The organism is Paenirhodobacter sp. YD-8 (genome assembly GCF_056590935.1).
On sequence record NZ_CM152649.1, the window covers coordinates 934,910 to 1,154,686 of the forward strand.

At 68.7% G+C, this 219,777-nt stretch carries 207 protein-coding genes, 5 tRNA genes, 2 pseudogenes and 1 riboswitch (2 of these 215 only partly in view); of the genes and pseudogenes, 117 read left to right on the forward strand and 97 right to left on the reverse strand.

What is annotated here, in order from left to right:
• The 7 genes from metH to AC0QTQ_RS04605 all read right to left on the reverse strand — a co-directional run.
• Positions 1-983: the beginning of a methionine synthase gene (metH, locus tag AC0QTQ_RS04575; RefSeq protein ID WP_480258461.1), read on the reverse strand. 1,741 nt of this gene lie to the left of the window's left edge; only the first 983 of its 2,724 coding nucleotides appear in the window; its start codon is at positions 981-983; its stop codon lies beyond the left edge, outside the window.
• A 9-nt stretch (positions 984-992) separates the two neighbouring features.
• Positions 993-2,033, reverse strand: coding sequence for a homocysteine S-methyltransferase family protein (locus AC0QTQ_RS04580; RefSeq protein ID WP_480258463.1), 1,041 nt, complete (start codon positions 2,031-2,033; stop codon positions 993-995).
• A 106-nt stretch (positions 2,034-2,139) separates the two neighbouring features.
• Complete coding sequence (locus tag AC0QTQ_RS04585; RefSeq protein ID WP_480258466.1) at positions 2,140-2,823, reverse strand: adenosylcobinamide amidohydrolase; 684 nt, start codon at positions 2,821-2,823, stop codon at positions 2,140-2,142.
• Entirely contained in the window at positions 2,820-3,557 is a 738-nt protein-coding gene (locus tag AC0QTQ_RS04590; protein WP_121530184.1) for an ABC transporter ATP-binding protein, read from the reverse strand. The genes AC0QTQ_RS04585 and AC0QTQ_RS04590 overlap by 4 nt, the downstream gene beginning before the upstream one ends.
• On the reverse strand, positions 3,557-4,546 hold the full coding sequence (locus AC0QTQ_RS04595) for a FecCD family ABC transporter permease (protein ID WP_480259193.1): 990 nt from the start codon (positions 4,544-4,546) through the stop codon (positions 3,557-3,559). The genes AC0QTQ_RS04590 and AC0QTQ_RS04595 overlap by 1 nt, the downstream gene beginning before the upstream one ends.
• 8 nt (positions 4,547-4,554) lie before the next feature.
• The gene (locus AC0QTQ_RS04600) at positions 4,555-5,412 is read right to left on the reverse strand and encodes an ABC transporter substrate-binding protein (protein ID WP_480258470.1); all 858 of its coding nucleotides are present in this window, start codon (positions 5,410-5,412) and stop codon (positions 4,555-4,557) included.
• Entirely contained in the window at positions 5,387-7,198 is a 1,812-nt protein-coding gene (locus AC0QTQ_RS04605; RefSeq protein WP_480258471.1) for a TonB-dependent receptor plug domain-containing protein, read from the reverse strand. The genes AC0QTQ_RS04600 and AC0QTQ_RS04605 overlap by 26 nt, the downstream gene beginning before the upstream one ends.
• Before the next feature lie 117 nt (positions 7,199-7,315).
• Positions 7,316-7,515: riboswitch (cobalamin riboswitch) on the reverse strand.
• 159 nt (positions 7,516-7,674) lie between these two features.
• On the opposite strand from AC0QTQ_RS04605, the gene AC0QTQ_RS04610 reads away from it, so the two are divergent.
• The gene (locus AC0QTQ_RS04610; protein WP_480258474.1) at positions 7,675-8,637 is read left to right on the forward strand and encodes a threonine ammonia-lyase; all 963 of its coding nucleotides are present in this window, start codon (positions 7,675-7,677) and stop codon (positions 8,635-8,637) included.
• A gap of 34 nt (positions 8,638-8,671) precedes the next feature.
• On the opposite strand, the gene AC0QTQ_RS04615 is transcribed toward AC0QTQ_RS04610, so the two are convergent.
• Positions 8,672-10,312 (reverse strand): acyl-CoA synthetase, encoded by a 1,641-nt coding sequence (locus AC0QTQ_RS04615; RefSeq protein WP_480258477.1) that lies wholly within the window; start codon positions 10,310-10,312, stop codon positions 8,672-8,674.
• 51 nt (positions 10,313-10,363) lie between these two features.
• Positions 10,364-12,556, reverse strand: coding sequence for a 3-hydroxyacyl-CoA dehydrogenase/enoyl-CoA hydratase family protein (locus AC0QTQ_RS04620; protein ID WP_480258482.1), 2,193 nt, complete (start codon positions 12,554-12,556; stop codon positions 10,364-10,366).
• Between the two features lie 340 nt (positions 12,557-12,896).
• On the opposite strand from AC0QTQ_RS04620, the gene AC0QTQ_RS04625 reads away from it, so the two are divergent.
• The 4 genes and pseudogenes from AC0QTQ_RS04625 to AC0QTQ_RS04640 all read left to right on the forward strand — a co-directional run bounded on the left by AC0QTQ_RS04625 (position 12,897) and on the right by AC0QTQ_RS04640 (position 15,586).
• The gene (locus AC0QTQ_RS04625; RefSeq protein WP_480258484.1) at positions 12,897-14,876 is read left to right on the forward strand and encodes a hybrid sensor histidine kinase/response regulator; all 1,980 of its coding nucleotides are present in this window, start codon (positions 12,897-12,899) and stop codon (positions 14,874-14,876) included.
• Positions 14,876-15,154: pseudogene (locus AC0QTQ_RS04630) on the forward strand (response regulator); the annotation flags it as partial. The gene AC0QTQ_RS04625 and the pseudogene AC0QTQ_RS04630, both read left to right, overlap by 1 nt.
• Positions 15,131-15,229: pseudogene (locus AC0QTQ_RS04635) on the forward strand (DNA-binding response regulator); the annotation flags it as partial. The pseudogenes AC0QTQ_RS04630 and AC0QTQ_RS04635, both read left to right, overlap by 24 nt.
• Positions 15,230-15,340: 111 nt before the next feature.
• Complete coding sequence (locus AC0QTQ_RS04640; RefSeq protein WP_480259194.1) at positions 15,341-15,586, forward strand: winged helix-turn-helix domain-containing protein; 246 nt, start codon at positions 15,341-15,343, stop codon at positions 15,584-15,586.
• 6 nt (positions 15,587-15,592) lie between these two features.
• Here AC0QTQ_RS04640 and AC0QTQ_RS04645 read toward each other — a convergent pair whose 3' ends face one another.
• From AC0QTQ_RS04645 to AC0QTQ_RS04715, 15 genes are all read right to left on the reverse strand, one after another.
• Positions 15,593-16,720 (reverse strand): NAD(P)/FAD-dependent oxidoreductase, encoded by a 1,128-nt coding sequence (locus AC0QTQ_RS04645; RefSeq protein ID WP_480258486.1) that lies wholly within the window; start codon positions 16,718-16,720, stop codon positions 15,593-15,595.
• A gap of 95 nt (positions 16,721-16,815) precedes the next feature.
• The gene (locus tag AC0QTQ_RS04650; RefSeq protein ID WP_480258489.1) at positions 16,816-18,030 is read right to left on the reverse strand and encodes an RNA polymerase factor sigma-54; all 1,215 of its coding nucleotides are present in this window, start codon (positions 18,028-18,030) and stop codon (positions 16,816-16,818) included.
• Positions 18,027-18,752 carry a type 1 glutamine amidotransferase gene (locus AC0QTQ_RS04655; protein WP_480258491.1) on the reverse strand — a complete coding sequence of 242 codons (726 nt, stop codon included), beginning with the start codon at positions 18,750-18,752 and terminating at the stop codon, positions 18,027-18,029. The genes AC0QTQ_RS04650 and AC0QTQ_RS04655 overlap by 4 nt, the downstream gene beginning before the upstream one ends.
• A 44-nt stretch (positions 18,753-18,796) precedes the next feature.
• Positions 18,797-20,293, reverse strand: coding sequence for an aldehyde dehydrogenase (locus tag AC0QTQ_RS04660; RefSeq protein WP_480258492.1), 1,497 nt, complete (start codon positions 20,291-20,293; stop codon positions 18,797-18,799).
• Positions 20,294-20,307: 14 nt separating this feature from the next.
• On the reverse strand, positions 20,308-21,126 hold the full coding sequence (locus AC0QTQ_RS04665) for an ABC transporter permease (protein ID WP_480258493.1): 819 nt from the start codon (positions 21,124-21,126) through the stop codon (positions 20,308-20,310).
• Position 21,127: 1 nt separating this feature from the next.
• A complete protein-coding gene (locus AC0QTQ_RS04670) occupies positions 21,128-21,994 on the reverse strand; it encodes an ABC transporter permease (RefSeq protein ID WP_220668806.1) in 867 nt (288 codons plus the stop codon).
• Positions 21,991-23,088: an ABC transporter ATP-binding protein gene (locus AC0QTQ_RS04675; protein ID WP_480258495.1), complete on the reverse strand. Its 1,098-nt coding sequence runs from the start codon at positions 23,086-23,088 to the stop codon at positions 21,991-21,993. Before AC0QTQ_RS04675 ends, AC0QTQ_RS04670 begins: the two co-directional genes overlap by 4 nt.
• A gap of 113 nt (positions 23,089-23,201) precedes the next feature.
• Positions 23,202-24,248, reverse strand: a complete 1,047-nt coding sequence (locus AC0QTQ_RS04680; protein ID WP_480258496.1) for an ABC transporter substrate-binding protein — start codon at positions 24,246-24,248, stop codon at positions 23,202-23,204.
• A 31-nt stretch (positions 24,249-24,279) separates the two neighbouring features.
• Positions 24,280-25,662 carry a sigma-54 interaction domain-containing protein gene (locus tag AC0QTQ_RS04685; RefSeq protein WP_480258498.1) on the reverse strand — a complete coding sequence of 461 codons (1,383 nt, stop codon included), beginning with the start codon at positions 25,660-25,662 and terminating at the stop codon, positions 24,280-24,282.
• 18 nt (positions 25,663-25,680) lie between these two features.
• Positions 25,681-26,871: a PAS domain-containing protein gene (locus AC0QTQ_RS04690; RefSeq protein ID WP_480258500.1), complete on the reverse strand. Its 1,191-nt coding sequence runs from the start codon at positions 26,869-26,871 to the stop codon at positions 25,681-25,683.
• 26 nt (positions 26,872-26,897) lie between these two features.
• Complete coding sequence (locus AC0QTQ_RS04695; RefSeq protein ID WP_121530200.1) at positions 26,898-28,379, reverse strand: glutamine synthetase family protein; 1,482 nt, start codon at positions 28,377-28,379, stop codon at positions 26,898-26,900.
• Between the two features lie 26 nt (positions 28,380-28,405).
• Positions 28,406-29,722, reverse strand: coding sequence for a type I glutamate--ammonia ligase (locus AC0QTQ_RS04700; RefSeq protein WP_480258502.1), 1,317 nt, complete (start codon positions 29,720-29,722; stop codon positions 28,406-28,408).
• Between the two features lie 7 nt (positions 29,723-29,729).
• The gene (locus AC0QTQ_RS04705; RefSeq protein ID WP_480258504.1) at positions 29,730-30,947 is read right to left on the reverse strand and encodes an NAD(P)/FAD-dependent oxidoreductase; all 1,218 of its coding nucleotides are present in this window, start codon (positions 30,945-30,947) and stop codon (positions 29,730-29,732) included.
• Between the two features lie 4 nt (positions 30,948-30,951).
• On the reverse strand, positions 30,952-31,137 hold the full coding sequence (locus AC0QTQ_RS04710) for a ferredoxin (RefSeq protein WP_121530203.1): 186 nt from the start codon (positions 31,135-31,137) through the stop codon (positions 30,952-30,954).
• Between the two features lie 40 nt (positions 31,138-31,177).
• Positions 31,178-32,377: a cytochrome P450 gene (locus AC0QTQ_RS04715; RefSeq protein ID WP_480258506.1), complete on the reverse strand. Its 1,200-nt coding sequence runs from the start codon at positions 32,375-32,377 to the stop codon at positions 31,178-31,180.
• A 366-nt stretch (positions 32,378-32,743) separates the two neighbouring features.
• On the opposite strand from AC0QTQ_RS04715, the gene AC0QTQ_RS04720 reads away from it, so the two are divergent.
• From AC0QTQ_RS04720 to AC0QTQ_RS04745, 6 genes are all read left to right on the forward strand, one after another.
• The gene (locus AC0QTQ_RS04720) at positions 32,744-33,685 is read left to right on the forward strand and encodes a lipid A-modifier LpxR family protein (RefSeq protein WP_480258507.1); all 942 of its coding nucleotides are present in this window, start codon (positions 32,744-32,746) and stop codon (positions 33,683-33,685) included.
• Positions 33,686-33,828: 143 nt separating this feature from the next.
• A complete protein-coding gene (locus AC0QTQ_RS04725; protein ID WP_480258508.1) occupies positions 33,829-34,899 on the forward strand; it encodes a Hint domain-containing protein in 1,071 nt (356 codons plus the stop codon).
• 279 nt (positions 34,900-35,178) lie between these two features.
• Positions 35,179-35,799 (forward strand): 30S ribosomal protein S4, encoded by a 621-nt coding sequence (gene rpsD, locus AC0QTQ_RS04730; RefSeq protein WP_480258510.1) that lies wholly within the window; start codon positions 35,179-35,181, stop codon positions 35,797-35,799.
• A gap of 156 nt (positions 35,800-35,955) precedes the next feature.
• On the forward strand, positions 35,956-37,047 hold the full coding sequence (hisC, locus tag AC0QTQ_RS04735; protein ID WP_480258511.1) for a histidinol-phosphate transaminase: 1,092 nt from the start codon (positions 35,956-35,958) through the stop codon (positions 37,045-37,047).
• On the forward strand, positions 37,044-37,973 hold the full coding sequence (locus tag AC0QTQ_RS04740; protein ID WP_121530209.1) for a prephenate/arogenate dehydrogenase family protein: 930 nt from the start codon (positions 37,044-37,046) through the stop codon (positions 37,971-37,973). Before hisC ends, AC0QTQ_RS04740 begins: the two co-directional genes overlap by 4 nt.
• Complete coding sequence (locus AC0QTQ_RS04745) at positions 37,970-38,890, forward strand: extensin-like domain-containing protein (RefSeq protein ID WP_480258513.1); 921 nt, start codon at positions 37,970-37,972, stop codon at positions 38,888-38,890. Before AC0QTQ_RS04740 ends, AC0QTQ_RS04745 begins: the two co-directional genes overlap by 4 nt.
• On the opposite strand, the gene AC0QTQ_RS04750 is transcribed toward AC0QTQ_RS04745, so the two are convergent.
• A complete protein-coding gene (locus AC0QTQ_RS04750; RefSeq protein ID WP_480258515.1) occupies positions 38,878-39,867 on the reverse strand; it encodes a DUF2125 domain-containing protein in 990 nt (329 codons plus the stop codon). The genes AC0QTQ_RS04745 and AC0QTQ_RS04750 overlap by 13 nt on opposite strands.
• A gap of 63 nt (positions 39,868-39,930) precedes the next feature.
• Between AC0QTQ_RS04750 and AC0QTQ_RS04755 the strand changes: the two genes are divergently transcribed.
• The 5 genes from AC0QTQ_RS04755 (at position 39,931) to AC0QTQ_RS04775 (ending at position 44,992) form a co-directional block, all read left to right on the forward strand.
• Positions 39,931-40,464 carry a gamma-glutamylcyclotransferase gene (locus AC0QTQ_RS04755; RefSeq protein WP_121530211.1) on the forward strand — a complete coding sequence of 178 codons (534 nt, stop codon included), beginning with the start codon at positions 39,931-39,933 and terminating at the stop codon, positions 40,462-40,464.
• 60 nt (positions 40,465-40,524) lie between these two features.
• Positions 40,525-41,718: a biopolymer transporter ExbB gene (locus AC0QTQ_RS04760; RefSeq protein WP_480258516.1), complete on the forward strand. Its 1,194-nt coding sequence runs from the start codon at positions 40,525-40,527 to the stop codon at positions 41,716-41,718.
• Between the two features lies 1 nt (position 41,719).
• Entirely contained in the window at positions 41,720-43,027 is a 1,308-nt protein-coding gene (locus AC0QTQ_RS04765; RefSeq protein WP_480258517.1) for a peptidoglycan -binding protein, read from the forward strand.
• 253 nt (positions 43,028-43,280) lie between these two features.
• Positions 43,281-44,216: a class I SAM-dependent DNA methyltransferase gene (locus AC0QTQ_RS04770; protein ID WP_480258518.1), complete on the forward strand. Its 936-nt coding sequence runs from the start codon at positions 43,281-43,283 to the stop codon at positions 44,214-44,216.
• A gap of 11 nt (positions 44,217-44,227) precedes the next feature.
• Positions 44,228-44,992 carry a bestrophin-like domain gene (locus AC0QTQ_RS04775; protein WP_480258519.1) on the forward strand — a complete coding sequence of 255 codons (765 nt, stop codon included), beginning with the start codon at positions 44,228-44,230 and terminating at the stop codon, positions 44,990-44,992.
• Between the two features lie 6 nt (positions 44,993-44,998).
• Here the strand turns inward: AC0QTQ_RS04775 and AC0QTQ_RS04780 are convergent, their stop codons facing one another.
• From AC0QTQ_RS04780 to AC0QTQ_RS04790, 3 genes are all read right to left on the reverse strand, one after another.
• Complete coding sequence (locus tag AC0QTQ_RS04780; protein WP_480258520.1) at positions 44,999-45,568, reverse strand: hypothetical protein; 570 nt, start codon at positions 45,566-45,568, stop codon at positions 44,999-45,001.
• A 256-nt stretch (positions 45,569-45,824) separates the two neighbouring features.
• Positions 45,825-46,790 carry a helix-turn-helix transcriptional regulator gene (locus AC0QTQ_RS04785; RefSeq protein WP_480258522.1) on the reverse strand — a complete coding sequence of 322 codons (966 nt, stop codon included), beginning with the start codon at positions 46,788-46,790 and terminating at the stop codon, positions 45,825-45,827.
• A gap of 104 nt (positions 46,791-46,894) precedes the next feature.
• Positions 46,895-49,201, reverse strand: a complete 2,307-nt coding sequence (locus tag AC0QTQ_RS04790; protein ID WP_480258523.1) for an Orn/Lys/Arg family decarboxylase — start codon at positions 49,199-49,201, stop codon at positions 46,895-46,897.
• Between the two features lie 395 nt (positions 49,202-49,596).
• Here AC0QTQ_RS04790 and ygiD point away from each other — a divergent pair, with 395 nt between their 5' ends.
• The 4 genes from ygiD (at position 49,597) to AC0QTQ_RS04810 (ending at position 54,077) form a co-directional block, all read left to right on the forward strand.
• Positions 49,597-50,418, forward strand: a complete 822-nt coding sequence (gene ygiD, locus AC0QTQ_RS04795; RefSeq protein WP_480258526.1) for a 4,5-DOPA-extradiol-dioxygenase — start codon at positions 49,597-49,599, stop codon at positions 50,416-50,418.
• A 10-nt stretch (positions 50,419-50,428) separates the two neighbouring features.
• Entirely contained in the window at positions 50,429-51,394 is a 966-nt protein-coding gene (locus AC0QTQ_RS04800) for a glutathione S-transferase family protein (RefSeq protein WP_480258527.1), read from the forward strand.
• Between the two features lie 117 nt (positions 51,395-51,511).
• Positions 51,512-53,227 carry a tetratricopeptide repeat protein gene (locus AC0QTQ_RS04805; RefSeq protein ID WP_480258529.1) on the forward strand — a complete coding sequence of 572 codons (1,716 nt, stop codon included), beginning with the start codon at positions 51,512-51,514 and terminating at the stop codon, positions 53,225-53,227.
• Positions 53,214-54,077, forward strand: coding sequence for a 4-(cytidine 5'-diphospho)-2-C-methyl-D-erythritol kinase (locus AC0QTQ_RS04810; RefSeq protein ID WP_480258530.1), 864 nt, complete (start codon positions 53,214-53,216; stop codon positions 54,075-54,077). Before AC0QTQ_RS04805 ends, AC0QTQ_RS04810 begins: the two co-directional genes overlap by 14 nt.
• 19 nt (positions 54,078-54,096) lie before the next feature.
• Here the strand turns inward: AC0QTQ_RS04810 and AC0QTQ_RS04815 are convergent, their stop codons facing one another.
• Entirely contained in the window at positions 54,097-55,098 is a 1,002-nt protein-coding gene (locus AC0QTQ_RS04815; protein WP_480258532.1) for a polyprenyl synthetase family protein, read from the reverse strand.
• A 63-nt stretch (positions 55,099-55,161) separates the two neighbouring features.
• Here AC0QTQ_RS04815 and AC0QTQ_RS04820 point away from each other — a divergent pair, with 63 nt between their 5' ends.
• The 3 genes from AC0QTQ_RS04820 (at position 55,162) to AC0QTQ_RS04830 (ending at position 56,427) form a co-directional block, all read left to right on the forward strand.
• The gene (locus tag AC0QTQ_RS04820; protein ID WP_121530222.1) at positions 55,162-55,374 is read left to right on the forward strand and encodes a putative signal transducing protein; all 213 of its coding nucleotides are present in this window, start codon (positions 55,162-55,164) and stop codon (positions 55,372-55,374) included.
• The gene (locus AC0QTQ_RS04825; protein ID WP_480258535.1) at positions 55,374-56,135 is read left to right on the forward strand and encodes a tRNA1(Val) (adenine(37)-N6)-methyltransferase; all 762 of its coding nucleotides are present in this window, start codon (positions 55,374-55,376) and stop codon (positions 56,133-56,135) included. Before AC0QTQ_RS04820 ends, AC0QTQ_RS04825 begins: the two co-directional genes overlap by 1 nt.
• Positions 56,136-56,253: 118 nt before the next feature.
• On the forward strand, positions 56,254-56,427 hold the full coding sequence (locus AC0QTQ_RS04830; protein WP_121530224.1) for a YdcH family protein: 174 nt from the start codon (positions 56,254-56,256) through the stop codon (positions 56,425-56,427).
• Between the two features lie 34 nt (positions 56,428-56,461).
• Here the strand turns inward: AC0QTQ_RS04830 and yddG are convergent, their stop codons facing one another.
• From yddG to AC0QTQ_RS04850, 4 genes are all read right to left on the reverse strand, one after another.
• Complete coding sequence (gene yddG / locus AC0QTQ_RS04835; RefSeq protein WP_128148030.1) at positions 56,462-57,325, reverse strand: aromatic amino acid exporter YddG; 864 nt, start codon at positions 57,323-57,325, stop codon at positions 56,462-56,464.
• A 64-nt stretch (positions 57,326-57,389) separates the two neighbouring features.
• Positions 57,390-58,112: an acetoacetyl-CoA reductase gene (phbB, locus tag AC0QTQ_RS04840; protein ID WP_480258538.1), complete on the reverse strand. Its 723-nt coding sequence runs from the start codon at positions 58,110-58,112 to the stop codon at positions 57,390-57,392.
• A 105-nt stretch (positions 58,113-58,217) separates the two neighbouring features.
• A complete protein-coding gene (locus tag AC0QTQ_RS04845) occupies positions 58,218-59,393 on the reverse strand; it encodes an acetyl-CoA C-acetyltransferase (protein WP_480258541.1) in 1,176 nt (391 codons plus the stop codon).
• A 154-nt stretch (positions 59,394-59,547) separates the two neighbouring features.
• Positions 59,548-60,393: an EAL domain-containing protein gene (locus AC0QTQ_RS04850; RefSeq protein ID WP_121530227.1), complete on the reverse strand. Its 846-nt coding sequence runs from the start codon at positions 60,391-60,393 to the stop codon at positions 59,548-59,550.
• A gap of 164 nt (positions 60,394-60,557) precedes the next feature.
• Here AC0QTQ_RS04850 and AC0QTQ_RS04855 point away from each other — a divergent pair, with 164 nt between their 5' ends.
• Positions 60,558-61,790, forward strand: a complete 1,233-nt coding sequence (locus AC0QTQ_RS04855) for a PAS domain-containing protein (RefSeq protein WP_480258544.1) — start codon at positions 60,558-60,560, stop codon at positions 61,788-61,790.
• 8 nt (positions 61,791-61,798) lie between these two features.
• On the opposite strand, the gene AC0QTQ_RS04860 is transcribed toward AC0QTQ_RS04855, so the two are convergent.
• Positions 61,799-62,341 carry a TlpA family protein disulfide reductase gene (locus AC0QTQ_RS04860; RefSeq protein WP_121530229.1) on the reverse strand — a complete coding sequence of 181 codons (543 nt, stop codon included), beginning with the start codon at positions 62,339-62,341 and terminating at the stop codon, positions 61,799-61,801.
• Positions 62,342-62,367: 26 nt separating this feature from the next.
• On the opposite strand from AC0QTQ_RS04860, the gene argH reads away from it, so the two are divergent.
• From argH to AC0QTQ_RS04885, 5 genes are all read left to right on the forward strand, one after another.
• Positions 62,368-63,768, forward strand: a complete 1,401-nt coding sequence (gene argH, locus AC0QTQ_RS04865) for an argininosuccinate lyase (protein WP_121530230.1) — start codon at positions 62,368-62,370, stop codon at positions 63,766-63,768.
• A gap of 10 nt (positions 63,769-63,778) precedes the next feature.
• A complete protein-coding gene (locus AC0QTQ_RS04870) occupies positions 63,779-63,931 on the forward strand; it encodes a hypothetical protein (RefSeq protein WP_480258549.1) in 153 nt (50 codons plus the stop codon).
• Positions 63,931-64,113, forward strand: coding sequence for a hypothetical protein (locus AC0QTQ_RS04875; RefSeq protein WP_480258550.1), 183 nt, complete (start codon positions 63,931-63,933; stop codon positions 64,111-64,113). The genes AC0QTQ_RS04870 and AC0QTQ_RS04875 overlap by 1 nt, the downstream gene beginning before the upstream one ends.
• 88 nt (positions 64,114-64,201) lie before the next feature.
• Positions 64,202-65,467, forward strand: a complete 1,266-nt coding sequence (gene lysA, locus AC0QTQ_RS04880) for a diaminopimelate decarboxylase (protein WP_480258551.1) — start codon at positions 64,202-64,204, stop codon at positions 65,465-65,467.
• 29 nt (positions 65,468-65,496) lie between these two features.
• A complete protein-coding gene (locus tag AC0QTQ_RS04885) occupies positions 65,497-68,016 on the forward strand; it encodes a DUF4175 domain-containing protein (RefSeq protein WP_480258552.1) in 2,520 nt (839 codons plus the stop codon).
• A gap of 19 nt (positions 68,017-68,035) precedes the next feature.
• Here the strand turns inward: AC0QTQ_RS04885 and AC0QTQ_RS04890 are convergent, their stop codons facing one another.
• Positions 68,036-69,106, reverse strand: coding sequence for a zinc-ribbon domain-containing protein (locus AC0QTQ_RS04890; protein ID WP_480258553.1), 1,071 nt, complete (start codon positions 69,104-69,106; stop codon positions 68,036-68,038).
• 137 nt (positions 69,107-69,243) lie between these two features.
• Between AC0QTQ_RS04890 and AC0QTQ_RS04895 the strand changes: the two genes are divergently transcribed.
• Genes AC0QTQ_RS04895 through AC0QTQ_RS04905 form a run of 3 tightly spaced genes read left to right on the forward strand, consistent with a single transcriptional unit; the run spans position 69,244 to position 71,596 of the window.
• Positions 69,244-69,915, forward strand: coding sequence for a cell division ATP-binding protein FtsE (locus AC0QTQ_RS04895; protein ID WP_121530235.1), 672 nt, complete (start codon positions 69,244-69,246; stop codon positions 69,913-69,915).
• The gene (locus AC0QTQ_RS04900; protein ID WP_480258554.1) at positions 69,915-70,808 is read left to right on the forward strand and encodes a cell division protein FtsX; all 894 of its coding nucleotides are present in this window, start codon (positions 69,915-69,917) and stop codon (positions 70,806-70,808) included. The genes AC0QTQ_RS04895 and AC0QTQ_RS04900 overlap by 1 nt, the downstream gene beginning before the upstream one ends.
• Positions 70,808-71,596, forward strand: coding sequence for a lysophospholipid acyltransferase family protein (locus AC0QTQ_RS04905; RefSeq protein ID WP_245965154.1), 789 nt, complete (start codon positions 70,808-70,810; stop codon positions 71,594-71,596). The genes AC0QTQ_RS04900 and AC0QTQ_RS04905 overlap by 1 nt, the downstream gene beginning before the upstream one ends.
• 19 nt (positions 71,597-71,615) lie before the next feature.
• Here AC0QTQ_RS04905 and AC0QTQ_RS04910 read toward each other — a convergent pair whose 3' ends face one another.
• Together AC0QTQ_RS04910 and AC0QTQ_RS04915 are read right to left on the reverse strand one after the other, a co-directional pair.
• Positions 71,616-71,930 (reverse strand): DMT family transporter, encoded by a 315-nt coding sequence (locus AC0QTQ_RS04910; protein ID WP_121530236.1) that lies wholly within the window; start codon positions 71,928-71,930, stop codon positions 71,616-71,618.
• The gene (locus AC0QTQ_RS04915; RefSeq protein WP_121530237.1) at positions 71,927-72,889 is read right to left on the reverse strand and encodes an acetyl-CoA carboxylase carboxyltransferase subunit alpha; all 963 of its coding nucleotides are present in this window, start codon (positions 72,887-72,889) and stop codon (positions 71,927-71,929) included. The genes AC0QTQ_RS04910 and AC0QTQ_RS04915 overlap by 4 nt, the downstream gene beginning before the upstream one ends.
• A 140-nt stretch (positions 72,890-73,029) precedes the next feature.
• Between AC0QTQ_RS04915 and AC0QTQ_RS04920 the strand changes: the two genes are divergently transcribed.
• A complete protein-coding gene (locus tag AC0QTQ_RS04920; protein ID WP_480258555.1) occupies positions 73,030-73,494 on the forward strand; it encodes an AraC family transcriptional regulator in 465 nt (154 codons plus the stop codon).
• A gap of 131 nt (positions 73,495-73,625) precedes the next feature.
• Here AC0QTQ_RS04920 and AC0QTQ_RS04925 read toward each other — a convergent pair whose 3' ends face one another.
• Complete coding sequence (locus AC0QTQ_RS04925) at positions 73,626-74,582, reverse strand: L-malyl-CoA/beta-methylmalyl-CoA lyase (protein WP_480258556.1); 957 nt, start codon at positions 74,580-74,582, stop codon at positions 73,626-73,628.
• Between the two features lie 276 nt (positions 74,583-74,858).
• Here AC0QTQ_RS04925 and dgcN point away from each other — a divergent pair, with 276 nt between their 5' ends.
• From dgcN to AC0QTQ_RS04940, 3 genes are all read left to right on the forward strand, one after another.
• Positions 74,859-75,866 carry an N-acetyltransferase DgcN gene (gene dgcN, locus AC0QTQ_RS04930; RefSeq protein ID WP_480258557.1) on the forward strand — a complete coding sequence of 336 codons (1,008 nt, stop codon included), beginning with the start codon at positions 74,859-74,861 and terminating at the stop codon, positions 75,864-75,866.
• A gap of 66 nt (positions 75,867-75,932) precedes the next feature.
• Entirely contained in the window at positions 75,933-76,895 is a 963-nt protein-coding gene (gene dgcA / locus AC0QTQ_RS04935) for an N-acetyl-D-Glu racemase DgcA (RefSeq protein ID WP_480258558.1), read from the forward strand.
• A gap of 13 nt (positions 76,896-76,908) precedes the next feature.
• Positions 76,909-77,769 (forward strand): D-amino-acid transaminase, encoded by an 861-nt coding sequence (locus tag AC0QTQ_RS04940; RefSeq protein WP_121530242.1) that lies wholly within the window; start codon positions 76,909-76,911, stop codon positions 77,767-77,769.
• A 63-nt stretch (positions 77,770-77,832) separates the two neighbouring features.
• Here AC0QTQ_RS04940 and AC0QTQ_RS04945 read toward each other — a convergent pair whose 3' ends face one another.
• The 3 genes from AC0QTQ_RS04945 to AC0QTQ_RS04955 form a co-directional block, all read right to left on the reverse strand.
• Entirely contained in the window at positions 77,833-78,270 is a 438-nt protein-coding gene (locus AC0QTQ_RS04945) for a hypothetical protein (protein ID WP_480258559.1), read from the reverse strand.
• A gap of 76 nt (positions 78,271-78,346) precedes the next feature.
• Complete coding sequence (locus tag AC0QTQ_RS04950) at positions 78,347-80,314, reverse strand: calcium-binding protein (RefSeq protein ID WP_480258560.1); 1,968 nt, start codon at positions 80,312-80,314, stop codon at positions 78,347-78,349.
• A 125-nt stretch (positions 80,315-80,439) separates the two neighbouring features.
• Positions 80,440-81,180 carry an N-formylglutamate amidohydrolase gene (locus AC0QTQ_RS04955; RefSeq protein ID WP_480258561.1) on the reverse strand — a complete coding sequence of 247 codons (741 nt, stop codon included), beginning with the start codon at positions 81,178-81,180 and terminating at the stop codon, positions 80,440-80,442.
• 132 nt (positions 81,181-81,312) lie between these two features.
• On the opposite strand from AC0QTQ_RS04955, the gene pyk reads away from it, so the two are divergent.
• The 8 genes from pyk to AC0QTQ_RS04995 all read left to right on the forward strand — a co-directional run bounded on the left by pyk (position 81,313) and on the right by AC0QTQ_RS04995 (position 89,728).
• Positions 81,313-82,758, forward strand: a complete 1,446-nt coding sequence (pyk, locus tag AC0QTQ_RS04960) for a pyruvate kinase (RefSeq protein ID WP_480258562.1) — start codon at positions 81,313-81,315, stop codon at positions 82,756-82,758.
• 31 nt (positions 82,759-82,789) lie between these two features.
• Positions 82,790-83,017: a hypothetical protein gene (locus AC0QTQ_RS04965; RefSeq protein ID WP_480258563.1), complete on the forward strand. Its 228-nt coding sequence runs from the start codon at positions 82,790-82,792 to the stop codon at positions 83,015-83,017.
• A 142-nt stretch (positions 83,018-83,159) separates the two neighbouring features.
• A complete protein-coding gene (gene rpmI, locus AC0QTQ_RS04970) occupies positions 83,160-83,360 on the forward strand; it encodes a 50S ribosomal protein L35 (RefSeq protein ID WP_121530248.1) in 201 nt (66 codons plus the stop codon).
• A 15-nt stretch (positions 83,361-83,375) separates the two neighbouring features.
• Entirely contained in the window at positions 83,376-83,741 is a 366-nt protein-coding gene (rplT, locus tag AC0QTQ_RS04975) for a 50S ribosomal protein L20 (protein WP_113899239.1), read from the forward strand.
• 131 nt (positions 83,742-83,872) lie between these two features.
• On the forward strand, positions 83,873-84,955 hold the full coding sequence (gene pheS / locus AC0QTQ_RS04980; protein ID WP_128147985.1) for a phenylalanine--tRNA ligase subunit alpha: 1,083 nt from the start codon (positions 83,873-83,875) through the stop codon (positions 84,953-84,955).
• Entirely contained in the window at positions 84,952-85,617 is a 666-nt protein-coding gene (locus tag AC0QTQ_RS04985) for a hypothetical protein (RefSeq protein WP_480258564.1), read from the forward strand. Before pheS ends, AC0QTQ_RS04985 begins: the two co-directional genes overlap by 4 nt.
• On the forward strand, positions 85,614-88,034 hold the full coding sequence (gene pheT / locus AC0QTQ_RS04990) for a phenylalanine--tRNA ligase subunit beta (protein WP_480258565.1): 2,421 nt from the start codon (positions 85,614-85,616) through the stop codon (positions 88,032-88,034). The genes AC0QTQ_RS04985 and pheT overlap by 4 nt, the downstream gene beginning before the upstream one ends.
• A gap of 80 nt (positions 88,035-88,114) precedes the next feature.
• A complete protein-coding gene (locus AC0QTQ_RS04995) occupies positions 88,115-89,728 on the forward strand; it encodes a GMC family oxidoreductase (protein WP_480258566.1) in 1,614 nt (537 codons plus the stop codon).
• Here AC0QTQ_RS04995 and AC0QTQ_RS05000 read toward each other — a convergent pair.
• The 4 genes from AC0QTQ_RS05000 to AC0QTQ_RS05015 all read right to left on the reverse strand — a co-directional run bounded on the left by AC0QTQ_RS05000 (position 89,700) and on the right by AC0QTQ_RS05015 (position 92,178).
• Positions 89,700-90,086, reverse strand: coding sequence for a GFA family protein (locus AC0QTQ_RS05000; RefSeq protein WP_121530252.1), 387 nt, complete (start codon positions 90,084-90,086; stop codon positions 89,700-89,702). The two genes, AC0QTQ_RS04995 and AC0QTQ_RS05000, sit on opposite strands and share 29 nt — an antisense overlap.
• Positions 90,086-90,817 (reverse strand): rhomboid family intramembrane serine protease, encoded by a 732-nt coding sequence (locus AC0QTQ_RS05005; RefSeq protein WP_121530253.1) that lies wholly within the window; start codon positions 90,815-90,817, stop codon positions 90,086-90,088. The genes AC0QTQ_RS05000 and AC0QTQ_RS05005 overlap by 1 nt, the downstream gene beginning before the upstream one ends.
• A gap of 45 nt (positions 90,818-90,862) precedes the next feature.
• Positions 90,863-91,273, reverse strand: coding sequence for an META domain-containing protein (locus AC0QTQ_RS05010; protein WP_480258567.1), 411 nt, complete (start codon positions 91,271-91,273; stop codon positions 90,863-90,865).
• A 74-nt stretch (positions 91,274-91,347) separates the two neighbouring features.
• A complete protein-coding gene (locus tag AC0QTQ_RS05015) occupies positions 91,348-92,178 on the reverse strand; it encodes a MerR family transcriptional regulator (RefSeq protein WP_121530255.1) in 831 nt (276 codons plus the stop codon).
• A 110-nt stretch (positions 92,179-92,288) separates the two neighbouring features.
• On the opposite strand from AC0QTQ_RS05015, the gene AC0QTQ_RS05020 reads away from it, so the two are divergent.
• The 11 genes from AC0QTQ_RS05020 to AC0QTQ_RS05070 all read left to right on the forward strand — a co-directional run bounded on the left by AC0QTQ_RS05020 (position 92,289) and on the right by AC0QTQ_RS05070 (position 104,666).
• Positions 92,289-93,575, forward strand: a complete 1,287-nt coding sequence (locus AC0QTQ_RS05020) for a 4-aminobutyrate--2-oxoglutarate transaminase (RefSeq protein ID WP_480258568.1) — start codon at positions 92,289-92,291, stop codon at positions 93,573-93,575.
• Positions 93,576-93,579: 4 nt separating this feature from the next.
• Complete coding sequence (locus AC0QTQ_RS05025) at positions 93,580-94,044, forward strand: Lrp/AsnC family transcriptional regulator (protein WP_121530256.1); 465 nt, start codon at positions 93,580-93,582, stop codon at positions 94,042-94,044.
• A 57-nt stretch (positions 94,045-94,101) separates the two neighbouring features.
• Positions 94,102-95,358, forward strand: coding sequence for an MgtC/SapB family protein (locus tag AC0QTQ_RS05030; RefSeq protein WP_480258569.1), 1,257 nt, complete (start codon positions 94,102-94,104; stop codon positions 95,356-95,358).
• Positions 95,359-95,458: 100 nt separating this feature from the next.
• The gene (locus AC0QTQ_RS05035) at positions 95,459-97,420 is read left to right on the forward strand and encodes a heme lyase CcmF/NrfE family subunit (RefSeq protein WP_480258570.1); all 1,962 of its coding nucleotides are present in this window, start codon (positions 95,459-95,461) and stop codon (positions 97,418-97,420) included.
• A gap of 2 nt (positions 97,421-97,422) precedes the next feature.
• Positions 97,423-97,875, forward strand: a complete 453-nt coding sequence (locus AC0QTQ_RS05040) for a cytochrome c-type biogenesis protein (protein ID WP_121530259.1) — start codon at positions 97,423-97,425, stop codon at positions 97,873-97,875.
• A gap of 76 nt (positions 97,876-97,951) precedes the next feature.
• Positions 97,952-98,728: an enoyl-CoA hydratase-related protein gene (locus tag AC0QTQ_RS05045; RefSeq protein ID WP_480258571.1), complete on the forward strand. Its 777-nt coding sequence runs from the start codon at positions 97,952-97,954 to the stop codon at positions 98,726-98,728.
• Positions 98,729-98,771: 43 nt separating this feature from the next.
• A tRNA-Leu gene (locus AC0QTQ_RS05050) sits at positions 98,772-98,856 on the forward strand.
• A gap of 228 nt (positions 98,857-99,084) precedes the next feature.
• Positions 99,085-100,395: an alginate O-acetyltransferase AlgX-related protein gene (locus AC0QTQ_RS05055; protein ID WP_480258572.1), complete on the forward strand. Its 1,311-nt coding sequence runs from the start codon at positions 99,085-99,087 to the stop codon at positions 100,393-100,395.
• A 191-nt stretch (positions 100,396-100,586) separates the two neighbouring features.
• A tRNA-Glu gene (locus AC0QTQ_RS05060) sits at positions 100,587-100,661 on the forward strand.
• A gap of 168 nt (positions 100,662-100,829) precedes the next feature.
• A complete protein-coding gene (locus AC0QTQ_RS05065; RefSeq protein WP_480258573.1) occupies positions 100,830-102,617 on the forward strand; it encodes an ABC transporter transmembrane domain-containing protein in 1,788 nt (595 codons plus the stop codon).
• Positions 102,618-102,773: 156 nt separating this feature from the next.
• Positions 102,774-104,666 (forward strand): acyl-CoA synthetase, encoded by a 1,893-nt coding sequence (locus AC0QTQ_RS05070; RefSeq protein ID WP_480258574.1) that lies wholly within the window; start codon positions 102,774-102,776, stop codon positions 104,664-104,666.
• A 53-nt stretch (positions 104,667-104,719) separates the two neighbouring features.
• Here the strand turns inward: AC0QTQ_RS05070 and AC0QTQ_RS05075 are convergent, their stop codons facing one another.
• On the reverse strand, positions 104,720-105,703 hold the full coding sequence (locus AC0QTQ_RS05075; protein ID WP_480258575.1) for a M23 family metallopeptidase: 984 nt from the start codon (positions 105,701-105,703) through the stop codon (positions 104,720-104,722).
• A 4-nt stretch (positions 105,704-105,707) separates the two neighbouring features.
• The gene (gene clpA / locus AC0QTQ_RS05080) at positions 105,708-108,029 is read right to left on the reverse strand and encodes an ATP-dependent Clp protease ATP-binding subunit ClpA (RefSeq protein ID WP_480258576.1); all 2,322 of its coding nucleotides are present in this window, start codon (positions 108,027-108,029) and stop codon (positions 105,708-105,710) included.
• Between the two features lie 300 nt (positions 108,030-108,329).
• On the opposite strand from clpA, the gene AC0QTQ_RS05085 reads away from it, so the two are divergent.
• The gene (locus AC0QTQ_RS05085) at positions 108,330-109,784 is read left to right on the forward strand and encodes a chloride channel protein (RefSeq protein WP_480258577.1); all 1,455 of its coding nucleotides are present in this window, start codon (positions 108,330-108,332) and stop codon (positions 109,782-109,784) included.
• A 16-nt stretch (positions 109,785-109,800) separates the two neighbouring features.
• Here the strand turns inward: AC0QTQ_RS05085 and gloB are convergent, their stop codons facing one another.
• Positions 109,801-110,571 carry a hydroxyacylglutathione hydrolase gene (gloB, locus tag AC0QTQ_RS05090; RefSeq protein WP_480258578.1) on the reverse strand — a complete coding sequence of 257 codons (771 nt, stop codon included), beginning with the start codon at positions 110,569-110,571 and terminating at the stop codon, positions 109,801-109,803.
• A 62-nt stretch (positions 110,572-110,633) separates the two neighbouring features.
• Between gloB and AC0QTQ_RS05095 the strand changes: the two genes are divergently transcribed.
• The 7 genes from AC0QTQ_RS05095 to AC0QTQ_RS05125 all read left to right on the forward strand — a co-directional run bounded on the left by AC0QTQ_RS05095 (position 110,634) and on the right by AC0QTQ_RS05125 (position 117,011).
• Entirely contained in the window at positions 110,634-111,392 is a 759-nt protein-coding gene (locus AC0QTQ_RS05095) for a methyltransferase domain-containing protein (RefSeq protein ID WP_121530267.1), read from the forward strand.
• 335 nt (positions 111,393-111,727) lie between these two features.
• A complete protein-coding gene (locus tag AC0QTQ_RS05100; protein WP_480258579.1) occupies positions 111,728-112,288 on the forward strand; it encodes a F0F1 ATP synthase subunit delta in 561 nt (186 codons plus the stop codon).
• Positions 112,288-113,817: a F0F1 ATP synthase subunit alpha gene (gene atpA / locus AC0QTQ_RS05105; RefSeq protein WP_121530268.1), complete on the forward strand. Its 1,530-nt coding sequence runs from the start codon at positions 112,288-112,290 to the stop codon at positions 113,815-113,817. Before AC0QTQ_RS05100 ends, atpA begins: the two co-directional genes overlap by 1 nt.
• 21 nt (positions 113,818-113,838) lie before the next feature.
• A complete protein-coding gene (locus AC0QTQ_RS05110; RefSeq protein WP_121530269.1) occupies positions 113,839-114,714 on the forward strand; it encodes a F0F1 ATP synthase subunit gamma in 876 nt (291 codons plus the stop codon).
• Positions 114,715-114,732: 18 nt separating this feature from the next.
• On the forward strand, positions 114,733-116,151 hold the full coding sequence (atpD, locus tag AC0QTQ_RS05115; RefSeq protein ID WP_121530270.1) for a F0F1 ATP synthase subunit beta: 1,419 nt from the start codon (positions 114,733-114,735) through the stop codon (positions 116,149-116,151).
• Between the two features lie 12 nt (positions 116,152-116,163).
• Positions 116,164-116,562 carry a F0F1 ATP synthase subunit epsilon gene (locus AC0QTQ_RS05120; protein ID WP_480258580.1) on the forward strand — a complete coding sequence of 133 codons (399 nt, stop codon included), beginning with the start codon at positions 116,164-116,166 and terminating at the stop codon, positions 116,560-116,562.
• Between the two features lie 98 nt (positions 116,563-116,660).
• Positions 116,661-117,011 (forward strand): H-type lectin domain-containing protein, encoded by a 351-nt coding sequence (locus AC0QTQ_RS05125; protein ID WP_128148010.1) that lies wholly within the window; start codon positions 116,661-116,663, stop codon positions 117,009-117,011.
• 209 nt (positions 117,012-117,220) lie between these two features.
• On the opposite strand, the gene groL is transcribed toward AC0QTQ_RS05125, so the two are convergent.
• Positions 117,221-118,858 (reverse strand): chaperonin GroEL, encoded by a 1,638-nt coding sequence (gene groL / locus AC0QTQ_RS05130; RefSeq protein ID WP_480258581.1) that lies wholly within the window; start codon positions 118,856-118,858, stop codon positions 117,221-117,223.
• A gap of 56 nt (positions 118,859-118,914) precedes the next feature.
• The gene (gene groES, locus AC0QTQ_RS05135; RefSeq protein ID WP_121530273.1) at positions 118,915-119,202 is read right to left on the reverse strand and encodes a co-chaperone GroES; all 288 of its coding nucleotides are present in this window, start codon (positions 119,200-119,202) and stop codon (positions 118,915-118,917) included.
• 278 nt (positions 119,203-119,480) lie between these two features.
• Between groES and AC0QTQ_RS05140 the strand changes: the two genes are divergently transcribed.
• The 6 genes from AC0QTQ_RS05140 to AC0QTQ_RS05165 all read left to right on the forward strand — a co-directional run bounded on the left by AC0QTQ_RS05140 (position 119,481) and on the right by AC0QTQ_RS05165 (position 124,555).
• Positions 119,481-120,401 (forward strand): manganese-dependent inorganic pyrophosphatase, encoded by a 921-nt coding sequence (locus tag AC0QTQ_RS05140; RefSeq protein WP_121530274.1) that lies wholly within the window; start codon positions 119,481-119,483, stop codon positions 120,399-120,401.
• 174 nt (positions 120,402-120,575) lie between these two features.
• Entirely contained in the window at positions 120,576-121,454 is an 879-nt protein-coding gene (locus AC0QTQ_RS05145; RefSeq protein ID WP_480258582.1) for a TIGR01459 family HAD-type hydrolase, read from the forward strand.
• 162 nt (positions 121,455-121,616) lie between these two features.
• Positions 121,617-122,054 carry a MaoC family dehydratase gene (locus AC0QTQ_RS05150; RefSeq protein ID WP_480258583.1) on the forward strand — a complete coding sequence of 146 codons (438 nt, stop codon included), beginning with the start codon at positions 121,617-121,619 and terminating at the stop codon, positions 122,052-122,054.
• Between the two features lie 34 nt (positions 122,055-122,088).
• The gene (locus tag AC0QTQ_RS05155) at positions 122,089-123,012 is read left to right on the forward strand and encodes a bifunctional riboflavin kinase/FAD synthetase (RefSeq protein ID WP_480258584.1); all 924 of its coding nucleotides are present in this window, start codon (positions 122,089-122,091) and stop codon (positions 123,010-123,012) included.
• A 47-nt stretch (positions 123,013-123,059) separates the two neighbouring features.
• A complete protein-coding gene (locus AC0QTQ_RS05160; protein WP_121530278.1) occupies positions 123,060-123,506 on the forward strand; it encodes a YcgN family cysteine cluster protein in 447 nt (148 codons plus the stop codon).
• Positions 123,506-124,555: a threonine aldolase family protein gene (locus AC0QTQ_RS05165; protein WP_480258585.1), complete on the forward strand. Its 1,050-nt coding sequence runs from the start codon at positions 123,506-123,508 to the stop codon at positions 124,553-124,555. The genes AC0QTQ_RS05160 and AC0QTQ_RS05165 overlap by 1 nt, the downstream gene beginning before the upstream one ends.
• 84 nt (positions 124,556-124,639) lie before the next feature.
• Here AC0QTQ_RS05165 and AC0QTQ_RS05170 read toward each other — a convergent pair whose 3' ends face one another.
• Entirely contained in the window at positions 124,640-125,449 is an 810-nt protein-coding gene (locus tag AC0QTQ_RS05170; protein WP_480258586.1) for an alpha/beta fold hydrolase, read from the reverse strand.
• A complete protein-coding gene (locus tag AC0QTQ_RS05175) occupies positions 125,449-126,048 on the reverse strand; it encodes a DsbA family protein (RefSeq protein WP_480258587.1) in 600 nt (199 codons plus the stop codon). The genes AC0QTQ_RS05170 and AC0QTQ_RS05175 overlap by 1 nt, the downstream gene beginning before the upstream one ends.
• A gap of 113 nt (positions 126,049-126,161) precedes the next feature.
• Here AC0QTQ_RS05175 and AC0QTQ_RS05180 point away from each other — a divergent pair, with 113 nt between their 5' ends.
• Together AC0QTQ_RS05180 and AC0QTQ_RS05185 are read left to right on the forward strand one after the other, a co-directional pair.
• Positions 126,162-127,181, forward strand: coding sequence for a ribose-phosphate pyrophosphokinase (locus AC0QTQ_RS05180; RefSeq protein WP_480258588.1), 1,020 nt, complete (start codon positions 126,162-126,164; stop codon positions 127,179-127,181).
• A 103-nt stretch (positions 127,182-127,284) separates the two neighbouring features.
• Positions 127,285-128,121 (forward strand): DMT family transporter, encoded by an 837-nt coding sequence (locus AC0QTQ_RS05185; protein WP_480258589.1) that lies wholly within the window; start codon positions 127,285-127,287, stop codon positions 128,119-128,121.
• A gap of 111 nt (positions 128,122-128,232) precedes the next feature.
• On the opposite strand, the gene AC0QTQ_RS05190 is transcribed toward AC0QTQ_RS05185, so the two are convergent.
• From AC0QTQ_RS05190 to AC0QTQ_RS05200, 3 genes are all read right to left on the reverse strand, one after another.
• Positions 128,233-129,297 carry a 5-(carboxyamino)imidazole ribonucleotide synthase gene (locus AC0QTQ_RS05190; RefSeq protein WP_480258590.1) on the reverse strand — a complete coding sequence of 355 codons (1,065 nt, stop codon included), beginning with the start codon at positions 129,295-129,297 and terminating at the stop codon, positions 128,233-128,235.
• A complete protein-coding gene (purE, locus tag AC0QTQ_RS05195; RefSeq protein WP_121530285.1) occupies positions 129,290-129,775 on the reverse strand; it encodes a 5-(carboxyamino)imidazole ribonucleotide mutase in 486 nt (161 codons plus the stop codon). The genes AC0QTQ_RS05190 and purE overlap by 8 nt, the downstream gene beginning before the upstream one ends.
• An 82-nt stretch (positions 129,776-129,857) precedes the next feature.
• Positions 129,858-130,088 (reverse strand): YdcH family protein, encoded by a 231-nt coding sequence (locus AC0QTQ_RS05200; protein ID WP_121530286.1) that lies wholly within the window; start codon positions 130,086-130,088, stop codon positions 129,858-129,860.
• Positions 130,089-130,318: 230 nt separating this feature from the next.
• Here AC0QTQ_RS05200 and AC0QTQ_RS05205 point away from each other — a divergent pair, with 230 nt between their 5' ends.
• Both AC0QTQ_RS05205 and AC0QTQ_RS05210 read left to right on the forward strand, forming a co-directional pair.
• Complete coding sequence (locus tag AC0QTQ_RS05205) at positions 130,319-130,732, forward strand: Hsp20 family protein (RefSeq protein ID WP_121530287.1); 414 nt, start codon at positions 130,319-130,321, stop codon at positions 130,730-130,732.
• 21 nt (positions 130,733-130,753) lie between these two features.
• The gene (locus AC0QTQ_RS05210; RefSeq protein ID WP_121530288.1) at positions 130,754-130,981 is read left to right on the forward strand and encodes a DUF1150 family protein; all 228 of its coding nucleotides are present in this window, start codon (positions 130,754-130,756) and stop codon (positions 130,979-130,981) included.
• A gap of 113 nt (positions 130,982-131,094) precedes the next feature.
• On the opposite strand, the gene AC0QTQ_RS05215 is transcribed toward AC0QTQ_RS05210, so the two are convergent.
• Complete coding sequence (locus AC0QTQ_RS05215) at positions 131,095-132,801, reverse strand: bifunctional sulfate adenylyltransferase/adenylylsulfate kinase (RefSeq protein ID WP_480258591.1); 1,707 nt, start codon at positions 132,799-132,801, stop codon at positions 131,095-131,097.
• Positions 132,802-133,012: 211 nt separating this feature from the next.
• Positions 133,013-133,954: a thioredoxin-disulfide reductase gene (gene trxB / locus AC0QTQ_RS05220; protein ID WP_480258592.1), complete on the reverse strand. Its 942-nt coding sequence runs from the start codon at positions 133,952-133,954 to the stop codon at positions 133,013-133,015.
• 172 nt (positions 133,955-134,126) lie between these two features.
• On the opposite strand from trxB, the gene AC0QTQ_RS05225 reads away from it, so the two are divergent.
• Positions 134,127-134,627, forward strand: a complete 501-nt coding sequence (locus tag AC0QTQ_RS05225) for an Lrp/AsnC family transcriptional regulator (protein WP_128147482.1) — start codon at positions 134,127-134,129, stop codon at positions 134,625-134,627.
• A gap of 233 nt (positions 134,628-134,860) precedes the next feature.
• Here the strand turns inward: AC0QTQ_RS05225 and rpoH are convergent, their stop codons facing one another.
• Positions 134,861-135,760, reverse strand: coding sequence for an RNA polymerase sigma factor RpoH (gene rpoH / locus AC0QTQ_RS05230; protein WP_480258593.1), 900 nt, complete (start codon positions 135,758-135,760; stop codon positions 134,861-134,863).
• Between the two features lie 163 nt (positions 135,761-135,923).
• A complete protein-coding gene (locus tag AC0QTQ_RS05235) occupies positions 135,924-136,961 on the reverse strand; it encodes an RluA family pseudouridine synthase (RefSeq protein WP_480258594.1) in 1,038 nt (345 codons plus the stop codon).
• On the opposite strand from AC0QTQ_RS05235, the gene AC0QTQ_RS05240 reads away from it, so the two are divergent.
• The gene (locus tag AC0QTQ_RS05240; RefSeq protein ID WP_147435430.1) at positions 136,951-137,277 is read left to right on the forward strand and encodes a DUF6476 family protein; all 327 of its coding nucleotides are present in this window, start codon (positions 136,951-136,953) and stop codon (positions 137,275-137,277) included. The two genes, AC0QTQ_RS05235 and AC0QTQ_RS05240, sit on opposite strands and share 11 nt — an antisense overlap.
• Positions 137,274-137,699 (forward strand): NUDIX hydrolase, encoded by a 426-nt coding sequence (locus tag AC0QTQ_RS05245; RefSeq protein ID WP_121530296.1) that lies wholly within the window; start codon positions 137,274-137,276, stop codon positions 137,697-137,699. The genes AC0QTQ_RS05240 and AC0QTQ_RS05245 overlap by 4 nt, the downstream gene beginning before the upstream one ends.
• A gap of 114 nt (positions 137,700-137,813) precedes the next feature.
• Here AC0QTQ_RS05245 and AC0QTQ_RS05250 read toward each other — a convergent pair whose 3' ends face one another.
• Positions 137,814-138,071, reverse strand: a complete 258-nt coding sequence (locus AC0QTQ_RS05250; RefSeq protein WP_121530297.1) for an accessory factor UbiK family protein — start codon at positions 138,069-138,071, stop codon at positions 137,814-137,816.
• 112 nt (positions 138,072-138,183) lie between these two features.
• Here AC0QTQ_RS05250 and lgt point away from each other — a divergent pair, with 112 nt between their 5' ends.
• The 5 genes from lgt to AC0QTQ_RS05275 all read left to right on the forward strand — a co-directional run bounded on the left by lgt (position 138,184) and on the right by AC0QTQ_RS05275 (position 142,382).
• Positions 138,184-139,065 carry a prolipoprotein diacylglyceryl transferase gene (lgt, locus tag AC0QTQ_RS05255; RefSeq protein WP_480258595.1) on the forward strand — a complete coding sequence of 294 codons (882 nt, stop codon included), beginning with the start codon at positions 138,184-138,186 and terminating at the stop codon, positions 139,063-139,065.
• Positions 139,062-140,162, forward strand: coding sequence for a class I SAM-dependent methyltransferase (locus tag AC0QTQ_RS05260; RefSeq protein ID WP_480258596.1), 1,101 nt, complete (start codon positions 139,062-139,064; stop codon positions 140,160-140,162). The genes lgt and AC0QTQ_RS05260 overlap by 4 nt, the downstream gene beginning before the upstream one ends.
• Positions 140,146-140,907 carry a peptidoglycan editing factor PgeF gene (gene pgeF / locus AC0QTQ_RS05265; protein ID WP_480258597.1) on the forward strand — a complete coding sequence of 254 codons (762 nt, stop codon included), beginning with the start codon at positions 140,146-140,148 and terminating at the stop codon, positions 140,905-140,907. Before AC0QTQ_RS05260 ends, pgeF begins: the two co-directional genes overlap by 17 nt.
• A gap of 238 nt (positions 140,908-141,145) precedes the next feature.
• Positions 141,146-141,319: a hypothetical protein gene (locus tag AC0QTQ_RS05270; protein WP_183077421.1), complete on the forward strand. Its 174-nt coding sequence runs from the start codon at positions 141,146-141,148 to the stop codon at positions 141,317-141,319.
• Between the two features lie 379 nt (positions 141,320-141,698).
• Positions 141,699-142,382: a Hint domain-containing protein gene (locus AC0QTQ_RS05275; RefSeq protein ID WP_480258598.1), complete on the forward strand. Its 684-nt coding sequence runs from the start codon at positions 141,699-141,701 to the stop codon at positions 142,380-142,382.
• 3 nt (positions 142,383-142,385) lie between these two features.
• Here the strand turns inward: AC0QTQ_RS05275 and AC0QTQ_RS05280 are convergent, their stop codons facing one another.
• Both AC0QTQ_RS05280 and AC0QTQ_RS05285 read right to left on the reverse strand, forming a co-directional pair.
• The gene (locus tag AC0QTQ_RS05280; protein ID WP_480258599.1) at positions 142,386-143,555 is read right to left on the reverse strand and encodes a dipeptidase; all 1,170 of its coding nucleotides are present in this window, start codon (positions 143,553-143,555) and stop codon (positions 142,386-142,388) included.
• A gap of 81 nt (positions 143,556-143,636) precedes the next feature.
• The gene (locus AC0QTQ_RS05285; RefSeq protein ID WP_480258600.1) at positions 143,637-145,460 is read right to left on the reverse strand and encodes a M3 family oligoendopeptidase; all 1,824 of its coding nucleotides are present in this window, start codon (positions 145,458-145,460) and stop codon (positions 143,637-143,639) included.
• Positions 145,461-145,808: 348 nt separating this feature from the next.
• Between AC0QTQ_RS05285 and AC0QTQ_RS05290 the strand changes: the two genes are divergently transcribed.
• From AC0QTQ_RS05290 to AC0QTQ_RS05305, 4 genes are read left to right on the forward strand one after another with little or no spacing between them, the layout of a single operon-like run.
• Positions 145,809-147,221, forward strand: coding sequence for a circularly permuted type 2 ATP-grasp protein (locus AC0QTQ_RS05290; protein WP_480258601.1), 1,413 nt, complete (start codon positions 145,809-145,811; stop codon positions 147,219-147,221).
• Between the two features lie 7 nt (positions 147,222-147,228).
• Entirely contained in the window at positions 147,229-148,182 is a 954-nt protein-coding gene (locus AC0QTQ_RS05295) for an alpha-E domain-containing protein (RefSeq protein WP_121530305.1), read from the forward strand.
• Positions 148,179-148,991: a transglutaminase family protein gene (locus AC0QTQ_RS05300; RefSeq protein WP_480258602.1), complete on the forward strand. Its 813-nt coding sequence runs from the start codon at positions 148,179-148,181 to the stop codon at positions 148,989-148,991. The genes AC0QTQ_RS05295 and AC0QTQ_RS05300 overlap by 4 nt, the downstream gene beginning before the upstream one ends.
• 30 nt (positions 148,992-149,021) lie before the next feature.
• Complete coding sequence (locus tag AC0QTQ_RS05305; RefSeq protein WP_480258603.1) at positions 149,022-149,747, forward strand: proteasome-type protease; 726 nt, start codon at positions 149,022-149,024, stop codon at positions 149,745-149,747.
• 17 nt (positions 149,748-149,764) lie between these two features.
• Here AC0QTQ_RS05305 and AC0QTQ_RS05310 read toward each other — a convergent pair whose 3' ends face one another.
• The gene (locus tag AC0QTQ_RS05310) at positions 149,765-150,700 is read right to left on the reverse strand and encodes an alpha/beta fold hydrolase (RefSeq protein WP_480258604.1); all 936 of its coding nucleotides are present in this window, start codon (positions 150,698-150,700) and stop codon (positions 149,765-149,767) included.
• Positions 150,700-150,987 (reverse strand): SCP2 sterol-binding domain-containing protein, encoded by a 288-nt coding sequence (locus tag AC0QTQ_RS05315; RefSeq protein WP_480258605.1) that lies wholly within the window; start codon positions 150,985-150,987, stop codon positions 150,700-150,702. Before AC0QTQ_RS05315 ends, AC0QTQ_RS05310 begins: the two co-directional genes overlap by 1 nt.
• 65 nt (positions 150,988-151,052) lie before the next feature.
• On the opposite strand from AC0QTQ_RS05315, the gene AC0QTQ_RS05320 reads away from it, so the two are divergent.
• The 5 genes from AC0QTQ_RS05320 (at position 151,053) to AC0QTQ_RS05340 (ending at position 156,030) form a co-directional block, all read left to right on the forward strand.
• The gene (locus AC0QTQ_RS05320; RefSeq protein ID WP_480258606.1) at positions 151,053-151,613 is read left to right on the forward strand and encodes a tetratricopeptide repeat protein; all 561 of its coding nucleotides are present in this window, start codon (positions 151,053-151,055) and stop codon (positions 151,611-151,613) included.
• 22 nt (positions 151,614-151,635) lie between these two features.
• The gene (locus AC0QTQ_RS05325; protein ID WP_480258607.1) at positions 151,636-154,425 is read left to right on the forward strand and encodes a helicase-related protein; all 2,790 of its coding nucleotides are present in this window, start codon (positions 151,636-151,638) and stop codon (positions 154,423-154,425) included.
• A complete protein-coding gene (locus tag AC0QTQ_RS05330) occupies positions 154,426-154,740 on the forward strand; it encodes an RNA-binding S4 domain-containing protein (RefSeq protein WP_480258608.1) in 315 nt (104 codons plus the stop codon).
• A 108-nt stretch (positions 154,741-154,848) separates the two neighbouring features.
• A complete protein-coding gene (gene fdxA / locus AC0QTQ_RS05335) occupies positions 154,849-155,187 on the forward strand; it encodes a ferredoxin FdxA (RefSeq protein ID WP_113901794.1) in 339 nt (112 codons plus the stop codon).
• A gap of 333 nt (positions 155,188-155,520) precedes the next feature.
• A complete protein-coding gene (locus AC0QTQ_RS05340; RefSeq protein ID WP_121530313.1) occupies positions 155,521-156,030 on the forward strand; it encodes a CarD family transcriptional regulator in 510 nt (169 codons plus the stop codon).
• 52 nt (positions 156,031-156,082) lie between these two features.
• On the opposite strand, the gene AC0QTQ_RS05345 is transcribed toward AC0QTQ_RS05340, so the two are convergent.
• The 6 genes from AC0QTQ_RS05345 to AC0QTQ_RS05370 all read right to left on the reverse strand — a co-directional run bounded on the left by AC0QTQ_RS05345 (position 156,083) and on the right by AC0QTQ_RS05370 (position 164,891).
• The gene (locus tag AC0QTQ_RS05345) at positions 156,083-157,978 is read right to left on the reverse strand and encodes a monovalent cation:proton antiporter-2 (CPA2) family protein (protein ID WP_480258609.1); all 1,896 of its coding nucleotides are present in this window, start codon (positions 157,976-157,978) and stop codon (positions 156,083-156,085) included.
• 132 nt (positions 157,979-158,110) lie between these two features.
• A complete protein-coding gene (locus AC0QTQ_RS05350; protein WP_480258610.1) occupies positions 158,111-161,575 on the reverse strand; it encodes a hypothetical protein in 3,465 nt (1,154 codons plus the stop codon).
• A gap of 277 nt (positions 161,576-161,852) precedes the next feature.
• Positions 161,853-163,136, reverse strand: a complete 1,284-nt coding sequence (locus AC0QTQ_RS05355; protein ID WP_480258611.1) for an O-acetylhomoserine aminocarboxypropyltransferase/cysteine synthase family protein — start codon at positions 163,134-163,136, stop codon at positions 161,853-161,855.
• Between the two features lie 94 nt (positions 163,137-163,230).
• The gene (locus AC0QTQ_RS05360) at positions 163,231-163,599 is read right to left on the reverse strand and encodes a hypothetical protein (protein WP_480258612.1); all 369 of its coding nucleotides are present in this window, start codon (positions 163,597-163,599) and stop codon (positions 163,231-163,233) included.
• A gap of 87 nt (positions 163,600-163,686) precedes the next feature.
• The gene (locus AC0QTQ_RS05365; protein WP_480258613.1) at positions 163,687-164,682 is read right to left on the reverse strand and encodes a hypothetical protein; all 996 of its coding nucleotides are present in this window, start codon (positions 164,680-164,682) and stop codon (positions 163,687-163,689) included.
• 125 nt (positions 164,683-164,807) lie between these two features.
• Positions 164,808-164,891: transfer RNA gene (locus tag AC0QTQ_RS05370), tRNA-Tyr, on the reverse strand.
• Positions 164,892-165,008: 117 nt separating this feature from the next.
• Here AC0QTQ_RS05370 and rlmB point away from each other — a divergent pair.
• The gene (rlmB, locus tag AC0QTQ_RS05375) at positions 165,009-165,791 is read left to right on the forward strand and encodes a 23S rRNA (guanosine(2251)-2'-O)-methyltransferase RlmB (protein ID WP_480258614.1); all 783 of its coding nucleotides are present in this window, start codon (positions 165,009-165,011) and stop codon (positions 165,789-165,791) included.
• Positions 165,792-166,004: 213 nt separating this feature from the next.
• A complete protein-coding gene (locus AC0QTQ_RS05380) occupies positions 166,005-166,424 on the forward strand; it encodes a CoA-binding protein (protein WP_480258615.1) in 420 nt (139 codons plus the stop codon).
• Between the two features lie 165 nt (positions 166,425-166,589).
• On the opposite strand, the gene AC0QTQ_RS05385 is transcribed toward AC0QTQ_RS05380, so the two are convergent.
• The 15 genes from AC0QTQ_RS05385 to hisA all read right to left on the reverse strand — a co-directional run bounded on the left by AC0QTQ_RS05385 (position 166,590) and on the right by hisA (position 179,282).
• On the reverse strand, positions 166,590-167,789 hold the full coding sequence (locus AC0QTQ_RS05385; RefSeq protein WP_480258616.1) for a DegT/DnrJ/EryC1/StrS family aminotransferase: 1,200 nt from the start codon (positions 167,787-167,789) through the stop codon (positions 166,590-166,592).
• 96 nt (positions 167,790-167,885) lie between these two features.
• The gene (locus AC0QTQ_RS05390; RefSeq protein ID WP_480258617.1) at positions 167,886-169,193 is read right to left on the reverse strand and encodes an NAD(P)/FAD-dependent oxidoreductase; all 1,308 of its coding nucleotides are present in this window, start codon (positions 169,191-169,193) and stop codon (positions 167,886-167,888) included.
• On the reverse strand, positions 169,190-170,545 hold the full coding sequence (locus AC0QTQ_RS05395; RefSeq protein WP_480258618.1) for a glutamine synthetase family protein: 1,356 nt from the start codon (positions 170,543-170,545) through the stop codon (positions 169,190-169,192). Before AC0QTQ_RS05395 ends, AC0QTQ_RS05390 begins: the two co-directional genes overlap by 4 nt.
• A 17-nt stretch (positions 170,546-170,562) precedes the next feature.
• Positions 170,563-171,243: a type 1 glutamine amidotransferase gene (locus AC0QTQ_RS05400; protein WP_480258619.1), complete on the reverse strand. Its 681-nt coding sequence runs from the start codon at positions 171,241-171,243 to the stop codon at positions 170,563-170,565.
• 131 nt (positions 171,244-171,374) lie between these two features.
• Entirely contained in the window at positions 171,375-172,706 is a 1,332-nt protein-coding gene (locus AC0QTQ_RS05405) for a glutamine synthetase family protein (RefSeq protein WP_480258620.1), read from the reverse strand.
• A 4-nt stretch (positions 172,707-172,710) separates the two neighbouring features.
• Entirely contained in the window at positions 172,711-173,544 is an 834-nt protein-coding gene (locus AC0QTQ_RS05410; RefSeq protein WP_480258621.1) for an ABC transporter permease, read from the reverse strand.
• Positions 173,541-174,422 carry an ABC transporter permease gene (locus tag AC0QTQ_RS05415; RefSeq protein WP_121530326.1) on the reverse strand — a complete coding sequence of 294 codons (882 nt, stop codon included), beginning with the start codon at positions 174,420-174,422 and terminating at the stop codon, positions 173,541-173,543. Before AC0QTQ_RS05415 ends, AC0QTQ_RS05410 begins: the two co-directional genes overlap by 4 nt.
• A gap of 55 nt (positions 174,423-174,477) precedes the next feature.
• Positions 174,478-175,203, reverse strand: coding sequence for a transporter substrate-binding domain-containing protein (locus AC0QTQ_RS05420; RefSeq protein WP_121530327.1), 726 nt, complete (start codon positions 175,201-175,203; stop codon positions 174,478-174,480).
• 49 nt (positions 175,204-175,252) lie between these two features.
• Positions 175,253-176,029, reverse strand: a complete 777-nt coding sequence (locus AC0QTQ_RS05425) for an ABC transporter ATP-binding protein (protein WP_480258622.1) — start codon at positions 176,027-176,029, stop codon at positions 175,253-175,255.
• 130 nt (positions 176,030-176,159) lie between these two features.
• Complete coding sequence (locus tag AC0QTQ_RS05430) at positions 176,160-176,603, reverse strand: tellurite resistance TerB family protein (protein WP_480258623.1); 444 nt, start codon at positions 176,601-176,603, stop codon at positions 176,160-176,162.
• A 42-nt stretch (positions 176,604-176,645) separates the two neighbouring features.
• Positions 176,646-176,960 carry a DUF1330 domain-containing protein gene (locus AC0QTQ_RS05435; RefSeq protein WP_480258624.1) on the reverse strand — a complete coding sequence of 105 codons (315 nt, stop codon included), beginning with the start codon at positions 176,958-176,960 and terminating at the stop codon, positions 176,646-176,648.
• On the reverse strand, positions 176,953-177,255 hold the full coding sequence (locus AC0QTQ_RS05440) for a DUF1330 domain-containing protein (RefSeq protein WP_480258625.1): 303 nt from the start codon (positions 177,253-177,255) through the stop codon (positions 176,953-176,955). Before AC0QTQ_RS05440 ends, AC0QTQ_RS05435 begins: the two co-directional genes overlap by 8 nt.
• A gap of 56 nt (positions 177,256-177,311) precedes the next feature.
• A complete protein-coding gene (locus AC0QTQ_RS05445) occupies positions 177,312-177,623 on the reverse strand; it encodes a phosphoribosyl-ATP diphosphatase (RefSeq protein ID WP_480258626.1) in 312 nt (103 codons plus the stop codon).
• On the reverse strand, positions 177,620-178,381 hold the full coding sequence (gene hisF, locus AC0QTQ_RS05450) for an imidazole glycerol phosphate synthase subunit HisF (RefSeq protein WP_480258627.1): 762 nt from the start codon (positions 178,379-178,381) through the stop codon (positions 177,620-177,622). The genes AC0QTQ_RS05445 and hisF overlap by 4 nt, the downstream gene beginning before the upstream one ends.
• Before the next feature lie 181 nt (positions 178,382-178,562).
• Positions 178,563-179,282: a 1-(5-phosphoribosyl)-5-[(5-phosphoribosylamino)methylideneamino]imidazole-4-carboxamide isomerase gene (gene hisA, locus AC0QTQ_RS05455; RefSeq protein ID WP_480258628.1), complete on the reverse strand. Its 720-nt coding sequence runs from the start codon at positions 179,280-179,282 to the stop codon at positions 178,563-178,565.
• A 149-nt stretch (positions 179,283-179,431) separates the two neighbouring features.
• Here hisA and AC0QTQ_RS05460 point away from each other — a divergent pair, with 149 nt between their 5' ends.
• Positions 179,432-179,815, forward strand: a complete 384-nt coding sequence (locus tag AC0QTQ_RS05460; protein ID WP_480258629.1) for a DUF2147 domain-containing protein — start codon at positions 179,432-179,434, stop codon at positions 179,813-179,815.
• A gap of 46 nt (positions 179,816-179,861) precedes the next feature.
• On the opposite strand, the gene hisH is transcribed toward AC0QTQ_RS05460, so the two are convergent.
• Entirely contained in the window at positions 179,862-180,503 is a 642-nt protein-coding gene (hisH, locus tag AC0QTQ_RS05465; protein ID WP_121530335.1) for an imidazole glycerol phosphate synthase subunit HisH, read from the reverse strand.
• A 13-nt stretch (positions 180,504-180,516) separates the two neighbouring features.
• The gene (gene hisB / locus AC0QTQ_RS05470; RefSeq protein ID WP_121530336.1) at positions 180,517-181,104 is read right to left on the reverse strand and encodes an imidazoleglycerol-phosphate dehydratase HisB; all 588 of its coding nucleotides are present in this window, start codon (positions 181,102-181,104) and stop codon (positions 180,517-180,519) included.
• 123 nt (positions 181,105-181,227) lie between these two features.
• Between hisB and AC0QTQ_RS05475 the strand changes: the two genes are divergently transcribed.
• On the forward strand, positions 181,228-181,743 hold the full coding sequence (locus tag AC0QTQ_RS05475; protein WP_480258630.1) for a hypothetical protein: 516 nt from the start codon (positions 181,228-181,230) through the stop codon (positions 181,741-181,743).
• 86 nt (positions 181,744-181,829) lie between these two features.
• On the opposite strand, the gene AC0QTQ_RS05480 is transcribed toward AC0QTQ_RS05475, so the two are convergent.
• Both AC0QTQ_RS05480 and AC0QTQ_RS05485 read right to left on the reverse strand, forming a co-directional pair.
• Positions 181,830-181,904: transfer RNA gene (locus AC0QTQ_RS05480), tRNA-Gly, on the reverse strand.
• A 22-nt stretch (positions 181,905-181,926) separates the two neighbouring features.
• Positions 181,927-182,001, reverse strand: a tRNA-Gly gene (locus tag AC0QTQ_RS05485).
• Between the two features lie 198 nt (positions 182,002-182,199).
• On the opposite strand from AC0QTQ_RS05485, the gene AC0QTQ_RS05490 reads away from it, so the two are divergent.
• Positions 182,200-182,397, forward strand: a complete 198-nt coding sequence (locus AC0QTQ_RS05490; RefSeq protein WP_480258631.1) for a CsbD family protein — start codon at positions 182,200-182,202, stop codon at positions 182,395-182,397.
• A gap of 48 nt (positions 182,398-182,445) precedes the next feature.
• Here AC0QTQ_RS05490 and AC0QTQ_RS05495 read toward each other — a convergent pair whose 3' ends face one another.
• Positions 182,446-182,814 (reverse strand): MAPEG family protein, encoded by a 369-nt coding sequence (locus tag AC0QTQ_RS05495; RefSeq protein WP_121530339.1) that lies wholly within the window; start codon positions 182,812-182,814, stop codon positions 182,446-182,448.
• A 72-nt stretch (positions 182,815-182,886) separates the two neighbouring features.
• Entirely contained in the window at positions 182,887-186,321 is a 3,435-nt protein-coding gene (locus tag AC0QTQ_RS05500) for a pyruvate carboxylase (RefSeq protein ID WP_480259195.1), read from the reverse strand.
• A 167-nt stretch (positions 186,322-186,488) separates the two neighbouring features.
• On the opposite strand from AC0QTQ_RS05500, the gene AC0QTQ_RS05505 reads away from it, so the two are divergent.
• Positions 186,489-187,937: a TrkH family potassium uptake protein gene (locus tag AC0QTQ_RS05505; protein ID WP_121530341.1), complete on the forward strand. Its 1,449-nt coding sequence runs from the start codon at positions 186,489-186,491 to the stop codon at positions 187,935-187,937.
• Positions 187,938-187,966: 29 nt separating this feature from the next.
• Here the strand turns inward: AC0QTQ_RS05505 and AC0QTQ_RS05510 are convergent, their stop codons facing one another.
• Entirely contained in the window at positions 187,967-189,778 is a 1,812-nt protein-coding gene (locus AC0QTQ_RS05510) for a peptidoglycan-binding protein (RefSeq protein ID WP_480258632.1), read from the reverse strand.
• 170 nt (positions 189,779-189,948) lie between these two features.
• Here AC0QTQ_RS05510 and AC0QTQ_RS05515 point away from each other — a divergent pair, with 170 nt between their 5' ends.
• Positions 189,949-190,887, forward strand: coding sequence for a glycine--tRNA ligase subunit alpha (locus AC0QTQ_RS05515; RefSeq protein WP_480258633.1), 939 nt, complete (start codon positions 189,949-189,951; stop codon positions 190,885-190,887).
• A gap of 21 nt (positions 190,888-190,908) precedes the next feature.
• On the opposite strand, the gene AC0QTQ_RS05520 is transcribed toward AC0QTQ_RS05515, so the two are convergent.
• On the reverse strand, positions 190,909-191,541 hold the full coding sequence (locus AC0QTQ_RS05520) for a MarC family protein (protein ID WP_480258634.1): 633 nt from the start codon (positions 191,539-191,541) through the stop codon (positions 190,909-190,911).
• A gap of 120 nt (positions 191,542-191,661) precedes the next feature.
• Between AC0QTQ_RS05520 and AC0QTQ_RS05525 the strand changes: the two genes are divergently transcribed.
• Entirely contained in the window at positions 191,662-192,138 is a 477-nt protein-coding gene (locus tag AC0QTQ_RS05525; protein WP_480259196.1) for a DUF6446 family protein, read from the forward strand.
• Position 192,139: 1 nt separating this feature from the next.
• A complete protein-coding gene (glyS, locus tag AC0QTQ_RS05530) occupies positions 192,140-194,356 on the forward strand; it encodes a glycine--tRNA ligase subunit beta (RefSeq protein WP_480258635.1) in 2,217 nt (738 codons plus the stop codon).
• 109 nt (positions 194,357-194,465) lie between these two features.
• Here glyS and AC0QTQ_RS05535 read toward each other — a convergent pair whose 3' ends face one another.
• Positions 194,466-195,467: a sugar-binding transcriptional regulator gene (locus AC0QTQ_RS05535; RefSeq protein ID WP_480258636.1), complete on the reverse strand. Its 1,002-nt coding sequence runs from the start codon at positions 195,465-195,467 to the stop codon at positions 194,466-194,468.
• A gap of 172 nt (positions 195,468-195,639) precedes the next feature.
• On the opposite strand from AC0QTQ_RS05535, the gene AC0QTQ_RS05540 reads away from it, so the two are divergent.
• The 16 genes from AC0QTQ_RS05540 (at position 195,640) to glmM (ending at position 216,698) form a co-directional block, all read left to right on the forward strand.
• Positions 195,640-196,980 (forward strand): sn-glycerol-1-phosphate dehydrogenase, encoded by a 1,341-nt coding sequence (locus tag AC0QTQ_RS05540; protein WP_480258637.1) that lies wholly within the window; start codon positions 195,640-195,642, stop codon positions 196,978-196,980.
• Positions 196,980-197,795 (forward strand): HAD-IIB family hydrolase, encoded by an 816-nt coding sequence (locus AC0QTQ_RS05545; RefSeq protein WP_113900935.1) that lies wholly within the window; start codon positions 196,980-196,982, stop codon positions 197,793-197,795. Before AC0QTQ_RS05540 ends, AC0QTQ_RS05545 begins: the two co-directional genes overlap by 1 nt.
• The gene (glpD, locus tag AC0QTQ_RS05550) at positions 197,788-199,317 is read left to right on the forward strand and encodes a glycerol-3-phosphate dehydrogenase (protein WP_480258638.1); all 1,530 of its coding nucleotides are present in this window, start codon (positions 197,788-197,790) and stop codon (positions 199,315-199,317) included. Before AC0QTQ_RS05545 ends, glpD begins: the two co-directional genes overlap by 8 nt.
• 86 nt (positions 199,318-199,403) lie before the next feature.
• Positions 199,404-200,849: a xylulokinase gene (gene xylB, locus AC0QTQ_RS05555; RefSeq protein WP_480258639.1), complete on the forward strand. Its 1,446-nt coding sequence runs from the start codon at positions 199,404-199,406 to the stop codon at positions 200,847-200,849.
• 80 nt (positions 200,850-200,929) lie between these two features.
• Positions 200,930-201,940 carry a sugar ABC transporter substrate-binding protein gene (locus tag AC0QTQ_RS05560; protein WP_121530351.1) on the forward strand — a complete coding sequence of 337 codons (1,011 nt, stop codon included), beginning with the start codon at positions 200,930-200,932 and terminating at the stop codon, positions 201,938-201,940.
• Between the two features lie 64 nt (positions 201,941-202,004).
• Positions 202,005-203,519, forward strand: coding sequence for a sugar ABC transporter ATP-binding protein (locus AC0QTQ_RS05565; RefSeq protein WP_480258640.1), 1,515 nt, complete (start codon positions 202,005-202,007; stop codon positions 203,517-203,519).
• Positions 203,516-204,520 carry an ABC transporter permease gene (locus AC0QTQ_RS05570; protein ID WP_121530353.1) on the forward strand — a complete coding sequence of 335 codons (1,005 nt, stop codon included), beginning with the start codon at positions 203,516-203,518 and terminating at the stop codon, positions 204,518-204,520. Before AC0QTQ_RS05565 ends, AC0QTQ_RS05570 begins: the two co-directional genes overlap by 4 nt.
• Positions 204,517-205,533 carry an ABC transporter permease gene (locus tag AC0QTQ_RS05575; protein WP_480258641.1) on the forward strand — a complete coding sequence of 339 codons (1,017 nt, stop codon included), beginning with the start codon at positions 204,517-204,519 and terminating at the stop codon, positions 205,531-205,533. The genes AC0QTQ_RS05570 and AC0QTQ_RS05575 overlap by 4 nt, the downstream gene beginning before the upstream one ends.
• A complete protein-coding gene (locus AC0QTQ_RS05580; RefSeq protein WP_480258642.1) occupies positions 205,523-207,079 on the forward strand; it encodes an FGGY-family carbohydrate kinase in 1,557 nt (518 codons plus the stop codon). The genes AC0QTQ_RS05575 and AC0QTQ_RS05580 overlap by 11 nt, the downstream gene beginning before the upstream one ends.
• Positions 207,080-207,180: 101 nt before the next feature.
• On the forward strand, positions 207,181-208,959 hold the full coding sequence (locus tag AC0QTQ_RS05585) for a thiamine pyrophosphate-binding protein (RefSeq protein ID WP_480258643.1): 1,779 nt from the start codon (positions 207,181-207,183) through the stop codon (positions 208,957-208,959).
• A gap of 105 nt (positions 208,960-209,064) precedes the next feature.
• Positions 209,065-209,670: a glutathione binding-like protein gene (locus tag AC0QTQ_RS05590; RefSeq protein ID WP_121530357.1), complete on the forward strand. Its 606-nt coding sequence runs from the start codon at positions 209,065-209,067 to the stop codon at positions 209,668-209,670.
• A gap of 144 nt (positions 209,671-209,814) precedes the next feature.
• The gene (locus AC0QTQ_RS05595) at positions 209,815-212,358 is read left to right on the forward strand and encodes a putative PEP-binding protein (RefSeq protein WP_480258644.1); all 2,544 of its coding nucleotides are present in this window, start codon (positions 209,815-209,817) and stop codon (positions 212,356-212,358) included.
• Between the two features lie 224 nt (positions 212,359-212,582).
• The gene (locus AC0QTQ_RS05600; protein ID WP_480258645.1) at positions 212,583-213,275 is read left to right on the forward strand and encodes a cell wall hydrolase; all 693 of its coding nucleotides are present in this window, start codon (positions 212,583-212,585) and stop codon (positions 213,273-213,275) included.
• A gap of 95 nt (positions 213,276-213,370) precedes the next feature.
• Positions 213,371-214,300 (forward strand): dihydroneopterin aldolase, encoded by a 930-nt coding sequence (locus tag AC0QTQ_RS05605; protein WP_480258646.1) that lies wholly within the window; start codon positions 213,371-213,373, stop codon positions 214,298-214,300.
• Positions 214,301-214,338: 38 nt separating this feature from the next.
• Positions 214,339-215,358 carry a dihydropteroate synthase gene (gene folP, locus AC0QTQ_RS05610; protein WP_480258647.1) on the forward strand — a complete coding sequence of 340 codons (1,020 nt, stop codon included), beginning with the start codon at positions 214,339-214,341 and terminating at the stop codon, positions 215,356-215,358.
• Positions 215,355-216,698 (forward strand): phosphoglucosamine mutase, encoded by a 1,344-nt coding sequence (gene glmM, locus AC0QTQ_RS05615; RefSeq protein ID WP_480258648.1) that lies wholly within the window; start codon positions 215,355-215,357, stop codon positions 216,696-216,698. The genes folP and glmM overlap by 4 nt, the downstream gene beginning before the upstream one ends.
• A gap of 1 nt (position 216,699) precedes the next feature.
• On the opposite strand, the gene AC0QTQ_RS05620 is transcribed toward glmM, so the two are convergent.
• The 3 genes from AC0QTQ_RS05620 to ilvC form a co-directional block, all read right to left on the reverse strand.
• A complete protein-coding gene (locus AC0QTQ_RS05620; RefSeq protein ID WP_480258649.1) occupies positions 216,700-217,320 on the reverse strand; it encodes a sulfotransferase in 621 nt (206 codons plus the stop codon).
• A 12-nt stretch (positions 217,321-217,332) separates the two neighbouring features.
• Positions 217,333-217,713 (reverse strand): hypothetical protein, encoded by a 381-nt coding sequence (locus tag AC0QTQ_RS05625; protein ID WP_480258650.1) that lies wholly within the window; start codon positions 217,711-217,713, stop codon positions 217,333-217,335.
• 84 nt (positions 217,714-217,797) lie between these two features.
• Complete coding sequence (gene ilvC, locus AC0QTQ_RS05630; protein ID WP_245965157.1) at positions 217,798-218,820, reverse strand: ketol-acid reductoisomerase; 1,023 nt, start codon at positions 218,818-218,820, stop codon at positions 217,798-217,800.
• A gap of 125 nt (positions 218,821-218,945) precedes the next feature.
• Here ilvC and AC0QTQ_RS05635 point away from each other — a divergent pair, with 125 nt between their 5' ends.
• Positions 218,946-219,404: an Lrp/AsnC family transcriptional regulator gene (locus AC0QTQ_RS05635; protein ID WP_113900917.1), complete on the forward strand. Its 459-nt coding sequence runs from the start codon at positions 218,946-218,948 to the stop codon at positions 219,402-219,404.
• Positions 219,401-219,777 carry the 5' portion of an Lrp/AsnC family transcriptional regulator gene (locus AC0QTQ_RS05640; protein WP_121530366.1) on the forward strand. 82 nt of this gene lie beyond the right edge of the window, so 377 of the gene's 459 nt are visible here — the first part of the coding sequence; it begins with the start codon at positions 219,401-219,403; its stop codon lies beyond the right edge, outside the window. Before AC0QTQ_RS05635 ends, AC0QTQ_RS05640 begins: the two co-directional genes overlap by 4 nt.

Here is a 219,777-nt window from a genome sequence, read left to right on the forward strand (position 1 = left end):
ACCGGCCACTCGCGCCAGGCGAGGTCGCGTGCCTTCTCCTCCTTCGCGCCCGCGCCCTTGAAGCGTTCGGCGATGGTCAGAAGCCGTTCGGTCGCGGTGCCGCCGGCCTTGGGCACGCGGTTCAGCACCACGTCCTCGCAGGTCTCGCGCAACTCGGGGTCGATCTGGTCATAGACCGCAAGCTGGCCGGCGTTGACGATGCCCATGTCCATGCCGGCCTGAATGGCGTGATAGAGGAACACCGCGTGCATCGCCTCGCGCACCGGTTCGTTGCCGCGGAAGCTGAACGAGAGGTTCGACACCCCGCCCGAGACATGGGCGTAGGGCAGGTTCGCCCTGATCCAGCGCGTCGCCTCGATGAAGTCGACGCCGTAATTGTCGTGTTCCTCGATGCCCGTCGCCACGGCGAAGATGTTCGGGTCGAAGATGATGTCCTCGGGCGGGAAGCCGAGCTCGTCCACGAGGATGCGATAGGCGCGCTCGCAGATCCGGGTCTTGCGCTCGAAGCTGTCGGCCTGGCCCTTTTCGTCGAAGGCCATCACCACCACCGCGGCGCCATAGGCAAGGCAGAGCGAGGCATGGGCACGGAAGGCGTCCTCGCCCTCCTTCAGGCTGATCGAGTTGACGATCGGCTTGCCCTGCACGCATTGCAGGCCGGCCTCGATCACCTCCCATTTCGAGCTGTCGATCATCACCGGCACGCGGGCGATGTCGGGCTCGGCGGCGACGAGGTTCAGGAACTCGACCATCGCGGCCTTCGAATCGATCAGCCCCTCGTCCATGTTGATGTCGATCACCTGCGCGCCGTTCTCGACCTGGCTGCGGGCCACTTCCAGCGCCGCGGCATAGTCGCGATTGGTGATCAGCTTGCGAAACCGCGCCGAGCCGGTGACGTTGGTGCGCTCACCCACGTTCACGAAGGGGATGTCGGGGGTGAGGGTGAAGGGTTCAAGCCCGGAGAGGCGCAGCAGGTGGTTGGTCATGGTCGTACCTCAGGCGGGGATCTTGCGGGGGGCGAAGGGACGCACCGCCTCGGCGATGGCGCGGATATGCTCGGGCGTGGTGCCGCAGCAGCCGCCGACGACGTTCACCAGCCCCTCGCGAGCGAAGTCGGCCACTTGCCGGGCGGTGTCCTCGGGGCCCTCGTCATACTGGCCGAAGGCATTCGGCAGACCGGCGTTCGGATAGGCGCAGATCCGTGTGTCGGCGACGGCCGACAGTTCCGCCAGATGCGGGCGCATCGCGGCGGCGCCAAGGGCGCAGTTCAGCCCCACGGTGAAGGGCTGCGCGTGCTGCACCGAATACCAGAAGGCGGTGGGCGTCTGGCCCGAGAGCGTGCGCCCCGAGGCGTCGGTGATCGTGCCCGAGATCATCAGCGGCAGCCGCGCGCCGTGCTCGGCGAAGGCCTCGAAACAGGCAAAGATCGCGGCCTTGGCGTTCAGCGTGTCGAAGATCGTCTCGATCAGGATCAGGTCCGAGCCGCCGGCGATCAGGCCGCGCACCTGCTCGCCATAGGCGCGGCGCAGGTCGTCGAAGGTGACGGCGCGATAGCCCGGGTCGTTCACGTCGGGGCTGATCGAGGCGGTGCGGTTCGTGGGCCCGACGGCGCCGGCGACGAAGCGCGGCCGGCCGTCCTCGGCCTCGGCGCGGTCCATTGCCCGGCGGGCCAGGCGGGCGCCCTCGCGGTTCAGCTCGAACACCTTGTCTTCCATGCAGTAATCGGCCTGCGCGATGGTGGTCGAGGAAAAGGTGTTGGTCTCGACGATATCGGCGCCGGCGCGGGCATAGCGCAGGTGGATCTCCTCGATCGCCTCGGGCTGGGTCAGGATCAGCAGATCGTTGTTGCCCTTCTGCGGCTTGTCCGAATGGATGTGGCAGGCGCAGCCGCCGCCGCAGCCGGTATAATCCTCTTCGCTCAGGCCAAGGCTCTGGATCTGCGTGCCCATGGCGCCGTCGAGGATCAGGATGCGCTCGCGGGAAAGCGCCTCGAGGCGGGCGAAGGCCTCGGTGCGGGGCAGGCGAAGGTTGATCATCGGCGTACGGGCCTCCTTGCAAAGCAGCAAAGACCCTACTGCGCCGGCAACCCGCGCGCAAATTCATAATTTTCGTAAAGATTATGAGTGAAATCGAAGTTCGGGGTCAGTCGAGCGGCTTGCCCTCCGCCTTCAGGCGCCGCAGCCGGCGGATGTCGATGCGCCAGTCGGCGATGCAGCGGGCGACGCCCGCGCGCACCGCGGCGCCGATCGCCTCGCCAAGCGCGGTGTGCAGGCCGGCGTGGGGCAGGGCGGGGCCTGCCTCGCGCGCGGCGATCGCGATGCAGTCGGTGCCGGTGCCGGTGGCAAGCCCGGTCGGCAGCTCGATCGCCGCCTCGATCACCGCCGCGGTGCGGGCTTCGGTCGCGATGCTGAGCGCCTCGAAAAGCGCGGGCTCGGTCAGTGCGGCATGGATCTGCACGGCGATGTTGATCGTGCCCCAGTCCATGCCCGCCCAGTCCTGCCGCCGGCCCACGGCCTCGGCGTTCGAGAGGCCCGCGGTGGTCAGCGCCTCGACCGTCACGCCCTCGATCTCGGCGCGGGTCAGGGCATGGGCGCGGATGTCGCGCGAGGTGAGCAGGCCGACCGCATCGGCGCCGCCCCGCCCCGCCATCTCGCGCGCAAGCCAGGGCGTGACGTCAAGATCGGCGGGCAGGTCGGCATTGCGCACCTCGCGCCACCAGATCCGCGAGGCGCGGGTGAGCCCGCCGTTGTGGACGGCCCAGCTGAGCACCCGGTGCGGCGCGCCGAGATCGGCGCAAAGCCAGGGCCTGTCGCAGGTGACGATCATCGCGCGACCCGCCCGAGCGGCTGGAAGATCAGCCCCTCGGGGCCCTCGGACAGGTGCGCGCGGATGCCGAAGGTGCCGGCCAGCAGCGCCTCGGTCAGCACCGCGCGGGGGGCGCCGTCGGCAACGATCCGGCCCGTGTCGAGCACGATCAGTCGGGTGCAGTGCCGCGCCGCAAGGCCGAGGTCATGGAGCGAGGCGAGCACCGTGCCGCCCTCGGCCGCAAGCCCGGCAAAGAGCGTCATCACCGCAAGCTGCTGCTCGGGATCAAGCCCGGCGGTGGGTTCGTCGGCCAGCAGCAGCGGCGCCTCCTGTGCCAGCGCGCGGGCGAGCAGCACGCGGGCCTGTTCGCCGCCCGAAAGCTCGGTCGCGCGGCGCGGCCGCAGGGGGGCAAGGCCCAGCCGGTCGATGGCGCGGGCAACGGCGGCGGTATCCTCGGGCCGGCGCCCGGGACGACCGAGTGCGACCAGCGTCTCGACCGGCATCGGCCAGGCGATCTCGCGGCCCTGCGGCAGGAAGGCCGCGGCACGGGCGCGGGCGGCGGGCGGCAATGCGGCGATCGACGAGTGTCCCCCGGCCGGCAAGAGCCCAAGCGCCGCGCGCAAAAGCGTGGTCTTGCCCGCGCCGTTCGGGCCCAGAAGGCCGACGAATTCGCCCTCGGCCAGCGTCAGGGAAATATCGTGCAGCACCGGGCAGGGGCCGCGGCGGACGGTCAGATGATCGAGGACAAGCCGCATCACAGCCCCTCCTGCCGGGTGCGCAAGATCAGGTGCAGGAAGAAGGGCGCGCCGACAAGCGCGGTCAGCACGCCCAGTTTCAGGTCGCGGTCCGGCGCGATCAGGCGCACCGCGACATCGGCCGCCAGCACCACTGCCGCCCCGCCAAGCGCCGAGGCGGCGAGCAGCCGGCTGGGCCGCGCGTCGCAAGCGCGGCGCAGCAGGTGCGGCACGACGAGGCCGACAAAGCCCACGGCGCCGGCGACGGCGGTCGCGGCGCCGACCATCAGCGCCGCGGCCAGCACCGTCAGCAGCCGCAGCCGGCGCAGGTTCACCCCCATCGAGGCCGCGGCATCCTCGCCCAGCGTCAGCGCGTCGAGGCTGCGCGCGGCGGGGATCGCCAGCAGCGCGCCAAGGCCGAGGAAGGGCAGCGCCAGCTGCACATGCAGCATCGAGCGGTCGGCAAGCGAGCCCATCATCCAGAAGATGATCTCGTTCGCGGCGAAGGGGTTGGGCGAGAGGTTCAGGATCAGCGCCGTGGTGGCGGTGGCGAGCGACGAGATCCCGATGCCCGCCAGGATCAGCGTCAGCGTCGAGCCGCGCGGGCCCGAGAGCAGCATCAGGATCGCGACCGAGGCAAGCGCGCCCGCAAGCGCGGCAAGCGGCAGGGCGAGCGCGAAGGCCGCCGAGACCCCGGTCTGGATCGCCAGCACCGCGCCGAGCGCCGCCGAGGAGGAGGTGCCGATCAGCCCCGGCTCGGCCAGCGGGTTGCGCAACAGCCCCTGCAGCAGCGCGCCCGACAGCCCGAGCGCCGCGCCGATCGCCGCGCCGAGGATCGCGCGCGGCAGCCGCACCTCGCGCATCACCAGCGTCACCGCCTCGCCCTGACCATGGATCAGCGCGGCGAGGCTGTCCGACAGCCCGATCGCCGCCGGGCCGACCAGCAGCGAGGCGAGGAACAGCAGGGCGCCGGCAAGGCCGAGCGCGGCAAGAAGCGCGGGATAGGGCAGGCGCATGGTCACTCCGTCAGGCCGTCGCGGGCGGCACGCAGCGCCCGCACGGCGCGCAGAACATAGGGCGTTCCGCAGATCCAGTCACGATCCGCCATCGCCGCCCGCGCCGAGGCGGAGCCGAGCGCGGCGAGCGCGGGGTGGTCGAGCACCTCTTCCGAGCGCGAGGCGCCGGGATAGCGCTGCCCCGAGACGATGAGATCGGGATGGGCGAGGATCAGCACCTCGAGCGGCAGGGTGCCGCCGATGCTCAGCCCCGCCTCGGCACCGACATTGCGGAACCCGGCAGCGGCGAGGATCTGCCCCGAAAGCGTCTTGTCGCCCAGCGAATAGCTGTTGGCATAGTAGAGTGCGGCGCGCGGGCCGGTGGCGGGATCGGCGCGCAGCGCGGCCAGATCGGCATCGAACTGCGCCACCATCGCGCGGGCGGCCTCGTCACGGCCGAGGGCGGTTCCCATGGCGAGGATCTCGGCGCGCACGGCCGCCATGTCGGAGGCGGGGGCGAAGGTCTCGACCCGCACGCCAAGGCGGCGCAGCAGGCCCGTCGTCGCGGGGCTGGTATAGGTGCCTGCCAGCACCAGATCGGGGCGCAGCGCGAAGACCTCTTCGGCAAGGCCGTGGTTCTCGGGATAGGCCGCGGCCTCCTCGGCCATCGCCGAGGCGAGCGGATCGCGGGCGAGGTTCGACACCGAGACAAGCTGCCCGGGTGCGGCGAGCAGCATCGCCAGCTGGTCGGTGCACAGGTTGATCGACACCACCCGCTGCGGCACCTCGGCCGCGGCGGGGGGCGCCAGCATCAGCGCGGCGGCAAGCGCAAGCGCCCGCCAGCCCTTATGCCGCTCAGAACGACGCACGGAGCCCGACATAGAAGGCCCGGTCCGAGGTGCCATAGCCCTTGTTCGTCTGGTATTCCTTGTCGAACAGGTTCTCGACCCGCAGATAGCCGGTCCGCCCCTCGCCGAAGTCATAGTCGAGCGAGGCGTTGACCACCGCATATTCGGGCATCCCGTCGGGCCGGTCGGCGACGTAATGCACCGACATGTCGCCCGACAGTGCCTCGGTGATCGTGCCGGTGGCGGTGACGGTCAGGTCATGACGCGCGACCGCCGCCCAGCCGGTCGAGACCGAATTGTCGGTGTAGGTATAGGCCGCGGCCAGATCGAGACGCGGCGAGACCCGGTAATGGCCGGCCAGTTCCAGCCCAGAGCGGCGCGAATGGCCCGGCACCTGCGCATAGCAGCCCCAGGGCTGACCGCAGGCGGTGGCGGCGTAATCCCAGCCGATCAGGTTCTTGGCGTCGAGATAGAAGGCGGTGGCGCGCAGGCTCGCCGTCTCGCCCCAGCGTTTCTCGATGCCGATGTCGGCGCTCTGGCTGTCCTCGCGCTTCAGGTCGGGGTCGCCATAGACGCTGAAAAGCTCATAGAGCGAGGGGGCGCGGAAGCCGTTGCCGAGCGAGGCGCGCAGCAGAAGGTCGTCCTGCAGCCGGTAGACCGCCGCGATCCGCCCCGAGGTGAAGCCGCCGAAATCGCTGTGGTCGTCATGGCGCAGCGAGAAGGTCAGGTCGAGCTTTTCGGCCGCGGCCCAGTTCAGCTCGCCGAAGACACCGTTGGTGCGGGTCGAGGCGCCGGCGGATTTCTCCTTGGTGGTGTCGGCGCCGAAGACGAGCCGCGCCGTCGCCCCCAGATCCGTCGCGCCCTGATAGCCAAGCTTGGTACGGGTGCCGTCGAACGGGTCGCACCAGCCGTTCGAGCACGACTGCCGGTCGCTGTCGAACCAGGTCGCGTCGAGCGTGTTGTCGACGGCGCCGGTGACGAAATCGGCAAAGACGCGCGCGCCCTTGGTGTCGCGGGTGGTGAAGTCGTCGCCCGGCGTGCCGGCGACATCGCCGGTGTAATCGTCGAATTCGCCCCAGCTCTTCTCGGCAAAGCCGTTCGCGCCAAGCGTCAGCCCGTTCGCGAAAGTGTACTGACCGAAGAAGCTGAGCCGGTTGGCGCGATAGCCGTCGGCCTCAAAATTGCCGTCGTTCTCGTCGCGGGCCGAGAAGCCATGCGTCGAGATATGCGAATAGGTCAGCGCGGCCTCGGCATTCTCGGTCTTGGTGGCGACCGAATAGCTGAACTTGCGGGTGGCATACTGGCCGTATTCGGTGGCGACCGACTGCTCGGTGCCAAGTTTCGTCGCGCGCTTGGTGGTGATGTTGATCACGCCGGCCACCGCCTGCGAGCCGTAAAGCGCCGAGCTCGAGCCCTCGAGCACCTCGATGCGGCTCACATCGGCGGTCGAGAGCGTGCCGAAGTCATAGGCCCCCTGGGGCGAGGCCGGATCGCCCACCTCGATGCCGTCGACCAGCACGGGGATGTATTGCGCCGGCGCGCCGCGCAGATAGAGCGACGCGGTGGTGCCGATCGGGCCCGAACCGTTCACCGAGATCCCGGGCAGGCGCGCGAGGTAATCGGCAACGCGGGTGTCGCCGGCCTGCGCCAGCTCGTCGGCGGTGACGACGGTGACGGTGGCGCCGGTGCGGTCGGTGCCGGTGGCCTCGAGATTGGCCGAGACGGTGATCTCGTCGAGCGCGGTGGTGTCCTCGGCGCCGGCGGGCAGCGCGGTGACGAGGGCGGTGGTGAGAAGCAGCGAGATGCGCAGGTTTTGCATGCGGAACTCCCTCAGGGCGGGGCAGGGCCCCTCGTGAAACGAAATCTGACGGGAGATCCCGCAGACGGCGACAATCACCACTGCGGATGGCCGCTGAACCGATGCGCCCCGCATCGGACAAGGGTGAGTGCCGCGGCAGGTCTCCTGGCTTGCGGGTCTGGGCTCGGACGGGCCTTCCCGGGGGATCGCCCCAGTGGCAGTTGCCGTCTTCGCTCGCCGCTTACAGTTGCGGGGGCAGCTGCGGCATGACCCGAAGGCGCACCGCATTCCCTTTTCATCCGGACTTTGGGCCCGGAACCGAGGCGCGTTCGTCTTGCGCGATCGGGGGCGGCGCTGTCAAGCGCCCGTGAGCCTGCGCGAGGGCCGCGTGAGCTGGCGATGCGGATTTGCCGCGGTGCAGCGACGGGGTGGGCCCATGCCCTCTTGCCCGCCCAAGCCCTCTTGCCCGATTGCGCCGGGGCGTGGGATGAAGGCGCATGGACATCACGATGATCGAGGCCGCCGCGGCGCGGCTTGCCGGCCATGCCCGGCGCACGCCGCTTCTTTCCTCGCCCTTCCTCGACGCGGTCGCGGGGCGGCGGGTTCTGGTGAAACCCGAATGCCTGCAGCACACGGGCTCGTTCAAGTTCCGCGGTGCCTGGTCGGCGCTGACGGCGCTGCCCGCGGGCACGCGCGGGGTGATCGCCTTTTCCTCGGGCAACCACGCGCAGGGCGTCGCCCATGCGGCGCGGCGTCTCGGGCTGACGGCGGTGATCGTCATGCCCTCGGACGCGCCGGCGCTGAAGATCGACAACACCCGGGCCTTCGGCGCCGAGGTGGTGCTCTATGACCGCGTCGAGGAAAGCCGCGAGGAGATCGGCGCGCGGATCGCGGCCGAGCGCGGGCTGGTCTTGGTGAAACCCTATGACGAGCCGCAGGTGATTGCCGGGCAGGGCACGATCGGGCTCGAGATCGCCGAGGATTGCGCGCAGCTTGGCATCGCGGCCGCCGATGTGCTCGTGCCCTGCGGCGGCGGCGGGATGACGGCGGGGATTGCACTGGCGCTTCAGGCGCGGGCGCCGGGGCTGCGGGTGCGGCCCTGCGAGCCTGAGGGCTTCGATGACGCCACACGCTCGCTTGCCGCCGGGCGGCGGGTGGCGAATGCGCAGGCGGCGGGCTCGATCTGCGACGCGATCGTCACGGCGATGCCGGGCGAGCTGACCTTCCCGGTGATGGCGCGGCTGTGCGGCCCGGGCATTGCGGTGAGCGACGCCGAGGCGCTGGCGGCGATGCGGGCGGCGGCGCTGCGGCTGAAGATCCTGGCCGAGCCGGGCGGCGCGGTGGCGCTTGCCGCGGCGCTCGCCCGCCCTGCGGCCTTCGAGGCGGACCGGCCGGTGATCGCCGTGGTCTCGGGCGGCAATGCCGATCCGGCGATGATCGTCCGCGCGCTGGCCGGATAGCGAAAGGGGGCCCGCCGGGCCCCCTTCGTCTGTCTCAGGACTGCAGTTCCATCTGCCGCGCCCGGTCGCGCAGCACGAATTTCTGCACCTTGCCGGTCGAGGTCTTCGGCAGATCGCCGAACACCACGGTCTTCGGCGCCTTGAAATGCGCCATGTTCTGCCGGCAGAAGGCGATCAGCTCCTTGTCGCTCACCTCCGAGCCCGCGCGCAGCTTGACGAAGGCGCAGGGCGTCTCGCCCCAGCGTTCATGCGGGCGGGCGACGACGGCCGCTTCCATCACCTCGGGGTGCTTGTAGAGCACGTCCTCGACCTCGATCGAGGAGATATTCTCGCCGCCCGAGATGATGATGTCCTTCGAGCGGTCCTTCAGCTCGATATAGCCATCGGGGTGCATCACCCCGAGGTCACCCGAGGCGAACCAGCCGCCGGCAAAGGCCTCGTCGGTGGCGGTGGGGTTCTTGAGGTACCCCTTCATCACGTTGTTGCCGCGCATGAAGATCTCGCCCATCGTCACGCCATCGGCCGGCACCGGCTCCTGGGTGTCGGGGTTCGCCACCATGATCTCTTCCATCGCGTGGTTGCGCACGCCCTGCCGCGCCTTGAGCTTCGCGCGTTCGGGCAGCGACAGCCCGTCCCATTCCTCGTGCCAGGCGCAGGTGACGCCGGGGCCGTAGGTCTCGGTCAGGCCATAGCCATGGGTGACGTCGAAGCCGAGCGCCTCCATCTTCTCGATGATGATCGCGGGCGGCGGGGCGCCGCCGGTCAGCACCTTGACGCCCTTCTGCAGGCCGTCCTTCATCTCGGGGGCCGCATGCACCAGCATCGCCAGCACCACCGAGGCGCCGCAGAAATGGGTGACGCCCTCTTCCTTGATGAGGCGATAGATCGGTTCGTCGCGCACCGCGCGCAGGCAGACCGCGACCCCCGCCGAGGCGGCGATGGTCCAAGGGAAGCACCAGCCGTTGCAATGGAACATCGGCAGCGTCCACAGGTAGACCGGCCGGTCCCCCATGTGCCACGACACGACATTCGCCAGCGCATTCAGATGCGCGCCGCGGTGGTGATAGATCACGCCCTTCGGGTTGCCGGTGGTGCCCGAGGTATAGTTCAGCGTGATCGCGTCCCATTCGTCGTCGGGGCGGATCCAGCGGAAATCGGCATCGCCCTCGGCCAGCAGCTCCTCATAGCCGATCTGGCCGATCTTGCGCGCCGCGCCGAAGGACGGGTCGGTGATGTCGACCACCAGCAGGTCGCGCGGCCGGGCAATGTGCACGGCGCGGTCGACGATCTCGGCGAATTCCGGGTCGACGAAGATCACCTTGCTTTCGGCATGGCTGAGGATGAAGGCCACGGCCTCGGCATCGAGACGGGTGTTGATCGCGTTCAGCACCGCGCCGGCCATCGGCACCGAGAAATGCGACTCGAACATCTCGGGGATGTTGGTCGCCATGATCGAGATCGTGTCGCCCTTGCCGTAGCCGCGCTTCGACAGGGCCGAGGCCATCTTCAGGCAGCGCGCATAGGTCTCCCCCCAGGTGCGGCGCACGCCCTCGTAGACCACCGCAAGCCGGTCCGGATAGACCTTGGCCGAGCGGTCCATCAGGCTCAGCGGCGTGATCGGCAGATAGTTCGCCGGGGTCTTCTCCACCCCGATGTTGTAGATGTTGTGCTCCATGGGTCCTCCCTTGGTGTGGCCGGGCAGGGCGCCCGGCCGCAGGTTGTCTGATCAGGTCTTCAGCGGCTTGCCGGTCTCGAGGATGTGCTTGATCCGGGCAAGCGTCAGCGGCACCTGCATCATCTCGACGAAGGCGCGGGCCTCGAGCGCGCGCAGATCCTCCTCGCCCAGCTCGCCGCCGAGCGGGCCGCCGGTGATGACCGAGGCGATGTGCTCCTGCACCGCGAGATCGGCCGCCGACAGCTTGCCCGCCGCCACCATCTCGCGGCGCGGGGCGAGGATCGCCTCGGCCTCCTCGGCGCCGCCGGTGGTGATCCGCTCGGGCGCAAGCGCCTCGTAACCGTCGATCATCGCCAGCGCGGTCTGCATCGCCGCGCCGATCCGGTCATCCGCGTGCATCACCACCTGCGTCGTCGCGGGGTCGAGGAAGCCAAGCGTCACCGCCTCGCGCGCCGAGCCCGCCGGGCGCGGCTGGGTCAGTGCCGCGAAGGCCTTCGCCGCGCCAAGCCGCGCGGTCAGCCGGGTGCAGCCGCCCCAGCCCGGCAGGATGCCAAGCGTGTGCTCGGGCAGGCCGATCTTCGCCTCGAGATGCACGACGCGGGCCGCGCAATGCAGCGTCAGCTCGCAGCCGCCGCCCAGCGTGATCCCCTGCACCGCCGCGACCGAGGGCACCGGCGCCTGCCGCAGCAGCGGGTAAAGCGCATGGCCGCGGGCGATGAAGCCGCCGATCGCGTCCCAGTTCGCGCTTTCGATCATCTCGACGAAACGGGCGAGGTTGGCGCCGGCCGAGAAGGCGCGCGGGTCGTGGTTGCCGACCACCAGTGCCTTCACCGCGCCGCCGATCTTGCCCAGCGTCTCCTCGATCATATCGAAGACGCCGTCGTCGACCGCGTTCATCTTGGTGGTGAGTTCGAGACAGCCGACGCCGTCGCCCAGATCCCACAGGCTGGCCGAGGCATTGCCGGCAAGCTTCGCCCCCGCCGCCTTCGCCCGGTCGAGCGGGTCATGCGCCGCGGCGTCCTTCACCACCGCGGGCATCGCCGGCAGGTTCAGTGTGACGCGGCTGGCGGCATCGAGGCCCTGGGCGATGGCGAAGGGCCCCTTGCGCCAGGCAAAGCCGAGCTCGAGCGCCGCATCAAGCGCCGCGGGGCCGGTCGAGATCTCGGCGACATGGGCCGCGGCATAGCGCAGCACCTCGCCTAGCACCTCGCGCGCATAGGCGCCAAGCTTGCCCTGATCGGCCAGAAGTGCGCCCAAGTCCTTGCCGCCGCCGGGCACGGTGACGGGCTGCACCGCGCGGTATTCGCCGGTGGCCGGGTCGATCACCTCGCGGCTGCCGTCGGCCGCCTTGCGGTAGAAGCCCGCACCCGACTTGCGGCCGAAGCGGCCCTTGGCGATCATGTCCCTGACCAGCGCGTTCGCCGGCAGGTCGAAGCGGTTGATCGCGTCGTCGCCGGGCAGCTCGCCCATCAGCGAGCCCCAGATGCTCGGGATCATGTCGACGCCGACCAGATCCGACAGGCCGAAGACGCCGGTGCGCGGGATGCCGAAGACGGTCTGCACGGCGTCGGCCTCCTCGATCGTCAGGCCAAGGCGCAGCGCCTCGACCATGGCGATCGACATCCAGGTGCAGCCGATGCGGTTGGCGATGAAGCCGGGGGTGTCGCGGCAGTCGATCACCGTCTTGCCCAGCACCGCGCGCCCGGCCTTGCGGATGAAGGCCTGCGCCGGCCCGCCGTCCTCGGCGACCAGCTCGAGCAGCGCCATGTGCCGCGGCGGGTTGAAGAAATGCGAGATCGCGAAGCGCGCGGCGAACGCGGCGCCGAAGCCCTCGGTCAGCAGCTCGCGCAGGATCGTCGAGGTATTCGAGGACACCACGGCACCCGGCGCCAGAAGCGGCGCGACCTTGGCGAAGAGCGCGCGCTTGACTTCGAGGTTCTCGATCACCGCCTCGATGATCCAGTCGGCCTCGGCGATGCGGCCGATGTCATCCTCGACGTTGCCGGGGCGCACGAGCGCGGCGGGGCCGGGGCCGGCGAAACCGCCCGCCTTCAGCTGCGCGGCGATGCCGGCCTCGGCGCGGGCGTTGCGGTTGCCCTCGGCCGGGATGTCGAGCAGGTCGACCGGAACGCCGGCGTTGGCGAATTGCGCGGCGATGCCCGCGCCCATCGAGCCCGCCCCGATCACCACGGCGCGGCGGCATCCGCTTGTCGTCACGCCCCAGGCCTGCGTCAGTTCCGTCATCTTCGTGCCTTTCTCGTCATGCCCCGCGGGGCCGTCGGGACCGGGCAGCGCGCCGCCGCGGTCGTCTGTCTCGGGGCCGGGGGACGCACTGGCCGTGCCTTGCGCGCAGGCGGCCTCCCGCATGGGGGGGCCGGCCGCTGGCCCAAAGATCCGGTGACGGGTCCTCCCGTGCGCGGCCCGGGCCCCTCCGACCCCGGCTGCATCCGGCACTAGCTCATGCGGGTGTTGCGCAAGTTTTGTCGAATTGTATCGAAATGTGACGTCCGCCGCTTCGGGCTTTTGGAGGGGGCGGGGGATGTTGCATGCTGGCCGCGGTGGAGGAGAACCGATCGGAATCGCGATGCAGAACAGACCCGTGCGCCCCGGCCTGTCGGTGCCGCTCGAGGAGGCGCTGAACGAGCTCGAGGAGGGCTTTGCCGTCTTCGACGCCGAATTCCGGCTGCTGGCCTGGAACCGGCGCTTTCTGGAATTGCACGACCTGCCCGCGGCGCTGGCCTTTCCGGGGGCGGACTACGAAAGCTTCGTGCGCTGCTTTGCCGAGCGTGGCGATTACGGCCCGGGCGACCCTGCGGCGCTGGTGCGCGGGCGGATGGCCGGCGCGCGGCGCGCCGAGCGGATCCAGATCGAACTGGCCAAGCCGATGGATCGGGTGATCGAGGCGGTGGGGCGGCCGCTCGCCTCGGGCGGTTATCTGTCGACCTGTGCCGATGTCACGGCGCGGCGCAACCGCGCCGTGCAGCTCGAGGCGCAGGTCGAGGAGCGCACCCGCGCGCTGCGGCTGAGCGAGGAGCGCCTGGCGCTGATCGCCGACGAGGTGCCCGCGGGGATCGCGCATTTCGACAACGAGTTGCGCATCCTCTATGCCAACCGCCGCTTCGCCCGCGCCTATCACCGCAGCCCGGCGGACATGATCGGGCTGCACGCGACCGAGGTCCTGTCGTCCCGCACGCTGGGCGACTCCGAGTGCTATTTCGAACAGGCGCGGCGCGGCGCGCTTGTCGATTTCGAGATGCGGGTGGAGCTGCCCGATGGCCGCTTCAAGGACATCCGCACCCTGCTGCGGCCTGAGCGGCCGTCCTCGGGCGACGTGATCGGGTTTTACCTGCTGTCGATCGACGTCACCCGGCGCAAGGCGGCGATGGCGGCCTTGATGGGGGCGCAGAAGATGGATGCGCTTGGCCGCATGGCCTCGGGCATCTCGCATGATTTCAACAACCTGCTGACAGTCATTCTGGGCAACCTGCTGCCGCTTGCCGAGGAGATCGGCGAGGGCGAGCTGAACCGCGAGTTCCTGGCGCCGGCAATTGCCGCCGCCCGCCGCGGCTCGGCGCTGACGCAGCGGCTTCTGACGCTTGCCCGGCGCGAGCAGTTCGCGCCCGAGCCGACCGACATCCCGGGCGCGGTGGCCGAGATCTGCACGCTTCTGCGTGCCTCGATGCCGCGCAAGCTGGTGATCGGCACCGAAAGCGCGGCCGAGGTGCCGCCGGCGCTGGTCGACCGCGCGCAGCTCGAGATGGCGCTCCTGAACCTTGCGATGAACGCGCGTGACGCGACCGGCGGGGCGGGGCGGATCGGTATCGCGATCGAGCCCTATGACCTGCCGCCGCAGGAGGCGGACCTGCTCTATCTGCCGGCCGGCCGCTATGTCCGGCTGCGGTTCTCCGACGACGGCTGCGGCATGTCGCCCGAGCATGTCGAGCGGATCTTCGAGCCCTTCTTCACCTCGAAGGCGGCGGGCGCCGGTTCGGGGCTTGGGCTGTCGATGGTCTATGGCTTCGTCAAGCAGTCGAATGGCGCGATCATGGTCGACAGCGCCCCGGGCAAGGGCACGAGCTTCACCATCCTGCTGCCCAGCGTCGAGCTGGCCGCGCTGCCGCCCACGCCGCTCGCGCTGCCCGCCCCCGAGCCCGCGCCCGAGGAGGAAAGCCCGCCGCTTCTGCTGCTGGTCGAGGATGACCGCGACGTGCGCCGCACCCTGCGCCGCAAGATCGCCGCGCTTGGCCATCCGCTGATCGAGGCCGACAGTGCCGACGAGGCGAAGCTGCTGATCCAGCGCATCGGCGCGATTGCGGTGGTGATCTCGGATATCGACATGCCGGGCACACTCGACGGGTTCGGCCTGGCGCGCTGGCTGGCGGCCGAGCGGCCGGGCACCGGCGTCGTGCTGATGAGCGGCAAGGCGGGGCTTGCCGGTCAGGCGGCGGCCGAACTTCCGGGCCTGCCCATCCTGCGCAAGCCCTTCACCGATGCGGCGCTGGCCGCCGCACTTGCCACCGCGCGGGCGCAGGCGCGCGCGCCGCAACAGGCCGGGAGAGACTGATGCCCCTGATCTACCTGCTCGAGGATGACCTCGACATCGCCCGGCTGATCGAGCGCACGCTGAGCCAGCAGGGCTATGCGCTGCGCAAGTTCCGCCGTCTGGCCGAGTTCGAGCGCGAGGTGCGCCGGCAATTGCCCGACCTGTGCCTGATCGACCTGTCTTTGCCCGATGGCGACGGGCTTGGCCTGCTCGGCTCGGGGCTGTTGCCGCGCTCGGTGCCGCGGGTGGTGGTGACCGGGCGCGGGTCGGTCACCGACAAGGTGATCGGGCTCGAGATCGGCGCCGATGACTACATCACCAAGCCGTTCGAGCCGCGCGAGCTGGTGGCGCGGGTGCGCGCCGTGCTGCGCCGTGGCACGCTTGCCCGCGAGGAAAGCGAGGCGGCGGCGCATGCGCAGGCGCGGTTCGGCGGCTGGGTGGCGAACCTGACGGCCTGCACGCTTGCCGGCCCGGCGGGGCAGCAGGTGGCGCTCAGCTCCTCGGAGACCAGCCTGCTCGGCGCCTTCCTGAACGCGCCGAACCGGGTGCTGAGCCGGGCGCAGCTGCTCGATGCCACGCGCGGGCGCGCCGACGAGCCCTTCGACCGCTCGATCGACGCGCGGGTGTGCCGGCTGCGCCGCAAGCTCGAGGATGACAGCCACGCGCCCGAGCTGATCCGCACCGTCTATGGCGCGGGCTACATCCTGACGAGCGATGTCGACTGGCTGTGACGCGGCTCAGCGATAGGCGCGCAGATAGTGGTTCTCGAACATCCGCTTGAGCCAGTGCAGCGGCTTCAGCGCGGGCAGCACGATGTTGATCTTGCCACGACGGAACACGAGCATGCCGCGGTCGAGGCTGTCCATGATGCATACGAGCTCGGCCTCGAAGGCGGCCTTCGGTTCCTCGCCCTTCAGCGTCGCGGCGATGTTGGCGGCGACGGCCTTGGCCTGCAGGTCGGCCTGATGCGCCTGTTTCGGCATCCAGTCCGGCCCCGGGAAGCTGCCGGCATCGCCCGCGACCCAGATCCCGGGCCGGTCCGCCACCCGGCACAGCCCGTCGGACAGCACCATGCCGCCCGGCGAGAGCGGCAGATCGGCATTCGCGAGCCACGCCGGCCCGGTCATGCCGGGCTGGAACAGGATCAGGTCGGCCGCGATCTCGCCGCCCTCGGTCACCACCTTGGCGGGCTCGATCCGCACCATCTTGTGGCCCAGATGCGTCTCGACGCCGCGCTTCGCCATCTCCTTCAGGATGCCGTCGACGGCCTTCTCGCCAAGCCGCTGGCCGGGGCGGGACGAGGGGCTGAAGAACACCAGCCGGAACTTGTCGCGCCGGCCCTCGCGGCGCAACAGCGTGTCGAGGATGAAGAGATATTCGAACATCGGCCCGCCGCGCATCGCGCCCGGCTCATTCGGGTTCGTCGCCATGCCGATCGCGATCGTGCCGCCCTCCATCGCCTTCAGTCGCACCGCGATCTGCTCGGCGGCAAGGATGCCCTCGCAGGGGATGATGGCGTTCTCGACGCCGGGCAGCTTGCGGATGAAGCGGCCACCGGTGGCGATCAGGATCTGGTCGGCCATGATCGGGCCGGCATCGGTCTCGACCACCTTCTCGGCGGCCTTCATGCCGGTGACCGAGGCCTTGACGTGCTTCACCTGGTGGCGCGCGAAGAAGGCCGCGAGCGGCAGGCGCAGCGCCTCGGCCTTGCGCAGCCCGGCCGGGATCCAGATCGAGGAGGGCAGGTAATGCAGTTCCTCGCGCGGCGAGACGACGGTGATCTCGGCCTCGACCTTCTGGCGGCGCAGTTCGCGAACGGCGGTGAGGGCGGCAAAGCCCGAGCCGAGAATGGCAATTCTGGTCATGTGCTGGATCCGGGCTGAGATATTCGATCTCTGGAATGTAACTTTGCCGCAGCGCAGAAGCAAGCGCGGCGTCGTGGCGCAGGGGGCGCGGGGGATCAGCGGCGGCGCAGGGCGCGGGGCGGAATGCCGGCGCGGGCGCGCAGCTTGGCCACCACCCGGCGCGAGACGGTGATGCCCGCCTGCGCCAGTGCCTCGGCCAGTGCGCCGTCGGTCAGCGGTGCGCTTGGATGCTCGGCGCTGACCAGCGCGCGGATGCGGGCGATGACGGCGGGGCCGGCCTCGGCATTCTCGGCCTGGGCGACGGCGCGGCCGAAGAAGGCGGCCAGCGGTTCGGTCCCGCGGGGCGTCTCGGCCGAGCCCGCGGCGACCATCCGGCTGACTGTGCTTTCATGTAGCCCGATCGCCGCGGCGACGGCGCGGCGGGTCAGCGGGCGCAGCGCGGCGGGGCCGTCGCGCAGGAAGCCCGGCTGTTCGCGGGCGAGTGCCGTGCCAAGCGCCAGCAGCGCGGCGTTGCGCCGCTCGACCGCGGCAATCAGCGCCTGCGCGGCGCGGCGCTCGCCCGCCGGGCCGGTGATCGCGGCCAGCGCAAGGCGCGGCGCGGTCTCGCGGTTCAGCCGCACGGTCCAGCCCGCCCCCTCGGGGGCGAAGACGAGATCGGCGATGCGGGCGCGGGCAGGGGGTGTCGAAAAGCCCGCGGCGGGGCGCGGGGTCAGACCGCGCAACCGGGCGAGCAGCGGCGCAAGCGTGTCGGGCGCGAGCCCCGTGGCGCGGGCGAGTGCCGCGGGGCCGCCCTCGGCAAGGGCGGGCAGCGCCTCGAGGACGCGGCGCATCTCGGGCGCGATCGGGCCTTCCTCGGCCAGTTGCAGGGCCAGGCACTCGGCAAGCGAGCGGGCGAACAGCCCGCGTGGCTCGATCCGCTGCAGCTGTGCCAGCACCGCCTCGATATGCGCGGGCGGCAGGCCGAGGCGGGCGGCGATTGCCGGTGTCGGTGTTGCCAGAAACCCCTGCGCATCGAGCGCCTCGGCCAGCGCCAGCGCCACCGCGCGGTCGGCGGGGGCGGGAACAAGACCGGGCAGGCATTCGAGCACATGGGCGATGAGGGATGGCCCCTCATCGGCGATCTCGACATCCTCGAGCGCCGCGGCCCGCGGCAGTTCAAGCCGCAGGAAGGGGTTCTCGGCCGCCGCCTCGCGCAGGCTCTCGCCCAGATCGAGGTTCGACAGGCCGAGCAGGCCGATCGCGCGCACCAGGTCCTGGCTGAGGGTCAGCCGGGTCTGCTGGCGCAGCGCGATGTCCTGGCGCAGCTTCATCCGCGCGCGATCTCCTCGCCGCGCAGCACGCGGGCAAAGCCGCGGGCGATGCGCTGCTGATCGAGCGGGCCGGCGAGCGTGGCCATCGCCTCGGCATGCAGATCCTCGGCCAGCCGCACCCCGTCGGGCGGGGTGATCAGCGCACGCAGGAAGTCGAGGGTGAACTCCGGGTGGGCCTGCGACGAGATCGCCGGGAAGTCGGTGTAGAGAAAGCCGCCGTTCGGCGAGGCGGCGGTCGAGAACAGCCGCTCGGCCCGCGGCGGCGGCACCATGACCTGATCCTGATGGATCGACAGCGCGGGCAGCGCGCCCGGCCCGAAGACCGCCGCGCCGGTCGCGCTCAGGTCGTGGTCATGCCGGCCCACCACCCAGCCGTCGGGCGACTTGCGCACCTCGCCGCCGAAGGCCTGCGCCATCACCTGATGACCGAAGCAGACGCCGGCGAGCGGCACCCGCGCCGCGGCGATGCGCTGCAGCCCGGCGATCAGCGGCGCGATCCACGGCCGGTCCTCGTAGACCCCGGCGCGCGAGCCGGTGACGAGGAAGGCGTCGAAGGCGGTCAGATCCTCGGGCACCGTCTCGCCCTCGGCGATGAAGACACGGGTGAAGCGCGCCTCGGGCAGCACGGGGGCAAGCCAGCGCGAGAACATGTCGGCATAGCTGCCATGGACGGGCTCGAAGGCGGGGCCGGTGGTGTCGGTCTCGAGAATGCAGATCTTCATGGGGTCCTCGGAAGGGGCGGGGGGAGGCCCCCCGCCCGTTGCTCTCAGCTCAGTTCGATCCAGACGGATTTCGTCTGGGTGTATTGGGTCAGCGCCTCGAGGCACTTGTCGCGGCCGTTGCCCGATTGCTTGAAGCCGCCCCAGGGGGTGGTGGCATCGCCCGCCTCGTAGGCGTTGACCCAGACGATGCCGGCCTCGATCTCCTGCGCGAAGCGATGCGCGCTTTTCAGATTCGAGGTCCAGATCGCCGAGGCGAGGCCGTAGATCGTGTCGTTCGCGGTGGCAATCGCATGGTCGAGGTCGTCGACCGGGATGATCGAGGCGACCGGGCCGAAGATTTCCTCCTGCGCGATGGTCATCTTGTTCGACACCTCGGTGAAGAGCGTCGGCTCGACATAGCAGCCGGCGTTGAACCCCGCCGGCACGCCGCCGCCGAAGGCAAGCTTCGCCCCCTCGGCCTTGCCCTTCTCGATATAGCCGAGCACCCGCGATTGCTGCTCGGGGGTGACGAGCGGGCCCATGGTGGTCGCGGGGTCGAGCGGGTTGCCCGGCACATGCATGCCCTTCGCGGCCTCGGTGAAAAGCGCGACATAGTCGTCATAGACCTTGCGCTCGACGAGGATGCGCGAGCCGGCCGAGCAGACCTCGCCCTGGTTGCCATAGATGCCGGCGACGCCGAAGGTCGCGGCCTTCTCGAGATCGTCGCAATCGGCCAGCACGATCTGCGGCGACTTGCCGCCGCATTCGGTGGTGACGCGCTTCATGTTCGACTGGCCGGCATAGACCATCATCAGCTTGCCGACCTCGCCCGAGCCGGTGAAGCCGATCTTGTCGACATCCATGTGCAGCGCGAGCGGCTTGCCGGTTTCCTCGCCAAAGCCGGTGACGACGTTGAAGACGCCGGCGGGGCCGCCCGCCTCGCAGAAGAGCCTGGCGAGCAGAAGCGCCGAGAGCGGCGACTGTTCGGCCGGTTTCAGCACCACCGAGTTGCCGCACGACAGAGCCGGGGCCAGCTTCCACGCCGCCATCATCAGCGGGTAGTTCCACGGCACCACGATGCCGCACACGCCGAGCGGCTGGCGCAGGATGTAATGCAGCGCATCGGCCTTGGTCGAGGTGACGACGCCCTCCATCTTGTCGATGGTCTCGGCAAAGAAGCGGATCGTCATTAGCGAGCCGGGGATGTCGATGTTGAGCATGTCCGAGATCGGCTTGCCCATGTCGAGCGTGTCGAGAAGCGCGAAATCCTCGGCGTGCGCCTCGATCAGATCGGCGAAGCGGCGCATCACCGCCATCCGGTCCGAGGGCGCCATGCGCGACCACACGCCCGACTTGAACGCCTTCTTCGCGCTCGCGACGGCGCGGTCGACATCCTCGGCGGTGCCGCGGGCGACTTCGGCCACGACCTCGCCGGTGGCGGGGTTCACGGTCTCGAACTTGCCGCCCTTCACGGCATCGACGAAGGCGCCGTCGATGAACAGGCGGGTGTCGGGTTTCAGCGCGGCGGCGCGCGCCTGCCAGTCCTTCAGGGTCATGGTCATGGGGGAACCTCCTGTCATTTCTGTTTTGTGTCGCGGGTCGAGACCACCGAGACGACGATCAGCACCAGCGACAGCAGCACGATGATCGTGCCGACGGCGTTGATCTCGGGCGTCACGCCGCGGCGCAGGGTGGAATAGATGTACATCGGCAAGGTGTTGTCGCGGCCGGTCAGGAAGAAGGTGACCGGGATCTCGTCGAAGCTCAGCACGAAGCTCAGCATGCCGGCGCCGACGATGGCGGTGCGGATGTTGGGGAGCGTGATGTCGACGAAGCTGCGCCAGGGCGAGGCGCCCAGATCGAAGGCCGCCTCCTCGAGCGATTTCGGCAGCCGCTGCAGCCGGGCATAGACCTGGGTCACGACGACGCCCAGAAGCGCCGTGGCATGGCCGAGGATCACAGTTTCCAGGCTGAGCGGGAAGCCGATCAGCTTGAACATGTTCAGCATCGAGATGCCGGTGACGATGCCGGGCAGGGTGATCGGCAGCAGGATCAGGCGGCGGAACACCGTCTTTCCGGGGAAGTTGACCTTGTGCAGCGCGAGTGCCGCGGGCACGCCCACGCACAGCGTCAGGACCGTCGCCCCGGTCGCCACGTAGAAGCTGTTGCGGATCGCGGCGAGCAGGTCGCCGTTCGAGGCAAGCTTGACATACCAGTCGAGGGTGAAGCCCGACAGCGGCCAGGTCAGCGAGCGCGAGTCGTTGAACGAGAAGGCGATCAGCACCCAGATCGGGATGTAGAGGAACGCCATCAGCGCCGCGACGAAGGTCATGAAGGCGGTGTCGGCGCCATAGCGGGACACGAGGCCCGGGGCGCGGTTCGGTGATTGTGCCATGTCAGATCCCTCCCGTGGCGCCCTTGCGCTCCATCCGGTCGCTGAGCGAGACGATGGTCAGCACGACGACCAGCATCACGATGGCAAGCGCGGAGCCGAGCGGCCAGTTCAGTGCGGCCCCGAATTGCGTGGCGATGACGTTGGCGATCAGGTTGCCGTCCGGCCCGCCCACCAGGAAGGGCGCGATGAAGTCGCCGAACGACAGGCAGAAGGTCAGCGTCGCCCCCGCCGCGATGCCCGGTGCCGAGAGCGGCAGCGTCACCGTCCAGAAGCTGCGCCACGGCCCCATGCCCAGATCCGCCGCCGCCTCGGTCAGGTTCGCGGGGATCTTCTCGAGCGCGGTGTAGATCGGCATCACCATGAAGGGGATGAAGATATAGGTCAGCGTCACCACCATCGCGAACTGGTTGTAGAGGAAGATCGAGGAGGGCTCGTCGATCAGGCCGATCGATTTCAGGAACGAGTTCAGCACCCCCTCGGTGCCAAGGATGGTCTTCCAGACATAGGCGCGCAGCAGATAGCTGACCCAAAGCGGCGCGATCACCGCCATGTAGAGCCAGGTGCGCAGCTTGGCCGAGCGGCAGCGGAACACCAGCCAATAGGCGAAGGGATAGGCCAGCAGCAGCGAGGCCACCGACACCAGCACCGAGATCTTCAGCGTGCGCAGCAGCACCAGCACATATTGCGGGTCGGTGAAGAGGGTGACGTAATTGCCGAACTGGAAGGCCGGCACGAAGGTCGGGTATTTCTTCACCCAGAACGAGAAGGTGACGATGATCCCGTAGGGGAGCAGCATGAAGAGGGCGATCCAGAGCAGCGGAATGCCCAGCACCATCACCCCCGAGAGGTTGCGGCGGGCGTGGCTCACGGCGTGACCTCCCCCTCGAAGACGAAGACGTTGTGCGGCTCGACGGCAAGGCGCAGGCTTTGTCCGAGCGGCGGCACCGGGCTGAGCGCGAGGCGGTCGGGAAGTAGGCTGTCGGTATAGACGCGGCTGCCGTCCGCGAGCTCGACCGCAAGCCGCAGCCCGAGCCCGTAATAGATCACCTCGGCGACCCGGCCCTCGAGCACGTTTTCCGCGGTTTCGCCCTCGGCGAGCAGGCGCACCTTCTCGGGGCGGCAGCCGGCGGTGACGGTGCTGCCCGCGACCAGCGGCGCATCGACGATCGCGCTCAGCCGGCCGCCACCGATCTCGATCTCGGCGCGCTCGCCCGCACAGCGCAGGACGCGGCCGGGCAGGAAGTTGGTGGTGCCGATGAAATTCGCGACATAGGGCGAGGCGGGGTGGTCATAAAGCTCTTGCGGGCGGCCCTGCTGGGCGATGCGGCCCTTCTCCATCACCACGACGCGGTCCGACATGACGAGCGCCTCGGTCTGGTCATGGGTGACCATGACGAAGGTGATGCCGACCTTCTCGTGGAGGTGCTTCATCTCGATCTGCATCTGCTCGCGCAGCTTGGCGTCCAGTGCCGAGAGCGGCTCGTCGAGCAGCAGCACCTTCGGTTCGCGCACGATGGCGCGGGCAAGGGCGATGCGCTGGCGCTGACCGCCCGAGAGCTGCTGGGGACGCAGCTTCACCTTGTCGAAGAGACCGACGAGCTTGAGCGCATCATGCACCTTGGTCTCGATCTCGAGCCGGCCGAGGCCCTTGACCTTGAGCCCATAGCCGACGTTCTCGCCCACGGTCATGTGCGGGAAGAGGGCATAGTCCTGGAACACCATGTTGACCTCGCGCTTGTAGGGCGGGTCCCAGGTGACGTCCTTGTCGGCCAGGCGGATGGTGCCGTGGGTGGGCGTCTCGAAGCCGCCGATCATCCGCAGGAGCGTGGATTTCCCGCAGCCCGAGGGGCCGAGCAGCGTGACGAATTCGCCGTCCTCGACCGTCAGCGAGACATTGTCCACGCCGATGATCGTCGGGCTGTAGTGTTTGGAGATGTTCTCCAGTTCGATGATTGCGGCCATGTCGCCTTTCCCTGAAACGTGGCGCCCGGGCTCTCCTCCCCCGAAAACCCGGCGCCCTTTTGATTGGTGGCCCGGCCCGGGATGCCGCGCGGCACCCCGGATCGGGCGGGTCGTCATTGCGCCTTCACGGCGTTCCAGGCGTTGGTGTAGGCCTCGAAGCGGTCACCGAGCGGCTGCCAGACCATCAGGCTGTCGAGATAGGCCGGGTCGTCCTGATGCAGCGAGGTGAACTGTTCGGGCGTCATGCAGGCCTTGGCCGAGACCGGGTCGGTCACCGAATAGCCGTTGATGTTGGCGACACCGCACTGACCGAGCGGCGACAGCTGCATGTTCAGGAACTTGTAGGCGCATTCCTTGTTCGGCGTGCCCTTGACCACCATCCAGCTGTCCATCCAGCCCTCGGCGCCTTCCTTCGGGATGAACTCGGTGACCTTGATGCCCTCGGCCTTCAGCAGCCCCGACTGGTAGCCCGCCCAGGTGTTCGAGATCACCACTTCGCCGGCCTTGTAGAGGTCGACGAGCTCGCCCGCGGTGGCCCAGTACTTGCGGATCAGCGGCTTCTGCTCGAGCAGCTTCTTCTGCGCGGCGGCGATCTGCTCGTCGGTCAGGTTGTAGATGTCCATGTCGCCGTTCAGCCGCGCCGCGACATAGATCGAGGACTTGTCGTCCCACAGCGCGACCTTGCCCTTCAGCGCGGGGTTCCACAGGTCGGCGATCGAGGTCGGCGGCGTGGTGAAGGCGTCGTCGCGATACATGAAGGCGATCGCGCCCCAGACATAGGGCATGCCGTAATATTCGCCGTCCTTCTGGATCCCGTCGAGGTCGCGGAATTTCTTGTAGATGTTGTTCCACTCGCTGATCTTCGCGGTGTCGAGCGGCTCGACGAAGTCGAGGTCGATCATCAGCTTGGTGGTGTCGATCGAGGGGGTGATGAGGTCATAGACGCCACCGCCCGACATCAGCTTGGGCGCGAAGTCGTCGTTCGAACCGACATAGGTCGCGTTCACCTTGCAGCCCGACTCTTCCTCGAACTTCGAGATGAAGGAGGAGTCGGCATAGCCTTCCCAGGTCAGCACGTTGAGCGTGCCTTCGGCAAGCGCCGGGGCGGCGGTGGTCAGGGCGAGGGCGCCAAGCGCGCCGAGCAGGATCTTCCGGGTCATTTCGTGTCTCCACTGTTGGTTGAACGGCCGTTCACGGCTCTTTTCGGGTCTTTCGCGAGATGGTGCCGATATCGACACCCAGAGCGGCAGCGGCCTTGCGCTTGCTGCCGTGGATGCGGATCGCCTCTTCGATGATCCGCAATTCGTATTCCGCCAGGGCCTCGCGCAGCGGCAGGCCCTCGGGCGGGTCTTCCGCCCCGGCGACGGTCGGTGCCGTCGCCGGGGCCCGGACAGGCACGGCATCGAGGTCGATGGCCATCAATCGCCGCGGCAACTCGTCGATGTCGTCGCCGAGCACCGAGATCTGCTGCATCAGGTTCCACAGCTCGCGGATGTTGCCGGGATACTGGTAGGCACGCAGCCGCGCGCACAGATCCTCGCTGAGGTCGAGCGGCTGCGAGCGGCGCTGGTTGATCGCGGTGAGAAAGCGCTCGATCAGATGGTCGAGCAGCTCGGGCACCTCGCGCAGCGGCTTGATCGGCATGTTCACCACCGCCAGCCGGTAATAGAGGTCGAGGCGGAAGCGGCGCTCCTCGGCCATGGCGAGCAGGTCGCGGTTGGTGGCCGAGATCACCCGCACGCTGACCCGCCGCGGCCGGGTGCCGCCGATCCGCATTACCATCCCGTCCTCGAGAAAGGTCAGCAGCTTGGCCTGCAGCGGCAGGGGGATCTCGCCGATCTCGTCGAGGAACAGCGTGCCGCCCTCGGCCATCTCGATCAGGCCCTTCTTGCCCTCGGTCGAGGCGCCGGTGAAGGCGCCCTTCTCGTAGCCGAAGAGCTCGCTTTCGAACAGCGTCTCGGGGATCGCGGCGCAGTTGACCGCGATGAACGGGTCGGTGGCGTTCGACACGAAGGCGTGCAGGTGGCGCGCGATCTCGGTCTTGCCGACGCCCGACTCACCGGTGATGATGACCCGCGCGCCCTGCAGAAGCGCCCGCTCGCCGCGCGACATCATCCGGTCGAGCCAGGGCGACAGGTGGCGCTGGCGCGCGAAGTCGGGGCGCAAGCGGCGCTCGGCGGTGGTCGGGAAGGGCGCGGCGTCGCGCTGGCCCGCGGCCTGGCGGCGGGCATGGTCGAGCACCGCCAGATCGCGCAGGGTCAGCACATGGCCGCCGGTCGCGATCCGGCGCAGGGTGACGAGCACCGCCCCCACCGTGTCGCCGCGCAGCATCACCGAGCCGGTGCGCCCGGCCTCGATCATCTCCTCGACCGGCAGCCAGTTCAGCGCCGAGCCGGCACCGAGACGGGCCAGAGTCTGGCCCGGCGCGGTCGCCGCATCGAGCCCGCCGATCATCGCCGCCTCGCGGTTCAGATGGGTGACGGCGCCCGTGGCATCGAGCACGATCAGCCCGTCGGGCAGCGCATCGAGCGCGGTTTCAAGCGCGGGGGGCTGCGGGCGGGTGTGGCTGGTCATCGCGTCACCTCCCATCCCTCAGCGCTCCGCCCGGAAGCGCGCGATGCGCCCCGCGGGGGCGCCCGCGAGCGCCGGGCCGCGCTTCAGCCGCAGGCTGAGGACCAGGCACTCGGTTTCGCGCAGGCGCAGCGGCCGGGCCTGCATCTCGGCCCGCCCCCCGGTTTCCGAGCGCAGCGGCACCACCGTCCAGGTCCGGTCGGGATGGCCCGGCAGCCGCCCCGCCGCAGCCTCGAACAGCGTCTCGAGCGGCAGGGGCAGCTCGATGTAGTCGCCCAGTTCGCGCGTCGCATAGGCGTCGGTTGCCAGCGACAGCAGCTCCTCGGCCGCAAGGTTCGTGCGCAGCAGGTGCCCGGCGCGGTCGATCACCAGCACCGCATCGGGCAGCGCCGTCAGCACCGCCTCGAGCGCCTCGATCTCGTCGCGCAGCACCGCGGCGCGGCGGGCGTGTTTCGAGACGTCGCGCACCGTGCCCCACATCCGGGTCAGCCGGTTGCCGCGGATATGGCCGCGCACGTCGTTCTCGACCTCGATCCAGACCCCGTCATAGCGCAGATCGCGCGAGGGCGAGGCGGTGACGTCGAAGCTCGCGCGCACCAGACGGCGGACGAAATCCTCGTTTTCCGGCGTGCGCGGAAAGGTCTCGTGCACCGGCAGTTCGTTGAAGTCATGGCCGGGCGGGGCGCGGTAGAGCCGCGCCATCGCCTCGTTGCAGAAACGCCAGCGCGGGCCGTTCTCGAAGACCTGGCGGATCGTCTCCTGCTCGGGCGCGGACAGGTCGACGGGTTCGGCCCATTCCATGCACCAGCCCGCATCGTCCGAGGTGGCGAGGATCGAGGCGATCACCTCGTTCTCCTCGGCCAGCCGCTCGACCGCGTCGATCATCCCGCCGCGCGGCCATTTGAAGAGCCGCAGGCAGGGGCCCGCGAGCGGGTCCTCGACCCGCTCGATCACCGCCGTCACCGGCAGCAGCGCCGCGCCCGCACAGCGCAGCTCGAGCGCCAGCACCTGCGGCCAGGGGCCGGTGAGGGCAAACAGCGTCTCCAGCCGCTCGCGCGCGGCCAGCGGATAGATCAGCGACCACGGACGGCCGGCGGCCGCGCCCGGGTCAAGCCCGAGCGCGGCATCTTGCAGGGGACTCGCGCGCAGGATCGTCCCGTCGCGCGCGAGCCAGTCTTCCAGCATCGAACCTTGCGGTTCCCGTGCTCCCATCAAGTGATCTCCCCCGTCGGCCCCGCTCAGGGCACGCAATGCAAGTAGCGTTCCACATCCCAATTGGTGACCTCGCGCAGGAAGCGCGTCCACTCATCCTGCTTGTATTCGTCGAAGACGTCGTAGAGACGCCCCGGCAGTGCCGAGCGAATAACCTCGTCCTTTTCCAAAGCGGTCAGTGCATCGCGCAGATTGAGAGGGATGAGCTTGACCGGCTCGCCCGACTGCCAGACCTCGGTGACGTTACGCGATTCGGGGGCGCCCGGGTCGATCTTGTTGCGGATCCCGTCGTCCATCGCCTTCAGCAGCGCGCCGCAGAAGAGATGCGGGTTCACCATGCTGTCGACGGCGCGGAACTCGAACCGGTCGGGGGACGAGATGCGGATCGTGCAGGAGCGGTTCTGCAGACCCCAGTTCGCCCCGATCGGCGCCCAGAGGCCGAAGTCGTTGAAGCGGCGATAGGAGTTCACCGTCGAGGCGCCGATGCAGGTGAGCGCGTCGATGTGCTTGAGCGAGCCGCCGAGGATGTGGTGGCCAAGTTCCGTCGGCAGCCAGCCGCCGTCCTTGTTCTCGAACTCGTTCACCCCGCCCTTCGAGTAGTGCCACAGCTCTTCCATGCCCGGCAGCTCGCCCGGGATCAGCTGCTGCAGCTCGCGCGAGCCGCCGGTCCAGACCGAACAGTTGTGGTGGCAGCCGTTCGCAGCATAGCCCATGAAGGGTTTCGCCATGAAACAGGCAATCAGCCCGTTCTGCCGCGCCACCTCGGCGCAGATCTGGCGATAGGTCGTCATCCGGTCGCAAGTCGGCAGTGCGTCGTCGAACTGATAGTTCAGCTCGATCTGGCCGGGGGCGTCCTCGCAATCGCCCTGGATCATGTCGAGACCCATGGCGCGGGCGTAATCCGACACCTGCATCCAGATGTTGCGGGCGCTCTCGAACTGGCCGATGTGATAGGCATAGGCCTCGGTGATGCCCTCGTAGGGGCGGACCTCGCCATCCTTCGGCTTCAGCCACAGCATCTCGGGCTCGAGGCCGACGCGCAGCGTGAGGCCGTTATGCGCCTCGCGGAACTCGCGGTCGAAGCGCTTGAGGTTGCCGCGGGTGTCGTATTCGTAATGCTGGCCCGGGAAGTTCGGGTCTTCGAGGCTGTAGTAGAGCGTGCAGAAGACGCGCGCGACGCGCTTGTCCCAGGGCAGCTGGCAGAAGGTGTCGGGATCGGGCAGCGCGATGCATTCCATCGCGTTGCTGTCGAACCCGATCAGGTTGCCCTTGAAGTTCGGGGTGACGTCGGCGACGCCGCCCATCCAGGTCTGCACGCCCTTGCGCGCCTGGGTCTCCCAGTGCCGCGCCGGGGCGGCCTTGCCCATCACGCGGCCGGTGATCGAGATGTATTGGTAATAGATGTAATCGACGCCAAGCGCGTCGATCTTGCGGCGCACGCGCTCGACCAGCGCGGCGCGGCCGGGCGCCTCGATCTCGCGGTGATAGTCGGTGTCAGTGGTGGTCATGGTCGTCTCCCTGTTGTTCTGACCACTCAGCCTTCGAGATAGCGGGCGCGTTCTTCGGCGCTGACCGCTTTCGCGAGGCTGGCGTATTCGGCGCGGCAGGCGGCCGCGAAATTCTGGCAGAAGGCCTGCCCGAAGATGCGCGCGGCATCGGGCGAGGCGGCGAGGCGGTCGGCCGCCTCGGCAAGGTCGCGCGGAAAGCGTTGGGCACCCTCGGGCACGACATCGGGATGCGTGGCGGTGGCGGGGGCGGGGGTGGCAAGCTGCCGCTCGATCCCGTCGAGCCCCGCGCCCAGCATCAGCGCCAGCGTGAGATAGGGGTTGCAGTCGGCCGGCGGCACCCGGAATTCGAGCCGCGCGCGGTCGCCCGCATGGGGGGCCGAGCGCACCGCAACGGTGAACGGGTATTCGGCCCAGGTCAGCGATTTCGGCGCCCAGCTGCCCGGCGCAAGCCGGCGATAGGCGTTCACCGTCGAGGTGCACATCGCGAAGGCCTGCGGCACGATCTGCATCATGCCGGCGATGAACGAGCCCGCAAGCGCCGAGGTCTTCGCCTCGGGGGCCGAGAACAGGTTCTTGCCCGTCGCCTTGTCGCGCAGCGAGACGGTGCAGTGCCCGCCGATGCCGGGGTATTCGGCGCCGAGATAGGGCATGAAGCTCGCCGTCTTGCCCATCTTGCGGGCATAGGACCGCGCCGCCATGCGGAAGAAGGCGGCGTCATCGGCCGCGCGCAGCCCCTCGGCCGCGCCGAGCGTCGCCTCGAGGCAGCCCGGCCCGAGCTCGACGCCCAGACCGTAGAGCGCGACGTCATGGCCGAGGATCTCGGCCTCCATGCCGGCGATGAACGCGGCATGGGTGTTTGCCGTGGCGCCCGACCAGCACTTGTTGTCGGGGGCGAATTTCGCAAGGCCGGTGAAACCCTTCTCGCGCACCGAGGTGTCGGTCTCGTCGAGCACGATCACCTCGAATTCGAAGGCCGCGTCGACGGTGAAGCCCATGGCGGCGGCGCGGTCGATCTGCCGGCGCAGCACCTCGCGCGGCATCAGCTCCTTCGCGGCACCCGAGAGCTCGGCGATCACCGTGACGGCGCCGGGCTCGGACGGGTTGCGGCGCATCGAGCTCGGGTCGATCTCGACCGTCTCGGTGTAGAAGGCATCGCCGCCATAGAGGTTGTCGGCGCTGTCCCAATAGGCGAGGACGTTGGCAAAGCGCGCGTCCGTCGCCCAGTCGAGGAATTGCGGGCGGCGCAGCCGGCGTTCGCGGAACACCGAGGCATAGTCGAACTGGCCGACATGCACGATCTCGGCATTCAGGGCGTCAAGGGCGGCGGTCAGGTCGTGGGTCATCGGGGCCTCAGGCGGTAAGCGTTTCGGTCAGCGCTGCGTCAAGACGGGCGCGGGCCCTGGCGAGGGCGGCAGGGTTTGCGCCGAGGCCGAGCACGCCGACCGGCTCGCCCCCGCGCAGGTATTCGACGATCACCGGTGCGCGGCCGACGAGCGACAGCTCGCCTTCCAGCACCCGGCAGGCGTCGGCGAGATAGGGCGCGCCGAAGGCCTGCAGCCGCATCCCGTGCTGATCCGACCAGAACGAGGGCATCGGTGCGAAGCGGGTGGCAAGGGCCGTGCCCGCGGCTTCGGCGGCCAGCGTCTCGCCCACCCGTTTCGCGGTCTGGCCGGGCACGCACCAATGCTCGGTGCGGCGTGCCTCGGGGCCGAAGAGCGGGTTGACGAAGCGGGCGACGTCGCCCACCGCCATCAGCCCCTCGGCGCCGGGGGCGACCATCCGGTCGTCGACCAGCACGCCGTCGCGCAGATCGGCGCCCGATCCCGCAAGCCATTCGACATTCGGGTGCGAGCCGAGCGCCTCGACGATCACCTCGGCGGCAAGCGCCTGGCCGTCGTCGAGGATCACGCCCTCGTCCGAGAAGCCCGCGACCGAGCGGCCGGTGAGCAGCACGACGCCATGGGCGCGGTGCAGCGCCGCCATCGCCGCGGCGACGCGCGGGCCGAGGGCGCGCAGCATCGGTTGCGGCGAGGGCTCGACGATCGTCGCCTCGAGGCCGAGCTTGCGGCCGGTCGCGGCGATCTCGCAGCCGATGAAGCCGCCGCCGATCACCACCATCCGCGCGCCGGGGCGCAGGCTCGGGGCCAGGCGGACGAGGTCGTCGAAGCTGCGCAGCACGTGGCGGCGGGCCTCGGCGCCCGGCAGGGGCAGGCGGCGCGGGCGCAGCCCGGTTGCCGCGATCACCCGCTCGCCCGGCACCAGCGCGCCATCGGCGAGCCGCACGCCGCCCGGTTCGAGCGCCACCGCGCCCGACCCGAGACGCAGGCTCAGCGCCGCGGGCGAAAGCTTCGAGCGCAGCAGCAGCTTGCCGAACACCGCCTCGCGCGCCGCGGTGTCGCGGGCCAGCGTCTCGGCCGCGTCCTTCGACAGCGGCGGGCGGTTGTAGGGGGCGAGCGGCTCGTCGCCCACAAGGGTGATCCGCGCCGCGGGCAGGGCGGCGTGAACCGCCTCTGCCGTGCGCAGGCCCGCAAGCGAAGCCCCGACGATGGTGATGCGCGGCGCGGTCATGGCGTCAGCCGAGAAGGATCGCCTGCTCGGGGCAGGCATCGGCGGCGGCCTCGACATCGGCGCGCTGCGCCTCGTCCACTTCGGCGACCCAGACGAGCCCGCCGTCGTCGTCGAAGGAGAACACCTCCGGCGCGGCGATCACGCATTGGCCGTGCAGCAGGCAGATCGACATGTCGACATCAACTTTCATTTTCGCTTCCCTGTGTCTGATGGGGTCTGGGTGGCTTGGATCAGGCCGGATCGAAGGCGATCGGCAGGGTGATGGCGCCGGTGTTGCCGCTGTCGGCGAGCCACTTCACCTCGCCGTTGACGCGCGGGTTCTTCAGCCGCTGGGCAAGCAGCTTCAGTGCCTCGGTCATGTCGCCGCGGGCGATGAAATGGCCCAGGCAATGGTGCGCGCCGCCGCCAAAGCCGAAATGCGGCTTGCGCTCGGCGGTGATGTCGAAGCCGGGCTCGGGGAAGACCGCGGGGTCCGAGGTCGCCGATTGCGAGAACAGGTGGATCGTCGTGCCGGCCTTGATCGGCAGGTCGTTGTAGGTGAAATCCTCGGTCGCCTCGCGGGTGACCCAGGTCACCGTCGGACGCACGCGCATCACCTCCTCGACCGCGGCGCGGGCGAGATCGGGCTGTTCGGCCAGCAGCGCCCATTGCTCGGGGTGCTCGATGAAGGTCGCCATCGCCAGGCCGAGCTGGTTGCGGGTGGTGTCGATGCCGCCGAAGATCGCCAGAACGATCATGTCGAGCAGCTCCTGGTTCGAGAGCTGCGACTTGTCGGCATTGGCCTGCACCAGCATGCCGACGAAATCGTCCGACGGATTGGCGCGCTTCAGCGCCACCAGATCCTCGGCGTATTTCAGCAGTCGGGCGGTTGCCGCCTCGACCGTGGCGAGGTCCTGCTTGAAGGTCACGCCAAGCGCGAGGCCCATCTCGGCGGCGATGTCGGCAAGCTCGCGCCAGGTCTCGAAGGGCAGGCCGAGCAGGTCGCAGATGACGCCGGTGGCATAGGGTTCGGTGAACTCGGCGATGAAGTCGCATTCGCCCTTCGCGGCGAAGCCGTCGATCAGCTTGTTGGCGAGCGCCTGGAACTTCGGCCGCAGCTCGGTGATGAGCTTGGGCGAGAAGGCGGGGTTCGCCATCCGGCGCAGGCGCGAATGGGTCTCGCCCTCCTGCGACAGCAGCATCGCGCCCCACCAGCGGGCAAACAGACCGCCGTGCACGTCGCTCAGCTCGGGCCAGCGATAGGAGCCCTGGCGCAGCTTCGGATGGCGCAGCAGCTTCATCACGTCATCATAGCGCAGCACCGCGATGCCGTAGTTGGTGCGGGCATACCAGCTCGCCTCGCGGGCATCGAGAACCGCCTGCGAGCGGATCGAGAAGGTGGGGTCGGCAACGTCCAGATAGGGCGCTTCGGCGAGGGTTTCTTGCGTCATCGGCTCAGGCTCCGGTCAGGGGTGCGCGGTTCACCAGGCCATGATGCAAGTTGTGTTCCAAGATATTCCATGGCGGCGAAGAAAAACGCATCATTCTGAAAAACAAGGAAAAGAAATTTCTCGGCGCGGAGAGGGGCGGGGTTTCTTCCGCCCGACATGGCGGCGCCGGCCGCAGGCGATGCGTCGTTGCATCGCTGCATCGGGGCATCTGCGCATCACCTGCGGCGGTGCAGCCGGGGCACGGCGGGCAAAAAATCACGGATCCGTCCGCATTTTGGCCTGATTTTAGGTGAATGAGGCCTTAAGACTTTTTGCCAAACACCAAGGCCCGCCGGCAAAGCGCGGGCGCCAGAGCAGGACAGACCGATGACGAACCGCCCGAAAGCCGCCCTGCGTGGCCTTCTCCTTCTTGCCGCGCTGCTCGTGCCCGCCGTGGCCCGGGCCGAGATCGACTTTTCCGGGCGCTCGACGCTCGGCGTGGGGCGGTTCTTCAACAACGACTATCTGGGCGATGGCAAGGACCGCTGGCAGACCGGCAGCTACAACATCTCGGTGGTGCGCGGCGTGAGCTGGGACGGGGCGCTGCCCTCGCGCCCGTTCGAGATCATGGAATACCGCTTTGGCGCCTCGATCATCGCGCCCTCGGTGCTGAGCCACCCGCCGGCCGGCGATCGCCGCTATGCGGGCGTGCTGCATTTCGCCGCCAAGACCCAGTTCGAGCTGGCGCCGAAGGTCGAGACCGGGCTGGGCTTCGGTCTGGTCGCCGTCGGGCCCTCGACCGGCGTCTCGCACTTTCATGAATCCGTGCACCGGATCTTTTCGGCGCCGACCCCGAAGGTGGCGAAGGACCAGCTCGAGGATCACCTCTATCCGGTGATCGACGGCGAGATGGGCCGCAGCTTCGCCCTCGGCGCGCTCGATGCGCGGCCCTTCGTCGAGGCGCGGGCCGGGGACGAGACCCTGGTGCGCGCGGGGCTCGATCTTGCCTTCGGCATGCGCGAGCAGGGCGCGCTGTGGCTGCGCGACGAGATCACCGGGCAGCGCTATGTCGGCATCTCGGGCCAGTCCGAGCCGCTGGTGCCGAGCCTGGTGCTGGGCGCCGATGTCGCCCATGTCTTCGACAGCACCTATTTCCCCGCGGAGGATGGCGTCGATTTCGAGGGCACCCGCACCCGGCTGCGCGCGGGCGTCAGCCTGCGCTCCGAGACCTTCGGGCTGTTCTACGGCGTCACCTGGCTGTCGAAGGAATTCGAGGGTCAGCCCGAGGGTCAGCTCCTGGGCAGCCTGCGCGCGCGCGTCAACTTCTGACGCCGGGGACGGCGAGGGGGCGGCTGCGGCACGCTGCCACAACTGTTAACAAAAGGGATTCCCAAGGGAATTTCCCCATGTTAGCGTGCTCTCCAATCAAGGGTCAAAAGACCCCTATAAAACGAGCGCGGGACATACAGGCAATGAAAACGGGCTATCAGGGCACGTTTGTCATTTCATGGGCACAGACGGAGATCGACGGCGCGGCCGCTGCGCCGGCGTCGGCACTTGCCATCGGCTCCTGCTGGCGCTGGGGCGGCGAGGCGGTCTGCGTGGATGGCCCGCGCGGTCTTCTGCTGCTCGGTCGGGCCGAGGGCGAGGCCGAGGTGCGGCTGCGTGCGGCGAAGATGGTGCGCCGGCTGCTGGGCGCGGCCCTCGAGGAGGCGCCGCTGCCCGAAGACCCGTTGCAGGCGGCGCTGCCCGAGCTTCCCGATCAGAGCTTCACCGTGACCGACGGCCATGCCGCCTGGGTGGTGACGCTGGTCGAGGTGGCGACGGGGGGCGCACGGCTGCTGATGTTCTCGGGAGGAGTGCCGCCGCGCGGCGCCGATCTGTGGGTCGTCGAGGTCGGGCTCGACACCCGGCCCGAACCGGCGCGGCTGCCGCCGCCCGGCGTGATCTGCTTCACCCCCGGCACGCTGATCGACACGCCGGACGGGCCGCGCCCGGTCGAGGCGCTGCGCCCGGGGGACCGGGTGCTGACCCGCGACGACGGCGCGCAGGAGCTGCTGTGGATCGGCTCGCGGCGGATGACCGGGGCGCGGCTGCATGCGCTGCCGCATCTGTGCCCGGTGCGGATCCGCGCCGGCGCCTTCGGCATCGGCCGACCGACCGGCGACCTGATCGTCTCGCCGCAGCACCGGGTGCTGATCCGCGGCCCGCAGGCGCGGGCGCTGTTCAACGAGGCCGAGGTGCTGGTGCAGGCCTGTGACCTAGTCAACGGCGGCTCGGTGCGGGTCGAGCAGGGGCTGGCGGGGCTGCACTACATCCATCTGCTGTTCGCCCGCCATCAGGTGATCCGCGCGAACGGGATGGAGAGCGAGAGTTTCCACCCGGCCTCGACCGCGCTCGAGATGATATCCGAACCGCAGCGGGCGGGGCTGCTGGCGCTGCTGCCCGAGATCGCCACCGATCCGCTGGGCTATGGCGCCTTCGCGCGGCGCGCGCTGAGCGGGTCCGAGGCGGCGATCCTGCGCCACGATCTGGCTGCCTGAGGGCGGGCCGGGCAGGGGGCGCTGCCCCCTCCGGCGCCGCGGGCGCCGTCACCCCCGAGGTATTTTCGGCAAGGAGAACGCCGGGCGAGGGGGCAGGGCATTCGGGCATTGACTCCGGTCAGGCGGGCTGTATAAGCCCCGCCAGTCCGGATGGCTGCGGTCTTCCGGATTTCATTGGTGTTGGTGGACCCCGCGAGGGGAAACCTGTCGCCCGAGGTCTCGCGGATGGGGCCGAGGGAGGAGGACAACGCCCTTCGGAACACATGAAGGAGATCAGCCGTGACCAAACGCACGTCTGCCAAGTACAAAATCGATCGCCGCATGGGCGAGAACATCTGGGGCCGCGCCAAGTCGCCGCTGAACAAGCGCGAATACGGCCCGGGCCAGCACGGCCAGCGCCGCAAGGGCAAGCTGTCGGACTTCGGTACCCAGCTGCGCGCCAAGCAGAAGCTCAAGGGCTACTACGGCGACCTGACCGAGAAGCAGTTCCGCCGCATCTACGGTGAAGCCGAACGCGTCAAGGGCGACACCGGCGAGAACCTGATCGGCCTGCTCGAGCGCCGTCTGGACGCGGTCGTCTATCGCGCCAAGTTCGTGCCGACCGTCTTCGCCGCCCGTCAGTTCGTCAACCACGGCCACGTGACGGTGAACGGCAATCGCGTCAACATCGCCTCCTACCGTGTGAAGGAAGGCGACGTGATCGCGGTTCGCGACAAGTCGCGTCAGCTCGCGCTGGTGCTCGAGGCCGTGCAGTCGGGCGAGCGTGACGTTCCGGATTACCTGGAAGTCGACCACAACAAGATGACCGCGACCTTCGTCCGCACCCCGGCTCTGGGCGACGTGCCCTACCCGGTGCAGATGGAACCGAACCTGGTCGTCGAATTCTACGCGAAGAACTGATCTCTCGGTCTTCGCCGATCTTGCGGGGCCGTCCTTCGGGGCGGCCCTTGCCTTTTGCGCGCCCGCAGTGGCGCGGCGGGCGGGCTGCGACGCAAGTAGCCCTTCCCATGTGCCCCCGCCCCGGCTAATACGGCGGCGAGAGCAAGGAACCCCGCCATGAACGACCTGATCCGCCCGAAGCCCGGCATCCTCGACATCGCCCTCTACGAGGGTGGCGCGGCGCATGTCGCTGGGCTCAGCGATGCGATCAAGCTGAGCTCGAACGAGAACCCGTTCGGCCCTTCCGACAAGGCGAAGGAGGCGTTCTCGCGCGCCGTGCACAAGCTCAACCGCTATCCCTCGACCGACCATGCCGGGCTGCGCCAGGCGATCGGCGATGTGCACGGGCTCGACCCGGCGCAGATCATCTGCGGCGTCGGCTCGGACGAGCTGATCCGGATGATCGTCAACGCCTATGCCGGACCGAAGGACGAGGTGCTGTTCACCGAGCACGGTTTCCTGATGTATCGCATCGCGGCGCTTGGCGCGGGGGCGACCCCGGTCGCGGTGGCCGAGCGCGAGCGCACCACCGATGTCGACGCGCTGCTGAAGGCCTGCAACAAGAAGACGAAGCTCGTCTTCCTGGCGAACCCGAACAACCCGACCGGCACGATGATCGGTCTGGCCGAGCTCGAGCGTCTGGCCATGGGGCTGCCGAAACAGGCGATCCTGGTCATCGACGGCGCCTATGCGGAATATGTCGAGGGTTATGACGGCGGGGCGGAACTGGCGACGCGGCTGCCCAACGTGTTCATGACCCGCACCTTCTCGAAGATCTACGGGCTCGGCGGGCTGCGCATCGGCTGGGGCTATGGCCCGCGCCACATCATCGACGTGCTGAACCGCATCCGCGACCCGTTCAACCTGTCGACCGCGCAGCTCGAGACCGCCGAGGCGGCGATGCGCGATCAGGACTGGATCGCGCGCTGCCGCGATGACAACACCCGGCTGCGCGGCTGGCTGGCCGAGGCGCTGGCCGAGAGGGGCGTGCCGTCGGACACCTCGACCGCGAACTTCATCCTCGCCCGTTTCGGCTCGGAAGAAGAGGCGACGGCCTGTGACGAGTTCCTGAAGAAGGACGGGCTGATCGTGCGCCGCGTCGGTGGCTATGGCCTGCCGCATTGCCTGCGCATCACCGTGGGCGACGAACCCTCGTGCCGGCGCGTGGCGCATATGATCGGCCAGTTCAAGGCGGGTGCGACGGCATGACGGAATACAGGCGCGTCGCGCTGATCGGCCTTGGGCTGATCGCCTCCTCGATGGCGCATGCGATGCGCGAGAAGGGGCTGGCCGGAGAGATCGTCGGCCATGCCCGCTCGGCCGAGACGCGGGCGACGGCGCGCGAGATCGGTCTGGTCGACCGGGTCTGCGACACCGCGGCCGAGGCGGTGCAGGGCGCCGACCTTGTCGTGCTGGCCGTGCCGGTCGGTGCCATGGGCGCGATCGCGGCCGAGATCGCCCCGCATCTGGCCGAGGGCGCGACCATCACCGATGTCGGCTCGGTCAAGCAGGCGGTGATCGAGGCGGTGGCGCCGCATCTGCCGGGCCATGTGCACTTCATCCCCGGCCACCCGCTTGCCGGCACCGAGCATTCGGGGCCGCGCTCGGGCTTTGCCACGCTCTTCGTCAACCGCTGGTGGCTGCTCACGCCGCTCGAGGCGACGGAGCCCGCGGCGCTTGCGCGGCTGCGCGGCTTCCTGACCGGTCTTGGCGCCAATGTCGACGAGATGGACGTGCATCGCCACGATCTGGTGCTGGCCGTCGTGTCGCACACGCCGCACCTCATCGCCTACACCATGGTGGGGGTCGCCGATCACCTGCGCCGGGTGACGCATGAAGAGGTGATCAAGTATTCCGCCTCGGGCTTTCGCGACTTCACCCGCATCGCGGCCTCGGACCCGACGATGTGGCGTGACGTGTTCCTGACCAACCGCGAGGCGACGCTCGACATCCTCGGCCGGTTCACCGAGGAGCTGTTCATGCTCCAGCGGGCGATCCGGATGGGCGACGGCGACATGCTGTTCGACTATTTCACCCGCACCCGCGAGATCCGCCGCGGCATCATCGAGGCCGGTCAGGACACCGCCGCCCCCGACTTCGGCCGTGGCGCGCCGGTGCCGGAGAAGAAGGCATGATGCGGCGGGCGGCGGGCGCTTTCGCGCTGCTCGCAAGCCTGACAGCAGGCCTGGCCCATGCCGAGGCGCCCGGCGCCTCGCCGCGCCCCGTGGCGCGCCCGGCCGATGCCGCCCCCGCGCCCGCGCCCGACGCCCCGCTTCTGCTGGCGGCGGCCGTGCCGGTGCGGCCGCAGGCCCGTCCGGCGGCACTGGTGCCCGAGGCCGGACCGGCCGCCGGGGCCAGCCTTGCCGCGGGGGCGCTTGCCCCCGAACCCGAGACCGCCTCGCTGGCGCTCGCCGCCTTGCGGCCGCTGCCGAAGCCCGCGGTGGTGCGGGCCGCGACGGCCGCCGCCCCGCGGGAACAACTGATCCAGGTCTCGGGGGCCGGTCCGGCCAAGCGTCTTGCCGCGCCCGGGCGCAGCGGCGCGCTGTGCGGCGTGCCGGGGCTGACCGGCCATCCGATCGCGCCCATTGCCTCGCGGGTGCAGGGCTGCGGCCTGCCCGACGGGGTCGAGGTCACGGCGATCTCGGGGATTCCGCTGTCGCTGCCGATCCAGGTCGATTGCGGCACTGCGGTGGCCTTCAAGCGCTGGATCGACCGCGGCATCGTGCCGGCCGTGGGCAACCGCGGTGGCGGGCTTGCGCGGATCGAGGTGGCGGGCTCCTACATGTGCCGGCCGCGCAACAACCAGCGCGGGGCGAAAGTGTCCGAGCATGGCCGCGGCCATGCCGTCGACCTGTCGGGCCTGCGGCTGCGCAACGGCCAGACGATCACCGTGCTCGCCGGCTGGAAGAGCGACGCGCGGCTGCTGAAGGCGGTGCATGCCTCGGCCTGCGGCACCTTCGGCACGGTGCTCGGCCCGAAGTCGGACCGCTTCCATCAGGACCATATCCACGTCGACACCGCGGCGAACCGCGGCGGGCCCTACTGCCGCTGAACCAGCACCGGCGCGCGGCCAAGCGGCACCGGGCCGAGGCTCATCCGCCCCTGCGCGAAGGCGAGCGGCACCTCGACGGCGCCATCCTTTGACTGCTGTGCCAGATAGGCGCCGAGCGTGGTCAGCATCGGCACCCGTTTCGCCTCGACCAGCCCCGCCGCCACCGCGACCTTCAGCCAGGCGGCCCAGTCCCTGGTCGAGAGCGTGATCGTGCCCTCGGGCCGGCCCTTGGCGTCGATGGTGAGCGCGCCGCGGGCATCCAGCGCCCGCCCGCCCCAGGTCAGATGCGCGTCGGTCAGATCGAGCGCGGTCAGCTCGGGCATCCGCTCGGCCACCAGCGCGGGCGGGGTATCAAGGCTTGCCGTCGCATCGACCGTCACCGTCTCGATCACGTCGGGCAGGCCCGCGCCGGGGGCGAGGCTGTCGGTCAGCCCCTCGGGCAACGCCAGCGCCGTGGCCCCGGCGACGATCTGCCAGCGCCCGTCTCCGGCCCGCGTCGCGATGGCGGTCACGTCCTGTGCCGCCAGCGCGGGCGTGCTGGCGTCCTCGGCGCTCAGCCGCGGCGCGTCGAGGGTCAGCGTCGCGCGGCGCAGCGGCAGCGCGGCGCCCAGCCCGAGGCCCAGCGTCGCGACGCTGTCGGTGGCGGCAAGGGTGAAGCGCTGCCCGGCAAGCGTCAGCTTTTGCGGCGCGGTTGCGGCGATGCGCCAGTCGAGCGGCGCCCAGAGCGGCGCGGCGAGTTCGGCCGAAGGCGCCTGCCAGCGCCCGCCCGCCTCGGGGAAATCGAGCGCGGGCGCCGTGACCTCGGCGCCGATGCGTAGCGGAAAGCCCGCCGCGCTGACCGAGGCCGCGCCACCGCGCCCCTCGGCCGCAAGGCGGGCAAAGCCCTCGGCCGCCTGCCGGGCGAGCAGCGTGCCGCCACCCCAGCTTGCCGCCGCACCAAGGGCCGCGAGGGCCGTGATCGCTCCGAGCCAGCGCATCGCCGCCCCCTTCCCAAAGACCTGCCTCCCATGTAACCACGCCCCCGCAGGAGGGCCAGCGCAATGACCGAAACGTTATGGATCTTCGGCTACGGCTCGCTGATCTGGGACCCGGGATTTGCGCCCGCCGAGGTGCGGCGCGCGCGGCTTGACGGCTGGGCACGCAGCTTCTGCATGCGCTCGATCCATTTTCGCGGCACCCACGCGGCGCCGGGCCTCGTCCTTGCCCTCGACGCCGCCGAGGGGGCCAGCTGCACCGGTCTTGCGCTGCGCGTGCCCGAGGCGGAGGCCGCCGAGATCCTCGCCGCGATCCGGGCGCGCGAGCTGATCTCGGACGCCTATCTCGAGCGGCGGCTGACGGTGACCTGCGAGCAGGGCGAGCAGGTGTCGGTGCTGGCCTATGTGATCGACCGCGCCGGGCCGCAATATTGTGCGCTTCCCCCCGAGGAACAGGCGCAGATCATCGCCCGGGCGGCGGGCGCGCGCGGGCCGAACCGCGACTATCTGTGGAACACTGCTCAACATTTGCGCGCGCTTGGCATTCCCGACCCGGAACTCGAGGCGCTTGCCGCACGGGTGCGCGACCTCGCCGGTTAAGTCTTGGCACTGTCGCAGCCGCCGCCTATCCTCGCGCCAAGAACAAGCGAGAGGCAGACCATGCGCGCCCCTGTCCGGCGGCCCGAACCGCATTTTTCCCAGCCCGTCCGGCAGGTCACGCTGATGCTGATGGCGCTTGCGCTGGTCGGCGCGGGTGGCTGGTTTGCCTATGCCCGGATCTTCCCGGTCTTCCTCGCCAACCCCTGGCTGAACGGGCTGATCGGCACGGTCTTCGTGCTGGGCATCCTGACCTGCTTCTGGCAGGTGGCGCAGCTGGTCGCGGCGGTGAGCTGGATCGAGAGCTTTGCCGCCGACCGCCCCGGCCGGCCGCAGCTGCAGGCGCCGCAGATGCTCGCGCCGCTGGCCGCGCTGCTGGGCAGCCGCGGCGCCACCCGCTCGATCGCGACCACGGCCGGCCGCTCGATCCTCGAATCCGTCGCCACCCGGATCGAGGAGGCGCGCGACATCACGCGCTATCTGACCAACCTGCTGATCTTCCTCGGTCTTCTGGGCACTTTCTATGGGCTGGCGACGACCGTGCCGGCGGTGGTCGACACCATCCGCGCGCTCGCCCCGCAACCCGGCGAGACTGCGACGGCGGTCTTCGACCGGCTGATGTCGGGGCTTGAATCGCAGCTTGGCGGCATGGGCACGGCGTTTTCCTCCTCACTTCTGGGGCTTGCCGGATCGCTGGTCGTCGGCCTGCTGGAGCTGTTCGTGACGCATGGCCAGAACCGCTTCTATCGCGAGCTCGAGGAATGGATCTCCTCGATCACCCGGCTCAGCTTTGCCGCCGCCGAGGGCGATGGCGAGGCCTCGGCGGTGGTCGAGATCCTCGACCACATGGCCGAGCAGATGGACGCGCTGCAGACGCTTTTCGTCCGATCAGAACATGCGCGCGGGCAGACCGAGACACAGCTGGCGCAGCTGACCGATGCCTTCGCGGGACTGGCGCAGAACCTTGGTGCCGACCTGTCGACCCGCGCCGAGCAAAGCGCCTCGCTCGCCAAGATGGCGGGCGGGCAGGACCGGCTGGTGACCGCGCTCGAGGCGCTGACGCAGCGCGCGGCTGCGGCGCAGGATAGCGAGGTCGATGCCGAGATGCGGATGCGGCTGCGCTCGATCGACCTGCAGATGCTGCGCCTGCTCGAGGAGCTGTCGGCCGGCCGGCAGGAAAGCATGGCCGAGCTGCGCAACGATTTCGCCGCGCTGACCCGCGCGATCCTGACCCGCTCGCGCGGGCAGGAGGGCTGAGATGGCACTCCCCCGCCGCGGCGGCGCGCGGTTCTCGACCAATGTCTGGCCGGGCTTCGTCGATGCCATGGGCGCGCTGCTGATGGTGCTGATCTTCGTGCTGTCGATCTTCATGATCGTGCAGTCGATGCTGCGCGACACGATCACCAGCAAGGAAAACGAGCTGACCGCACTGACCCAGCAGGTCGACGGGCTGTCGCAGGCGCTGTCGCTGGAGCGGGCGCGGGCGAAGGATCTGGCCGGGCAGCTGGATGCGGCGGGACAGAAGATCACCGATTTCGAGGCGCAGGTGGCCAGTCTGATCGCGGCGCGCGATGCGGCGAAGGCCGATGCCGAGGCCAGCGCCGCGGCGCTCACGCTCGACAAGGCGACGATCGAGGAGCTGAGGGCCAAGCTGAAATCCTCGGGCGACGAGGTCGCGGCGATGACCCTCGCGCTCGAGGCCGAGCGGCAGAAGGCGGCCGAGACGCTGACCCTGCTTGCCGCAGCGCAGGCCTCCGAGGCGGAGCTGAAGCAGCAGCTGGCGACGCAGATGACCGAGGCCGAGAAGGCCGCGGCGCTGCGCGCCGTGGCCGAGAAGGCGCTGGCCGATCAGACCCAGCTCAGCGACCGCAATGCCGAGAAAGTGGCGTTGCTGAACGCGCAGATCGCGGCGCTGCGCAATCAGCTCGGAGAGCTGCAATCGGTGCTGGATGCCGCGCAGGCGCGCGATGCGGCGTCGAAAGTGCAGGTCGAGACGCTGGGCGCGCAGCTCAATGCGGCGCTTGCCCAGACCGCGGCCGAGCAGAAGCGCCGCGCCGAGCTCGAGGCCGAGGCGCGCAAGAAGGCCGAGGCCGAGGCGCAGGATCTGGCGAAGTATCGCTCGGAATTCTTCGGCCGGATGTCGCAGCTCTTGCAGGGCCGCGAGGGGGTGCGCATCGTCGGCGACCGTTTCGTCTTTTCCTCGGAAGTGCTGTTCCAGCTCGGCTCGGCCGATCTGTCGGACGAGGGCAAGGCGCAGATCGCCCGCGTTGCTGAGACCTTCCGCGAGCTGGCCTCGGACATCCCGCCGACGATCTCCTGGATCCTCGAGGTCGACGGTTTCACCGATGACACGCCGCTCTCGGGGCAGGGGGCGTTTCGCGACAACTGGGAGCTGAGCCAGGCGCGGGCGCTGTCGGTGGTGCGCTACCTCATCGACGATCTGGGCTTTCCGCCGCGGCGGCTGGCGGCGACGGGCTTTGGCCAGTACCAGCCGGTGGTCGGCGGCACGAGCGAGAGCGCGCGGGCGCAGAACCGGCGCATCGAGCTGAAGCTGACCGAGCGCTGAGGCGGCGGTCTGCGAGGGCGGCCGGGCAGGGGGGGCGCTGCCCCCCGTGGCCTGCGGCCCCTCCCCCCGGGATATTTGCGGCAATTGGAAGCGGGGGGTGGTTTTTCACGAAATCACGAGGGCGCGCGCGGGGGCTTGACGGGTGCCGTGCGGCGCGGCATCTGGCGCTGTCCCCTGCACTGGAAAATCATGCGTCAGCCCCTGTCGTGACCCCTGCTCCTGACCTCTTCCCCGAATGTTCAGGAGCCTTGCGATGACCCCCCTCCAGTTTTCTTCCGGCGACCTGATCGCCGATCGCCGCGCCGACTATGCCGAGGGCCTGCTGGCCGCGGGCGAGGCGGCGGCTGCCGCCGATCTTTACCGCCAGGCGCTCGAGGTCGCGCCGGGCTGGGGCGCGGGCTGGTACCGGCTGGGCGAGATCCGGGCCGAGCATGGTCTGCCGGGGGCGGCTGAGGCCTTTGCCGAGGCGCTGCGGCTCGACCCGGCCGATGTGATGGGGGCGGCGCTGCGGCTTGACCTGTTGCGCCCGCGGCCGGCGGCCGAGACCATGCCCTCGGCCTTTGTCGAGACGCTCTTCGACCAGTATGCCAGCCATTTCGACGCGTCCTTGGTCGGCAGCCTTGACTATCGCGGGCCGCAGCTGATCCGGGCGGGGCTGGGCGGGCACCACGATCGGGTGCTGGATCTGGGCTGTGGCACCGGGCTGATGGGGGCCGAGCTGCGCCCGCTTGCGGGCTGGCTCGAGGGCTGGGACATCTCGGCCGAGATGCTGCGCGAGGCCGAGGCGAAGGGGTTGTATGACCGGCTCGAGAAGGCCGATCTCTCGGCGCTGCCGGTGCCGGCCGAGCGGTGGGATCTGGTGACGGCGGCCGATGTCTTTGCCTATCTCGGCGCGCTCGAGCGGATCGTCGGCTGGGTGGCGCTGGCGCTGGTGCCGGGGGGCAGTTTCGCCTTCACCACCGAGGCGCATGACGGGCCCGAGCCGCTGGTCCTGCGCGAAAGCCGCCGCTATGCGCATTCCGAGCCCTATCTGCGCGCGCTGCTGGCCGAGGCGGGGTTCGGCGAGGTGACGGTGCGGCGTGCGGCCTTGCGCCGCGACCGGGGCGTCGAGATCGAGAGCTTCGTGGTTCTGTCCCGGCGCAATCCGGATATGATGGCGGCCGTCGGAGAGGCGGTCGTCACCGCCTGAGAGGAGGCGGGATGAACGCGCTGGCTTACGAGCATTATGGCTATGCCGCGGTGGCGGTGATCGGAACGCTGGCGGCGGTCTGGGCGGTCGATCATCTGCTCGGCCGCCCGGCGGTCGCGGCGCGCCTGGAGCCCTGGCGCGGCGTGGTGGCGCCCTTCATCAACGTCAATGCGATGCTCTTCGGCCTGACGCTCGCCTTCATCGCCAATGACACCTGGTCGGCGCGCGACCGGGCGATGGATGCGGTCTTTCGCGAGGCGGACAGCCTGCGCAGCCTCTTGGTGCTGGCCTCGGCCCTGCCCGAGCCTGTGCGGGACGCGATGGCGGGGGCGGTGCGCGACTATGGCACCGCGGCGGCGGGCGAATTTACGAACCTTCGGACGCGCGACGTGGCGCCCGCGGCGGCGGTGGCCGCCGATGCGCTGTTGCGCCGGGTCGCGGGGGGCAGTGCCACGGCCGCGGGCCAGGTGGTGCAGGCCGAGATGCTGCGCCAGGTGATGCGGCTGCGCGATGATCGCGACCTGCGCGTGTCGCTGTCGCGCACCCATTTGAATCCGCTGAAATGGCTGGGCATGGCGGCGCTTGGCTTCCTCACCATCCTGTCGATCGCGGCGGTGCATCTGGGCGCGCCGAAGGCCGGGGTGCTGGCGACCGCGCTTTTCGCGCTGGCCGCCGCGCCCTCGGCCGCGATCGTGCTGGTGCAGGGCAACCCGTTTCAGGAGCCCGCCGCGATCAGCGCCGCGCCGATCCTTGCGGCGATCGCGGGCGAGCCCTGATCGCGCCTATTTGTCATAGGCGGGCAGGCGCGCGAAATCGAGCGTGGCGAGCACCGGCAGCATCGCGGCGCTCTCCATTCCCTGCGCCTGCACCAGCACCCGCCCGCCGGCCAGCGCGGAAAGCGAGCCGTCCTGTTCGAGCATGTCCTGCGATCCGGCCTTCACGATCTTGCCCATCATCGCCATCATCTGCGGATTGCCGAGCATCCCGGCCATCGAGGCGACGATCGGGCTGTCGGCGGTGAGGGTCAGGGTGAAGCTGTCGCCCGCGGCGTTGGTATAGCGTCCCTCGACCATGTTGCCGGACATGCCCATCATCGCCATGCCCTGCGCGCCATCGCTGGTGACCTCGCGGGTCCAGTCCGCGGGCGCCTCGGGCAGCATCGCGGCGAGCTTGGCGCTTTGCAGCGCCTGCACCTCTTTCCCGGCCACGGTGATCTGCGCCGCGGTGGTGGACAGATCGCCCGCGGCATGGGCGGCAAGCGCCGCCTCGAGTGCGTCGCTCACCGCATCGGCATGAAGCGGAGCGGGCAGCAGGCCGGCGAGGAGAAGGGCGGTGGCAAGGGTCTGTTTCATCGTCGTCTTTCCCTGGGTTCAGTCTGGTCGATCGGGGTGGCAACGGCCGCGGCAAGGGGCATTGCCGCGGCCGCCTCCAGCGCCGCCGGCATTCCGGTGCCGGACGGCGCGTGGATGGTCTTGCGCCGGTCGGGCGCGAGGCGCGACAGATGTCCGCGCCGGGTCTTTCCCGGCGCGATCCGGCACCCGGGCGAGACTAGCGGCGCGGCGGGGCGGGCGCTTGGGGAGAGCGGCACATCATGCGGGGCAGGCGGCATCAGGGGGCCTCGCGGGCGCGGTGCAGCGCCTCGGCGCGCATCCCGGAGGGGGTGAGGCCGAAACGGGCGCGGAAGCGGGCGTTGAACCAGGACAGATCGGCAAAGCCCGCCTCATAGGCGATGCGGCTGACCGGCACCCCGGCCTCGGCCGGATCGCGCAGCCGTCCTGCCACCAGCCGCAGCCGCCGCGCCGCGACATGGTCGGAAAAGCTGGTCTCCTCGGCGGCGAACAAGGCACGCAGATAGCGCGGCGAGATCCCGTGCCGTGCCGCGATCCAGCCGGGCGACAGCTCGGGTGCGGTCAGATGTGCCTCGATATCGGCCTTGATGGCGCGCAGCCGGGCGGCGCGGGCACCACGGCCGCGGGCGATCTCGGTCGCCTCGCGCCCGGCACCGAGGGCAAGGGTGACGAGGTCGAGCAGATGCTCGGCGCAGCGGGCCAGATCGGCCGCGGGCATCTGCCCGGCCTCGGCGTTCAGCGCGCGGGCATAGCCGGCCACGAGGCGCCAGTGCGGCGTCATCCCGGTCTGGCTGCGCAAGGCGGGACGCGCACCCGCCTCGGCCAGCGCGGCGCGGGGCACCGAGAGGTAGAGCACGTTCGTTTCCGGCGCGTGGAAGCGGGCCACGCCCGGTTGCTCGGTCGGGTCGAGGTAGAGCTGGCCCGGGCGGCAGTCCTGCTCGGCCCCGCCGCCTTGCCGGATCGAGAAGCCGCCGGCGAGCGGCAGGTGGATCAGCAGGTTGTCCCCGGTCTCGGCGGCCAGCGCGAGGCTGCGACGGGTGGTGCAGGGTGAATGCGTGGTGTCGGCGAGGATGATCTCGCCAAGGCGCGAGATCGTCGTGTGCGACGCGAAACCGGCATCGGCGGGCTCGATCTTCAGGTGGCAGACGCGGGTGCAGATCGCCTCGAATTCGGCGACCCGGTGCCGGTCGCCCAGATCTTCCGTCCTGAGGCTGAAATGGCTCATGTCAAAATCCGGTGGGCTGCGGGGCGCACCGGAACATTGCACATGGAAAATGACGTGAGGTCAATCGCCGAGAGCGGGGCGCGGCGAGCCGCGCCCCGGCCGGCTCAGCCCTGTGCGTCCCCGGCAGCGACGCAATCGGCGTAGTAATGCACCGTTCCGTCGGCTTCGGTCTCCTGCACGAGGCCGTGGATGTCGGTCTCGAAGCCCGGGCATTCGCGCGCGAATTCGCGGTTGAACTTGAGGTATTCGACGATGCGCGGGTTGAACACCTCGCCCGGGATCAGCAGCGGGATGCCCGGCGGGTAGGGGGTGACGAGCGAGGTGGTGATGCGCCCCTCGAGATCGTCGATCGCCACGCGCTCGGTGGTGCGGCGCGCGATATGGGCGAAGGCGTCCGAGGGTTTCATCGCCGGGGTCAGGTCGCTCAGATAGATCTCGGTCGTCAGCCGCGCGACGTCATACTTGGCGTAAAGCGCATGGACATGGGCGCAGAGGTCGCGCAGGCCCATGTGTTCATAGCGCGGCTGCTTGGCGCAGAACTCGGGCATGATGCGCCACATCGGGTGGTTCTTCTCGTAATCATCCTTGAACTGCTGCAGCGCGGTCAGCAGCGTGTTCCAGCGGCCCTTGGTGATGCCGATGGTGAACATGATGAAGAAGGAATAGAGCCCGGTCTTTTCCACCACCACGCCATGCTCGGCAAGGTATTTCGTCACGATCGAGGCCGGGATGCCCCAATCCTGGAACCGGCCGTCGAGGTTCAGGCCGGGGGTGATGATCGTCGCCTTGATCGGGTCGAGCATGTTGAACCCGGGCGCCATGTCGCCAAAGCCGTGCCAGCTGTCCTCGCCGTCCGAGGGGTGGACGCCATCGGCATCGGTGCGGCGCAGCACCCAGTCCTTGGTGCGGCCGATGCCTTCCTCGGCCAGCTCCTCGGGGCCCCAGACCTTGAACCACCAGTCGTCGTCGCCGTATTCGTCGTCGACCTTGCGCATCGCGCGGCGGAAATCGAGCGCCTCCATGATGCTCTCCTCCACCAGCGCCTCGCCGCCCGGCGGCTCCATCATCGCCGCGGCGACGTCGCAGCTTGCGATGATCGAGTATTGCGGGCTGGTCGAGGTATGCATCAGGTAGGATTCGTTGAAGAGATGGCGGTCGAGCTTGGTCTCTTCGCTGTCTTGCACCAGCACATGGCTCGCCTGGCTGATGCCGGCCAGCAGCTTGTGGATCGACTGCGTCGCATAGACGACGGAGGCGCGGGTGCGCGGCCGCTTGCGGCCCATCGAGTGATACTGGCCGTAGAACGGGTGGAAGGCGGCATGCGGCAGCCAGGCCTCGTCGAAATGCAGGTTCTCGACCCAGCCGTCGAGCAGGCCCTTGATGACCTCGGTGTTGTAAAGGACGCCGTCATAGGTCGATTGCGTCAGCGTCATGATCCGCGGCTTCACCCGGTCGGCGTCATAGTCCTTGAGCAGCGGGTTCGCCCGGATCTTGGCGCGGATCGTCTCGGGCTCGAATTCCGAGCGCTGGATCGGGCCGATGATGCCCCAGTGGTTGCGCGTGGGCTTGAGAAACACCGGGATCGCGCCGGTCATGATGATCGAGTGCAGGATCGACTTGTGGCAGTTGCGGTCCACCACCACCACATCGCCCGGCGCCACGGTGTGGTGCCAGACCATCTTGTTCGAGGTCGAGGTGCCGTTCGTCACGAAGAAGCAGTGGTCGGCGTTGAAGATCCGCGCGGCGTTGCGCTCGGAGGCGCCGATCGCGCCGTTGTGGTCCAGAAGCTGACCGAGTTCCTCGACCGCGTTGCAGACGTCGGCGCGCAGCATGTTCTCGCCGTAGAACTGGTGATACATCTGCCCGATCGGCGATTTCAGGAAGGCGACGCCGCCCGAATGGCCCGGGCAGTGCCACGAATAGGACCCGTCCTCGGCATAGTCGAGCAGGGCACGGAAGAACGGCGGCTGGATCGCCTCGAGATAGCTTTTCGCCTCGCGGATGATGTGCTTGGCGACGAACTCGGGGGTATCCTCGAACATGTGGATGAAGCCGTGCAGCTCGCGCAGGATGTCGTTCGGAAGGTGCCGCGCGGTCTTCGTCTCGCCATAGATGTAGATCGGCACCTCGGCGTTCTTCCAGCGCACCTCCTCGATGAAGTTGCGCAGGTTCATCACCGCGGGGTCGAGATCGGGGCCGGGGGTGAATTCCTCGTCGTCGATCGACAGCAGGAAGGCCGAGGCGCGCGACTGCTGCTGGGCGAATTTCGACAGATCGCCATAGCTCGTCACGCCGAGCACCTCGAAGCCCTCGTCCTCGATCGCCTGGGCAAGGGCACGGATGCCGAGGCCCGAGGAGTTCTCGGAGCGGAAATCCTCGTCGATGATGACGATCGGGAAGCGGAACTTCATGCGGCTCTCCTTCGGGGAGCGGGGCCCGGATGTGGAACGGGCCGGAGATTGCCAGGATGCGCGGGCGGGCTGGGCGCGGGTCCCTTGTTCCTTGCGTTGCGCCCCCCGTCAAGAGCCCTGTGCGCCCCCGCGCGGCAGGGCGCCGGCGGGGCTGTGACAAGCCCGTGACCGGGGCCGGTGCGGCGCCCGGTTGCGGGGGCGGCCCGCGGTGGAATGCGCCTCGATTGTGAACGCATTGGCGACAGTGCTTCCCGGTTTGCGCCATTTTGTGGATGGAGCGCCTGCACTACCTTCTGGGCAAGCCGGATGAGAGTCCGGGGGGCACGGGGCAGGACAGGCGGCGCAGGCGCCGCACCGGCCGCCCGCGTCGCCCGCACCAGATCAGGAGATTTTCGATGAGCACCGTTCCCACCCTCGACGCCCTGCGCGACAGCCTGCCCCCGACCGAGCGGATGCCGCTCGTCTTCCTCGGCCATGGCAGCCCGATGAACGCGATCGAGGACAATGCCTACAGCCGCGCCTGGACCGATCTCGGCCGCAAGCTGCCGCATCCGAAGGCGATCCTCGTCGTCTCGGCGCATTGGATGACGCGCGGCACGACGCTCGTCGATGTCTCGGCGATGCCGCGCACGATCCATGACTTCTACGGCTTCCCGCAGGCGCTGTTCGACGCGCAATACCCGGCCCATGGCGCGCCCGATCTGGCGCGCGAGGTGGCGACGCTTCTGGCCAGCCACCATGCCGAGACCGATGACACCTGGGGCCTCGATCACGGCGCCTGGACGGTGCTGAAGTTCCTTTACCCGGGGGCAGATGTGCCGGTGTTCCAGGTCTCGGTCGACATGTCGCGCGGCCTCGAGCATCAGCTCGAGATCGGCCGCACCCTGTCGCAGCTGCGCGACCGCGGCGTGCTGATCCTCGGCTCGGGCAATGTTGTGCACAACCTGCGCGCCATGCGCTTCAACGGCCGTCCCGCCGATTTCGCGATCGAGTTCGACACGCTCTTCGCCGACCGTCTGACCGAGCGCGACTTCGCGGCGCTGGCCGACCGGCCGAAGCTGGGCGCTCTGCTGCAGATGGCGCATCCTTCGGTTGACCACTACCTGCCCGCGCTGACCATCGCCGGCGCCTCGGACGCGCGCGACGATCTGACCTTCATGACCAGCTCGATCGACCTTGGCACGGTGTCGATGCGGTCCTTCGTGTTCCACGCCTGAGGAGGGTGCCATGCTTGTCGACGGAAAATGGGTGAAGGCCTGGCAGCCGGTGCAGAAGGCCGACGAGAAGGGCCGCTTCGTGCGCCAGGTCTCGAGCTTTCGGAACTGGATCACCCCTGATGGCAGCGCCGGGCCGACCGGCGAGGGCGGTTTTGCCGCCGAGCCCGGGCGCTATCGGCTTTACGTCGCGCTGATCTGCCCCTGGGCCTCGCGCACGCTGATCGCGCGCAAGCTCAAGGGGCTCGAGGCGCTGATCCCGGTGACGGTGCTGAACCCGACGCTCTCGGACGAGGGCTGGGCCTTCGGCGGCTATCCGGGCGCCGAGGAAGACCCGCTCTTCGGGGCGCAGCACCTGCACGAACTCTATACCCGCGCCGATCTGCATTTCACCGGTCGCGCGACGGTGCCGGCGCTGTGGGACATGCAGCGGGGCGTGATGGTGAACAACGAAAGCGCCGATATCCTGCGCATGTTCGACACCGCCTTCGAGGGGCTGGTGCCCTCGGACCTGCGGCTTTACCCGGCCGATCTGGCCGAGGAGATCGACGCGCTCAACGCCCGGATCTATGACCGGCTGAACAACGGCGTATACAAGGCGGGCTTTGCCGTCACCCAGGCGGCCTATGACGAGGCGGTCGCGGGCGTCTTCGAGATGCTCGACGCGCTCGAGGCGCGGCTTGACGGCGACTATCTCTTCGGCGACCGGCTGACCGAGACCGACATCCGCACCTTCGTCACGCTGATCCGCTTCGACGCGGCCTATCACGGCCTGTTCAAGACCAACCGCCACCAGATCGCCGATTATCCGCGGCTGTCGGCCTATCTGGAGCGGATGCTGCGCCTGCCCGGGGTGATCGACACCGTCAACATGGACCACATCACCCGCGGCTATTACTCGATCAAGGCACTCAACCCGACCGGCATCCGCCCCGTCGGTCCCGCCCATGTCGAGCGGATGCTTGCCGCGGCGCGCTGAGCGCCGCGTCACATCGGCGTGTAAAGCCGGGGGGACACCCGCCCGCGGGGCCGGGCCGGATTGCGTTGCCCCGGCCCGTTGGCTAGGGTCGGGCCATTCGTCGGAAAGGACCTGCCCGTGCCCGCCACCCCCCGTCTGCTGCGCCCCCTCCTGCTTGCCGCTCTGCTGGGATCGGTCGCCGTGCCGCCGGCCAGTGCGGATGTGGCGGGGCCCTATCTTGCGGCGCGCGCGGCCACCGTCGCCAATGACTATGCCGCGGGGCTCAGCTATTACGACCGGCTGCTGGTCTCGATGCCCGAGGACCGCGACGTGCAGGACGGCGCGCTCTTGACCCATGTCGCGATGGCCGATTTCGACCGGGCCGGGGCGCTCGCCTCGGTGATGGTGACGCAGAAGGACCCGACGCAGATCGCCACGCTGGTGATGCTGGCGCAGAACGCGAAGAGCGGGGACTTCGCCAAGGGGATTGCGCTGCTCGATGGCGGGGCGGATCCCGGCGCGCTCGTGGGCGGGCTCTATCGGGCCTGGGCGCTGGTTGGCGAGGGGCAGATGGGCGATGCCGCTAAGGCCTTCGACGCGATGGTGAAAAAGCAGGGGCTCGAGGGCTTCGCCTCCTATCACAAGGCGCTCGCGCTGGCGCTGGTCGGCGATTACGAGGGCGCCGAGAAGATCTTCACCGGCACCTATGCCCAGTTGCTGAACGGCACCCGGCGCGGCATCGTCGCGCATGTTCAGGTGCTGTCGCAGCTCGAGCGCGACGCCGAGGCGATCCGCCTGCTCGACACCAGCTTCGGGCAGAATCTTGACCCCGAGCTGGCCGCGCTCCGTGCCCGGCTCGAGAACAAGGAGACGCTGCCCTTCACCGTGATCCGCTCGGCCGCCGATGGCGAGGCCGAGGTGTTCTTCTCGGTGGCGCAGGCGATCAACACCGACTCGCCCACGGCCTTTGCGCTGCTGCACGCGCGACTGGCGAGCTGGCTGCGCCCGACCGACGGCGACGCGCTTCTGCTGTGCGCCGCGATCCTCGAGGCGCAGAAGCAATACGATCTGGCGATCGAGACCTATGCCCAGGTGCCGGCGGACAGCCCGATCGCCCATGCCGCCAAGCTTGGTCAGGCCGAGGTGCTGGTGCAGGCTGACCGCGTCGACGATGCGATCGGCGTGTTGCAGGAACTTGCCAAGGCGCATCCCGAGCTGCCCGCGGTCTGGTCGACGCTGGGCGACAACCTGCGCCGCAAGGAACGCTACAAGGAGGCGGCCGAGGCCTATGACAAGGCGATCGCGCTGATGGGCGAGCCCGAGCCGCGCGATTGGTTCGTCTGGTATGCCCGCGCCATCGCGCAGGAGCGTTCGGGCCAGTGGGACAAGGCGGAGCCCGGCTTCCGCGAGGCGCTGAAGCTCAGCCCGGAACAGCCCTCGGTGCTGAACTATCTCGGCTATTCCTATGTCGAGAAGAAGCTCAATCTCGACGAGGCGCTCGACATGATCAAGCGCGCGGTCGCGGCCGAACCCGACCAGGGCTATATCGTCGACAGCCTCGGCTGGGCGCTCTATCGCCTTGGCCGCTATGACGAGTCGGTGGTGCAGATGGAGAAGGCGGTCGAGCTTGACCCGACCGAGCCGCTGCTGAACGACCACCTCGGCGATGTCTACTGGGCCGTCGGGCGCAAGCGCGAGGCGGAGTTCCAGTGGCGCCGGGCGCTGAACCTGGGCCCGGGCGAGGATCTCGACATCGACCGGGTGCGCAAGAAGCTCGACATCGGGCTGGATGCAGTGCTGAAGGCCGAGGGCGCGCCGCCGCTCCATCCGGCGACGGCCAATGCCGGAGATTGAGGTCTTTGCCCCGGCGAAGGTGAACCTCGCGCTGCACGTGACCGGGCGGCGCGCCGACGGCTATCATCTGCTCGACAGTCTCGTGGCCTTTGCGCCGGTGGGTGACCGGCTGCGGCTCGACCCCGCGCCCGCGATGGCGCTGCGGGTGACGGGGCCCGAGGGCGCGGGCGTTCCCGAGGGGCCCGAGAACCTCGTCCTGCGCGCGGCGGCGCTGCTGCCGGCGGGGCAGGGGGCGGCGATCACGCTTGAAAAGCGCCTGCCGCCGGCCTCGGGGATCGGTGGCGGCTCGTCGGATGCCGCGGCCGCGCTGCGCGGGCTGGCGCTTTTGCGCGGGGTTGCGGTGCCGGGTGCGGGGCTCGAACGGCTGGGGGCGGACGTGCCGATGTGCCTGGTGCCCGCGCCCGCACGCACGCAAGGGATCGGCGAGGAGCTGAGCCCCGTTTCGCTGCCACCGCTGCCCGCGCTGCTGGTCAATCCGCGGGTGGAGGTGCCGACGCCCGCGGTCTTCCGTGCCCTGGCCTGCCGCGAGAACCCGCCGCTGCCCGATCTGCCGGCCTTTGCCGATGCGCCGGCCTGCATCGACTGGCTGGCGCAGCTGCGCAACGACCTGCAGGCGCCGGCGATCGCGACGGCGCCGGTGATTGCCGAGGTGCTCGACCTGCTGGCGGCGCTGCCGGGCTGCCGGCTGGCGCGGATGTCGGGATCGGGGGCCACCTGCTTTGCGCTCTTCGCGACCCACGCCGAGGCCGAGGTGGCGCAGACGCAACTGCGGGCGAGGCGGCCGGATTGGTGGAGTGCCTGCGGCCCGCTTGGCGATCAGACGGCCGCGGCCGCGCCCCGCCGCCTCTAGGCGCGGGACGCAGGGTCGCTCATTTCACCCGCGCGACGACGTAATCGGCCAGATCCGACAGCATGTCGCGCAGCGGATGCGCCGGCAGCGCGTTCAGCGAGGCGCGCGCCCGGTTGCCCCAGGCCAGCGCCTCGTCGCGCGTCGCCTCGAGCGTGCCGTGCAGGTGCATCAGCCGCAGCGCCTCTTCAAGGTCGCCCTCGCGCTGGTCGCCCTTCTCGATCACCCGCACCCAGAAGGCGCGTTCGGCGTCCGAGGCCGCCGCCACCGCCTTGATCACCGGCAGCGTCAGCTTGCGCTCGCGGAAATCGTCGCCGGTGTTCTTGCCGATCTGCGCCGAGGCCCCGCCGTAATCGAGCAGGTCGTCCGCCATCTGGAAGGCGATGCCGAGCGCGTCGCCATAATCATGCAGCGCCCGCACCGCGTTCTCGTGCGCGCCGGCCAGCACGCCGCCGACCTCGGTCGCGGCCGAGAACAGCGCCGCGGTCTTGCCGCGGATCACCTTGAGATAGGTCGCGGGCGTGGTCGCCAGATCCTGCGCCGCGGTCAGCTGCAGCACCTCGCCCTCGGCGATCACCGCCGAGGCATTGGCGAGGATGTTCAGCACCCGCATGTTGTTCGCCTCGGTCATCAGCTGGAAGCTGCGCGCGAAGAGATAATCGCCCACCAGAACAGAGGACTTGTTGTCCCACAGCAAGTTGGCCGTCGGCCGGCCGCGGCGCTGCTTGCTTTCGTCGACGACGTCGTCATGCAGCAGCGTGGCGGTGTGGATGAATTCGACCGTCGCGGCGAGGTGGACGTGATAGGGCCCCTCATAGCCGCAGACCTTGGCCGCGGCGAGGGTCAGCATCGGCCGCAGCCGCTTGCCCCCGGCCTCGATCAGATGGGCCGTCACCTCGGGGATGCGCGGCGCGTGCTCCGAGCTCATCCGGTCGCGGATCAGCACGTTCACCGCCTCCATCTCGGCGGCCAGCGCCTGTGCCAGGCGGTCGTGCGGCTTCGTGGCCTTGTCGTCCAGGCTCATTCTTCTTCCTTCCCGCTTCCCCTCGTCTCGACAGGGCGTCACACTGCCCCTAAGTGAGGGAACATGAAAGAGCTTCTGCGCACCACGGACCCGGTGAAACTTGCCCTGGCGACGGCCCTTCTCGAGGGCGAGGGTATAACGGCCTTTCAGATGGACGTCCATATGAGCGTGCTCGAGGGCAGTCTTGGAATTCTGCCGCGCCGGCTGATGGTGGCAGAGCGCGACGCCTTCATGGCGCGGGCGATTCTGGCCGACAACCGGATCGGCTCCGACTGATGTTCACGCCCGAGGATCTGACGCAGGACCGCTTCCTCGACGGCCGGCTTCTGGTGGCGCAGCCGCGCAAGGGCTATCGCGCCGCGATGGACCCGGTGCTGCTGGCCGCGGCCTGTCCGGCGCGGCCGGGGCAGGCGGTGCTCGAGCTTGGCTGCGGCGCCGGGGTGGCGAGCCTGTGCCTTGGCTGGCGCGTGCCCGATCTGCGGCTTGCCGGGCTGGAACTGCAGCCCGCCTATGCGGCGCTTGCCCGCGCCAATGCCGCGGCGAATGGCATCGCCGTCGAGGTCGTCGAGGGCGACCTTGCCGCGATGCCGCCGTCCCTGCGGGCGCGCAGCTTCGATCACGTCATCGCCAACCCGCCCTATTTCGCACCGATGGGCGGCACCGCCGCCGCCGATCCCGGGCGCGAAACGGCGCAGCGCGAGGCAACCCCCTTGGCCGAGTGGGTGACCTCGGGCTATCGTCGTCTGGTGCCGGGCGGCTGGCTGACGGTGATCCAGAACGCCGACCGCCTGCCCGAGCTGCTGACCGCGATGGCGGGGCAGGGCGGCTCGATCCGCGTGCTGCCGATCGCGGCGCGCACGGGCCGGGCGGCCGGGCGGGTGATCGTCCAGGCACGCAAGGGCGGGCGGGGGCCCTTCGCCCTGCTTGCGCCGCTGGTGCTGCATGCGGCGCCGGTGCATGCCGGTGATGCCGAGGATTTGACGAAAATTGCGCGAGATGTGCTGCGCTGCGGCGAAGTCTTGCGCATAGAGCCCTGATCCTTTCGCAAGATTTCGCGACCCGATCTGACATTCTGTCGCGCCAGTGCGACAGGCGCGTGACACGACTCAAAAAACGTGCTGCACTCAGAGGACGGAAACAAGAGAGGAGACTGCAATGTCGCTTGGTTCGCACATCACCGAACTTCGCAAGAAACATCAGGCCCTGTCGGTCGAGGTCGAAAAGGCGACCCGGACCCCGAGCTTCGACGATCTGCATATTGCCGAACTGAAGAAGCAGAAACTCCGCATCAAGGAACAGATCAGCCGCCTCGAAGGCGTCACCGCCTGACGCCCTCCCGGCCCGGATGGCGGCCGGGCCACGTTCAGCGCGATCGGCCTGCCATGGCGGCGAGGAAGGCCCCGGCGGCGATCATGGCGGCTGCCAGCACCAGCACCGGGCTGGCAGCCGCGACGCCCGCCGCGATCAGCGCGAGCGTCGACAGCAAGGGAGCCGCGTAGGAGGCCGTGCCCAGCATCTGGATGTCGCCGCGCTTGACGCCGATGTCCCAGGTGTAGAAGGCCAGCCCCACCGGCCCGATCCCCAGAGCCAGAACCGAGATCCAGCCGCGGGCCCCGACGGGCCAGAGCGTGTCCTCGAGTGCGACATGCGCGACGGCGGACAGAATCGCCGTGGCCAGGCAATAGACCGCGACGGCTGCGGTCGGCACCTGACCGAGGCGGCGCGAGATCAGCGAATAACTTGACCAGGTCAGCGCGCAGAGCAGCGCAAGCCCATAGCCCGGCAGCGCCTCGGCCCGGGCCGAGATGCCGCCGCGGGTGACGATCAGCGCGGCGCCGGCAAAGGCGATCAGCGCGCCGACGACATGCAGCCCGCGCAGCTTCTCGCCCGGCAGCAGGCCGGAAAACAGCACGATCAGCAAAGGCCAGAGATAGGCGATCAGGCTCGCCTCGGCCGGCGGCGCGAGCCGCAGCGCCGAGAAATAGAGCAAGTGATAGCCGAAGAGCGCCACCGTGCCGAAGGCATAGACCTTCCACGAGATCCGCTTGAGCACGCCGAAGCCTTCGGTCGCGGCGACCCAGACCAGCCCGATGGCGCCGCCGATCGCGAAGCAGATCGCGTTCAGCTGCAGGGGGGGCACCGGGGCTGATCCGACGGTGAACAGCGCCAGCAGCGCCCAGAGGGCAACGGCGGAAAAACCGATCAAAGTGGCTTGCTTGCGCGACATCTGGTCCTCGAAATGCAAAGAGGCCCGCACCATGCGGGCCTCTTGCCGTTTTGCCAAGGGCAAATCAGGTCAGATACTGACCGCCGTTCGCGGTGATCGTCGAGCCGGTGATGAACCCGGCCTCGTCCGAGGCGAGGAAGACGACGCAGCGCGCGATGTCCTCGGGTTCGCCCAGACGGCCGACCGGGATCGTCGCGATGATCGATTCGCGCACCTTTTCCGGCACCGCCATCACCATCTCGGTGGCGATGTAGCCCGGGCAGATCACGTTGACGGTGATGCCCGCGCGCGCGCCTTCCTGCGCCAGCGCCTTGGTGAAGCCGATGTCGCCCGCCTTCGCCGCCGAGTAGTTGGCCTGGCCGAACTGCCCCTTCTGCCCGTTGATCGACGAGATCGAGATCACGCGGCCGAACTTGCGGTCGCGCATGCCGGGCCAGAGCGGGTGGGTCATGTTGAACAGACCCGACAGGTTGGTGTCCATCACCTCTTTCCACTGCTCGCGCGTCATCTTGTGGAAGGGGGCGTCGCGGGTGATGCCCGCGTTGTTCACCAGCACGTCGACCGGGCCGAGATCGGCCTCGACCTTGGCGATGCCCTCGACGCAGGCATCATAATCGGCGACCGACCACTTGTAGGTCTTGATGCCGGTCTCGGCGGTGAACTTGGCCGCGGCCTCGTCGTTGCCGGCATAGTTCGCCGCAACGGTGTAGCCCGCGTTCTTCAGGGCGACCGAAATCGCGGCACCAATGCCGCGCGACCCCCCGGTAACAAGTGCAACTCTGGACATGACTCCTCCTCTGGATCAAATGCCTTTGAAACGCTGTTACTCAAGAAGAACGTTGCGCGCAACAATGTTGCGCGCAGAATTTTCAAAAACTGTCTCGGTGATGCGTCACAGCCCCTCGATGCACATCGCGACACCCATGCCGCCGCCGATGCACAGCGTGGCGAGGCCCTTCTTCGCGCCCGACCGCTTCATTTCGAACAGCAGCGTGTTCAGGATACGGCAGCCCGAGGCGCCGATCGGGTGGCCGATGGCGATGGCGCCGCCGTTCACGTTCACCTTCGACAGATCCCAGCCCATGTCCTTGTTCACCGCGCAGGCCTGGGCGGCGAAAGCCTCGTTCGCCTCGATCAGGTCGAGGTCGGCCGCGCTCCAGCCGGCCTTGGCCAGCGCCTTGCGCGACGAGGGGATCGGGCCGCAGCCCATGATCGAGGGATCGACGCCCGCGGTCGCCCAGGAGGCGATGCGCGCGAGCGGGGTCAGGCCGCGCTTCTCGGCCTCGGCTTCCGACATCAGCAGCACCGCGGCGGCGCCGTCGTTGATGCCCGAGGCGTTGCCGGCGGTGACCGTGCCGTCCTTGATGAAGGCCGGCTTCAGCTTCTGCATCGATTCGAGCGTGGCGCCGTGGCGGATGTATTCATCGGCGTCGACGATGGTCTCGCCCTTGCGGGTCTTCACCGTGAAGGGGACGATCTCGTCCTTGAACTTGCCGGCGAGCTGCGCCGCCTCGGCCTTGTTCTGCGAGGCGAGGGCGAATTCGTCCTGCATCTCGCGGGTGATCTGCCACTGCGCCGCGACGTTCTCGGCGGTCTGGCCCATGTGATAGCCGTTGAAGGCGTCCCACAGCCCGTCCTTGATCATCGTGTCGATGAATTTCAGGTCGCCCATCTTCTGGCCGGCGCGCAGATGCGCGGCATGGGTGCTGAGCGACATGCTTTCCTGGCCGCCGGCGATGACGATCTCGGCGTCGCCGCACAGGATGTGCTGGGCGCCGAGCGCGACCGAGCGCAGACCCGAACCGCAGACCTGGTTGATGCCCCAGGCGGCCGATTCGATCGGCAGGCCGGCCTTGATATGCGCCTGGCGGGCCGGGTTCTGGCCCTGGGCCGCGGTCAGCACCTGGCCGAGGATGGTTTCCGACACTTCGCCCTTCTCGATGCCGGCACGGGCAACGACGGCCTCGAGCACGGACGCGCCCAGCTCATGGGCCGGGACATTGGCGAAAGAGCCGTTGAAACTGCCGACGGCGGTGCGCGCCGCCGAGACGATCACGACATTGGTCATGGATTCTCTCCTCACAGGATCCCGGGGCGTGGATGGCTGCCCCTTTCCGGTCTGCAGCATGCCCCATGCGGGAGGCAGGTCAAGGAGATTTCCGACGTTGGCGCAAACAGTTGCGCAATTTTATTTCGTATTTTGCGCAAATTTCGCAGTTCCGCTAGGCGCGTTTCACCTTTGCCGATTCCGGCATCTTCCAGGGCGGCATCACCGTCGGCGCGCCGAAATAGTAGCCCTGCATGCAGTCGATGCCGAGCGAGGTGAGGAAGGCGGCGTCGGCGGCGTTCTCGACCGCCTCGGCAACGGTAAACATGTCGAAATGCTGCGCGATCGAGATCAGCGCGGCGGTCAGCACCTGGTTGTCGGCATTCTCGGCGATGCCGGTGATGAACTGGCCGTCGATCTTCAGGATGTCGAAGAAGAACTCGCGCAGGTAGCGGAACGAGGTGTAGCCCGCGCCGAAATCGTCGAGCGCGAAGCTGACGCCGCGCGCCTGCAGGTCGCGCATGAAGACGCTGACGATCTCGGGCATGCTCATCGCCGAGCTCTCGGTGATTTCGAGAATCAGCCGTTCGGCCGCGGTGTCGTCAAGCGCGAGCCCCTTGTTCAGGGTCTTCATCCAGTCGGGATAGCCGATCGAGCGCGCCGACATGTTGATCGCCAGCCGCAGGTGGCGGTCCTCGGCGAGCGAGGCGAGCCCCATTTCGAGGGCGAGGCAGTCGAGCCGGCGGCCCAGTTCGGTCCGTTCGACCGTTTCCATGAAATCCTTGGCCGGAATGATCCGCCCGGTCTCGTCGAGCACGCGGATCAGCCCCTCGTAGAAGGCGGGGCGATCGGGGCTTGCGGTGCGCACGATCGGCTGGAAGGCCAGGATCACGTCGCGCCGTTCGATCGCACGGCGCACCATGTCGATCACGTCCCGGTCCCGCTGGGCGATGGCGAAATCCAGCGGGCTCGTGAGCGCAGGCTCGATCGGCTCCTGAGGCGGCAATTCGCGTTTCGACATCTTCGTCTCCCGTTGCGGACCCTGCCATCCTCCGCGCGGCTTGCTAACAACGCGTAAAGGTGCGGGAAAATCTTTCCTCGTGGTAAAGAAAGGGTTTCCGGCCGCGTAAACGCTTCGGTAAGGCCGCGCGTCTAGTCTGGCGCCGCACGTCAAGCGGGGGGCACATGGCCAGTCAGGCAGAGATCGCGCGCAGTTCGTCGGGCGAGGTCCCCTTCGCCTTTTCCGAACTCTTCTATTCGCGCACCGACCCGCGCGGGGTGATCCTTGCGGGCAATGACATCTTCCAGCGTGTCTCGGGCTATGACTGGGCCGAGCTGCTGGGCGCACCGCACCGGCTGGTGCGCCATCCGGACACGCCGCGGGGGGTGTTCCACATCCTGTGGGGGGCGCTCGGCAAGGGCAATCCGATGGGGGCCTATGTCAAGAACCGCGCGAAATCCGGGCAGCATTACTGGGTCTTCGCGGTGATGCTGCCGATCGCGGGGGGCTTCCTGTCGGTGCGGCTGAAACCCTCCTCGCCGCTCTTCGGCCAGATCCGCGAGATCTATGAGGAGCTGATCGCGCGCGAACAGGAGGGGCTCGACCCCGAGGCGGCGGCGCAGTGGCTGCGCGGGGTGGCGCACAAGAAGGGGTTTTCCAGCTACACGAGCTTCATGGCCTATGCGCTCGGGCAGGAGCTGACGGCGCGCGATGCGCGGCTCGAACGGCCGGCGGATGCCCGCACCCGGGTGCTGACCGAGATGAACGAGGCGCTCGAGGAAACCGCGCGCGAGCAGGGGCGCCTGCTGCGCAGCTTCGATTCGCTGCAGTCGATCCCGAACAACATGCGCATCGTCGCCTCGCGGATGGAGCCGACGGGCGGGCCAATCTCGGCGATCTCGGAGAATTACAAGATCTCGTCGCAGGCGATCTCGGCACGGCTGCACAGCTTTGCCGGCGCCCGCGACAGCCTGATCGACCGGGTCTCGCGCGAGGTGGCAAAAGCGCTGTTCCTGCTTGGCTGCGGCCGGGTTCTGGGCGAGATGACCGCGAGCATCGCCGCCGCCGCGCCGGCTCCGGGCATCGACTGGGAGGTCGAGCGCACGCTTCTGCTGGGGCTCGAGCGGGACTGCGCCCGCGACGGGCGCGAGGCGATGCTGCGCGCGGTCGAGCATTCGGCCACGCTGAACCGGGCAAGTGCCGAGGTGCGCCGCCACATGCTCGGCCTCGACACGATCCGGGTGCTCGGTCGCGTCGAATGCGGGCGGATGCGCGACACCGGCGGGCTGGCCGCCACCATCGACCAGCTCGACGCCTTCCATGCCGAGATCAAGGGGCGGCTCGAGACGATCATGCGCCTTTCAGAAAAGATCGGCCTGTCGATGGGCAGCTATCTGCGCGCCAGCAAGGCCGCCTGAGCGGCCGTTCAGTCGGCGATCAGCGCCTCGATCACGGCGCGGGCGGCGGGGCCGTTCCAGTCCGCTTCGCCGATCAGCCGCGCGACCTCGTGGCCGTCGCGGTCGATCAGCACGCTGACCGGCAGCCCCATCACGCCCATGGCGCGCGACAGCGTCTGCTTCTCGTCCTGGAAGCGGGGCAGCCGGGTCACCCCGGCCTCCTCGAAGAATTTCGCGATCTTCGGCTGCGGGTTGCGGCCGGTGGCCAGCGTCACCACCTGGAAATCCGCGCCGCCAAGCTCGCCCTGCAGCGCGTCGAGCCCGGGCATCTCGACCCGGCAGGGCGCGCACCAGGTGGCCCAGAGGTTCAGCAGCACGACCTTGCCGCGGAACTCGGTCAGGCGGTGCTCGGCCCCGGTCTCGTCGACGAAGGGCAGCTCGGGCGTGGCGAGCGGCTGCTCGTAGACGACGAGCTTCTTCATGTCATCGGTCTTCAGCGCGCCAAGATCGGCGGCCGCGGCGGCATTTGCAGTGAGGCTCAGGGCCGTATAAAGGACGAACAACCGCAGCATGATGCCTCCTGACAAAGGGCCGACCGATGACCGACAGCACGGAAAAATCCTCGAACGCGATGTGGGGCGGGCGTTTCGCCGCCGGCCCGGACGCGATCATGGAGGCGATCAACGCCTCGATCGGGTTCGACAAGCGACTTTACGCCCAGGACATCCGCGGCAGCCGGGCCCATGCCGCGATGCTGGCGGCGCAGGGCATCCTTACCGATAGCGATGCCGCGGCGATCCGGGAAGGCCTGCTCACGGTCTTGTCAGAGATCGAGGCCGGCAAGTTCCCGTTCTCGACCGCGCTCGAGGACATTCACATGAACGTCGAGGCGCGTCTGAAGGAGATCATCGGCGAGCCCGCGGGCCGTCTGCACACGGCGCGGAGCCGCAACGACCAGGTCGCGACCGATTTCCGCCTGTGGGTGCGCGATCAGGCCGATGCGGCGATCAAGGGTCTCGACGCGCTGATCCGCGCGCTTGTCGCCCGCGCCGAGGTGACGGCCGACTGGGTGATGCCGGGCTTCACCCATCTGCAGACGGCGCAGCCGGTCACCTTCGGCCATCACATGATGGCCTATGTCGAGATGTTCGCCCGCGACCTCGGCCGCTTCACCGATGCGCGCAAGCGGATGAACGAAAGCCCGCTCGGCGCCGCGGCGCTGGCCGGCACCGGTTTCGCGATCGACCGCCACATGACCGCCGAGTCGCTCGGCTTCGACCGGCCGATGGCGAACAGCCTCGATGCCGTGTCCGACCGCGACTTCGCGCTCGAGTTCCTCTCGGCCTCGTCGATCTGCGCCGTGCACCTGAGCCGGATGGCGGAAGAGCTGGTGATCTGGTCCTCGGCGCAGTTCCGCTTCGTCGCGATGTCTGACAAGTGGTCGACCGGCTCGTCGATCATGCCGCAGAAGCGCAACCCCGATGCCGCGGAACTCATCCGCGCGAAGATCGGCCGCATCCTCGGCGCGACCGTCGCGCTCTTCACCGTGATGAAGGGCCTGCCGCTCGCCTATTCCAAGGACATGCAGGAAGACAAGGAACAGGTCTTCGACGCCGCCGACACGCTGATGCTGGCGCTCGCGGCGATGACCGGGATGATCTCCGACCTCACGGTGAACCGCGACAAGCTGGAGGCCGCGGCCTCGAACGGCTTCTCGACCGCGACGGACCTCGCCGACTGGCTGGTGCGCGAGGCGGGGCTGCCCTTCCGCGAGGCGCATCACGTCACCGGCACGCTCGTCGCGATGGCCGAGAAGAAGGGCGTCGATCTGCCCGACCTCAGCCTTGCCGAGATGCAGTCGGTCAATCCGGCGATCACCGAGGACATCTTCCGCGTGCTCGGGGTTCACAACTCGGTTGCTTCGCGGCAGTCTTACGGTGGCACCGCACCCGATCAGGTCCGTGCGCAGATCGCGCGCTGGAAGCAGGTGCTGGGCTGAGGAGGCCGCGATGAAGGTTCTCGTGCTTCTGGCGGGGCTTGTTGCCCTGGCCGCCTGCGGTGTCGACGGTGCGCCGACGCCGCCCAATGGCGGCCCGGCGGTTCCGGTGAAAGGCCTGAGCGTCACCGGCGAGGCGAGCCTCGGCGTGGTGGGGCACCTGTGATGGCGCGCGCCGCGGGTCTTCTGCTCGCGGCGTGTCTCGCCGGCTGTGCCCCGCGTCCCGACGGGCAGACACGCGGCGTGGTCTCGGGTGGCCTCGGCCCGGTCCGGGTGGGCGTGACCGGCGCCGGCCGCGGTTTTGTCGGCACCCATCTGGGCCCGATCGGCCTCGGCGCGGGGTTCTGAGGCCTGCGCCGCCTGTTCCCGACGCAAGAGTTCGCTTTTCCCGCGGGGCGCTTCGCGTTAAACGAGGCGAAACCGGAACGAGGGCGCAATGGACCATTTTCTCTACCGCAACGGGGTGCTTCACGCCGAGGATGTCGCGATCCCCGAGATCGCCGCGGCGGTCGGCACGCCCTTCTACGTCTATTCCGCCGCGACGCTGAGGCGGCACTTCCACCTGTTCGACGAGGCGTTCGGCGACACGCCGCATCTCGTCTGCTTCGCGATCAAGTCGAACTCCAACCTTGCGGTGCTCAAGCTTCTGGGCGATCTCGGCGCGGGCATGGACGTGGTCTCGGGCGGCGAGTATCGCCGGGCCAAGGCCGCGGGCGTGCCGGGCGACCGCATCGTCTTTTCGGGCGTCGGCAAGACCCGGGACGAGATCCACCTCGCGCTGACCGGCGGTATCCGCCAGTTCAACGTCGAGAGCGAGCCCGAGCTGCTGGCGATTTCCGAAATCGCCGCCGGGCTGGGCGTCACCGCGCCCGTCGCACTGCGGGTGAACCCCGATGTCGACGCCCATACCCACGAGAAGATCGCCACCGGCAAGTCGGAGAACAAGTTCGGCATCCCGATCGCCAAGGCGCGTGCCGTCTATGCGCTGGCGGCCAGCCTGCCGGGCCTCGACGTGATCGGTGTCGATGTGCATATCGGCAGCCAGCTGACCGAGCTCGGCCCGTTCGAGGCGGCCTTCCGCAAGGTGCGCGAGCTGACGCTGGACCTGCGCGCCGACGGCCATGACATCCGCCGGCTCGATCTGGGCGGCGGTCTCGGCATCCCCTACACCCGCTCGAACGAGGCGCCGCCCTTGCCGGTCGAATATGTCAGTGTGGTCAAGGACGTGCTCGGCGATCTCGGCTGCGAGATCGAGATCGAGCCGGGCCGGCTGATCTCGGGCAATGCCGGGCTGCTCGTCTCGGACGTGATCTATGTGAAGGAAGGCGAGGGGCGCAAGTTCCTGATCGTCGACGCCGCGATGAACGACCTGGTGCGGCCTTCGATGTATGGCGCCTGGCACGACATCGTGCCGGTGGTCGAACCCGCGCCCGGCACCCCCGCGACCCCCTTCGACGTGGTCGGCCCGGTGTGCGAGACCGGCGACACCTTCGCCCGCGCCCGCGCGCTGACGCCGCTCGCGCCGGGCGATCTGATCGCCTTCCGCTCGGCCGGGGCCTATGGCGCGGTGATGGCCTCGGAATACAATTCGCGGCCGCTGATCCCCGAGGTTCTGGTGCAAGGGGATCACTTCGCTGTCATTCGTGCGCGTCCGAGCTATGAGGAAATGCTCGCCCGCGATAGCATTCCCGAGTGGCTCTAGGCACCCTTGCCCGGGGCCGGAAAGGCAAGATGCAGCGACGCCCCCGTTCCGCCCCCACAGCGCCGATCGCGGCGCTGGCCCGCCCGATTGCGCTGACCCGGGCGGGGCTGGCGCTGGAGCGGGGTCTGCGGACGTTCTGGCCGGCGCTGTCGCTGCTGGCACTGGCCTTTGCCGCGCTCGCCTTCCGCCTGCCCGCGCTGCTGCCGCCCGGTGGCGGGCGCATCGCGGCGGGGATCTTTGGCCTTGCGCTGATCGCCGCGCTTGGTGCCGGCCTGTGGCGCTTTCGCTGGCCGAAACGGGCCGAGGCGATCGCCCGGCTTGACGCGACGCTGCCGGGCCGGCCGCTCACCGCGCTCACCGATGCGATGGCGCTTGGCCAGACCGACCCGGCAAGCGCCGCGCTCTGGCAGGCGCATCTCGACCGCAGCGCACGTGCCGCGGCGGGTGCCCGCCCGGTGCCGCCCGCGCCCGACCTTGCCCCCCGCGACCCTTTCGCGCTGCGCATCGCGGCGCTGAGCGCCGCGGTGATGGCACTGATCTTCGGCGCGCCGCTGGCGCTCTTCGAGCCCGGCGCCCGCCCCGGCACCCCGGGCGGCGCCGAGGCGGCGATGGGGCCGAGCTGGGAAGGCTGGGCCGAGCCGCCGCGCTATACCGGCAAGCCCGGGCTCTACCTCAACAAGCTGGAACATAACGCGGTGACGCTGCCCGAGGGCACGCGCTTTTCCTTCCGCTTCTATGGCGCGCCGGTGCCCTTCGAGGAAAGCGTCTCGAACCCCGCCGCCGCGCCCGATGCCGCCGCCGACCCGCAACGCCGCGATTTCGAGGCGGTGCGCTCGGGGCGCATCCATCTGGGCGGCGTGGGCGGGCGCGATTTCATCGTCACGCTTTTGCCCGACGCGGCGCCCTCGGTGGTGCTGGTGGGACAGGCGGAACGGCGCGCCGACGGCAAGCTCTCGCAGCCCTTCCACGCGCTCGACGATTACGCCGTGACCGCCGGCGAGGCGCGGATCACCCTTGATCTGGAGGCGGTCGACCGCCGCTATGGGCTGAGCGTCGCGCCCGAGCCGCGGCCGGATCTGGTCTATGACCTGCCGATGCCGATCTCGGGCTCGCGCGCCGATTTCTCCGAGGCGCTGGTCGAGGATGCGGCCGAGCACCCCTGGGCGAACCTGCCGGTGACGCTGAGCCTGTCGGTGACGGATGGCCGCGGGCAGATCGGCGACACCGGGGTGCAGCATCTGGTGCTGCCCGGCCGGCGCTTCTTCGACCCGCGCGCCGCGGCGCTGATCGAGGCGCGCCGCGATCTGCTGTGGTCGCGCGAGAACGGCCCGCGCACCGCCGAGATCCTGCGCGCGATCACCAACCGCCCCGAGGGGCTGTTCCCGAAGGCCGACATGGCGCCGACGCTGCGGCTGGCCGCGCGCCGGGTCGAGGTGCCGGGGCTGACGCCCGAGGTTCGCGACGAGGTCGCGGCGATGCTGTGGCAGATGGCCGAGCTGCTCGAGGATGGCGGGCTGTCGGATGCGCTGGCCGCGATGGAGCAGGCGCAGCAGCGGCTGAGCGAGGCGATGCGCAACGGCGCCTCGAAGGACGAGATCGCCAAGCTGATGCAGGAGCTGAAGGAGGCGACCGACAATTACCTGAAGATGCTGGCCGAGCGCGACGCGCAAAAGGAGCAGGGCCCGCAATTCGGCCAGCAGGGGCCGAGCCAGCAGATCACCGGCGACCAGATCCAGCAGATGATGGATGCGATCCAGAAGCTGATGGAAGAGGGGCGCATGGCCGAGGCGCAGGAGCTGCTCGATCAGCTCGCCCGGATGATGCAGAACCTGAAGGTCACGCAGGGCCAGGGCGGGCAGGGCGACGGCCCGGGCAGCCAGTCGATGAAGGACCTGGGCGAGACCCTGCGCGAGCAGCAGAAGCTGTCCGATGACGCCTTCCGGCAGATGCAGCAGCCGCCGGGGGCCGGGCAGGACGGCATGGGCAACGAGGCCGGGCCCGACGGGCAGGGAGCCACGGATGGCGGGCAGAGCCTCGCCGACCGGCAGCGTGCGCTGCGCCGCGAGCTTGACCGCCAGCGCGGGCTGATGCCGCGGCTTGGCGGCGAGGCGGGCGATGCCGCGCGCCAGCGCCTCGAAGAGGCGGGGCGCTCGATGGATCGCGCCGAGCAGGCGTTGCGGCAGGGCGAGAACGGCGCCGCGCTCGACCGGCAGGCCGACGCGATAGAGGCGCTGCGCGAGGGCATGCGCAACCTTGGTCAGGCGATGGCCGAGGAGCAGGGCCGCGGCACGCCGGGGCAGGGCGCCGATGGCGAACAGCGGATGGGCGATGCGACGGGCGGCAACGGCGCGCGCGAGCTGCCGCGCGACCCGCTCGGCCGGACGACGGGCGAGGGCGGGCGGATCACCAGCAATCAGGACCTGCTCTCGGGCGAGGACGTGCGCCGCCGCGCGCAGGACCTGCTGGACGAGATCCGTCGCCGCTCGGGCGAACGGCTGCGGCCCGAGGACGAGCGCGAGTACCTGAAACGGCTGCTCGACCGGTTCTGAGCGGGCCGGGCTGGCGCGCTCAGCCTTTGGTGTGCGGCTGCAGGGTCTCGATCACGCCGCGCAGCTGGCCATCGAGCCAGACGCGCCCCTCGTTCACCGCACCGACATAGGCGCCAAGCGCGGGGGCAAGCGGCGGCACCGCGGCGCCGAGCCGGGGCGCAAAGCCGTAAAGCGCGGCCAGCACCACCGCGACCCCCATCACCAGCGTGAAGCCGAGCCGGAAGCCCGAGCGCTGCCGTGCGAGCACTTGCGGCGTGTCATGCGCCGCGGCCTCGCCCGCCCGGTCGGCGCTTGCCCGCAGGGTCGAGTTGATCTGCTCGATATCCGGCAGCCGGCCGCGGCCGCGCGGAGCGCCGCCGGGCGTGGCATCCTCGCGCTCGTTCAGATCGGCGAAGCGTTCTTCCTCGGGCTCGCCCTCGGGCGTCGACAGGTCGCTGAAATCGGGCACGGTGCGTGCCGCTGGCGCGGCGGCGATGGCCGCGAGCTTGGCGGCGGCACGGCTCGCCGCGGCCGTGGGCGGCGGCTCGAGGTTCATCTCTTCCTGCGTCTCGAGGGGCGCGGCCGTGCCCTCGGCGCGGCGGGCGCGGGCCTCGCGCTCGGCCTCTTCTCGCAGGATTGCAAGCAGGCTGTCGTCGAGCGTGCGGCGCTGCGGCGGGGCCGCGGGTTCGGCTGCGGGCGCGGGGTCGGGGTCAGGCGCGGGCGCCAGGGAGGGCTCTGCGATGGCCTCTTCCGCCTGCGCAACCTCCGCAGGCGCCTCCTCCGCGGCGATCTCTGCCAGTGCTTCGGCCAGCGCCGCGTCGTCGGGGTCCTCGGGCACCTCTGCCACCGGCCCGGCAGGCGGCGCGTCCGCGCCAACCGCCTCGGGCACGGCCTCTGCCGGCGCCTCGGGCAGGTCCTCTTCGGGGATCTCCCACCCCTCCGGAGCGGCGAGCACCTCGGGCGTCCCGTCCTCCTCGGCCTCGAGCATGGCGCGGCTCTTTTGGAACCACAGCTGCCCGCAGGCGGAACATTGGACGTCGCGCCCGGCCTCCGGGATCACCGCGTCGTCGACCTCATATTGTGCGCCGCAATTCGGGCAGATCAGCCGCATGCCCGCTCCCATCCCGCTGTCACAAGCCATTCTGGCAATTCTTCTGTACATGTTGTAGCAAGCGCGTGATCAATATCCAAGGGTTTGCGTTCCGAGGACAATTCCGTCCCGGGGCCACCAGATGAAGGGGCCGTGCAGTGATCGAGCTGCAAAATGTCGCCATGGGCTACGGCGGGAGCGAGCTCGTCGCCGAGATGACGCTGAAGCTGGTGCCCGGATCGTTCCATTTCCTCACCGGCCCGTCCGGGGCGGGCAAGACCAGCTTTCTCAAGCTGTGCTATGCCGAGATGCTGCCCTCGGCGGGCTATCTGAACCTGTTCGGGCAGGACGTGCGCACGATGACGCGCGACGACATCGCCCATGTCCGGCAGAAGATCGGCGTGGTGCATCAGGACTGCCAGTTCCTCGACCACCTGCCGGTGGCCGAGAACGTGGCGCTGCCGCTGACGGTGACCGGGCGCTCGGTCGACGGGGCCGAGCTGCGCGAGCTGCTGAGCTGGGTCGGGCTGCGGGCGCAGGCCGGTGCGCTGCCGCCGCAGCTCTCGGGCGGCGAGCGGCAGCGGGCGGCACTGGCCCGCGCGGTGATGATGTCGCCCGAGGTGATCATCGCCGACGAACCGACCGGCAACCTCGACTGGGAGATGTCGCTGCGCCTGCTGTCGCTGCTCGTGGAGCTGAACCGGATGGGCAAGACCGTGGTGATCGCCACCCATGACCTGAACCTGATCCGTCAGGCGAAGGCGCAGGTCTCGGCCCGGGTGCTGCGGATCGCGAACCGGCGGTTGCATCTGGCGGGGGCGGATCTGTGATGATGCGACTGACGATGTTCCGCGCCGACATGAGCGCCACCGACCGCGTCGTGCCGCCCTCGGGGCATACGGCCAACCTGACCGTGCTGACCTCGGCGGCGATGGCCTTCCTCGCCGTCTTCGCGCTGGCGCTGTCGCTCGCCTCCGGCCGGCTCGCCGATCGCTGGTCCGAGGCGCTGGCGCGCTCGGCCACGATCCGGATCTCGGCCCCGCCCGAGCAGATGGAGGCGCAGACCAAGGCGGTGCTCGACGCATTGTCGACGACGCCCGGGGTCGAGAGCTATCGCGCCCTTGATGACGCCGAGATGAAGAAGCTGCTCGATCCGTGGTTCGGGCCCGACCTGCCGGTCGACAGCCTGCCGCTGCCGAAGCTGGTCGAGCTGACCGAGACCGCGCAGGGCATGGATACCGAGGGGCTGCGGCTGCGGCTTGCCGCTGAGGCGCCCGGGGCGGTGCTCGATGACCACACGCGCTGGCGCCGGCCGCTGGTCGCGGCCGCCGGCCGGCTGCGGTTCCTCGGCTGGCTGTCGATGATCCTGATCGGCGGGGCGATGGCGGGGATGATCACCCTTGCCGCGCAGGCGGCGCTTGCCGCGAACGGGCAGGTGATCCGCACGCTCCGGCTGGTCGGTGCGCGCGACGCCTTCATCGCCCAGGCCTTCGTGCGCCGTTTCACCCTGCGCGGGCTGACCGGCGCCGCCGCGGGCACCGTGGTCGCGATGATCGCCATCGCGCTGCTGCCCGCCACGGACGAGGCCGGCGGCTTCCTCACCGGGCTGGGCTTCACCGGCTGGGGCTGGCTCTGGCCGCTCTTCATCCCGCCGCTGGCAGCCCTTGTGGCCTTTGGCGCGACCCGCCACGCGGCCTTCCGCATGCTGAAGGAGGTGCGCTGATGGTGCCGGCAGACAAGATGCGCCCGGGCAAGGTGACCTGGTTCACCTATCTGCGCTCGGTCTTCTTCTACATCCACATCGCGCTGGTGACGCTGGTTCTCGGGTTGTGGGGGGTGATCTTCCAGGTGCCGTGGTTCGGCCGCAGCGGCGTGCACCGCGTCGCCTCGGTCTGGAGCCATGCGCTTCTGTGGGCGGCGAAGGTCGATCTTGGCCTGAGCTACGAGATCCGCGGAGAGCCGCCCGTGGGGGACTGCATCATCGGCGCCAAGCACCAGAGCTTCTTCGACATCCTGATCATTGCCCGCCACGCGCCCGAGCGTGCCTTCATCATGAAGAAGCAGATCCTGCGCGTGCCGGTGATGGGCTGGTTCGCCTGGAAGGCGGGCTGCATCCCGATCGACCGCTCGAAGGGATCGGAGGCGATGAAGGTGATGCTGTCGGAAGTGACGGCGCGGCAGCAGGGCGAGGGGCTCGGTCAGCTCATCGTCTACCCCGAGGGCACGCGGGTGAAGCCGGGCGAGAAGCGGCGCTACAAGCCGGGCATCGGCGCGCTCTACGAGGCGACGGGGCTGCCGGTGGTGCCGGTGGCGACCAATGTCGGGCTGTTCTGGTCGAAGCGCGGCTTCCCGATCCGCTCGGGCGTGGGCGTCGTCGAATACCTGCCGGCGATCGCGCCGGGGATGCAGCTGCACCCGCTGATGGAGCGCATCGAGGCCGAGGTCGAGGGCACGTCGGATGCGCTGATGGCCGAGGCGGGGTTCGTCGCGAAGGACGCGGGCCGGCGCTGAGGCGCCGGACCCGGTTGGCTCAGGCGATCTTCAGCGCGGCGATGCCGGCGACGATCAGCACCACGCCCAGCCCGTGCATCAGGTTGAGCGGTTCGGTGAAGAACATCGCGGCATAGATCATCGTGCCAAGCGCGCCGATGCCGCTCCAGACCGCATAGGCGGTGCCCACCGGCAGCGCGCGCATCGCATTCGCCAGCATCAGGAAGCTGATTACCACCGTCACCACGGTGACCACCGAGGGCACCAGCCGGGTGAAGCCCTCGGAGTATTTCAGCCCGACCGCCCAGACCACCTCGAGCAGCCCGGCGATGGCAAGGGTGATCCAGGGGTTCACGCGGCGAGGCCCTTCGAGCCCATGTCGAGGAACTTCCGGCGGCGGTCCTTGATCAGCTCGGCCGGCTTCTTGCCCTTCATCTCGTCGAGCATCAGCGCGATCTCCGAGCCGACCGAGGCGATGGTCGCGGCGCGGTCGCGCTGTGCCCCGCCAAGCGGCTCCTTGATGATCCGGTCGATCACCGCAAGCTTCTTCAGATCCTGCGCGGTCAGGCGCAGCGCCTCGGCGGCCTCGCGCATCTTCTCGGCATCCTTCCACAGGATCGAGGCGCAGCCCTCGGGCGAGATCACCGAATAGACGGAATGCTCGAGCATCGCGATCCGGTTCGCCGTGGCGAAGGCCACCGCGCCGCCCGAACCGCCCTCGCCGATGATGACCGAGACCAGCGGCACGCCGATCTGCAGGCATTTCTCGGTCGAGCGGGCGATCGCCTCGGCCTGGCCGCGCTCTTCCGCGCCCTTGCCCGGATAGGCGCCGGGGGTGTCGACGAGGGTGATGACCGGCAGCCGGAAGCGGTCGGCCATGTCCATCAGGCGGATCGCCTTGCGATAGCCCTCGGGGCGGGCCATGCCGAAGTTGCGCTCGATCCGGCTTGCGGTGTCATGGCCCTTCTCGTGGCCGATCACCATCACCGGCGCGTCGTTGAAGCGGGCAAGCCCGCCCATGATCGCGTGGTCGTCGGCGAAGTTCCGGTCGCCGGCGAGCGGCGTGTATTCGGTGAACAGCGCCTCGATGTAATCCTTGCAATGCGGCCGGTCGGGATGGCGCGCGACCTGGGTCTTCCGCCAGGGGCTCAGATCCTTGTAGAGGTCCTTGAGCAGCTGCGCCGCCTTCTTGTCGAGCGCGGCGGCCTCCTTCTCGACATCCATCTCCTCGTTGGCGCGCGCCAGTGCCCGCAGCTCCTCCGCCTTGCCCTCGATTTCCGCGAGCGGCTTTTCGAACTCGAGATAGGTGGCCATCGAAACCCTCCGTCAGTGCTGCCGACTATATGCCGGCGCGGCGCGGGAATTGCAACTGACGCGGCGGGAAGGTGACGGAGCGCCCGCGCGGTGGCATGCTGGACCGGGGAGGATCCGGCACGGGTGAAGGAGCGGATCCGATGGGCCACGAGATTTCGGTTCGGGAACTTGGCGCGGCGCGGCTGGCGGGGGTGCTGCACCGCGGCGACTATCGCAAGCTGGGCACCAGCTTCGAGCGGCTGCGCGAGCTGCTCGGCCCCGGGGACTGGGCGCAGGTGCGCCGCGCGGCGGCGGTGGGGCACGACAATCCGCGCCGCACCGCCGAGGCCGACCTGCGTGCCCATGCCTGCGTGCTGGTCACCGAGGCCTTCGCGCTGCGCCCGCCGTTCGAGGAAATCCGTTATCCTGCGGGACGATACGCGGTCATGCTGCTGCGTGGCCCCTGCGATCAGCTGCCCGAGGCCGGGCGCGGGTTCATCGAGGACTGGCTTGCCGCCTCGGGCGAGGTGGCGGCCGGCCCGGCGCCCTACGAGGTCTATCTGAACGATCCGCGCGACACCGCGCCGGCCGACCTGCTGACCGAGGTGCGGCTGCCGCTGCTCTGAGGGGGCGGAAAAGGAAAACGCCCCGATCCTTGGATCGGGGCGCCCCTGTTTCCCTCATGCAGGCGGGGCCTCCCCTCCCCACCGCTCCGGGATCCAGACCGATTCGCCTGGGCGAATCGTTTTCATAGTGCTCAACCTTTCATCATTTCGGACTGTCTGACAATAACTTCCGCCTGCCGGATCGAAGCAATATCGACAAGACGGCCCTTGTAGACGGTGGCGCCGGCGCCCTCGGCCTTGGCCTTCTCCATCGCGGCAAGGATTTCGCGCGCTTCGGCGACCGCGGCCTCCGACGGCGTGAAGACCTCGTTGGCCAGCGCGACCTGCTTCGGATGGATCGCCCATTTGCCGACCATGCCGAGCGTGGCCGAGCGCAGCGCCTGCGCGCGGAAGCCCTCGTCGTCCGAGAAATCGCCGAACGGGCCGTCGACCGGCAGGATGCCATGGGTGCGGCAGGCGGCGACGATCGCGGTCTGCGCCCAGTGCCACGGGTCCGACCAGTATTTCGCGCCCTCGCGGATCATGTAGTAGTTTTCCTGCGTGCCGCCGATGCCGGTCGTGGCCATCCCCATCGAGGCGGCGAAATCGGCGGCGCCCAGGCTCATCGCCTGCAGGCGCGGGCTCGAGGCGGCGATTTCCTCGACATGGGCGATGCCGGCGGCGGTCTCGATGATGACCTCGAGCGAGATCCGCTTCTTGCGGCCCTTCGCGGCCTCGATCGCGGTGACCAGCGCGTCGACGGCATAGACGTCGGCGGCGTAGCCCACCTTCGGGATCATGATCTGGTCGATGCGCTCGGAGCCCTCTTCCAGCAGCTCGACGACGTCGCGATACCAATAGGGGGTGTCGAGGCCGTTGATCCGCACCGACAGATACTTGCTGCCCCAGTCGATGTCATGCGAGGCGGCGATGATGTTGCGCCGGGCCTGCGCCTTGTCGTCGGGGGCGACCGAATCCTCGAGGTCGAGGTTGATCACATCCGCGGCCGAGCTGGCCATCTTCTCGAAGATCGCCGGGCGCGAGCCGGGCCCGAAAAGCTGGCAGCGGTTGGGACGGGCGGGGGCAGGCGGCTGGACGCGGAAGCTCATGGCACCTCTCGGCAAGTATGTTACGAGTTTTGTTGCTGTTGGGATATAATCTTGCGCATCCGCATGCAAGCCTTGTTTCGCAATCGCAGAATCGCGCGCCCGTCGTGGTGATGAATTTCATGGCAGAAAGAAAACTTGCATCTTTCTTCGGCAAATCTCCGAAAGTGTAGAAGATTCTGCGATGTCCTGTGCGATCGCGGCGCATGTTTCTCAGGAAATCCGGTGCGGCCGCGGTAATCTTTCGCCAAACACCCCATCAGCACGGCCGAGGAACCCATGGCGCAGATCGAGACCCCCTATCTTCTTTTCCTGGGCGACGCGCCCGACCAGCTGGCCGCGAAGGTCGCGCAGGGCATCAAGGACTGGCGCCCGGAATTCGCCGTGGGCCAGTACCGGATGGAGGGCTGCAAGGCCGACATGGGCCTGCCGGACATGAACCTCGCGACGGCGAAGGCCGCCGGCTGCAAGACGCTGGTGATCGGCGTGGCGAACCGCGGCGGCATCATCTCGCCGGCGTGGAAGAAGGTTCTGGTCGCGGCGCTGGAAGAGGGCTTCGATCTGGCGTCGGGGCTGCACAACCTGCTGCGCGACGAGCCCGAGCTTGTTGCCGTGGCGCAGGCCTGCGGCCGCACCCTGCATGACGTGCGCGTGCCCTCGGTCGCCTATCCGATCGCGAATGGCGTGAAGCGCACGGGCAAGCGCATGCTGGCCGTCGGCACCGACTGCTCGGTCGGCAAGATGTACACCGCGCTCTGCATCGAGAAGGAGATGCGCGCCCGCGGCATGGCGGCCGATTTCCGCGCCACCGGCCAGACCGGGATTCTCATCACCGGCGACGGCGTGCCGCTCGATGCGGTGATCGCCGATTTCATGGCGGGCTCGGTCGAATATCTGACCCCCGACAATGACGCCGAGCACTGGGACCTGATCGAGGGGCAGGGCAGCCTGTTCCACGTCAGCTATTCCGGCGTGACGATGGCGCTGGTGCATGGCGGCCAGCCCGACGCGCTGGTGCTGTGCCACGAGCCGACGCGGCCCCACATGCGCGGTCTGCCGGGCTACACGCTGCCCTCGCTCGAGGCGCTGCGCGATGTGGCGCTGACGCTCGCCCGCGTGGCGAACCCGGCATGCGTGGTCGTCGGCATCTCGGTCAACACCCAGCACATGGCCGAGGACGAGGCGAAGGCCTATCTCGCCAAGCTCGAGGCCGAGATGGGCCTGCCCGCCACCGACCCCTTCCGCTTCGGTGCGGAAAAGCTCGTGGACGCGCTCGCCGCGATCTGAGACGGTGACACCCGCCGGGGGGATGCCCTCGGCGGGACTATTCTTGCCAAGAAAAAGGGGGACGGGATGATTTCCGTGACCGCGGACGTGTTCCGCCTGGCCGAGGTCTTCACCATCTCGCGCGGCAGCCGCACCGAGGCGAAGGTGCTGACGGTGCGGATCGAGCGCAATGGCGTGACCGGCTGGGGCGAATGCGTGCCCTATGCGCGCTATGGCGAAAGCCTTGAGACGGTGACCGCGCAGATCGCGACGCTTCCGGCCGCGATCACCCGCGCCGAGCTGCAGGACGCGTTGCCGCCGGGGGCCGCGCGCAATGCCGTCGACTGTGCGCTGTGGGATCTCGAGGCGAAGGCCGCGGGCAAGCGGGTGTGGGAGCTGGCGGGCCTTGCCGCGCCCGGGCCGCTGACCACCGCCTATACGCTCTCGCTCGACACGCCCGAGCGGATGCGGGCGGCGGCGGCAAGGAATGCCGCGCGGCCGCTGCTGAAGATCAAGCTCGGCACCCCCGACGACATGCCGCGGCTTGAAGCCGTGCGGGCGGGTGCGCCCGCCTCGACGATCATCGTCGACGCGAACGAGGGCTGGAGCGCCGAGGTCTATGCCGATCTCGCGCCGCATCTCGTGCGCCTTGGCGTCGCGCTGGTCGAACAGCCGCTGCCGGCGGCCGCCGATGAAGACCTGATCGGGCTTGCCCGCCCGGTGCCGGTCTGTGCCGATGAAAGCTGTCATGACCGCGCGAGCCTTGCCCACCTGAAGGGCAAGTACGACATGATCAACATCAAGCTCGACAAGACCGGCGGTCTGACCGAGGCGCTGGCGCTGCGCGATCTGGCCCGTGCCGAGGGCTATCGGGTGATGGTCGGCTGCATGGTCGGATCGAGTCTCGCGATGGCGCCCGCGGTGCTGGTTGCGCAGGGCGCGGAGGTTGTTGACCTTGACGGGCCGCTGCTTCTGGCCGAAGACCGCGACACGCCGCTGTGTTACGACGCAGGCCGCGTTTTCCCGCCCGAACCGGGCCTGTGGGGCTGAGAAGGAGATCTGCATGAGCCGCACCGTCTATCTGAATGGCCAGTATCTGCCCGAGGAAGAGGCCATGGTCTCGATCTTCGACCGTGGTTTCGTCATGGGCGACGCCGTCTACGAGGTGACCTGCGTCCTCGATGGCAAGCTGATCGAGTTCGAGGGCCACATGACCCGCCTCGAGCGCTCGCTGCGCGAGCTCGAGATGACCTGTGACATCAGCCGCGAGGAATGGCTGGCGATCCACCGCAAGCTGGTCGAGCTGAACGGCGTCACCGACGGCGGCGTCTACCTGCAGGTGACGCGCGGCAACGCGGGCGATCGCGACTTCCACTTCCCGCCGGCCGGCACGCCCGCGACCGTGGTGCTCTACACCCAGTCGAAGCCGGGCCTGGCGAATGACCCGCATGCGCTGACCGGCATCAAGGTGATTTCGGTGCCCGACCTGCGCTGGCACCGCCGCGACATCAAGACCGTGCAGCTCCTTTGGGCCTCGATGGCGAAGATGGCGGCCGAGAAGGCCGGCAAGGATGACGCCTGGTTCGTCGAGGACGGCTTCGTCACCGAGGGCTCGTCGAACAACTGCTACATCGTCAAGGGCAACAAGATCATCACCCGCAACCTGTCGAACGACATCCTGCACGGGATCACCCGCGGCTCGGTGCTGAAGATGGCGCGCGAGGCGCAGCTGGAGATCGAGGAACGCCCCTTCACCATCGAAGAGGCGCAGGCGGCCGACGAGGCCTTCTATACCTCGGCCTCGTCCTTCGTGATGCCGATCGTCGAAGTGGATGGCGTCAGCCTTGGCGACGGCACCCCGGGCCGGGTGTCGAAGCGCCTGCGCGAGATCTACATCGAGGAAAGCCGCAAGGTCGGGATCTGATCTTTCCCCGACTGGCGCCGATCAGGGCCCCGGCTTCGGTCGGGGCCTTTTGCGTTTCGGGGGTCAGCTTCGGAAACGGAAGATTTCCGGGGTCAGGCGTGCGGCCACGGTGTCCTCGATCAGCAGCACCGGCGCGCCCGCGATCAGCACCCGGGCGTGCGGGCCCGCCTGTTCGAAGCGGATCTCCTCCGGGGCGGGGGTGGGGATGTCGAGCTCGAGCTCGAGCAGGTCGCCCGGGGCGAAGCCGCGCACGCGGGTCAGGGTGGCGTCGGTGTCGTCCGCCTCGGCCTCGGCTGGTGCAAGCCCGGCCGCGACCCGGGCCAGAACCGTGTCATGGGCGTCCTCGGGCGGCGGCGCGTCGGCCGCCTCTGCCGGGGGCGCGTTCCGGGCCGGGGGCGGGGGCGTCTGCTCCTGCGCGCGTCGGGACGGGGCGAGCTCGGCCCAGGCCAGCAGGGCAAGCGCACCGCCAAGGGCGATGAACAGGAGGAGAAGCAGGACCATCCGGGCCTCCGGGCTTTGCTTCAGCCTGCCGGCTGGCGCGCGCGCATGCAAGACATTCGTGCGCGCCGGTCCTCCGTCAGCCGTTCGCCGGTGTCGCGACCGAGACCGCGTAGCCGGCGCCGCTCGCCGGGTCGAGCACCGAGATGGTGGTGCCATCGCCCAGCGTGTCGAGCGAGCAGTCGGCCAGCCGCGCGACCAGCGTGTCGTTCACGAACAGCCCGACGCCGCCCTTGATGCTGTCCATCTGGAAGCTGTCCTGCGCCGGGTCGAAGCCGTCGACCACCACCTCGATCAGGTCGTTGGTGTTGAAATCGCTGATCGTGACCGGGGCGTCGCCCGGGGCCCAGACGATGCCGAAAGCGTCGTCGCCGTTGCCGCCGGTCATCGTGTCGCCGTCGTCGCCAAGCAGCAGGTCGTTCCCCGCACCGCCGTCAAGCCGGTCCGCGGCGCCCGCCAAGGGGTCGAGCGCGATCAGCGTATCGGTGCCCGAACCGCCGAGCAGCACGTCCTGGCCGGCATCGTCGGCGAGCAGATCGTTGCCGACATTGCCCCCAAGCGTGTCATTGCCCGCGCCGCCGATCAGCGCATCGCTGCCGACGCCGCCGTTCAGGCTGTCGTCGCCCGCGCCGCCATCAAGACCGAAGACGCCGGCCTCGCGCAGTGCGCCGGTGATCTCGTCGGGCGAGGTGATGCCGTCGATCGCCTCGGACTCGAGCGCCGAGAAATCGCTGTCATTGCCCGCGTTGCCGAACAGCGTGTCGTTGCCGGTGCCGCCCGAGAGCGCATCGGCGCCGGTGCCACCGCTCAGGCTGTCGTCGCCCGCGCCGCCTGCCAGCACGTCGTTGCCATCCCAGCCGATCAGCGTGTCGCGCCCGCCGCCGCCCATCAGGCTGTCGTCGCCCGAGCCGCCGTGCAGGCTGTCATGCCCCGCGCCGCCCCCCAGCGTGTCGTCGCCCATGCCGCCTGTCAGTGTGTCGTCGCCGTTGTTGCCGGCGAGCTGGTCGAAGCCGTTGCCGCCCGAAAGGACGTCGTCGCCCCGGCCGCCGGTCAGCGTATCGGGCCCGGCAAAGCCAAGGAGCGTGTCGCCGGCGTTGCCGGCCGCGAGCGCGTCGGCGCCATTGGTGCCGGGGATCTCGTGGCCTTCGGTGCCGGTGGTGTCCGTGCTGTCCGTCGCGTCGGCGGCCTTTGTCATGTCCGAGACCCCATACCGGTAGCCGGTCGCGGAGTCGGTCAGGAAGATCGAGTCGCCGGTGTGCAGATCCTCGAGCGTCGCGCCCTCGAGCGTGCCGACCAGCGCGTCGTTGACGTAGAGGCCGACGCCGCCCTCGAGGCTGTCCATCTGGAAGCTGTCGTGACCGGGGCGGAAGCCGTCGACCACGACCTCGACCATGTCACTGTCGTTGCTGAAGTCGGTGATCGTGACCGGGGCGTCGCCCGGGTTCCAGACGATGCCGAAGCCGTCCTCGCCCTCGCCGCCGGTCATCGTGTCGCCATCGTCGCCAAGCATCACGTCGTCGCCCGCGCCGCCATCGAGCAGGTCGGCCGCGCCCGACAGGGGGTCGAGGGCGATCAGCCCGTCATCGCCCGAGCCGCCCAGCAGCGTGTCCTGCCCCGAATCGTCGGCAAGCAGGTCGTTGCCGACATTGCCCGCGAGCGTGTCGTTGCCCCTCCCGCCGATCAGCGCATCGCGGCCGGTGCCGCCGTTCAGGCTGTCATCGCCCGCGCCACCATCAAGGCCGAAGACACCGGCATCGTGCAGTGCGCCGGTCATGTCGTCGAGCGAGGTGATCCCGTCGAAGATGTCCGCATCGATGCCCGAGGCGTCGCGGTCATTGCCGCCGCCGCCCAGGATCGTGTCATCGCCTGCGCCGCCGGTCAGCATGTCGGGCCCCGAGGTGCCGGTCAGACGCTGATCGTTCTGGGGCTCGTTCTGGTCCTCGTCATTCTCACCGCCGACCCCGCTGAACGCGGCCCCGACGAGGCCGAGCGGCAGAAGCGCAAAGAGCCACAACATTTCCATGACGAAATACCTCAGAAGAATCAAAGAATTGTCTTCAATGTCCCCGGAGTGGCGGCGAGGTCAAGAAAGGTTGGTGAAAAAGCCGTAAAGTCGCGGCGTCATTCCGCACAATACGGGTGGCGCGGCGGGATTGTTTCCGGGCCTGCGGTTCAGAGGCCGCTCTCGACCAGCACCCGGCTCAGCACCGGGGCAAGGCGCTCGGCCCAGGCCTGCTGGCCCCCGGTCTCGGCGATCAGATCGTTGCGCAGCTCGATCAGCACGTTCGGCCGGCCCGGGGCCAGCGCATGGCGGTCGATCGAATCGCCGTCGAGATGGCCGGCATAGGGCTCGTTGTCGCCCACGCAGATCCCCTCGGCCGCGAGCGCCGCGATCAGCGGCACGGCAAGCCGGCGGTCCTTGTGCGAGGCGAGCACCCCCACCTGCCACGGCCGCGGCGCATGGCCGCGCAGTTGCGGGGTGAAGGAGTGGATCGCGCAGATCACCGTGTCGGGCCGACGCGCGGCCAGCGTTTCGAGCGCGGCGTGATAGGGCCGGTGCAGGCGGGCGAGGCGTTCCTCGATGGCCACATCCGAAATCGCGCGGTTCGCCGGGATGATCGTGCCATCGTACAGCTGCATCACCAGCGTCGGGTCATCTTCGCCGCGGTTCGGGTCGATCACCAGGCGCGAGAAATCGCTGTGGATGAGCGGGGCATGCAGCCGCTCGGCCAGCGCCTGCCCGAGGCCGAGCGCGCCCACGTCCCAGGCGATATGGCGTGCCATGTCGGTGGCCGCGATGCCGAGGGCGCCGCCGTTCACCCAGGCGGGCACGCGGTTCGTGGCGTGATCCACGGTGACAAGCCAGCGCGCAGGTCTTTCGGCGCCGATGATCTCGTAGGCAGGATGCGTCATGTGTTCGTCGTCTCTTTCGGTCACGACAGGTTTACGCCAGCGCGGCGGGCAGGGCCAGTTGCCCCCTGCCGGTTTTTGTTCCATAGCTGGGCGCGGCCCGCCAACCGACTGAAACAACAGGATCGAGGACGGATGAGACGCCTTCGCAACGTCAAGATCGTGGCAACGCTTGGCCCCGCATCTTCTGATTACAAGACCATTCGCGCGCTGTTCGAGGCGGGCGCCGACGTGTTCCGGCTGAACATGAGCCACGGCACGCATGACGAGCAGCGCGCCCGCTTCGACATCATCCGCCAGATCGAGGCCGACACCGGCCGCCCGGTCGCGGTGCTTGCCGACCTGCAGGGGCCGAAGCTGCGCGTCGGCACCTTTGCTGCCGGCGCCGCCGATCTGGAGGAGGGCGAGCGCTTCCGCTTCGACCTCGACCCGACCGAGGGCGACGGCCACCGCGTCTGCCTGCCGCATCCCGAGATCTTCGCGGCGCTGGTGCCCGGCACACGCCTTCTGGTGAACGACGGCAAGATCCGGATGCGGGTCGAGGCCTGCGGCGCCGATTTCGCCGACTGCACGGTGACGGTCGGCGGCACGATCTCGAACCGCAAGGGCGTGAACGTGCCCGACGTGGTGCTGCCGCTCGCGGCGCTCTCCGACAAGGACCGCAAGGATCTGGAATTCGCCTGTGCGCTTGGCGTCGACTGGCTGGCGCTCAGCTTCGTGCAGCGCCCCGAGGACGTGATCGAGGCGCGCACGCTCGCCAAGGGCCGCGCCGCGGTGCTCTCGAAGATCGAGAAGCCCGCGGCCGAGAAGGCCTTCGACGAGATCCTCAAGGTCTCGGACGGGATCATGGTGGCGCGCGGCGATCTTGGCGTCGAGCTGCCGGTCGAGGCGGTGCCGCCGATCCAGAAGCGGCTGGTGCGCAAGTGCCGCGCCGCGGCCAAGCCTGTGATCGTCGCGACGCAGATGCTCGAAAGCATGATCGAAAGCCCGATGCCCACCCGCGCCGAGGTCTCGGACGTGGCGACGGCGATCTACGAGGGCGCCGACGCGATCATGCTGAGCGCCGAATCCGCCGCCGGCCGCTATCCGGTCGAGGCGGTGTCGACGATGAACGCGGTGGCCCGCTCGGTCGAGAGCGACCCGACCTATCGCGAGGTGATCGAGGCCTCGCGGCTGGTCGCGCGCCAGACCATCGCCGACGGCATCGTGGCGGCGGCGCGCGAGATCGCCGAGGCCACCGACATCTCGGCGATCTGCTGCTATACGCAATCTGGCAAGACGGTGTCGCTCAGCGCGCGCGAACGGCCGCGGGTGCCGATCATCGCGCTGTCGCCGCTGCCGGCGACGCTGCGCAAGCTGTGCCTGTTCTGGGGCGTGCATGCGGTGCGCTGCGAGGAGGTCGAGCGCTTCAAGATGGCGGTGGTCAACGCCGCCCGCGCGGCGCGCGACTATGGCTTTGCCGACGAGAGCAACCAGATCGTGGTGATCGCGGGGGTGCCCTTCAACGTGCAGGGCACGACCAACATCCTGCGCGTCGCGCCCTGCGACGAGCGGTTGATCTTCCGCACCGACCCGGAATAGCCTGATCCGCAGGCGGCTGCGGGGTGGCGCGATGATCGACAGTGACGTTCTGCTGGTGGGAGGGCTGCTGGTCGCGGCCTTCGCCATTCCCGCAGGCTTCTCGTCCTTTTCCGAGGGCAGGCCGCCGCGCGCGGCGGCCGTGGCGCTGGCACTCGGCGCGGTGCTGGTCGCGGCGGCGGTGCTGCAGCGACCCGGCGGCTACAGCCCCGCACAGATCCCCGCGGCCTTTGCCCGGGTGGCGGCGCGGCTGCTGCACTGAACCCGGAGCCCCGGGCCGAAACCGGCGGATTTGCTCTTGCCAAACCGGCGGCAAGGTCCTATCAGCCGCCCCCTGACCACCGTGCGGCCGGCCGTTGAGGCATGCCGAGTCGCGCGTTCACTCTCGACTAGAGGAGACGGAAATGCCCAAGATGAAGACCAAATCCGCTGCCAAGAAGCGGTTCAAATTCACCGCGACCGGCAAGGTCATTGCTGGCGCCGCCGGCAAGCGCCACGGCATGATCAAGCGCACGACCAAGTTCATCCGCGACAGCGCGGGCACGATGATCCTGTCCGACTCGGACGCGAAGATCGTCAAGAAATACATGCCCTACAACCGCTGAACGGAGGCCTGAACAATGTCCCGCGTCAAATCCGGCAAGGTCACCCACGCCTCGCACAAGAAGGTCCTGAACAAGGCCAAGGGCTACTACTCGGCCCGTTCGCGCAACTTCCGCACGGCGACCCAGGCGGTCGACAAGGCGAACCAGTACGCCACCCGTGACCGCAAGCAGCGCAAGCGCAACTTCCGCGCGCTGTGGATCCAGCGCATCAACGCCGCCGTGCGCGCGTTCGATGCCGAGATGACCTACTCGCGCTTCATCAACCTGCTCGCCAAGGCCGGCATCGAGGTCGACCGCAAGGTCCTCGCCGATCTCGCCATCCACGAGCCGGAAGCCTTTGGTGCCATCGTCGAACAGGCGAAGGCTGCCGCGGCTGCGTAATCTCCCGATTTCGGGATTGCATTTCGAACCCCGCGCCGGCGCTTCGCCGTGCGCGGGGTTTTTCGTTTCACGCGCTTGAAATCGGGCCGGAGCACGCTTAGCACGGGCCCCGACCAGCCAGGAGAGAACAGATGAACGCGCTCGACGAGCTCAAGGCGAAATATCTCGGGGGCATTGCGCAGGCCGGCGACGAGGCCGCCCTCGAAGAGCTGCGGCTTGCCGCGCTTGGCAAGAAGGGCGAGATCAGCCTGAAGATGCGCGAACTCGGACAGATGAGCGCCGAGGAACGGCAGACCACCGGCGCCGCGCTGAACGTGCTGAAATCCGAGATCGACGCCGCGCTGCGGGCGAAGAAGGCGGCGCTCGCCGATGCCGCGCTCGATGCCCGGCTGGCGGCGGAATGGCTTGACGTGACGCTGCCCGGCCGGCCGCGGCCCGCGGGCACGATCCACCCGGTCAGCCAGGTGATGGACGAGGTCACGGCGATCTTCGCCGACATGGGCTTCGACGTCGCCGAGGGGCCGCAGATCGAAAGCGACTGGTACAATTTCGACGCGCTGAACATCCCGCCCGAGCATCCGGCCCGGCAGGAGTTCGACACCTTCTTCATGGCGCGCGACCCGGCCGATCCGCGCCCGCCGCATGTGCTGCGCACCCATACCTCGCCGGTGCAGATCCGCGCGATGGAGGCGAAGGGCGCGCCCATTCGCGTGATCGCGCCGGGCCGCGTCTACCGCATGGACATGGACCAGACCCACGCGCCGATGTTCCATCAGGTCGAGGGCATGGCGATCGGCCGCGACATCTCGATGGCGAACCTGAAATGGACGCTCGAGGAGTTCTGCAAGGCCTTCTTCGAGGTGCCGAATGTCGAGCTGCGCTTCCGCGCCTCGCATTTCCCCTTCACCGAACCCTCGGCCGAGGTCGACATCCGCTGCTCGTGGGAAGGCGGTCAGCTGAAGATCGGCGAGGGCGACAGCTGGCTTGAGATCCTCGGCTCGGGGATGATGCAGCCGAAGGTTCTGGCCGCGGGCGGGATCGACCCGAACGAATGGCAGGGCTTTGCCTTCGGCATGGGCATCGACCGCATCGCGATGCTGAAATACGGCATCCCCGACCTGCGCGCCTTCTTCGAGAGCGACCTGCGCTGGCTGAAGCACTACGGCTTCGCGCCGCTCGATCTGCCGACGGTGTTCGGGGGGTTGAGCAAGTGAACTGGGATCGCCAGCGAAATCGTTTGGGTGTGCAGCTGAAAGATGCTTTAAGCCAGCTCGCCGAACTTAACTGGATCATCGTTGTCGGGATTGTGATCCTTAGCGTTATTGCTGCATGTGTGGCCCCCGCATCAATGAAGGGTTATGCAGTTGCAGGTGCTGTCGCCCTTGTCGTGGCTTTCGTCGCGTATCCATGGCAGAAAAACAAAGATCGAGAGCTGAAGGTGGATGAGGAACGTCGCGCAGTGATGCGCCGTTTTCTGACGTCGAGTGAGAGCTATTTTGTCGAGTTGGTGAGGCTCGCGAAAGGCGCCAAGTATTCTCAGCCCAAAGCAACTTTTGAGACTCTGAACGAGGCGAAAGCTGAGCTAAGTCTCTTCGTTACTGGTGACAGTTTGCATAAATTCATGGAACTCCAGCAGGCACTGATCGCCTATCACAGTGCGGTCAAGGCCTATCTCGAGACCCCAACTGAAAACAGCGTGGCGAAAGCAAGTAATAAGGCAACACGCGACAGCACTTATGCAAAGGCGAAAGAGGCGTTTCTAAGTGCTCTCCTCGCCGCCCGGAAAAGTCTCCTGAATGCAGAGCCAACTGCTAAAGAGCGAGCAGCGCTGGCGTTGCTATATAAGCTGCCTGAGCAGAAGGACGAACCCAAATGAAATTCACCCTCTCCTGGCTGAAAGACCATCTCGAGACCTCGGCCACCGTGGACGAGATCGCCGATGCGCTCACCGACCTCGGGCTCGAGGTCGAGGAGGTCGTGAACCCGGCCGCCAAGCTTGCCCCCTTCACCATCGCCAAGGTGCTGAAGGCCGAGAAGCACCCCGACGCCGACAAGCTGCGCGTCTGTCAGGTGCTGACCGACGAGGGCGAGAAGACCATCGTCTGCGGTGCGCCGAATGCGCGGGCGGGGATCACCGTCGTGCTGGCGAAACCGGGCGACTATGTGCCGGGCCTCGATGTCACCCTCGGCATCGGCAAGATCCGCGGTGTCGAAAGCGCCGGCATGATGTGCTCGGAGCGCGAGCTGGAGCTCAGCGACGAGCATAACGGCATCATCGAGCTGCCCGAGGACAGCCTGAATTCCGAGGTCGGCTGCAAGTTCACCGACTGGCTGGCCGAGAACCGTCCGGCGGCGGTCGACCCGATGTTCCACATCAAGATCACCCCGAACCGCCCCGATGCGCTTGGCGTGCGTGGCGTGGCGCGCGATCTTGCGGCGCGCGGGCTTGGCGTGCTGAAGCCGATGGTGGTCGAGACCGTGCCCGGCGGCTTTGCCTGCCCGGTCGCGGTCGAGATCGACGCGGGCCTGAAGGAAAAGGGCTGCCCGGTCTTTGCCGGCCGCCTCATCCGCGGCGTGAAGAACGGGCCGAGCCCGGCCTGGCTGCAGGCGCGGCTGATCGCGATCGGGCTGCGGCCGATCTCGACGCTGGTCGATATCACCAACTTCTTCACCTATGACCTGAACCGCCCGCTGCACGTCTTCGACGCGGCGAAGGTGCAGGGCAAGGTGCGGATCATCCCGGCCCAGGGCGGCGAAGAGCTGCTGGCGCTTGACGGCAAGACCTATACCCTTGCGCCGGGCCAGATGGTGATCGTCGACGACAAGGGGCCGGAAAGCCTTGCCGGCATCATGGGCGGCGAGCTCTCGGGTTGCACCGAGGAGACCGTCGATGTCTTCCTTGAAAGCGCCTATTGGGACCCGATCACCATCGCCGCCACCGGCCGCGCGCTGAAGATCACCTCGGACGCGCGCTATCGCTTCGAGCGCGGCGTGGACCCAGCGTTCACCCTGCCGGGCCTCGAACTCGCGACGCAGATGGTGCTTGACCTGTGCGGCGGCGAGGCCTCGGACGTGGTCGTCGACGGCGCGGTGCCCGACACGTCGCGCGCCTATCGGCTCGACCCGGCGCGGGTGATCTCGCTGGTCGGCATGGAGATCCCCGAGGCGGAACAGCGCCGCACGCTCGAGGCGCTCGGCTTCACCTTCGAAGGCGACATGGCCGCCCCGCCGAGCTGGCGCCCCGATGTGCAGGGCGAGGCCGATCTGGTCGAGGAAGTGGCGCGCGTCGCCTCGCTCTCGAAGCTGGTGGGCAAGCCGATGCCGCGCGAGACGACGGGCGTGCCGGGGCCGATCCTGACCCCCGCGCAGGTGCGCGAGAAGACCGCGCGGCGCACGATCGCGGCGCTCGGCTACAACGAATGCGTCACCTACAGCTTCATCGACGGCGCGGCCGCGGCGATGTTCGGCGGCGGTTCGGAAGCGATGCGGATCGAGAACCCGATCAGCTCGGAAATGACGCATATGCGTCCCGACCTGCTGCCCGGCCTGCTGGCGGCGGCGGCGCGCAACCAGGCGCGCGGCTTCGCCGATCTGGCGCTCTTCGAGGTCGGCCCCGCCTTCATCGGCGGCGAGCCGGGCGATCAGGTGACGCAGGCGACCGGGCTTCTGGTCGGCGCGCGCGCCGCCCGCGACCCCTGGGGCTCGCGCCGGCCGGTCGACGTCTATGACGCCAAGGCCGATGTCGAGGCGGTGCTGGCCGCGATCGGCGCGCCGGCGCGGGTGCAGATCAACCGCAAGCTCGACGCCTGGTGGCACCCGGGCCGCGCGGGCAACATCGCGCTTGGTCCGAACGTTCTTGCGACCTTCGGCGAGGTCCACCCCCGCGTGCTGCGCGAGATGGGGGTGAAGGGGGCGGCGGTGGCCTTCACCATCCGTCTGGCCAACATCCCCTTCCCGAAGGCGAAAACGCCGACCCGTCCGGCCCTTGTCCTGCACGATCTGCACGCGGTCGAGCGCGACTTCGCCTTCGTCGTCGATGCCTCGGTCGAGGCGATGACGGCGGTGAACGCGGCGCTTGGCGCCGACAAGGCGCTGATCGAGGCGGTTTCGGTCTTCGACGCCTTCACCGGCCCGAAGGCGGAAGAGCAGATGGGGGCGGGCAAGAAGTCGATCGCGCTCGCCGTCCGGCTGCAGCCGAAGGACAAGACCCTGACCGATGCCGAGATCGAGGCGGTGTCCGCCAAGATCGTCGACAAGGTGGCCAAGGCCACCGGCGGCAGCCTGCGCAAGTGACGCCGCGGCGCTGACTTCGCGTCACGCTATCCGGTCCTGAAAATCCCGTTAGGCTCCTCTCCCATTGGGGGAGGAGCCTGATGATTTTTGACTATCTGATCTTGGGCGGCGGCTCGGCCGGCGCCGTTCTGGCCGCGCGTCTGAGCGAGGATCCGGCGCTGCGGGTCTGTCTGGTCGAGGCCGGGACCGAGGCGCGGGACATCTTCGTGCGCGCGCCGGCGCTGGTCGCGGCGATGGTGCCGGGGCGACCGCCGATTCACAACTGGGCCTTCCACACCGTGCCGCAGCCGGGGCTGGACGGACGGCGGGGGTTTCAGCCGCGGGGCAGGGGGCTTGGCGGTTCCTCCGCGATCAACGCGATGCTCTATATCCGCGGCCGGCCCTCGGATTATGACGCCTGGGCCGAGGCGGGGGCGGAGGGCTGGAGCTGGGACGACTGCCGGCCGCATTTCCTTGCGGCCGAGCGCAACATGCGCGGGGCGTCGGAGTGGCACGGCGCTGCGGGGCCGCTTCAGGTCGGCGATCAGCGCCGCCCGCGTCCGGCGACCCGCGCCTTCATCGAGGCCTGCGCCGCCGTCGGCTGCGCGCCGAATGACGATTTCAACGGGGCCGAGCAGGAGGGCGCGGGGCTTTACCAGGTCACGCAATTCTGGGACGGGCCGCGCAAGGGCGAGCGCTGTTCCGCGGCGGCGGCCTATCTGCACCCGGTCATGGCGCGGCCGAACCTGACCGTGCTGACCCGCGCGCGGGCCGAGCGGCTGCTGATCGCCGAGGGGCGGGCCACCGGCGCACTCGTCCGTCGCGGCCGGCGTCATCTGCGGATCGAGGCGCGGCGCGAGGTGATCGTTTCGGCCGGCGCCTTCGGCTCGCCGCAACTGCTGATGCTGTCGGGGATCGGCCCGGCCGAGCATCTGCGCGAGCACGGCATCACCCCGGTGCTCGACCTGCCCGGGGTGGGGGCGAACCTGCAAGACCACCTCGATTACATCGTCTCCTATACCTCGCCGCGACCCGATGTGGTCGGGCTGAACCCGGCCGGGCTGTGGCGCATGGCGCGCGCCGCCGGGTTCTGGAAACGGCACGGCGAGGGGCTTTTCGCCTCGCCGATGGCCGAGGGGGCGGCCTTCCTGCGCTCGGAACCGGGGCTCGCCGAGCCCGACCTGCAGCTTCACTTCGTCGTCGGCATCGTCGACCGGCACATGCGCCGCCCGCATCTGGCCGATGGCTGGTCGGCCCATGTCTGCGCGCTGCGGCCGTTTTCGCGCGGGACGGTGCGGCTCGCCTCAGACGACCCGCGGGCCGCGCCGGCGATCGACCCGGCCTTCCTCAGCGATCCGCGGGATGCGGCGCTGCTGCTGAAGGGGGCACGGCTTCTCGACGCCATCGCCGGGGCCGAACCGCTGGCGCCGTGGCGCGGGCGGCGGCTTTACCCGCATGACGGCAGTGACGCCGGGCTGATGGCCGACATCCGGGCGCGCGCCGACACGATCTATCACCCGGTCGGCACCTGCCGGATGGGGCGCGACGCGATGGCGGTGACGGACGCAAAGCTGCGGGTGCACGGCATCGCCGGGCTGCGGGTGGTCGATGCCTCGGTGATGCCGAGCCTGATCGGCGGCAACACCAACGCGCCGACGATCATGATCGCCGAGCGCGCGGCGGGCTTCATCCGCGCCGATCGGAGGGATGATTGACCCCGTCCGACCACGGCACGGGGTCGAGATCGCGCGGGTTCACGCCCTCGAGGCAGCCCGCGTTCACCCCGTATTCGTTCGGGTTCGAGCGGCGCTGGTGGTGGGTGTAGATGCCGCAGGTCCTGCAAAACCAGTGCTTCGCCGTCTGCGTGCCGAACTGGTAGAGGCTCAGGTTCTCGGCGCCCTTCACGATGCGGATGCCGTCGAGCGGGGCCGAGACGGCCACCGCCCCGCGCCGCCGGCAGAAGGAACAGTCGCAGCGCCGCTTCGTGTTCAGCCCGTCCGAAAGCGTCACCTCGATCTCGACGGCGCCGCAATGGCAGGTCAGGCGGTGGGGCGTGTGGATCTCGGGCAGCATCAGCGTCTCCGGCGGCGGACCACGGGGATCGTGGTGCGGATATATTCGATGTCCGGATGCGGCGGCCGGCCGTGGGTGCGCGCCCAGAAGCCCGGCCCGCCCATCCGCAGGAAATGCGGCACGCACAGCACGAGCCCGGCGAGGAAGCCGCCGATATGGGCCCAATAGGCGACGCCGCCGGTGAGGCTCGTCTCGGTGCTGCCGATCACCTGCAGCCCGAACCAGACGCCGAGCACGATCCAGGCGGGGATGGTGAAGATCCGGAAGAAGATGATGAAGATGATCAGCACGTCGACGCGGGCGCGCGGGAACATCAGCAGATAGCCCCCCATCACCCCGGCGATCGCGCCCGAGGCGCCGACCATCGGGATCGTGCTGGTCGGGTCGATGGCGATCTGCGCGCCGGCCGCGGCGAGGCCCGAGAGCAGGTAGAAGGCAAGGAAGCCGAGGGGGCCGAACTGATCCTCGAGATTGTCGCCGAAGACCCACAGGAACAGCATGTTGCCGCCGACGTGCATCAGGCTGGCATGGAGAAACATGTGGGTGAACAGCCCCCACAGCCAGGCGCCCTGCGACACCGCCGCGGGATAGAGCGCGCCGGCCTGCCACAGCCCCTCCATGTTGCCGCCCCAGGGCGCGGTCAGCAGATAGAGCGCGAGGTTGATCGCGATCAGGCCCCGGGTGATCCAGGGCGTGCGCATCGAGGGGTTGTGGTCGCGGATCGGGAACATGGGGCGAGAGTTTCCGATCCGCCCCGTCCCGTCAAGCGAGCGGCCTTATTTCTGCGCGCGGATCAGAACCTTGCCGGCGGCATCGGTGAGCTCGAGCACATCGCCGGCCATCTGCGCATCCTTGGCGCGGCCGATGGTCGAGTGGAAGGCGCGCTCGACCTCTTCGGCCGGGCCGAGGCAGGCCATCCGGGTGCCGGCGAGCGCGCCGATCTCGAGCTTGCCGTCATGCGTGCTGACCCGGCCAGAATAGCGGTTGCAGCCCGAGGTGCCGGCGATCATCCCGTCCTCGGGGCGGGCGATGGTGACGCTGACACCTTCGGGCACGGCGGTGCCGGCGATCTCGGTCACATGCCACTCGACGCCCATGCCCAGCAGTTCGAGCGGGTCGGCGGCGGCCTCGTCCTTGCAGGCGGCAAGCGCAAGGCAGGCGAGGGCGGTCAGCATCAGGCGGCGCATGGGGGTCCTCCGGTCATGTGCCGCGCACAGTGGGCCCGGGGGCGGGCGCCCGCAACCCGCATCACGAAAGCGTGTCAGAAGGTGGGCGGCGTGTTCACCCAGATCACCACGGTGCGGCCGTCGGCGGCATTCGCCCAGGCATGCGGGCGGCGGCTTTCGAAATAGATCGAATCGCCGATGCCCAGCTCGTGCACCTCCTCGCCGTCGAGGGTGATGCGGAAGCGGCCCTCGAGCACGGTGATGAATTCCTCGCCCTCGTGGCCATAGCCGCCTTCCGAGGCGGCGCCGGGAGCGAGGATGAAGCGGTGACAGTCCATCTGCCGGCGGCCCTCGGCCAGCACCTCGACGCGCACCCCCTCGACCGGCATCGGCCAGATCCGTGCCGCGCCCGAGCGCACCACCGGGCTGCCCGGCGCGTCCTGTCCCGACAGCCGCGACACCGTGGTGCCGTAATACTGCGCCAGATCGGCGAGTACCTTGAAGCTGACGCCGGCGCCGGTGCGCTCGAGCGTCGACAGCGCCGAGGCCGAGATCGCCATCGCCTGCGCCACGTCATCAAGCTTTTCGCCGCGGGCGTTGCGCAGCTGGCGCAGCGCGGCGCCAAGCGGTTCGTTGGTGATTGCCGTGGCGGCCCCGGTGCTGTCGCCCTCGGCCTCGAGCGTGGCGCGGATCGCCGCCGGGTTCAGCCCCGCCTCGCGGCGCAGGAACGAGATCCGCTGCAGCCGCGCCACATCGGCCGCGCTGTAAAGCCGCTGCCCCGAGGCGCGGCGCTGCGGCGCGATCAGCCCCTGCGTCTCCCACAGTCGCAGCGTCGAGGGGGCAACGCCTGCCGCGCGCGCCGCTTCGGTCACGCGGAAGGTCGGTTCGCCGTCGGTCTGGTCAGAGGGGGCGCTGGAATCGGTCATTTTCTAAGCCTTACACTGGCAATCTGCAGGGCACCATCAAAGGGTGCAAGAAATTTCTTGCAGAAAAAATGCAAAGTGCGATGGTGAGTCATCACGAATCGGAGTTCCCCATGACCGTGCAAACCTCGCCCGAACTTACCGCCCGCAAGAACGCCGCCGTCGCCCGCGGCGTGGGCATGACCACGCAGATCTACGCCGCCAAGGCCGAGAACTCCGAGGTCTGGGACAAGAACGGCAAACGCTACATCGACTTCGCCGCCGGCATCGCCGTGGTGAACACCGGCCACCGTCACCCGAAGGTGATCGAGGCGGTGAAGAACCAGCTCGACGCCTTCACCCACACCTGCCACCAGGTGATGCCCTACGAGAACTATGTCGTGCTGGCCGAGCGCCTGAACGCCAAGGTTCCGGGCGATTTCCCGAAGAAGACGATCTTCACCACCACGGGCGCCGAAGCCGTTGAAAACGCGATCAAGATCGCGCGTCACTACACCGGCCGCTCGGGCGTGATCGCCTTCGCCGGCGGCTTCCACGGCCGCACCTTCATGACCATGACGCTGACCGGCAAGACCGCGCCCTACAAGGTCGGTTTCGGCCCGATGATGAACGACGTCTGGCACCTGCCCTACCCGAACGCGCTGCACGGCGTGTCGAGGGATGACGCGCTCGAGGCGCTGAACCGTCTGTTCAAGTCCGACGCCGACCCGACCCGCATCGCCGCGATCATCCTCGAGCCGGTGCAGGGCGAAGGCGGCTTCGTGCCGGCCCCCGAAGGCTTCATGAAGAAGATCCGCGAGATCTGCGACGAGAACGGCATCGTGATGATCGCCGACGAGGTGCAGACCGGCTTTGCCCGCACCGGCAAGCTCTTCGCGATGGAACACCACGGCGTTGCCGCCGACATCACCACCATGGCCAAGGGCCTTGGCGGCGGTCTGCCGATCTCGGCGGTGACCGGCCGTGCCGAGATCATGGACCACGCCCAGCCGGGCGGCCTTGGCGGCACCTATGCCGGTAACCCGCTGTCGGTGGCCGCGGCGAATGCCGTGCTCGACGTGATCGAGGAAGAGGGCCTGTGCGACCGCGCCGCCCGTCTGGGTGCGCGCCTGAAGCAGCGCCTTGCCAGCCTGCAGGACCAGGTGCCGGAACTCGTCGAGATCCGCGGCCCGGGCTTCATGAACGCGGCCGAGTTCAACGTGGCGGGCACCGACACGCCGAACCCGGACTTCGTGAAGAAGGTCTGTGAAGAGGCGCTCGAGCGCGGCCTCGTGCTGCTGACCTGTGGCGTCTACGGCAACGTGATCCGTTTCCTGTCGCCGCTCACCATCCAGGAACCGGTGTTCGAGGAAGCCCTCGACATCCTCGAGGCCTCGATCCTCGCCGTGAAGAAGGGCTGACACGATGTGGGGAGAGGCTCCGCGCGGGGAACGGCTCGATGACACCGATCAGCGCCTGATCGCCGCCTTGCGGCGGGACGGGCGTGCCTCGGTCTCGGACCTGGCCGCGCAGCTCGGCCTCTCCCGCGCCACCGTGCGCACGCGCATCGAGAGGCTGGTCGCGCGGGGCGAGATCTCGGGCTTCACCGTGCTCACCCGCGCCGACGTCACCGCCTCGCCGGTGCGCGGCATGATGATGCTCACCGTCGAAGGGCGCGCCACCGAGCGCGTCGTGCAACGGCTGCTCGGCCTGCCTGCGGTGCAGGCCGTGCACACCACCAACGGCCAGTGGGACCTGATCGTCGAGATCGGCACGCGCAGCCTGCCCGATCTGGACGAGACGATCCTGCACATCCGCCGCATCGAAGGGGTGCAGCGGACCGAGACCAACCTGCAGCTGTCGACCCGCCGTCCCTCGGCGCGTCTCTGACGCCTTCCCTCTGGCCCGCGCGCGCGCCATGATGGGCGCGCAAGGGGAGGGGCGGCGATGGACGAGACGATGCTGAAGCTGGGCGTCGCGCTGGCGATCGGCCTTCTGGTCGGGGTCGAGCGCGGCTGGCGCGAGCGCGACGAGCCCTCGGGCAGCCGCACCGCGGGGCTGCGCACCTATGGCATCTTCGGCCTGCTCGGCGGCGTTTTCGCCGCCGTCAGCCTGGCGCTCGGTTCCTCGATCGTGCTCGGCGCGGCCTTTCTCGGCTTCGCGGCGCTGTTCGGTCTCTTCGAATACCGCGAATCCCGGCATGACGAGAATTTCAGTGTCACCGGGCTGATGGCCGGCCTTGGCGTCTTCGGCCTTGGGGCGCTCGCCGTGGTCGGCGACTATCGGGTCGCCGCGGCAGGCGGCACGGCGCTCGCCGGCATCCTCGCCAGCCGCGAGATGCTGCACAGCGCGTTGCGCCGGCTGAGCTGGGTCGAGCTGCGCTCGGCCCTTGTCCTTGCCGCAATGACGGTGATCGTGCTGCCGCTGCTGCCCGACCGCACGATCGACCCCTGGGGCGGTTTCAACCCGCGCGAGGTGTGGTTCTTCACCGTGCTGATCGCGACGATCTCCTATCTCGGCTATATCGCGGTGCGGATACTCGGCACGACGCGCGGGCTGATCGTCAGCGGGCTTGCCGGCGCGCTCGTCTCCTCGACCGCGGTCACCGTGGCGCTCGCGCGGATGGCGAAGGAGGCCGAGCGCCCGGTGCCGCTCGCCGGCGCCGCGGCGCTGGCGGCGATGGTGTCGGTGCTGCGGGTGACGGTGGTCGTCGGGCTGATCGGCGGGCCGGTGCTGCTGCAGATCCTGCCGGTCACCGCCACGGCGGCGGCGGTGCTGGCCCTCGTCGGCGGGCTGGTGCTGGCGCGGGCGAAAAGCCTGCCCGAGGGCAGCGACATGCTGCGCAACCCCTTCGAGCTGCGCGCGCTGCTGGCCTTTGCCGCGCTCTTCGCCTGCGTCTCGATGCTGAACGCCGCGCTCAGCGCGCGCTTCGGCGGTTCGGGCCTGATCGTCACCTCGGCCGCTTCGGGCCTTCTCGACGTCGATGTGGCGGTGCTGAGCGCGCTGCGCCTGACGGGCGAGGACTTCGCCGCGCCGATGGTCGCCGGGGCGGTGCTGATGGCGCTTGTCTCGAATACCGTCGGGCGGATCTTCCTGTCGGTTCTGGCGGGGCCGGTGCGGTTCTGGGCGGCGCTGGCCGTGATCTCGGCGCTCGCCGTTGCGGCGGGCGGGGCGGTCTTTGCGGTGCTCTCCGCCGCCGGCTGAGCATCACCATCGCGTGCCCCCGCGACAATGACGCGCAGCCACCTTGGCCGGGGCCGCCAGACCCTCTATGATCGCGGCCGCGGACAGAGAGGACATTCCCATGATTGCAGAGCTCGGCCATTTCGCCCTGATCCTCGCCTTTTGCGTGGCGCTGATCCAGATGGTGATCCCTCTGATCGGCGCCCAGAAGGGCTGGAGCGGCTGGATGGCGATCGGCGACCCCGCCGCCTCGGCCCAGTTCCTGCTGATTGCGGTCGCCTTCGCCGCGCTGATGCACGGCTTCGTCACCTCGGATTTCTCGCTGAAGGTGGTCTACGAGAACTCGCATACCGACAAGCCGATGCTCTACAAGGTCACCGGGCTGTGGGGCAACCACGAGGGCTCGATGCTGCTGTGGGTGCTGATCCTGTCGCTCTTCGGCGCCGCCGCGGCCTGGTTCGGCGGGGCGCTGCCGCCGCGGCTGCGGGCGCGGGTGCTGTCGGTGCAGGCCTCGATCGGGGTGGCCTTCCTCGGCTTCATCCTGCTCACCTCGAACCCTTTCACCCGCTTGGCCGAGCCGCCCTTCAACGGCCGCGACCTGAACCCGCTGCTGCAGGATCCGGGCCTCGCCTTCCATCCGCCCTTCCTCTATCTCGGCTATGTCGGGCTCTCGATGGCCTTCTCCTTCGCCGTCGCCGCGCTGATCGAGGGCCGGGTCGATGCCGCCTGGGCCCGCTGGGTCCGGCCCTGGACGCTCGCCGCCTGGATCTTCCTGACCATCGGCATCGCGCTCGGCTCGTGGTGGGCCTATTACGAGCTTGGCTGGGGCGGCTTCTGGTTCTGGGACCCGGTCGAGAACGCCTCCTTCATGCCCTGGCTTCTGGCCGCGGCGCTGCTGCATTCGGCGATCGTCGTCGAGAAGCGCGAGGCGCTGAAAAGCTGGACGATCCTTCTTGCGATCATGGCCTTCGGCTTCTCGCTGATCGGTACCTTCATCGTGCGCTCGGGCGTCATCACCTCGGTGCACAGCTTTGCCAATGACCCGAAGCGCGGCATCTTCATCCTGTTCATCCTCGCCCTCTTCGTCGGCGGCGCGCTGACGCTTTATGCCGCGCGGGCCGGCGCGATGCAGGCGAAGGGCGTGTTCTCGATGGTGTCGCGCGAAAGCGCGCTGGTGCTGAACAACATCCTGCTGGCCACCGCGGCGCTTGTCGTCTTTGTCGGCACGCTCTGGCCGCTCGTCGCCGAGATGGCCTGGGGCCGCAAGCTTTCGGTCGGTGCGCCCTTCTTCGACAAGGCCTTCACGCCCTTCATGGTGATCCTCGCCCTGATCCTGCCGATCGGCGCGATGATGCCGTGGAAGCGGGCGACCCTTGGCAAGCTCGTGCGCCCGCTCGCCCCGGCGGCGATCCTGGCGCTCGCGGTCGCGGGCCTTGCCTGGACGCTCGAGACCGGCCGCCCGGTGCTGGCGCTGGTCGCGGCGGGGCTGGGCTCGTGGCTCGTCTTCGGGGCCGCGGCCGAGCTTTGGGTGCGCGCCGGTCGCACGCCGGCCCGTCTCGCCCGTCTGCCGCGCGCCGACTGGGGCAAGGCCACCGCGCATTCGGGGCTGGGCGTGGTCTTCGCCGGCATCGGCCTGCTGATGGCGGGTCAGGTCGAGGATATCCGCGTCGCCCAGGTCGGCGAGACCTTCACCGTCGCGGGCTATGCGATCACCCTCGACACCGTCGATCACCTGCCGGGCCCGAACTACACCACCACCGAGGCGACGATCACCGTGCGCCAGGACGGCAAGTTCGTCGCCACGCTGCATCCCGAGAAGCGGATCTACCCGGTGCAGGCGATGCCGACGACCGAGGCCGACATCGACAACGGCTTCCTGCGCGACGTCTATCTGGTGATCGGCGACCCGCAGGAGGGCGGTGGCTGGGCAGTGCGCACCTATATCAAGCCCTTCGCGAACTGGATCTGGGCCGGCGCGCTGCTGATGGCCCTTGGCGGGCTGCTCAGCCTGAGCGACCGGCGCTATCGCGTCGCCGCCGGCGCCCGCAAACCCGCCGCCTCCACCATCCAGCCCGCGGAGTGACCATGCTGAAACGTCTTGCGCTGCTGCTGCTTCTGGCCACCCCCGCCCATGCCGTGCAGCCCGACGAGGTGCTGGCCGATCCCGCGCTCGAGAAACGCGCGCGGGAAATCAGCCAGGTGCTGCGCTGCCCGGTCTGTCAGGGCGAGAACATCGACGAATCGAATGCCGATGTCTCGCGCGATCTGCGGCTTCTGGTGCGCGAGCGCCTGACGGCGGGCGACAGCAATGCGCAGGTGCTCGACTACATCACCGCGCGCTACGGCGAATATGTGCTGTTCGAGCCGGAAAGGACCGGGGCGAACCTGATCCTCTACTGGACCGGGCCGGCGGTGCTGCTGGTGGCGCTTGGCGGTGCCTTCGTCTGGATCCGTCGCCGCCGGCGCGAGGAACCGCCCGCGGCCAAGGCCCTCAGCCCCGAGGAAGAGGCGCGGCTGAAGGAGTTGATGAACTCCTGACCCGCGCGTGACGCACGGTTTCGCTTTCGTCCCCCGTTGTCCCCGTTAATCTTCGACCGGGACAAGGGAGGACGGCATGAGCTGGCAGACGATCCGTTACGAGATTTCCGAGGGGCTTGCGGTCATCACGATGAACCGCCCCGAGGTGATGAATGCGCTCAACACCACGATGCGGGCCGAGCTGCGCGAGGCGCTGAGCCGCGCCACGGGCGAGGCGCGGGCGATCGTGCTGACCGGCGCGGGGCGGGCCTTCTGCTCGGGCCAGGATCTGGCCGATGGCGCGGCGACCGGGGTGCTCGAGCTCGAGACCGTGCTGCGCGAGGAATACGAGCCGATCCTGAAGGCGATCACCGACTGCCCGGTGCCGGTGATTGCCGCAGTGAACGGCGCCGCGGCCGGGGCAGGGGCCAATCTCGCGCTCTCGGCCGATGTGGTGATCGCCACCGAATCGGCAGTCTTCCTGCAGGCCTTCACCCGGATCGGGCTGATGCCGGACGCGGGCGGCACCTATTGGCTGCCGCGGCAGGTGGGGCTTGCCCGCGCCATGGGGCTCGCGCTTTTTGCCGATAAGGTCACTGCGGCCGAGGCCGCCGCGCAGGGAATGATCTGGGAGGCCGTGCCCGACGTCGATTTCGCCCATCACTGGCGCGCCCGCGCCGAGCATCTGGCCAAGGGCCCGACCCGCGCCTTTGCCGCGGTGAAACGGGCGATGCGGGAAAGCTCGGCCAATGATCTGTCGGCGCAGCTGTCGCTCGAGGCGGAACTGCAAGGCGGGCTTGGCCTGACGCAGGACTTCCGCGAGGGGGTGCAGGCCTTCCTCGAGAAGCGCGCGGCACGGTTCGAGGGCCGCTGAGCGCTTGCCGGCGGGCCCGGGGCACGCTAGCCAAGGGCCGAGTGCGGGCGTGGCGAAATGGTAGACGCATGGGACTTAAACTCCCTCGGGCCCAGCCCATGCCGGTTCGAGTCCGGTCGCCCGCACCACGACCAAGCGAGACCTGTCCGGCCCCGATCTGACGGGGGCATTCCGCAATCGCCGCGCATTGCGCGTGTCAGCCGTCACCTGAGAGCGTTCCCGCGCGGGGGAGACGGCGCGCCCTTTCCGGCACGGTGGGTCATCGTCATGCGGCCGGCTGGCTGGACAGGACAGATGTGGCACGGCACAGTGCCGGGGTCGGGACGGCCTGACCCGAGCTTGCAAGGACGGGAAATGTGATTCGGGATAACGTAATTTTTGGCAAAGAAAATTTCCTCTTTCTCCACAACGGGGCGCATGCCGAAACCTCGCTCCTGATCGGAGAGGCGGTGCCGATGTCGGCATCGGTGCGCAATTTCCGCGACAACATCTCGGCCCGGCGGGCCTGGTGCGCGGAACGGGGCATCCCCTATGCGCATGTCGTCTATCCGTCGAAGCATCTGGTCTATCGCGACCACCTGCCCGACGATCTTGCGGGGCGGGTCGACGGCATCTATCAGCGCTATTTCGCCGGCGATGACGAGATCCTCTATCCGATCGACCTGCTTCTCGAGGGGCGGAAGCAAGGCCACGTCTTCAGAACCTGGGATACCCATCTGAATGATCGTGGCGCGCTGATCGTTGTGCAGGCCCTGCTGTCGAAGATCGGGATTGAGGCCGACGACATCCACGACGCCTTCGAGGTCACCGAGGACAATCTGGCCGGCGATCTGGCAAAGATGGCCGCACTGTCCGGAACGGTCCCCGAGATGCTGCTCCGGCCGAAGTTCAGATTTTTCATTTCCGACAACTTGCGCCTTCTGCCCCGAAACCGGTTCCACAGCGTCGTCGTTCGGAACCGGCATTCCGTGACCGAGAGCAGGCTTCTGGTGTTCGGCGACAGCTTCCTGCACATGTCGCTCAAGCTTCTCGCCCGCTATTTCCGCGAAATCCTCTTCGTCCGCTCGTCGTCCTTCCAGGAGGACATCGTCGCGCTCTACGAGCCGGACGCGATCATCTCCGGCAATGTCGAGCGATACCTGATGAAGGTCGATCGCGATGTCGACGGGGAAAGCTTCCTGCTGTCGCAGCTCAATTCCCCCGACTATGCGTCGGACGGCCGGCATCAGCTGGCCTTCAACGCGCAGCTGTCGCATCGCTTTCACCGGCTCGCCTATGACCGCTGGACCCCCGTTGTCGACGCGCTGCATCCGTCTGCGGAAACGCAACTCGTGCCGGTCCAGGATCTGGTCGATACCGGCGCGTCCTTCCGGGTGACCGGCAACGATCCGATCTTCTCGATCCATGGCACTGCGGGGCAACGGATCGAGAGGTTCACGGTCGAGTTCGTGTCGGATGTCGATTCTGTGGCGCAGTTCTTCTTCATCCCCGAGGGTGATCGGACGTTCAGTGGCGAGAACAGCATCAGCCTCGCCGTCGTCCGCGGGTTCAACCGGCTGCAGTTCGAATTCGGCGGGCGGCTGGTGCGAGGTCTCCGCTTCGATCCGTTGGCCGCACCCGGAACGATTTCGCTGCGGCGTTCCGAGCTCGTGACGCTGCCCGGCTGAGATCTCCGGATGCGGATCGCGGGCGTCCTCCCCGACGGACCGCGGCGGCAGGTCGGGCCCGGGGGGGCGGGGCTGATCGTGCCGTTGGAATGGCGGGCCAAGGCGATGCGGCCCGTTCACCAGACCGTGGGAAGGTGCAAAATCCGCTTGTGCCCGCCAAGGCATCGGCCTATATCGCCCCCCACGGATGTGGCGCCTTCGTCTAGGGGTCAGGACGTGTGGTTCTCAGCCATAAAACACGGGTTCGAATCCCGTAGGCGCTGCCAATCTTCCGCGACATGAACGATCACCGCTGACCACCCTTCGGGGTGGCGGCGGCGTTCTGCTTTTCTTCCCCCGCCATCACGGCTGCGTGCAGATTCTGCCTGCAGGAACACAATGCTTGCCCGGAGCGGTTTCGCCGCCTAAACGGGCAACAAACGAAGGGAGAGCCCATGGCACGCAGACCGCAAGCCCCGATCGAGGACCGGCCCACCACGAAACGCATCGGCGCGCTGAGGGGGCTTGCCCCCTTCGTGCGGCCCTATCGCGGCACCGCTGCCGCGGCGCTCGCGGCGCTTGTCCTCACCGCCTCGATCAGCCTGATCCTGCCGATCGCGGTGCGCCGCGTCGTCGACGGGTTCCAGCAGGGGGCCGAACTGCTCGACCAGTATTTCGGCGCGGCCCTCGTCATCGCGGCGCTGCTCGCGATCGGCACCGGGCTGCGCTATGCCCTTGTCACCCGCTTCGGCGAACGCGTCGTTGCCGATATCCGCAAGGCGGTGTTCGGCCGGGTGATCGGCATGTCGCCCTCGTTCTTCGAACGCATCCTGACCGGCGAGATCATCTCGCGCATCACCACCGACACCACGCTGATCCTCTCGGTGATCGGCTCCTCGGTCTCGGTCGCGCTGCGCAACGTGCTGATCCTGATCGGCGGCCTGCTGATGCTGCTCGTCACCTCGGCCAAGCTGACCGGGCTGGTGCTGCTGGTGGTGCCGCTCGTCGTCGTGCCGATCGTGGTGATGGGCCGGCGGTTGCGCGTTCTCGGCCGCGAGAACCAGGACTGGATCGCCGCCTCCTCGGCCTCGGCCTCGGAGGCGCTGCTCTCGGCGCAGACGGTGCAGGCCTTCACCCACGAGGCGCTGACCCGGCGCGCCTTCTCGGACGTGACCGAGAAAAGTTATGACTCGGCGCGGCGGCGGATCAGCACCCGCGCGCTGATGACGGTGATCGTGATCTTCCTCGTCTTCGCGGGCGTCGTCGGCGTGCTGTGGGTCGGTGCGCGCGACGTGCGCGGCGGCGCGATGTCTGTGGGCGAGCTGGTGCAGTTCGTGATCTATGCGGTGATGGTCGCGGGCTCGGTCGGGGCGCTCTCCGAGATCTGGGGCGAGCTGCAGCGTGCCGCGGGCGCGACCGAGCGTCTGGTCGAGCTGCTCTCGGCCCATGACAGCGTCACCGATCCCGAGCATCCGGTGCCGCTGCCGATGCCGGCGAAGGGAGCGATCCGCTTCGAGGACGTCAGCTTCCACTATCCCTCGCGGCCCGAGACCTCGGCGCTCGACCATGTCGCGCTGACGATCGAGCCGGGCGAGACCGTAGCCCTTGTCGGCCCCTCGGGGGCGGGCAAGACCACTGTCGTGCAGCTGATCCAGCGGTTCTGGGACCCGGAGACGGGGCGCGTCACCATCGACGGCTATGACCTGCGAAGCCTGGCGCGTGCCGATTTCCGCCGGGCCATCGCGCTCGTGCCGCAGGACCCGGTGATCTTCGCGGCCTCCGCGCGCGAGAACATCCGCTTCGGCCGGCCCGAGGCGACGGATGCCGAGGTCGAGGAGGCCGCGCGCGCGGCCCATGCCTGGGACTTCCTGACCGCGCTGCCGCAGGGCTTCGACACCTATGTGGGCGAGCGTGGCGTGATGCTGTCGGGCGGGCAGAAGCAGCGCATCGCCATCGCCCGCGCGATCCTGCGCGACGCGCCGATCCTGCTGCTCGACGAGGCGACCTCGGCCCTTGATGCCGCCTCCGAGCGCGAGGTGCAGGCGGCGGTCGACCGGCTGTCGGTCGGGCGCACCACGGTGATCGTGGCGCACCGGCTGGCCACGGTGAAGAAGGCGCATCGCATCGTCGTCTTCGACGAGGGCCGGATCGTCGCCCAGGGCACGCATGAGGAACTGGTGGCCCAGGGCGGGCTTTACGCCGAGCTTGCCAAGCTCCAGTTCACCGACGGCGCCGCCCTCTGAGGCGGGCGCCGCTTCCCCCGCGGGGCGGGGCAGGGATGCCCTCGCGTCATGGCTGCCATGACGTGACGTTTTGGTAAGCCTTGCCCTTGCCGCCCGTCGGCGCTTTGACGCATTCTGCGGGCGAGGCCCGGGGAGGAACGGGCAGGGGAGGTTGAGATGGCGGAAGTCTATGCCACGGTCGCGGACCGTGATCGTATCGAGCGTGAGGCGCCCTGGGCGGCGCGCGACAACGCGAAGACGCTGTACGAGTTTCTGACGCGTGCGAAACAGCGCCACGGGGCGCGGCCGGCGCTGTCGTTCCAGCTGTTCTCCGACCCGAAGGCGCCGGCGCAGACGCTGACCTGGTCGGCGCTGCATGCGCGGGTGACACAGGCCGCGAACCTGCTGCGCAGCCTCGGCGTGGGCGAGGGGGACACCGTCGCCTATCTGCTGCCGAACTGCCTCGAGACCGCGATCACGCTTCTGGGCGGGGCGACGGCGGGCATCGTCAACCCGATCAACCCGCTGCTTGAATCCGAGCAGATCTCGGCGATCCTGCGCGAGACCAAGGCCAAGGTCCTGGTCACGCTCAAGGCCTTCCCGAAGACCGACGTGGCGCAGAAGGCGGCCGAGGCGGTGAAGTTCGCGCCGAACGTGCAGACGGTGCTCGAGATCGACCTGAACCGCTATCTCGCGCCGCCGAAAAGCTGGATCGTGCCCTTCCTGCGCCCGAAGATGGAGACGCGCCATCACGCCGACGTCTTCGACTTCAACCGCGAATGCGCGAAGATGCCGGGCGACCGGCTGACCTTCGCGGACAGCACCGGCGACCGGGTCGCGGCCTATTTCCACACCGGCGGCACCACCGGCATGCCGAAGGTGGCGCAGCACAAGTATTCGGGGATGATCTACAACGGCTGGCTCGGCGGCACGCTGCTGTTCGACGAGACCGACGTGATGATCTGCCCCTTGCCGCTGTTCCACGTCTTCGCCGCCTATCCGATCATGATGTCGGCGATCGCGGCGGGCGCGCATGTGGTGATGCCGACGCCCGCGGGCTATCGCGGCGAGGGCGTCTTCGACAATTTCTGGAAGCTGGTCGAGCGCTGGCAGGTCACCTTCCTGATCACCGTGCCGACGGCGATCTCGGCGCTGATGCAGCGGCCGGTGAATGCCGATATCTCGTCGCTGCGCACGGCGATCTCGGGCTCGGCGGCGCTGCCGGTCGAGCTGTATACCCGCTTCAAGGAGGCGACCGGCGTCGAGGTCTGCGAGGGCTATGGCCTGACCGAGGCGACCTGCCTCGTCGCGGTGAACCCGCCCGACGGCAAGAAGAAGGTCGGCTCGGTCGGCCTGCCGCTGCCCTACACCCATGTGCGGATCCTGCGCCGGGTGAACCACGAATACATCGAATGCGGCATCGACGAGGTCGGCGAGATCTGCGTCGCCAACCCGGGCGTCTTCGAGGGCTCGACCTATACCGAGCCGGACAAGAACCACGATCTGTTCGCCGAGGACCGCTTCCTGCGCACCGGCGACCTCGGGCGCCTGGATGGGGACGGCTATCTGTGGATCACCGGCCGCGCGAAGGACCTGATCATCCGCGGCGGGCACAACATCGACCCGGCCGAGATCGAGGAGGCGCTGCTCAGCCATCCGGCGGTGGCCTTCGCCGGTGCCATCGGCCAGCCCGACAGCTTCGCGGGCGAGCTTCCCTGCGCCTATGTCGAGCTGGTGGCGGGCGCCGAGGTGACCGAGGCCGAGATCATGGCCCATGCGAAGAAGCACATCCACGAGCGCGCCGCGATCCCGAAGCATATCGAGATCATGGCGGAACTGCCGAAGACCGCGGTCGGCAAGATCTTCAAGCCCGACCTGCGCAAGCGCGCGATCCAGCGGGTGCTGGACGCCGCGCTGAAGGAGGCGGCGATCGCCGCCCATGTCGTCTCGGTGATCGAGGACAAGAAGCGCGGTCTGGTGGCCGAGATCGCCACCACCGGCGCGGTCGAGGAAGAGGCCGTCAAGCGCAAGCTCGGCGAGTTCACCGTGCCTTGGGAATGGGCGAAGTGAGGCGGACCTGAGATCTGGGGGCGGGCCGCTGGTCCGCCCCTTTCCCCTTGCGCTCAGCCGCCCAGCTCGACCGTCGCGCGCCGGCTGCCGATCACCTTGCCGGCGCGGACCAGCTCGGCCGTGGCGCGGTAGCTGCCCGGGGCAAAGCCGCCCGGTGGAGCCTTCTTTCCGGCATAGGCCAGAAACAGCGCCTGTCCCTTCCTGAGCGGCGTCTCCTGCACGAAGTGATAGCCCGCGGGCCCGTCGATGAGAACGCGCAGCACGTCGCCGGTCAGGCTTTCCCAGCCATAGGCCCAGAGCAGCAATGCCCCGGCATCGGCGGGAAGCACGGTGGCGGCCGGCAGACCGGCCCGCACCGCGTCGTAATCGGGCGGGGCAGAGGCCAGCCCCGCCTCGAGCAGGCCGCCCGGGGTATAGGGCTCGGGGCTTTGCCACAGCCCGGCCTGCGCGGTCATGGTGCAGTTTTCCGTGGCCTCGGGCCGGAACGGATCGACGGTCGTGCCGTTCTCGCGCAGTGACAGGTGCAGGTGCGGAAACTCCGCCAGCCCCGACTCTCCCACCAAGCCAAGAGGGGTGCCGGCCGCGACCGTCTCGCCCGGCGTCACCCGGATCGAGCCGCGCCTCATGTGGCAATATTGCGTCTGCCAGCCCGCGCCGTGCTCGATCAGCACGCCGTTGCCGCATTCCTTGCCCTTCACGCTTTCGCCGGCCAGATGGGCGCCATCCGCCTCGCCGTCGCGCACCGCGCGCACCCGGCCCGGAGCGGCCGCCAGCACCGCGACGCCCGCCGCCATCGCCGCACGGGTGGGCAGGGCGAAATCCGTGCCGTCATGGCCCTGATAGGTGACGGTGCCGCAGCCGTAATCGCGGATCCCCGGCCCCGGGTCGCGGTCGACGTAATGCTGGATGTAGCAGTCCTTGCCCAGCGTGCAGTCGATGGGCAGGGCAAGCGTGATCGTCCCGGCCGACGCGGCCGGGGCAAGGAAAATCCCGGCCCCGAGGATCAGGGCCGGGATCCGATGTCGTCTGGACCGCACGGGATCAGCCGGCGGGCAGCAGGCGCGGTTTCGCCTCGCCGGTCAGGCGCGGCTTGCCGAGCTCCTCGACGTCGAGGACGATGGCGTCGTCCTTGACCCCGATGAAGACCATGCCGCCCTTGGTCAGCTTGCCGAACAGCAGTTCCTCGGCGAGCGGCTTCTTGATGTATTCCTGGATCACGCGGCCGAGCGGACGCGCGCCCATCTTGTCGTCATAGCCGCGCTCGGCGAGCCAGTTCGCCGCCTCGGGGCTCAGCTCGATATGCACGTTGCGGTCGATCAGCTGCGCCTCGAGCTGCAGCACGAACTTGTCGACAACCTGCAAGATCACGTCACGCGACAGCGGCGCGAAGCTGACCACGGCATCGAGACGGTTGCGGAACTCGGGCGTGAAGGTGCGCTCGATCGCCGCCGTGTCCTCGCCCTCGCGCCGGTCGCGGCCGAAGCCGATCGCCGCTTTCGCCTGTTCCGAGGCGCCCGCGTTCGAGGTCATGATCAGGATCACGTTGCGGAAGTCCACCGTCCGGCCGTTGTGGTCGGTCAGCTTGCCGTGGTCCATCACCTGCAAGAGGATGTTGTAGACATCCGGATGCGCCTTCTCGATCTCGTCGAGCAGCAGCACGCAATGCGGGTGCTGGTCGACGCCATCGGTCAGCATGCCGCCCTGATCGAAGCCGACATAGCCCGGAGGCGCACCGATCAGCCGGCTGACCGCGTGCTTCTCCATGTATTCCGACATGTCGAAGCGCAGCAGTTCGACGCCGAGCGTATCGGCCAGCTGCTTCGCCACCTCGGTCTTGCCGACGCCCGTGGGGCCCGCGAACAGGTAGTTGCCGATCGGCTTTTCCGGCTCGCGCAGGCCGGCGCGGCTGAGCTTGATCGCCGAGGCGAGCACCTCGATCGCCTTGTCCTGACCGAAGACCACACGCTTGAGCGTCTTTTCCAGATCGCGCAGCACCTCGGCATCGCTCTTCGAGACGGTCTTCGGCGGGATCCGGGCGATCTTCGCCACCACCGCCTCGATCTCCTTCGGGCCCAGCGTCTTGCGCCGCTTGCTCTCGCTCAGCAGATGCTGGGCGGCGCCGGCCTCGTCGATCACGTCGATCGCCTTGTCGGGCAGCTTGCGGTCATGGATGTAGCGCGCCGACAGCTCCACTGCCGCCTTGATCGCGTCATTGGTATAGCGGATGTCGTGATGCTTCTCGAAATAGGGCTTCAGCCCCATCAGGATCTTCACCGAATCCTGCACCGTGGGTTCGTTCACGTCGATCTTCTGGAACCGGCGGGAGAGCGCGCGGTCCTTCTCGAAGTGCTGGCGGAACTCCTTGTAGGTGGTCGAGCCCATGCAGCGCAGCTTGCCGCCGGCCAGCGCCGGTTTCAGCAGGTTCGAGGCATCCATCGCCCCGCCCGAGGTGGCGCCGGCGCCGATCACCGTGTGGATCTCGTCGATGAAGAGGATCGCGTCGGGATGGTCCTCGAGCTCCTTCACCACCGCCTTCAGCCGTTCCTCGAAATCGCCGCGATAGCGGGTGCCGGCCAAGAGCGCGCCCATGTCGAGCGAGAAGATCGTCGCCTTCGACAGGATCTCGGGCGTCTCGCCACGGGTGATCTTGAGCGCGAGGCCCTCGGCGATGGCGGTCTTGCCGACACCGGGGTCGCCCACCAGCAGCGGGTTGTTCTTGCGTCGGCGGCACAGCACCTGGATCGCGCGCTCGACCTCTTCCTCGCGGCCGATCAGCGGGTCGATGTCGCCCTTTTGCGACTTCTGGTTCAGGTTGACGCAGTATTTCGCCAGCGCCGATTCCTTCGCCTCGCCGGGCTGGGCCGCCTCGGCCTTCTGCTCGTCCTCGGCGCCGACGACCGGGCGCGCCTCGCCGAAGGCGGGGTCCTTGGCGACGCCATGGGCGATGAAGTTGACCGCGTCATAACGGGTCATGTCCTGCTCCTGCAGGAAGAAGGCGGCGTTGCTCTCGCGCTCGGCGAAGATCGCGACGAGCACGTTCGCCCCCGTCACCTCGGTGCGCCCCGAGCTTTGCACATGGATCGCGGCGCGCTGGATCACGCGCTGGAAGGCGGCCGTGGGCACGGCCTCCGAACCCTCGACCTCGGTGACGAGGGTCGACAGGTCGTCTTCGATGAATTCGTTCAGGGTCTGGCGCAGCTCGTCGAGATCGACGCCGCAGGCGCGCATCACGCGGCTGGCGTCGGGCTCGTCGATCAGCGCGAGCAGCAGGTGTTCGAGCGTTGCAAGCTCGTGCTTGTGCGAATTTGCCAGCGCGAGGGCCCCGTGGATGGCTTGTTCGAGCGTGGTCGAGAACGACGGCATTTGGTGCTCCTTTCCTGGGGTGCGGGGCCTGGGCCCTGTGCTGGTCCGATAGGACTAGAGTTCGGCGGAAACGGCCGCGCTTCAAGCCCTCTTTGCGTAAAAATCACTCACTGTTTCCGCTCTGCCCGAAAAGTGAACAGAACCTCTGCCCGTTTTCCCGCCCCGAGGGCAGGTGCCCCGCCGTCCGCAGAGGGCGTGTCCGGGGGTGAAAATCCCGCGTCGGGACCAGTTCCGGGTTGAAATAGGGTGGGGAAGGGGTCATTGGAAGGGCCTCTCGTTAGGGAAATGACGGAAAGAACGATGGCCTCCTTCCGGATCTCGCGTCTGGCGATGTGGCGTCGCTCGCGGGCGATGAACTCGACACGGCTGTGGAAGTCGCGCTTCGTGTTCTGGATCGGTGCGCTCGCGATCGGTGCGATCAGCGCCGGTTTCGCAATTGCCGCCGACTTCGCGCAGAAGACCTTCGCGGCCTTCGCGGGAACCGACGAGTTCCGCCTTGCGCCGCTGATCCTCACCCCGCTCGGCTTCGTCGCCTGTGCCTGGGCGGCGCGGAGCTGGATCCCGAATTCGCAGGGCTCGGGCATTCCGCAGGCGATGGCGGCGCGGGTGCTGCGCGACCTGCCCGACCGCGGCGCGATGCTGAGCCTGAAGATTGCCGTGGGCAAGGTGGTGCTGACCGTGGCCGGCCTGTTCTGCGGCGCCTCGATCGGGCGCGAGGGGCCGACGGTGCAGGTCGGCGCCTCGATCATGATGGCGGCGGGGCGTTTCGGCGGCATCCCGGCGGGGCGCGGGCTGATCCTTGCGGGCTCGGCCGCGGGCATCGCGGCGGCCTTTAATACCCCGGTCGCGGGCATCGTCTTCGCGATCGAGGAAATGAGCCGCGCCTACAAGGCGCGCACGAACGGCGTGGTGCTGATCACGGTGATCATCGCCGGTCTCTCCTCGCTCGGCATTCTCGGCAACTACACCTATTTCGGCCAGTCCGACGCGCTGGCGAGCGGCTGGCGCGACGGGCTGCTGGTGCTGGCCTGCGGTCTCGTCGGGGGCGTCGTCGGGGCGCTGTTCAGCCGCGCTGTGATCTTCATCACCCGCTGGCTGCGGCGCTTGCGCGTGGTCAGTGCGGGGCGCAAGGCGGTGCTGGTGGCGCTCGTTGCGGGCATCGTCACCGCGGTCGCGGGCGTCTCCTATGACGGGCTGACCTGGGGCACGGGCTATGACGTCGCCCGCGCCGCGATCGAGGGGCAGGCGCCGCCGCCCAGCTATTTCCTGGCAAAGCTCGTCTCGACGCTGGCCGCCACCGTCTCGGGGATTCCGGGGGGGCTCTTCGCGCCCTCGCTCTCGGTCGGCGCGGGGCTGGGCGCCACCGTGGCGCTGGTGCTGTCGAGCGAGGTGGGGCTGGCCGCGATCCTTGGCATGGCTGGCTATTTCGCCGGGGTGACGCAGGCGCCGATGACGGCGTTTGTCATCATCATCGAGATGACCGGCAACCACGACATCATCGTGCCAGTGATGGCGGCGGCGATGCTCGGCTATGGCACCTCGCGCTTCATCTCGCCCGAGCCGCTCTATGCCACCCTGTCGCGGCTCTTTGTGGCCGATGCGCTGCGTGCGGCGCGTGCGGCCGGGGCGGCGGGGCGTGCGGCGGCGGCACAGGAGGTGGCGGCGGTGGCCGAGGCCGAGGCGCTGTTCGAGGACAGCCCTGCGGACGACCGGCCCGCGGGCGCCGCCGGCAAGGACGGCGACGGGCCGCGCTGAGCGGCCCGCGGATCGCTCAGAACCGGTCCTTGCGCGCCCGCGCCTCGGTGAAGGTGTCAAGCGCGCTTGCCTCGGGCGGCAGGCCGAGGGCACGTTTCAGCGCCGGATCGGCGCCGCGCAGGAACGGGTTCGTCGCCAGTTCCTGATCCAGCCGGGCCGGCACCGTCGGCCGCCCCTCGGCGCGCAGCGCCTTCACCTCGGCCATCCGCGCGCGCAGGGCAGGGGCCTCGGGCTCGAGGCTCAGCGCGAAGCGGCCGTTCGCTTCGGTGTATTCGTGGCCCGAGCAGATCAGCGTGTCGCCCGGAAGCGCCGCCATCCGGGTCAGCGTCGCCAGCATCTGCGCCGGGCTGCCCTCGAACAGCCGCCCGCAGCCCCAGCTCATCAGGCTGTCGCCCGAGAACAGGAGCCCCGCCCGCGGCATGTGAAAGGCGATGTGGCCGAGGGTATGGCCCGCGGCATCGAGGATCTCGGTGCGGTGGCCCGCGACCTCGATCACCTGGCCCGGATGCACGGCCGTGTCGAGTCGCGGCAACCGGTGCGCATCGGCCTCGGCGCCGATCACCGCGGCCCCGGTCGCGCCCGCCAGCGCGGCCACCCCGGCGATGTGGTCATTGTGGTGGTGGGTGAGCACGATCGTGTCGAGCCGCCAGCCGCGCTCGGCCAGCAGCTGCTGCACCGGCGCCGCCTCGGGCACGTCGACGACCGCGGTCGTGTCGCTGCCGGCATCGTGCAGCAGATAGGCGTAATTGTCGGCAAGACAGGGGACGATCAGCAATTCGAGGGTCATGGCTTTTCGTGTCGCATTCGCTATTGTGGCCCCCAGTTACGCCCGGGGAGGGACCGCACGCAATGCACCTCGACGTGCTCGACCTGCGCAATTTCTACTATCGCACCCAGCTTGGCCGTGCGGCGCAGCGCGCGGTGCGCGACCGTCTGCTCGAGCTCTGGCCCGCGACCTCGGCCGAGATGGCGGGGCTGACCGTGGCGGGCTATGGCTTTGCGGTGCCGCTGCTGCGGCCCTATCTCGCGCCGGCGCGGCGGGTGATCGGGCTGATGCCCGCGGCGCAGGGGGTGATGCCCTGGCCCGCGGGGATGCCCAATGTCTCGGTGCTGTGCGAGGAGACGCGCTGGCCGCTCGAGACCGGCATGGTCGACCGGCTGGTGGTGCTGCACGGGCTCGAGGTCTCGGACAACCCCGATGCGCTGCTCGAGGAATGCTGGCGGGTGCTCGGCCCCGGCGGGCGGGCGATGCTGATCGTGCCGAACCGCTCGGGCCTCTGGGCGCCGCGCGAGACCACCCCCTTCGGCTTTGGCCGGCCCTACACGCTTGCCCAGCTCGACATGCAGGCGCGGCGCGCCGGATTCGTGCCCGAACGCCACGCCGCGGCCCTCTACATCCCGCCCTCGCACCGCCGGTTCTGGCTGCGCTCGGCGGCGATGTGGGAGCGGATGGGGGCGCGGGTGTCGGGCTTCCTTGCCGCGGGCGTGCTGTTTCTCGAGCTGTCGAAACAGGTGCATTCGCCGCGCCGGCCGGGGCTTGGCGCCGCGGTGCGCAAGCCGCTGTCGATCCTGGAAGGGGCGGCGAAGCCGATGGCCGATCCGGTCTGAGGCCGCGGCCCGGGGCGGCCCCTGCCGCAGGGGAATCATGCCACGAACCGCCCCGCCCGGCACCCCCTGCAAAAGTGGGATGCTGCATTGCAGCATCGTGTTAGCGCCACAACTTCCGGTCGGCTTGCGCTAACAGTTCCGCCCCTGGCCGAATTCCTTTCGCGCACCTCACATTCTCTTGTGCAAGACGGTTGCGAGGGGGGGATGGCTCTGCTACACGCGGTCCCGAATGCGGCGTCTGGGCGGGAACCCGAACGCCGAAGGGAGCCTCCGGCCCGGCCCGGTCGGTGCGATCGGATCGGACGCGCGGGGGCAAGAGCATCGGAAGGGTGGACGTGTCCGAACCAGCTTCGATTTCCGCAGCCATCGCCGGGCGCTATGCCACGGCCATCTTCGAACTCGCACGGGATGCCGGGGGCGTTGATGCCCTCGAGGCCGATGTCGGTGCGCTCGGTGCGGCTCTGGCCGCCTCGGCCGAGCTGCGCGACCTGATCTCCTCGCCGCTCTACAGCCGCGACGATCAGGGCAAGGCGATCGCCTCGGTGGCCGCGCGCATGGGCCTCTCGGCGCCGATGGCGCAGGGGCTTGCGCTGATGGCGTCCAAGCGTCGCCTGTTCGCGCTGCCGCAGCTTCTCAAGGCGCTGGCCGAGGCGATTGCCACGGCGAAGGGCGAAGTGACCGCCGAGGTCACCGCCGCCGCGCCCCTCAGCGACGAGCAGGCCGCCAAGCTGGCCGCCACGCTGCAGGAAAAGACGGGCAAGACCGTCAAGCTCAATGTCGCCGTCGATGACAGCCTGATCGGCGGAATGATTGTCAGGCTGGGCTCGCGCATGATCGACACCTCGATCCGCTCGAAGCTCGCTTCTCTCCAGAACACCATGAAAGAGGTCGGATAATGGGCATCCAAGCAGCTGAGATCTCTGCGATCCTCAAGGAGCAGATCAAGAACTTCGGGCAGGACGCCCAGATGGCCGAAGTCGGCCGCGTGCTCTCGGTGGGCGACGGTATCGCCCGCGTGCACGGGCTCGACAACGTCCAGGCGGGCGAAATGGTCGAGTTCCCCGGCGGCATCCGCGGGATGGCGCTGAACCTCGAGGTCGACAACGTCGGTATCGTGATCTTCGGCTCCGACCGCGACATCAAGGAAGGCGATGTCGTCAAGCGCACCAACGCGATCGTGGACGTGCCCACCGGCCCGGGCCTGCTCGGTCGCGTCGTTGACGCCCTCGGCAACCCGATCGACGGCAAGGGTCCGGTGACCTATGTCGAGCGTCGCATCGCCGACGTTAAGGCTCCGGGCATCATCCCGCGCAAATCGGTGCACGAACCGATGGCGACCGGCCTGAAATCGGTCGACGCGATGATCCCGATCGGCCGTGGCCAGCGCGAGCTGATCATCGGCGACCGTCAGACCGGCAAGACCGCGATCGCGCTCGACACCATCCTGAACCAGAAGTCGTACAACGAGGCCAACCCCTCGAACAAGCTGCACTGCTTCTACGTCGCCGTCGGCCAGAAGCGCTCGACCGTGGCGCAGCTGGTGAAGAAGCTCGAGGAATCGGGCGCGATGGAATACACCACCGTGATCGCCGCGACCGCCTCGGACCCGGCGCCGATGCAGTTCCTCGCCCCCTACTCGGCGACCGCGATGGCGGAATACTTCCGCGACAACGGCCAGCACGCGCTGATCATCTATGATGACCTGTCGAAGCAGGCCGTGTCCTATCGCCAGATGTCGCTGCTGCTGCGTCGTCCCCCGGGGCGTGAAGCCTATCCGGGCGACGTGTTCTACCTGCACTCGCGTCTGCTGGAACGTTCGGCGAAGCTGAACGAGGACTACGGCCTCGGCTCGCTGACCGCTCTGCCGATCATCGAGACCCAGGCGGGCGACGTGTCGGCCTACATCCCGACCAACGTGATCTCGATCACCGACGGCCAGATCTTCCTCGAAACCGAACTGTTCTACCAGGGCATCCGCCCGGCCGTGAACACCGGTCTCTCGGTGTCGCGCGTCGGCTCCTCGGCCCAGACCAACTCGATGAAGTCGGTCGCCGGTCCGGTGAAGCTGGAACTCGCGCAGTATCGCGAAATGGCCGCCTTCGCGCAGTTCGGCTCGGACCTCGACGCCGCCACGCAGAAGCTGCTGAACCGCGGTGCGCGCCTGACCGAGCTGATGAAGCAGCCGCAGTACTCGCCGCTGACCAACGCGGAAATCGTCGCGGTCATCTTCGCGGGCACCAACGGCTTCCTCGACACCGTGCCGGTGAAGGAAGTCGACCGCTTCGAGAAGGGGCTGCTGAGCTACCTGCGCTCGAACCGCAAGGATGTCCTTGACTGGATCACCAACGAAGATCCGAAGATCAAGGGCGATGCCGAAGCCAAGCTGAAAGCCGCGATCGCAGAATTCGCCAAGACTTTCGCTTGACCCGCCTGAAAGGACAGGGACATGCCCAGCCTTAAGGACCTCAAGAACCGGATCGCGAGTGTCAAGAACACTCGTAAGATCACGAAGGCGATGCAGATGGTCGCGGCGGCAAAGCTCCGTCGCGCCCAGGAAGCCGCCGAACACGCCCGGCCCTATGCCGAGCGGATGAACGCCGTGATGACCAGCCTTGCGGCTTCGGTCGGCGGCTCTGCCTCTGCGCCCCGGCTTCTGGCCGGGACGGGCTCTGACCAGACCCACCTCCTGGTGGTGATGACCGGCGAACGCGGGCTTTGCGGTGGCTTCAACGCCAACATCGCCAAGCTTGCGCGGCACCGGGCGGACGAACTGCTGGCTGCCGGCAAGACGGTGAAGATCCTGACCGTCGGCAAGAAGGGCCGCGACGCGCTGCGCCGCGACTATGGCCAGTATTTCGTCGGGCACGTGGACCTGAGCGAGGTGAAGAAACTCACCTATCTCACCGCCCGCGGGATCGGCCGTGACATTCTCGCCCGCTTCGACGCCGGCGAATTCGATGTCGCGACGATCTTCTACTCGGTCTTCGAGAGCGTGATCTCGCAGGTGCCGACGGCGAAACAGGTGATCCCGGCCCAGTTCGAGGAAAGCGAGGGGCATGGCTCCTCGGCGCTCTTCGACTACGAGCCGAGCGAGGAGGCGATCCTCCACGACCTGCTGCCGCGCGGTGTCTCGACGGCGATCTTCTCGGCGCTGCTCGAGAACAACGCCTCGTTCAACGGCGCCCAGATGTCGGCGATGGACAACGCCACCCGCAACGCGGGCGACATGATCGACAAGCTGACGATCGAGTACAACCGCTCGCGCCAGGCCGCGATCACCAAAGAGCTCATCGAAATCATTTCGGGCGCCGAGGCGCTCTGACGGAACCGGAGATAGACAATGGCAAGCAAAGGCAAAGTGACCCAGGTCATCGGCGCCGTCGTCGACGTGCAGTTCGAAGGCGGCCTGCCCGCAATTCTGAACGCGCTCGAGACCACCAACAACGGCAAGAAGCTGGTGCTCGAAGTCGCCCAGCACCTCGGCGAGAACACCGTCCGCGCGATCGCGATGGACGCCACCGAAGGCCTCGTGCGCGGCGCTGAAGTCGTCGACACCGGCTCGCCGATCTCGGTGCCGGTCGGCAACGCGACGCTCGGCCGCATCCTGAACGTCATCGGCGCGCCGGTGGACGAGCGCGGCCCGGTCGAAGCGGCCGAATACCGCGCCATCCACCAGCCGGCCCCGGATTTCGCGGCGCAGTCGACCGCGTCGGAAATCCTCGTCACCGGCATCAAGGTCATCGACCTGCTCGCCCCCTACTCGAAGGGCGGCAAGATCGGCCTGTTCGGCGGCGCCGGCGTGGGCAAGACCGTTCTGATCATGGAACTGATCAACAACATCGCAAAGGTGCACTCGGGCTTCTCCGTGTTCGCCGGCGTGGGTGAACGGACCCGTGAAGGCAACGACCTCTATCACGAGATGATCGAGTCGGGCGTCATCAACCTCGACAACCTCGAGGAGTCGAAGGTGGCGCTGGTCTACGGCCAGATGAACGAGCCTCCGGGGGCCCGTATGCGCGTCGCCCTCTCGGGCCTGACGCTGGCCGAACAGTTCCGCGACCAGTCGGGTTCGGACGTGCTGTTCTTCGTCGACAACATCTTCCGCTTCACCCAGGCGGGTTCGGAAGTGTCGGCGCTGCTCGGCCGTATCCCCTCGGCCGTGGGCTATCAGCCGACGCTCGCCACCGACATGGGCGCGCTGCAGGAACGCATCACCTCGACCAAGGCGGGCTCGATCACCTCGGTGCAGGCGATCTACGTTCCGGCCGACGACCTTACCGACCCGGCGCCGGCGACCTCGTTCGCCCACCTCGACGCCACCACGGTTCTGTCGCGTGCGATCTCGGAACTCGGCATCTACCCGGCCGTGGACCCGCTCGACTCGACCTCGCGGATCCTCGATCCGCAGATCGTCGGCGAAGAGCACTATCAGGTCGCCCGTGACGTGCAGGGCATGCTGCAGCGCTACAAGTCGCTGCAGGACATCATCGCCATCCTCGGCATGGACGAACTGTCGGAAGAGGACAAGCTGACCGTGGCCCGCGCCCGGAAGATCCAGCGCTTCCTCAGCCAGCCGTTCGACGTGGCGAAGGTCTTCACCGGCGCCGACGGCAAGCAGGTTCCGCTCGAGGACACCATCAAGTCGTTCAAGGCGGTGGTGGCCGGTGAATACGACCACCTGCCGGAAGCCGCCTTCTACATGGTGGGTGGCATCGACGAAGTGATCGCCAAGGCCGCGAAACTCGCTGCTGCGGCGTAAGGGGGATAACCCATGGCCGATACGATGCAGTTCGACCTCGTCGCGCCCGAGCGGAAGCTTGCTTCCGCTCCGGTGGCCGAGGTGCGGATTCCGGGCGCCGATGGCGACCTGTCCGCGATGCCGGGGCATGCGCCCCTGATCACCACGCTGCGGCCGGGGATCCTGACCGTGGTCAGCGCTGCAGGGACCGCGGAATACGCGGTGACCGGCGGCTTCGCCGAGATCACGCCCGAAAGCGTGATCGTGCTGGCCGAGCGCGGCATGCCGAAGGCGGAACTGACGCCCGACGTGCACGCCGAGATGGTCGCCGAGGCCCGCAAGGCCGTCGAGGAGGCTGCGCCCTCGCTCGTCGACGCCGCGATGAAGGTGCTCGCCGACATGGAAGCCCTTGGCTCGCACATGACCCTCTGAGGGACGGTGCCGCAAGATCGAAGGCCCCGGGGGAAACCCCGGGGCTTTTTTCTTTTCCCGAGGCGTCGTAGACCTTCGGAAAAGCCGGAGATTGAGGCATGTTGAAGATCGCGTCCCACCGCGTGGGAATTGCCCGGGGATCGCTGGTGCTGTTCTCCGATTTCCAGGACGGCGGCATCATGTGGACCGGCGAGGGCCCGCGCGAGCTGCGCCGCGTCGTGACCTTCCGCGAGCCCTTCCGCGAGGCGCCTGCGGTGCAGGTCTCGCTGTCGATGTGGGACATCGACCAGAAGCACAACGGCCGGATGGACATCTCGGCCGACATGGTGACGCCCGAGGGCTTCGTCATCGTGTTCCGCACCTGGGGCGACACCCGCGTGGCGCGGGTGCGGGCGGACTGGATGGCGATCGGCGGTGTCGGACACGAAGACGACTGGGAGGTCTACTGAGGGGCAGGGCAGGGGGGCGCCGCGTTCCCGCAAGCCGTCGCTCCAGGCCGCCGTGCACGGCGCCCCTGCACATTTCCAATTGCCCCAAATATCCCGGGGGGAGAGGCCCGCAAGGGCCGAGGGGGCAGCGCCCCCCTTTTTCCCGGCAGCCAAACAGCAAAAGGGCGCCCCGAGGGGCGCCCTTCCGTTTCCCGCAAGGGAAGGCGTGATTACATCATGCCGCCCATGCCGCCCATGTCGGGCATGCCGCCAGCCGGAGCCTTGGGCTCGGGCTTCTCGGCGATCATCGCCTCGGTGGTGATCAGCAGGCCGGCAACCGAAGCCGCGTTCTCGAGCGCGGTGCGGGTCACCTTGGCCGGATCGATCACGCCGAACTTGAACATGTCGCCATATTCTTCGGTCTGTGCGTTGAAGCCGAACGAGAGCGATTCCGAGTCGCGGATCTTGCCGGCGACCACGGCGCCGTCGACGCCCGAGTTCTCCGAGATCTGACGCAGCGGCGCTTCGAGGGCGCGACGGATGATCGAGATGCCGACGTCCTGATCGGCATTGGCGCCCTTCAGCCCTTCGAGCGTCTTGGTGGCCTGCACGAGGGCGACACCGCCGCCGACGATGATGCCTTCCTGAACGGCCGCACGGGTCGCGTTCAGCGCGTCATCGACGCGGTCCTTGCGCTCTTTCACTTCGACCTCGGTCATGCCGCCGACGCGGATGACAGCGACGCCGCCAGCGAGCTTGGCCACACGTTCCTGCAGCTTCTCGCGGTCGTAGTCCGAGGTGGTTTCCTCGATCTGGGTGCGGATCTGGGCGACGCGCGCCTCGATCTCGGCCTTGTCGCCGGCGCCGTCGACGATGGTGGTGTTCTCTTTCGAGATCGACACCTTCTTCGCCTTGCCGAGCATGTCGATGCCGACGTTCTCGAGCTTCATGCCGAGGTCTTCCGAGATCACCTGGCCGCCGGTCAGGATCGCGATGTCCTGCAGCATGGCCTTGCGACGGTCACCGAAGCCCGGAGCCTTGACAGCGGCGATCTTCAGGCCGCCACGCAGCTTGTTGACCACGAGGGTGGCCAGCGCTTCGCCTTCCACGTCCTCGGCGATGATGAGGAGCGGCTTCTGCGACTGGATCACGGCTTCCAGCAGGGGAACCATCGGCTGCAGCGACGAGAGCTTCTTCTCGTGCAGCAGGATCAGCGCATCGTCGAGATCCGCGATCATCTTGTCCGGGTTGGTGACGAAGTAGGGCGAGAGGTAGCCGCGGTCGAACTGCATGCCTTCGACGACTTCGACTTCGGTCTCCATGCCCTTGTTTTCTTCGACGGTGATGACACCCTCGTTGCCGACCTTCTGCATCGCGTCAGCGATGAAGCGGCCGATCTGGGCTTCGCCGTTCGCCGAGATGGTGCCGACCTGGGCGACTTCGTCGCTGTCGGCGACCGGGCGCGAGGCGGCCTTGATCGCGTCGACGACCTTCGCGGTGGCAAGGTCGATGCCGCGCTTCAGGTCCATCGGGTTGAGGCCGGCGGCGACCGACTTCAGGCCTTCCTTGATGATCGCCTGGGCGAGCACGGTGGCGGTGGTGGTGCCGTCGCCGGCTTCGTCATTGGTGCGGGCGGCGACTTCTTTCACCAGCTGCGCACCCATGTTCTCGAACTTGTCCGAAAGCTCGATTTCCTTCGCGACCGAGACACCGTCCTTGGTGATGCGCGGGGCACCGAACGACTTCTCGATGACGACGTTGCGGCCTTTCGGGCCGAGAGTGACCTTCACGGCGTCCGCGAGGATGTTCACACCCTTCAGCATGCGGTCGCGGGCATCGGTCGAGAACTTGACGTCCTTGGCTGCCATTGTTTGGCTCCTTCAGAATAGCGTTGAGATCAGGGGATCGCGTGGGCGGATGGGCCTCAGGCGATGATCCCCATGATGTCGGATTCTTTCATGATCAGCATTTCGGTGCCGTCGAGGGTCACTTCGGTGCCCGACCACTTGCCGAACAGGACGCGGTCGCCGACCTTGACCGACGGCGCGATCAGCTCGCCCGAGTCCTTGCGCGCGCCTTCGCCCACGGCGACGACTTCGCCTTCGGCCGGCTTTTCTTTCGCCGAATCCGGAATGATCAGCCCGCCCTTGGTCTTTTCTTCGCTCTGCACGCGCTTGACCAGCACGCGGTCATGAAGCGGTTTGAATGCCATCTGGGTCACTCCCTAAGGTTCCAGGTTGAAAGCTTTTAGCACTCAGCACTGGCGAGTGCTAACGAGGCGGGAGTTAGTCACGCCCCCCCGGGCCTGTCAACACCCCGATTGCCGAAAATTTCCGCCGCGCCGCGGCGATCCGGAGCATCCGGCGGGGCAGGGCGTGCATGCTGCGGGAAAGCGCGCCTGTTAGCGCCGAAGCTTCCCGCGCAAGGCGTGACAACGGACCCGGCTTTCCGTATAACCCGCGCGACATCGCTTCAGACCCCGAGGAATCCATGACCATCAAGGTTTTCGGCCATAAATCTCCCGACACCGACTCGACCGGCTCGCCCATCGTCTGGGCCTGGTATCTGACCGAAGTGAAGGGCGTGGCTGCCGAGCCCGCGCTGCTGGGCGAGCCCAACACCGAGGCCGCCTTCGTGCTGAAGCACTGGGATCTGCCGAAGCCCGCGATCATCGCCGGCGTCGAGCCGGGCGAGAAGGTCGTCATCGTCGACACCAACAACCCGGCCGAGCTGCCCGAGGGCATCAACAAGGCCGACATCACCGCGATCATCGACCACCACAAGCTGGTCGGCGGGATCGAGACCAAGGGCCCGATCGACATCACCATCCGCCCGCTCGCCTGCACCGCCACCATCATGCACGACCTGATGGGCGAGGCCGTCGAAAAGGCGCCGAAGGCGATCAAGGGCGCGATGCTGTCGTGCATCCTGTCGGACACGCTCGAGTTCCGCTCGCCCACCACCACCGACCACGACAAGGCCGTTGCCGAGAAGCTGGCCGCCGATCTGGGCGTGAACATCAACGAGCTCGCCTCGGCGATGTTCGAGGCGAAATCGGACGTCTCGGCCTTCTCCGACGCCGCGCTGCTGCGCATGGACTCGAAGGAATACAACGTCGACGGCACCGAGCTGCGCGTCTCGGTCCTCGAGACCACCGCGCCGAAGCTGCTCCTTGACCGCAAGGACAGCCTGATGGCCTCGATGGTGGACGTGGCGAAGGAAGACGGTGCCGATCAGGTCCTGCTCTTCGTCATCGACATCCTGAACGAGGAAGCCACGCTGCTCGTCCCGAACGATCTGGTGAAGAAGATCGCCGAGGCGTCGTTCGGCTGCACCGTCGAGGGCGACACCGTCGTCCTGCCGGGCGTCATGTCGCGCAAGAAGCAGATCATCCCGGCGCTGAAGGTCTGATCCTTCGCACAGGGCAAGCTTGCGGGGCGGGGGGAAACCTCCGCCCCGCTGTCGTCTTGCGGGGAACGGAAAGCGCCCGGGGCGGGTTTGCCTTCCGTCGCGGGCGTGTCATATAGCGCCTGTAGGACAACGCGGCGGGGCGGCAGCGCGCCGCATCAAGGACTTGAGGCTGTGATGACCCGTATCGTGCAATCCCTGGCCGAGATCTCGGCGCCCTATGACGCGCTTTTCTGCGACCTCTGGGGCTGTCTGCACAACGGCGTCGCGCCCTTCCCGGCGGCCGTTGCTGCGCTTCAGGACTTCCGCGTCAAGGGCGGTCGCGTGGTGCTGCTGACGAACGCGCCGCGGCCGGCGAAATACGTGATCGCCACGCTCGACCGGCTCGGCGTGCCGCGCGACGCCTGGGATCTGGTCGTCAGCTCGGGCGATGCGGCGCAGGACGCGATGTTCGCCGGCGCCGTCGGTCGCAAGGTCTGGCATCTCGGGCCGGAGAAGGACAACGGCTTCTTCGAGGAGGTGCCCGAGGCCTGGCAGGGCCAGCCCGGCGTCGAGCGCGTGTCGCTTGCCGAAGCCGAGGGCATCGTCTGCACCGGCCCCTTCGACGAGATGAACGAGGTGCCCGAGGATTACCGGCCGCGATTCCTGCTGGCCAAGACCCGCGGCCTGCCGATGCTCTGCGCCAACCCCGACATCGTCGTCGACATGGGCGAGACGCGGATCTACTGCGCCGGCGCGCTGGCCGCGCTTTACGAGGACATGGGCGGCGAGGCGCTCTATTTCGGCAAGCCGCATCCGCCGATCTATGACCTTGCGCGCCGCCGTCTGGCCGCGCTCGGCGTCGCCGAGGATGCGCGCCTCCTGGCGATCGGTGATGGCGTCAACACCGATGTCGCAGGCGCCGCGGGCGAGGGCATCGACGTGCTTTTCGTCACCGGCGGGCTTGCGGCCGACCAGTTCGGTCCCGATATCGAGTCTCCGGATGCCGAGCTGCTCGACACCTGGCTTGCCGCGCGCCAGCAGGCGCCGCAATTCGCCATCGGCCGTCTGCGCTGAGGTGCTTCGCGCCCCGGCGTGCTGTCGGGGTGCCCTGTCTCCATTCTGCAATTTTCTTGCGCAACCTGTCTCATTTTGGCACGGAAGTTGCGCAATGACTTGCGCGCGGGGGGCGGGAGTGTTATGCCGCAGTGCAACATGAACCGCGGCAGGACAGCGACAATGGCGAACGACTTCACCCCCGGCACGATCTATCTGGAAGACCTTGAAATCGGCATGAGCCGTTCGCTGCACAAGGTCATCACCGACAAGGACATCGAGATGTTCGCCGAGGTCTCGACCGACCACAACCCGGTGCACCTCGATGCCGATTATGCCGCGAAGACCATGTTCAAGGGCCGCATCGCGCATGGCATGCTGTCGGCCGGGCTGATCTCGGCGGTGATCGGCGAGCAGCTGCCGGGCCATGGCACGATCTACCTCGGCCAGTCGCTGAAGTTCCTCGCGCCGGTGCGTCCGGGCGACGAGGTGGTCGCCGAGGTCAAGGTGGTGGCGATCGACCACGCCCGTCGTCGTGTCACTCTTGAAACCACCTGCTCTGTGGGCGATACCACCGTCATCAAGGGCGAAGCGCTGGTTCTGGCGCCCTCGCGGAACTGAGACGCGCCGGCCACGGCGCCGGAAGACGGGGAAGATGCAGACGTTCACCCACTGGCAGGATGTGCCCGAGGCGTTTCGCGGCGCCTCGGTCGCGATGGGAAATTTCGACGGGATCCATCTCGGCCACCAGTCGGTGATCGATCTCGCGCGCGGCAAGGGCCCGCTTGGCATCGTCACCTTCGAACCGCACCCGCGGCAGGTCTTCGCCCCCGAGGCGCCGCCCTTCCGGCTGATGAATGCCGAGGCGCGGGCGCACCGGCTGGCGAAGCTCGGCGTCGAGCGGCTGTTCCAGCTTCCCTTCGATCGCGCCCTTGCCGGGATGAGCGCCGAGGCCTTTGCCCGCGACGTGCTGGCCGAGGGGCTGGGCGTGCGCCATGTCGCCGTGGGCGGTGACTTCCGCTTCGGCAAGGCGCGCGAGGGCGACACCGCGACGCTGATCGAGCTCGGCCGCCGCTTCGGCTTCGAGGTGACGGTGGCGCCGCTGCTGCATCTCGAGGGCGTCGAGATCTCCTCGACCGCGATCCGCAAGGCCCTGGCCGAGGGCCGCCCGCGCGATGCCGCGGCGATGCTCGGTCACCTGCACCGCATCGAGGGGCCGGTCCTGCACGGCGACAAGCGCGGCCGCGATCTGGGCTTTCCGACCGCGAACATGAGCGTCGCCGGGCTGCACCTGCCGCGGCTTGGCGTCTATGCGGTGAAGTTCGACGTGCTCACAGGCCCGCATGCGGGCAGCTACGAGGGTGCGGCAAGCCTGGGCGTGCGGCCGATGTTCGGCGAGAACACCCCCAATCTCGAGACCTATGTCTTCGACTTCAAGGGCGATCTTTACGGCGCCGACGTGTCGGTGGCGCTGGTCGAGTATCTGCGCCCCGAGCTGCGCTTCTCGAGCCTCGACGCGCTTGTCGACCAGATGAAGGCCGATTGCGCGCAGGCGCGGATGATCCTCTCGGGGGCGTGACGCGCGCCCCCCTTCCCCTTGGCCCCAGTTTACGGCAGGGTGCGCCGATGACCGATCTTCGCCCCGAATTCTGGACCCTGCCGCTCGCGAAGCTGACGCCCGCGGAATGGGAAGCGCTGTGCGACGGCTGCGGCCGCTGCTGTCTCAACAAGCTCGAATACGAGGACACGGGGGAGCTTGAATTCACCCGCGTCGCCTGCCGGCTGCTCGATGACGAGACCTGCCGCTGCACCCGCTATGAAACGCGCCACCAATACGTGCCCGAATGCGTGCTGCTGACGCCGAAGTCGATCCGCAAGATCGCCTACTGGATGCCCGCGACCTGCGCCTATCGGCTGCGCTTCGAGGGCAAGCCGCTCGAACCCTGGCACTACCTGATCTCGGGCTCGCATGAGACCGTGCACGAGGCGGGGGTCTCGGTGCGCGGGCGGACGGTGTCGGAAACCGAGGTGCCCGAGGATCTGTGGGACCAGTTCATCATCGAGGAACCGTGATGCATTTCGCCTCTGACAACACCGCGGGGGTGGCTCCGCAGATCATGGCGGCACTCGAGGCCGCGAATGCCGGCAACGTGCCCTCCTATGGCGCCGATGCGCTGACCGAGGCGGTGACGGTGCGGCTGCGCGAGATCTTCGAGGCGCCGCAGGCCGCGGTCTATCTGGTGGCGACGGGGACGGTGGCGAATGCGCTGTCCTGTGCGATGTTCTGCGCGCCCTGGGAGACGGTGTTTTGCCACCGCACCGCCCATATCGAGGAAGACGAGTGCGGCGCGCCCGAATTCTTCATCGGCGGCGGCAAGCTGACGCTGGTCGACGGGCCGCATGCGAAGATGGACCCGGCGGCGCTGCGCCGCGCCATCGCCCATACCGGCCGCGGCGGCATCCACAACCTGCAGCGCGGCATGGTTTCGATCACCAATGCGACCGAGGCGGGCTCCGTCTATTCGGTGGCCGAGGTGACGGCGCTGGCGGAGGTCGCGCGCGATTTCGGCCTGCCGGTGCACATGGACGGGGCGCGTTTCGCAAATGCCCTGGTCGCGACCGGGGCGAGCCCGGCCGAGATGACCTGGAAGGCGGGTGTCGATGTGCTGAGCTTCGGCGGCACGAAGAACGGCTGCATGGGCGTCGAGGCGGTGATCCTGTTCGACCCCGCCCGCGCGCGCGACTTCGAGCTGCGGCGCAAGCGTGGGGGGCATCTCTTCTCGAAGCACCGCTTCCTTGCGGCGCAGATGCTGGCCTATCTGGCGGGCGGGCTGTGGCTCGATCTTGCCGCCCATGCGAATGCGATGGCGGCGCGGCTGTCCGAGGGGATCGCGGCCTTGCCGGGGGCGAGCCTCGTGCATCCGACCGAGGCGAACGCGGTCTTCGCCGCCGTCCCGCGCGCCGCGCATCGCCGCGCGCAAGCGGCGGGCGCGGCCTATTACCTGTGGCCCTTCGACCAGTCGCTCGATGGCCCGGGCGAGGAGCCGCTTGCCGCGCGGCTGGTGTGCAGCTGGGCGACGACCGAGGAAGAGATCGACGAGTTCCTCTCGCTTCTGCGCTGAGGCCAGGGGGGCGCCGCCCCCCGCTGCGCTCCCCCCCGGAGTATTTTTCCAAGGCAAGGCCGAAGCGGGAGGGGCGTCGCCCCCTCAGCTGCGCTCGAGGTTCAGCGCGATCAGATCGGTGACCTGGCGCGTGTGGGTGAGCGGCAGCATGTGGCCCGCGCCCGGCACGCAGGCGGTGCCGACATCGGCCATGCGCGCGGCCAGCGCCTCGCAGACCCGCGCCGAGATCGGCGGGCTCTGATCGCCATGGATCAGCATCACCGGCGCGTCGATCGCCTCGATCCCGCCCGGGCGGCAGATCCGGCCCGGGTCCTCGAAATTCGCCGGGGTGACATTTGCCACGATCGGCATCTGCGCGATGAAGCGGGCGCGGTGGCGGTCGGGGATCGTGTCCCAGGGCACGCCCGCGCCCCAGTCGCGCACGAAGCGGCGCGCGGCCTCTTCCAGCGAACCTTCGGCGAGGAGGGTGTCGAGGTGGTCCTGATGCGGGCGCAGCTCGGCCCATTCGGGGCTGTCCTTCGCGGCGGCGAAGAGCACCGGCTCGATCAGGGTGAGCGAACGCACCGCCTCGGGGGCGGCCACCGCAATGCGCAGCGCGACCGAGGCGCCGAAGCTGTGGCCGATCAGGTCGACGGGCCGCTCGATGAAGGAGGCGGCGATGCGGGTGGCGAGCGTCTGATAGGCGCCGGGCGCCGCGCCCTCGGCCTCCCACGGGTCCGACTTGCCATGGCCGGGCAGGTCGAAGGCAATGGTCGAGAGCTCGGCGAGCGGCGCCAGCAGCGGCCCCCACATGTCCGAGGTGCCGAGCATGCAGTGGATGGCAAGCGCCGGGCGCGGGCCGGTGCCGAACACCTGCCAGCTGATGCCGGTGCCCTCGCGGATGTCCTTTTCCATCACAGCGCTCCCAGCTCCTCGTCGAGGAAGTCGAGCCGGTCCTGGCCCCAGAACCGCGCATCGGTCTCGCGCAGGATGTAGAAGGGCGAACCGAAGACACCGCGCTCGACCGCCTCCTCGAGGTTGCGCTCGTAGGCGAGCGCACCGGTGAAGAGACCGGTGCTGACGAGGTTCGGATCGAAGCCATGCGCGGTCAGAAGATCGCGCAGCACCTCGTCCTCGGCGATGTTGCGCCCCTCGGCCCAGAGCGCGCGGCCGATCGCGTGCACGAGCCCGCCGAGATCGCCGCCGCCCGCCGCCTGCGCCGCGATCACCGCGTAAGAGGCGGGCGCCGGGTTCGGCGGATAGCCCGCGGGCGCCAGCGTCAGCGGCAGGCCGAGCCGTTTCGACCAGCGGGTGAGTTCCTGGCTGCGATAGGCGAGCCGGTTCGGGTGCCGGCCGGCGGGGCGGGTGCCCCCCGTGCGGTCGAAGAGCCCGAGCAGGTCAAGCGGCTTGTAGGCGATCTCGGCCCCGTGGCGGGCGGCGATTTCCTCGAGTCGCAGCCCGGCAAGGTAGGTCCAGGGGCTGAAGACCGAGAAAAAGTAGTCGATATGGGCCATCAGGGCTCCTTTGGGGCATGCACGGCGTTTGCGGGGAGGCTAGCCCGGTGCTAAGGCAGGCGCAATCTTCGCGAATCCGCCGGTCTGCTCCCGGCGCAGACCAGAGGTAGCTGATGCCCGTCATGACTGAACCGAAACTCATTGCTGGCAATGCCAACACGCCGCTCGCCCATGCCATCGCGCGCCGGATGTCGATGCACCGGGGGATGTCGGTGAACCTCGTCGACGCCCGGGTCGAGCGCTTCAACGATCAGGAGATCTTCGTCGAGGTCTACGAGAACGTCCGCGGCGAGGACATGTATATCATCCAGCCGACCTCGAACCCGGCGAATGACAACCTGATGGAGCTGCTGATCATGACCGACGCGCTGAAGCGCTCCTCGGCCGATCGCATCACCGCCGTGATCCCCTATTTCGGCTATGCCCGTCAGGACCGCCGCGCCAAGGCCCGCACGCCGATCTCGGCCAAGCTGGTCGCCAACCTGCTGACCGAGGCCGGCGTCGACCGGATCCTGACGCTCGACCTGCACGCGGCGCAGATCCAGGGCTTCTTCGACATCCCCGTCGACAACCTCTATGCCTCGCCGGTCTTCGCGCTCGACATCCTGCACAACTTCAAGGGGCAGCTCGACGACGTGATGGTGATCTCGCCCGACGTCGGCGGCGTGGCCCGTGCCCGCGAGCTCGCAAAACGCATCGGCGCGCCGCTCGCCATCGTCGACAAGCGCCGCGAGAAGGCGGGAGAGGTTGCCGGCATGACGGTGATCGGTGACGTGACCGGCAAGAAATGCTTCATCGTCGACGACATCTGCGACACCGCGGGCACGCTGTGCAAGGCGGCCGAGGTGCTGATGGAAGCCGGCGCGACCGAGGTTCATGCCTATATCACCCATGGCGTCCTGTCGGGCCCGGCGGTCGAGCGCGTGCGCAACTCGGTGATGAAATCGCTTGTCATCACCGATTCGATCCAGGCGACGCCGGCGACGCTTGCCTGCCCGAACATCCGCATCGTGCCGACCGCGCCGATGTTCGCCCAGGCGATCCTGAACACCTGGTCGGGCACCTCGGTCAGCTCGCTGTTCGAGACCGACACGCTGGTGCCGATCTACGAAGGCTTCTACTCGCAAAGCTGATCTCAGCCGAGGCGACGGATCAAGGGCCCGGGGATTTCCCCGGGCCTTTTCCTTGCGCGAAGGTCGGATTGCGCGGGGGCGCCGATCGGCGCAGTCTTGGGCGATGCGGCTGTTCCTGCTCACCACCCTCGTGATGATCGCCTTCGCGGCGAATTCGGTGCTGAACCGGATGGCGGTCGGCGTCGCGGGGCTCGATCCGGCGCTGGCGGGCGTGGTGCGGCTCGGTGCGGGGGCAGGGGTGCTGATCGCCCTGACGCTCGCCCGGCGGGGCAGTGCCGCGCTGCGCCTGCCGCCGCGGGTGGCGCTCGCCGGGATGGCGACGCTTTTTCTCTATATCCTCGGCTTCACCCTGGCGAACGGTCGCATCGACGCAGGCGTCGGCGCGCTGATCCTCTTCGGCTCGGTGCAGATTACCATGTTCGCGGCGGCGCTGATCGGCGGCGAACGGGTCGGGCGCTGGCGGCTGATCGGGGCGGGTGTGGCCTTTGCCGGGCTTGCAGTGCTGGTGGCGCCCGCGGGCGGTGTCTCGGTCGATCCGCTGGGCGCGGCCTTCATGGCGGCGGGCGGGTTCGGCTGGGGGCTCTATTCGCTGAACGGCCGGCGGGCGCGTGATCCGCTCGGCGCGACGGCGGTGAACTTTTCACTCGCGCTGCTGCCGGCGCTGGCCTGGCTTGCGCTGCGGGGCGCGGTGCCGGCACCCACCTGGGGGATCTGGCCGGCGCTCGTCTCGGGGGCGGTCACCTCGGGGCTTGGCTATGCGCTGTGGTATGCGGTGGTGCCGCGCCTTGCCAAAAGCCTTGCGGCTGTCGCGCAGCTCTCCGTGCCGGTGCTGGCGGCGCTTGGCGGGGCCATATTGCTCGCCGAGGTGCCGGGACCGCGCTTCTGGGTGGCGGCGGTGCTGGTTCTGGGGGGCATCGCGCTGTCGCTGCGCAAGGGCTAGGGGCGCTGCCCCTCTGGGCCTGCGGCCCATTCACCCCGAGGTATTTTGAGCAAGATGAAAGCCTCTTCATCTTGCCTGAAATACCTCGGGGTCCGGGGCAGAGCCCGGCGCTCAGAGCACGCGGTTGACGTGGCCCATCTTGCGACCGGGCTTGGCCTCGGCCTTGCCGTAAAGATGGATCTGCGTGCGCGGCTCCTTCGCCAGCGTCGGCACCTGTGCGACATCGTCGCCGATCAGGTTCAGCATCTCGACATCGGCATAGCGGCTGCCGTCGCCCAGCGGCCAGCCGGCGAGCGCGCGGATGTGCTGTTCGAACTGGTCGACGGTGCAGCCCGCCTGCGTCCAATGGCCCGAGTTGTGGACCCGCGGCGCGATCTCGTTCACCAGAAGACCCTTCGGCGTGACGAAGAGTTCGACCCCCAGCACGCCGACGTAATCGAGCGCGTTGAGGATCTTCGCCGCGATCAGCACCGCGTCCGAACGCAGCGCGGGCGAGATCCGCGCCGGCACCGTCGTCGTGTGCAAAATCCCGTCGCGGTGGACGTTCTCGCCCGGATCGAAGCAGGAGACCGACCCGTCAAGCCCGCGCGCCGCGATCACCGAGATCTCGCAGCTGAACTCGACGAAGCCCTCGAGCACGGCGGGCGCGCCCGCCATCGCGGCAAGCGCGGCGGGCGCGTCCTCGGGCGTCTTGATCCGCGCCTGGCCCTTGCCGTCATAGCCGAGCCGGGTGGTCTTGAGAATCGAGGGCGTGCCGATCGTGGCGAGCGCCGCCTCGAGCGAGGCCATGTCCTCGACCGCGGCCCAGGGGGCGGTCGAAAGGCCGATCCCGTTCAGGAAGGCCTTTTCCTGCAGCCGGTCCTGCGAGATCGCCAGGGCCCGGCGGTTCGGGTGGATCGGGCGCAGCCGCTCGATCAGATCGAGCGCGGCGGTCGGGATGTTCTCGAATTCATAGGTCACCACGTCGACGCTTTCCGCAAAGGCGGTCAGTGCGGCCTCGTCCTCGTAAGGCGCGGTCGTCACCTTCCAGGCGACCTGGCCCGCCGGCGGTTCGGCACCCGGCTCGAAGATGTGGCAGCGAAAGCCGAGCCGCGAGGCCGCGACCGAGAGCATGCGGCCAAGCTGGCCGCCGCCGAGAATGCCGATGGTGGCGCCGGGTTTCAGGGTCTCAGTCATCTTGCGGCTCGTCGGGAATGGAGGCGGAAAGGGCGGCGCGCCAGGCGTCGAGGCGTTCGGCGAGCGCAGCGTCGGAGATCGCGAGGATGCCCGCGGCCATCAGCCCGGCATTCGCCGCGCCCGCGGCACCGATCGCCATGGTGGCGACGGGGAAGCCCTTCGGCATCTGCACGATCGAATAGAGGCTGTCGACGCCCGAGAGCGCCTTCGTCTGCACCGGCACGCCGATCACCGGCACCCGGGTCTTCGAGGCCATCATGCCCGGCAGATGCGCGGCGCCGCCGGCGCCGGCGATGATGACATGGAGCCCGCGCTCGACCGCGGTCTTGCCATAGCTCCAGAGCCGGTCGGGGGTGCGGTGGGCCGAGACGATCTTCTTCTCGTAGGGAACGCCGAGCTCGTCGAGCACCGCCGCCGCCTCGCGCATGGTCGCCCAGTCGGACTGGCTGCCCATGATGATTCCCACTTTCACGCTCATCGCCGCCCTCGCTGTTGTCGCGCGGGCACTATAGGCGGCAGGTCCGGAACGGCAAGGGGGCCGGGCGGGGCAGGGGCCGCCATCAGGCGATGATGTCGGGGGTGAGGCGGTCCTCGATCCGGGCGATCTGGTCCTTGAGCGACAGTTTCTGCTTCTTCAGCCGCACGATGCGCAGCTGATCGGGATGGCCGGTGTCGACGAGCGCCGCAATCGCCTCGTCCAGATCGCGATGTTCGCGCCGAAGGACCGCAAGCTTCAGCCGCAGCACTTCTTCGGTGTTCATCTCGACGGGGGCATCGCTGTGGGCGTTCATGTCCGGCTTTCGGGCTTCTGACTGGCTCTGGCTTGCAAGGCTCGCGGGCGACTCGGCCCCCGGGTGAAGACAAATATAACAATTCCTTGCGCTTGCGGGGAAAAATTCGTGGTGCGGGCGGCCGGGGGCGCCCCCTTGCAGCCGCCGCGTCGCCTGCCCATATCTGTGCAGAACGGGCTGCCGAAGTGCGGGGCCCGCAACCGCAACGTCGCTGATCAAGGGCTTGCCTGATGACGAAACTGAGCTTTGGCGCGCATCCCTATCTGCTGGGCTTCGACCAGCTGGAGCGCCTTGTCGAGCGGACGGCCAAGTCCGGCTCCGACTCCTATCCGCCCTACAACATCGAACAGAACGGCCCCGATGCCTTCCGCATCACCCTTGCGGTGGCGGGCTTCGCCGAGGATGACCTGGCGATCACCATGGAGGACCGGGCGCTGGTGATCCGCGGCCGGCAGGCCGATGACCTCGGCGAGCGGATCTTCCTGCACCGCGGCATCGCCGCGCGCGCCTTCCAGCGCAGCTTCGTGCTGGCCGATGGCGTCGAGGTGGCGGGGGCGGCGCTCGAGAACGGGCTGCTGCATGTCGATCTGAAGCGGGTGATGCCCGATCCGGTGGTGCAGTCGATCCCGATCCGGCGGCGGTGAACATCAGGCAAGGAGGCTGAAATGGACACGAGATATGATTTCGGCGCAGAGACGGGCGAGCGCATCGTCTATGTCCGGCCGGTGGCGGTGGCGGACCTGCCCGAGGAAATCCGGGCACAGGCCGCGGGGCTGACCCAGCTTTACGCGCTGTGCGACGCGAATGGCGAGCGGCTTGCCCTCGTCAAGGACCGCTGGATGGCCTTTGCGCTCGCGCGCGAGAACGAGGTGCAGGCGGTCAACGTGCACTGACCCGCGGGCAGGGGGCCTCGCCCCGATGGCCCCGCCCGAGGGAAACACCCCGGCGGAAAAGCGAAACGCCCCGGCGCAGGCCGGGGCGTTCGTCTTTTCGGGCTGAGGGCCGATCAGGCCTTGATCAGGCCCATCGACTCGAGCTTCAGGATCACCTGATGCGCGCAGTGGTCGACATCGACGCCGGCGGTGTCGACGCGCAGCTCGGGGGTCGCGGGCTCTTCATAGGGGTCCGAGATCCCGGTGAATTCCTTGATCTTGCCTTCGCGCGCGAGCTTGTAGAGGCCCTTGCGGTCACGCGCCTCGCATTCCTCGATCGAAGTCGCGACATGGACCTCGACGAAGGCGCCATAGGCCTCGATCATCTCGCGCACGGCGCGACGGGTCGCGGTGTAGGGCGCGATCGGGGCGCAGATCGCGATGCCGCCGTTCTTGGTGATTTCCGAGGCGACATAGCCGATGCGCTTGATGTTGATGTCGCGGTGCTCCTTCGAGAAGCCGAGCTCCGAGGACAGATGCTTGCGCACCACGTCGCCGTCGAGCAGCGTCACCGGGCGGCCGCCCATTTCCATCAGCTTGACCATCAGCGCGTTGGCGATCGTCGACTTGCCCGAGCCCGAGAGGCCGGTGAAGAAGACGGTGAAGCCCTGCTTGGCGCGCGGCGGCGAGGTGCGGCGCAGCTCGGTCACCACTTCCGGGAAGGAGAACCATTCCGGAATGTCGAGACCTTCACGCAGGCGGCGGCGCAGTTCGGTGCCCGAGATGTCGAGCACGGTGCAGCCTTCCGGCACCTCGTTCGCGGGGTAGTACTGGGCCTTCTCCTGCACATAGACCATGTGCTTGAAGTCGACCATGACGACGCCGATTTCCTCTTCGTATTTCTTGAAGAGTTCCTGCGCGTCATAGGGACCGTAGAAGTCCTTGCCGGCGCTGTTCTTGCCCGGGCCGGCGTGGTCGCGGCCGACGATGAAGTGGGTGACGCCGTGGTTGCGGCGGATCAGCCCGTGCCAGACGGCCTCGCGCGGGCCGGCCATGCGCATGGCCAGGTTCAGCAGCGACATCGTCGTGGTCGACTGCGGGTATTTGTCGAGCACCGCCTCGTAGCAGCGCACGCGGGTGAAGTGGTCGACGTCGCCCGGCTTGGTCATGCCGACGACCGGATGGATCAGCAGGTTCGCCTGCGCCTCGCGCGCGGCGCGGAAGGTCAGTTCCTGGTGGGCGCGGTGCAGCGGGTTGCGGGTCTGGAAGGCGACGATCTTCTGCCAGCCGAGCTTGCGGAAATAGGCGCGCAGCTCGTTGGGCGTGTCGCGGCGGGCCTTGAAGTCGTAATGCACCGGCTGCTGGATGCCGGTGACCGGGCCGCCGAGATAGACCGGGCCCGCGACGTTGTGCAGGTAGTTCACCGCCGGGTGGGCGAGGTCATCGGCGCCGAAGACCTTCTCGGCCTCGCGCGCCTTGTTCGGCACCCACTTGTCGGTGACCGACAGGATCGCGAGGATCACGCCTTCCTGATCGCGCAGCGCGATGTCGGTGCCGGGCGCGATGCCCTCGGCGAATTTCTCGCTGACGTCGAGGGTGATCGGCATCGGCCAGAGCGAGCCGTCCGCGAGGCGCATGTCCTCGACGACGCAGTTGTAGTCTTCCTCGCTCAGGAAACCCTTGAGCGGGTTGAAGCCGCCGTTCATCAGCAGCTCGAGGTCACAGATCTGACGCGGGGTCAGATCCCACGAAACGAGGTTGCCCGCTTCGATCTTCAGCTTCTGCGCAGACTCGTGGGAAACGTAGAGCTCCGGGATCGGGGCGAGATTGGGAAGGGACATCGCGGGACCTGTCTAATTGACGTCAAATGCGGAAAGAGTGCTGGAAGACACCCTGCCGGGCCTTAGCCTGCAAAACGCGCGTGTTGCAAGCGTCTGGTCGTGAACCGGCAGAAAAAAGCCGGTTATCGGGTATTTCGGCACCATTTTGGGCCAAAATCCGGCATTTCGAGCGGGCGGGCGACGGATTTTCCGCTGCCCCCCGGACGTAGCGTCACTCCTGCTCGGCGAGCCAGCGCTCGGCGTCGAGCGCGGCCATGCAGCCCATGCCCGCCGAGGTCACTGCCTGGCGATAGGTGTGGTCGGTCAGATCGCCCGCGGCAAAGACCCCCTCGATCGAGGTGCGGGTGGTGCCGGGCTCGACCTTGACGTAGCCGCCGTGGTGCAGCTCGAGCTGATCCTTCACCAGCTCCGAGGCGGGGGCATGGCCGATCGCCACGAAGAAGCCGTCGCAGGGCACCACGGTTTCGGCGTCGGTCTTCACGTTGCGGATCCGCACCCCGGTGACGCCGAGCGGCGCGTCGGTGCCGAGGATTTCCTCTGGCACCGAGTCCCAGATCACCTCGACCTTCGGGTTGCGGAACAGCCGGTCCTGCATGATCTTCTCGGCGCGGAAGCTGTCGCGGCGGTGGATCACCGTGACCTTGGTGGCGAAATTGGTCAGGAACAGCGCCTCCTCGACCGCGGTGTTGCCGCCGCCGATCACCACGACCTCCTTGCCGCGATAGAAGAAGCCGTCGCAGGTGGCGCAGGCCGAGACGCCGAAGCCCTTGAACGTCTCTTCCGAGGGCAGGCCGAGCCAGCGCGCCTGCGCCCCGGTGGCGAGGATCACCGCATCGGCGACATAGGTCGTGCCGGAATCGCCAAGCGCCACGAAGGGCCGGTCGCCGAGGTTGAGGCTGGTGATCGTGTCCGAGATGATCTCGGTGCCCATGGCGCGGGCGTGTTCTTCCATCTGCACCATCAGCTCGGGCCCCTCGACCGCGGTGCGGCCGGGCCAGTTCTCGACCTCGGTGGTGATGGTCAGCTGGCCGCCGGGCTGGATGCCCTGCACCAGCACCGGGTTCAGCATCGCGCGCGCGGAATAGACGGCGGCGGTATAGCCCGCAGGCCCCGACCCGATGATCAGAACGCGTGTCTTCTTCGTCTCGCCCATGGCAGCCTCCCGGTTTCTGGCGCCGCAGATATAGGCATAGACGGGCGCCGACGGAACCCCCCGGCCAAAACGCTTTGAAAACCGGTCGAATTGCTCTTGCAGCGGTTCGGGCGAAAGATTATTGCGCCATCTTCTTCTCGCGGATAAGTTCTGCGCAACTGCGGAGGGTAAGATGGCCAGCACCAAGCTTGACGAGATCGACCGGAAGATCCTGGCCGAGTTGCAGGCGGACGGTCGCATGACGAACGTCGAGCTGGCCAAGCGCGTCGGCATCTCGGCGCCGCCCTGCCTGCGCCGGGTGCGCACCCTCGAGGAGGCGGGCTACATCCGCGGCTACCATGCCGACGTGAACCCGCGCGAGCTGGGCTTCGAGGTGCAGGTCTTCGCCATGGTGCGGCTGCAAAGCCAGGCCGAGGCCGACCTCAGCGCCTTTGAAAACCGCTGCCGGGCCTGGCCGCTCGTGCGCGAGTGCCACATGCTGAACGGCGAGATCGACTTCGTGCTGAAATGCGTGGCGCCGGATCTGTCGACCTTCCAGTCCTTCCTGATGGGCGAGCTGACGCCGGCCGACAACGTGGCGAGCGTGAAGACCTCGCTCGTCATCCGCTGCGCCAAGGACGAGCCCGGCGTGCCCTTCGACGTGCTCGAGGAACGTCTCGCGAAACAGGCCTGAGGTCTGACCGGGGCACGAGGCGATTCGGTGCTCCGGCGCAAGAAACATCCCCGAAAGACCGGCATCGGGCCCCTCGCGGCGCCTCCGCTTCAAAATGCCGCAAGCGGGCAGGGGCCTCCGATATCCCCTGTCCCGCTTCCAATTGCCACAAATATCCCGGGGGTGAGCGGCGTCCGCCGCGAGGGGGCAGCGCCCCTTCCTTGTCCCGCCAGATGCCCGCAGGACGCCCCGCCTCAGGCGGGGATCGTCATCCCCTTGTCCTTCGCCAGCACCCGCATCCGGTTTTGCAGCTTCTCGAAGGCGCGCACCTCGATCTGCCGGATCCGCTCGCGCGAGACCTCGTATTTCGCCGACAGCTCCTCGAGCGTGACGGGCTCGTCGCGCAACCGCCGCTCCATCAGGATGTCGCGCTCGCGCTCGTTCAGCACGTCCATCGCCGCGACGAGCATGGCGCGGCGCGCCTCGAGCTCGTCGGCCTCGGCAAAGGCCTCGGCCTGATCGGCGTCCTCGTCCTCGAGCCAGTCCTGCCACTGCGCCGCGCCGTCGCCCTCGGCCGAGCCGACCTGTGCGTTCAGCGAGGCGTCCGAGCCCGACAGGCGGCGGTTCATCTCGACCACCTCGGTCTCGGTGACGTTCAGATCATGGGCGATCTGCTTGACCGCATCGGGGCGCAGGTCGCCCTCCTCATAGGCGCCGATCCGGGCCTTGGCCTTGCGCAGGTTGAAGAACAGCTTCTTCTGCGCCGAGGTGGTGCCGAGCTTCACCAGCGACCACGAGCGCAGGATGTATTCCTGGATCGCGGCGCGGATCCACCACATTGCATAGGTGGCGAGACGGAAGCCGCGCTCCGGGTCGAAGCGTTTCACCGCCTGCATCAGCCCGACGTTCGCCTCCGAGATCACCTCGGCCTGGGGCAGGCCATAGCCGCGATAGCCCATGGCGATCTTCGCCGCGAGTCGCAGGTGCGAGGTGACAAGCCGGTGCGCCGCCTCGGAATCCTGGTGGTCGACCCAGGCCTTGGCCAGCATGTATTCCTCTTCCGGCTCCAGCAGCGGAAACTTGCGGATTTCCTGCAGATAGCGGTTCAGCCCCTGTTCGGGACTGGGCGCGGGAAGGTTCGCGTAACTCGTCATTGGTCCCTTTCTCCCTGATCGACCCCGACAGATGGGGAAGGCCCCCGCCGCCTTCAAGCCCCCGGATGGGGCCAGGCCGCGCGTGCACGGGAAGTCCTACGGATGATGGGGCCGTTTCCGATGCCCCGCAAGGGCCGAATGACGAAGATGTGAACTTTCGGGTTCAGTTTTCGCCCGAGCGCAGGGCCGCGAGCAGCGCCTCGATGTCGGCGGGCAGGGGCGAGGAAAAGCTCAGCTCCTCGCCGGTCACCGGGTGGATGAAGCCAAGCGTCGCGGCATGGAGCGCCTGACGCGGGAAGGCCGCCGCCGCCGCCGCGCCCACCTCGCCCACGGCCTTCGGAGGCAGCTTGCGCTTGCCGCCATAGACCGGATCGCCGATTAGCCCGTGGCCGGCATGGGCCATGTGCACGCGGATCTGATGCGTGCGCCCGGTCTCGAGCCAGCAATCGACGAGCGCCGCGACACCACCGAATGCCTCGACCACGCGGGCGCGGGTGACGGCGTGGCGGCCGCCCTCGAACAGCACCGCCTGGCGCTGCCGGTCGGTCTTGTGGCGGGCGAGCTGCGAGGTGACCTTCATCACGTTGCCCGCCTCGAAGCTGACGCCGCGGGTGCCGCGCAGCCGCGGGTCCCCGGCATCGGGCACGCCATAGACCACGGCCGAGTAATGCCGGTGCACCGTGTGCTTCTCGAATTGCGCGGCAAGGCCGTGATGGGCGCGGTCCGACTTTGCCACCACCAGAAGGCCCGAGGTGTCCTTGTCGATGCGGTGCACGATTCCCGGCCGCGCCTCGCCGCCGATCCCCGACAGGGTGCCGCCGAAATGATGGAGCAGCGCATTGACCAGCGTGCCGTCTTCCGAGCCCGGCGCCGGATGCACCACCATCCCCGCGGGCTTGTCGATGACGATCAGATCCTCGTCCTCCCAGATCACGGTGAGGGGGATTTCCTGCGCCAGGGTCTCGACCGGCCTCGGCGGCTCGAGCGCGATCTCGTAGACCTCGCCGGGCTCGACCTTCGCCTTCTGGTCGGTGACAGGCGCGCCGTCCTTCGTCACCGCGCCCTCGGCGATCAGCCGTGCCAGCCGCGAGCGCGACAGCGCCGCTTCCTCTGGCACTGCCGCCGCCAAGGCCTTATCAAGGCGGCCGGCGGGGGTGTCCCCGATCTCGACGCGAAGGATGGTCTGCCCGATGTCCGACATGCTGCCTTCCGATCCGGCCCCGCTGCCCGAGGTCCGGTTTCTGAAAATCCTGGTGACGGCGCTGGCCGTCACGATGATCCTCGGGCTTGTAACGATCGTCGGGCTGCTTGTCACCCGCCTGTCGGGCCCGGTGCCGCTGCCCGAGCTGCCCGCGGCGGTGGTGCTGCCCGAGGGGCTGCGCCCGATCTCGCTCGCTTTCGCCGGCAACCGCATCGTGGTGCTGGGCGCCGACGACCGGGTGCTGGTCTATCTGCGCGACGGCACGCTGCTGGGCGAGACCCGGCTTGCCCCCGCCCCCGGGGCGCCCGCGCCATGAGCGCGCCGGTGCCGCGGCTGGCCGTTCTGGCGGTGGTGCTGCGCGGCGAGGAGGTGCTGCTCGTGCGCCGGGCGAACCCGCCCGATGCCGGGCTCTGGGGCTATCCGGGCGGCAAGGTCGACTGGGGCGAGACGGTCGAGGCGGCGGCACTGCGCGAACTGACGGAAGAGACCGGGCTTGTGGCCCGCGCCGGCACCGTCATCGCCCAGACCGACGCGATCAGCCGTGATGCGGACGGCGCGGTGCAGTTCCACTATCACCTCGTGGCCGTCGCCTGTGCGCAGGCGCAGGGCGAGCCGCAGGCGGCCGATGACGCGCTCGAGGCGGAATGGGTGCCGGTGCCCGAGGTGCTGGCCCGCGCCCGCCCGATGAGTGCGCGCGTCGAAGAGGTCCTCGCCCGGGCTCTGGCGGCGCGAGTTTAGGCTTTTCCCTGCACAAAGACTCCCGCCAGAGGCGCGGCCAAGGGGGCGGGAGCCTCCGGCGGGAGTTTTTGAGCCAAGAAAAAAACCGCGGGAGAAAAGCCCGCGGGGCGGGGCTCAGGCCCCGGTCTTCGGGCTTGCGGCCTCGAGCGCATCGAGACGGGCCTTCAGCGCCTCGTTCTCTTCGCGCGCCTTCTGCGCCATCGCCTTCACCGCGTCGAATTCCTCGCGGGTGACGAAGTCGCGGTCGGCAAGCCAGCGGTCCATCCAGCTTTTCATCGCGGTTTCCGCCTCGGTGCGGGCGCCCTGCGCCACGCCCATGGCGTTGGTCATCAGCTTGGACATCTCGTCGAAGAACTTGTTCGGCGCTTGCATCGCATCCCTCATGGTCACGGGGTTTTGCCCTATATGAGCGCAGCCGCGGCAAGAGACAAGGTTGACTTCGCCCCGGCCCGCGGGCTTCCTGCGCGCGACATCGAGGAGCACCATGGCCATTCCCTTCCCCGAGATCGACCCGAACGCCTTTGTCATTCCGGTCGTGAACCTGCCGATCCGCTGGTATGCGCTGGCCTATATCGCCGGGCTGATGGCCGGCTGGCGCATCATCGTGGCACTGATGAACCGCCCCGCGCTCTGGGGCGGCACCGCGCCGATGCGGCCGAAGCTGGTCGAGGATCTGCTGACGGCGGTGATCCTTGGCGTGGTGATCGGCGGCCGGCTCGGCTTCGTGCTGTTCTACGAGCCGGGGTATTACCTGACCCACCCGCTCGAGGTGGTGAAGGTCTGGCAGGGCGGCATGTCCTTCCACGGCGGCTTCCTCGGCACGGTGGTGGCGGGGCTGTGGTTCTGTCGCCGCCACGATCTGCCGGCGCTGCGCGTGGCCGATGCCTTCGCGCTGGTCGCGCCGATCGGGCTGTTCCTGGGCCGGGTCGCGAATTTCATCAAGCCCGAGCTCTGGGGCCGGCCCACGGATGCGCCCTGGGGGGTGATCTTCCCGGTCGAGGCGGCGCAGGTCTGCAACGGCATCGCCGGGCAGATCGACGGCATTTGCGCGCGCCACCCCTCGCAGCTCTACGAGGCGGGGCTCGAAGGTCTGCTGCTGGGCACCATCCTCTGGGCGCTGATGGCCACGGGGGCGCTGAAGCGGCCGGGGCTGCTGCTGGGCGTGTTCCTGACCGGCTATGGGCTCAGCCGCGCGGTGGTCGAGCTCTTCCGTCAGCCCGACGCGCAATTCGTCGGGCCGGGCAACCCGCTCGGGCTTGCGCTGCAGTTCGGTGACTGGGGCCTGACCATGGGGCAGATCCTGTCCTTGCCGATGATCGCCGTCGGGCTGTGGTTTGCGCTGCGCGCGCGGCGGGGGCAGGCGTGACCCCGCTTGCCGAGATCTTCGCGCGGCGCATCGCGCTCGAGGGGCCGATCCGGCTGGATGCCTACATGGCCGAATGCCTGCTGCACCCGGCGCATGGCTATTACGCCACCCGCGACCCGTTCGGCCGGGCGGGCGATTTCATCACCGCGCCGGAAATCTCGCAGATGTTCGGCGAGATGCTGGGGCTGTGTCTGGCGCAGGCCTGGCTCGATCAGGGCGCGCCCATGCGCTTCGTGCTGGCCGAGCTCGGCCCCGGGCGCGGCACACTGATGGCCGACATGCTGCGCGCGATGCGCGCCGTGCCGGGGATGGCGGCGGCGGCCGAGGTGCATCTGGTCGAGGCCTCGGCCAGCCTGCGCGAGGTGCAGCGCGCGCGCCTTGCGGGCCATGCGGTGCAGTGGCACGACAGCGTGGCCGATCTGCCCGAGGCGCCGCTGTTCCTGGTGGCGAACGAGTTCTTCGACGCCCTGCCGGTCCGCGCCTTCGAGCGCCGGGGCGGGGCCTGGGCCGAGCGGCAGGTGGGGCTTGCGGACGGGCGGCTGGTGCCGGGGCTCGCTCCGCCGGTGGCGCTGGCGCTGCTCGACGATCGTCTCGCCGACACGCAGGACGGCGACATCGTCGAGATCTGCCCCGCCGTGCCCGGCATCGTTGCCGAGATCGCCGGCCGGATCGCGCGCCATGGCGGCGCGGCGCTGGTCATCGACTATGGCAACTGGCGCAGCCTTGGCGACACCTTCCAGGCGTTGCGCGCCCATGCGCCTTGCGACCCGTTCGAGGCGCCGGGCGAGGCCGACCTGACCGCCCATGTCGATTTCGAGCCGATCGCGCGCGCGGCCCGCGCCGCGGGCGTTGCGGTGAGCGCGATGACCCCGCAGGGGGTGCTGCTCGAACGGCTCGGCATCACCGCCCGGGCCGAGCGTCTGGCGCAGGCGCTGACCGGGGAGGCGCTTGACGCGCATGTTGCCGCGCATCGGCGCTTGACCCACCCGGCCGAAATGGGTCACCTGTTCCAGACGCTTGCCCTTTACCCCAAGGCCGCCCCGCGGCCTCCGGGCTTCGATGCAGCCACCGCAGATGATGATGCCGACAACTCTTGATATCCTGACCTCGCGCGCGCTTTCGGGCGTCAAGCATGGCTTCTTCACTCGCCGCGGCGGGGCCTCCTCGGGGGTGTTCCACGGGCTGAACTGCGGCCACGGGTCGAGCGACCTGACCGAAGCCGTGAACCTCAACCGCGCCCGCGTGGCGATGGCGATGGGGGTCAGCCCGGCCGAGGTCGTGGGCGTGAACCAGGTGCATTCCGCCGATGTCTCGGTGGTCGAGGCGCCGCTCGACGCGCCGGTCACCGCCGATGCCATCGTCACCGCGACGCCCGGCCTTCTGCTGACCGTGCTGACCGCCGATTGCGAGCCTGTGCTGTTTGCCGACCGCACCGCGGGGGTGGTGGGCGTGGCCCATGCCGGCTGGCGCGGCGCGCTGGGCGGTGTGCTCGAGGCGACGCTCGAGGCGATGGAGGGGCTGGGGGCGCAGCGCGCCGATACCGTGGCGGTGATCGGCCCCTGCATCTCGCAGCGCGCCTATGAGGTCGGTTTCGACTTCATGGACAATTTCCTCGCCGAAGACCCGGAGTATGACCGCTTCTTCGCCGGCGGCCCGAATGGCAAGCCGATGTTCGACCTGCCGTCCTTCGGCCTGCACCGGCTGCGCACGGCGGGGGTGGGCGCGGCGGAATGGACCGGGCATTGCACCTATTCCGACCCCGACCGATTCTATTCCTACCGCCGCGCGACCCATGCCGGCGAGGCGGATTACGGCCGGCTGATCTCGACGATTCGGCTTTGATTGCGGCGCGATTGCGCCGGGGGCTGCCACGCTCTTGCCGCAATTGTGGCGCCCTGCGGCGGATTTCGGTGAAAACCCGTTGATTTGTTCGTCTGGCGCAACAATCGGGGGCCATAATTCCCGCAGATGGCCCCGTGACGGATTGGTTCCAAAGCCTTAACAGTGCCGCAATGGGCCGCGATAAAGAGGGCATCCGGGACGATCCCGCACTGACACGCCCCAAGGCAGGAGAGCAGAGATGAGCACCACCAAGACCCCCCGCTGGATGAAATCGGTCCTCGCCGAGGCCGCGCAGTCCGAGGTGCAGATGCCCTGGGCTCGTGGCGCGCGCCGCGAGGCGATGATTGTGCGCCGGGCTGCTGACGAGGCCGCCTCGCGCGCGCCGCAGCGTCCGGTGCTGGCCGCCCGCTGAGCGGGCTGGCCCCGGGCCGGGGGCTGCCACTCCCGGCCCGCCGAGGCCGCGTCGTCCGCGCGGTCGATTCGCTGCCCATTTTGGCAAGATCCGCGCCGGGCGCGGCTTTCGCGAAACAGTTCCCGCAGGCCCCGTGGATTGATCCCGCGGGGCACTGCAATTTTCAGTAAAATTTGACCGCTCGACGGGGCGTGCGCATCCTTTCAGGGTCTCTCTGCGAAAGGGTGGGGGCCCCGCAGATCCGACGCATATCAAGGCTGTTTTCATGACCCAGAACCGCCCTCTGGCGGCCGGGCCGTTTGCGCCCGCGACCCCTGCCCAGATTTCTGCGCGCCCGACGCCGGCGCCTGCCGCGCCCGATGGGCGTGCGCCGCGCCCCGTGCCCCTGACCCGCCGTTACGAGACCTGCTGGCTCGCAGCCGATGGCCGCATCGACAGCGCCACCCGGCTTGGCCCCGCGGTTCCGCTGTTCGAGGAGGCGTTCTCGGCGCTCGCGCGCGGTGCGGTGATCGCGACCGGGGACGGGCCTGTCGCGGTCGAGGACCTCGTGCCCGGGATGCGCGCGCTGACCGCCGAGGGGCGGGCCGAGACGATCACCTGGATCGGGTCGATGGTGCTTTATCCCGGCGCCGAGAGGGGCGAGGAGGCCCGCCTTGTCCGCGTCACCGCCGAGGCCTTCGGTCCGGGGCGGCCGATGCCGGACCTGGTGCTGGGGCCCGCGGCGCGGCTGTGCCTGCGCGATGCGCGGCTGAAGCGGGCGACGGGGCTCGAGGCGGCCTATGTGCCGGTGCGCGCCCTTGTCGACGGCGAGAGCGTGATCGAGCTGCGCCCGGCAACGCCGGTCACCGTGCATCATCTCGTGCTTGAACGGCAGGGCAGCCTGCGCGTCGCCGGGATGGAGGTCGAAAGCTATCACCCCGGCGGCGGGCTCGAGACGATGGTCGAGCCGCGGATGCTGTCGCTGTTTCTGGCGCAGTTCCCGCAGCTGCGCGGTCTTGCCGATTTCGGCCCGCCCGCGCAGCCGCGTCTGACCCGGTTCGAGGCCGAGGGGCTTAGGGGCTGAGGCTCAGCCCGGCAGGGTCTCGCGCAGGTAGCGCAGCATGTTGCCGCCCATCACCTTGGCAATCACCGCCTCGCTCATCCCGGTGTCCATCAGCGCCTGGGTGATCGTGGCAAGCTCGGAGCTGTCGAGATCGGTGGTCACCGCGCCATCGAAATCCGAGCCGAGCGAGACGTGATCCTCGCCCAGAAGCGCCACCGCGGCCGTGATGCTCTTCGCGATGCCCGCGGGCGTCGCATCGCAGACCGCCTCGTCCCAGAAGCCGATGCCGACCACGCCGCCCTTCGCCACGATCGCCTGCATCAGCTCGTCGGGGAAGTTGCGCTTCGTCGGGCAGGTGCCGTGGATGCCGGTGTGGCTGACGATCGGCCGGGTGCCGGGCATCGCCAGCACGTCGCGCGCCATCTGTGGCGAGGCATGGGCGAGGTCGATCACCATGTGGCGCGCGACCATCTCTGCCACCACCTCGCGGCCGAAGGGGGTGAGGCCGGCGTTGTCCTCGCCATGCAGGCTGCCGCCAAGTTCATTATCGAAGAAATGGGTGAGCCCCATCAGCCGGAACCCCGCGTCGTAAAGCCGGCCGAGGTTCTCGATCCGGCCTTCTAGCACATGGCCGCCCTCGGCGCCGAGGAGGCCGCCCACGGTCTCGGCGCCCGCCGCGCGCGCGGCCACCAGCGCGTCGAGATCGGCGCGGGTGCGGATCACGGTCAGCTGCTCGGGCGCCTTCGCCGCGGTCGCATTCAGCCGGGCCGCCTGATCGAGGCCGCGCGCCATCAGGCTGAACCAGGTCTGCGGCGGACGCGCCTCGGCGATCATCAGCGCGGTGATGTTGTCGCGCGCGCTGGCCGAGTTCTGCTCGTAATTCTGCCCGGCGGGGCTTTTCGTCACCGTGGTGAAGACCTGCAGCGCGACATGGCCCGCGCGCAGCCGCGGCAGGTCGACATGGCCGCGGGTCGAGCGCATCAGCAGGCTGCGCCCCCACAGCAGCGCGTCCGAATGCCAGTCGCCGACGAACAGCCGGGCATGCAGCGCGGCGGCCTCGGGCGAGACCGGCCAGGGCGCGTGCGGGGTGACGGCGTTCTGCCCGTTTTCGGCAATGCGCGGGGCGAGCGTGAAAAAGGTGCCGGCTCCCAGAACCAGCACCCCCGCAAGGCGCCACAGCCATTTGCGTGCCATTTGAAATTCCTCCCTGAAATCCTCCGGTGCGCAGGCTAGCAGGGCGGGGCAAGGGCGCCCAGAGGCACCCTTGCGTCAGGCTCAGGCCTCCATCGCCTCGAGCTCGTCGATGAAGCCCGCGATCATGCTCAGCCCCTTGTCCCAGAAGGCGGGGTCCGAGGCGTCGAGGCCGAAGGGGGCGAGCAGCTCCTTGTGGTGCTTCGAGCCGCCGGCCTTCAGCATCTCGAAATACTTCTCCTGGAAGTCGGGCAGCCCGTCGGCATAGGCGGCGTAGAGCGCGTTCACCAGCCCGTCGCCGAAGGCATAGGCATAGACGTAGAAGGGCGAGTGCACGAAATGCGGGATATAGGACCAGAAGGTCTCGTAGCCCGGCATGAAGGTGAACGCTGGCCCGAGGCTCTCGGCCTGCACCGACATCCACAGCGCGTTGATGTCCTCGGGCGTCAGCTCGCCCTGGGCGCGGGCGGCGTGCAGCTTGCATTCGAAGTCATAGAACGCGATCTGCCGCACCACGGTGTTGATCATGTCCTCGACCTTGCCGGCGAGCAGCGTCTTGCGCTCGGCCTGGGTCTTGGCGCCATCGAGCAGCTTGCGGAAGGTCAGCATCTCGCCGAAGACCGAGGCGGTCTCGGCCAGCGTCAGCGGCGTGTCGGCCAGCATCTCGCCCTGGCCCGCCGCCAGCACCTGGTGCACGCCATGGCCGAGCTCGTGCGCCAGCGTCATCACGTCGCGCGGCTTGCCGAGGTAATTCAGCATCACATAGGGGTGGACGGTGGTCACCGTCGGATGGGCGAAGGCGCCCGGCGCCTTGCCGGGCTTGACGCCCGCGTCGATCCAGCCCTTCTCGAAGAAGGGCTGGGCGATCTCGGCCATCTTCGGCGAGAAGCTGGCATAGGCGGTCAGCACCGTGTCCTTCGCCTCGTCCCACAGGATCTTGCGCGGCGCCTCGCTCGGCAGCGGCGCGTTGCGGTCCCAGATCTCCAGCGTCTCGAGGCCCAGCCATTTCGCCTTCAGCGCGTAATAGCGGTGGCTGAGCCGCGGATAGGCGGCGACCACGGCGTTGCGCAGCGCCTCGACCACCTCGGGCTCGACGTCGTTCGATAGGTGCCGGCCGGTCTGCGGCGTCGGCATCTTGCGCCAGCGGTCCTCGATCTCCTTTTCCTTGGCGAGCGTGTTGTGCACGCGCGCGAAGATCTTGATGTTGTCGGAAAAGACCTTGGCCAGCGCATGGGCCGCAGCCTCGCGCTTCGGCCGGTCGTGGTCGGTCATCAGCGTCGTCGTGGCTTCGAGGTTCAGCGTCTCGCCCTCGACCTCGAAGGTCAGCGCGGCGGTGGTCTCGTCAAAGAGCCGGTTCCAGGCGGCGGCGCCGACGACCGACTGGTCGTGCAGGAATTTTTCCAGCTCGTCGGACAGCTGATAGGGCTTCATCGCCCGCATCCGGTCGAACACCGGCTTGTAACGCGCCACCGCCGGATCGGCGAAGACCGCCTCATAGGTCGCGTCGTCGATCCGGTTGAACTCGAGCGAGAAGAAGACGAGCGGCGTGGTGTAGCCGGTGATCCGGTCCTGCGCGTCCGACAGGAACTTGGCGCGCGCGCCATCGACGGTGTTCTGATAATAGCGCAGCCCGGCATAGGACATGATCCGCCCGGCCGTCGTCTCGATCGCTTCGTAGCGGCGGATGCACTCGGCCATCGCGGCGGCGTCGAGCGTGGCAAGCTTGCCCTCGTAATCGGCCGCGAAGCTTGCGCACATGGTTTCGAGCGATGCCATGTCGCGGGCCAGTTCCGGCGCGTCGGGGGCGGTGTAGAGATCGCTCAGGTCCCAGTCCGGCAGGTCACCGAAGCCGCCCGAAGCGCCCCCTGCACTGGCGTTGGCATCGAGAAGCGGCAGGTTCTTTTTCATGGCACCCTCATCTGTGGTTGTCCCAGAGATAGGCGCAGGCAGGGGGCAGGTTCAAGCCGCGGTGCGGATCGGACGGCGGCGGGGCGCCGGTGCCGGGGCGCCGCCGTGGTCGATCCCGGCGGCCCGGCCTGTCGCCGCCCTGCCGAAAAAAGCGCGATGAATTGCCCGATTTGGCGGCTAAAGTTATCATTTCGCTGCGAAAGTAAGCCGATAGCTGTATAAAACTTAATCAAATGCCCCGTGTTCGCGCTTAATTCCGGGGTGCGGGTGCTTTGACACCGGGGCGCCGCTTCCGCTCGCCGAAACCGCTCCTTAAGGTTTGAGCAAGGCCGGAGGAATCAACGCGCCATGACTGACTTCTTCAACGAAATGTATGACGCCGGAAAAGTCCGCGAGCCCTATGCACGGCTCGAGGACTGGACCAAGGCGATGCCCGCCGAATTGCGGCACCTGAAACAGGCCGAGGCGGAGGCACTCTTCCGCCGCATCGGCATCACCTTCGCGGTCTATGGCGAAGGTGGCGACCCGGATCGGCTGATCCCCTTCGACATGTTCCCGCGCGTCTTCACCCAGTTCGAATGGCGCCGGCTCGAGAAGGGCATCAAGCAGCGCGCCCGCGCGCTCAACGCCTTCCTGCTCGACGTCTACGGGCGCGGCGAAATCGTCAAGGCGGGTAAGATCCCGGCGCGGCTGGTCTATCAGAACGAGGCCTACGAGCGCGCCGTCGCGGGCTTCACCCCGCCGCGCGGCATCTACAGCCATATCGTCGGCATCGACATCGTGCGCACCGGCGCGGACGAGTTCTTCGTGCTGGAAGACAATTGCCGCACCCCATCGGGCGTCAGCTACATGCTGGAAAACCGCGAGATCATGATGCGGATGTTCCCGCAGATCTTCCGCGAGAACCGGATCGAGCCGGTCGATGGCTATGCCGATGCGCTGCGCCGGACGCTGGCCTCGGTCGCCCCGGCGAAATGCGACCGGGAACCCACGATCGCGATCCTCACGCCGGGCCATTTCAACTCGGCCTATTACGAGCACAGCTTCCTCGCCGACCTGATGGGGGTCGAGCTGGTCGAGGGCGCCGATCTCTTCGTCGAGGGCGGCTTTTGCTGGATGCGCACGACCGAGGGACCGAAGAAGCTCGACGTGATCTATCGCCGCCTCGACGATGCCTTCCTCGACCCGCTGTGCTTCCGCCCGGACAGCATGCTGGGCGTGCCCGGGCTGATGGATGTCTACCGCTCGGGCGGGGTGACGATCTGCTCGGCGCCGGGGGCCGGGGTGGCCGACGACAAGGCGATCTACACCTATGTGCCGGACATGGTGCGCTTCTACCTCGGCGAGGAGCCGCTCTTGAACAACGTGCCCACCTGGAAATGCGCCAAGGACGAAGATTGCAAATATGTCCTCGAGCATCTGGGCGAGCTGGTGGTGAAGGAGGTGCACGGCTCGGGCGGCTACGGCATGCTGGTCGGGCCGAAGTCGACCAAGGACCAGATCGAGACCTTCCGCATCAAGATCACGGAAAATCCCGACAACTACATCGCGCAGCCGACGCTGGCGCTGTCGACCACGCCGACCTTCGTCGAGGAGGGCATCGCGCCGCGGCACGTCGATCTGCGGCCCTATTGCCTTGTCGGCGAGAAGATCGAACTGGTGCCGGGTGGGCTGACCCGCGTGGCACTGAAGGAAGGCTCGCTGGTCGTCAACTCGTCGCAGGGCGGCGGGGTCAAGGACACCTGGGTGCTGGCGGAGTGACGACAAGATGCTGAGCCGGACTGCGGAAAACCTGTTCTGGATCGCGCGCTACATCGAGCGGGCGGAAACCATGGCGCGCCTGCTCGAGGTGGGCGCAAGGATCGCGCTGATGCCCTCGGCGGGGCATGGCTATCGAAGCGAGTGGGAAAGCCTCTTGCAGGCCTCGGGCACGGCCGAGGGCTTTGCCGAGAAATACGGCGACCCGGTGCAGCGCAACATCGAGAGCTATCTGTTCTTCGACCGCGACAACCCGTCCTCGGTGGTCAGCTGCATCGAGCGTGCGCGCGAAAATGCGCGCATCGTGCGCACGGCGCTGACCGCGCAGGTCTGGGACGCGCTCAACATGGCGTTCCAGGAGATGCGCCAGCTCGAGCGCAAGGCACGCTCCGAGCTTGAGCTGACCGAACTCACCGAATGGGTGATGCGGCAGGCGGCGATGATCCGCGGCGCGATCGAGGCGACGCTGCTGCGCAACGACGGCTACAACTTCCTGAACCTCGGCTTCGCGCTGGAACGTGCCGACAACACCGCGCGGCTGATCGACGTGAAATATTATGTCCTTCTGCCGAGCGTCGATTTCGTCGGTTCCGGGCTCGACAACTATCAGTGGCAGACATTGCTGCGCGCGATGTCGGCGCAGCGCGCCTTTCACTGGGCCTATGGCGGCGACATCACGTCGAAGAAGATAGCGCATTTCCTGATCCTGAACCGGCAGACGCCGCGCTCGCTGATCACCGCCACGACCTCGGCGATGGAGCATCTCGACGATCTCGCCCATGCCTATCACAAGTCCGGCCCGGCACAGATGCGCGCCCGCGCGCTGGTGGGCGAGCTGGCCGAGACCACCGTCGAGGAGATCTTCGAGGAAGGTCTGCACGAGTTCCTGACCCGCTTCATTCGCGACATCGGCGAGCTCTCGAACATGGTCTACAACGCGTATCTGAGCGGAGAGGCGAGATGATCCTGACGGTCAACCACGTGACCACCTACCGCTATGACGCGCCGATGCGCGCGGCGGTGCAGTCGTTGCGGCTGTTCCCGTCGCGCTTCGACGGTCAGCGGGCGATCCGCTGGGATGTGACGGTCGAGGGCGGCACCCGCGGCGGCTCGTTCCGCGACGGCGCGGGCGACAAGGTCGAGGGCTGGTCGATGCGCGGCCCGGTGAGCGAGGTGTCGATCGCCGTCGCGGGGCAGGTCGAGACCATCGACATGGCGGGGGTGCTGCGCGGCCACCGCGAGATCGTGCCGCCCTTCGCCTATCTGCGCGAGACGGTGGCGACCTGGATCGATGACGCGATCGAGACGCTGGCGCAGGAGGCCGCGGCCGGCGCCGATGACGCGCTCGACCGGGCGCACCGGCTGAGCGCGGCCGTGGCCGGGGCGATCACCTATGCGCCGGGAAGCACCCATGCGCATACGACCGCGGCCGAGGCGCTCGATCTGGGCGAGGGGGTCTGCCAAGACCATGCGCATGCGCTGATCGCCTGCGCGCGCGCCCTCGACATGCCGGCGCGCTATGTCTCGGGCTATCTTTACGCCCGCGACGACGGCGCGCCGCACGAGGCCAGCCATGCCTGGGCCGAGATCTGGGTCGAGGGCATCGGCTGGATCGGCTTCGACGCGGCGAACGGCTGCTGCCCGGACGAGCGCTACATCCGGCTCGGCTCGGGGCTCGACGCGCGCGAGGCGGCGCCGGTCAAGGGTGTCGCCATGGGCGCGGGCGAGGAGAAGCTTGACGTCACCGTTGCTCTTGACGCGATCCAGCAATAGAAGGGTTCCCGGGCTTTTCCGGGGAAGAACATGACGTATTGCGTTGGCCTTCTGCTCAACGAGGGGATGGTGCTGCTGTCCGACACCCGCACCAACGCGGGGCTCGACAACATTGCCATCTATCGCAAGATGTTCGTCTTCGAGGAGCCGGGCGAGCGCGTCGTTGCCATCCTGACCGCGGGCTCGCTCTCGGTCACGCAGACGACGATGGCGCGGCTGCACGAGGCGGTCGACGACCACGAGGCGACCTCGGAAACCTCGATCATGCTGGCGCCGACGATGCTGAAGGTGGCCGAGATCGTCGGCAACACGCTCTCCTCGGTGCGTCAGGACATCGACAGCAAGATGGAGGCGTCGAAGGTCTCGACCGCGGCCTCGATGATCGTCGCGGGCCAGCGCAAGGGCGGCGCGATGCGGATGTTCCTGATCTATCCGGAAGGGAACTTCATCGAGGCGACCGAGGACACGCCCTATCTGCAGATCGGCGAGCACAAATATGGCAAGCCGATCCTCGACCGGGTGGTGACGCCCGCGACCTCGCTTGACGACGCGCGCAAGGCGGTGCTGCTGTCGATGGATTCGACACTGCGCTCGAACCTGTCGGTGGGCATGCCGCTCGATTTCGCGGTGATCGCGAAGGATGCCTGCCGCGTCACCACGCGCCGCCGGATCGAGAAGAAGGACCCGGATTTCGCCCGCATGTCCGAGGCCTGGTCCGAGGCGCTGCGCGAAGGCTTCACCCGCATCGAGATCTGAGCCCCGGGGCTGGGGGCTCAGGCGCGTGCGAAGGTCTCGGCCACCGCGTCGAAGAAGCGCGCGCGGGTGGCGGCGCCCTCCATCATCAGCTCGTGCTGGGCGCCCTCGAAGACCTCGAGCCGGCCTTTCGGCCAGCGTGCCATCCGCGCCGTCACCGCCGGGATGTCGATGATCCGTTCGGCGCCGCCGATCGCGGTCAGGCAGGGCAGGTCGGGCGAGGCAAGCGCCGCCAGCGCCTCGCATTCCAGCACGCCCTGCGTCACCCAGTGCAGCGTCGGCCCGCCAAGGGCGAGCTCGGGCGCCTCGCCCAGATGGCCGACCATGAAGGCCCACATGCCGGGATCGGTGGTCAGCTTGTTGTCGAGGAAGGGCGCGCTCAGCACATAGGTGCCGGGGCCGGTGCCCGGGGCATAGCGTTCGGCAAGGGCGCTCGCGTCGAAGAGGCGCGAGATCTGCGGCCCGAAGGGGTGGATCAGCCGGGGCAGGCCGATGCCCCACATCGGCGCCGAGAAGGCCGCGGCCGAGAAGGGATGCACCCCCATCAGCGCCCGAAGCCCGATCGCGCCGCCCATCGAATGGCCGAGGATGAACCACGGCCGCGGCAGCTCGAGCGCGGTCGCCGCGGCGATCACCGCGGCCAGATCGCGCTGGAAGTCGGGGAAATGTGCGACATGCCCCTTCAGCGGGTCGTCGAGCGGCCGGTCCGCGAGCCCCTGGCCGCGCCAGTCGATGGCGAGCATCGCATAGCCCCGCGCGCCCAGATCGGCGGCCGCGGGGCCGTATTTCTCGACATATTCGGTGCGGCCGGGCAGCAGGAACACCGTGCCCTTCGCCGCCGCGGGCCCCGGCCACAGGCCGAGGCGGATGCGTGCCCCGTCCTCCGTGCGCAGCCAGACCGCGCGGCCACCCTCGGGGCCGCGTGCCATCGCCGCATGGAACGGGGCCGTCTGCATCAGCTGAGCGCCGCGCCGAGCTGCATCGCGAGGCCCATCGAGCCGTCGATCTTCAGCTTGCCGGTCATGAAGGCCATCGTCGGGTTCACGTCGCCCTCGAGGATGCCGCGGAAGGTGGTCGCGTCGGCAATCAGCGTCACATCGGCCTCGTCATCGCCCGCGCGCACGCCGTCGGCGTCGATGATGATGCTGCCCTCGTCCTTGATGATGAATTTCGCCGTCGACGAGAAGCCATTGGGCAGTTTCTCGGCCAGCGCCGAAACCGCCTTGTCGATGATGTCGCTCATTGAGTTCCTCCGAAAGTGAACGCCGGGCTCTCGCTTTCTCCGGCGCTTGGGTTACAGTTTGGTATATGCGCGCGCTCCGGGCCACAAACAAATGTATCGTTGCGGCAGTTGCCGTAATCGTCAACTTCGCCGTTCCGGCCCATGCCGAGACGGCGGGGCTCGACCGGTCTTTCGCCGAACTGGCCGATCCGGACTACCCCGGCTGGAGCCGCGCCGAGTCGGACATCCGCCGCGCCTGGTCGCGCTCCGGTTCGGCGTCGATGGACCTGCTTCTGAAGCGCGGCGAGGCGGCGCTTGATTCGGGCGACACGACCGCGGCGATCGAGCATCTGACGGCACTCACCGATCACGCCCCCGATTTCGCCGAGGGCTGGAATGCGCGCGCCACCGCCTATGCGGGGGCAGGGCTCTTCGGTCCGGCGGTCGAGGATCTCGCCCGCACGCTGACCCTCGAGCCGCGGCACTGGGAGGCGCTGGCCGGGCTGGGCGCGATTCTCGACGAGATCGGCGACCGGACCCGGGCGCTTGCCGCCTATCGCGCCTCTTTCGCCTTGAACCCGCACCAGCAGGATGTGAAAGACGCTATCGCAAGGCTGGAAAAGGAGCTTGCGGGCGTCGCGCTGTGACGGCCGCAAGGGGGCAGGGGAAATGTCTGGGCGGATCACCGCGGTCCTCGGGCCGACCAACACCGGCAAGACGCATTACGCGATCGAGCGGATGCTGGCGCATCGCACCGGCGTCATCGGGCTGCCGCTGCGGCTTCTGGCGCGCGAGGTCTATGACCGGATCGTGAGCGCGCGCGGCCCCTCGGTCGTGGCGCTGGTCACCGGCGAGGAGCGCATCGTGCCCGAGCGCGCGGCCTATTGGGTCGCGACCACCGAGGCGATGCCCGAGGTCGGCGCCGATTTCGTCGCCATCGATGAGATCCAGCTCTGCGCCGATCCCGAGCGCGGCCATGTCTTCACCGACCGGCTGTTGCACATGCGCGGGCTGCACGAGACGCTGTTCCTGGGCTCGGAAACGATGAAGGGCGCGATTGCGGCGCTGGTGCCGGGGGTGCAGTTCACCCGCCGCGAGCGGTTCTCGAAACTCAGCTGGGCAGGTTCGAAAAAGACAAGCCGGATGAAACCGCGCAGCGCGATCGTCGGGTTTTCGGTTGAAAATGTCTATGCCATCGCGGAACTGCTGCGCCGCCAGAAGGGCGGGGCGGCGGTGGTGATGGGGGCGCTTTCGCCCCGCACGCGCAACGCGCAGGTGGCGCTCTATCAGTCGGGCGACGTCGATTACCTCGTGGCCACCGACGCCATCGGCATGGGGCTGAACCTCGACATCGAACATGTCGCCTTCTCCTCGATGGCGAAGTTTGACGGGCGCCGGATGCGCGCCCTGTTCCCGCACGAGATCGGCCAGATCGCCGGCCGCGCCGGGCGGCACACGATGGACGGCACCTTCGGCGTGACCGGCGAGGCAAGCCCGCCGCCGCCCGAGGTGATCGCTGCGGTCGAGGAGCACCGCTTCGCCCCGATCCAGCGGTTGCAATGGCGCAACCCGCGGCTTGAATTCGGCACGCCCGAGCGGCTGATCCGCTCGCTCGAGGAAAGCCCAAAGAACGAATGGCTGACCCGCGGCCGCGAGGCGGACGACCTGCGCGCGCTGAAGGCGCTGGTCGAGATGCCCGAGATTTCCGGCCGGATCGGCCATCCGCATGACGTGCGCCTGCTGTGGGACGTCTGCCGCATCCCCGATTTCCGCTCGATTTCCGAGGCCGAACATGCCACGCTTCTGGCACGCATTTTCGGCTTCCTGCGCGAGGGCAAGGGTGTGCCCTCGGACTGGCTTGCGGGCCAGATCTCGCGCATCGACAAGGTTCAGGGCGACATCGACACGCTGTCGAAACGGCTCGCCTTCATCCGCACCTGGACCTACGTGGCGCAACGCAAGGGCTGGGTCGATGACGAAACCCATTGGCGCGAGGAAACGCGCGCGGTAGAAGACCGCCTGTCGGATGCGCTGCACGGTGCGCTGACCCAACGATTTGTGGACCGGCGCACCTCTGTGCTGCTGCGCCGGCTCAAGCAGAAGGAGACCCTCGTGGCCGAGGTGAACGACAAGGGCGAAGTGGCGGTCGAGGGCGAATTCGCCGGCCGTCTGGAAGGCTTCCGCTTCCGGCAGGACGCGACCACGTCGCCTGACGAGGCGAAGATGCTGGCGCGCGCCGCCTACGAGGCGCTGAAGCCCGAGTTCAGCCTGCGGGCGGACCGCTTCTACAACGCGCCCGACACCGAGATGGACTTCACCGAGCAGGGTGGCCTGATGTGGGGCGAGCTCGCGGTGGGCAAGCTGGTGAAGGGCTCCGACCCGATGAAGCCCTCGGTCGAGGCCTTCGTCGACGAGGAAGCGGGCGCCGATGTGGCCGAGAAGGTCAAGCGCCGCCTGCAGCATTTCATCGACCGCAAGGTCGCCGCGCTGTTCGAGCCGCTTCTGGCGATGAGCCGCGATGAGGCGCTGACGGGGCTTGCCCGCGGCTTCGCCTTCCGGCTGGTCGAGCATATGGGCATCCTGCCGCGCGAGGGCGTGGCCAACGAGGTCAAGGAGCTTGACCAGGACGCCCGCGGCCTGCTGCGCAAGCATGGCGTGCGTTTCGGCCAGTACACGATCTTCCAGCAGGCGCTGCTGAAGCCCGCGCCGACCCGGCTGCGGCTGGTGCTCGCCTCGCTTTGGGACGGGCTGCAGGAATTCCCCGAAAGCCCGCCTCCGGGCCTCGTGACGATCCCGCATATCGCCGAAGTCCCGGTCTCGGCCTACACGCTCTCGGGCTATCGCCCGGCTGGCAGCCGCGCCATCCGCATCGACATGCTCGAACGGCTGGCCGACCTGCTGCGCACGCAAGACACCCGTGGCGGCTTCGAGGCGACGCCCGACATGCTGTCGATCACCGGCATGACGCTCGAGCAGTTCTCCGACCTGATGCAGGGGCTGGGATATCGCGCCGAGAAGGGCGAGCGGGCAAAGACCCGTCCCGTGGTCGAGCCGAAGCCGCCGGTCGAGGGCGCCGAGAACCCGATCCCGGAAGAGACCTCGCCGATTGCCGAGACCGAGGCCGCCGCGGCCGAGCCCGAGACCGCCGAGCCCGAGACCGAGGTGTTCTACACCTTCGCCTGGGCCCCGCGTCCGCGCCCGCAGCGCCCCGAACGCGCCCCGCGTCGCGAGGGCGAGGGCGGTGGCAAGCCGCGCCGCGAGGGTGGCAAGCCCGAGTTCCGTGGCGACCGCGACGGCGCCAAGGGCGGCAAGCCGAAGGGTAAGGGCAAGCCGCACGGCAAGCCGCGCGACGAGGACAAGTCCCGCGCCTTCGAGGCCCGTCCGCCGAAGAAGGACAAGCCGATCGACCCGGACAACCCCTTCGCCGCCGCGCTGATGGGCTTCAAGAGCAAGCCCTGAGTGGACGAAGGCCCGGACCGCATCCGCATCGACAAGTGGCTGTGGCACGCGCGTGTGGTGAAGACCCGCGCGCTTGCCGCCGAACTGGTGTCGAAGGGGCGGGTCCGGGTGAACGGCAACCGCACCGACAAGCCGGGCCGCGCCGTCGGCCCGGACGACGTTCTGACCATTGCGGTCGCCGGGCGGGTGCGGGTTCTGCGCGTCCTCGGCTGCGGCCTGCGCCGCGGCCCCGCGACCGAGGCGGCCGAGCTGTTCCTCGAGCTGGGCGAGGCCGGTGTTTCCCCGGCCGCCGAAACCGCGGAACGCCCGTCCTGACCCCGCGGCAAGAATGCCGCGGCCGGTCTTTCCGGCCCTCGCGCTCTTGATTGATCCGCACGGCAGGGCTAGGAAACGAAAAAAGCGCAAACGATCCGGGGTTTCTCCATGACCTATGTCGTCACCGACAACTGCATCGCCTGCAAGTACACCGACTGCGTCGAGGTCTGCCCGGTGGACTGCTTCTACGAGGGCGAGAACACGCTGGTGATCCACCCCGACGAATGCATCGACTGCGGCGTGTGCGAGCCCGAGTGCCCCGCCGACGCGATCCGCCCGGACACCGAGCCGGGGATGGAGAGCTGGGTCGAGCTGAACCGGAAATATGCCGAGATCTGGCCCGTCATCACCCAGAAGAAGGAACCGCTTCCCGATCACGAGAAGCACGACGGCGAGACCGGCAAGCTCGAGAAGTACTTCTCGCCGAATCCCGGCACCGGCGACTGATCGCGCGATTCCCCCGGAGCGCCCGGGAACGGGGAGAGCACCTGATTCGGCTGTGTCAGCGCTGCTTCCCCAAGGGAAAGAATCGGATTTTTCGCGGCCAAGGCCTTGAATCTGCGGCATCACGGTCTCGTGCTGTGCCGCAGCGCTTTGAAATGACCTTATTTTGTGCTACATTCCTGTGACAAGGAGTTCGACCCCCCAAACCTCGGCGGACCTGCTCGCCTGCCCGAGGCGTTTCTGGTGAGAGAAAATGACATCGCGGAGCTTCGGCGCCGGGGATGTTTTCTGCGCTGAAATCGGTGGGCGAAGGACCGGCTGCGAGGAAGCGACTGAATGACCAAGACCAAGAAGACCGAGTTTCGTCCGGACGATTTCGTTGTGTACCCTGCCCATGGCGTCGGCAAGATCATGTCGATCGAGGAGCAGGAGATTGCCGGTCTCCGGCTCGAGCTTTTCGTCATCTCCTTCGAGAAGGACAAGATGACCCTGCGCGTGCCCACCCACAAGGCGCTCGACATCGGCATGCGTGGCCTGTCGACCCCGGACGTGGTGTCGAGGGCGCTCGAAACCCTGAAGGGCAAGGCCAAGGTCAAGCGCGCGATGTGGTCGCGCCGGGCCCAGGAATACGAGCAGAAGATCAATTCGGGCGACCTGCTGTCGATCGCCGAGGTGGTGCGCGACCTGCACCGCGCCGATGACCAGCGCGAGCAGTCCTATTCCGAGCGTCAGCTCTACGAGGCGGCGCTGGAACGTCTGACCCGCGAGGTTGCGGCGGTCTCGGGCACCGACGAGGCGGGCGCGGCGAAGAAGGTCGACGACGTGCTCGTGGGCCGCGCGGCCTGAGCCTTCCCGACATGTCCTCACGACGGGCCCCCTTGCGGGGCCCGTTCGCATTTCAGCCCTTGCTGTCGAGCGGCGTGGCGGGGGTGGCCTCGGGCTCCTCGCCCTTCTCCTCGCGCCGGGCAAAGCTTTTCATCATCGCCGCTTCCAGCTCGGCGTTCAGCTCGCGGGTACGCTGGATGTAGTCGGGGTTCTGCTCGATCGGCACGCCGGGCTTCCAGGCCTGCGCCAGATCGCGCACCGCGGCGCGGTCGATCTTGAAGAAGATCTTCTCGAGCTCGGAGGCCTCGAACTCGTTCAGCCCGACGTTTTCCAGCACATAGCGCGCGGCGCGCAGCGACGAGTCGAACAGCTCGCGCACGATGTCGTTGGCGCCGGCCTTGTAGAGCTCGAACACATGGATCCGGTCGCGGGCGCGGGCGATGATGTGCAGATCGGGCCGGACCGAGCGGGCATAGGCCACCAGCCGGTTCGCCGAGGCCTTGTCGTCAAGGCACACCACCAGCACCTGCGCCTTGGCCAGCCCCGCCGCCGCCAGCAGGTCGGGCCGCGTCGGGTCGCCGAAATAGGCCTTGAAGCCGAAGGTGCGCATCAGCTGGATCGTCTTCAGATCGGCATCGAGCACCGTGGTGCGGAAGCCCGACATCGTCACCATCCGGTTCACCACCTGGCCGAAGCGGCCGACGCCGGCGATGATGATCGGCTGCTGCTCGTCGATCTCGTCGGCATCGGGGCCGTCGTCCTCGCGCCGCAACCGACGCGCGAGCTGCTCGTTCAGGATGAACAGCAGCGGCGTGATCAGCATCGAGAGCGCGATCAGCACCAGCACCTTTTCCGCGACAGGCGTGGGCAGGATCCGCTGGCTGACCGCGAAGGAGACGAGGACGAAGCCGAACTCGCCCGCCTGCGCCAGGCCAAGGGTGAAGAGGCCGCGGTCCGCGCCCTTCAGCCGGAAGATGCGGGCGAGCAGGTAGAGCACCCCGGCCTTCACCGCCACCAGCGCGGCGACGAGGCCGATGATCTGGAACGGCTGGGCGGTGATCACAGCGAAATTGATGCCGGCGCCGACGGTGATGAAAAAGAGGCCCATCAGCAGGCCCTTGAACGGCTCGATGTCGCTTTCGAGCTCGTGCCGGAATTCGCTGTCGGCAAGAACCACGCCGGCAAGGAAGGTGCCAAGCGCCGGCGAGAGCCCCACGAGGCTCATCAGCGAGGCGATGCCGACCACGATCAGCAGCGCCATCGCGGTGTTGATCTCGCGCAGCCGCGCGCCGTGGACGAAGCGGAAGACGGGGCGCACCAGATAGTGCCCGGCGGCGATGATGAAGGCGACGGCGGCCAGCGTCATCAGCGTCACGCCCCAGCCCGGCATGCTGTCGATGAATCGGCTGACCGGGTGATCGCCCGCCGCCTCGGCCTTGGCGACGGCGCGCGCGCCCGGAAGCGCCAGCAGCGGCAGCAGCGCCAGCATCGGGATCACCGCGATATCCTGCGTCAGCAGCACCGCGAAGGCCGAGCGCCCGCCCGCCGTCTGCATCAGCCGCTTCTCGTTCAGCGTCTGCAGCACGATCGCCGTCGAGGAGAGCGAGAAGATCATGCCAAGGGCCACCGCGACCGGCAGGGTCTGGCCGAAGGACAGCGTGACGATCGTCACCAGCGCCATCGTCAGCAGCACCTGCAAGCCGCCCAGCCCCACCAGCTTGTCGCGCATCGCCCAGAGCGCGCGCGGTTCCAGCTCCAGCCCGATCAGGAACAGCATCATCACCACGCCGAATTCGGAGAAATGCTGCAGATCCGTCATCTCCGAGCCCGACAGGCCCAGCACCGGCCCGATCAGGATGCCGGCGCAAAGGTATCCCAGCACCGAGCCCAGCCCCGCGCGGGTGGCGAGCGGCACCGCGATCACCATCGCGAAAAGATAGAGCGTGGCCTGAATCAGGAAGCCGGTCATGTGCGCGGGGACTCGTCAACTGGGCCGTGCGAAGCGGCCGGAGGAAAGGGGGAGGGTGAACGCGACAAGCCTAGAGCATCACGCTCCGGCGGCAAGGCAGAAACCGGCGTTTGTCGAAGCTGTTATCGCCCGTCAGCTGCCCTTGAGCATCTTCAGCAACAGGGTGCGGCTGCCCTTCTGATAGGTCAGCTGCCCGTCGCCGATCGCGGTGACCCTGCCGCCGTCGAGCCGGTCGCCGACCGAGACCTTGACGAACCGGCCGTTCGGCATGCGGATCAGCGCGCGGCGATTGCCCGAGGCGCCGTAGACGCCGATCAGGTTCATCTCGCGCAGCGCCAGCGCGTTCTGTTCGGTCGCCTGTTTCGCCACCGAGGCCGAGGTCGGCATGTTGCGCGTCGGCATCGTCGGCTCGGGCTCGTCCAGCTCGACCGGCGGCTCGGGCGCGGTGGCCACGGTGCGCTGCGGCGCGGGGGCGGCCTTCTGCGGCGCCGGGGAGGCGACCGGGGCGGGCGGGGCCACCACCGGCGCCGGTGCCGCAGCGGCGATGACCGGCTCGGGTTCGGATGCGATGGCAAGCGCGAGCGCCTGCTCGACCGAGGTCTTGAAGCTGCGCGGGCGGGCCGCGGGGCGGCGCGAGACCGAGACCGCCTGCGAGCTGGCATCGGCAACGGCTGCGGCGGCCGCCTTGGCTTCGGCTTCGGCCTCGGCTTCGGCGGCGGCCATCTCGGCGCTGCGCTGCACGGCTGCCGGCCGGGCCGAGGGGCGCTGAGCGGCAAGGCGCTGCTCTTCGGCAGAGAGCGGGGCGGCGGGCGCGGCCACTGCGGTGTCGGGGGCCGGCGCGGGGGCCGATGTCGGGGCCGGTTGCGCGGCAGGCGCCGCTGCGGCGGCGGTGGCGGCGGCCTCGACCGTCGCGGGGCGGGTCTTCGGCTTGAAGCGTTTCAGTGCCGGGTCTGCCCAGGGCAGCGCGGCGGCCGCCTCGGCGGCGATGGCGGCCTGCGTCACCGCCTCGGGGCGGGCACGCGAGGCGCGCGGCGGCCGGCCGGCGTAGAGGGTGAAGCCGCCGGGCGTCACCACGCCCGCGGGCGTCGGTTCGAAACTGTTGCCCGGCGTGACGCGGGCCAGATCCTCGAAGGGCGGCGGGGCAGCCGGGACGACGGGCTGGGCATCGGCCTGCGGTGCGGCGGGCGCGAGCACGGCGCCGGCCGGCGCGCCGGCCGCGGTCTCGGCCGCTGGGGACGCCGCCGCGAGGGCGGCGTCGCCGGTGCCGGGTTCCGCGGGGGCGGCCTCCGGTGCGTCGGCGGCGGGTTCGGCGGGCAGCTGCGCGCTCGACAGCGTCGCGTCTGGGGCCACGGCATCCGGGAGCACAGCGTCGGGGCCGGCCGCGTCGCGTGCTGCGAGGGCCTCCGGCGCGATGCCATCGGCCGCCATCTCGGGATCGGTGCCGGCAGGATCAGCGCCCGCAAGATCGCCATCGGCGGCCATGTCGCTTGCGGCCTCGTCCGCGGCGCTTGGCTGGGCGTCGCCATCGGCTGCCTGCATCTCGGGGGCGGTGTCGGCGGGAAGGTCGCTCGCCGCGGTTTCGGTGCTGACGGGGGGCTCCTCGGCCTGGCCGTCGATCGTGGGCGCAAGCGCCGTGTCGGTGCCGACCCGCGGTGCGGGCACATCGAGATACGAGGCCCAGATTGCCACCAGCCCGAGGAAGATCACCAGCGCCGCCACCAGCGTGACGCCCAGATGGCGCGGCTTGCCGCCGACCTCCTTGTGCCGGCGCGCGCCGAAGACCGTGGTCTCGGGCGGGGCGGGCGCGGGCTCGACCGGGGCGGGTTTCTTCTTCTCGCTGCGCTGTGCCTTGCGCGGCGCGGCCAGGACGGGGGCGACCTCCTCTTCGGGCAGGTCGAGCCCGGGGGCGGTGATCGCGGCGGTGCGCAGCGCACCGCCCAGCGGGCGGGGCGGGGCCGCGCCGCGCGCGACGCCGGCAAGCGGCGGAACACGGGGCGCCCGCTGGGCGGCGCCGGCCTTCGGCTCCTCAGCCTCTTTCCCGCTCTCGGCCGCGGTCTTCGCATCCGAGTCGGGGGCGTCATCCGTTTCGGAGGCGCCGTTGGCGAGGTCCTCGACCGGGGCCGCTTCCGGTTCCGTGGCGGCCTCGTCGGCCGTCTCGGCCGCTTCCGGGGCCTTTTCGGCACAGTCCTCTTCCGCGGGGGCGGAGGTGTCTTCGGTCGCCTCTGCCGTCGCGGCGACGGCATCCTCTGCCGCGGTGTCCGCGGCGGGGGTGTCCTCGGTGGGGGAGACCTCGGTGGGGGTGTCGATCTCGGCCGCCGTCACCTCGATCGCGCTCGCCTCGGCGGCGACAAGGGCCGCGGCAACCGCCAGCGTGTCGCTTTCGGCGGGGCCTTCCTCGGTCGCAAGCTCGGCCGCTTCCGCCTCGGGTACCGCGTCGAGCGGCGCGAGCGGGGCGTCCGCGTCGGCCGGGGGCTCCTCGGCCGCGACCGGCGCATCGGCGCTGTCTTCCGCGTCGCCTTCGGTCGCGTGCCGGTCCGCGGGGGCGGGCGCCTCCTCGAGCGGCGCGTTCAGCGCGTGTTCGAGATCGGCAAGGGCCTCGGGGTCGTCGATCTCATCATCGGGCTCGGCGCGGGGAGGTACCTCCGCCGCAGGTTCGGGGTCTGCCTCGGCGAGAGCGGCCTCGGCCACCGGCGGCTCGGGCGGAACGTCGGAGTCGGGTTGAACGTCGGAGGGGACATCGGCCGGCTCGGGAAAGGCCGTCTCGGCACTCTCTTCGGCGGGCGCTGCCTCGATGCTTTCCGCCTCCGCGACGACCACCTCGGGCTCGGCGACCGTGTCCATCGCGGGCGCCGTCTCCGTCGCAGGCTCCGCCTCGGCGGGCGCGATCATCTCCTCGACCGCGAGCGCCTCGGTCGCGATCCCGCTGTCCGGGGGCGGCGTGTCCTCGGCCGGAACGATCTCCTCGGCGGCAGGCGGCACCGGCGCTTCCGGGAGGGGGGCAACGGCTTCGACCCCTTCCTCCACCAGGTCGACCGACGCGGCATGGGGGGCCGTGGCCAGTGGCACCGGGTCCTGGTCGCGATCCAGCCGCACGCCCTCGGGCAGGTGACGGCCGGCAACCGAGCTCAGCCCGAACCAGGGCTCGCCGGCGAAACTGCCGGGCGCCGGCACGGCGACGAAGCCCACCGGGCAGAAGCCCCAGTCCTCGGCAAAGCTTTCCGCCTCGGCCAAGGTATCGCGCGCGACGATCGCCACCTGCACCGTCTCGCCGCGGCCCGACCAGTCGAAGACCAGGTCGGGCACCTCGTAGGGCGTCATCCCCTCGAGTGCGGCGGTGATCTGGCGGCGGCGCATCGCGGGGCGCGGGCCGGGGGCGGCGATCTCGGCATAGAGGATCTGGCTCGCCGGGATGATCAGCTTGGTCAGCACGCCGGTCGCGGGGGCGCGCGCCTCGGCCAGACGCCGCAGCCGGCCGAGTTCCTCGGACAGGTTCGGCGCATCGAGGCTGACCTCGCCCAGGACCTCCCAGCCGGTCGGGGTGCGGTGCAGCAGGCCGATGCCGTCATGCGAAAGATTGAGCGCGAAGCTGGGTTTCATGTCGGGGGCTCTGGACCTGCGGAACGGGCGCCGGAATGGGCGCGGGCGGTTCCTCCCTTGGTAAAGCATCTTCTCCGCCATGAAAAGCGGCGCCCGGGCTGCAGGACCCACCTGCACCCGCCTCGAGCGGCATTTCTCCGCCGAATGTTGAAAAAGTGATGCGGGCGATCCTTGGAGGGACTGTCACCCGCAGGCCGCGGACGGATTTCTGCTGCGCCCCGCACCCGGAAAAAGGCCGGGCGCAGGGCCCGGCCTTGTCGGTTCTCGCGGCGTCGCCTCAGGCGGTGGCGGCGGTCAGGGCCTGATCGAGGTCGGCGATCAGGTCGGCCACATCCTCGATCCCGATCGAGAGCCGCACCACGCCCGGCGCGGCGCCGGCGGCGACCTGCTGTTCCTCGCTCAGCTGGCGGTGCGTGGTCGAGGCGGGGTGGATGATCAGCGAGCGCGCATCGCCGAGGTTCGCGACGTGGCTGAAGAGCTTCAGATTGTCGACGAGCTTGACGCAGGCGTCATAGCCGCCCTTCACTGCCACGGTGAAGAGCGCGCCGGCGCCCTTCGGGCAGATCTTCGCGACCCGGTCGTGCCAGGGCGAGGACGGCAGGCCCGCCCAGGTGACATAGTCGATGCGCGGGTCGTTCTCGAGCCACTCGGCCACGGCCTTTGCGTTCGCCACGTGCTTTTCCATGCGCAGGCTGAGCGTCTCGATCCCCATCAGCGTGTAATGCGCCGCCTGCGGGTTCATCGTCATGCCAAGGTCGCGCAGCCCGATCGCGATCGAGTGGAAGGTGTAGGCCATCGGCCCGAGCGCCTCGTGGAACTTCAGCCCGTGATAGGCCGGTTCGGGCGCGCTGAGCGAGGGGAACTTGTCCGAGGCCGACCAGTCGAACTTGCCGGAATCGACGATCGCGCCGCCCATCACCGTGCCGTTGCCGGTGAGGTATTTCGTCGTCGAATGCACGACCAGCGTCGCGCCATGCTCGATCGGGCGGCACAGGTAGGGCGAGGCAAGGGTGTTGTCGACGATCAGCGGCAGGCCGAGCTTGTCGGCCACCTTCGCCACCGCGTCGAGGTCGGTGATGTAGCCGCCGGGGTTCGAGATCGACTCGCAGAAGATCGCGCGGGTGTTCTCGTCCACCGCGGCCTCGATCGCCGCGGGATCGTCGAAATCGACGAAGGTGCAGCCCCAGCCGAAGCGCTTCATCGTCAGGCCGAACTGGGTGATGGTGCCGCCGTAAAGGCGCGTCGAGGCGACGATGTTCAGGCCCGGCCCCATCAGCGGGAAGAGCGCCATGATCTGGGCCGCATGGCCCGAGGAGCAGCACACCGCCCCGGCGCCGCCTTCGAGCGCGGCGATGCGGCCGGCGAGCGCCGAGATCGTCGGGTTCGTAAGCCGCGAATAGATGTAGCCCACTTCCTGCAGGTTGAAGAGCCGCGCCGCATGATCGGCGTCTTTGAAGACATAGGCCGTGGTCTGATAGATCGGCACCTGGCGGGCGCCGGTCGCGGGGTCGGGCTCGGCCCCGGCGTGCACCTGCAGCGTGTCAAAGGAAAAGTCGGTCATATGCGCCTCCCGAAATGCATCGGGGCGAACCCTATCGCCGGGTCCGGGGCGCTTCAAACACATTCGTTTTGCGCGGGGTGTTCCGCTGCGCGTGCTAGAGGCCGAGGTGCAGATGCCCGCGCAGCCGGTACCAGGCCGGCGCGATGAAGCATTTCAGCACCATGTAGGTGAAGCCGATCGCGCCAAGCTGCGCCGCCGCCGCGATCATCCGGTCAAGGCTGAGCGGCGCCGTCGCGGTGGTCGAGAAGGGCTGCACGATGAAGGCCAGCAGCTCTGCCGCGAAGGCCGAGGCCAGCGCCAGCGCCACGAGCGTGCCGAGAAACCGCAGCGGCCGGAACCAGCCCGACAGCCCGGTGTGCACGGCCTCGGCGAAGATCGCCAGGCCGATGCCGGTCAGGGTCGTCATGACGACGGGAACTTCCGCACCGAGAATCGGTATCGTGAATTCCATGAGCCGATCCATGGGTTTCTCCCTCTACGCTCTGCCAAAAAGTTAACGGCAAACTGCGGTGGGATTGCGGGAAGACCGTGGTGGAAATGTGGCGGCGCCTCAGCGCAGCCAGAGCCCCTCGCGCCGGATCGCGTTGCGCAGCACCTGCTCGCGCCGCGGCAGGGCGTCGCGGTCGAACTTGCGCCGCAGCTTCTGGCCCTTGTGCTGATAGATCAGCTTCTTCGCGGGCAGGTAGGTCTTCAGCACCTTCTTCACCGCGTTCGGCGCCGTGACCTCCTCGACCATCGCCACCGCTGCGTCGCTTTCGCGCGCATAGAGCAGCGGCAGGGCGCGGTAATGGGTGGAGACGGCGCCATCGAGCCCGGCAAGCTCCGGCCCCGGCCGGCCGCCGCCGAAGGCGTGGATCACCAGCGGCAGCGCGATCTGGTCGAGCCAGGGATCGAGCGACTGGCTGGCCAGTTCGTCGGGCGTGTTCCAGCGGATCCAGTGCGCATAATGCATGAAGCGCTTGCCGAAGGCCTGGGCGTCGGCGCCGAAGAACCAGCCGGCGTTGAAGTAGAGATAGCGCTGCCAGTATTCATCGGGCTTGCTCAGGTCGAGCGAGCTTTCGAAATCGAGGCCGAAATGGTCGTAGAGGCTCTTCCAGATCTCGGTGTAGCCGACCTTGTAGAGCGGCGGCTCGGGCCAGGTGCCCTCGCGCCGCATCGAGGCCGAGGGGCGCGCGAAATCGAAGCCCACGCTGCTCAGCGGTCCGGTGAACACGGTGTCGGTGTCGAAGAAGACGAAGGGCTCGGCCGGCAGCGCCGTCATCGCCTCGATCTTGTTGCCGTAGGGATAGCTTTCGCCGAAGTGCTTGTTCTCGAAGGGAACGATCTCGGCGCCGGCTTCCGTCAGCAGCGCCCGCACCGGGTCCGAGATCCGCACCGGTTGCGACCAGCGTGCGCCCGTGGGCTCGGCGATCAGCAGCCGGCCGGCGAAATCGGGATTGGTCTTGCGGAAGGAGAGGGCGAAGAGGATCGCCTCGTATTCGAGCCGCCCGGCCTGCGCCACACAGAACACGTTGTAGGTTTGCCCGCTGGCCGCTGTGCCCGTCATCGTAATGCCTTTCACTGTCGCGACACTATAGCGGCAGAGCGGCGGCAGAGGGAAGGTGCCGCGCGCGCGCAGACCGCAGCAGAAGTGCCCGCAGGCCTTGCGAAAATCACCAATCCTGGGGGGAATGGTGGGTGACCCTGGAATCGAACCAGGCGTGGGTCTCCCCGGCGGAGTTACAGTCCGCTGCCGCACCTTGCAGCTCGTCACCCGACGTGGGGCGGGATTTACCGAAGGGGTGGGGGGGCGTCAAGCGGGTTTTTCACGGATTTCGCGGCTCTTGCCAAAACGGCGCTGCCGGCGCAGGAAGGGACAAAAGGGGAGCGGCGATGAAGAAACCGACCTGGGTGATCGAGAAGGAGCGCGCCAAGCGCGCGGCGGCGGCGGAAACCGTGTGGCTGTTCGGCCTGCATGCGGTGCGCGACGCGCTGGTGAACCCGGCGCGGGTGAGGCTGCGCCTCGTGCTGACGAAGAACGCGTCCGACAAGCTGACCGATGCGATCGCCGCCTCGGGCATGACGGCCGAGATCGTCGATCCGCGCAAGTTCGACACGCAGGTGCCGCTGGCCCCCGATTCCGTGCACCAGGGGGCCGCGCTCGAGGTCAAGCCGCTCGACTGGGGCAAGCTCGAGGACGTGGCGCTCACCGGCCGCGGCGCGCCGCTGGTCGTGCTGCTCGACCGGGTGACCGATCCGCACAACGTCGGCGCGATCCTGCGCTCGGCCGAGGTCTTCGGGGCGCGCGCCGTTGTCGCCCCGGCGCGGCATTCGGCGCCCGAGACCGGCGCGCTGGCAAAGACCGCCTCGGGCGCGCTCGAGCGCCAGCCCTATCTGCGGGTGACGAACCTCGCCGATGCGATGGAGGAACTGCGCAAGATGGGCTATGTGCTGCTCGGCCTTGCGGGCGAGGCCGAGGAGACGCTGGCCGAGGCGCTGGCCGCCGTCGGCACGCGGCCCGTGGCGCTGGTGCTTGGCGCCGAGGGGCCGGGCCTGCGCGAGAAGACGCGCGACACCTGCGACCGTCTGGTGAAGATCCCCTTCGGCGGGGAATTCGGCTCGCTCAACGTGTCGAACGCCGCGGCGGTGGCGCTTTACGCGGCCTCGAACCGCTGACGCGCGCGGGCGGACGGATGCCTGTCGCAGCTTCACAAAGATGCGATTCGCGGCCGCCCCCCTTTAACCGGGGGGACGCATTCCTATGTATGATGACAGAAGCGCAGCTTGGAACCGCTGTGTTTCAGTTCACTGTCCCTCGTTCCGCACCTGTGCGCCCGGCCGTTCTGGTTCGGGCGCATTTTTATCTGTCCGGCTGAAAGGGAGGCTGCCATGACCGATGCCGAACTCCGCGAGATCCTGCAGGCCACCAAGGTGATCGCCGTCGTGGGCTTTTCCGCGAAAGCCGACCGCGCCTCGCATTACGTCGCGGCCTTCCTGCAGGCGAAGGGATACCGGGTGATTCCGGTCAACCCGGGCCTCGCCGGCCAGAGCTTCCTCGGCGAGACGGTCTTTGCCGATCTCGCCTCGATCCCTCCCGAGATCGCCGTCGACATGGTCGACATCTTCCGCGCGCCCGAGGCGGTGCCCGGCATCGTCGACGAGGCGCTTGCCCATCTGCCGGCGCTGCGCACGGTCTGGATGCAGCTTGGCGTGATCAGCGCGGAGGGCGCGGCACGCGCCCGCGCGGCTGGTAAGCGGGTGGTGATGGACCGTTGCCCGAAGATGGAGATCCCGCGGCTCGGGCTGTGAGCGGGGAGGGGGGCTCTGCCCCCCGCTGCGCGCCCCCCGAGGTATTTTTGGCAAGATGAAAAGCGAAGGGCCTCGCCTTGGTGACGAGGCTCCTGCTTTCTCCTTGCCTGAAATACCTCGGGGGTGAGCGGCGTCAGCCGCGAGGGGGCAGCGCCCCCTGCGCCCTCAACCCTTGACCGCCGCCGCCGCCTCGACGATCGCATCGGCGATGAAGTCGAGCTCGGGGCGGGTCAGCCGCGCGGGAAGGCGGGTGTCGCAGGCGCGCATCAGCATCGCGCGGGTCTTCGGCAGCTCGGGCAGCTCGCCCAGGAACTGCCAGTTCCAGAAGGCGCGGGCGTTGTCCTTGCTCAGCCCGAAGACCTGCACGCCGACGCCGCGGGCCTTGGCCTCGTCCTGCAGGCGCAGCGCCTCGGCATCGGTCCAGTCGCCCGTGAGGTTGAACTGCAGGCTGTCGGGGGCGCGGGTCTCGGGGCCGAGGGCGGGCGGCACGTCGAGCCAGGGGCTCTCGTTCAGCTTGGCTGCGACGTAATCGTGGTTCGCCAGCCCGTCGCGCACGCGGCGCGGCACTTCGGCCAGCTGCGGCCGGATCACCGCGGCCGACAGGTTCTGCATCCGGGTGTTGTAGAGCGGCAGCTGGTTTTGCCAGTGCACGAAGCTGTTCTGCAGCCCCGGGTGCTTCTTCCAGTTGTGCTCGTAGGCGCCCGACATGATGATCGCGCGGGCGGCGAGTTCCGGGTCATCGGTCACCAGCACCCCGCCCTCGCCGGCGTTCACCAGCTTGTAGCTCTGGAAGCTGAAGCAGCCGATCTTGCCGATCGTGCCGATCTTCTTGCCGTCCCAGACGGTGCCGAGGCTGTGCGCCGCATCCTCGATCACCGGCACGCCCTTGGCGTCGGCCAGTTCCATGATCGCGTCCATGTCCGAGGTGTGGCCGCGCATGTGCGAGATCAGCACAGCCGCGATGCTGTCGTCGAACTTGGCGCGGAAGTCGTCGAGATCGACGCGGAAATTCTCGCCCACCTCGACCAGCACCGGCACGCAATCGGCATGCACGATCGCCGAGGGCACGGCGGCGAAGGTGAAGGCGGGCACCAGCACCCGCGCGCCGCGCGGCAGGTCGAGCGCCTTCAGCGAGAGGAAGAGCGCGGCCGAGCAGGAGGCGACGGCGACGGCATAGCGGGTGCCCATGAAGGCGGCGAATTCGGCCTCGAGCTGCGACACCGGCGCGTTTTCCGAGGTGTAGCGGAACAGGTCGCCCGAGGCGAGAAGCCGCTCGATCTCGGCACGGGCGGCCTCGGGGATGGGCTCGGCGTCGTAGCAGTTCGGCGGGGGACAGGTCGGGGCGAGATCGCCGTCACGGGGCATGAGTTTCAGCTTTCCTGAATGTCACATTCAGAAAAGCAGTAAGATGCTGCGGGCCGCAGGCCAAGTGAAAGTTTCGTGTCGCCGGCGAGTTGTCGCCTAGATTCCCAGTCTGTCGCGCAGGCTGTACCAGCCCATGCCGAGCGCGAGGAGCGGGAAGCGCAGATGGCTGCCGCCGGGGAAGATATGGGCGGGCAGGCTTGCCATCACGTCGAAACCGTCGCCGGTCGCCGTCACCGCCTCGGCCATCAGCTTGCCCGCGTGGGTGGCGAGCGCCACGCCATGGCCCGAGAAGCCCGAGGCGGAGAGGCAGTTCAGATGCGGGCGGCGGAAGCAGGGCATCCGGTTCACGGTGATCGCCAGAGTGCCGCCCCAGGCATGGGTGATCTTCACGCCCTTCAGTTGCGGATAGACCTGTTCGAGCGGCTTGCGCACCAACGCCGCGATGTCGCGCGGGAAACGATAGCTGACCGTCTCGCCGCCGCCGAAGAGCAGCCGGTCTTCATGCGCGCGCCAGTAGTTCACCACGAATTTCGTGTCATGCGCGGCGATGTTCTCGGTTAGCACCTCGCGCAGGCGGGGGCCGAGCGGTTCGGTGGCGACGATGTAATTGTTGATCGGCATCACGCGCGCGGCGATCTTCGGCTCGAGATGGTCGAGATAGCCGTTCGCGGCGAGGATCACGTGGTCACAGCTGACCTCGCCCGCCGCGGTGATCACCCGGCTCGTCTCGCCCGCGTGATGAGCATGGCGGATCTTCGTCACCGCCGAGCGCTCGAAGATCTGCGCGCCCGCGGCCTCGGCCAGCCGGGCGAGGCCAAGCGCGAGGTTCAGCGGATGCACATGCCCCGCGCCGCGGTCGATGTCGCCGCCGACGTAAAGCGGCGAGGGGATCAGCGCGGCAAGCCCGTCGCGGTCAAGCGGCGTGATCGCGTCATAGCCGTAATGGGTGGCGAGGTGCTCGGCCATGTGATGGGCGTGGGCAACCTCGCGCTCGTGCACGGCGCAATGGGCGATGCCGCGATGGGTGGGCACGCCCGCCTCGGTGGCGAGCGCATAGGTCAGCGCCTTCGCCTCCTCGGCCATGTCCCACATCCGCCGCGCCGCGGGCTTGCCGGCCATATGCTCGAGATCCGTCACCTCGAGCCGCTGGCCCGAACCGATCTGCCCGCCGTTGCGGCCCGAGGCGCCAAAGCCCGCGCGATGCGCCTCGAGCACGACGACGCGCCGCCCCGCGCGGGCGAGATGCAGCGCCGCCGACAGTCCGGTATATCCCGCGCCGACCACCGCGACGTCGGCGCGGACCGCCCCCGCCAGGGCGGGACGGTCGGGGGCGGCATCGCGGCTTGCGGCATAAAAGCTTTGCGGGAATTCCCCGGGACGGTCGTTGGCGAAGAGAAGATTCATACGTTCAGCAGCAGATGTTCCCGCTCCCAGGGCGAGATCACCTGCAGAAACTCCTTGTATTCGTTGCGTTTCACCGCCTCGTAGACGGTGCAGAACTCGACCCCCAGCACCTCGCGCACCGGCGCGGAATCGGAGAACAGATCCAGCGCGTCGCCGAGGTTGTAGGGCAGGTCGGTCTCGTTCATGTAGGCGTCGCCGATGCACTCGGGGCGCGGCATCTTCTGTTCCTTGAGGCCCAGATAGACGCAGGCGAGCGAGGCCGCGAGGCCGAGATAGGGGTTGCAGTCCATCCCGGCGAGGCGGTTCTCGATGCGCCGGCCGGCGGGTTCCGAGATCGGCACGCGCAGCCCGGTGGTGCGGTTGTCGCGGCCCCATTCGAGGTTGATCGGCGCGGCGAAGTCCGGCACGTAGCGCCGGTAGCTGTTCACATAGGGGGCGAGCAGCGCGATCACCGCGGGCAGGTGGTTCTGCAGCCCGGCGATGGCATACATGAACTGGATGCTCTCGCTGCCGTCGGGCTCCGAGAAGATGTTCTCGCCGGTCTTCACGTCGACCACCGACTGGTGGATGTGCATCGCCGAGCCCGGCTCGCCCTCGATCGGTTTCGCCATGAAGGTGGCGAAGCAGTCGTGGCGCAGCGCGGCCTCGCGGATCTGCCGCTTGAAGAAGAAGATCTGGTCGGCCAGATGCACCGCGTCGCCATGGGCGAGGTTGATCTCGACCTGACCGGCGCCGCCTTCCTGCAAGATGCCGTCGATCTCGAAGCCCTGCGCCTCGGCGAAGTCATAGATGTCGTCGATCACCTTGCCGTATTCGTCGACGGCCGACATCGAATAGGCCTGCTTGCCCGCGGCGCGGCGGCCCGAGCGGCCCATCGGCGGGATGATCGGCTGGTTCGGGTCAAGGTTGCGCGCGACGAGGAAGAATTCCATCTCGGGCGCGATCACCGGCTTCCAGCCCTCGGCCTCGTAAAGCGCAAGGATGCGCTTGAGCAGGTTGCGCGGCGCGGTCGGCACCGGGTTGCCTTGCTGGTCCTCGACGTTGTGGATGATCTGCAAGGTCACATCGGCAGTCCAGGGTGCGGCGGTGGCGGTGGCCCAGTCCGGCGTCAGGATCATGTCGGGCTCGGTGAAGGCGCCCATCGGGTTGTCGACCCATTCGCCGGTGATCGATTGCAGGAAGATCGAGTTCGGCAGGAAGAAGCGGTCCTGATGCACGAATTTCGAGGCCGGCATCGCCTTGCCGCGGGCGACGCCCGCGATGTCGGCGACGATGCACTCGACCTCGTCGAGGCGCCGTCCGGCGATGTAGTTGCGTGCGGCCTGCGGGATCAGATCGGTCCAGTCTGACATGATGTGCCTTTCGGGGCTCAGGCCCGGGGTTTGAGGAAGAAGGCCGAGATCCGGTCGGCAAGCGTGCCGGAAGCTTTCGGCTGGCCAAGCCGGGCGCGGGCGGCCTCGAGCCGGTCGTCGGGGACCACGCCCTTGCCGCGGGTGTTCATCAGCCCCTCGACGAAGCTGTCGCGGAACTCGGGGTGGGCCTGCACGGTGAAGGCGGCATCGCCATAGACGAGCGCGGCATTCTCGCAAAAGGCGTTCGAGCCCGCCACCTCGGCCCCCTCGGGGCGCTTCGTCACCTGGTCCTGATGCCAGGCGTTCAGCGTCACCTTCTCGCCGCCGAAATCATAGTCCTGCGCGCCGACGGCCCAGCCCCCGGGGAATTTCTCGACCGTGCCGCCCATGGCCTGGGCGATGATCTGGTGGCCGAAGCACACCCCGACCATCGGCACCTTCGCCGCGATCGCCTTGCGGATGAAGGCCTCGAGCGGCTTGATGAACGGGTGGTCCTCATAGGCGCCGAAGCGCGAGCCGGTGATGAGCCAGCCCTCGCAGTCATGGACGTCGGCGGGGAAGTCCATGTCCTTCACCCGGTAGGTGCGGAAGGTCAGGCCGCGCCCCGCCAGAAGGGTTTCGAACATGTCGGGATAGTCGCCGGAGCCCTCGCGAAGGATGTCGGGGGATTCGCCGGTTTGCAGGATGCCGATCAGCATGGAAGTCTCGTGCAGTTGGGTCGGGCAAGCCTAGCCCTCCGTCCCGAAGCGGGCAAGGGGGCCGGAACGGGCGGCGGGCGGGCCGTTTGCACATGGGCGGCGGCCCTTTGCGCATGGCCCGCCCGGCCGTTTCAGACGGTGTCGAGGTAGAGCTCGGTCTGTTCCTGTTCGGACAGCTCGGCCATGTAATGCACCTCCTGACGCTTGGTCATCAGGAAGTTCTCGATCAGTTCCTCGTCGAAGATCCGCCGGATCAGCGGGTCTTCGGCGAAGGTGTTGATCGCGAGGTTCCAGGTCGCGGGCAACTGCGCAAGACTTTGCGCATAGGCGTTGCCGATGATCGGCTCGTCGGGGCTCATGCCATCCTCGATGCCGATCAGCGCGGCACCGAGAACCGCGGCGATGCTCAGATAGGGGTTCACGTCGCCGCCCGCCACGCGATGCTCGATCCGCCGCGCCGCGGGGCCCGAGGCCGGGATCCGCAGCGCTGCGGTCCGGTTCTCATAGGCCCAGCCGATGCCGGTGGGCGCATGGGCGTTCGGCACCAGCCGCTCGTAGCTGTTCGCATGCGGCGCGAAGATCAGGGTCGAGCCGGGCAGGGCGGCGAGGCAGCCTGCGACCGCGGCGCGCATCGCCGCCGATCCCTTCTCGCTGCCGTCGTTGAAGATGTTGCGCCCCGCCTCGTCGAGGATCGAGAAATGCATGTGCATGCCGTTGCCCGACCACAGCGAATAGGGTTTCGCCATGAACGAGGCGGCGAAACCGTGGCTGCGCGCGAGCCCCTTCACCAGCATCTTGAAGAACCAGGTGTCGTCGGCGGCCTTCAGGGCGTCGGGCTGGTGCATCAGGTTCAGTTCGAACTGGCCCGGACCGGCCTCGGAAATCGCGGTGTCGGCTGGGATGTCCATCGCCTCGCAGGCGTCATAGAGCGCGCTGAAGAAGGCATCGAAGGCATCAAGCGCGCGCAGGGACAGCGTCTCGCCGCCGGTGCGCCGCTTGCCCGAGCGGGGCGAGGGCGGCACCCGCAGGGTCTTGCCGCTGTCGTCGATCAGGAAGAATTCGAGCTCGGTCGCCACCACGGGCGTCAGGCCGCGCGCCTTGTAGCGGTCGACGACGCGGGCCAGCGCCTGACGTGGATCGCCCGCATAGGGCCGGCCGTCCATGTGGAACATCCAGATCGGCAGAAGCGCCGTCGGCGAGGCAAGCCAGGGCATCGGCATGAAACCCCGCTCGGTCGGGCGCAAAAGCCCGTCGCAATCGCCGGTCTCGAAGACGAGGGGGCTGTCCTCGATATCCTCCCCCCAGATGTCGAGGTTCATCACCGAGAAGGGGAAGCGGGTTCCCTCGGTGAAGATCTTGTCCGCGAACCTTGCGGGGATGCGCTTTCCCCGCGCCACCCCGTTCAGGTCCGCCGCTGCCACGCGAATGGTGCGCACTTCGGGGTGTTCAATCAGCCAGTCCATATCCTCACCTGACGATTTGCGGCCTGATCCTCAGTTTCGGGCGGATCGCGCCCGGCAGATGCCGGTTCAGGCGGCGGTTGATCACCCCGAACAGCGCGATCAGGGTGACGGTCAGACAGACGAAGTAGAACGCCGCGATCGGGTAGGGGATGAAGGGGTTGAATGTCTTGTCCGCGAAGAACTTCGCGTAATAGAGCGCGTCGCCGCGCTGCTGGAACGCCGGGAAGCCCGAGAAGAAGACGAGCGTCGTGGCGTGGAACAGGAAGATCGCCTCGTTGGTGTAGGCGGGCCAGGCAAGGCGCAGCATCGTCGGCCAGACGACGCGGCGGAACTTGGTCCAGCCGGTCATGCCATAGGCGTCGGCGGCCTCGAGATCGCCCTTCGGCACCGCGTTGAGCGCGCCATAGAAGATCTCGGCGGCATAGGCCGAGGTGTTGAGGAACAGTACGAACAATGCGCCGGCCCAGGCCGAGGTCATCCAGTCGGTGGGGACCAGAAGCCCCCACAGGTCGAAGCCGGTGCGCGGCAGCATCACCAGCGCCTCGTAGGCGATGAAGAACTGGATGAAGAGCGGCGAGCCGCGGAAGACGAAGATGAACCACTCGGCGGGCTTGCGCAGCCAGCGGTTCGGGCTGGCCTTCGCGAGCGCGAGCGCGGTGGCGAAGAAGAAGCCGAAGGCAAGGGCGAAGACACCGAAGTAGATGTTCCAGATCAGCCCCGAGCCGATCAGGGTGAACTGGTCGCACAGGGTGAAATCGCCGCGCGGCAGCAGCCGCTCGCCAAAGCCGAGCGAGCGCAGGCCGTAATCGGAGATCGTCTGCAGGCAGGAGGAGCTCATGCGCCGGCCTTTCGCATAGCTTCGCCCGCCATCGTCGCCTGGCCCCGCGCGAGCCGCGTCGCGAGCCGGCCGAGCACGATCTCCGAGACCCGGGTCATGCCGAGATAGAAGGCAAGCAGCAGCAGGAAATACCACAGCCGCCAGTCGGGGTGCGGGAAGTCATAGATTTGCGACTTCGTCGCACCCAGCTCGCGCGCCCAATAGACGATATCCTCGACGCCCAGCAGGAACAGCAGCGGTGTGGCCTTGATGAGGATCATCCACAGGTTCGACAGGCCGGGCAGCGCATAGGTCCACATCTGCGGGATCAGGATGCGCCGGCGCACCTGTGCGGGCGTCATGCCATAGGCCTCTGCGGTCTCGAGCTGGGCATGCGGCACCGCCCGCATCGCGCCATAGATCACGTTCGAGGCAAAGGCGCCGAAGACGATGGCAAAGGCCACCACGGCGAGGAGGAAGCCATAGACCTCGTGATAGATCTGCGGCGCGGAATTCAGCGGCAGCTTCGCCGCGGGGCAGACGAGGAAGTCGTTGCCCTGCCGGATCGGCGCGGTCCAGTCCGGGCAGAGGATCTTGTGGCGGATGTATTCCAGCCCCTGGTCCATTGCCACCGGCACGAACAGGAAGAAGATGATGTCGGGAATGCCGCGCACCATCGAGGTGTAGCCCTTGCCGAACCAGCGCAGCGGCGCGATGTGGGAGCGCGCGGCGAGCGCGCCGCCAAAGCCGAAGGCCAGCGCCACCGGCGCCACCACCAGCATCAGCGCGATCACCACGAGGAACGAGCCGTAGAACAGCAGGTGCTTGCCCGAACTCAGGTAGCACAGCATCCAGGCGAGGCCGTCGAGGGCCTTCGGGTCGGCGCAGCTTGCGAACATGGAACCTGTCAGGAAGGGGCGGGTGCCGACCGTGAGACGGCCCCCGCCGGGGGGATCAGAAGGTCAGGGCGTCGTCGCCGAACCATTTCTTGATCATCGCGTTGAGCGAGCCGTCGGCCTTCATCGCGGTGATGACGGCGTTGAACTTCTCCTTCAGCGCGGTGTCGGACTTGCGTAGGCCCATGCCGATGCCTTCGCCAAGCGGAACATCCTCGCCGGTCCAGACGAGCGCGCCGCCCTGATCGGTGGTGAAGGCCGCCAGGGCGTCCTTGTCGGCGAAGACCGCGTCGGCCTCGCCGTTCTTCACCGCGGCGACGGTGTCGTCGAGGGTGGCGAATTCCAGCAGCGTCGCGCCCGATTTCGCGACGTAATCGGCCTGGATCGTGCCGACCTGCGCCGCGACCACACCCTTGAGGTCGGCGCCGTCCTTCAGCGCGGCATAGGCCGAGGCCGCCGGCGGGTAATAGGCTTCGGTGAAGTCGATGGTCTGCTTGCGCTCGTCGGTGATGCTCATGCCGGCCATGATCGTGTCATAGTTGCCGCCGAGCAGGTTCGGGATGATGCTGTCCCATTCGTTCGTCACCCAGGTGCACTTGACCTCGGCCTTGGTGCAGAGCGTGTCGCCGAGTTCACGTTCGAAGCCGTCGACCTCGCCCTTGTCGTTGATGAAGTTGAAGGGCGGGTAGGCGCCCTCGGTGCCCATGCGCACGACATCCTCGGCGCTGGCAAACCCGGTCGACAGCGCCAGCGCGGCAGCGGCGGTCAGGATCAGCTTCTTCATGTGTTTCCCCTGTGCAGTGTTTGCAATCGTTGATTGTCTATCGTTGGCATCAAGCCGGCACGCTGGCCGACAGGAACTGTTGCAGGCGCTCCGATTTCGGCGCGCCGAAAAGCTGGGCAGGCGGACCCTCTTCCTCGATCAGGCCCTTGTGCAGGAAAATGACGTGATCCGAAACATCGGCCGCAAGGCGCATGTCATGGGTGACGAGGATCATCGTGCGATGCTCGTTCGCGAGATCCTTGATCACCTTCACCACCTCCTGCTGCAACTCCGGGTCGAGCGCCGAGGTCGGTTCATCGAAGAGCAGCGCCTCGGGCTGCATGCACAGTGCGCGCGCGATCGCCGCGCGCTGCTGCTGGCCGCCCGAGAGCTGTGCCGGCCAGTTGTCGGCCTTGTCGCCGATGCCGACCTTGGCCAGCAGACTGCGCGCCAGCGTCTCGACCTCCTTCGGGTCGCGCTTCAGCACCGTCACCGGCGCCTCCATGACGTTTTGCAAGATCGTCATGTGCGACCACAGGTTGAACTGCTGGAAAACCATCGACAGGTTGGTGCGGAAGCGGGTCACCTGCGCGCGGTCGGCGGGACGCCGTGCCAGGCCCTCGCCCGCCCATTTCACCGCCTCGCCGCCGAACAGGACCTCGCCGCGCTGGCTGTCCTCCAGCAGGTTGCAGCAGCGCAGCAGGGTGGATTTGCCCGAGCCCGAGGAGCCGATCAGCGAGATCACCTCCCCACGGTCGGCGCGGATCGAGACGCCCTTGAGCACCTCGAGCGACCCGTAGCTTTTGTGCAGGTCGCGGATTTCGATGACGGGTGCGGTCGCTGTCACTTTTCGGCTTCTCTTTGTCCGGTTGGTAAAGTTGGCGCGATTCCGGGGGGGAATGCAACGGCGGAGTGACGCTTGACGCAAGGAGATGCGCCAAAATGTCGGGCAGAAGCATGCAGAGCGGGCATCCCCCTCAGCCGCGCCGGGCTTCCACCCGTTGTCGCGCCAGAGCCGAATCGCGGTCATTGATGCCCAGAAGGCTTGCGGTCAGGCGGATCAGCGCCTCTTCCTCGGGGGCGCGGGCGTCGTCCGCCAGCGCCACGTCCCACATCGCCTCGATCACCCCGGCGCGGTCTTCATGGGCAATCTTGTCCTTCAGTGCGCGGGTGAAGCGCACGGTGTCGGGGGCCTCGGCCTCGACCGCCTCGCCGCGCTCGCGCAGCGCCTGCGCGGCCTCGGGCCCAAGCCCGCGGCGCATCGCGAGAACGCGGTCGATGCGCATCTTCTCGCCCTCGTCATACTGGTCGTCTGCGCGGGCAAGCCGCACCAGAAGCGCCGCCAGCGCCAGTTCCGCATCATCCGAGGTGAGCGGGGCAGGGCGGGGGTCGGCGAGAAGGTTGAGAAGTGCCTTGAACATGGCCGACACTCTAGCGCCTTTCGCGGCCGGGGCAAGGCGGGCTCAGCCGGCGTGGCCCTCGACAATGGCGAGCGAGACCTCGGCCGCGGCATCGCGCCCAGCCAGCGTCGCCTGATACCCCGCGCCGTGATAGCAGGCACGCGCCGCCGCCAGACTGGGAAATTCGACGATCACGGTTTCGGGCGCCATCGTGCCCGCCACCACCTCGGGCGCGCCACCGAGCACCAGAAGGCGCCCGCCCGCCGCGGCGATCGGGGCGGCGGCGGCCGCGCGATAGGCGGCATAGCCCGCACGGTCGTGCACACGCACCTGTGCCACCCAGTATGCCGGTGTCATCCGCCCGTCGGGCTCAACCATCCCAGCCCTCGACGATGCAGATGTCCGCCTCGGACACCGGCGTGCGCAGCGCCATTGCGCGCTGGTATTCCAGGCTCAGGTAGCAGGCCCGCGCCGCCTCGATCGTCGGAAACTCGATCACCACGGCGCGCGGGCGCAGGTCGCCCTCGACCACCTCCTGCGCACCGCCGCGCACCAGAAACCGGCCGCCATATTTCCCGAAAGCCTCCGCATTCGCCTCGCGATAGGCCGCATAGGCCTGCGGGTCGTCGACGGTGACGTGGCCGATCCAATATCCTTTCGCGCTCTTGCTCATCTGCGCCTCCCATTTTGCCAAAGCGTTGCGGGAGAACGCGGATTTTGCAAGACGACTCAGCGTCGCGCGGCCTTTTCGGCAATCCCCGAGGTGCCCTCGCGGCGCTCGAGCTCGGCCAGCACCTCGGCGAGGGGAACCTCCTTCGCGGCGAGCATCACCAGCAGGTGGTAAAGCACGTCGGCGCTTTCATAGACGAGATTCTGGCGGTCGTCCTTGGCCACGGCCATGCAGGCCTCGATCGCCTCCTCGCCGAATTTCTGCGCGCATTTCTGCGCCCCCTTGGACAGCAGCTTCGCCGTCCAGGAGCTGTCGGGATCGGCGCTCTTGCGCGCCGCGATCGTGGCTTCAAGCCGTTCGAGCGTGGTCATGTCAGCCTCACGGGGATGCCGGCGGCGGCCATGTGTTCCTTGGCCTGCCGGATGGTGTAGGTGCCGAAGTGGAAGATCGAGGCGGCAAGCACCGCCGAGGCATGGCCCTCGGTCACCCCCTCGACCAGATGGTCGAGCGTGCCGACCCCGCCAGAGGCGATCACCGGCACCTCCACCGCATCGGCGATGGCGCGGGTCAGCGGCAGGTTGAAGCCCGCGCGCGTGCCGTCGCGGTCCATCGAGGTCAGCAGGATCTCGCCCGCGCCCTTCGCCTCGACGGTGCGGGCGAATTCGACCGCGTCGATGCCTGTCGCCTTGCGCCCGCCATGGGTGAAGATCTCCCACCGGCCCGGTTCCACCGTCTTCGCGTCGATCGCGACGACGATGCACTGGCTGCCGAAGCGGTCGGCGGCCTCGGCCACGACATCGGGATCGGCCACGGCGGCGGAGTTGAAGCTGACCTTGTCGGCCCCCGCGAGCAGCAGCTTGCGCACGTCCTCGTGGCTGCGCACGCCGCCGCCCACGGTGAGCGGCATGAAGCATTGCTCGGCGGTGCGGGTGACGAGGTCGTACATCGTGCCGCGGTTCTCGTGCGTCGCATGGATGTCGAGGAAGCACAGCTCGTCGGCGCCCGCCGCGTCATAGGCCTTCGCCGCCTCGACCGGGTCGCCCGCGTCGATCAGGTTGACGAAGTTGACGCCCTTGACGACACGGCCATCGGCGACATCGAGGCAGGGGATGATGCGGGTTTTCAGCATGGAGGCGCCTCCTTTGGCGCCTTGATAGCGCCCGTCGCGCGGGATGGGAAGCGAAAGGGCAGGGGCGCTGCCCCTGCACCCCGAGGTATTTCGGGCAAGATGAAGAGAGGGCCCGGCGCTTTCATCTTGCCGAAAATACCTCGGGGAGCCGAGGCATCGCCTCGGCGGGGCGGAGCCCCTCTTACGCCTTCAGCGCCGCAAGCGCCGCGGTCAGGTCGAGCGCCCCGTCATAGATCGCCCGGCCCGAGATCGCGCCGGCAATGACGCTGGTATCGCGCAGCGCGATCAGGTCGGGCAGCGAGGACACGCCCCCCGAGGCGATCACCGGGATCGTCACGGCGCGGGCCAGCGCCTCGGTCGCCTCGATGTTCGGGCCGGTCATCGCGCCGTCGCGCAGGATGTCGGTGTAGATGATCGCCGCGACGCCCGCGTCCTCGAAGGATTTCGCGAGGTCGGTGACCATCACGTCGGTCTCCTCGGCCCAGCCCTTGGTCGCGACACGGCCGCCGCGGGCGTCGATGCCGACCGCGACCTGGCCCGGGAATTCACGGGCCGCCTCGCGCACCAGCGCCGGATTCTCGACTGCCACGGTGCCGAGGATGACGCGCGAAAGCCCCTTCGAGAGCCAGCCCTCGATCGTCGCCATGTCGCGGATGCCGCCGCCGAGCTGGGCGGGAACGGTGATCCGGGCGAGGATCGCCTCGACCGCGGCGGCGTTCACTGGCGCGCCGGCGAAGGCGCCGTTCAGATCGACGAGGTGGACCCATTCGCAGCCCGCGGCCTCGAACTTGGCGGCCTGGGCGGCGGGGTCGTCGCCGAACACCGTGGCCTTGTCCATTTCGCCATGCAGCAGGCGCACGCACTGGCCGTCCTTGAGGTCGATCGCGGGGTAGAGGATCATCGCGGCTCTCCTTGCCTTCGGGCTTTGGGCTTTCGGGCCTCATGCCACGGGCCGGGGCGCGCGGCAAGCCTTGCAAAACGCCACGTCAGGCTTGCCGGGAATCGGGGGGCGTGACCAGATGACGCGCAGGGAAACCGGGAGGAGAGACCATGAAACGCATTCTGCTGGCGGGGCTGTTTGCGCTCGCCGCGGGCGCCGCGGGCGCCGATCCGATCGAGGGGGTCTGGCAGACCCAAGCCGATGACGGCGCCTATGCGCTGGTGCAGATCGCGCCCTGCGGGGCGGCCTATTGCGGCAAGATCACCCGCACCTTCAAGGACGGCGGCGAGTACAAGTCGCCCAACATCGGGCGGCAGATCGTCATCGACATGGCGCCGAAGGGCAATGGCGCCTACGAGGGCAAGGTCTGGCGGCCCTCGAACGACAAGACCTACATCGGCAAGATCGCCCTTGCGGGCGATGCGATGAAGCTGTCGGGCTGTGTGCTGGGCGGGCTGTTCTGCGCCAAGCAGGACTGGTCGCGGGTGAAGTGACCGGCCTGCCGGCGGCAACGGAAAGGGCGCCCTCGGGCGCCCTTTTTCATGGTTTCCACTGCAGGAAGTTCGAGATCAGCCGCAACCCGGTGCGCTGCGATTTCTCGGGGTGGAACTGCGTCCCCACCATGTTGTCGCGCCCGACGATCGCGGTGATCGGCCCGGCATAGTCGACATGGGCAAGCAGGTGCGCGGGGTTCGCCACGCGGAAGTGGTAGGAGTGCACGAAATAGGCGTGATCGCCGGTCTCGATCCCCTCGAACAGCGCATGCGGGCGGTCGATCACCAGATCGTTCCAGCCCATGTGCGGCACCTTCAGCGCCGGATCGGCGGGCTCGATGCGCACCACCTCGCCCGGGATCCAGCCGAAGCCCTCGGTCGGTTCGAACTCGAGCCCGCGGCTTGCCATCATCTGCATGCCGATGCAGATGCCGAGGAAGGGCGTGCCCTTCTGGTGCACCGCCTCCTCGATCGCCTCGAAGAGCCCGGTGAAGCGGGTGAGGGCGGCGCGGCACGACGGGAAGGCGCCGTCGCCCGGCAGCACGATGCGGTCGGCGCGGGCCACCACATCGGGTTCCGAGGTGACGACGACCGAGCCCTGTCCGAGCTCGAGCGCCATCCGCTCGAAGGCCTTGCGGGCCGAGTGCAGGTTGCCCGAGTCGTAATCGACCAGAACGGTGAGGCTCATCTGTCTTCCCTTCTCAGAGTGCGCCCTTGGTCGAGGGCAGGACCCCGGCCATGCGCGGGTCGATCTCGACCGCCATGCGCAGCGCGCGGGCGACCGACTTGAAGGCCGCCTCGGCGATGTGGTGGCTGTTGATCCCGTGCACCTTGTCGACATGCAGCGTGATGCCGCCGTTGGTCGAGAGCGCCTGGAAGAACTCGCGCACCAGCTCGGTGTCGAAGGTGCCGATCTTCTGCGTCGGGAACTCGACGTTCCACACGAGGAAGGGCCGCGCCGAGAGGTCGAGCGCGGTGGCGACCTGGGTGTCGTCCATCGCAAGCGCGAAATGGCCGTAGCGGCGGATCCCCTTCTTGTCGCCAAGCGCCTGCACCAGGGCCTGGCCAATGGCGATGCCCGTGTCCTCGACGGTGTGGTGGTCGTCGATGTGCAGATCGCCCACCGCGGTGATCGTCATGTCGATCAGCGAGTGGCGCGCGAGCTGGTCGAGCATGTGGTCGAAGAAGCCCACCCCGGTGACGTTCCGGTAGCTGCCGGTGCCGTCGAGGTTGATCTCGACCGAGATCTCGGTCTCGGCGGTCTTGCGGGTGATGGTGGCCTTGCGCATCGTCGCTCCCTTCCGTGTCACAGCCTTATAGGGCGCGGGGCGCGGCTTGCAAAGCAGGGGTGGGGCAAGGGTTTCTTAAACTCTTGCGCGGCATCTTTTGCCCGGCGGGGTGGAGAGCGCGACATGAGAATTCTGGTCCTGGCCGGGCGCTCGCCCGCGATGAGCCGCTTTTGTTCATTGATGCATGAGACCGGTTTCGAGGTGGCGCAGGCCCTGACCCTGGCCGAGGCGCGCATCCGCGCGCGGCTGCTGCGGCCCGGGGTGGTGGTGGCGGGGCTGTTCCCCGGGGAAGATGCCGAGGCCGGGGAGAGTGCGCTTGGCCTGATCCTGACGATGCAGGCGCACACGCCGGATCTGATGACGATCCTGCTGACCGATTCGCCGCTTTTCGCGCATGGCGAGCTTTTCGATATGCTCGGCTCGCTGCGTTGCGTCCTGGCCGAGACGATCGCGGCTGAGGACCTGGCCGAGGTGGTCTGGCATCTTCTGGCGCGGGCGCGGGGCTCCGGTCTGCGGGCTGTCCCGCATGCCTGTCTGCGGTGTCGTGTGGCCGATCAGTGCCACGATGCCGCCGCGGTGCGCGAGAGGGAGGAGGCCGGGGGATGGTCGTGCTGCATCGGCGGCGGTCGCGGCGTCTGAGCGGGGCGCGTGTGTCGGCCGCAAGCGTGGCGCGGGCCGGAAAAGCAAAAGGACCGCCGAAGCGGTCCGTTTCGCATTCATTTCGCTGGAGCGGGCGATGAGATTCGAACTCACGACCCTTACCTTGGCAAGGTAATGCTCTACCCCTGAGCTACGCCCGCATGCAGCGATATGTTTCCGAACTGGAGCGGGCGATGAGATTCGAACTCACGACCCTTACCTTGGCAAGGTAATGCTCTACCCCTGAGCTACGCCCGCACCATTGTTCGGTGGAGGCGATTTATGGGATCGGGCGGGGGGCCGCAAGAGGAAAAATTCGTCGCTCCGAAAAAATCCTGTGGGCATCTTCCGGCGCAGGGCGGGCGCGATGCGGGAACCGTCAACAGGGCTTGGCCGTTGGCAGGGGGAAGGGCGGAAAGATCCGCCCCGACCCGAAACCACAGACGGAGGCAAGCGATGAACACCGACATGCTCGAAGGCAAGTGGAAGGAGATCAAGGGCAGCGTGCGCGCCAAATGGGGCGAGCTGACCGATGACGAGGTCGAGCAGGTGGCCGGCAATACCGAACGCCTGGCCGGGCTGATCCAGCAGAAATACGGCCGCTCGAAGGATGAGGCGAAGCGCGAGGTCAACGACTTCATCGATTCGCTCTGACCGGGACGATTCCGGTGAAAAGGGGGGCTCAGGCCCCCCTTTTGCGTCTCAGGCGAGGATCGCCAGCACCGCACTTGCGGCGAGCGACAGGAAGGTCAGCCCCATGCCGGCGACGCGCGCACGCATCGGGCCGCCGAAGCCGAGCGCCCAGGCGTGCAGCGCGCGCCCGAGAATCAGCGCCGCGCCCGACAGGTGCAGCGCGATGGCCCCGGCGCCGGCCAGCTCTGCCAGCAGCAGCATCACGATGCCGAAGGGCGCGTATTCGGCGAGGTTTCCGTGCGTGCGGATCCGCAGCGCCAGATCCCCGTTGCCGCCATCGCCGATCGAGACGCGCTGCGCCTTGCGCGCGTTCACCACATGCAGCGACAGGAAAATGTAAAGCGCCACCAGCGGCAGCGCATACCAAGCCGTGATCATCAATGTCTCCCATGCAATCGCGCCCGCAGCCTGACCGGCCACGGGCGCGAGAACAAGGGGAAACGGAAGGACTTACTCGAGCTCGACGAGCAGGTCCTTGGCGTCGATCTGCGCGCCGGGCGCGACATGCACGGCCTTCACCGTGGCGGCGCGATCGGCGTGGATGCCGGTTTCCATCTTCATCGCCTCGATGGTCAGCAGCAGGTCGCCCTGCGCCACCTTCTGCCCGACCGCGACGGTGACCGAGGCGACGGCCCCCGGCATCGGTGCGCCGACATGGGCGGGGTTGCCGGTCTCGGCCTTGGGCCGCGCCTTCACCGCCGATTTCGCCGCCCGGTTCGGCACGCGCACCGCGCGCGGCTGGCCGTTCAGCTCGAAGAACACCTTCACCTCGCCGGCCTCGTCGGTCTCGCTCATCGTCTGATAGCGGATCTCGAGGGTCTTGCCCGGGTCGATCTCGGCCGAGATCTCGTCGCCCGACTGCATGCCATAGAAGAAGACCGGCGTCGGCAGGGTGCGCACGGGCCCGTATTGCCGGTGCCGCCCCATGTAGTCGAGGAAGACCTTGGGATACATCAGATAGCCCGCGAGATCCTCGTCATCGACGCTATAGCCGTTGAGCTCGGCCGAGAGCTTCGCCCGCGTGGCTTCAAGGTCGACCGCCGGCAGATGCAGGCCCGGCCGCTCGGTCGAGGCGGGCTCGCCCTTCAGCGCCTTCTTCACGATCGCCTCGGGCCAGCCTCCGGGCGGCTGGCCGAGGTTGCCCTTCAGCATGTCGACCACCGAGTCGGGGAAGGCCATGTCGCGGGCGGGGTCGAGGACATCGGCCTTGGTCAGCCCCTGCGCCACCATCATCAGCGCCATGTCGCCCACCACCTTCGACGAGGGGGTGACCTTCACGATATCGCCGAAGATCTGGTTCGCGTCGGCATAGGCCTGTGCCACCTCGTGCCAGCGTTCCTCGAGGCCAAGGCTGCGCGCCTGCGCCTTGAGGTTGGTGAACTGGCCCCCCGGCATCTCGTGCAGCCAGACTTCGGACGCGGGCGCCCGCGTGCCCGATTCGAAGGCCGCATATTGCGTGCGCACGGCTTCCCAATAGTTCGACATCCGCCGGATCGCGTCGATATCAAGGCCGGTGTCACGTTCGGTATGGGCGAGCGCCTCGACGATCGAGCCGAGGCAGGGCTGCGAGGTGCCGCCCGAGAAGGCGTCCATCGCCGCGTCGACGGCATCGACGCCGGCCTCGGCCGCGGCGAGGACCGTGGCCCCGGCAATGCCCGAGGTGTCATGGGTGTGGAAGTGAATGGGCAGGCCGACCTCGGCCTTCAGCGCGGTGACAAGGGCCCGCGCCGCGGCGGGCTTCAGAAGCCCCGCCATGTCCTTCAGGCCGAGCACATGGGCGCCCGCGGCCTCGAGCTCCTTCGCCATCGCGACGTAATACTTCAGGTCGTATTTCGCCCGGTCCGGGTTCAGGATGTCGCCGGTGTAGCAGATCGTGCCTTCGCAGATCTTCTCGGCCTCGATCACCGCATCCATCGCGACGCGCATGTTCTCGACCCAGTTCAGGCTGTCGAAGACGCGGAACACGTCGACGCCGGTCTTCGCCGCCTGCGCCACGAAGAACTGCACCACGTTGTCGGGATAGTTGGTATAGCCCACCCCGTTCGAGGCGCGCAGCAGCATCTGCGTCAGCACGTTCGGCATCGCCGCGCGGATGTCGCGCAGCCGCTGCCACGGGCATTCCTGCAAGAAGCGATAGGCGACGTCGAAGGTGGCGCCGCCCCAGCATTCGACCGAGAACAGATCGCCGAGGTTGGCCGCATAGACCGGCGCCGCCTTGATCATGTCGATCGAGCGCATCCGGGTCGCCAGAAGCGACTGGTGGCCGTCGCGCATCGTGGTGTCGGTCAGCAGAAGCCGCTTTTGCGCCTTCATCCACTCGGCCACCGCCTTCGGCCCCTCGGCCTCCAGCAGCTGCCGGGTGCCCGGGCGCACCGGGCCCTTGATCTCGGGCAGGCGCGGCGGGCGCGCCTCGGCCGGCGGCTTCGGCCGGCCCGCGGTCTCGGGATGGCCGTTCACCGTGATGTCGGCGATGTAGGTCAGGATCTTGGTGCCGCGGTCGCGCCGCTTCTTGAAGCTGAACAGGTCAGGCGTCGTGTCGATGAACTTCGTCGTGTAGCCCATGCTCAGGAAGGTCGGGTGCTTGAGCAGGTTGATGACGAAGTCGATGTTGGTCGAGACGCCGCGGATGCGGAACTCGCGCAGCGCGCGGTCCATGCGGTGGATGGTCTGGTCGGGGGTCTGTGCCCAGGCGGTGACCTTCACCAGAAGGCTGTCGTAATAGCGGGTGATGACGCCGCCCGCATAGGCCGTGCCGCCATCGAGCCGGATCCCCATGCCGGTCGCGGTGCGATAGGCGGTGATGCGGCCGTAATCGGGGATGAAGTTGTTCTGCGGGTCTTCGGTCGTCACCCGGCATTGCAGCGCGTGGCCGGAAAGCGTCACCTCGGATTGCGCGGCGGCGCCCGTCGCCTCGGCCAGCGTCGCGCCCTCGGCGATGCGGATCTGCGCCTGCACGATGTCGATGCCGGTGACCTCCTCGGTCACGGTATGCTCGACCTGCACGCGCGGGTTGACCTCGATGAAGTAGAAATGCCCCGAGTCCATGTCCATCAGGAACTCGACGGTGCCGGCGTTCTGATAGCCGACGGCATTGCCGATCTTCAGCGCGAGGCCGCAGACTTCGGCGCGCTGTTCGGGCGTCAGATAGGGGGCGGGGGCGCGCTCGACCACCTTCTGGTTGCGCCGCTGCACGGTGCAGTCACGCTCGTAGAGGTGATAGAGATGGCCATGCGTGTCGCCCAGCAGCTGCACCTCGACGTGGCGGGCGCGCAGGATCATCTTTTCCAGATAGCCCTCGCCGTTGCCGAAGGCGGCCTCGGCCTCGCGCCGGCCCTCGCGCACCTTCTCGACCAGCTCGTCGGGGCCCATGATCGGGCGCATGCCGCGCCCGCCGCCGCCCCAGCTCGCCTTCAGCATCAGCGGATAGCCGATCGCGGCCGCCTCGGTCTTGATCGCGTCGAAATCGTCGCCCAGCACCTCGGTCGCGGGGATCACCGGCACCCCCGCCTTCATCGCCACATGCCGGGCCGAGGCCTTGTCGCCAAGGGCGCGCATGGTCTCGGCGCGCGGGCCGATGAAGGTGATGCCGGCCTTGTCGCAGGCCTCGACGAAATCGGGGTTCTCCGACAGCAGCCCATAGCCCGGGTGGATCGCGTCGGCGCCCGATTCCTGCGCCACACGGATGATCTCGGGGATCGAGAGATAGGCGCCGACGGGGCTCAGCCCCGCGCCGATGCGATAGGCCTCGTCCGCCTTGAAGCGGTGCAGGGAGAGCTTGTCTTCCTCGGCATAGACGGCGACGGTCTTCTTGCCGAGTTCGTTTGCGGCCCGCATCACGCGGATGGCAATCTCGCCCCGGTTGGCGATCAGGATTTTGCGGAACATCATGGACCCTCCCCGCAGTGGTGCTGGAAAACCTAGCGTCGCTGCGATGCAGCGCAAGTCAAATCTGCGAAATTGAGCAAATTAACTGACCAATTTGGAAATGTTTGCAAAGTTTGGGTGGCCGGGCGGCTATTGACCTGCGGCAAGGCGGCGGGCAAGCAGGGGGCATGATCGAGTTGCGCCCGGTGGGCTACATCATCGGCCTGCTGGCCACGGCCCTCGGGGCGGCGATGCTGATCCCGGCCGCGCTCGATTTCCTGCGCGGCGACGTCAATGCCGGCGCCTTCCTCGAGGCGGCGATCGTCACCATGACCGCGGGCGGTCTGGTGGCGCTGGCGGCCCATGACGGGCGCGGCACGATGCTGAGCCTGCGGCAGAGCTTCGTTGTCACCACCGGCGCCTGGGCGGTGCTGCCCGCCTTCGGCGCGCTGCCCTTCATCACCGGGGCGCCGGGGCTCGACTTCACCGACGCCTATTTCGAGGCGATGTCGGGGCTGACCACCACCGGCACGACGGCGATTCCCGAGCTCGACGAGCTGCCCGCCGGCACCAACCTGTGGCGCGCGATCCTGCAATGGCTGGGCGGGCTCGGCATCATCATCGTGGCGATGATCTTCCTACCGGTGATGAAGGTCGGCGGCATGCAGTTCTTCCGCTCGGAAGGCTTCGACACCCTGGGCAAGATCCTGCCGCGGGCGATGGACATCTCGGCGGCGCTGATCCGGATCTATGTCGGGCTGACGGTGGCCTGCGCGGTGACCTATGGCGTGCTGGGGATGACGGCCTTCGACGCGGTGGTGCATGCGCTGACCACGCTCTCGACCGGGGGCTTCTCGAATTACGACGCGAGCTTCGGTGTCTATCGCGGCGCGCCGGAATATGCGGCCTCGCTGTTCATGCTGCTGGCCGCGATGCCCTTCATCCGCTTCGTGCAGCTGGCTCAGGGCAATCCCGCGCCGCTGTGGCGCGACCCGCAGGTGCGCGCCTTCCTGCGCTGGCACGGCTATGCGATCGCGGTGATCGTGCTCTATCGGCTGATCCGGCACGAGAGCGCGTTCTGGCCGACGCTGCGCGAGGTGACCTTCAACGTCGTGTCGACCTTCACCGGCACCGGCTATGCGTCCGAGGACATCACCTCCTGGGGGCATCTGGCCTTCGTGGTGCTGATCATCACCGGGCTGATCGGCGGCTGCACCTCCTCGACCGGCTGCTCGGTCAAGGTGTTCCGCTATCTGATCCTGTTCCAGGCGATCAAGGTGGCGATCCGGCGGCTCTACAGCCCGCACCGGGTGATGGGGATGCGCTATGACGGCCGCGCGGTCGAGCGCGAGGTGCTCGATTCCGTCGTCGCCTTCTTCACCCTCTTCGTGCTGACCTTCGGCGGGCTGATCGTGGCGCTGTCGCTGACCGGGCTCGCGCCGCGCACGGCGCTGACCGCGGCCTGGACGGCGATCGCCAATGTCGGGCCGGCCTGGGGGCCCGAGGTGTCGGCAAATGGCGCCGTCGACCGCTTCCCCGACAGCGCGAAATGGCTGATGGCGCTCGGGATGATGCTTGGCCGGCTCGAGCTGATGTCGGCCTTCGTGCTGCTCTTGCCGAAGTTCTGGCGCGGCTGAGCGCCGCGCCCGCGGTCAGGGGCGGGCGGTCATTTCCAGCAGGCGATCTGCACGGTGAATTTCTGCGCCTCGACGGCCAGATCCTCTGCCGCAAGCGTGCCCGTGGCCTCCGATGCGGTGGGCATGAAGCCATGCTCGGCCAGCACCTGAACGAGCGGCATCGCCTGCACCGCCTCGGTCAGACCGGCGGGCATCAGCTTGGTGCCATCGGCCGCGCGTGGCAGCACCACGCCGACCAGTGCGCCCGAGCCATCCAGCACCGGCCCGCCCGCATCGCCCGCCAGCGTGTGCACCGCCAGCCGCGCCCGGTTCGCCTCGCCGGCAAGGCCGGTCAGATCGGAGAGCGTGCCAAAGCTCAGCACCGGCGCGGTCAGCGTCTCGGGATAGGAAAAGCCCGCCACCGCCACCTGCGCACCGGCGGCGGTCGCCGCGGTCTCGAAGGCGACGACGCCGGCAGGCGCCATCGCCTTCTTCGGCGTCAGGACGGCGATGCCAAGCGCCGGATCGGAGAAGGCGAGATCGGCCTCCTCGTCCTCGATGGTGATCTTGGTGCAGGCGTCGAGCCCGGCGCCCGCCGTCAGAACCGCGCCCTTCTCGTCGATGAAGGCGCCCGAGCGGGCAAACTCCGGGTGCCGCCGCTCGAGCCCCGCCATCAGATCGCCGCGCGTCACCGTCATCGGCGTGCCGAGCGAGGGATCGAGCGCGGTGCTGCCGATCGGCCGGAACGAGGCCTTCATCGCCGCCAGCACGCGCTGCATCTTCGCCTCCTGCCCGGGCGGCCAGGCCAGGGTGAAGCCCTTGATCAGCCCGCCCGCCAGATGTGCCTCGGTCCAGGAGTGCAGGCTGTCGGTCTGTCCGGCGATGGTGAAGCCGCTGCGGTTTCGGCTGCGCTCGCCCTCGGCGGGCACCAGCGCCAGCGCCTGCATCCGGTCGTAAAGCCCGTAAAGCGCGTTCTGGTCGCCGGTGAGCGACAGCAGCAGCGCCGTGACGCCCGAGCCGTCCTTGGCGCGATAGACGACGAAGGGCGGGTCGTAGCGGTCGAACTCGACGAGGCCGAGCGGCAGGTCGATGGCAATGCCGGCGTCGGTCTCCTCGACGGTCTCGAGGCCGAGCGCGGCGCGGTCGGCCGCGACGGCGGCGAGAAGCTGCGTCTGCTGCGTCGAGGCGAGCACGCCGGTCGGCGCAAAGCCCCGCGCCGTCTGCCAGGCGGCGATCGCCGCGCGCGTGCCGCGGCCGAAGGCGCCGTCGATCGTGGCGTTGTAGAACCCCTGCCATTCGAGCGCGGCCTGGATCTCCATCCGTGCCTCGCGGTCAAGCGCCGCCTCGAGCCGCTGCGACTCGGCCAGCGTCTCGACCGGGATCTCGGGCGCGGGCGCCGGGGCGGCGACCGCGGGCGGGGCCTCGGCCACGGGGGCGACTGGCGGCGGTTCGATCGCGGCGGTTTCGGGCGGCGGGGTTCCGGTGGCGGTTCCGGTGGCGGGCGGCTCGGCCGCCGGCGGCAGGGGGGCGCCCGCGCCGGGCCAGAACTGGTCACGGAAGCGGCCGCCGTCCGAGACATAGCTGTCGCGCGGGATCAGCCCTTCGCGGCGCAGCGTGCGCAGCCGCACCGTCGCCTCGGCGGTGTCGGCGAAGGGCCCGATGGCGATCGCATACCAGCCTGTCGACATCGCGAAGCCGGCGATGTCGGGGAACATGCCGGCCCAGTCCCGCGCGCGTTCCTCGGCCTGCGGGAGCGAGGGCTGCGCCTCGATCTGCACCCAGACCGGCTCGGCCGCGCCGGGCCCCGTCCAGATCATCCCCGCCAGACCCGCCGCCGTCGCGAGGCGCATCGCCCTGCGCATTCCCGTCATCGTGAAACCCACTTCCTGTTCTCAAAACGGGGTGAGGTTAACAGGCTGGCGGCGCACGTCACCCCGGAAATCGCGTGAAATCGGGCGCGGGGGCAGGGCGGGGCGTTGACCCTTGCCCGGCGCTTGCCTAGAGAGAAGGCGCTTTGAACCAGAGGGAAGCCATGTCGAACCCTGTCGCTCCGCGGTCGTTCCAGGAAATCATCCTGCGGCTCATGAATTACTGGGCCTCGAAAGGCTGCGCGGTGCTGCAGCCCTATGACATGGAGGTGGGCGCGGGCACCTTCCACCCGGCGACCACGCTGCGCTCGCTCGGCTCGAACCCCTGGGCCGCGGCCTATGTCCAGCCCTCGCGCCGTCCGACCGATGGCCGCTATGGCGAGAACCCGAACCGGCTGCAGCACTATTACCAGTATCAGGTGCTGATCAAGCCGAGCCCCTCGAACCTGCAGGAGCTCTATCTCGGTTCGCTCGCCGCGATCGGCATCGACCTTGATCTGCACGACATCCGCTTCGTCGAGGACGACTGGGAAAGCCCGACGCTCGGCGCCTGGGGCCTGGGCTGGGAAGTCTGGTGCGACGGCATGGAAGTCAGCCAGTTCACTTATTTCCAGCAGGTCGGCGGGCATGACTGCAAGCCGGTCTCGGGCGAGCTGACCTATGGGCTCGAGCGCCTTGCGATGTATGTGCTCGGCATCGACCACGTCATGCAGATGCCGTTCAACGCCCCCGACGCGCCGATCCCGCTGACCTATGGCGACGTGTTCCGGCAGACCGAGGAAGAATATTCGCGCCACAACTTCGATGCGGCCAACACCGAGATGCTCTTGCGCCATTTCGAGGATGCCGAGGCGGAATGCGAGCGGCTCCTGTCCTTCCCGGCCGAGGACCCGAATTCGGGCAAGCGCATCCTCATGGTGCACCCGGCCTATGACCAGTGCATCAAGGCCTCGCATCTGTTCAACCTGCTCGACGCGCGCGGCGTGATCTCGGTGACCGAGCGGCAGGCCTATATCGGCCGGGTCCGGGCGCTTGCGAAGAAATGCGCCGATGCCTTCGTGCAGACCACCGCCGGCGGCTGGACGCCCGACGCGGCCGCGTGACCTCTGCGCGGGGCAGGGCGCTCAGCCCAGCCCCGGCAGCAGCGCCCTGAGCCCGGTCGCCACCATGTCGACCGCCACGGCGGCGAGGATCATCCCCATCAGCCGGGTCATGATGACCCGCAGCCGCTGGGACATCACGTGGCCGATCCGGTCGGCCGCGAGCAACACCACGGCCGTCGCCGCCAGCACTGTCGTTACGGCAAGCGCCAGCGCCCCGACCTGCGCGGGGCCCGTGGCGCGGCCGGTGAAGATGACGAGCGTGGTGATCGTGCCCGGGCCGATGATCATCGGGAAGGTCATCGGATAGAAGGCCACGGTTTCCAGATCGACATGATCCGCCCGCTCGGCCTGGCTGCCGGTATGGGCCGCCATGCCGTTGCCGTTCAGCATGCCAAGCGCGATCATCATCAGCACGATCCCGCCCGCGACGCGGAAATCGTCGACGCTGATCCCGAAGACCGAGAGCACGCCGATCCCCGCCACCCCGACCAGCAGGCACATCGCCGCGGAAAAGCCGATCACCGCCAGCGCCGTGCGCCGCCGCGCCGCACCGTCATAGCCCGCGGTAAGGCTGAGAAACATCGGCAGCGCCATGAACGGGTTCATGATCGCGAAAAGGGCGCCGAGCGATTTCACGAAGAATGCGCTGTCCAAGCCGGTTCTCCTGCGGGGGGCGGGTGCCCTCTGTCTAACGGCACGGGGCCGATTGTGCAAAATCCTCCTGCCCGCGCTTGCGCGGCGGCGGACGGGCCTGTATGCGCAACGGGTATGGCGATCAGGGGACGATATGTCGGAGGCTTTCTTGTGTTCAGCGCGCTGATCACCGGGGCCGCGGTCTATTATCTGCAGGTCTACGGCTATTATCACGCGGTCGATGCGGCGGCGCCTGCCGCCGAGGTGCGGCTGACCGCGATCGAGACCGGCGCGCCCGAACCGATCCTCGCCGAGGATTTCCAGGGCATCGACGCCGACAGCTCGCCGCTGCGCTATCGCGGCTGCTTCCGCACGCCGATGAGCCTTGCGCTGCTGACCGAGACCTTCACCGTCTATGACAAGGCCACGCCGCTCAACGCGCCGGGCTGGTTCTCCTGTTTCGACGCGGCCCGGATCGGCGCCGACATCGAGACCGGCCGGGCGGTGGCCTTCCTGTCCGAACACGACATCCACCCCGGCGTCGACCGCGTGGTGGCGATTTATCCCGATGGCCGGGCCTATGCCTGGCAGCAACTGAATGACGAAGCGGGGAAGTGACATGCCCGATCTGCTGATTGAACTCTTCTCCGAGGAGATCCCGGCGCGGATGCAGCCGGGGGCGCGTGAAGCGCTGAAGAAGCTGGTGACCGACGGTCTCGTCGAGGCCGGCCTGACCTATGGTCATGCCGCGGCCTTCTCGACGCCGCGGCGCCTCACGCTCGCCCTCGAGGGGCTGAGCGCCGAGAGCCCGACGCTGCGCGAAGAGCGCAAGGGCCCCTCGACCGGCGCGAACGAGAAGGCGATCGAGGGCTTTTTGCGCTCGACCGGCCTGACGCTCGACCAGCTCGAGGTGCGCGACGACAAGAAGGGCCAGGTCTATTTCGCCGTGGTCGAGAAGCCCGGCCGCACCGCGCCCGAGATCGTCGCCGAGGTGCTGGAAAAGACGATCCGCACCTTCCCCTGGCCGAAGTCGATGCGCTGGGGCTCGGGCACGCTCAAATGGGTGCGGCCGCTGCATTCGATCCTGTGCCTGCTGACCACCGAGGCCGGCGCCGAGGTCGTCGACCTCGAGGTCGAGGGCATCCGCTCGGGCAACACCACCGAGGGCCACCGCTTCATGGCGCCGGGCCGCTTCGCGGTGACGGGCTTTGACGATTACGTCGCCAAGCTGAAGGCGGCGAAGGTCGTGCTCGACAGTGCCGAGCGCGAGGAGATCCTGTGGAACGAGGCGCAGACGCTCGCCTTCGCGCGCGGGCTCGAACTGGTGCCGGACCGGGGCCTGCTGGCCGAGGTCGCGGGGCTGGTCGAATGGCCGGTCGCGCTGATGGGCGACATCGCCGAGACCTTCCTCGGCCTGCCGCCCGAGGTGCTGCAGACCTCGATGAAGGAGCACCAGAAGTTCTTCTCGGTGAAGAACCCGAAGACCGGCCGGATCGAGGGCTTCGTCACCGTGGCGAACCGCGAGACCGCCGATCATGGCGCGACGATCCTGAAGGGCAACCTCAAGGTGCTGTCGGCGCGGCTGTCGGATGCCAAGTTCTTCTGGGAACACGACCTGCGGATCGTGAAGACCGAGGGGCTCGAGGGCATGGGCGAGGGGCTGGCCCAGGTCACCTTCCACAACAAGCTCGGTTCCCAGGCGGCGCGGATCGAACGTATCGAGGCGCTGGCGCAGGAGATCGCGCCGATGGTCGGTGCGCAGCCCGATCTGGCCGCCGAGGCCGCGCGGGTGGTGAAATCCGACCTGCGCTCGGCGATGGTCGGCGAGTTCCCGGAACTTCAGGGCCTGATGGGCAGCTATTATGCCAAGGCCGCGGGCCTGCCCGAGGCCGTTGCGAATGCCTGCAAGGGCCATTACTCGCCGCTTGGTCCCTCGGACGAGGTGCCCTCGGAGCCGGTGACGGTGGCGGTGGCGCTGGCCGACAAGATCGACACGCTCACCGGCTTCTGGGCGATCGACGAGAAGCCCACGGGCTCGAAGGACCCCTTCGCGCTGCGCCGCGCGGCGCTTGGCGTGATCCGGCTGGTGCTCGCGAACAGGCTGCGGATCGGACTGTTGGGGGTAGCCTATGACATGTCCGAGCGATATTTTGGGCTAGTCGCTGCGGAGAAAGTTGGCGAAGGCTATGTGTCAGCTCTGTTGGCGGGGCTTCAAGCCGACGGCCACTTTGCCGTTCGTATTCGTGCCGCGCAGGAACAACTTGCTGACCACAGGCAGCGTGTTGTTTTCGATAGTTATTGGGCGGCAGTTGCCGACCTTCTCGCCTTCTTCCATGACCGGCTGAAGGTGTTCATGAAGGACCAGAACATCCGCCACGACGTGATCGACGCGGTTCTGGCGATGCCGGGCAATGACGATCTGACGCTTGTGGTGAAGCGGGCCGAGGCGCTCGCGGCGTTCCTCAAGACCGAGGATGGCGGCAACCTGATCCAGGGCTTCAAGCGCGCCAACAACATCCTCAGCCAGGCCGAGGCGAAGGACGGGGTCGAATACAGCTTCGGCGCCGATCCGAAATTCGCCGAAGGGGCCGAGGAGACCGCGCTGTTCGCCGCGCTCGATGCCGCCGAGGCGGCGATCGGGCCGGCGATGGCGGCCGAGGATTTCGGCGCCGCGATGGCCGCGATGGCCGCCCTGCGCGCACCGATCGACGCCTTCTTCACCGCGGTGCAGATCAATGCCGAGAACGAGATCCTGCGCCGCAACCGGCTCAATCTGCTCTCGCGCATCCGCCAGATCTGCCTGAGCGTCGCCGACCTGACGAAGATCGAGGGCTGAGCCCCGGCGCGGCGCCCCTTCCCCGGCCGGGGAGGGGGCGCTGCCCCCGCCTGCCGCTGGCAGGCCCCCCGAGGTATTTCGGGCAAGATGAAGGCCCCGGGGTGTTCCCTCAGGCGGCCGCGAGGGCGAGGGCCGTCGCCTCGTCGGTGACGAGGACGCTCGCCAGCCCGCCGCGCAGCATGGCGCGGATCGCCTCCACCTTTTCCGGACCGCCGCCGATGCAGATCCGCTCGGGCACCTGCAGCAGGTCGCCGAGCGCCATGGTGATGTGGCGGCCGTCGAATTCGCTGTGCACGATCCTGCCTTCCGCATCGAAGAAATAGCCCGCGGCAAAGCCCACCGCACCGAGGTCGCGATAGGCGGCCAGCTCGGCCTCGGTCATGAAGCCGCCCTGCACCAGCAGCGTCTCGCCGGTCAGCTGGGTGACGCCGAACACCGCCTTGGTGCAGCCGCGCAGCAGCGCGAAATGGTCGCGGATCGCCGGCTCGTGCATCAGGATCTCCTTCACATGCGGAGAGGAGACGACGCCCGGCGCGTGCAGGTTGATCGCCCGCGCGTTCAGCCGCGCCGCGATGTTCGAGGTGCACAGCACCGGCGAGAAGTCGAAGGTGGCGGCGGAGGAGCCGGTGATCTGCGCCACGGTGACGGTCGGGCAGGCGATGGCGCTGAGGTGTTGTGAGAGCGCGAGCACCGTGCGGCCCCAGGCGACGCCGATCGTGTCCTCGGGCCGCAGCCGGTTTTCCAGCACCCGTGCCGCGAGATGGCCGATCTGGCCATGCAGTGATCCGCCCTCGCCCTCGCGCTGGCGCGGCAGGATGTAGCATTCCGAAAGGCCGGTCGCGGCGCAGATCTTCAGCGACAGCGCCATGCCGGCGATTCGCGTCGGGTCGATCGAGATGTTCACCACCCCCTCGTCGCGTGCCTTCTGCAGCAGGTTGAACACCGAGGCGCGGGAGATCCCGAGCTCCTCGGCGATCCGGTCCTGCTTTTGCCCCTGCTCGTAATAGAGCCATGCCGCCCAGAGCACCTCGTCCATGCCGAATTGCGCCGGAACGGCGCGCCGGCCGGTCCGGGGCTCGGTCGTCTCGATCAAATCCGCTTTTTTCGCCATGCCTTTTCCCTTCGTCGGTCGGGGCCGAAATGCGCCCCGACCTGTCGGGCAGTCTCGCATGAAAGTGGGCGTTTTGGCAAATGCCGACGTTGCGTGAAAATTGTTGTTGACGAATGACAGAGTCGTCTGGCAACTTTCACATCAAGGGAGAGCACTTGCTTGGGAGGAGCAGATGAGCTTGCCGCTGACGGCGCGCGAGAGCGCGACCGGGGGCTGGAATGCCCTCATCGAAGACGTCACCACCGGCCGCTGGCAGGACCCGGACACCGGGGCTGCGGTCACCGTGCCGTTCCGCTGCATCGAGATCGGCGACGGGTTTGCCGCCGGGGCGCGGGATCTGGTCGAGCGGGTGATGCGGGCCGGGAGCTATGCCGTGGTCTGCGATGCCGACACCGCCGAGGCGATGGGGGCGGAGGTTGCCCGGGCGATGGGGGCGAAGGCACGGCTTGTCGTGCTCGATCACCCGCATGCCGACGAGGCGCAGGTGCGGGCGCTGAGCGATGAGACCCGCGATGTCGAGGCGCTGATCGCCGTCGGCTCGGGCACGATCAACGATCTGTGCAAATACGCGACCTTCCGCGACGGGCGGGCCTACAGCGTCTTCGGCACCGCGCCCTCGATGAACGGATACACCTCGTCGACCGCCTCGATCACCCTCGATTCCGGGCTGAAGACCACGCAGAAGGCCCATGCCGCGCGCGGCGTCTTCATCGACATCGGGGTCTCGGCCGCGGCGCCGCAATACCTGATCGGGGCGGGGCTCGGTGACAGCCTGTGCCGCCCCACCGCGCAGGTCGACTGGTATTTCTCGCATGTGATGCTGGGCACGCGCTATGCCACCGCCCCCTATCTGCTGCAGGAAGAGGACGAGGCGGCGGTTCTGGCGCGCAGTGCGGGGCTCGGTGCGCGCGACCATGACGCCATCGGGTCTCTGCAGCGCCTGCTGACGCTTGGCGGGCTGGGCATCGCGGTGGTGGGGATGAGCCACCCGGGCTCGATGGGCGAGCATCAGATCTCGCACTGGATCGACAGCTTTGCCGGCGCGCGGCATCCGGGCACGGTGCATGGCCAGCAGGTCGGCGTTGCCTCGGTCACCATGGCGCGGTTGCAGGCGCGGATTCTCGCGATGGAGGAGGCGCCGCGGCTGCGGCCCTGGCAGCCCGACGAGGCGGCGATCCGGGCCCGCTATCCGGCCGCCGCGGTCGAGGATTGCCTGACCGCGAGCCGGGCGAAGGCGATGACGGCCGGTCAGGCCGAGGCCTTCAACGTCAAGCTTGCCGCGATCTGGCCCGAGCTGCGTGCGACGCTTGGCGCGATGATGCTGCCGCCGGACGAGATGGCGGCGCATCTGCGCGCGGCCGGCGGCGGTGCGACGCCGGCCGAGATCGGCCTCGATCGCGACCTCTATATCGAGGCGCTGCGCCACTGCCGCGAGATGCGCGACCGCTATTCGCTGCTCGATCTGGCCGAGGACATCGGCATTCTGGACGATTTCATCGAGGAGGAAGTCTGATGCGACCGCTTGCCGAGCTCGACCCGGCCGCGCTGCGCGGTTGCGTCGCGGTGCTGACCGATATCGACGACACGCTGACCACCGACGGGCAGTTGCCCGCCGCCGCCTATGGGGCGCTCGAGCGGCTGGCGCAGGCCGGGCTTGCGGTGGTGCCGATCACCGGCCGCCCGGCGGGCTGGTGCGACATGATCGCCCGGTTCTGGCCGGTCGCCGGGGTGGTGGGCGAGAACGGCGCCTTCTACTTCAGCTATGACCGCACGGCGCGGGTGATGCGGCAGCGCTTCTTTGCCTCCGAGGCCGAGCGTCAGGCGAACCGCGCCCGGCTGAGCGCGCTGCGCGAGCGGATCCTGCGCGAGGTGCCGGGGGCGGGGATCGCCTCGGACCAGCTTTACCGCGAGGCCGATCTCGCCATCGACTTCTGCGAGGACGTGCCGGCATTGCCCGAGGCCGAGGTGCAGCGCATCCTCGACATCTTCGCCGAGGCGGGGGCGGTGGCGAAACTGTCGTCGATCCATGTGAACGGCTGGTTCGGCGATTACGACAAGCTGTCGATGACCCGGATCTTCGCGCGCGACATCCTCGGGCTCGACATCGACGCCGAGCGGGCGCGGGTGATCTTTGCCGGCGACAGCCCGAACGACGGGCCGATGTTCGGCTTCTTCCCGAACAGCTGCGGCGTGGCGAATGTGCGCGACTTCGCACCGGGCAGCTTCACGCCGCCGGCCTTCGTCGCAGGCTCGGAAGGGGGCGCGGGGTTCGTCGAGATCGCCGAGCGGATCCTTGGCGCGCGGGTGCCGGAGGCGGCCGATGCCTGACATGGTCGATCTGTTCATCATCGGCGGCGGCATCAACGGCTGCGGCATCGCGCGCGACGCGGTCGGGCGGGGCTATTCGGTGGTCCTGTGCGAGCAGGGCGATCTCGGTGGGGCGACCTCGTCCTCCTCGACCAAGCTGCTGCACGGCGGGCTGCGCTATCTCGAGCATCACGAGTTCCGGCTGGTGCGCGAGGCGCTGATCGAACGCGAGGTGCTGTGGAACATCGCGCCGCATATCGTGCGCCCGCTGCGCTTCGTGCTGCCGCACAGCAAGGGGATGCGGCCGGCCTGGCTGCTGCGGCTTGGCCTGTTCATCTATGACCACCTCGGCGGGCGCAAGCTGCTGCCCGGCACCGCGCGCGTCGACCTGAAGTCGGGGCCGATCGGGCAGGGGCTGCGCGACGGGCTGACGCTTGGCTTCGAATATTCGGATTGCTGGGTCGAGGACAACCGGCTGGTGATCCTGAACGCCATCGACGCGGTCGAGCGCGGTGCGACGGTGCGGGTGCGCACCCGCTGCACCAAGGCCGAGCCGCGCCCGGGCGGCGGCTGGCGCGTCACCCTGCGCGGCGAGAGCGGTCGCGAGGAGGTGGTCGAGGCGCGGATGCTGATCAACGCCGGCGGTCCCTGGGCGAACGATGTCGCGCGCACCATCGCGCGGCGCCCGCCGAAGGGGCGGGTGCGGCAGGTGCAGGGCTCGCATATCATCGTGCCGAAGCTCTACGACCACGATCGGTGCTTCATCTTCCAGAACGGCGACGGCCGGATCGTCTTCACCATCCCCTACGAGGGGCGCTTCACCCTGATCGGCACCACCGACCGCGACTATCCGGGTGACCCGGCCAAGGTCGCGGCCTCGCCCGAGGAAATCGCCTATCTGTGCACGCTGGCGAGCAGCTATTTCAAGCGCCCGGTCACGCCCGCCGATGTGGTCTGGACCTATTCCGGGGTGCGCCCGCTCTATGACGACGGCAGCTCCGAGGCGCAGAAGGCCACCCGCGATTACGTGCTCGAGCTCGACACCCGGGCCGAGGCACCGGTGCTGTCGGTCTTCGGCGGCAAGATCACGACTTATCGCCGACTTGCCGAATCGGCGCTGGAGCGCATTGCTTCGTGCCTCGGAGATCCTGAGGGAGGCCCGCGGCTGCCGGCGGGATGGACCGGGCAGAAGGCGCTGCCGGGCGGGGATTTCGCGCCGCTGGCGTTCGACGCCGAGCGCGACGCGCTACGCGCGGAGTATGGTTTCCTGGCCCAGGCCGAGGCGACCCGGCTGCTGCGCTATTACGGATCGCGGGCGCGACGGGTTCTGGGAGGGGCCCGCAGCCGTGCCGATCTGGGCGAGGCCTTCGGCGGCGGTCTGACCGCGCGCGAGGTCGACTACATGCGCGCGCACGAATGGGTGCGCAGCGCCGAGGACATCCTGTTCCGCCGCTCGAAGCTGGGCCTTGTGCTCAGCCCGGACGAGGTCGCCGCGCTCGAGCGCTACATGGAAGGACAGATGCCGAAACGTCAGAGCGCCTGAGCGCGATCGCGCCGGGAGTGGAGGCCCGGGGCGCTCTGATCCAACCGGCCGCACGGGAGGCGGCCGAGCAACAGGGAGGAGACGCGATGTTTCTGGGGATCGACCTTGGAACGTCGGGGGTGAAGTGCATCCTGATGGATGACGCCCAGAGCGTGATCGGCGAGGCCTCCTCGCGGCCGCTCGAGGTGAACCGGCACCGGCCGGGCTGGTCGGAGCAGGACCCCGAACTGTGGTGGGAGGCGGTGAGCGAGACGCTCGACAGCCTTGCGGCCGAGCATCCGGCGGCGATGGCGGCGGTCGAGGGGATCGGGCTGTCCGGGCAGATGTATGGCGCGACCGTGCTCGATGCACGCGATCAGCCGCTGCGCCCGGCGATCTTGTGGAACGACACCCGCAGCGGCGCCGAATGCGACGAGCTGATGGCGGGGGTGCCCGATCTGGTGGCCCGCGTCGGGCGCCGGCCGACGCCCGGGGTGACGGCCAGCAAGATCCTGTGGCTGCGCCGGCACGAGCCCGAGACCTATCGCCAGATCCGCAAGGTCTTGCTGCCCAAGGACTATGTGCGGCTGCGGCTGTCGGGCGAGAAATCGACCGACCTCGCCGACGCGAGCGGCACGATGTGGGTCGATCTGGCGGCGCGGAACTGGTCGGACCGGATGCTCGAGGCCTCGGGGCTGAACCGCTCGCACATGCCGCAGCTGGTCGAGGGCACCGAGGTCTCGGGCCGGCTGCGGCGCGAGCTCGCCGCCCGCTGGGGCATGCACCGTCGCCCGGTGATCGCCGGCGGCGGCGGCGACAACGCCTGCGGCGCCTGCGGCACCGGAGTGATCGAGGATGGCGACGGCACCGTGTCGCTCGGCACCTCGGGGGTTTTGTTCGTGGCCAACGACAGCCCGCGCCCGGCCGGCGATTTCGCCATCGAGACGCTGTGCCATGCCGTCCCCGGCCGCTGGCACCAGATGTCGGTGCTGCTGTCCGCGACCTCCTGCCTGACCTGGCTCGGCGCGCGGCTCAAGCGCGAGCCCGGCGAGCTGGCCCGGGCGCTTGGCGAGGCGCCGCTGCCGGCGACGGGGCTGATCTTCGTGCCCTTCCTCGACGGCTGCTGGTCGCCGCGCTCGGACGCCTCGGTGCGCGGCGGCTTCTACGGCCTGGCGCATCAGCACGACGATCTGGCGATGGCGCAGGCGGTGATGCAGGGCGTGGCCTTCGCGCTGCGCGAATGCGCCGACGCCTTCCGCTCGGGCGGCTCCGAGCTGCGCCGGCTGCTGGCGATCGGCGGCGGCTCGCGCTCGCGCCCCTGGCTGTCGATGATCTCGACCTCGCTCGGCGTCGAGCTCGACGTGCCGCGCACCGGCGCCCTTGGCGCGGCCTTCGGGGCGGCGCGGCTCGGCATGATCGCGGCGAGCGGGGCGGCGCCCGACACCGTGCTGCGCCGCCCGGCGCTGCGCGAGGCGATCGGCCCCGAGCCCGCCCATGCCGACGGCTACGCACAGGCCTACGACCGCTGGAGGACGGTCGCGGCGCTGTGCTGACGAAGGGCGGGCGCCTTGCGGGGCGCCGGCCGAGGACCCCGCCCGGGAACAGGGCGGTGCAACAGTGGAGGAGAGACGACATGACCGAAGAATTCACCGGCGCGGGCCTTGGCCGCCGTGCCTTCCTGACCGGGGCGGCAACGCTCGCCGCATCGGCCGCGCTCTGGCCGCGCGAGATGCGCGCCGCCGCCGCCGACCGCAAGTTCGCCGCCTCGCTCGGCTGGACGACCTATGACTCGGGCCGCCACCTGCAGGACGGGTTCAACGCCGCGGTGAAGGAGCTGGGCGGTTCCCTGACCACCACCGACGCGGGCTTTGACGCGCGGGTGCAGTCCGACCAGATCGACTCGCTCGTCGCCTCGAAGCCCGAGGCGCTCTTCGTCACCCCGGCCGATGCGGTGGCGATCGCCCCGGCGGTGCAGCGCGCGATTGCCGCGGGGATCCCGGTGTTCTGTGCCGACAGCTCGGTGCCGGGCGCGATGGTCACCACCACCGCGATGTCCTCGAACTTCGGCATGGGCCAGTATTCCGCCGAGTTCATCTGCAAGGCACTGAACGGCAAGGGCAAGATCGCCCGGGTGATGCTGCCGCAAAACGAAAGCTGGGATCAGCGCACCTACGGCATGGAATGGACGCTGCGCCGCTATCCCGGGATCGAGATCGTCACCGAATGGGCCTTTGCGCTGGCCGGCAACGTCACGCCGCGTCAGGCGGTCGACAACATCCTGACCTCGAACCCCGATGTCGACGCGATCTGGTGCGCCTGGGACGGCGCCTCGGTCGAGGGCACGCTCGCCGCCCGTGCCGCAGGGCGGGCCGATCTGATCCTGACCGGCATCGACGGCGGCTCGCAGGCCTTCAACTACATTGCCGCCGACACGCCGCTGAAGCTGTCGATGGCGCAGAGCTTCTACGAGATGGCCTATGCCAGCGTCTTCTATGCGCATGAGGTGCTGGCCGGGCGCAAGGCGCCGCGGCTGATCATCACCCCGACCTATGCGGTGACCAAGGACATGCTGAAGGACGGCATTCCCGACGATTACGACGTGCCGGGGCGCGCCGGAGAGCTGGGCTGGACCCGCGCGCTCTGACCCGGGTCGGGCCGCGGGTGACCCCCGCCCGCGGCCCGCAAACGCAACATGAGGAACTGAAGCCATGGCAACGCCCGTTCTGACGGCGTCCGATGTGTCGAAGCGGTTCGGCCCGGTGCAGGCCCTGCGCGGCGTGGACTTCCACGTCGGGCCGGGCGAGGTGCACGCCCTGCTCGGCATCAACGGCGCGGGAAAATCCACCTTCATCAAGATCCTCTCGGGGATCATCCAGAAAGACGGCGGCACCCTGACCGTCGCCGGCCGCGAGGTGCATTTCCGCACCCCCGAGGACGCGATCCGCGCCGGCATCGCCACGGTGCAGCAGCACCCCGAGCTCGTGGCCGACATGAGCGGGCTCGACAACATCTTCCTCGGCCGCGAGACCGCCGGGCGCGGGCTGTTCGCCCGCATCGACCGCGCCGCGCTCGAGGCCCGGGCCGAGGCGCTGCTGGCGCGCTTTGCCGTGCCGCTCGACCTGCGGCAGGAAGTCGGGCAGATGTCCGCGGTCGAGCGCGAGGCGGTGGCGATCCTGCAGGCGCTTGCCGTCGACGGCATCCGCGTGCTGATCCTCGACGAGCCGACCTCGACGCTCACCGAGGTCGAGCGCGAGGACCTCTTCGCGCTGATGAACCAGCTCAAGACTCGCGGCATCTCGATCATCTACATCACCCACCAGCTGGAAGAGGTCTTTGCCATCGCCGACAGCTTCTCGGTGTTCCGTGCCGGCACCTGCGTGGCGCGGATGAGCGTCGCCGACGCGCGCGAAAGCCGGGTGTCTCTGGCCGAGCTGATGCTGGGCGAGGCGGTGGGGGACGTGTTCCCGCCGAAGGCCGGGGCGCCCGCGGGCGAGGCGCTGCTTGAGCTCGAGGGGCTCGGCCGGCCGCATGAATTCACCGACATCAGCCTTCAGGCCCGGCGCGGCGAGATCCTCGGCATCTTCGGGCTGGTGGGGTCGGGCTGCGACGAGCTGTCGAAGACGATCTTCGGCGCGCTGCCGGCCGCGCGCGGCACGATCCGCGTGCATGGCCGCGAGGTGGCGCTGCACTCGCCGCGCGCGGCGCTCGATGCCGGGATCTTCCTCGTGCCGGGCGACCGGCGCAGCGAGGGGCTGGCGCTGAGCCGGCCGGCGCTGTTCAACGTGCCGCTCGCCAACCTGCGCCGCGCCTCGGGCGGGTTCTGGGCGCTGCGCCGCGGAAGGCTGCGCCGCGACGCGCAGGAGCTGACACGCCAGGTGGCGCTGCATCCGCCAAGCCTGACCACGCCGGCGAGCGGCTTCTCCGGCGGCAACCAGCAGAAGATCGTGCTGGCGAAGGGGCTCTACAGCGAGGCCGACATCTACATCTTCGTCGAGCCCACGGTCGGCGTCGACATCGGTGCGCGGGCGAAGATCTATGCGCAGATGCGTGCGCTCGCCCGGACCGCCGCGGTGGTGGTGATCTCGAGCGACTGCGACGAGGTGCACGGCGTCGCCGACCGCACCGTGGCGCTGCACAAGGGGCGTCTGGTGGCGCCGGGGGCACGCGGCTTCAGCCGCGACGACCTGCTGATGGCGGGGATCATGGGGGAGGTTGCGGCATGAGCCGGCTGAACGATCATTTCCGCGGCGCGGCCCGGGTTCTGGGCTTTGTCGCGCTGGTGCTGGGGGTGGGCGCGGTCTTCGCGCTGATCGAGCCGCGCTTTCTGAGCCACGCCAGCCTGAGCGGCATCGCCCGGCACATGGCGGCGAACGGGCTTGCCGCGCTTGGCCTCACCTTCGTGGTGATCGTGCGCAAGTTCGACCTGTCGATCGCCGGCATCGCGGCCTTTGCGGCGATGTCGATGGGGGCGCTGATCGCCGCCGGGCTGCCGCTTTGGGCGGCGATCATGGGCGGGCTGGCGCTCGGTGCGGTGCTGGGCGCCATCTCGGGCATCGCGATCAGCTATTTCGAGCTGCCCGACATCGTCACCACCATCGCCGTCGGCTCGATCTGCGGCGGGCTGGCGTTCCTCTACACGGGCGGGCGCTCGATCTTCCAGAACTTCTTCCAGAGCGGCATCACCGACCTCAACGATGCCCGGCTGCTGGGGCTTGGCGTGTCGCTGTGGATCCTGCTCGCGGTCTATGCCGCGGCCTGGTTCGTGATGAGCCGCACCCGCACCGGCATGGCCTTCTATGCCACCGGCGAGAACCCGGTCGCGGCGCATTTCTCGGGCATCGCGACGCGGCGCTTCGTGGCGCTCGCCTATGTGCTGTGCGCGCTGTGCACGGTTCTGGCGGTGCTGCTGATCCTCGCGGAATCGGGCAATGCCGAGACCAACAAGGGCGCGAACCTGATGATGCCGGCCTATGCCGGGGTGTTCCTCGGTGCTGCGGTGATGGGCGGAACCTCGGTCGTCGCCACCTTCGGGGGGATCTTGCTCATCACCATGCTGCTCGACGGCTTCGCGCTGATGGGGGTGCCCTACTACTACAGCGACGGGGTCGTCAGCCTGATCCTGCTGGGCGGTGTGATCGCCTTTTCGGACAGCCTGCGTGAGTGGATCACCGGGCTTGGCCTGCTGCGCCCGCGCGCGGCGCGGAAATCGGAGAACAGGGCATGACCATGACCTATATCGACAAGACGACCCGCCCGGGCGGCACCCTGCGCCGGCGCATGGCGCGGCTGACGACCGATCTGTGGCTGCCGGCGGCGGTGGTGGTGCTGACCCTCGCGGTGGCGAGCGTCCGGCCGCAGATCCTCGACGCCGGCAATATCGCGGCCATGCTGAAATCCTTCTCGGTGATGGCGGTGATGGTGCTCGGCCTGACCTGGGTGATCGCCGCGGGCAAGATCGACGTCAGCTTCATGCAGGTCGCGGCGCTCGCCAACATGATCTGCGCCTGGAGCCTGGCGCAGGGCTGGGGCTGGGGCGCGGCGATCGGCGCGGCGCTGGCGGCGGGGCTGGTCGTCGGCGTGGTGAACGGGCTGCTCGTCTCGGCGATGCGGCTGCCCGCGCTGATCGTCACGATCTCGACCGCGGGGATCTGCGCCTCGATCGCGGCGGCGCTCGGCAAGGGCACGGTGATCCGGATCGAGGCGCCGGGGCCGCTCGCACCGCTGCTCGACCCGGTGCTCGGGGGCGCGGTGCCGCCGGTGGTGGTGCCGGTCCTGCTGATCGCGGCGCTGGCCTGGGTCGTGCAGGAGCGGCTGGCGATGGGGCGCTATATCTATGCCATGGCGCAGAACGAGGCCGCGGTGCGCAGCGTCGGCGTGCCGGTGGTGGGGCTTGGCGTGCTGCTTTTCGCCCTCTCGGGGGTGAGTGCGGCCGCCGCGGGTGTGCTGCTCGCCGAGCATCTCGCCTCGGGGCAGCCGATGATCGGCGGGCCCTACCTGATCAACGGGCTCACCGTGGTGCTGCTCGGCGGCATGATGGTGCGGGTGGGCAAGCCGAACATCCTTGGCACGCTGACCGCGACGCTCTTCATCGGGGTGCTGTTCAGCGGCACGGCGCTGCTCGGCCTGCCGGACTACCAGCGCCAGATCATCCAGGGGGCGCTGCTGCTGATCGGGCTTGCGGTTGCCACGCTGGCCGCTCGCCACCACGGCGCGGGAGGGCATGCCGATGGCGCGTGACATCACCATCGGGCTTGATTGCGGCACGGGCGGCGCACGGGCGCTGGTGTGCGATGCGGCGGGGCAGGTGCTTGCCATGGCAACGCGCGACTACCCCACCCACTACCCGCGCCCGGGCTGGGCGACGCAGGCGCCGGCCGACTGGTGGCGCGCGGCCTGCGGCGCGATCCGCGAAGCGGTCGAACGCGCCCGGATCGACCCCGCCCGCATCGCCGCGATCTGCGCCGACGGCACCTCGAGCACGCTGGTCGCGCTTGATGCCGATCTCGAGCCGGTGGCCGAGGCGATCCTGTGGATGGACAACCGCGCTTCGCCGCAGGCGCGCCGGATCGAGGCGACGGGCCATGCCGCGCTGCGCCGCTCGCGCGCCGGGGTCAGCGCCGAGACCGCGCTGCCGAAGATCCTGTGGCAGCGCGAAGAGGCGCCCGAGCGGTTTGCCCGCACCCGCTGGTTCGTCGAGATGGCCGATTATCTGGCGCTGAAACTGTCGGGCCGGCTGACGCTCGGGCAGAACCTGACGATCAACCGCTGGTTCTATGACCCGCGCGCCGGCGGCTGGCCCGAGGATTTCCTGAATGCGATCGGGCTTCAGGGCATCACCGCGCGGTTCCCGTCCGAGATGCCCGCGCTTGGCGATCCGATCGGGCCGCTTTGCGCTGCGGCCGCGGCCGAGACCGGGCTGCCCGCGGATGTGCTGGTGGTGGCGGGCGGCACCGACGCCTATGTCGCGATGGTCGGGCTCAACACCCTGCGCCCGGGCGAGACCGCCCTCATCACCGGCACCTCGCATCTGGTGCTGCCGGTGGTGGCCGAGGATGTCGAGATCGAGGGCCTCTTCGGCCCGCATCCCGATTGCGTCACCCGCGGGCGTTTCGTGATGGAGGGCGGGCAGGTCTCGTCGGGGGCGATCCTGCGCTGGTGGCATGACCTTCTGCACGAGGCGGGCGACGGCTATGGGCCGTTGCTGGCCGAGGCCGAGGCGGCGCCGGCCGGGGCGAACGGGCTCGTCGTGCTCGACTTCTGGCAGGGCAATCGCAACCCCTTCACCGATTACGACCTGCAGGGCGCGATCTGGGGGCTGACGCTCAAGCATTCGCGCGCCGATGTGACGCGGGCGCTGATGGAGGCGGTGGCGCTTGGCACCGCGAACATCCTCGGCCGGCTGAGCGCGAAGGGACTTGCCGTCGACAGCATGACGCTCGCGGGCGGGGCGCTGCGCTCGCCCTTCTGGGTGCAGATGCACGCCGATGCCACCGGCACGCCGCTGCGCATCCCCGAGGTGGGCGACGCCACCGCCTTCGGCGCCGCGATCGCGGCGGCGGTGGGGGCGGGGCTGCATCCCTCGCTCGAGGCGGCGGCGGACCGGATGGTGCGGATCCGCGACGAGGTGCATCCCGACCCCGGGCGCACCGCGCAGTTCCGCGCGCAGCTTGACCTTTACCTTGAAACCCATGCCGCGCTGCGGCCGCTAATGCACCGGATGGCGGCGCGCAGCCGGGCGAGCCCCGCGCCGGTGGCGGCGCCGCCGGCCGCCGTGCCCGCCTGATCCCGGGCCGACCACACACCATTCACGACCTTGCCTCCTGCCGGCTGCGGCGCGCCCTGCGTCGCGGCACGGCCCAACGATGCCTGACGAAAGGAAAGATCATGGCTCATATCGGTGACCTCATTGCGGAAATGCTGGCGCAATACGGGGTCGAGTATGTCTACGGCATGCCCGGCGGGCAGACCACGGCGCTGCATGACGGGATCTCGCGCCGCACCGACCGCATCCGCCACATCCTGATGCGCGACGAACGCAACGCCGCCTATGCCGCCGACGCCTATGCGCGGCTGACCGGCAAGCCCGGGATCTGCGACGTCACGGTGGGCCCCGGCGCCAACCTCTTGCCCGCGGGCTTCCTCGAGGCGCTGAACGCCTCGATCCCGATGATCGGCATCATCGGCGAGCTGCCGCTCGACTGGCTGCCGCTGAAGGAGAAGGGCATCGCGAGCCAGGGCTTCGACCAGCTCTCCTTCTTCAAGACCTGCACCAAGGAGGCGTTCCTCGTGCCCTCGGTCACCGCGCTGCCCGAGCTGATCCGCACCGCCTTCCGCATCGCCACCGCGCCGCGGCCGGGGCCGGTCGCGCTGATCATCCCGCATGACATCTTCGATGCCGAGTGGGACGAGGAGGTGCTGAAGATCCGCATCGACGACCGCGCCCGGCAGATCCCCTATCTGCGCAGCTGCGCCCCGCATGGCGAGATCGCCCGCGCCGCGGCGCTGATCCGGCGCGCGAAGCGGCCGGCGCTCGTGTGCGGCGGTGGCGTGCACGGATCGGAGGCCACGGCCGAGGTGACGGCCTTCGCCGACCGGCTCGACGGGCTGGTCGTCACCTCGCTCTCGGGCAAGGGCTCGGTCCCCGAGACCCGCGACTATGCGGCGGGGGTGCTGAACCCGCTCGGCTCGAAGGCGGCGATCGATCTCGTCCGCGAGGCCGATCTGGTGATCTGGTGCGGCTCCAAGGTCAGCCAGAACACCGGCATGAACTGGTCGCTGCCGCTGCCCGAGCAGGCGACGATCACCATCGACGCCGACCCGCTCGAACATGGCCGCACCTTCCGCCCGACGGTGGCGCTGCTCGGTGATGTGCGCGAGACGGTGGCGGCGATCGACGCGGCGCTGGCCGAGATCCCGGCCCATCCCGAATGGCGCGCCCGCATCGCCGAGGTGAAGGCCGCCTGCGACGCCGACAAGCGCGCCGAGATCGAGAGCGACCGGATGCCGATCCAGCCGCCGCGGGTGATGGACGAGATCGCGCGCCGGCTCGGCGCCGAGGATATCGTGGTCTCGGACGCCTCGTTCTCGGCGGGCTGGATCTCGGGCTACATCCCGGCGAAGCGGGCGGGGCGGCAGTTCCTGTTCGCGCGCGGGCAGGGCGGGCTTGGCTATTCGGTGCCCGCGGCGATCGGCGCGGCGGCGGTGCGGCCCGATGCGCGCATCGTCACCGTCGCGGGCGACGGCGCCTTTTCCTACACCGTGGGCGAGCTTGCGACGCAGGCGCAATATGGCCAGCGGATCGTCAACGTGGTCATCAACAACGGCAAGCTCGGCTGGATCCAGCTGTGGCAGGAGCTCTACTTCAACAACGTGCAATCGGCGGTGCTGGAAACGCAAAGCGTGAAGCCGGGCTATGCCGGGGCGGCGGCGGCGCTTGGTCTTCTCGGGATCTATGTCGAGACCCCCGACGAGATCGGCCCGGCGCTCGACCGTGCCTTCGCCCATGACGGACCCTCGGTGGTCGAGATCCGCATCGACGACCGCGCGACGCCGATCCACTCGTTCAAGCGGCGCCTGCGCGAGAAGTCGGACACGCCCTTCCCGCGGCCGGGCACCGTCTACAAGCTGCGCGACTGGAAGGTCTCGCCCGACCTTGCCGAGTGACGCGAGGATATTCGCCGCCCCCGGAGCGATCCGGGGGCGGTTGCCATTGCCGCGCCGGGCAGGGCTGCTAGATCGGGGGGACGACCTGTTTTCCGAGGACCGAGAATGAAACTCTACTACAAGCCCGGCGCCTGTTCGCTCGCCTCCCATATCGTGCTGTGCGAGATGGGCGTGCCCTTCGAGACCGAGGCGGTCGATCTGCAGGGCAAGGTGACCGCCGGCGGGCGCAACTATTTCGAGATCAACCCGCGCGGCGCGGTGCCGGCGCTCGAGCTCGATGACGGCACGGTGCTGACCCAGAACGCGGCGATCCTGCCCTTCCTCGGCGATCTGTCGCAGATTGCCGCGCTGAAACCCGCCTGCGGCACGATCGCGCGGGCGCGGCTGCACGAGGCGCTCGGCTTCTGCTCGGACCTGCACGCGGCCTTCAGTGGTCTCTTCGCCCCGAACATGTCCGAGGAGACGCGGGCGATGGTGATGGCGCGGGTGAGCCGCCGTCTGGGCGAGCTCGAGGCGATGATGCCGGCGGGCGAGGGCTATTGGCTCGGCCCCGATTTCACCCAGGCAGACGCCTATGTCGCCACCATCCTCGGCTGGGGGCTGGCGCTGAAACTTGACCTGTCGGCCTGCCCGAAGGCGCTGGCACTGCGCGCGCGGGTGATGGCGCGGCCGGCCGCACAGGCGGCGCTGCGGGCCGAAGGGCTGATCTGAGAACGGGCCTGTCCGGGTCTTCCGGGCGGGCTTTCCCGTGCTTTGGCTGACGCGGCGGCACCGACGTTGCGTCCGTCACTTGATCGTCGCACTTGCACGGGGCGCGTTTCCGCATATCCTGCGGGGGACCGGGGGATTGCTGCAATGCAGAAACATGCTGACTTCGCTGAATTCGTCACGCTGACGCCCTCGGCGCAGATCAGCATCGCGCGCCATGGCTGGCGGGCGAAGTGCCTGCAACGGCTGATCCGGCTTGATCTGCCGGTGCCGCAGACCGTGGCGCTGCCCTCCGAGACGGTGCGCGCGATCGTCGCCGGGCAATTGCCCGACACCGAGAAACTGGCGGCAGTCTTCGGCCCGGACTTCCTTGTCTCGGTGCGCTCGAGCCCGGAAAACCCCGAATGGGGCGGGCCGGGCACGGTGCTGAACGTCGGCATGAACGACGCGATGCACGCGCGGCTGACCGACAGCCACGGGCGCGAGGCGGCCGACGCGCTCTATCTGCGCTTCGTGCAGAATTACGCGACCCATGTCGCGCGGCTCGATCCCGACATGTTCCATGACGAGCCGGGGCCGGGGGCGCTCGCCTCGGCGCTCGCCACCTATCGCGCCGAGACCGACGAGGACTTCCCGCAATCGCCGGCGCGGCAGCTGGGCGAGGTGCTGCGCTCGATGGCGCGGGCCTGGGAGGGGACGACGGCGCGGCTTCTGCGTCAGGCGAAGGGCGCGCCGCTCGAGGCGGTGCTGGGCCTTCTGGTGCAGCGCATGGCGCTTGGCATCGGGCCGGGGCTGTCGGGCTCGGGCACGATGCAATTCGCCGATGGCGTCACCGGCGCGCGCCGCATCACCGGCCGCTTCCGCGGCCAGAGCCAGGGCCGCAAGGCCTCGGTCGAGACGCTTTACCTCACCCGCGACCCGCGCGGCGCCTCGCTCGAGGAGGCCTCGCCCGAGGTCTTCGCCGAGCTTCAGGGCTATGGCCTCGCCTGCCGCGCGAAGCTGCGCGAGGAAATGCAGATCGAATTCGCGGTCGAGGGCGGCCGGGTCTCGGTGATCGATGCGGTGCGGGTGGTGCGCTCGGCCAGGGCGGCGGTGAAGATCGCCGTGGCGCTGGCAAAGGACGGCATCATCAGCCGCGAGGAGGCGCTCTTGCGGGTCGAGCCGCGGGCCCTGTCGGAGCTTCTGCACTATCAGGTCGACCCGCGCGGCGCGCGCGACCGCTTTGCCCGCGGCATCGCGGCCAGCCCCGGCGCCGCCACCGGCCGCATCGTCTTCACCGCCGCCGCCGCCCAGGCCTCGGCCGCGCGGGACGAACCCTGCATCCTGGTGCGGCGCGAGACCGTGCCCGAGGACATCCGCGGCATGCACGCCGCCGTCGCCGTGCTGACAGAGCGTGGCGGCATGACCAGCCACGCCGCGGTGATCGCGCGCGGGCTTGGCCTGCCCTGCATCGCGGGCTGTGCCGACATCTCGATCAACCCGCGCGAGAAGGTGATGCTGGCGCCCGGCGGGCGGATCTTCCGCGAGGGCGACGTGATCACCCTCGACGGCACCAATGGCGAGGTGCTGGCGGGTGCGGCCGAGATGCTGGAGCCGGCGCTCGACGACGGGTTCCGCACCTTGCTGCACTGGGCCGACAATGTGCGCGACATCGGGGTGCGGGCGAATGCCGACACCCCCGAGGACGCCCGCACCGCGCGGATGTTCGAGGCCGAGGGCATCGGCCTTGCCCGCACCGAGCACATGTTCTTCGACGAGGATCGCCTGACGCTGATGCGCGAGATGATCTTTGCCGACACGCCGAACGACCGGCGCATCGCGCTGGAACGGCTGCTGCCGATGCAGCGCGCCGACTTCATCACGCTCTTCGACATCATGGCGGGCCAGCCGGTCTGCATCCGGCTCTTCGACCCGCCGTTGCACGAGTTCCTGCCGCATGACCGCGAGGGGATGCGCGAGCTGGCCGAGGCGCTCGACCGTCCGCTGAGCGAGGTCACACGGCGTTGCGAGGCGCTGTCCGAATTCAACCCGATGCTGGGCATGCGCGGCGTGCGCCTTGGCGTGACCGTGCCCGAGATCTACGACATGCAGGCCCGCGCGATCTTCGAGGCCGCGGTCGAGGCCAGCCGGCGCGGCGCCAAGGTGGTGCCCGAGGTGATGATCCCGCTGGTCTCGGCCGCGCGCGAGGTCGAGATCGTCAAGACCCGGATCGACGCGGTGGCGGCCGCGGTGCGCACCGAGATGAAGGCCGAGTTCACCTATCGCCTCGGCGTGATGGTGGAAACGCCGCGCGCCGCGCTGCGCGCGGGCGAGATCGCCGAACACGCGCATTTCCTCTCCTTCGGCACCAACGACCTGACGCAGATGACCTATGGCCTGTCGCGCGACGACGCCGGGCGCTTCATGTCGACCTATGTCAACCAGGGCGTCTATGCCGAGGACCCGTTCCACATCCTCGACGTCGAGGGGGTGGGGGAACTGCTGCTGATCGGCGCCGGGCGGGGCAAGGGCGCGCGGCCCGACGTGACGATCTCGGTCTGTGGCGAGCATGGCGGCAACCCCGAATCGATCGCCTTCTGCCGCGCCGCGGGCTTCGATTATGTGTCCTGTTCCCCCTTCCGGGTGCCGGTTGCCCGCCTTGCCGCCGCGCATTTCGCCCTTCTTGCGCCGAAGCATCGCGCGGGCCCCTGATCTTGCGTTTTTTCGCTGATTCCACTGGCATTTCGCCCGGCGCGGGACTACTCACAGAAACGTGGCTCCGGGGGTGATTCGGGGCGCCAGTCAGCGGAATTCCGCCGTAAAGGCGGAAGGAAGTCCTTGTTTTCAAATCGGTAGGTAGACGCGGTGCAGCCATCTGGGCTATGAGCGCCGGGTCCCGGCATTTGTCGGGGCGACGTCCTTATCGGAAGATACACATGTCAGTGCTGAAAAGCTGGACGGGTGGAGCGGTGCTCCTCCTTGCCCTTGCCGGAGGCTTGCGTGCCGAAGTTACGGTAAGCCAGTCAAACGACCCCATCGGGATTGCGCAGCCCGGCTTCGCTCAGTCGAGCCTTGTCGCGCTGCTGTCCCAGGAACGCAGCGGGTTCGATTCGGTTCCAGCGAGCCGGATTTCCGCAATCACCACCGCGCCCCGCCCGAAAGCCGGGGAGGCGCCCGATGTCCTCACCGAGGACTGGCTCGCTGCCCAGCCGGTTCCCGCCGGCGGTGACCAGCAGTTCCAGTGCCTCGCCAGCGCCCTCTATCACGAGGCCCGCGGCGAAAGTGTCGAAGGCCAGCAGGCCGTGGCCGAGGTCATCCTCAACCGTGTCGACGACGGCCGGTTCCCCCACACCATCTGCGGTGTCGTGCATCAGCGTGCCGGTGGCAGCTGCCAGTTCAGCTGGGCCTGTGACGGCCGTTCGGATGCCGTGCGCCGCGATGCAACCTACGAGCAGGTCGCCAAGGTCGCGCGGGCGATGCTGGACGGGATGCCGCGCAGTCTGACCGACGGCGCGACCTTCTTCCACGCCCGCAGCGTCCGCCCGAGCTGGTCGAACCGCTTCGTCAACACCGCGTCGATCGGCGCGCATCTGTTCTATCGCCGACCGATCCAGACTGCCTCGAACTGAGGTGGGGTCGTTTCAGGCCTGAAGAATGACGTTTCGGGGTGGGCCTTTGCCCGCCCCGTTTCTATAACGGCGGGGCGTGACTGCACAGGACGCCGATGACACCCGATCCCATCTCCGACACCTCGCTGGCCTTCGCCCATCCCGAAGAGCGGGCGATCGCCTCCGCCTCGGCCGATCCGCGCGACCGGATCTCGCTGCGCGACCATGTGGTCACCGCCGATATCGGTGCCTTCCAGCAGGAGCGTGGCCACGGCCAGCGGCTGCGCTTCAACGTGGTGGTCGAGGTGCGCCCGGCGCCGGCGCCGCTCGATGACGACGTCGACCGCATCCTCAGCTATGACCGGATCACCGAGGCGATCGCGGCCGAGCTGGCGGCCGAGCGGCTGAACCTGCTCGAGACGCTGGCCGAGCGCGTGGCCGAACGGATCCTGGCCGAACCGCAAGCGATGCGCGTCTTCGTCCGGATCGAGAAGCTCGACCGCGGCCCGGGGGCGCTTGGCGTCGAGATCGTGCGCTCGCGCGCCTCGGTGCCGGTGGCGGCGCACGAGGGGCAGGGGGCCGAGGCGCTGCACCCGGTGGTGGCCTATCTGACGAATGCCGCGATCGCGGCACCCGACCTTGGCGCACGGCTTGACCGGCTGGCGGCCTCGGGCGCGCCGGTGATCCTGACCGTGGGTCTGCCCGACACCCCCGTGCCCGAAACCGGGCAGCGCCCGACGCAGCGGCGCATCGACCTTCTGGCGATCGAGCAGAACGCCTGGCGGCTCGCCGCGCGCGACCGCCGCTGCATGGTCGTCGCGACCCGCACCGAGATCGACTGGGCGATGCGCAACGGCGAGATGGTGGTCTGGGCGCCCTCGAAGATCGTGCTCGACGCGGTCGACGGCCCGAAGGGGCCGGCGCGCGACGCGGTGGCGCTGGCGCTGTGGCTGGCCGAGCAGAGCGCGGCGCTGCGGCTGGAACTTCACGGCGATGTTTCAGCCCCGGCAGGAAGCCGCGTGCCGGTCGTCTCGGTGCCGGTCTGACGCTTGCCAAGCCGGGCTGCGCGCGCGATACGGGCGGCATGACCCGTCCGTATTACCGCCCGCTCGTCCAGTCCGATGCCCTCCGCCCCGAAGGTGCCCTGCCGCTTGCCGGCGGCTGGTGCTGGTTCACCGAGGTCGAAGTCCTCGGCCGTGGTGGCGAGAGCGAGATCCTGCCTGCAACCCATCTGCCGCCCGAGGTGGCCGAACGCCTGTGCGCGCCGCGCCGCCCGGTCGCCGGTCTGAGCATGGACGCGCCGCGGATCATGGGCATCCTGAACGTCACCCCCGACAGCTTCTCGGATGGCGGCCGCTATGACGACGAGGAGATCGCGCTCGACCATGCCCGCGCGCTGGCCGAGGCCGGGGCCGACATCCTCGACATCGGCGGCGAATCCACCCGCCCCGGCGCGCAGGAAGTGCCCGAGGACGAGGAGATCGACCGCACCGCCCCGGTGATTGCCGCGCTGCGCGACGAGGATTTCCCGCTGCCGATCTCGATCGACACCCGCAAGGCGCTGGTCGCCGATGCCGCGGTCGAGGCCGGGGCCGAGATGCTCAACGACGTCTCGGCGATGGAATTCGATCCGGCGATGGCGGAACTGGCGGCGATCACCGGCCTGCCGATTTGCCTGATGCACGCCCAGGGCCTGCCCGAGACGATGCAGGACGACCCCAAGTACGGCGATGTGCTGCTCGACGTCTATGACTATCTCGAGGACCGCATCGCGCTCGCCGAGGCGCAGGGCATCGCGCGCGAGCAGATCGTCGTCGATCCGGGCATCGGCTTCGGCAAGACCGTGGCGCACAACCTGGCGCTCATTCGCGGTCTTGGCCTGTTCCACGGGCTCGGCTGCCCGATCCTTCTGGGCGTGTCGCGCAAGCGCTTCATCGGCACCGTCGCGGGGGTCGAGACCGCCGAGGCGCGGATGCCCGGCACATTGGCCGTGACGCTCGCCGGGATCGCGCAGGGGGCACAGATCCACCGCGTGCACGATGTCGCCGAGATCGCCCAGGGCGTCCGGCTGTGGAACGCGATCACGAAAGGGTACGAGCAATGACGCGCAAGCTTTTCGGCACCGACGGGGTGCGGGGCGAGGCCAACAGCTGGCCGATGACCGCCGAGATGGCGCTGAAACTCGGCGCCGCGGCGGGGCGCTACTTCCGCCGTGACGCCGGCAACGGCCACCGCGTGGTGATCGGCAAGGATACGCGGCTGTCGGGCTATATGCTCGAGAACGCGCTGACCGCGGGGCTGACCTCGACCGGGATGAACGTGCTGCTGCTCGGCCCGGTGCCGACGCCGGCGGTGGGCTATCTGACCCGTTCGATGCGCGCCGATCTCGGGATCATGATCTCGGCCAGCCACAACCCCGCCAAGGACAACGGCATCAAGTTCTTCGGGCCCGACGGGTTCAAGCTGTCGGACGAGGCCGAAGCCGAGATCGAGGCGATCGTCGCCGGCGAGATCCGCCCGGCGCAGCCGCACAACATCGGCCGGGCGAAGCGCATCGACGACGGCGTCGGGCGCTATGTCGAATATGCCAAGACCACCTTCCCGGCGCGTGGCCGGCTGTCCGGGATGAAGGTGGTGATCGACTGCGCCAACGGTGCTTCTTACAAGGCGGCGCCCGAGGTGCTTTGGGAGCTGGGCTGCGAGGTGATCCCGGTGGGCGTCACTCCGAACGGGCACAACATCAACGACCGCTGCGGCTCGACCCATACCGAGACCGCCTCCGAGGCGGTGCTGCGCCATGGCGCCGATCTGGGGATCTCGCTCGATGGCGATGCCGACCGGGTGATGATCCTCGACGAGCGCGGGCAGGTGGCCGATGGCGACCAGATCATGGCGCTGTTCGCCCGCCGCTGGGCGGAAGAGGGCAGGCTGCGCGGCGGCGCGCTGGTAGCGACGGTGATGTCGAACCTCGGGCTCGAACGCTTCCTGTCCGGCCGCGGGCTGCGGCTCGAGCGCACCAAGGTCGGCGACCGCTATGTCGTCGAGCGGATGCGCGAGGGCGGCTTCAATCTGGGCGGCGAGCAGTCGGGGCATATCGTGATGACCGACTATGCCACCACCGGCGACGGGCTGATGGCGGGGCTGCAGTTCCTCGCCGCGATGGCGGAAAGCGGGGCGCGCGCCTCGGAACTGACCCAGCAATTCGAGACCGTGCCGCAATTGTTGAAGAATGTGCGCTATGCTGCCGGGCAAGAGCCTCTCTCGACCGAGAATGTTCGAAAAGTGATCGCCGAGGCGGAGGCGCGTCTGGCCGGTCAGGGCCGGTTGCTGATCCGCAAGTCGGGGACCGAGCCGCTGATCCGGGTGATGGCGGAATGCGAGGATGCGGCGCTGCTGTCCGAGACCGTCGACGGCATCGTCGCCGCGGTCGAGGCGGCGGCGTAACTCAGCGCTTGCCGTCGGGGTTCGCGTTCGCCACCCCCCACCAGCGGATCTCGTGGCCGAGGAAGGCGCCCAGCCTCTCGGCCGCGTCCGGCGCGGTGATGTCGAGTTCGAGGAAATTCGGATCGCCCGCAAAGACCTGCCGCATCGCGTCGAGATGCGCCCCGATCCAGCGCGTCACCTCGCCCGGGCGGCCACCGCGGCCGCGGGGCAGGCCCGGGATGTCGCTTTCGGTGATCCGCTCGACCAGCGTGTTCCAGCGGCCAAAGCTGTTTTCGGTCGCCTGCGGCGGGCGATAGTTCAGGATGAAGCGGCAGTCGGGATGCAGCCGGCGGATCGTCAGCAGCAGCGCGATGTCGAGGTTCGGCCAGAGGTTCACCCCCTGCGCGGGCATGCAGAAATCCATCTGCGTCACCGCGTCGACGCCCTCCAGCAGCGCCAGAGGATCGCCGCGCGAGAACCAGCCGTCATAGATCAGCCGGCCGACCGGGCGGTTGCGCCACATCCAGTGCGCGCTGACGAGGCCGCTTTCCTCGAGCGCGCGCTGGATCGTGCTGGTGCCCGATTTCGGGAAGCCGACGACAAGCAGCTTCGGCAGGCGGCGCGCGTCGGACGTTCCGTCCATCGGTGCCCCCGGTCAGAGCGTCGCGGCGTAGACGACCGCAGCGATCGCCTCGCCCAGCGTCCAGATCAGTCCGACGATGGGCCAGGCGCCGCGGGCGCCAAGGCGGGCGCGTGCCTTTGCCAGCGCGCGCAGCGTGACCAGCCGCCACAGGCCGAGCGCCGCCGCGAAAAGCCGCAAGAAGGGAGTCAGCAGGTCGGGCAGCTGCGCATAGAGCAGGCCCGAGATCAGCACCACCAGCGGCACCACGCCCAGAAGCACGCCGTAATTGCCGATCCAGAAGGTATCGCCCAGACCCAGCCGGCCGGCGACGAGGTCGCCAAACCACGGCGCGGTGAAGATCTTCGCGCGTTCCGCCTCGATCTTCTCGATCTCTCGTTCCGTCAGTTCGGCCATCGCTGCTCTCCTTCTGCGCGCGCAGCGTAGAAACAAAAGGGGCGCCCCGCAAGGCGCCCCGTCCGTGGTTCACTGTCGCAAGGATCAGTTGCGGGCCTTGTCGACCAGCTTGCCCTTGGCGATCCACGGCATCATGCCGCGCAGCTTCTCACCGACCTGTTCGATCAGGTGTTCGTCGTTGATGCGACGGGTCGCCTTGAAGAAGGGCTGGCCGACGGTGTTTTCCTGCATGAAGTCACGCACGAACTTGCCGTTCTGGATGTCGGTCAGCACCGCCTTCATGCGGGCCTTGGTCTCTTCGTAGGGCAGAACGCGCGGGCCCGAGACATACTCGCCGTATTCGGCGGTGTTCGAGATCGAGTAGTTCATGTTCGAGATGCCGCCTTCGTAGATCAGGTCGACGATCAGCTTCATCTCGTGCAGGCATTCGAAATAGGCCATCTCGGGCTCGTAGCCGGCTTCCACCAGCGTCTCGAAGCCCATGCGGATCAGCTCGACCACGCCGCCACACAGCACGGCCTGTTCGCCGAAGAGGTCCGTTTCGCATTCCTGACGGAAGTTGGTCTCGATGATGCCCGAGCGGCCGCCACCGATCGCCGAGACATAGCTTAGCGCGATGTCCATCGCCTTGCCGGTCGCATCCTGCGCCACCGCCACGAGGCAGGGCACGCCGCCGCCCTTGACGTATTCGCCGCGCACGGTGTGGCCCGGGCCCTTCGGCGCCATCATGATGACGTCGACGCCCGGCTTCGGCTCGATCAGGCCGAAGTGGATGTTCAGACCGTGGGCGAAGGCGATGGCGGAGCCTTCCTTCAGGTTGTCATGCACGTATTTCTTGTAGGTCGCGGCCTGCAGCTCGTCGGGCATGGTGAACATGATCACGTCGCACCAGGCGGCGGCTTCGGCGATGCCCATGACCTTCAGGCCTTCGGCTTCGGCCTTCTTCGCCGAGGGCGAGCCTTCGCGCAGCGCGACGACCACGTTCTTCGCACCCGAGTCGCGCAGGTTCAGCGCGTGGGCGTGGCCCTGCGAGCCATAGCCCAGGATGGCGACCTTCTTGTCCTTGATCAGGTTCACATCGCAATCGCGATCGTAGTAGACGCGCATGGCGCTCCTCCATTGCTTGATGCGCACAGGATAGGCGCCTTGCGAAGATTGTCGGTTCATTGTTTGAAGATTTTCGCGTGATGCGTTAAAGATCATTCCTGAAAATCGGCATTGGCGGAATATTCATGCTCATCGACGATACCGACCGGAGGATTCTGCGCCAGTTGCTGGCGGAACCGGCGATGGCGACGGCGGATCTGGCCGAGCGGGCGGGGGTGACCACCGCGACCTGCTGGCGCCGGCTCGAACGGTTGCGCGAGGGCGGGGTGATCCGTGGCGCGCAGGCGGTGATCGACTGGCGCGCGCTTGGCTGGGAGGTCGAGGTGAGCCTGCGCTTCACCCTCGACAAGACCCATCCGCGCGCCTTCGACGAGTTTCTGGCCGCCGCGCGCGAGGTGCCGGAGGTGCTGGAGATCCAGACCTTCCTCGGTCAGACCGATGTGCGGCTGAACGTGATCGCCCGCGACATGGCGCATTGGCAGGAGATCTATCGCGCCCGGATCCTGACCTTGCCGCATATCCAGGACACCGAGGCGCTGATGCTGATCTCGACGATCAAGGACAGTGCGGAGCTGCCGCTGTGATCGCGCTCGACGATACCGACCGGGCGATCCTGCGCGCGCTCGAGGCCGATGCGACGCTGAGCGCGGGGGCACTTGGCCGCCGGCTGGGCCTGTCGCAGCCCGCCTGCTGGCGCCGGATCCGGCGGCTTGAAGAGGCCGGGGTGATCGCCGGGCGGCGGCTGGTGCTGGACCATGCCGCGCTCGGCTTCGGGGTGACGGTGTTCCTGGGGGTGAAGCTGGCGACCAAGGGCCGCGTCAGCCTCGAGGATTTCGAGCGCGCGGTGACCGCCATCCCCGAGGTGCAGGTGGTGCAGCATGTGCTGGGCCTCTTCGACTATCGCATCAAGGTGCGCGCCCGCGACATCGCGGATTTCGAACGCGTGCTGCGGCGGCG

What these genes read in the sequence shown, in the direction of transcription:
- AC0QTQ_RS04580 (WP_480258463.1), bottom strand. Translation starts at nt 2,033, where the DNA reads ATGATCAACCTTCGCCTGCCCCGCACCGAGGCCTTCGCCCGCCTCGAG.
- AC0QTQ_RS04585 (WP_480258466.1), bottom strand. Translation starts at nt 2,823, where the DNA reads ATGATCGTCACCTGCGACAGGCCCTGGCTTTGCGCCGATCTCGGCGCG.
- AC0QTQ_RS04590 (WP_121530184.1), bottom strand. Translation starts at nt 3,557, where the DNA reads ATGCGGCTTGTCCTCGATCATCTGACCGTCCGCCGCGGCCCCTGCCCG.
- AC0QTQ_RS04600 (WP_480258470.1), bottom strand. Translation starts at nt 5,412, where the DNA reads ATGTCGGGCTCCGTGCGTCGTTCTGAGCGGCATAAGGGCTGGCGGGCG.
- AC0QTQ_RS04605 (WP_480258471.1), bottom strand. Translation starts at nt 7,198, where the DNA reads ATGCAAAACCTGCGCATCTCGCTGCTTCTCACCACCGCCCTCGTCACC.
- AC0QTQ_RS04610 (WP_480258474.1), top strand. Translation starts at nt 7,675, where the DNA reads ATGGACATCACGATGATCGAGGCCGCCGCGGCGCGGCTTGCCGGCCAT.
- AC0QTQ_RS04615 (WP_480258477.1), bottom strand. Translation starts at nt 10,312, where the DNA reads ATGGAGCACAACATCTACAACATCGGGGTGGAGAAGACCCCGGCGAAC.
- AC0QTQ_RS04620 (WP_480258482.1), bottom strand. Translation starts at nt 12,556, where the DNA reads ATGACGGAACTGACGCAGGCCTGGGGCGTGACGACAAGCGGATGCCGC.
- AC0QTQ_RS04625 (WP_480258484.1), top strand. Translation starts at nt 12,897, where the DNA reads ATGCAGAACAGACCCGTGCGCCCCGGCCTGTCGGTGCCGCTCGAGGAG.
- AC0QTQ_RS04645 (WP_480258486.1), bottom strand. Translation starts at nt 16,720, where the DNA reads ATGACCAGAATTGCCATTCTCGGCTCGGGCTTTGCCGCCCTCACCGCC.
- AC0QTQ_RS04650 (WP_480258489.1), bottom strand. Translation starts at nt 18,030, where the DNA reads ATGAAGCTGCGCCAGGACATCGCGCTGCGCCAGCAGACCCGGCTGACC.
- AC0QTQ_RS04655 (WP_480258491.1), bottom strand. Translation starts at nt 18,752, where the DNA reads ATGAAGATCTGCATTCTCGAGACCGACACCACCGGCCCCGCCTTCGAG.
- AC0QTQ_RS04660 (WP_480258492.1), bottom strand. Translation starts at nt 20,293, where the DNA reads ATGACCATGACCCTGAAGGACTGGCAGGCGCGCGCCGCCGCGCTGAAA.
- AC0QTQ_RS04665 (WP_480258493.1), bottom strand. Translation starts at nt 21,126, where the DNA reads ATGGCACAATCACCGAACCGCGCCCCGGGCCTCGTGTCCCGCTATGGC.
- AC0QTQ_RS04675 (WP_480258495.1), bottom strand. Translation starts at nt 23,088, where the DNA reads ATGGCCGCAATCATCGAACTGGAGAACATCTCCAAACACTACAGCCCG.
- AC0QTQ_RS04680 (WP_480258496.1), bottom strand. Translation starts at nt 24,248, where the DNA reads ATGACCCGGAAGATCCTGCTCGGCGCGCTTGGCGCCCTCGCCCTGACC.
- AC0QTQ_RS04685 (WP_480258498.1), bottom strand. Translation starts at nt 25,662, where the DNA reads ATGACCAGCCACACCCGCCCGCAGCCCCCCGCGCTTGAAACCGCGCTC.
- AC0QTQ_RS04690 (WP_480258500.1), bottom strand. Translation starts at nt 26,871, where the DNA reads ATGGGAGCACGGGAACCGCAAGGTTCGATGCTGGAAGACTGGCTCGCG.
- AC0QTQ_RS04695 (WP_121530200.1), bottom strand. Translation starts at nt 28,379, where the DNA reads ATGACCACCACTGACACCGACTATCACCGCGAGATCGAGGCGCCCGGC.
- AC0QTQ_RS04700 (WP_480258502.1), bottom strand. Translation starts at nt 29,722, where the DNA reads ATGACCCACGACCTGACCGCCGCCCTTGACGCCCTGAATGCCGAGATC.
- AC0QTQ_RS04705 (WP_480258504.1), bottom strand. Translation starts at nt 30,947, where the DNA reads ATGACCGCGCCGCGCATCACCATCGTCGGGGCTTCGCTTGCGGGCCTG.
- AC0QTQ_RS04710 (WP_121530203.1), bottom strand. Translation starts at nt 31,137, where the DNA reads ATGAAAGTTGATGTCGACATGTCGATCTGCCTGCTGCACGGCCAATGC.
- AC0QTQ_RS04715 (WP_480258506.1), bottom strand. Translation starts at nt 32,377, where the DNA reads ATGACGCAAGAAACCCTCGCCGAAGCGCCCTATCTGGACGTTGCCGAC.
- AC0QTQ_RS04720 (WP_480258507.1), top strand. Translation starts at nt 32,744, where the DNA reads ATGACGAACCGCCCGAAAGCCGCCCTGCGTGGCCTTCTCCTTCTTGCC.
- AC0QTQ_RS04725 (WP_480258508.1), top strand. Translation starts at nt 33,829, where the DNA reads ATGAAAACGGGCTATCAGGGCACGTTTGTCATTTCATGGGCACAGACG.
- hisC (WP_480258511.1), top strand. Translation starts at nt 35,956, where the DNA reads ATGAACGACCTGATCCGCCCGAAGCCCGGCATCCTCGACATCGCCCTC.
- AC0QTQ_RS04740 (WP_121530209.1), top strand. Translation starts at nt 37,044, where the DNA reads ATGACGGAATACAGGCGCGTCGCGCTGATCGGCCTTGGGCTGATCGCC.
- AC0QTQ_RS04745 (WP_480258513.1), top strand. Translation starts at nt 37,970, where the DNA reads ATGATGCGGCGGGCGGCGGGCGCTTTCGCGCTGCTCGCAAGCCTGACA.
- AC0QTQ_RS04750 (WP_480258515.1), bottom strand. Translation starts at nt 39,867, where the DNA reads ATGCGCTGGCTCGGAGCGATCACGGCCCTCGCGGCCCTTGGTGCGGCG.
- AC0QTQ_RS04755 (WP_121530211.1), top strand. Translation starts at nt 39,931, where the DNA reads ATGACCGAAACGTTATGGATCTTCGGCTACGGCTCGCTGATCTGGGAC.
- AC0QTQ_RS04760 (WP_480258516.1), top strand. Translation starts at nt 40,525, where the DNA reads ATGCGCGCCCCTGTCCGGCGGCCCGAACCGCATTTTTCCCAGCCCGTC.
- AC0QTQ_RS04765 (WP_480258517.1), top strand. Translation starts at nt 41,720, where the DNA reads ATGGCACTCCCCCGCCGCGGCGGCGCGCGGTTCTCGACCAATGTCTGG.
- AC0QTQ_RS04770 (WP_480258518.1), top strand. Translation starts at nt 43,281, where the DNA reads ATGACCCCCCTCCAGTTTTCTTCCGGCGACCTGATCGCCGATCGCCGC.
- AC0QTQ_RS04775 (WP_480258519.1), top strand. Translation starts at nt 44,228, where the DNA reads ATGAACGCGCTGGCTTACGAGCATTATGGCTATGCCGCGGTGGCGGTG.
- AC0QTQ_RS04780 (WP_480258520.1), bottom strand. Translation starts at nt 45,568, where the DNA reads ATGAAACAGACCCTTGCCACCGCCCTTCTCCTCGCCGGCCTGCTGCCC.
- AC0QTQ_RS04785 (WP_480258522.1), bottom strand. Translation starts at nt 46,790, where the DNA reads ATGAGCCATTTCAGCCTCAGGACGGAAGATCTGGGCGACCGGCACCGG.
- AC0QTQ_RS04790 (WP_480258523.1), bottom strand. Translation starts at nt 49,201, where the DNA reads ATGAAGTTCCGCTTCCCGATCGTCATCATCGACGAGGATTTCCGCTCC.
- ygiD (WP_480258526.1), top strand. Translation starts at nt 49,597, where the DNA reads ATGAGCACCGTTCCCACCCTCGACGCCCTGCGCGACAGCCTGCCCCCG.
- AC0QTQ_RS04800 (WP_480258527.1), top strand. Translation starts at nt 50,429, where the DNA reads ATGCTTGTCGACGGAAAATGGGTGAAGGCCTGGCAGCCGGTGCAGAAG.
- AC0QTQ_RS04810 (WP_480258530.1), top strand. Translation starts at nt 53,214, where the DNA reads ATGCCGGAGATTGAGGTCTTTGCCCCGGCGAAGGTGAACCTCGCGCTG.
- AC0QTQ_RS04815 (WP_480258532.1), bottom strand. Translation starts at nt 55,098, where the DNA reads ATGAGCCTGGACGACAAGGCCACGAAGCCGCACGACCGCCTGGCACAG.
- AC0QTQ_RS04820 (WP_121530222.1), top strand. Translation starts at nt 55,162, where the DNA reads ATGAAAGAGCTTCTGCGCACCACGGACCCGGTGAAACTTGCCCTGGCG.
- AC0QTQ_RS04825 (WP_480258535.1), top strand. Translation starts at nt 55,374, where the DNA reads ATGTTCACGCCCGAGGATCTGACGCAGGACCGCTTCCTCGACGGCCGG.
- AC0QTQ_RS04830 (WP_121530224.1), top strand. Translation starts at nt 56,254, where the DNA reads ATGTCGCTTGGTTCGCACATCACCGAACTTCGCAAGAAACATCAGGCC.
- yddG (WP_128148030.1), bottom strand. Translation starts at nt 57,325, where the DNA reads ATGTCGCGCAAGCAAGCCACTTTGATCGGTTTTTCCGCCGTTGCCCTC.
- phbB (WP_480258538.1), bottom strand. Translation starts at nt 58,112, where the DNA reads ATGTCCAGAGTTGCACTTGTTACCGGGGGGTCGCGCGGCATTGGTGCC.
- AC0QTQ_RS04845 (WP_480258541.1), bottom strand. Translation starts at nt 59,393, where the DNA reads ATGACCAATGTCGTGATCGTCTCGGCGGCGCGCACCGCCGTCGGCAGT.
- AC0QTQ_RS04850 (WP_121530227.1), bottom strand. Translation starts at nt 60,393, where the DNA reads ATGTCGAAACGCGAATTGCCGCCTCAGGAGCCGATCGAGCCTGCGCTC.
- AC0QTQ_RS04855 (WP_480258544.1), top strand. Translation starts at nt 60,558, where the DNA reads ATGGCCAGTCAGGCAGAGATCGCGCGCAGTTCGTCGGGCGAGGTCCCC.
- AC0QTQ_RS04860 (WP_121530229.1), bottom strand. Translation starts at nt 62,341, where the DNA reads ATGCTGCGGTTGTTCGTCCTTTATACGGCCCTGAGCCTCACTGCAAAT.
- argH (WP_121530230.1), top strand. Translation starts at nt 62,368, where the DNA reads ATGACCGACAGCACGGAAAAATCCTCGAACGCGATGTGGGGCGGGCGT.
- AC0QTQ_RS04870 (WP_480258549.1), top strand. Translation starts at nt 63,779, where the DNA reads ATGAAGGTTCTCGTGCTTCTGGCGGGGCTTGTTGCCCTGGCCGCCTGC.
- AC0QTQ_RS04875 (WP_480258550.1), top strand. Translation starts at nt 63,931, where the DNA reads ATGGCGCGCGCCGCGGGTCTTCTGCTCGCGGCGTGTCTCGCCGGCTGT.
- lysA (WP_480258551.1), top strand. Translation starts at nt 64,202, where the DNA reads ATGGACCATTTTCTCTACCGCAACGGGGTGCTTCACGCCGAGGATGTC.
- AC0QTQ_RS04885 (WP_480258552.1), top strand. Translation starts at nt 65,497, where the DNA reads ATGCAGCGACGCCCCCGTTCCGCCCCCACAGCGCCGATCGCGGCGCTG.
- AC0QTQ_RS04890 (WP_480258553.1), bottom strand. Translation starts at nt 69,106, where the DNA reads ATGCGGCTGATCTGCCCGAATTGCGGCGCACAATATGAGGTCGACGAC.
- AC0QTQ_RS04900 (WP_480258554.1), top strand. Translation starts at nt 69,915, where the DNA reads ATGATGCGACTGACGATGTTCCGCGCCGACATGAGCGCCACCGACCGC.
- AC0QTQ_RS04905 (WP_245965154.1), top strand. Translation starts at nt 70,808, where the DNA reads ATGGTGCCGGCAGACAAGATGCGCCCGGGCAAGGTGACCTGGTTCACC.
- AC0QTQ_RS04915 (WP_121530237.1), bottom strand. Translation starts at nt 72,889, where the DNA reads ATGGCCACCTATCTCGAGTTCGAAAAGCCGCTCGCGGAAATCGAGGGC.
- AC0QTQ_RS04920 (WP_480258555.1), top strand. Translation starts at nt 73,030, where the DNA reads ATGGGCCACGAGATTTCGGTTCGGGAACTTGGCGCGGCGCGGCTGGCG.
- AC0QTQ_RS04925 (WP_480258556.1), bottom strand. Translation starts at nt 74,582, where the DNA reads ATGAGCTTCCGCGTCCAGCCGCCTGCCCCCGCCCGTCCCAACCGCTGC.
- dgcN (WP_480258557.1), top strand. Translation starts at nt 74,859, where the DNA reads ATGGCGCAGATCGAGACCCCCTATCTTCTTTTCCTGGGCGACGCGCCC.
- dgcA (WP_480258558.1), top strand. Translation starts at nt 75,933, where the DNA reads ATGATTTCCGTGACCGCGGACGTGTTCCGCCTGGCCGAGGTCTTCACC.
- AC0QTQ_RS04940 (WP_121530242.1), top strand. Translation starts at nt 76,909, where the DNA reads ATGAGCCGCACCGTCTATCTGAATGGCCAGTATCTGCCCGAGGAAGAG.
- AC0QTQ_RS04945 (WP_480258559.1), bottom strand. Translation starts at nt 78,270, where the DNA reads ATGGTCCTGCTTCTCCTCCTGTTCATCGCCCTTGGCGGTGCGCTTGCC.
- AC0QTQ_RS04955 (WP_480258561.1), bottom strand. Translation starts at nt 81,180, where the DNA reads ATGACGCATCCTGCCTACGAGATCATCGGCGCCGAAAGACCTGCGCGC.
- pyk (WP_480258562.1), top strand. Translation starts at nt 81,313, where the DNA reads ATGAGACGCCTTCGCAACGTCAAGATCGTGGCAACGCTTGGCCCCGCA.
- AC0QTQ_RS04965 (WP_480258563.1), top strand. Translation starts at nt 82,790, where the DNA reads ATGATCGACAGTGACGTTCTGCTGGTGGGAGGGCTGCTGGTCGCGGCC.
- rpmI (WP_121530248.1), top strand. Translation starts at nt 83,160, where the DNA reads ATGCCCAAGATGAAGACCAAATCCGCTGCCAAGAAGCGGTTCAAATTC.
- rplT (WP_113899239.1), top strand. Translation starts at nt 83,376, where the DNA reads ATGTCCCGCGTCAAATCCGGCAAGGTCACCCACGCCTCGCACAAGAAG.
- pheS (WP_128147985.1), top strand. Translation starts at nt 83,873, where the DNA reads ATGAACGCGCTCGACGAGCTCAAGGCGAAATATCTCGGGGGCATTGCG.
- pheT (WP_480258565.1), top strand. Translation starts at nt 85,614, where the DNA reads ATGAAATTCACCCTCTCCTGGCTGAAAGACCATCTCGAGACCTCGGCC.
- AC0QTQ_RS04995 (WP_480258566.1), top strand. Translation starts at nt 88,115, where the DNA reads ATGATTTTTGACTATCTGATCTTGGGCGGCGGCTCGGCCGGCGCCGTT.
- AC0QTQ_RS05000 (WP_121530252.1), bottom strand. Translation starts at nt 90,086, where the DNA reads ATGCTGCCCGAGATCCACACGCCCCACCGCCTGACCTGCCATTGCGGC.
- AC0QTQ_RS05005 (WP_121530253.1), bottom strand. Translation starts at nt 90,817, where the DNA reads ATGTTCCCGATCCGCGACCACAACCCCTCGATGCGCACGCCCTGGATC.
- AC0QTQ_RS05010 (WP_480258567.1), bottom strand. Translation starts at nt 91,273, where the DNA reads ATGCGCCGCCTGATGCTGACCGCCCTCGCCTGCCTTGCGCTTGCCGCC.
- AC0QTQ_RS05015 (WP_121530255.1), bottom strand. Translation starts at nt 92,178, where the DNA reads ATGACCGATTCCAGCGCCCCCTCTGACCAGACCGACGGCGAACCGACC.
- AC0QTQ_RS05020 (WP_480258568.1), top strand. Translation starts at nt 92,289, where the DNA reads ATGACCGTGCAAACCTCGCCCGAACTTACCGCCCGCAAGAACGCCGCC.
- AC0QTQ_RS05025 (WP_121530256.1), top strand. Translation starts at nt 93,580, where the DNA reads ATGTGGGGAGAGGCTCCGCGCGGGGAACGGCTCGATGACACCGATCAG.
- AC0QTQ_RS05030 (WP_480258569.1), top strand. Translation starts at nt 94,102, where the DNA reads ATGGACGAGACGATGCTGAAGCTGGGCGTCGCGCTGGCGATCGGCCTT.
- AC0QTQ_RS05035 (WP_480258570.1), top strand. Translation starts at nt 95,459, where the DNA reads ATGATTGCAGAGCTCGGCCATTTCGCCCTGATCCTCGCCTTTTGCGTG.
- AC0QTQ_RS05040 (WP_121530259.1), top strand. Translation starts at nt 97,423, where the DNA reads ATGCTGAAACGTCTTGCGCTGCTGCTGCTTCTGGCCACCCCCGCCCAT.
- AC0QTQ_RS05045 (WP_480258571.1), top strand. Translation starts at nt 97,952, where the DNA reads ATGAGCTGGCAGACGATCCGTTACGAGATTTCCGAGGGGCTTGCGGTC.
- AC0QTQ_RS05065 (WP_480258573.1), top strand. Translation starts at nt 100,830, where the DNA reads ATGGCACGCAGACCGCAAGCCCCGATCGAGGACCGGCCCACCACGAAA.
- AC0QTQ_RS05070 (WP_480258574.1), top strand. Translation starts at nt 102,774, where the DNA reads ATGGCGGAAGTCTATGCCACGGTCGCGGACCGTGATCGTATCGAGCGT.
- clpA (WP_480258576.1), bottom strand. Translation starts at nt 108,029, where the DNA reads ATGCCGTCGTTCTCGACCACGCTCGAACAAGCCATCCACGGGGCCCTC.
- AC0QTQ_RS05085 (WP_480258577.1), top strand. Translation starts at nt 108,330, where the DNA reads ATGGCCTCCTTCCGGATCTCGCGTCTGGCGATGTGGCGTCGCTCGCGG.
- gloB (WP_480258578.1), bottom strand. Translation starts at nt 110,571, where the DNA reads ATGACCCTCGAATTGCTGATCGTCCCCTGTCTTGCCGACAATTACGCC.
- AC0QTQ_RS05095 (WP_121530267.1), top strand. Translation starts at nt 110,634, where the DNA reads ATGCACCTCGACGTGCTCGACCTGCGCAATTTCTACTATCGCACCCAG.
- atpA (WP_121530268.1), top strand. Translation starts at nt 112,288, where the DNA reads ATGGGCATCCAAGCAGCTGAGATCTCTGCGATCCTCAAGGAGCAGATC.
- AC0QTQ_RS05110 (WP_121530269.1), top strand. Translation starts at nt 113,839, where the DNA reads ATGCCCAGCCTTAAGGACCTCAAGAACCGGATCGCGAGTGTCAAGAAC.
- atpD (WP_121530270.1), top strand. Translation starts at nt 114,733, where the DNA reads ATGGCAAGCAAAGGCAAAGTGACCCAGGTCATCGGCGCCGTCGTCGAC.
- AC0QTQ_RS05120 (WP_480258580.1), top strand. Translation starts at nt 116,164, where the DNA reads ATGGCCGATACGATGCAGTTCGACCTCGTCGCGCCCGAGCGGAAGCTT.
- AC0QTQ_RS05125 (WP_128148010.1), top strand. Translation starts at nt 116,661, where the DNA reads ATGTTGAAGATCGCGTCCCACCGCGTGGGAATTGCCCGGGGATCGCTG.
- groL (WP_480258581.1), bottom strand. Translation starts at nt 118,858, where the DNA reads ATGGCAGCCAAGGACGTCAAGTTCTCGACCGATGCCCGCGACCGCATG.
- groES (WP_121530273.1), bottom strand. Translation starts at nt 119,202, where the DNA reads ATGGCATTCAAACCGCTTCATGACCGCGTGCTGGTCAAGCGCGTGCAG.
- AC0QTQ_RS05140 (WP_121530274.1), top strand. Translation starts at nt 119,481, where the DNA reads ATGACCATCAAGGTTTTCGGCCATAAATCTCCCGACACCGACTCGACC.
- AC0QTQ_RS05145 (WP_480258582.1), top strand. Translation starts at nt 120,576, where the DNA reads ATGACCCGTATCGTGCAATCCCTGGCCGAGATCTCGGCGCCCTATGAC.
- AC0QTQ_RS05150 (WP_480258583.1), top strand. Translation starts at nt 121,617, where the DNA reads ATGGCGAACGACTTCACCCCCGGCACGATCTATCTGGAAGACCTTGAA.
- AC0QTQ_RS05155 (WP_480258584.1), top strand. Translation starts at nt 122,089, where the DNA reads ATGCAGACGTTCACCCACTGGCAGGATGTGCCCGAGGCGTTTCGCGGC.
- AC0QTQ_RS05160 (WP_121530278.1), top strand. Translation starts at nt 123,060, where the DNA reads ATGACCGATCTTCGCCCCGAATTCTGGACCCTGCCGCTCGCGAAGCTG.
- AC0QTQ_RS05165 (WP_480258585.1), top strand. Translation starts at nt 123,506, where the DNA reads ATGCATTTCGCCTCTGACAACACCGCGGGGGTGGCTCCGCAGATCATG.
- AC0QTQ_RS05170 (WP_480258586.1), bottom strand. Translation starts at nt 125,449, where the DNA reads ATGGAAAAGGACATCCGCGAGGGCACCGGCATCAGCTGGCAGGTGTTC.
- AC0QTQ_RS05175 (WP_480258587.1), bottom strand. Translation starts at nt 126,048, where the DNA reads ATGGCCCATATCGACTACTTTTTCTCGGTCTTCAGCCCCTGGACCTAC.
- AC0QTQ_RS05180 (WP_480258588.1), top strand. Translation starts at nt 126,162, where the DNA reads ATGCCCGTCATGACTGAACCGAAACTCATTGCTGGCAATGCCAACACG.
- AC0QTQ_RS05185 (WP_480258589.1), top strand. Translation starts at nt 127,285, where the DNA reads ATGCGGCTGTTCCTGCTCACCACCCTCGTGATGATCGCCTTCGCGGCG.
- AC0QTQ_RS05190 (WP_480258590.1), bottom strand. Translation starts at nt 129,297, where the DNA reads ATGACTGAGACCCTGAAACCCGGCGCCACCATCGGCATTCTCGGCGGC.
- purE (WP_121530285.1), bottom strand. Translation starts at nt 129,775, where the DNA reads ATGAGCGTGAAAGTGGGAATCATCATGGGCAGCCAGTCCGACTGGGCG.
- AC0QTQ_RS05200 (WP_121530286.1), bottom strand. Translation starts at nt 130,088, where the DNA reads ATGAACGCCCACAGCGATGCCCCCGTCGAGATGAACACCGAAGAAGTG.
- AC0QTQ_RS05205 (WP_121530287.1), top strand. Translation starts at nt 130,319, where the DNA reads ATGACGAAACTGAGCTTTGGCGCGCATCCCTATCTGCTGGGCTTCGAC.
- AC0QTQ_RS05210 (WP_121530288.1), top strand. Translation starts at nt 130,754, where the DNA reads ATGGACACGAGATATGATTTCGGCGCAGAGACGGGCGAGCGCATCGTC.
- AC0QTQ_RS05215 (WP_480258591.1), bottom strand. Translation starts at nt 132,801, where the DNA reads ATGTCCCTTCCCAATCTCGCCCCGATCCCGGAGCTCTACGTTTCCCAC.
- trxB (WP_480258592.1), bottom strand. Translation starts at nt 133,954, where the DNA reads ATGGGCGAGACGAAGAAGACACGCGTTCTGATCATCGGGTCGGGGCCT.
- AC0QTQ_RS05225 (WP_128147482.1), top strand. Translation starts at nt 134,127, where the DNA reads ATGGCCAGCACCAAGCTTGACGAGATCGACCGGAAGATCCTGGCCGAG.
- rpoH (WP_480258593.1), bottom strand. Translation starts at nt 135,760, where the DNA reads ATGACGAGTTACGCGAACCTTCCCGCGCCCAGTCCCGAACAGGGGCTG.
- AC0QTQ_RS05240 (WP_147435430.1), top strand. Translation starts at nt 136,951, where the DNA reads ATGTCCGACATGCTGCCTTCCGATCCGGCCCCGCTGCCCGAGGTCCGG.
- AC0QTQ_RS05235 (WP_480258594.1), bottom strand. Translation starts at nt 136,961, where the DNA reads ATGTCGGACATCGGGCAGACCATCCTTCGCGTCGAGATCGGGGACACC.
- AC0QTQ_RS05245 (WP_121530296.1), top strand. Translation starts at nt 137,274, where the DNA reads ATGAGCGCGCCGGTGCCGCGGCTGGCCGTTCTGGCGGTGGTGCTGCGC.
- AC0QTQ_RS05250 (WP_121530297.1), bottom strand. Translation starts at nt 138,071, where the DNA reads ATGCAAGCGCCGAACAAGTTCTTCGACGAGATGTCCAAGCTGATGACC.
- lgt (WP_480258595.1), top strand. Translation starts at nt 138,184, where the DNA reads ATGGCCATTCCCTTCCCCGAGATCGACCCGAACGCCTTTGTCATTCCG.
- pgeF (WP_480258597.1), top strand. Translation starts at nt 140,146, where the DNA reads ATGCCGACAACTCTTGATATCCTGACCTCGCGCGCGCTTTCGGGCGTC.
- AC0QTQ_RS05270 (WP_183077421.1), top strand. Translation starts at nt 141,146, where the DNA reads ATGAGCACCACCAAGACCCCCCGCTGGATGAAATCGGTCCTCGCCGAG.
- AC0QTQ_RS05280 (WP_480258599.1), bottom strand. Translation starts at nt 143,555, where the DNA reads ATGGCACGCAAATGGCTGTGGCGCCTTGCGGGGGTGCTGGTTCTGGGA.
- AC0QTQ_RS05285 (WP_480258600.1), bottom strand. Translation starts at nt 145,460, where the DNA reads ATGAAAAAGAACCTGCCGCTTCTCGATGCCAACGCCAGTGCAGGGGGC.
- AC0QTQ_RS05290 (WP_480258601.1), top strand. Translation starts at nt 145,809, where the DNA reads ATGACTGACTTCTTCAACGAAATGTATGACGCCGGAAAAGTCCGCGAG.
- AC0QTQ_RS05295 (WP_121530305.1), top strand. Translation starts at nt 147,229, where the DNA reads ATGCTGAGCCGGACTGCGGAAAACCTGTTCTGGATCGCGCGCTACATC.
- AC0QTQ_RS05300 (WP_480258602.1), top strand. Translation starts at nt 148,179, where the DNA reads ATGATCCTGACGGTCAACCACGTGACCACCTACCGCTATGACGCGCCG.
- AC0QTQ_RS05305 (WP_480258603.1), top strand. Translation starts at nt 149,022, where the DNA reads ATGACGTATTGCGTTGGCCTTCTGCTCAACGAGGGGATGGTGCTGCTG.
- AC0QTQ_RS05310 (WP_480258604.1), bottom strand. Translation starts at nt 150,700, where the DNA reads ATGCAGACGGCCCCGTTCCATGCGGCGATGGCACGCGGCCCCGAGGGT.
- AC0QTQ_RS05315 (WP_480258605.1), bottom strand. Translation starts at nt 150,987, where the DNA reads ATGAGCGACATCATCGACAAGGCGGTTTCGGCGCTGGCCGAGAAACTG.
- AC0QTQ_RS05320 (WP_480258606.1), top strand. Translation starts at nt 151,053, where the DNA reads ATGCGCGCGCTCCGGGCCACAAACAAATGTATCGTTGCGGCAGTTGCC.
- AC0QTQ_RS05325 (WP_480258607.1), top strand. Translation starts at nt 151,636, where the DNA reads ATGTCTGGGCGGATCACCGCGGTCCTCGGGCCGACCAACACCGGCAAG.
- fdxA (WP_113901794.1), top strand. Translation starts at nt 154,849, where the DNA reads ATGACCTATGTCGTCACCGACAACTGCATCGCCTGCAAGTACACCGAC.
- AC0QTQ_RS05340 (WP_121530313.1), top strand. Translation starts at nt 155,521, where the DNA reads ATGACCAAGACCAAGAAGACCGAGTTTCGTCCGGACGATTTCGTTGTG.
- AC0QTQ_RS05345 (WP_480258609.1), bottom strand. Translation starts at nt 157,978, where the DNA reads ATGACCGGCTTCCTGATTCAGGCCACGCTCTATCTTTTCGCGATGGTG.
- AC0QTQ_RS05350 (WP_480258610.1), bottom strand. Translation starts at nt 161,575, where the DNA reads ATGAAACCCAGCTTCGCGCTCAATCTTTCGCATGACGGCATCGGCCTG.
- AC0QTQ_RS05355 (WP_480258611.1), bottom strand. Translation starts at nt 163,136, where the DNA reads ATGACCGACTTTTCCTTTGACACGCTGCAGGTGCACGCCGGGGCCGAG.
- AC0QTQ_RS05360 (WP_480258612.1), bottom strand. Translation starts at nt 163,599, where the DNA reads ATGGATCGGCTCATGGAATTCACGATACCGATTCTCGGTGCGGAAGTT.
- AC0QTQ_RS05365 (WP_480258613.1), bottom strand. Translation starts at nt 164,682, where the DNA reads ATGACGGGCACAGCGGCCAGCGGGCAAACCTACAACGTGTTCTGTGTG.
- rlmB (WP_480258614.1), top strand. Translation starts at nt 165,009, where the DNA reads ATGAAGAAACCGACCTGGGTGATCGAGAAGGAGCGCGCCAAGCGCGCG.
- AC0QTQ_RS05380 (WP_480258615.1), top strand. Translation starts at nt 166,005, where the DNA reads ATGACCGATGCCGAACTCCGCGAGATCCTGCAGGCCACCAAGGTGATC.
- AC0QTQ_RS05385 (WP_480258616.1), bottom strand. Translation starts at nt 167,789, where the DNA reads ATGCCCCGTGACGGCGATCTCGCCCCGACCTGTCCCCCGCCGAACTGC.
- AC0QTQ_RS05390 (WP_480258617.1), bottom strand. Translation starts at nt 169,193, where the DNA reads ATGAATCTTCTCTTCGCCAACGACCGTCCCGGGGAATTCCCGCAAAGC.
- AC0QTQ_RS05395 (WP_480258618.1), bottom strand. Translation starts at nt 170,545, where the DNA reads ATGTCAGACTGGACCGATCTGATCCCGCAGGCCGCACGCAACTACATC.
- AC0QTQ_RS05400 (WP_480258619.1), bottom strand. Translation starts at nt 171,243, where the DNA reads ATGCTGATCGGCATCCTGCAAACCGGCGAATCCCCCGACATCCTTCGC.
- AC0QTQ_RS05405 (WP_480258620.1), bottom strand. Translation starts at nt 172,706, where the DNA reads ATGGACTGGCTGATTGAACACCCCGAAGTGCGCACCATTCGCGTGGCA.
- AC0QTQ_RS05410 (WP_480258621.1), bottom strand. Translation starts at nt 173,544, where the DNA reads ATGAGCTCCTCCTGCCTGCAGACGATCTCCGATTACGGCCTGCGCTCG.
- AC0QTQ_RS05415 (WP_121530326.1), bottom strand. Translation starts at nt 174,422, where the DNA reads ATGTTCGCAAGCTGCGCCGACCCGAAGGCCCTCGACGGCCTCGCCTGG.
- AC0QTQ_RS05420 (WP_121530327.1), bottom strand. Translation starts at nt 175,203, where the DNA reads ATGAAGAAGCTGATCCTGACCGCCGCTGCCGCGCTGGCGCTGTCGACC.
- AC0QTQ_RS05430 (WP_480258623.1), bottom strand. Translation starts at nt 176,603, where the DNA reads ATGTTCAAGGCACTTCTCAACCTTCTCGCCGACCCCCGCCCTGCCCCG.
- AC0QTQ_RS05435 (WP_480258624.1), bottom strand. Translation starts at nt 176,960, where the DNA reads ATGGTTGAGCCCGACGGGCGGATGACACCGGCATACTGGGTGGCACAG.
- AC0QTQ_RS05440 (WP_480258625.1), bottom strand. Translation starts at nt 177,255, where the DNA reads ATGAGCAAGAGCGCGAAAGGATATTGGATCGGCCACGTCACCGTCGAC.
- AC0QTQ_RS05445 (WP_480258626.1), bottom strand. Translation starts at nt 177,623, where the DNA reads ATGACCACGCTCGAACGGCTTGAAGCCACGATCGCGGCGCGCAAGAGC.
- hisF (WP_480258627.1), bottom strand. Translation starts at nt 178,381, where the DNA reads ATGCTGAAAACCCGCATCATCCCCTGCCTCGATGTCGCCGATGGCCGT.
- hisA (WP_480258628.1), bottom strand. Translation starts at nt 179,282, where the DNA reads ATGATCCTCTACCCCGCGATCGACCTCAAGGACGGCCAGTGCGTGCGC.
- AC0QTQ_RS05460 (WP_480258629.1), top strand. Translation starts at nt 179,432, where the DNA reads ATGAAACGCATTCTGCTGGCGGGGCTGTTTGCGCTCGCCGCGGGCGCC.
- hisH (WP_121530335.1), bottom strand. Translation starts at nt 180,503, where the DNA reads ATGAGCCTCACCGTTCTGGTCGATTACGACTCGGGCAACCTGCACTCG.
- hisB (WP_121530336.1), bottom strand. Translation starts at nt 181,104, where the DNA reads ATGCGCAAGGCCACCATCACCCGCAAGACCGCCGAGACCGAGATCTCG.
- AC0QTQ_RS05475 (WP_480258630.1), top strand. Translation starts at nt 181,228, where the DNA reads ATGAGAATTCTGGTCCTGGCCGGGCGCTCGCCCGCGATGAGCCGCTTT.
- AC0QTQ_RS05490 (WP_480258631.1), top strand. Translation starts at nt 182,200, where the DNA reads ATGAACACCGACATGCTCGAAGGCAAGTGGAAGGAGATCAAGGGCAGC.
- AC0QTQ_RS05495 (WP_121530339.1), bottom strand. Translation starts at nt 182,814, where the DNA reads ATGATCACGGCTTGGTATGCGCTGCCGCTGGTGGCGCTTTACATTTTC.
- AC0QTQ_RS05500 (WP_480259195.1), bottom strand. Translation starts at nt 186,321, where the DNA reads ATGTTCCGCAAAATCCTGATCGCCAACCGGGGCGAGATTGCCATCCGC.
- AC0QTQ_RS05505 (WP_121530341.1), top strand. Translation starts at nt 186,489, where the DNA reads ATGATCGAGTTGCGCCCGGTGGGCTACATCATCGGCCTGCTGGCCACG.
- AC0QTQ_RS05510 (WP_480258632.1), bottom strand. Translation starts at nt 189,778, where the DNA reads ATGCGCAGGGCGATGCGCCTCGCGACGGCGGCGGGTCTGGCGGGGATG.
- AC0QTQ_RS05515 (WP_480258633.1), top strand. Translation starts at nt 189,949, where the DNA reads ATGTCGAACCCTGTCGCTCCGCGGTCGTTCCAGGAAATCATCCTGCGG.
- glyS (WP_480258635.1), top strand. Translation starts at nt 192,140, where the DNA reads ATGCCCGATCTGCTGATTGAACTCTTCTCCGAGGAGATCCCGGCGCGG.
- AC0QTQ_RS05535 (WP_480258636.1), bottom strand. Translation starts at nt 195,467, where the DNA reads ATGGCGAAAAAAGCGGATTTGATCGAGACGACCGAGCCCCGGACCGGC.
- AC0QTQ_RS05540 (WP_480258637.1), top strand. Translation starts at nt 195,640, where the DNA reads ATGAGCTTGCCGCTGACGGCGCGCGAGAGCGCGACCGGGGGCTGGAAT.
- AC0QTQ_RS05545 (WP_113900935.1), top strand. Translation starts at nt 196,980, where the DNA reads ATGCGACCGCTTGCCGAGCTCGACCCGGCCGCGCTGCGCGGTTGCGTC.
- glpD (WP_480258638.1), top strand. Translation starts at nt 197,788, where the DNA reads ATGCCTGACATGGTCGATCTGTTCATCATCGGCGGCGGCATCAACGGC.
- xylB (WP_480258639.1), top strand. Translation starts at nt 199,404, where the DNA reads ATGTTTCTGGGGATCGACCTTGGAACGTCGGGGGTGAAGTGCATCCTG.
- AC0QTQ_RS05560 (WP_121530351.1), top strand. Translation starts at nt 200,930, where the DNA reads ATGACCGAAGAATTCACCGGCGCGGGCCTTGGCCGCCGTGCCTTCCTG.
- AC0QTQ_RS05565 (WP_480258640.1), top strand. Translation starts at nt 202,005, where the DNA reads ATGGCAACGCCCGTTCTGACGGCGTCCGATGTGTCGAAGCGGTTCGGC.
- AC0QTQ_RS05570 (WP_121530353.1), top strand. Translation starts at nt 203,516, where the DNA reads ATGAGCCGGCTGAACGATCATTTCCGCGGCGCGGCCCGGGTTCTGGGC.
- AC0QTQ_RS05575 (WP_480258641.1), top strand. Translation starts at nt 204,517, where the DNA reads ATGACCATGACCTATATCGACAAGACGACCCGCCCGGGCGGCACCCTG.
- AC0QTQ_RS05580 (WP_480258642.1), top strand. Translation starts at nt 205,523, where the DNA reads ATGGCGCGTGACATCACCATCGGGCTTGATTGCGGCACGGGCGGCGCA.
- AC0QTQ_RS05585 (WP_480258643.1), top strand. Translation starts at nt 207,181, where the DNA reads ATGGCTCATATCGGTGACCTCATTGCGGAAATGCTGGCGCAATACGGG.
- AC0QTQ_RS05590 (WP_121530357.1), top strand. Translation starts at nt 209,065, where the DNA reads ATGAAACTCTACTACAAGCCCGGCGCCTGTTCGCTCGCCTCCCATATC.
- AC0QTQ_RS05595 (WP_480258644.1), top strand. Translation starts at nt 209,815, where the DNA reads ATGCAGAAACATGCTGACTTCGCTGAATTCGTCACGCTGACGCCCTCG.
- AC0QTQ_RS05600 (WP_480258645.1), top strand. Translation starts at nt 212,583, where the DNA reads ATGTCAGTGCTGAAAAGCTGGACGGGTGGAGCGGTGCTCCTCCTTGCC.
- AC0QTQ_RS05605 (WP_480258646.1), top strand. Translation starts at nt 213,371, where the DNA reads ATGACACCCGATCCCATCTCCGACACCTCGCTGGCCTTCGCCCATCCC.
- folP (WP_480258647.1), top strand. Translation starts at nt 214,339, where the DNA reads ATGACCCGTCCGTATTACCGCCCGCTCGTCCAGTCCGATGCCCTCCGC.
- glmM (WP_480258648.1), top strand. Translation starts at nt 215,355, where the DNA reads ATGACGCGCAAGCTTTTCGGCACCGACGGGGTGCGGGGCGAGGCCAAC.
- AC0QTQ_RS05620 (WP_480258649.1), bottom strand. Translation starts at nt 217,320, where the DNA reads ATGGACGGAACGTCCGACGCGCGCCGCCTGCCGAAGCTGCTTGTCGTC.
- AC0QTQ_RS05625 (WP_480258650.1), bottom strand. Translation starts at nt 217,713, where the DNA reads ATGGCCGAACTGACGGAACGAGAGATCGAGAAGATCGAGGCGGAACGC.
- ilvC (WP_245965157.1), bottom strand. Translation starts at nt 218,820, where the DNA reads ATGCGCGTCTACTACGATCGCGATTGCGATGTGAACCTGATCAAGGAC.
- AC0QTQ_RS05635 (WP_113900917.1), top strand. Translation starts at nt 218,946, where the DNA reads ATGCTCATCGACGATACCGACCGGAGGATTCTGCGCCAGTTGCTGGCG.